The sequence below is a fragment of the Xanthomonas sp. LF02-5 genome, assembly GCF_034105325.1.
GTDB lineage: Bacteria > Pseudomonadota > Gammaproteobacteria > Xanthomonadales > Xanthomonadaceae > Xanthomonas_A > Xanthomonas_A sontii.
The window spans coordinates 80,001-306,374 of record NZ_JAXGGF010000002.1; the positions used below are offsets into that span (position 1 = coordinate 80,001).

Below are 226,374 nucleotides of genomic sequence, written 5' to 3' on the forward strand. Positions count from 1 at the left end.
CGCAGCTTCACCTCGCGCGGATGCAGGCTGCCGGCCTGCACTTGCTGACGCAGCGCCTGTGCTTCGTTCACGCCGATCTCGAAGGACAGCAGTTCGATCCAGCGCCACATCAGCTCGTCGCCGATCTTCATGGTCTTGGTGACGATGTCGATCGCCGGCTCGCTGATGCCGATGTAGTTGCCCAGCGACTTGGACATCTTGTTGACCCCGTCCAGGCCCTCCAGCAACGGCATCGTCAGCACGATCTGCGCCGGCTGCCCGTAGTGCTCCTGCAGGCCGCGGCCCATCAGCAGGTTGAACTTCTGGTCGGTGCCGCCCAGTTCGACGTCGGCCTTCAGCGCCACCGAGTCGTAGCCCTGCACCAGCGGGTACAGGAACTCGTGGATGGCGATGGACTGCTGCGCCGCGTAGCGCTTGGCGAAGTCGTCGCGCTCGAGCATGCGCGCCACGGTGTGCTGGCCGGCCAGGCGAATCATGTCGGCCGCGCTCATCTGCCCGAACCATTCGGAGTTGAAGCGGACCTCGGTGCGCTCCCGGTCCAGCACCTTGAACACCTGCTCCTCGTAGGTGCGGGCGTTGGCCAGCACGTCCTCGCGGGTCAGCGGCTTGCGGGTGACGTTCTTGCCGGTGGGGTCGCCGATCATCCCGGTGAAGTCGCCGATCAGGAAGATCACCTGGTGTCCCAGGTCCTGGAACTGGCGCATCTTGTTCAACAGCACGGTGTGACCGATGTGCAGGTCCGGCGCGGTGGGATCGAAGCCGGCCTTGATCCGCAGCGGGCGGCCGCTGCGCAGGCGGGCCTCCAGTTCTTCACGCTTGAGGATTTCGTCGGCACCGCGGCCGATCAGGACAAGGGACTCTTCGATCGTGGACAAAACAGGAACTCCGGCGAGTGGCTTCAACAAACGTGAATGGCGTTAAGAGCGAGTTAACCGTGCAGCCAGGTGAAAATTCGAGCCGGCTCAATGGTTTGACGCGCTGTGGAACGATGTTTATGGTAGCCGAGTTTTGAGCTCGCGCTTCGGGCTCGTGAGGAAGCCTTGATGCCCAACAGTGATCAGGAACGCGCGCGCCGGCAGCGGTTCCAGCAACGCCTTCACGTTCTCCACGACACTGCGCTGCATCGCAAGTTGAAGGAACATCTTCCCGCCGGCCGCTGGACGCGCCGCCACTGGATCCACGCCAGCCTGTTCGCCACCATCGGTGCGATGGTCGCCACGATCGTCCCGGGCTTCTCCAACGCCATCGACGTGCCGCTGCAGACCACGCAGGCGACGCTGGCGCTGCCGTTGCCGCCGATCTCGCTTGCCCAGCAACAGCAGGCGGCGATCACCGACAACTGGCAGGTGGTGCGGATCGAATCCGGACAGACCCTGGGCTCGGTGTTCGAGAAGCTCGGCCTCCCCGCCACGGTGATGCAGCGGGTGCTGGACCATCCGGGCACCCACGACGCGCTGACCAAGCTGCGTCCAGGCGCCGAGATCGGCTTCGACCTGGCGACGACGGGCGATCTGCGCGCCCTGCGCTTCGACCGCGATGCCATCCACCGGGTGGAACTGTCGCTGCTGGACGACGACATCAAGGAAAAGGTGATCGAGCGCGAGACCAGCACGCGCACCGTGGTCACCAGCGGCGAGATCACCAGCTCACTGTACGTGGCCGCACGCAAGGCCGGGCTGTCGCCGTCGGCGATCGCGACGATGACCGACGAGATCTTCAAGTACGACATCGACTTCGACAAGGACCTGCAGCCGGGCGACCGCTTCAGCGTGGTCATGGACGAGACCTGGCGCGAAGGCGAGCGCATCGACACCAGCAAGATCCTGGCGGCGACCTTCACCACCCGCGGCAAGACCTACAGCGGCTTCCGCTTCGAGCGCGGCGGCAAGCCGGCCGAATATTTCGACGTGACCGGGCGGCCACTGAAGAAGAGCTTCATCCGCATGCCGGTGTCCTACAGCCGCATCAGCTCCACTTTCGGCGCGCGCAAGCACCCGGTGCTGGGCACCATGCGCATGCACAAGGGCATCGACTACGCGGCGCCGACCGGCACCCCGATCATGGCCGCCGGCGATGCACGGGTGCAGTTCGTCGGCACCCAGCGCGGCTACGGCAACGTGGTGATCCTGGATCACGGCAAGGGCTACAGCACGCTGTACGGGCACATGTCGCGCTTCGGCGGGATCAAGGCCGGCCAGCGCATCAACCAGGGCACGGTGATCGGCTATGTCGGCATGACCGGCATGGCCACCGGTCCGCACCTGCACTACGAATTCCGCGTGGACGGGGTGCAGCGCAATCCGGCCTCGGTGACGATGCCGCCGCCGACCCCGCTGGCCGGGGCCGAACTGGCCGCGTTCCGTGCGCAGACCTCGCCGGCGCTGGCGCGCATCCAGCGCGTGGAGAAGCTGATCTACGCCGATGCCGGCGAGCCGGACGCGAAGAAGAAGAAGGTCGTCGCGTCGTCCAAGGCCGCCACGTCGCACGACGCCGGCTGAGCGCCGGTAGCCGGTTCCGCCGCGCCGCGCATTGACGGGCGGCGGCGCCTGGCCCACGCTGCGGCGCCGACCGCCGCCTGGTGTCTTGCATGCCCTCGCCTTCCGCCGTTCCCGACGACGCCCTGTTCCTGGGCCTGATGTCCGGCACCAGCGCCGACGGCATCGATGCCGCGCTGGTGCGCTTCGACCACGACGGCAACCCGCAGCTGCAGCTGGGGCGCACCTATGCGTGGGCACCGCAGCAGCGCGCGGTGCTGATCGCGCTGGGCGAAGGCGGCGACATCGCCTCGCTGGACGCGCTGGGCCAGCTCGATGCAGAGGTCGCGATCGCCTTCGCCGAGGCGGCGCTGCGCCTGCTCGACGACGCCGGGGTGGCGCCGGCCGCGGTGCGCGCGATCGGGTCGCACGGGCAGACCGTGCGCCATCGCCCTCTGGCCGACCCCGCCTTCACCTGGCAGCTCGGCGACGGCAACCGCATCGCCGAACTGACCGGCATCGCCACGGTCTGCGACTTCCGCCGCCGCGACGTCGCCGCCGGCGGCCATGGCGCACCGCTGATGCCGGCCTTCCATGCGGCGATGCTGGGGGCGGCGCACGAGGACCGGGCCGTGCTCAACCTCGGCGGCATCGGCAACCTGACCTTGCTGCCGGCGCACGGCGCGGTGCGCGGCTTCGACACCGGCCCGGCCAACGCGCTGCTCGATGCCTGGTGCCAGCGCCATCGCGGCCAGCCCTACGATGCGGGCGGCGCGTTCGCCGCCAGCGGCGCGGTCGACGCCGACCTGTTGCAGCGCCTGCTGGCCGATCCGTGGTTCGTGCTGCAGCCGCCCAAGAGCACCGGGCGCGAGCAGTTCCACCTGCGCTGGCTGGAGGCCTGCCTGGACACCCCGTCGCCTGCGCCGGCCGCGGTGCAGGCGACGCTGCTGGAACTGACCGCGGCCACCATCGCCGATGCGCTGCTGGCGCAGCAGCCGGCGACCCGGCAGTTGCTGGTGTGCGGCGGCGGCGTGCACAACCCGCTGTTGCTGGCGCGGCTGCAGGCGCGCTTGCCGGGGGTGCAGGTGCACTCGACCCAGGCGCAGGGCCTGGACCCGGACTACATCGAAGCGATGGGCTTCGCCTGGCTGGCCCGGCAGACCCTGGCCGGGCTGCCGGGCAACCTGCCGTCGGTCAGCGGCGCGCGCGGGCCGCGCATCCTCGGCGCGATCCACCCCGCGTAAGCGAGGCGTCGGGATTCAAAAGCCGCTGCCGGCCGGCAGCGCGCGCAAGGCCGCGATCGCCTCCGACAGCGCATCCACCTCGCGGTGCTCGAACCCGCTGCGCACGTCGTGCTCGCTGGAGAACAGGCCCTGCTCGATCAGCGCCAGCACCGCCTGGCGCTGGGTCCAGCCGCGCGCGACGGCGATGCGGCGGATGCGTTCGAGCAGGAACGGGTCGATATCGCGCAACACAAGGTCGCTCATGCGGACTCCCGGGCGGCGGCGCACGCGTGCGCCGTTGCCCATCATCCCCGTCCGGGGACGGCCTTTCAATCGCTGGACGGCAATGGCTGTGAGGGAGTTGCGGATGCGCGCCTCGTACACACGCGGCTGCTATGGCCGAGAAACCCAGCGATCAGGGTGTTTTCTGCACGCCCTCCTCTTCCCTCATTCGTGGCTCACGCCAGATGAGCCAGATGATCATCGGTAACGCAAGGATGCCAATCGCAGCGGTATAGACAAAGAACGGAGGATAGCCCCAGGCGTCCACGATCTTGCCCCATTGACTGGCGATCGACTTGGCGGGAAGGCTCCACAGGGTTCCGAACAGAGCGTATTGCGTCGCCGTGTAGTTCGGACTGGTCAGCGATGACATGTAGGCGATGAAGGCCGTCCCGGCGATACCGTTGGCCACGTTGTCGGCGCTGATCGCAGTCGCCAGCCAGGCGATCCCGGGGTGGATGCTGGCGATATGCGCGTAGATCAGGTTGGCGCCACTAAGCAGGACCAATCCGATCAGCAACGTCCGCGCTATGCCGTAACGACGGACCAGGATGCCTGCCAGAAAAGCGCCGACGATCGTCATGAGGATCCCATAGACTTTGGAGACCAATGCGATCTGTTCCAGCGTAAACCCCATGTCCAGATAGAACGTATTGGCCGCAACGCCCATCGTGGTGTAGTTGAGTCGGTAGGTGATCACCAGGGAAAGGGACAAGATGCCCACCTTCCAGCCCATCCGCGCAAAGAAATCGACGAACGGGCAGATCACGGCACCGATGCACCAAGCAACCGTCGCTCTGATCCACGCCGGCCAACGCTGCGCGCGCGTGCGGAACGCCTCCACCATGGGTTCGATCGGACGTATTGGACCGCTGGTGCCCGTCATGGGTTCGGCAATGCAGAGCGTCGTGACAAGACCGACCAATCCGCAGACCGCCATGATCAGGTAGGACGCCTTCCAGCCCAGTTCTGCCGCCAAGGTCAGGGCACCGGCGCCGGTACAGATCAGCGCCAACTGGTAGCCAGCCTGATAGGCGGCGACCATCGCGCCTTGCGTATCGGCCTGAGCCGCCTCGATTCGATAGGCGTCCACGACAATGTCCTGGGTTGCCGCGGCGAAAGCAGTGCAGACGGCAAGCAATGCCACCGCGCGCGCGTCCAGCGCGGGATTGGCCAGCGCGAGTGCGACCAGGCCGGCAACGACGCCGATCTGTGCAACCAGCATCCAGCTACGCCGCCGACCAAGTCGCGAGAGAACCGGGATCGGCAGACGGTCCACGATCGGCGACCAGAAGTACTTCAACGAGTACGCCAGCCCGACCAGACTGAAGTAGCCGATGGTGGTCCGGTCGATGCCGGCCTGGCGCAGACGCGCCGACAGCGTGGTCAGCACCAATGCGAACGGCAGCCCCGAGGAAAATCCCAGAAACAGCATCGCCCGCACCCGCGGGTTGGCGTATACGTCCAGCGACCGCCACCAAGCGCCCAGTGCTCCGATCACGTGCGGTAGTCCACCGTGAACGGCGCGTGGTCGGAGAAGCGCTGCGCGGTATAGATCGAACAGCCCTGCAGGCGCTCGCGCAGGGTCGGGGTGACGAACTGGTAGTCGATGCGCCAACCGACGTCGTTGGCGCGCGCCGCGCCGCGGTTGCTCCACCAGGTGTAGTCCTGGCCGTCCGGATGCAGCGCGCGGTAGGCGTCGACCCAGCCGCGGCCGCTGGCCGCATCGGCCTCCTCGGCGCGGTCGGCGCACAGGCCGTTGAGCCAGTCGCGCTCGGCCGGCAGGCAGCCGGAGTTCTTCTGGTTCGACTTCCAGTTCTTGATGTCCAGCGCCGAGCGCACGATGTTCCAGTCGCCGCACAGCACGTAGTCGCGGCCGCTGTGCAGCCACTCCACCAGGATCGGCCGCAGCCAGTCCATGACCTGGAACTTGTAGCCCTGGCGCAGCTCGCCGGAGGACCCGGAGGGAATGTAGAAGGACACCACGCTCAGGTTGCCGAAGCGCGCCTCGATGTAGCGGCCCTCCTCGTCGAACTCGGGCCAGCCCAGCGCGGTCCGCACCTCGTCCGGCTCGCGCTTGCTGTAGATGGCCACGCCGCTGTAGCCCTTCTTGGTGCTGGCGTCGCGGAACCAGACCCGGTAGCCATCCGGCAGGAACGCCGGCCCGGCCAGCTGATGCTCCTGCGCCTTGGTCTCCTGCACGCACAGCACATCCGCCTGCTGGGTGGCGAACCACTCGAAAAAGCCCTTGGTGGCGGCCGACCGCAGGCCGTTGGCGTTGAAGCTGATGATGCGCATGGGTGGGGAGCCGGGATTCGGGATTGGGGATGACGGGATTTGTGAAAGCATAGCCGGTCACGCCCATGCAGCGTCCGCGCATGGGGTACGCTTTTACGAATCCCCAATCCCCAATCCCGAATCCCGGCCCCCCCATGACCGACTACCGGCACCGTTTCCTGCAACTGGCCCTGGACGTGGAGGCGCTGCGCTTCGGCGAGTTCACGCTGAAGTCCGGGCGCCTCAGTCCGTATTTCTTCAATGCCGGGCGCTTCGACTCCGGTGCCAGCATGGCGCGGCTGGCGGCGTGCTACGCCGATGCGGCCGACGCCGCCGGGCTCGACTTCGACCTGCTGTTCGGCCCTGCCTACAAGGGCATTCCGCTGGCGACGGCGGTGGCCTGCGAGTACGCGCGGCGCGGGCGCGATTTGCCACTGGCGTTCAACCGCAAGGAAGCCAAGGCGCACGGCGAAGGCGGCAGCCTGATCGGCGCGCCGCTGGCCGGCCGCCGGGTGCTGATCGTGGACGACGTGATCACCGCCGGCACCGCGATCCGCGAGGCGCTGGGCATCATCCGCGCCGCCGGCGGCGAACCGGCCGCGATCCTGGTCGCGCTGGACCGCCAGGAGATCGCCGCCGAGGACGACCGCCGCTCGGCGGCGCAGGCAGTGGCCGCAGAAGCCGGCGTTCCTGTGGTCTCGGTCGCGCATCTGGGCGACCTGCTTGCATTCATCGACGGAAACGCAGACCTTGTCGGCTTCCGCGAACCGCTGCTGGCCTACCGGGCCCGCTACGGTTGCGCTTCGTCTGGCTGACAGCAGGGGGCTGCCACGATGCCGATCCGATCACGCACCCGCGTCCTGCCGGCCGTGTTGGCGCTGCTGGCCTTGCCGGTCGCCGCGCAACAGGCGTCGGCGCCGTCCAAGAAGCTGTACTGCTGGAACCAGGGCGGCCAACGTACCTGCAGCGATGCGTTGCCGCCGGAAGCGGTGAACCAGGCACGCGACGAGTTCAACGCCACCAGCGGCATGCGCAGCGCCGAGGTCGGGCGTGCGCTCAATGCCGAGGAACGCGCCGCGGCCGCGGCCGATGCCGCGCAGCAGCGCGCCGACCAGGCCGCGCTGGAGACGCGCAAGCGCACCGACCAGGCGATGCTGCTGTCGTACCAGACCGAGGACGAACTGCGCCGGGTGTTCGCCGAGCGCATCGGCATTGTCGACAACAACATCAACACCGCCCGCTACAACGTCGACAGCCTGCGCCAGGGTCTGATCGGCCTGCTGTCCGGCGCCGGCGCGCGCGAACTGGCCGGGCAGAGCGTGCCGGCCAAGACCGCCGACGACGTGCAGCAGCGGCACCGCGCCCTGCTGTGGCAACTGCGCATGCAGAAGAACTTCGAACAGCAGCGGCTCGGCTTGGATCAGGAAATCGAGGACGTGCTGCAGCGCTATCGCGCGGCCCGGGGCAACGGCCCGGCACAGTCCGCGACCACCGCCGGCGGCTGAGCCGTCGCACACCCCGGCGCCCGGACCAGGCCGGGCCCGCGACGCCGCCTCAGAAGGTCGGCGCCAGGCCCGGCAGCACGGCCTGCAGCTGGGCGCGGAACAGCGCCTTGATCCGCTCCAGCGCCGCCGCGTTGTCGGCTTCGAAGCGCAGCACCAGCGCCGGCGTGGTGTTGGAGGCGCGCACCAGGCCCCAGCCATCCGGGAAGTCGGCGCGCAGCCCGTCGATGGTCAGCAGCCGCGCGCCGGCGAACGGCGAGCCCTCCTGCTGCGCCTGGGCGACCAGCTCGGCGACCAGCGCATGCGCGTCCTGCCCGTCCACCGGCAGCTTGATCTCCGGCGTGGCCACGCTGTCGGGCAGTTCGGCCAGCACTTCCGACGGCGATTCCTCGCGCTGGGCCAGGATCTCCAGCAACCGCGCCGCCGCGTACAGGCCGTCGTCGAAGCCGTACCAGCGCTCCTTGAAGAAGAAGTGGCCGCTCATCTCGCCGGCCAGTTCGGCGTCGGTCTCGCGCATCTTCGCCTTGATCAGCGAATGCCCGGTCTTCCACACCAGCGGGCTGCCGCCGTTGCGCAGCACGTAGTCGGACAGCTTGCCGGTGCACTTGACGTCGTAGATCACCAGCGCGCCAGGATTGCGTTGCAGCACGTCGGCGGCGAACAGCATCAGCAGGCGGTCCGGGTAGATCACCGTGCCTTCCTTGGTGACCACGCCGAGGCGGTCGGCGTCGCCGTCGAAGGCCACGCCCAGGTCGGCGTCGAAGCGCCGCACCGTCTGCACCAGATCCTCGAGGTTGTGCGGCTCGCTGGGATCGGGATGGTGGTTGGGGAAGGTGCCGTCGACGTCGCAATACAGCGGCACGACCTCGGCGCCGATCGCTTCCAGCAGGCGCGGCGCCAGTTCGCCACCGACGCCGTTGCCGGCATCGGCCACCACCTTGAGCGGGCGGTCCAGCTGCACGTCGTCGGCGATGCGCTGGATGTAGTCGTCGCCGACATCGCGTTGCTGCAGCCGGCCCGGCTCCTCGGCCGTGGGCAGGCGGCCGGCGCTGATCCGCGCGTACAGGTCGGCGATGGCGGCGCCGGACAGGGTCTCGCCGCCGACCACGATCTTGAAGCCGTTGTAGTCGGCGGGGTTGTGGCTGCCGGTCACCGCCACGCAGCTGCCGGCGCGCAGGTGGTAGGCGGCGAAGTAGACCACCGGGGTCGGCGCCAGGCCGATGTCGGTGACATGGCAGCCGGCGCGGCGTAGGCCTTCGATCAGTGCGGCCGACAGCTCCGGCCCGGACAGGCGGCCATCGCGGCCGACCACCACCTCGTTGAGCCCCTGCTCCTGCATCACCGCGCCGATCGCCTGGCCGATCAGCGCCGCGACCTGCGGGCTGAGGTCGCGGCCGACCACGCCGCGGATGTCGTAGGCGCGGAAGATCTCCGGCGCCACCGTGAACGCCGGCACCGGCTTGGCCGGCGCGGCATCCTCGGTGGCAGACGGCGGCGGCGGGGGCGGCTCCTGGCGTTGCAGGCTCTGCTGCAGGGTGTGTTCTTCGGCCACCGCCGGGCCGGCGCGGCGCACCCGCGGCTGCGGCAGGCGCCCGCGCGCGGCCAGCAACAACAGCGCGCCCAGCACCAGGCACAGGCCGGCGACCAGCAGGCAGGGCAGTGCGCCCAGCCCCAGCGGACCGGCTTCGGTATCCGGCAGCGAGGCGACCATGCGCAGGCCGCTGTCGCCGACCGGGCGCGACATCGCGTCGGCGCGATCGTGCAGCGCATTGTCGCCGGCGGCGATCACGTCGTAGCCGCCCTGGCGCAGGGCCAGATAGCCGGTGCCCGGCACCGATGCCTGCGCGACCGGGTCGGTCAGCAGCGCCAGTGGCAGGCGCAGATACACCACTCCGGCGTTGCCGCCCAGCGAGACCGGCGCGGCCAGGCCCAGCCGCGGGCCGCCGCCGTCGCGGATCACCGCGCTGGCGAGCTTGCCGGTCATCAGGGCCTTCTCCAGCAGCGCCAGGCGGCCGTAGCCGAAGTGCGCCGCATCGGTGTAGCCCGGCTCCAGGTCGGCCGGCAGCACCTGCGCGTCCTCGGCCTGCGCCCAGTCCGCACGCAGGGCCTGGGCGGCGGCCGCGGCGTCGCCGCGGCGCAGGGCCGCCTGCACGGCCGGCTGCTGCAGGCGTTCGGACAGGCGTTTGCCCACGCCCGCCAGCGCCTGCTGGGTCTGCGTCACCGCGGCATCGCGCGCCTGCTCCAGGGTGGCGGCGGCCTGCTCGGCGCGCCATTGCTCGACCCCGCTCCAGCCGAACCAGACCACCAACAGCACCAGCAGCACCGTCAGCAGAGGCGCCACCTTGCGCAAACCCTGCGGCACCGGCCGCGCTTGTGTTGCCTCGCTCATGCAGACGATCCCCTGTCAGCGCACTCCGGTATGGCCGAATCCACCCGTTCCCCTGGCGCTGTCGGCGAAAGTATCCACCACCTGCAGGGCGACACGCACGACCGGCATCACCACCAGCTGCGCGATGCGGTCGCCGGGGGCGATGGTGAAGTCCTCGCGGCCGCGATTCCAGACGCTGATCAGCAGCGGCCCCTGGTAATCGGCGTCGATCAGGCCGGTGCCGTTGCCGAGCACGATGCCGTGGCGGTGGCCCAGGCCAGAGCGCGGCAGCACCACCGCGCACAGCTGCGGATCGGCGATGTAGATGGACAGGCCGCTGGGGATCAGCGCGGTGTCGCCCGGCGCCAGGGTCAGCGGCGCCTCGGTGGCCGCGCGCAAGTCGAGCCCGGCGCTGGCTTCGGTGGCGTAGTCGGGCAGCGGCCAGCTGTCGCCGAAGCGCGGATCCAGCAGCTTCACCTGCAGCGGATAGGGCGTGGGAGTGCTCATGCGTGCAGCCTCTGCGCGATCAGGTCCAGCAGTTGTTCGGCCAGCTGGGTCTTGGAGACCGCCGGGAAGTCGCGTTCGCCATCCTGCCAATAGGCGGTGGCCGCGTTCTGGTCGCTCTCGAAGCCGTTGCCGGCCACCCCCACCCGGTTGGCCACGATCAGGTCCAGGTGCTTGTCGGCGAGTTTGCCACGGGCATAGCGCTCGATGTCGTGGGTCTCGGCGGCGAAGCCGACCACCAGCTTCAGCGCCTGGGTCTGCGCGGCGACCTCGGCCAGGATGTCCGGAGTGCGGGTCAATTCGAGGGTGAGCGTCTCGCCGCTCTTCTTGATCTTCTGCGCCGCCACCTGTTTTGGCGTGTAATCGGCGACCGCCGCGGTGCCGATGTAGATGTCCGCCGGCAGCGCGCCGAGCACCGCCTCGCGCATCTGCGCGGCCGAGCGCACATCGATGCGCTGCACGCCGTCGGGCGTAGACAAATGCACCGGGCCGCTGACCAGCACCACCTCGGCGCCTTGCCGGACCGCGGCCGCGGCCAGCGCATAGCCCATCTTGCCGCTGCTGCGGTTGCCCAGGTAGCGCACCGGATCCAGGTCTTCGTAGGTGGGGCCGGCACTGATCACCACGCGCAGGCCGCGCAGGGCGGCAGTGCCGGTGCCCGCGCCGGAACGCGTCGTGACGGCGGCCACGGCCGGCTTGGCCGACGCGGCGCTGTGGTCGGTGCGCGCAACGAGCGCGGCGACGATCTGCTCCGGTTCGGCCAGGCGACCGGGGCCGGACTCGCCTTCGGCCAGCGGGCCATCGTTCGGGCCGACCACCTGTGCGCCGCGCGCGCGCAGGGTGGCGATGTTGGCCTGGGTGGCCGGATGCAGCCACATGCGGTGGTTCATCGCCGGGCACACGGTGAGCGGTGCGGTGCTGGCCAGGCACAGCGTGCCCACCAGGTCGTCGGCCAGCCCGTGCGCCAGGCGCGCCAGCAGGTCGGCAGTGGCCGGGGCCACCACCACCTGCTCGGCCCAGCGGGCCAGTTCCAGGTGACCCATCGCCTGCTCGGCGCCGCTGTCCCACAGCGTGGTGCGGGTGAGATGGCCGGACAGCGCCTGGAAGCTCAGCGGGGTGACGAACTGCTGCGCGCCGGCGGTCATCGCCACCTGCACCTCGGCGCCGGCGTCGCGCAGGCGCCGCACTAGTTCCAGCGCCTTGTAGGCGGCAATTCCCCCGCCGACGCACAACAGCACACGTCGCCCCGGCAGGGGCCTCTCGAAAATCGCGGTCACGTCGGGAATGTCCTACCCATACAAGGACGATTAGCTTACCCGATGGTTTTTGGCGGCCTGATACCGTTGCGCCATGTCGGCCGGCACCCTGGCGATATGCACATCTCCGACTGGCCCTGCGAAGAACGTCCCCGGGAAAAGCTGCTGGCACGCGGTCCCCGGGCCCTTTCCGACGCCGAACTGCTGGCGATCTTTCTCGGCTCCGGCCTGCCCGGCAGCGACGCGGTGCGCACCTCGCGCGACCTGCTGCAGCGGCACGGGCCGTTACGCACGCTGCTGGACCGGTCGCCCGGCGACCTGGTACGCCTGCCCGGGCTGGGCCCGGCGCGCGCCTGCCAGCTGTCGGCGGCGCTGGAGCTGGGCCAGCGCCACCTGGCCGCGGAACTGCAGCGCGGCGACACCCTCAGCAATCCGATCACCGCCGGCCGCTACTTCGCGCAACGCCTGCGGGCGCGGCCGTACGAGGTGTTCGCCGCGCTGTTCCTGGACACCCGGCACCGCTGGCTGGCGTTCGAGGAGCTGTTCCAGGGCACGCTGGACGGCGCCGAGGTGCATCCGCGCGAGGTGGTGCGGCGTGCGCTCACGCTCAACGCCGCCGCGGTGATCATCGGCCACAACCACCCGTCCGGAAACCCGGAACCCTCGCCCGCCGACCGCGCCGTCACAGAGCGGCTGAAACAGGCGCTGGACCTGATCGACGTGCGCCTGCTCGACCACTTCATCGTCGGCGACGGCGTGCCTGTCTCGATGGCCTCGCGCGGCTGGGCCTGAACCGAGGCGGCGGCTGGGCGTGCCATGTCGCGGGGCGCCGATCCCGGCGAGGCCGGCCCCGGGCCACGCCGGCGGTCAGCCGGCCCAGGCCCAGGCCCAGGGGCGCAGGCGCGTGCTGGTCGCGGCGTCGCGGCTGAGGTCGGGCTGAACCCGGGACGGGCCGGGAGGCGGCGGGTCGGGTAAAATCGCCGGTTCCGCGCTTCAAGCAGAGATCTCGTGAAATCCCAACTCCGCGCCCTGATCGGTCAAGGCATCGAAGCCTTGCGCGCCAATGGCACCCTGCCGGCCGACACCCTGCCGCCGGACTTCGTGGTCGAGCGGCCCAAGACCCGCGAGCACGGCGACTTCGCCACCAACGCGGCGATGCTGCTGGCCAAGGCCGCGCGCACCAATCCGCGCGCCCTGGCCCAGCAGCTGGTGGACGCGCTGCCGGCCAACGACGACGTCAGCAAGGTCGAGATCGCCGGCCCCGGCTTCATCAATTTCCATCTCGGTCCCGGCGCCTACCAGCGCGAGGTGCTGGCGGTGCTCAAGCAGGGCGAGGACTACGGCCGCAGCCTGGTCGGCAACGGCCGCACCGTGGGTGTGGAGTACGTCTCGGCCAACCCGACCGGGCCGCTGCACGTCGGCCACGGCCGCGCTGCGGCCATCGGCGACTGCCTGGCGCGCCTGCTCGAGGCCAACGGCTGGAACGCCAAGCGCGAGTTCTACTACAACGACGGCGGCAACCAGATCGAGAACCTGGCGCGCTCGGTGCAGGCGCGCGCTTTGGGCAAGACGCCCGACAGCCCCGACTGGCCGGAAGAAGGCTACCGCGGCGACTACATCCAGGACGTGGCCGACGCCTACATGGCCGGCGCTGCGGTCGACCTGGAAGGCCATGTGGTCACCGGCGCCAAGGATCCGCAGGACCTCGATGCGATCCGCCGCTTCGCCGTGGCCTATCTGCGCAACGAGCAGAACCACGACCTGGCCGCGTTCGGCGTGGATTTCGATATCTACTTCCTGGAAAGCTCGCTGTACCGCGACGGCAAGGTCGAGGAGGCGGTGCAGAAGCTGATCACCTCCGGCCATACCTACGAAGAGGGCGGCGCGCTGTGGCTGAAATCCACCGATTTCGGCGACGACAAGGACCGCGTGATGCGCAAGTCCGACGGCAGCTACACGTACTTCGTGCCGGACGTGGCCTACCACCTGAGCAAGTGGCAGCGCGGCTACGTGCGCGCCATCACCGAACTGGGCGCCGACCACCACGGCTCGCTGGCGCGCGTGCGTGCCGGCCTGCAGGCGATGGACCTGGGCATCCCCAAGGGTTGGCCGGAGTACGTGCTGCACCAGATGGTCACGGTGATGCGCGGCGGCGAGGAAGTGAAGCTGTCCAAGCGCGCCGGCAGCTACCTGACCCTGCGCGACCTGATCGAGGAAGCCGGCCGCGACGCCACGCGCTGGTTCCTGATCGCGCGCAAGCCCGATTCCCAGCTCACCTTCGACATCGACCTGGCGCGCCAGCAGAGCAACGACAACCCGGTGTTCTACGTGCAGTACGCGCATGCCCGGGTGTGCAGCCTGCTGCGCCAGGCGCAGGAGAAGAAGCTGGACTACGACCAGGCCGATGGCCAGGCGCAACTGAACCGGCTCAGCGACGCGACCTCGCTGGAACTGATGCAGGAACTCTCGCGCTACCCGGAAGTGGTGGAGAATGCGGGGCATGCGCTGGAGCCGCATCTGATCGCGCAATACCTGCGCGAACTGGCCACGGCCTTCCACACCTGGTACCACGGCACCCCGGTGCTGGTGGACGACGCCGGCGAACGCAACGCCAAGCTGACCCTGGCGGTGGCGGCGCAGCAGGTGCTGGCGAACGGTCTGAATCTCCTGGGCGTGTCGGCCCCGGAAAAAATGTGAGTGGAGAAGCGGTAAATGGCAGCACGACGCGGTAAGACCCAGGCCCGGCGCAACAGCGGCAACGGCACGCCCGGGTGGGTGTGGCTGATCGCCGGCGCGGCGATCGCCGCGGTGGTATTCCTCGGCGCGCCAGGGCTGTTCAAGAAGGACGGCGACTTCCTGCGCGTGGGCGGCCCGCGCGCCAATCCGGATGCGCAACCGGCGCCGGTGGCCGATGCCGACGTCGATGCGGCCCCGGACCTGCCCAAGCCCGCCGCCAACGCGGCCGGCAGCACCAAGCCGGAAGCGAAGAAGGACGGGCAGACCCAGTACGACTTCTACACCCTGCTGCCCGGCAAGGAAGTGCAGATGTCCGACGCCGAACTGGCCGCCAGCGCGCGCGCCGAGGCCATTCGCCAGGCCAAGGCGCAGGCCGCTGCAGGCACGGCCGCCACCGGCACCACTCCGGCCGCGGTCGCCACCGCACCGACCGCGACGGCGGCCAACCCGACCCCGCTGCCGGAGACGCCGAGCGCGGCCGCCAGCGCCCCCGCCGCCGCCAAACCGGCGGCCACCACGGCAACGCCGGCCGCGACCACCGCACCGGCGACTGCCGCGGCTGCGGCCGCGCCCGACAACGCGCGCTACATCCTGCAGGCCGGCTCGTTCGGCGCCTCCGGCGATGCCGAGTCGACCAAGGCCAAGCTGGCGATGCTGGGCCTGTCGGCGCGCGTGGAATCGGCGCAGATCAGCGGCAAGACCGTCTATCGCGTGCGCATGGGGCCGTACGGCACCGCCAGCGAACTGGCCGAGGCCAAGCAGAAGTTGAACGGCAGCGGGCTGTCGGCGATCGCGATCAAGGCGCAGTGAGGCTGGGATTGGGGAATCGGGATTGGGGAATGGGTGAAGCGGCTTTCTTGCCGTTTTCACCTGTACGTGCGTGGAAGCGTTGTCGCTGCTGACATTGGGCCGCGTTGGCTTGATATGACGTTGCAGTTCCACGGCAGCGTGCTGCCGGCGACTACGCAAAAGAATTAGCAGCCAGGGAATCTGGAATGGGGACGCGAGCACGTCCCGTTCCGCGCGACGAGGCCTGAAGACGCTTCGGATCCACGCGCTGCCGCGCCGCGCTGGCCCGTCTCAATCATCGAAGCCGACTTCCCCCGCGGGCACACGCGCTGTCGACGCGCGCGACCGGGTTTTGCTTTTACCATTCCCGATTCCCCACTCCCCATTTCCGGCCCCCCAATGACTCAGACCGCCCTGATCACCGGCGCCACCTCCGGTTTCGGCGCTGCCGCCGTGCGCCGCTTCGTCGATGCCGGCTGGCGCGTGATCGCCACCGGCCGCCGCGCCGAGCGCCTGCAGCCGCTGCTGGACGCCTTCGGCGCCGAGCGCGTGCACATCGCCGCCTTCGACATCCGCGACACCGACGCGCTGGACGCGATGCTGGCGGCGCTGCCCGAGGCGTTCCGCGGCATCGACCTGCTGGTCAACAACGCTGGCCTGGCCCAGGGCACGGCGCCGGCGCAGGCCGCGCAACTGGACGACTGGCGCACGATGATCGACACCAACATCACCGCGCTGGTGACGCTGACCCATCGCCTGCTGCCGACGCTGATCCAGCGCCGCGGCGCGATCATCAACATCAGTTCGGTCGCCGCGCTGTATCCCTATCCCGGCGGCAACACCTACGGCGGCACCAAGGCCTTCGTCAGCCAGTTCTCGCTGGGCCTGCGCTCGGATCTGCATGGCACCGGCGTGCGCGTCACCGCGATCGAACCCGGCATGGCCGAGACCGAGTTCACCCTGGTCCGCACCCATGGCGACCAGAAGGCCTCGGACACGCTCTACCAGGGTGCGCAGCCGATGACCGCCGAGGACATCGCCGAACAGATCTTCTGGGTGGCGACGCTGCCGCCGCATCTGAACATCAATCGATTGGAAATCATGCCGGTGACGCAGTCCTTCGCCGGCTTCCAGGTCGCGCGGCAACCGGTCTGAACGGCCGCGGGGCCGCTCCGCGCGGTCCCGCCACGTCCCGTCTCTCTCGCGCCCATGCGGCGAAGGCCCCTCTGCCGCACGGTCGGGACGGACGCTTGTCGCGCCGGCCTGCTGGCGATTCCGACAACTTCTTAACGAAATGATATAACATTACCTGATCGGGGCCGCGTTCGTACGTCGGACCACGCACCACCCGCTCGCCCGCAGCCCAGCCGCTGCCGCCAGTCTCCACTCCCCTTGTCCGCAGCCACCATGAAGACCTACACCCATGCCCTCGCCGTGCTGGCCGGGCTCGCGGCCGGCGACGGCGCCGCGCAGACGATACCCGACACCACCACCACGCTCGGCACCGTGGAAGCGCGGCGCCACAGCGCCGCCTCGCTGTCCACGCGCAACATCCTCAGCTCGGTCGACGTGCTCGGCAGCGAGCAGATCGCCGACAAGCAGGTCATGAACAGCTGGGAGTTGTTGGGGCAGATGCCCGGCATGCAACTCACCGAAACCCGGCAGGGTGCCGAGTCCGGCAAGGTCACCTTCCGCGCCTTCAACGGCGAGGGCTACATCAACGGCATCAAGGTGCTGATCGACGGCGTGCCGAGCAACGTCAACAGCGGCAACCAACGCTTCATCGACATGATCTTCCCGCTGGAGATCGCCTACATCGAGGTGGTGCGCGGCACCAACGATCCGCGTTACGGCCTGCACAACATCGGCGGCAACTTCAACATCGCCACCCGCCAGGGCGGCGACTACCAGGACCTGCGGCTGAGCTACGGCAGTTTCGCCACCCGCGAACTGCAGTACGCCGTCGGCCATGAGGCCGATGGCCTGGCGCAGAACTATTTCGTCGGCGCGCAGGCCGCGCATGGCTATCGCCAGCACGACAGCTCGCGCAAGTACACCCTCGGCGGCAAATGGTTCTACGGCGAAGACGACGATGCCGCACGCATCGGCCTGATCGCACGCGCCTACCACCACGAGGCCGACGAATCGGGCTTCCTCACCGCCACCGAGTTGGCCGAGGACCGCGACCAGTCGCCGCCGAAGAACGCCAACGACGGCGACGACCGCGACATGCGCCAGGCCAGCGTGCACGCCGACTTCAAGCTCGGCGACGGCTTGCAATTGCGCAACACGCTGTACCTCAACCGTTACCAGGACGACCGCCGGATCACCTTCACCCGCTACCCGCTGGGCAACGCGCCACGGCAGCGTCGGCAATGGGACGAAACCCAGACCGGGTTGCTCAGCACCGTCACCTGGCAGGCCAGCGATCTGCTGAGCTTGGAAGGCGGCTTCAACGCCGAGCACCAGAACAACCGTTACCGGCGCTCGCGCTACGCTTACAGCGTGCCGACCGATTTCGACCGTGCGCCGGCACGCGTGCAGAACGACGACCGCTACAGCCTGGATAACCTCGGCCTGTACCTGCAGGCGGTGATCCAACCGAGCGATGCGCTGAAGATCGTCCCCGCATTCCGCATCGACCGCTTCTCCGGCGAGACCGCGCTGCCCGGCGGCGTGCATGCACCGCTGCAGCGCTACGGCTGGATCGACCAGCCCAAGCTCAGCGTGATCTACGCGCTGACCCCGCAGCTGAGCGTGTACGCCAACTGGGGCCGCACCTTCCAGATCCTCACCGGCTCGACCGCCCCGGCCTACCTGACGCCCGGGCAGAGCACGTTCCGGCCCTCGATCAATACCGGCAAGGAGCTGGGCCTGAAACTGCAGCCGGTCGCCGGTACCGAGGCGCGCGTGGCGGTCTGGCGCCAGGATGCCACCGACGAAGTGGCCAACATGCCCAGCACCGGCACCACGGTCGGGCTCGGCCAGACCCGCCGGCAGGGCGTGGACCTGCAACTGAGCACGCAACTGGGCGAGCGCTGGACGCTGTGGCTGTCGCACGCGATCCAGGAAGCCAAGGTGGTCAGCGCCTTTACCGCGAGCGGCGAGTCGCTGCGCGGGCGCGAGGTGTTCTCCACCCCGCGCTACATCAGCAACGCCGGCGTCGACTACCGGCCCGATGCACGCTGGAAGCTGGGGCTGCAGGCGCGCGCGCAAGGCGACTACTACATCGACGAACGCAATACCCAGGGCAAGTACGGCGGCTTCCGCGTGGTCGATGCCAGCGTGCGCTACCAGCTCAGCCCGCGCACCAGCCTCGACCTGCAGGTCAAGAATCTCACCGACGCCCGCTACGCCTACGTCTGGTACGACAACTTCTTCTGGGGCGGCAACGACCAGCCGATGTTCTCGCCGGCGCCCGGACGCGCGGCCTATCTCGGCTTCGAACTGCGCCTGTAGCCATCGCCGACGTCGGCGCGGTCCGCTGCGGTCGCGCCTCTGCCTCCCCGGTGCCGTCCGGGGCACGCAGGTGCCACGGCGCGGTTGCCTGCGTGGCGCAGACAACCGCGCGATTTTCCCCGCGAAATCGCATAACATCGCCTTCACGGAGCGAGGTACGCCCAGCGTACCGAACAAGCAAGCCCCGCAACCTCGCCGTTGCCGCCAGCCCTCCGCTGTCCCCACTTGCTTGCAGACCCCATGAAGATCGACTCCCTTGCCCTGGCCGTGCTGGCCGGGCTTGCCGCCGGCCATGCCGCCGCGCAGACCCTCACCTCCGAGACCACCACCACCCTCGGCACCGTGGAGGCGCGGCGCGAGACCGCCGCCTCGCTGTCCACCCGCAACATCCTCAGTTCGGTCGACGTGCTCGGCAGCGAGCAGATCGGCGACAAGCAGGTCATGAACGGCTGGGAGCTGTTGGGCATGATGCCCGGCGTGCAGCTCACCGAGATCCGCCAGGGCGCCGAATCCGGCAAGGCCACCTTCCGCGCCTTCAACGGCGAGGGCTACCTCAACGGCATCAAGATCCTGATCGATGGCGTGCCCAGCGATGCCAACAGCGGCAACCAGCGCTTCACCGACATGATCTTCCCGCTGGAGATCGCCTACATCGAAGTCGTGCGCGGCACCAACGACCCGCGCTACGGCCTGCACAACATCGGCGGCAACCTCAACATCGCCACGCGCCAGGGCGGCGACTACCAGGACCTGCGGCTGAGCTACGGCAGCTTCGCCACGCGCGCACTGCAGTACGCCGTCGGCCATGAAGCCGGCGGCCTGGCGCAGAACTATTTCGTCGGCGCCCAGGCCACACAAGGCGAGCGCGCGCACGACAGCGCGCGCAAGTACACACTCGGCGGCAAGTGGTTCTACGGCGAGGACGACGACACCGCGCGCATCGGCCTGATCGCCCGCGCCTACCATCTGAAGGCCGATGCGCCCGGCTTCCTCACCGCCGCGCAATGGGACGACGACCGCGACCAGTCGCCGCCACAGAATGCCAACGACGGCGGCGAGCGCACCCTGCGCCAGGCCAGCGTGCATGCCGACTTCAAGCTCGGCGACGGTGTGCAGCTGCGCAACACGCTGTACGTCAACCGCTACGACGAGGAGCGCCGCGTCACCTTCACCCCCTACCCGATCGGCAACGCACCGCGGCAGCGCCGGCAATGGGACGAAACCCAGACCGGCCTGCTCAGCACCGTCACCTGGCAGGCCAGCGACCTGCTGAGCGTGGAAGGCGGCCTCAACGCCGAGCACCAGAACAACCGCTATCGCCGCTACCGCTATGCCTACGCGGTGCCGACCGATTTCTGGAGCGCGCCGGCGCGCGTGCAGAACGACGACCGCTACACGCTCGACAACTTCGGCCTGTACCTGCAGGCGGTATTGCAGCCGACCGCCGCGCTGAAGATCGTGCCGGCGTTCCGCGTCGACCGCTTTTCCGGCGACACCACGCTGCCCGGCGGCGTGCACGCGCCGCTGCAGCGCTACGGCTGGATCGACCAGCCCAAGCTCAGCGTGATCTACGCGCTGACGCCGCAGCTGAGCGTGTACGCCAACTGGGGCCGCACCTTCCAGATCCTCACCGGCTCCACCGCGCCGGCCTACCTGACGCCGGGCCAGCCCGGCGTGCGGCCGTCGATCAACACCGGCAAGGAACTGGGCCTGAAACTGCAGCCGGCCGCCGGTACCGAGGCGCGGGTGGCGGTCTGGCGCCAGGACGCCACCGACGAGGTGGCCAACAACGTCAGCTCCGGCACCACCGTGGGCCTGGGCCAGACCCGGCGCCAGGGCGTGGACCTGCAACTGAGCACGCAACTGGGCGAGCACTGGACGCTGTGGCTGTCGCAGGCGCTGCAGGAGGCCAAGGTGGTCAGCGCCTACAACGCCTCGGGCGAATCGCTGCGCGGCCGCGAGGTGTTCTCGGTGCCGCGCTACATCAGCAACGCCGGCGTCGACTACCGGCCCGATGCGCGCTGGACCTTGGGCGTGCAGGCGCGCGCGCAAGGCGACTACTACATCGACGAGCGCAATGCGCAGGGCAAGTACGGCGGCTTCCGCGTGGTCGATGCCAGCGTGCGCTACCAGCTCAGCCCGCGCACCAGCCTCGACCTGCAGGTCAAGAATCTCAACGACGCCCGCTACGCCTACGTCTGGTACGACAACTTCTTCTGGGGCGGCAACAATCAGGCGATGTTCTCGCCAGCGCCCGGGCGTTCGGCCTATCTCGGGTTCGAACTGCGGCTGTAGGGCACCTCGCATCACCTGCATCCGCCACAGCGTGCTGCGCAGGAGCGGCTTCAGCCGCGACGGGCTTCACCGGGAACGCCCCTGTCGCGGCTGAAGCCGCTCCTGCGGGACACGTCCCCGGGGAGATGAGAGGTGCCCGGTCACGGTGTTGCCTGGCCAAGGACGACCGTAAGCCGCCGGACGCGGCGTCCGCCGCGCTGTGGTACGGTTCCAGGCGTCGCCAGCCTTCGCGCAAGCCTCCCGCTCGTTCACAGGAGTGCTTTGCGATGATCTCTCCCGCTTCGCTCGACCACGGCGTCTTCCGCTTCCGGCAGACATCGCCATGACCGACTTCGTCACCGATGCGGCGCAGCTGCAGGACTGCGTGGGCCACCTGCCCGGTCCGCGCGACCTGAAGGTGATCGACCACCTGGACGCGCATGCGCTGCGCTGGCTGGCCGCCAGCCCCTTGCTGTTCGCCGGCGTCGCCGGCCAGCGCCTGGCATTGAGTGCGGGCAGCGGTGCACCCGGCTTCGCGCGCGGCGATACGCCGCATTTGCTGTCGATCCCGCTGCAGGCACTGGACACGGCCCACGCGCACGTCGGCGCCGGCTTCGGTTCGCTGTTCCTGGTGCCCGGATTAGGCGAAACCCTGCGGGTCAATGGCCGCATCGCCGGCGACGACGGCACCCGCGTGTTCGTTGCCGTCGAGGAATGCTATCTGCACTGCGCCAAGGCCCTGCTGCGCGCCGACTGGTGGCACGCGGAGGCGCAGACCGACACCACGCCGCCGGAGACGCCGGAAGGATTGCTCGCCAGTTGCCGACTGCTGATCCTGGCCACCGCCGATGCCGAGGGCCGCGTCGATGTCAGTCCGCGCGGCGATCGCGCCGGGGCCTTGCTGCAAGCCCACCGCGACGCCTGGTGGTTCGCCGACCGGCCGGGCAATCGTCGCGTCGACAGCCTGGGCAATCTGCTGGCGCGGCCGCAACTCGCGCTGCTGGCACTGCGCCCCGGCAGCGCACGCTGCGTGTGCATCGAAGGGCTCGCCCGCCCCAGCACCGACGAGGCGATCCGCAACGCGCTCGCCGTCGATGGACGCGTTCCGCATCTAGCGGTGCGGGTGCTGCCGGCGCTCCTCGAAGAGACGCACAGCCGCGCGCTCGGTCGTTTCGACCGTTGGCCGCCCGCCGCCATCGCACACGACCTGGACCCGCCGGCGATCTTCCGCGACCACGTCCGGCTCAGCGGCGCGCGCGGCACCCAGGCCACGCTGATGCGCGCGGCGGTCTCGGTGCCCGGCGTGGTGCGCAAAGGACTGCAGGCCGACTACAAGAAGAACATGTACTGAGCATCCAACGCCGCCGATCACCGGGCGGCGTCGGTCACGCCGGGCGCGCTGAGGTGATGCACGGCATAGCGGTGTGCGGCGGCGTCTTGCGGCGGCAGATCGCGCCACAGATGAAAACGCAGCCGCGTCCATCCCTGCGGTTCGTAGCCGCACACCGTGGCCAGCACGCGTTCGTCAGGTACGTCCATGTCGGCGATCTCGCTTCCGCAGGCTGGCACTGGCGCCGGAAGCACGCGGGTGGCGTAGCGCGCCGAGCGCAGCGCCGCGGACGTCCACGCCGTGCCGACCATCCACGCCTGCACGGTCGGGCGTCCGAAGGCCTCGCACAGCGCGGCGAACGCGGGGCCGGCGAGGAACGCGTGCATCGCCGCCGCATCGCGCCATAGATAGAACGGCGCATACAGGTTCTGCCGGCCGGGCAGCAGCGGATCGCTGCGATCGGCGACCAGGTAGGCCTTGAACTGCAACCCCGGCAGCGTGTCGAGCAACGGGCCTTTGTCGGCGATGCGGCGGCGGATGATCGCCATGTCGTAGTCCGCCGGCAACGCGATGCTGTATTGCATGGCGATCATGCCGGCACTCCGCGGGCCGTGATGCCGGCGCGGCCGCCGCCGAACGACCAGTCCTGCGCCGCGGTGGTGACGATGGTGACCATCACGTCCTCCGGCGGAATTCCAGGCGCGATCGCCAGCAGCGCGACCAGGCGCCGATAGAACGCCTGCTTGCAGGCAGCGCTGCGTTCGCGGCCGGCGGTGATGGCGATCAGCACGAAACGATCCGAGCGCGGCCCGCCCAGGTAATGGCGGTCGAACACCAGTTCGTCCGGGTCGTGCTGATGGATGACCTGGAAGCAGTCGCCGGCCGGCACCTCGAAGGCGTCGTGCATGGCCTGGTAAAGGCTGGCCGACAGCGCGCGCAGGTAGGCAGGCGGATGACCGCGCAGCAGCGAGATACGGGCGTACGGCATCAGCGCGGCTCCGTCATGGACGGCCGCGCCGCGGCAGCGGTGCGCAGCAACGGCAGCGCGGACGCCGCACACGGCCAGCCGGCGTAGAACGCCAGGTGGGTGATGGCCTCGGCCAGGGTGTCGCGGTCCAGACCGTTGTCCAGTGCGCGCGCCAGGTGCAGCGGCAACTGCTCCAGTCGCGACAGGGCTACCAGTGCCGCCACCGTGACCAGGCTGCGCTCGCGCGGCGACAGCCCAGGGCGCTGCCACACCTCGGCGAACAGCACCTCGTCGGTGAGGCGGGCGAAGGCCGGCGCGATGTCGCCGAACGCGGCCTGCGGGGAAGGAAACGGCGTGGATGGGCCGGACATCGGAAGGTCTCGCAGGGGGAACGGGCACAGCCTAGTCGCGCACAACCTTTCGAAAAATCGGAAAATATCGAAACGACCGTCCGGAAAATCAGGATCGACCGATGCGCCCCATCACCTTCGACCTCGACGCGCTGCGCAGCTTCGTCGCCGGCGTGGAGTTGGGCAGCTTCGCCAAGGCGGCCGAGCGCCGCGGGCGCTCCACCTCGGCGATCAGCGCGCAGCTGAAGAAGCTGGAGGAGCAGGCCGGGCAGCCGGTGCTGCGCCGCCAGGGCCGCGGCCTGGCCCTGACCGAGGCCGGCGAAGCCTTGTTGGGCTACGCGCGGCGGCTGCTCGAGCTCAACGACGAGGCGGTCGTGGCCCTGCAGGACACGGCGCTGCAAGGCTGGGTGCGGCTGGGGCTGCAGGAGGACTTCGGCGAGCACATGCTGCCGGACGTGCTCGGGCGTTTCGCCCGCGCCCACCCGCAGGTGCGGATCGAAGCGCGCATCGCCCGCCACCAGGAACTGCTGGCGCGGGTGGAGGCCGGGCACCTGGATCTGGCCCTGGCCTGGGACTCCGGCGCAGCCTCGGCGCATCGGCAGGCACAAGCGGCGTGGCCGCTGCGCTGGATCGCCGCAGGCGACCGCAGCGCGCCGGACGTGGCCGACTGGAGAGGCGCGGCGCCATTGCCATTGGTGATGCTGGAAGCCCCCTGCCTGCTGCGCACGGCCGCGACCACCGCACTGGACCGCGCCGGCGTCCCATGGCGCATCGCCTTCACCAGCGCCAGCCTCGGCGGCGTATGGGCGGCGGTCCGCGCCGGATTGGGCATCACCCTGCGCACCCCGGCCGGGGTGCCGGCCGGACTGACCCTGCTCCCGCCCGGCGCCGGCGGCCTGCCCGCGTTGCCGGCGCTAGGGCTGAGCCTGCATCGCGCGGTCGCCGTGCCGCCGCCGGCGGTGGCGCGGCTGGCGGAGATCCTGCAACAGCGCCTGCAGGCGGCGCATGCAGCGCTGGTCGGGGATGGCTGAGACGTCCCGCGCGCTTACCTGCCGCCCTTGCAGGGCATCCTCCTGGCGATCAGGACGCCGGCGAGCATGTGGCGCCGCCGCTGGCCACGGTCTTGAAGGATTGCCATCGCTCTTCACCGGGACGTGCCGCGCGGATCGGAAACCGTGCGTTCAACCATGCGCGGTCGCGACAGCCGCGGCGCTGCGCCGCTCGCGCAGGCGCAGGAACGGCCGCTCCACCGCGTAGTGCAGGACAGCCGCGAACAGCAGCGCCATGCCGGCATAGACGGCGAAGGCGAGCGGTCCACGCCCGTCCAGCAGCGCGCCGAACCACGCCTGGGTCAGATGGAACGCCGCCTTGTGGCTCAGGTACAGGCTGTAGGACACCGCGGCCAGCCAGGCCGCGCCCGGCATCCGGCAGCGCCCCAGCCATCCCTGGGTGGAGGCGCCGGCGCCGACCAGCAGCGCCAGTCCCAACGACAGCACCGGCCAGCCGATGGCATTGCCGAGCAGGCCGGTGCGGTCGCGGAACAGCCACATCGCCAGCGCACAGACCACGATGCCGGCAAGCGCCACGACGCTGGCGTGACGCTGCAGCCGCTGCCAGTGCTGCGGCCGGAAGGTCTTCAGCACTGCCAACGCCACCCCCGCCAGCAGGCCGTCCAGGCGGTTCCAGGTCGGATAGTAGAGATCCTCGATGAACCAGTTGCGCTGCAGCCCGGCACCGATGCGATCCAGCGCGCTGTCGTGCACCCAGATCGCACTGCGCAGGGCGATGCCGGCCAGCACCACGGCCACGCACAGCGCCACGAAACGCGGCGCCGATGGCCGCCGCAGCAGCCACGCCGCCAGCAGCGGAAACACCAGGTAGAAGTGCTCTTCCACGCACAGCGACCAGGCATGCGAGAACGCCTGCTGGTTGGCGTAGTCGATGCCCAGGTTGAGGGTGAAACTGGCGAACAGCCACCACGGCGCGATCCCGGGCGCTTCGCGGAAGCCGGGCCATGCCAGGTACAACGCCAGCACCACCGCGTACGCCGGCAGGATGCGGTAGGCGCGGCGCCGGTAGAACTCGCCGTAGCGCAGCCGCTCGCCGCGGGCCAGCGGCGCCAGCACCTGGCCCCCGATCAAAAAGCCGCTGAGCACGAAGAACAGATCCACGCCCATCCAGCCATAGCGCGACAGCCACTCCCAATCCGGGCCGAGCCCACCGACCACGAAGGAGTGGAACAACATCACCCAGACGATGGCGGTGGCGCGCAGCAGGTCGAGGCCGGGATAGCGCATCGCAGGGGGTTGGCGGTGGGGAGCGCGCAGCTTACTGGCTGCATCGCCGGTTGCGGCGGCGGGCGTGCACCGGCATCGGCGCGATCGCGCCTGGAAAGCGCGGCGGCGGCGCTAGGCGTCCCCCATGCTTACTTGCAGCGGCGTACCCTCACCCCAACCCCTCTCCCGAGGGGAGAGGGGCTTGAGTGGGTCGCGCGCTGTCAGCCCAGCGGTTCGTCCGACAAGTAGGTGTAGCCGGTCAGGCCGGCCTCGAGCGCGTCGGCCAGTTCCGTGGCCTGCGCGGCCGGCAACTGCGCGGCGGCGACGCGTTCGGCGTAGGCGGCGCGCAGGTCGTCCAGGCGGTAGCCGACGTAGTCCAGCATCACGTCGGTGGTATCGCCGCGGCGCTGCTGGGCGATGCGGTAGCCGTCGCCATCCACCGCCACTTCCACCGCGTCGGTGTCGCCGAACAGGTTGTGGATGTCGCCCAGGATCTCCTGGTAGGCGCCGACCAGGAAGAAGCCGATGCGGTAGCTTTCGCCCGGGCGCAGCGCGTGCAGCGGCAGCGAGCTGTCCAGGCTTTCGTTCTCGACGTAGGTCTTGACCATGCCGTCGGAATCGCAGGTCATGTCGCAGACCACGCCGCGCCGCGCCGGCGCCTCGTTCAGGCGCTCGATCGGCACGATTGGGAACACCTGATCGATCGCCCACACGTCGGGAATCGATTCGAACACGCTGAAGTTGACGAAGTACTTGTCGACCAGACGCTCGTTGAGCTCGTCCAGCACCGGGCGGTGGCTCTTTTCCTCGTGGCTCAGCCGCGCCCGCACGCCATGGGCGATGGCATAGAACAGGTCGTCGATGCGCGCGCGATGGGTCAGGTCGATCTGGCCCAGGGCGTAGCCGCTGAGGCCTTCGGCGTGGAAATGCTGCGCCTCCTGGAACAGTTCCACCGCCGGGCGCTGGTCCAGTTCGGCATGGATCTCGCGCAGGTGGCGGATCGCCGCCGGTTCGTCGTCGTGCGCGTCGGGCACGCGGCCTTCCGGCGCCTGCTCCACCTCGGACACGTTGGCGATCAGCACCGCGTGGTGCGCGGTCATCGCGCGCCCGCACTCGGTGACGATGCGCGGCGGCGGCAGGCCGTGCTCCTCGCAGGCGCTGGCCAGCGGCTGCACGATGTTGCTGGCGTAGGAGTGCAGGCCGTAGTTGATCGAGCAGTAGCTGCGCGAGCGGGTGCCTTCGTAGTCGATGCCCAGGCCGCCGCCGACGTCGACGTGGCTGATCTTCGCGCCCAGCTTGGACAGCTCGACGAAATAGCGGGTGGCCTCGCGCATGCCGTTGGCGATGTCGCGCACGTTGGAGATCTGCGAGCCCATGTGGAAGTGCAGCAGGTTCAGCGCGTCGGCGTACTCGGTGTCGCGCAGGGTCTTCCACAGGTCCAGCACCTGCCGCGGCGACAACCCGAACTTGGCCTTGTCGCCGCCGCTGTTCTGCCACTTGCCCGCGCCCAGCGAGGCCAGGCGCATGCGCACGCCCAGGCCCGGCTTTACGTCCAGCGCGCGCGCCTCCTCCAGCACCAGCTTCAGCTCCGACGGCTTCTCGATGACGATGAAGGTCTGCAGGCCGAGCTTGCGCCCGATCAGCGCCAGGCGGATGTACTCGCGGTCCTTGTAGCCGTTGCACACGATCAGCCCGCCCGGCCGCGACAGCGCCAGCACCGCCATCAGTTCCGGCTTGCTGCCGGCCTCCAGGCCGAAGCCCTCGCCCTGGTGGCTGGCCAGGGTGCCGGCCACGCCGCGGTGCTGGTTGACCTTGATCGGGTACACCGCGGTGTAGCCGCCGGTGTAGTCCCAGTCGGCCTGGGCCTGGGCGAAGGCGGCCTGCAGCTTGCCCAGGCGCTCGCCGAGGATGTCGGGGAAGCGCACCAGCATCGGCAGCTTGGCCCCGGCCGCGCGGGCGGCGTCCACCACCTCCGGCAGCGCGATCGCCACGCCGTCGGCGCCCTGCGGCCGCACCACCACCCGGCCGGCCGCGTCCACGTCGAAGTACCCGTCGGCCCAATGTGGGATCGAGTAGGTCTTGCGGGCTTGGTCGAGGGACCAATCGCTCATCGTGGCGGCTCGGCTGAGGGAAAAAGGGCGTGGATTGTAACCCCTGCTACGCGTGGGGTCCGTTACAATCCGCGCCGTTCCGACGCCCTCGGCTCCTGGTGGAGCCGGGCCGGGTTCGCGGGCGCGTGGTGCGGGCTGGATGCGCGAGGCTGTGTCCGCCCCTCATCCGGAGAGGATGCGGTAACAGAATCGTGTGGTTCGGCTGCGCGAGGCTGCGCCCGACCCTCATCCGGCGAGGTACGGTAACAGCGTCGCGTGGCTTGGCTGCACGAGGCTGCGCCCGACCCTCATCCGGGGAGGTGTGGTAACAGCCTCGTGTGACCTGGCTGCATGAGGCTGCGCCCGACCCTCATCCGGCGCTACGCGCCACCTTCTCCCGGGGGGAGAAGGAATCGTCGCTTCTTTTCTTGCTTTCCTAGGACATCTGCATGAGCGCCAACGACAACTGGTACATCGAACACTTCCAGCCCACCGGCTCGGCCATCGGCTACCGCATCACCGGCAAGCTGGACGAGGTGCAGTCGCCGTTCCAGAAGATCGAGATCTACGACACCACCGACTGGGGCAAGCTGATGGTGATCGACGGCGCGGTGATGCTGACCACGCGCGACAACTTCTTCTACCACGAGATGATCAGCCACCCGGCGCTGTTCACCCACGCCGCGCCCAAGCGCGTGGTGATCATCGGCGGCGGCGACTGCGGCACCCTGCGCGAAGTGCTCAAGCACCCGGGCGTGGAAAGCGCCACCCAGTGCGACATCGACGAGCAGGTCACGCGCATGGCCGAGAAGTACTTCCCGGAGCTGTGCGACTCCAACAACGACCCGCGCGCCGAGTTGCTGTTCGACGACGGTGTGGCCTACATGGCCAACTGCCCGGCCGGCAGCGTGGACATCGTCATCGTCGACTCCACCGACCCGGTCGGCCCGGCCGAAGGCCTGTTCAACAAGGCCTTCTACGAGAGCTGCTTCAAGGCGCTGAAGGACGACGGCATCCTGGTGCAGCAATCCGAGTCGCCGCTGGCGCTGCTGGACCTGATCAAGGAAATGCGCGCGGAAATGGGCAAGGCCGGCTTCGCCAGCTTCCACACCGTGCCGTTCCCGCAGCCGTGCTACCCGACCGGCTGGTGGAGCGTGACCATGGCGCGCAAGCAGGGCGGCTTCGACTTCCGCCAGGACGACGCCGCGGCCAAGCCGTTCGCCACCCGCTACTACAGCGCGCACCTGCACACCGGCACCCAGGTGCTGCCGCCGTTCGTGGCCGAGGCGCTGGGCGGCTAAGCCCCCGGTCCTCTTCGGCATCGGCGCGCGCCTGACGTGCGCCGATGCCGCGGATCGCCGGCGCTGTCGGGGCCCTCGGCAAGGCCGGCCCCAACGCGGGCGTATCCGTATCGACGGGCGCGCTGCATCGCGCATGGCATCGCCTCGCCGGTTGCCGCGATCGCGCGCTGTAGGCGCCAAACGATGCCGCACGCCATGGCCGGCGCGTGCGACGATGCGCCGGCCTCCATCGCACACACCGCGAGCCTGCCATGCGCTCCCAGACGACGTCGCCGTGGACCCTGTGCGCGCTGGCCGCGATCGGCTTCGTCGTCGCCTGCGTCGCCCACGAAGCGGTGGGCCATGGCCTGGCCTGCCTGGGCAGCGGCGGCATCGTCCGCTGGCTCGCGTCGGTGTATTTCCGCTGCCAGCCCGGCCAACCGATCGTCGATGCCGCCGGCCCGCTGGCGAATCTATGCGTGGCCGCAGTGTGCATCCTGGCGGCACGCCGCCGTCGCGCGGACACGCCGCGCCTGGCGCTCGCGCTGATCGCCGCCTTCAACGGACTGTGGGGCGCCGGCTACCTGCTGTTCTCCGCGGTCACCAATGACGGGGACCTCGCCTTCGTCCTGCGCGATCTCGCCCTGCGGCCTGCCTGGGCCTGGCGGCTGGGGATGGGACTGGCCGGTGCCTGGCTGTATCTACAGGTGCTGCGCGCCATCGCCCCGTGGCTGCCGAAAGGCAGGCCAATGCTGGCGGCCTACGCCACTGCCGGCACGGTGGCCTGCGTGAGCGTGCTGTTCCATGCCGGGCCGGTGCTGCCGGCACTGCGCGAGGCGGCGCAGGAAGGCCTGTTGGCACCTATCGGCCTGGTGGTCGTTGCGCTGTCGCGCCGGTCGCGCGCGCCACTCCCACTACCATCCAGCCGCACGACGATCGCCGTGACGGTGGTGGTGGTCGCGACGTTCTGGCTCACCCTCGGCCGCGGCTACGGCGGCGTCTGAGTCGGCGGCTGACGCGCAGCGTGCCTGACCTATCCAACTGGCCCGCCACACCTGTAGGGGCGGTTTCAGCCGCGACAGGTTCTATCGGGAACGCCCATCGCGGCTGAAACCGCTCCTACACGACACCATCCATGCCACGGCGATGCAGGCGCGGTGACTGCGTTACAGCGCGTCCGCGTCCAGTTCACCGGTGCGGATCCGCACCACCGTGCCCAGGTCGTAGACGAACACCTTGCCGTCGCCGATCTTGCCGGTGGCGGCGGCCTTGACGATGGCCTCGACCACGCGCTCGACCTGGTCCTCGCTGACCGCCACTTCCAGTTTCACCTTGGGCAGGAAATCGACCACGTACTCGGCGCCGCGATACAGCTCGGTGTGGCCCTTCTGCCGGCCGAAGCCCTTGACCTCGGTGACGGTGATGCCGGCCACGCCCTGCGCGGCGAGCGCCTCGCGCACGTCGTCGAGCTTGAACGGCTTGATCACGGCCATGATCATCTTCATGCGGCGTTCTCCAATCTCAATGGCGTCAGGATAGCGCGGTTGCGCGATTCCCGGCCGTCGGGTTCAATGGCCGCGCGCCCCCAACGCCGGAATTTTCCGACAGCGCGCCGCGTCCGATCCCGATGGTCCCGACCTTTCCGGTGCCGCAATCTGACGCCACCTGCCGGAGCACAGCCATGATCGACCTCAACCATCTCGACGACCTCGCCCGCCGCCTCAGCGATCTGGTGCCGCCGGGCCTGCGCCAATCCCGCGACGAACTGCAGAGCACCTTCAAGAGCGCGCTGCAGGCCGGGCTGGGCAAGCTCGACCTGGTCACCCGCGAGGAATTCGAAGTGCAGCGCGCGGTGCTGCTGCGCACGCGCGAGAAGCTCGAAGCGCTGGAGCGCAGCGTCGCCGCGCTGGAAGCGGCACGCAGCGGGCAGTCGCCCAGCCCCACCGCCTGATCCACCCGCCACCATGAGCCTGGCGCTGGTGCACAGCCGTGCCCGCGCGGGGGTGCTTGCGCCTCCGGTTCGGGTCGAAGTCCATCTGTCCGGCGGCCTGCCGACCACGCAGATCGTCGGCCTGCCCGAGGCGGCGGTACGCGAATCGCGCGACCGCGTCCGCGCCGCCCTGCTCTGCGCGCAGTACGAGTTCCCGGCACGGCGGATCACGGTCAACCTGGCCCCGGCCGACCTGCCCAAGGAGGGCGGCCGCTTCGACCTGCCGATCGCGCTGGGCATCCTCGCCGCCGCCGGCCAGCTCGACCCGCAGGTGCTCGGCCAGTACGAATTCCTCGGCGAACTGGCCTTGACCGGCGAACTGCGTCCGGTCGACGGCGTCCTGCCGGCCGCACTGGCCGCCGCCCAGGCTGGGCGCACCCTGATCGTCCCGGCCGACAACGGCGCCGAGGCCGCGTTGGCGCAACACGTGCAGGCCTACACCGCACGCACCCTGCTGGAAGTCTGCGGCCTGCTCAACGGCAGCAAGACCCTGCCCGCGGCCACCGCGCCGCCCACGGTCGCCGCGCCCTTTCCCGACCTGAGCGACGTGCGCGGCCAGGCGCAGGCGCGGCGCGCCCTGGAGATCGCCGCGGCCGGGCATCACCACCTGTTGCTGATCGGCAGCCCCGGCTGCGGCAAGACCCTGCTGGCCTCGCGCCTGCCCGGGATCCTGCCCGAGGCCAGCGAAGCCGAGGCACTGGAGAGCGCGGCCATCGCTTCGGTCAGCGGCCGCGGCGTGGATCCGGCACGCTGGCGGCAACGCCCCTACCGCGCACCGCACCACACCGCCAGCGCGGTGTCGCTGGTCGGCGGCGGCACTCATCCGCGCCCGGGCGAGATCTCGCTGGCGCACCACGGCGTGCTGTTCCTGGACGAACTGCCGGAGTGGAACCGGCATGCGCTGGAAGTGCTGCGCGAGCCGCTGGAATCGGGCCAGGTGACCGTGTCGCGCGCGGCGCGCAGCGCCGAGTTTCCCGCGCGCTTCCAACTGGTGGCGGCGATGAATCCCTGCCCCTGCGGCTGGGCCGGCGACCCCAGCGGTCGCTGCCGCTGCAGCGAGGACGCGGTGCGGCGATACCGCGCGCGCATCTCCGGCCCGCTGCTGGACCGCATCGACCTGCACGTGGAAGTGCCGCGGCTGCCGCCACAGGCGCTGCGCGCCGATGCCCCGCCCGGCGAAGCCAGCGCCACGGTGCGCGCCCGCGTCGAACAGGCGCGGCAACGGCAACAGCGCCGCGCCGGCCGGCCCAACGGCCAGCTCGGCCACAGCGAGACCCTGCGCGACTGCCGGCTGCAGCCGCACGATGAAGCGTTGCTGGAACACGCGATCGAGCGCCTGCGGCTGTCGGCGCGCTCGCTGCACCGTATCCTGCGCGTGGCGCGCACCATCGCCGACCTGGACGCCAGCGACGCCATCGCCACCGCGCACCTGACCGAGGCCATCGCCTACCGGCAACTGGATCGCGGCGAACCGGCCCCGGTGGCGCGTAGCGCCTAGGACCGCCGCCACCGCTGGTCTGTGGATCGAACGGATGCGGGCCATGTTGGAGCGCCGCCCGCACCACCTCCGACGCACTCACTCCTCTGCGAGCTTGAGCCGCAGGACGGTGGCCTGTCGTGTGGGTGCGGCTTCGGGGAACCGCCAATAACGACGGGAAGTAGTTTGCAGGAGCGGCTTCAGCCGCGACGGGGCCTTCCCGGCGAAGCCTGTCGCGGCTGACGCCGCTTCTACAAACGACCCGACCAATCCGCAGCCGGCGAACCCTCCCGCAGGAACGCGGCGGGCACCGCGCTCCTGCGGGATGGCGCGCGTGCCCCCTGGCGCGACGCTGCGCCTATCCCGCCCAACCGCGAGGCGGCGGCGGCCTCCTCGGGCCAATCGGCGCGGCCGTCGCCGCGCCGTGCACCACCGCTGCCTACGTCACACACACCGTTGTTCCAGGCGACTATCTCCGCCTGGAACAAGGTTGCTGCGATACGCCGCCTCGTTCAGGGCAGCGACGTGTACGGCTGTCGCCACGGATTGACTTCGACGTAGCTGCGGCCGGTCACGGCAGCGCCGTTGAGCGTGCCGACCACTTGCGAAGCGCCTTCCCAATACGTGCGGTGCCCGGTCCAGAGCATCTCCTGGTCGTCGACCAGCGGCGTGATGAGCAGGTTGCCTTCCGGCAGGATCACGTTCCACTTGGACTCGTAGGTGTAACCGGAGTTCGGACTCGTCCAGGTCGCCAGCCGTTGCAGATCCATCTGGTCGCCGGAGACGGGGGTTGCCACGCCCTTGGACACGCGCGTGCCGTACTTGTTGGTAATGGCGCCAGTGTTGGGGTCCTGAAGGTAATACAGCATGTACTGGGTGTCGTTATCCATCTGGATGGCGAACCAGTTCCAGCCGCCGCCGAAGAAGGAGCCGTTCTCGTCGGAGGCCATGCCTTTCACGAACCACTGCCGGTCCTGCCACGAGGTACCGATGATCTTGATCGGCACGCCGTTGTCGTAGACCGTGCCTTCGGTGTCCAGCGCCGTGGAAGAGTAGTACGCCGAGGTCTTGGCGATGGGACGGTAGTCCACCACGCCGTTGCCGTTATGCAGCACGAACGGCATGTCGCTGCTGGTCTTGAGGTCGATGGCGAAGCGCCCATCGCTCAGTGCGCCCTTGATCGCGTAATTCTGCTGCGACCCGCTGATCGACCAGCCGTTGTTGGCGAAGTTGAAAGAGCCCTTCTGATCGGGAATCTGATCGGTGACGACGCGCTCCTCCACCTTGTGCAGCTTGTTGTTCACGTCGGTGACCGCGAAGTGCCAGGAATAGGTGGCAGGCCCGGACCCGATCGGCCACAACTGGAACACGGTGACCTCGTAGCCGAATTCGCGCTTGGCGCCGCTGGGGTCCACGCCATACAGATGGCCGACGAAATACCACCATTCCAACTGACTGTGGTGCGGACCCTCGTCGCGCGGCAATTGCACCGGCGTGGGTTCTTCGAACACCTGCGCAGCCACGGGTGCGGACGAGAAGCCGCACGCGATGACCATGGCAGCAGCGAGCCAGCCGCGGAAGCGGCTAAACGTTTTTGTTGACAGACGCATTGTGATCCCCTGCAAGATGATGATGGATGTCGTACTGATTGGATGCGACTGGGCACTTCACGGCAGGACGCGCATCCCCCAATCCACGCCCCACGGGTTCATTTCGGCGAATGCCCTGCCGGTGATCGATTTCCCCGCCACCGTGCCGACCACCTTGGCAGGACCCTCGAAATAGAACTTCTGCGTGGCCGGCGCATACAGCTCGGCGTTCTGCAGCGTCGGCGTGATCGTGATCGCGCCGTCCGGCAAGGTGACCTTCCATTGCGCCGGATAGGTGTAGCCGGTGTTGGGGCTCGTCCAGCTGCCGATCCGTTCGAGCTTGAGCGCACTGGGATCGAGCGGGGTGTAGTGACCTTCGGCGGTCTTGACGGCGAGCGCCTGATCGACCGTACCGTCGCCCTTCATGAAGAAACTGATGTTGTATTGGCTGTTGTCGTCCAACGACACGCCGAACCAGGTCCACCCGCTGTTGGCGTCGCCCGGGATGCCGTTGGCCCATTCGTGGTCGTACCAGGAAGTGCCGGTGACCTTGACCGGCACGCCGTGATCCCAGACGGTGCCGCTGGTTGCATTGACGTTGAAGGAATAATACGGCGAGATGAATCCGCCATAGGTTTCCACGCCATTGGTTCCGTTCAAGGTCGGTTTCTGCAGCGCCTGGGTACTGAGGTCGATGGCATAATCCAGATCGACAGGCGCGGCCTTGGCATAATAACTGCCCATCGAACCGCCCATCTGGAAGCCGGCGACGTCCAGATCGAAACGATCCGTCGACGTGGTGAACGGCCCGGTCACCACCTGCTTCTTGAAACGGAAATCGCCGCGATCCAGATCCGAGATCGCGAAATGCGCGTCGTAGATCGGTGCGGTATTGGCGACACCAACGATCTGAAATACCACCATTTCATACGCGTATGAGTGTTTTCCCCCAGATGGATCGGTGCCGTCCAGAAAACCGGTCATGTACCACCATTCGGCCGGCTGGCGATGCGACGCTTCGTCGTGTGGGAGCGAGATGCTTGTTTCGATGGGTGGAAATGTCCCGATCGCCTGCGCGGACGCGGCGGGCGCAAGCAGCGTCGCGGGAAACGCGAGAGCGGCGATCGCGAAGGCATGCACGAGTTCGTGCATCCGAATCATTTTCATGACGGAATCCCCTGAGTAGCATTAAGTGAGTACCGACTGCAGCTGTCGGGCTTGCGTGGAACGCGATGACGTTTTGTGCAGTGCAGCGATGTCGCGTTCGATTCAAATCTATTGCCGCCGTTGTGGCTGTCAATGATTCAATTTTAAATTTTTCAATCCTGCAACGCAGGTCTCATCATGACAGCGCATGACGCTCAATCGGCGTCGGCGGCAGCGGGATTTATAACCAATTTCCGACAATCACCGCAGACGATGCGCAAATCGCAGAAAATTTCCCCATACTTATTTTCCGCAATGCGCACGGACGTTCCGTGCATAGAAATCCGCCGGTCACGCTTCCTGTCCAAATAATCGTCCAGTGCAAAATGTTCCACGCCGCGGCATCCGCGAGCAGAGCCTCAAAGCATCCGGTCGGCCGCGGCCACCGCATCGGCGATCAAGCCGTTGCAGCGGCGCGCATGCGTGAAGGTCATGCCATGGGAGGCGCCGGCGAGTACCTCATGGCGCACCTGCGGCAGCCAGGCCGCCAGGGCGGCGGCGTTGTCGCGGTACTGGGCCGGACTGCGTTCGCCGGCGACCAGCAACACCGGCATCGCCAGGGTGGCGGCCTGCTCGGGCCGGTACGCCGGCAGTGCATCGGCGATCTGCGGCACCAGGGTCTGCGCGTTGTCGCGCACCATCTGCCGGAAGCTCGCGCTGCTGCGCGCCCAGGCCCCGGGCTGGCTGACCGAATCGACGAAGCATTCCAGGCCGGCCTCCACCTGGCCACCCTGCAGCAACGCGATCGCCTGTGCGCGGACCGCCTGAACGTCGGCCGGCAGGCCCTGCCGCTGCGGGCCACCCGGATCGAACAGGGTCAGGCTGGCGATGGCATCCGGCCGCAACAGCGCCGCCTGCCAGGCCACGGCGGCACCACGGGAATGGCCGACCAGATGCACCGGCCGCGCTTCCTCGGCGATGAAGGCGGCGAGCTGCTGCGCATGCCAGCGCCAGCCGAACGCATGCCGCGACGCCGACGGCAGCCGCGGGTAGTACTGGCCCAGGCTCAGCGCGCTGAGCTGGAAGCGGTCGGCCAGGCCGCGCAGTTGTGGCGCCCAGTAGCGGTAGTCGCACAGGGCCCCATGCACCAGCAGCACCGGCGCGCCCTCGCCCACCCGCAGATAGGCCAGCGCGTCGTCCGCGCCGAGCCGGCGGACGGCCGGCTTGGGCAGGGGCGTGCGCGAACTGCTCGTCGCGATCATGCGTGCGACACCGCGACTACCGCCAGCGACGCCGACAGCCAGCGGCCAACAACACCATCGCCGCGCAAGCAACACGCCGTTTGCGTCGAAAGAGAAGTGGGGAAGCGCTCGGCATCCCGATACGATAGCCGTATCGCCCCGGCGCGGCGACACTGCAGCGATGCGGTGGCGATGGGCGGCACAGCATCGCGCTGGCCGCGCGGCACACGCACCGGAACGGCGGCGGCAGCCTCCCACCCACAAGGCTGCCAGAGCACACTCCCGCATGAGGGCTTGTGCGACGCAGGGTCGCGCTGTGTCGCACCCTGCATGCATCAGGCAATCACACCTCCAGAATGTGGCGCGTCCGCGGCGCGACGATGGCGAGGCGATGACCTTGATCTCACCGCAAGGGTGCTCCGCGCTTGCCACCATCGCACCGCGGACGCCGCTGCCTCCGCTTCAGGCGCATCACCCGCGCCGAGACGGTCGAACCCGGCCTGGCCTTTCCCCCGATCAGCCAGGCCGCCGGGACGCAGAGGCGGCAGCCGCCCCTGTGTCCCTCGCCACTCCGTCAGTCGACGAAGCTCAGCACCAGCGCGCGCACCTGCTGCACCGACACGCCCGCCTGCTGTTTCAGCGCGCCGAGCGCGTAGGCGCTGAGCGTTTCGCGGTCCATGCGCGCGGCCGAACGCGGCGCCACCACGTGGAGCGTGCCGTCTTCCAGCAGGGACAGACGCAGCGTAGCGTTCTCGTCCGCATCGACGGCCACACTGGTCTGGGCGCTGGCGCGAACGTTCTGCTGCAGGTTCGGCGCGGTCGGCGCGCTGCCGTCCAGCGGGTGCAGCGCCAGGCTGCTGCCCAGGTCTTCCACCCGCAGGCGGCCAAGCGCACGGCCTTCGCCGTCGAACACCGTCAGCACCGCCACTTCAGGCTGCGCCAGGGTCTCGCCACCGGTAGCGAGGCTCACGCCGGCACCGTTGCGCAGCACCTGCTCCATCGCCACATCGCCCGGGGCACCGCCGCGCTGGCCGGCACCCTGGCTTGCGGCGCCAGCACCGCCCTGGGCATCGGCGACGTTGCCTGCGCCGTTGCCACCGGCATTGGCGCCCGCCGAGCCGTTGGCACCGTCGGCCGCGGTGGTCCCGGTGTCCGTGCCGATCGCAGCGCCGGCAGTGCCGCCGGCACCGCCCGAACCACCGGCGCTACCGCCAAGGCCGCTGCCGCTGCCACCGGCGCCGCCACCCGATGCCGTGCTGCCGGCGCCGGTCGGATCGAGCGAGGTTCCACCCAGCCGCGGTTGCGCCGATGCGCCCAGTTCCCCCATCGCGCCGGCCGCTGCCGAAATCGCGCCCGCCGCCGTCAACGAATTGCCGTCGGCGGTGCCGCCCGGCTGCGTGCCGTTGCCCCCCATGCTCGGCTGCGAAACCGCGTCCACCGCGTTGCGGCCCGGCAGGTCCTCGATGCCGGCGACGGTCTGCTGACGCGCATCGGTGAGGCGGTAGTTGCCCGCGTCGGCACCGCTCAGGGCCAGTGCGATCTGCACCGTCTTGCCCGCCGCGGCCGAGGCATTGTCGTACTGACCCCGACCCTGCAGCGCGACCTCGTCGCCAGCGACCACGCCACGCAGCGGCGGCAGTACCAGCACCGCGTCGCTGCCGCCGTCGAAGCGCTTGTCCAGCACGGCCACATTGCCGACGGTCAGCTCCTTCGCCGCCACGTCGCCGCGCGACTGCAGGCTGGTGTTGACCAGGCGATAGTTGCCGGCATCGCCACCGCGCAGGCCCGCGGTCACGTCCACGCGCTTGCCGGTGCCGGCGTTCTTGGTGTCGTAAAGGCCCTGCAAGATCAACGCGACGTCATCCCCACCGACCGTGCCGACCATGCCGCTGCTGCCGACGTTGGCGGTGCGGTTGCCGTCGTACACCTTGGTGGTCACGCTCAGCGTGCCGGCGTCGATCGTCTTGGGCGTGATGTCGCCGCTGGACTGCAGGCGCGTCGCGAGCAACTGGTAGTTGCCGGCGTCGCCACCGCGCAAGCCCGCGGTCACGTCCACCCGCTTGCCCGTGCCGGCGTTCTTGTCGTCGTACTGGCCCTGCAGGACCAGTGCCACGTCGTCCCCGCTCAGCGTGCCGACCGGGCCGTTGCTGCCGACGTTGGCGGTGCGGTTGCCGTCGTACACCTTGGCCGTCACGCTCAGCGTGCCGGCGTCGATCGTCTTGGGCGTGATCGAGGCGGTACTGCCGCGCGGCGTCGAGGTGGCCACGTCCATGACGTAGTTGTCGGCATCGGTGCCGCCGAGTTGTGCGGCGACCACGACGCTCTTGTTGTCGCCGACGTTCTTGTCGACGAACGCGGCCTGGGTGGCGACGGACACATCGTCGCCGACGACGGCATTGCCGAGCGTGGCGTTGCGCACCTGCGCGCCGATCCCGCCGTCGTACACCTTGCCGGCGATGTCGACCGCCACCGTCAGCGTGCGCTTGGCGATGTCGGCATAGGCCGTGCTGTCGACCAGGTAGTTGCCTGCATCGTTGCCGCCGAGCGCGATGCCGGACACGGTGACCTGCTTGTTGACGCCGGCGCGCTTGTCGGCGAACACCGCGCCGGATGCACCGGCGAAGCGCACGTCGTCGCCGCTCACCACGCCGCTCAGGGCCGCCGACCCCAGGCTGGCGATTGTGGTGCCGTCGTAGACCTTGCCCTGGATCGAGCCGGCCCCCAGCTGCAGCGTCTTCTGGCTGATCGTACCGATGTTGGCACTGGCGCTGGTGCTGGCCAGACCGTAGCCGTACACGCGCACCGCGCCGTTGCCGGCGTGGTCCACGCTCAGGCCGTCGACGGTGACTGCCTTGCCGTGGCCGACGTTCTTGCTGTCGTAGTGCGCGGCGGTGCCGGTGACGACGACCGTATCGCCGTCGATCGCACCGCTGCTGGTCGTGTAGCCGATCCCGCCCAGTGCGGCAGCGGCATTGCCGTCATAGGTCTTGCTGGCTGCGCCGGTGAGGGCGACGGCAACGGTCGGAGCGACGCGGTAAAGGAAACCGCTGCCCGCATCCAGCACGGTGCTGCCGGTGCCGGCGTTGTACTGCTTGAACTGCGGCGTCAGACCGCCGCGGGTGTCATTGAGCGGCGAGATGGAATACACCAGCCAGCGGCCGTTGCCGGTGCTCACCGCGCTGCTGCCTGCCTGATTGATGAAGTTGCGGCCGGCCGCCAGCAGCACGCCGGTCTGTCGCTGCGCGGCATTGCCCGCGCTCACCGCCTGTTGCAGCGTCAGGTCCGCGCTGGCGCCGGTCAGGCGCACGTCCACCGCGCCGGTGGAGGCGATGCCGGCGAGGCCATCGACACTGCCGACCAGCAGGCTGCCGTTGTTGCGGAAAGTCAGGTCGCCGCTCTGTGCCGCGATCGCGTTCACCAGGGTACTGGCGGAGGTCAGCGACACCGCGCCGCTGGAGCGCAGCGCCAGTGCCGCGGCGGTCAACGCGCCGCTGCCCTGGATGCCGGTGCCGGCGACGTCGTTGAGCGACAGCGTCTGCGCGGCGCTGATGCCGTGGTTCAGGCTCAGGCCGCCCTGCGCGGCGCTGAGATAGAGGCTGCCGCCGCTCACGCCGACGTCGTCGGTCTGCTGCAAACGACGCGCCTGCACCTGCATGCGGTTGCCAACGGCGACGTTGAACGCCCCCATCGTCACGTCGTTGCCCGACGCATCCACGCGCAACGTGCTCACGCCGTTGAAGCGCGACAGCATGCTGCCGCTCAGGACAGTGCTGCTGCCGCCGAACGCGAACGGGTTGCCGCCGGACACGGCGAAGGCCACGGTAGCTGCCGTCTGATTGCTCAGCGTGGTGCTGGCCCCATCGAAACCGGTGCCGGCAGTGGCGGCGAGGGTGGCGGCGCTGTTGTTGAAGTTGATCGCGCTGTTCAGGCCCAAGGTTCCTGTCGCGTTCAACCCCACCGTCCCGGTGGTGCCGGCGCGCACATTCAAGCCGGTCAGTGTGTCGGCGAGACCCAGGCCCCAAGTGGCGCTGGAACTGGCGATCTGGGTGGCGCCGCCCACGTCCAGCGCCAGCGTGGTGAAGTTGAAGGTACTGTCGCTGAGGGTGGCCCCGGCGCCGGCGGTGACCGCCAGTTTGGCCGCAGATACGCCGCCGTTGACTCCCAAGACGCGTTGGCCGCTCTTCAGGCTCACGGTGCTGGCGCCAGTGACGATGTCGCTGTCGAACACCAGGTCGCCGCCGTCGCTGCGGCCCACTTCCAGCGTGGCCGCGTTGACCTGGCCGATCGTCGCGTTGCTGAGCCCGGTGCCCAGATGCAGGGCGTTGGCCGCGGTCATCTGCCGGATCGTGACCTTGCCGTTGCCGCCGTTGGCGGTGACATGCTGGCTGAGGTTGATGGTGTCGCCGGTCAGGATCACGTCGCCGGTGCTGTTGCTGAGGCTGCCGGCGGTGATGTCCAGGGTCTTGTCGAGCAGTTCGAAGCTACCGCTGGCGTTGAAGTTGTAGTTGCCGGAGACGCTGATGGTGCCGGTGCCATCGGCGCGGCCGATGGTCAGGTTGCGGATGCCCGGCAACTTGTTCAGCGTCGCCGCCGAGGCGAAGCCGTTGGCGTCGCCCAGCACCATGTTGACCGAAGGATCGTACGGCTCCAGGCGCATCGACGCCGTGCTGAGGTTGTTGAGGGTCGACGAGCCCCAGTCGATCTTGTTGGCGCGCAGCACCAGCACGCCGCTACCGGTATCGAGATTGACCGGTACGTTGCCGAACACGATGTTGCCGCTGGTGTAGATGCTGGCGCCACCCTTCATGGTGAAGGCGGTATCGATGTTGAAGTCGCCACTGGCGTCGATCAGGCCGTTGAGGATCTTCTCGCCGCTGGTGTAGCTGCCATCGGCCTTGAACAGCACGCGCCCGGCGCCGAGGGTCATGTTGGAGTTCAGCGTCACCGCGCCCTGCCCGGTGGACAGGTACACGTTGCCGCCATTGCTGAAGATCGGCGAGTTCAGGGTCAGGTCGCCGCCGCCCATGTTGTCCGAGTCGCCCCAGATGCGCACGTAGCCGCCATTGGTGGTCAGCGCGCCGCTGACCGAGATGCCGTCGGCGCCGTACAGGGTGATCGAGCCGGCGCCCGGGGTACCGTTGCCGTTCTGGGTGACGTCGTGGGTCGGCAGCGTGCCGGGATTGGTGCCGGGGCCATGTGCGATCAGGTTGCCGATGCTGCTCAGGAAGCCGGTGTTGGTGCGTCCGCTCTGCATGTAGATGCTGCCGGTCCCGAACACTTCCACCGTATTGGTCGGATTGGCGAAGCTGATGGTGCCGTTGGTGTTCTCCAGACGCAGGCTGACATTGTTGGCCATGCTCAGGCGGCCGTTGCCGCCGTTCAGCGACAGGTCGCCGAAGGTGATGCCATTGTCGGCCACCAGCATCACGTTGGCGTTCTGCGCCTGCAGGTCCCGCACGTATACCGTGCTTCCGCCCAGGGAACCGATGCCGGTGCCGCCGCCTTGGATGCTGATGGTGTCCGGATCCAGCAGCAGGTCGCCCATCGCGCCGTTGGCCGCGCTGGCATCGGTGCGGCCGCTGTAGGCGAGTTGCTGCTTGCCGGAGACTTCGGCGCGGCCGCCGTTGCCGCCTTGCGCGCCACCGCGCACGGCGATGCTGCCGGCGAACCGGGTGTCGCCGTCGGACCAGACCACCGCTTCGCCGCCGTTGCCGCTGCTGCCGGCGCTGGCGTCGAGCGCGACGCTGGCATCGGCCTCCACGTGGGTGGCGTTACGCAACGCCGGATCGTGCCCCTGCCAACCGCCGCCGACGTGGATGGCGCCACCGCCGGTCGCGCCGCTGGCGTCCAGGCGCGCGCCGCCGTCCAGGCGTAGCTGCTGGCCGAGCACGTCGATGCGGCCGCCCTGGCCGGTCGCCGAACTGGCGTCGAGGCGGCCGCTGACGTGGACCTGGCCGGCGTCGCCGCCGTCGAGCAGGATGCGACCGCCATGCGCGCCCAGCGAGGTCGCTTCGACCACGCCATCCATGTTGATGACGCTGGAGCGCAGCGCGCTGGCGCCGGCGGCGCTGAGCACCACGTTGTTGCCGCGGATGGTGCCGCTCTGCGCCAGTTCCGCCTTCAGCGCGTCCTGGGCGACCGCCAGCGACAGCAGGCCGTCGCTGCCGAAGTCCACCGCAACGCGATCGCCTGCGGCCAGGCCGACCTGGCCCGCCGCGATGCTGCCGGTGTTGCTCGCCGCCGGCGCCAGCAATGCCACCACGCCGCCGTTGGCGCGGATCGCGCCCTCGTTGCGCACCGCGCCGGCCGCACCGCTGGCGACGAAGCGCGCGTGTCCGCCCAGGAAATCGCTGTCGCTGATGCCAAGCGAGCTGACCAGCAGCCCGCCCACGTCCACCTGCGCGCCCTTGCCGAAGTACACGCCGTTGGGATTGACCAGCCAGACCTGGCCGTTGCCGCTCAGTTCGCCCAGCACCTGGCTGGGCGTGCCACCGAGCACGCGGTTCAGCGCGATGGCGGTGCTGTCGGGCTGCTCGAAGCGCACGCTGGCCTGGTTGCCGATGTCGAAGCTGTTCCAGTTCAGGATCAGCCGCTGGCTGTCCTGATGCACGGTCAGGTTGGCGCCGCGCTGGTCCAGGTGCGCATTGCCGGCGGCGATCTGCGCGCCGTCGGGCAATGCGCCAGGATCCACGGCATAGGCCGACAGCGGCACGCTGCCGATGGCGATCGCGGCGGCGGCAGCGCGCACCACGGTGCCGCTGCGCTTGCCGCGGCGGCGGGAAATTTCGGCGGCGACCACGTAGGCGCCACGCAGTTCGTCCCAGATCAAACGGTAGATGTGATTCATGCGAATCGTCCTCAGAAGGCGTGGAGTGGCGGCGTCAGAAGCGCAGGCTGGCCTGCAGCCACAGGTAGTGGTCGTCGCGCAGGCCGTCGGCGTTCAGGCCGGCGGCGCTGCGGCCGGGGTTGTCGCCCAGCCGGTGCGCCCAGGCACCGCGCAGCGACCAGCGCTCGCCTTGCAGGTTCAGGCCGATACCAGCGCTTGACAGGTCGTACGCATTGCCCGACCACGGCATCACCGATCCCGCCCACGGATCGATGTGCTGGCGCACGTGGCCGTGATCGGCGAACAACAGCGCCTGCGCACGCACGTGCCTGGCGACGAGGAAATCGCGGCGCAGCTCGGCATTGACCAGCCAGCCGTTGTCGCCACTGCCTTCGCCGACCGCATGCCCGCGCACCCCGGACGGGCCGCCGAGCAGGAACTTCTCCGACGAATCCAGGTTCTTGCTGGCGAACTGGCCATTGGCACCCACGTACAGGCCCCAGTTGCTCAAGCCGCCCAGGCTCTGATTGCGCTCCACGCGCCAGACCAGCTTGTTGTAGCTGCCGCGGGTGCGCGCGCTCAGCCCGTCGGCGATGCGGTCGGCCGCGTTGTCCAGATCCACACGGCCGGCGACCCAGCCCAGGCTGGCGCCGAAGTAACCGCCGCCCCACCAACCGTCCCAGGCGTTGCCGCTGAGCATGGTGGTGAGCCGGTCCAGATTGCGCTCGCGCAGGACCTGGCCCAGCGCCTTGTCGACCAGCTCGCGACGCTCGGCGTCCATGCTGATCCACAGGCTGCGCTTGCGCGTGCGCAACAGCGGATAGCTGAGGCCGGCGCTGACGGTACGCGCGCTGCCGCGCAGGTCCAGCGGCTTGAACTCGGCGCCAACCGCGTAGTGCATCGACGAGGCGGCGACGTTGGCGCGCAGACCCGACGGGGTCAGGCCGATGGCGTAGTTCAGACCCAGCAGATCACTGCCGCTGCTGTGGCTGAGGTTCACGCCGAGCAGGTCCTCGTGCTCGAACGGCCGATTCACCGCGCCCCAGGCGCTGCTGCGCCACGCGCCGGTGTAGCGGTTGGCGAAGTTGTCCACGCTCGCGCCGCCGATCCACGCCGGCGCACTATCGGCACGGATCAGCAGGCGGCTGCTGCCGGGCTCGGCGCCCTTTTCCAGCGTCGCACGCGCGCTCACGCCTGGCACGTCGTTGATCAACAACAGCGCGCGCTCCAACTGGTCGTTGCGCACCGGCCCTTCGGGCAAGGCCGCATCGGCGATGCCGGGCGCGCGGGCGCGCAGCGCGGCATCGTCGGACAGCACCTGCACGCGGCCGGGCGCGTTCTGCAGACGCCCGATCATGATCGCGATCTCCAGCTCGCCGTTGCTCAGGTCCTGCCGCGGCAGATAGGCGCGCGCCAGCAGATAACCCTGCGCCTGCAGCGCGGCACTGACCCGCTGCGCCAGCGCCTGCAACTGCGCGTGGGTCAGCGACCTGCCCAGCGCATCGGCAACCACCGCCTGCAGCGCCTGCGTGTCGATCGCGCCCTCGGCTCCGCTGAAGCGGACGCGGTCGATGCGTGCGCTGAAGCCGCCATCCGGCGCATCGGGCAACGGCGCCTGCAGCAACGCGGCCGCATCGTCGGCCGGCGGCTGCAGCCGTTCCTGGCGCTGCTGCTGGTTGAGCAGCGAACCCGCGTCCGGCGGCGCCGTCTGCGCAAGAGCCAAACTGACAGCGAGTGGCAACGAGCCGAGGCCAAGAAGCTTGGCCAGCCGCGTGGTATTCATGCAATGTCCCCGTGTGGTGCGCAGAACGCGCCCTTGTTGATCGGCGCCATTCTGGAGATCACGAGGGTGTGAAAACTTACGAGTTCTGACACGCCCGCGTAACGTCAGAAGACCGCATACGCATCCCGCTCGCGCCGCAGAATTGCAGACCTTTTCGGCGGATTTTTGGCGCACTCGAACGGTCGGCGGCCGGCACGTCACCGTCATCAGCGGCGGAATTCTGACGCGCATCGCCGGCGCCACAGCGTGCGCGCACTCGATTGCGCAAGATCGCCATCGCACGCTCGCCTTACGGTGTGGCGCAGTCACTCCACGCGCACGGGCTCGGTCGTCAGGTAGCCGCGCGCGTGCTCGGTGCGGATCGGCAGTTCTTGGCGGCAGGCGTCGCGGCAGCGCCGACGCAGTCGGCTGATCAAGGTGTCGAGGCGACGCTGGTCGAAGGACATCCAGTCCCAGCCCAGCGCCTCGGCCACCTCGCGGCGCCCGGTCATCTCGCCGGCGCGCACGGCCAGCACCCGCAACAGCGCGAACTCGCGCGCGCTCAGTTCCAGACGCGCATCCTCCGGCGTGTACAGGCAGCATTCGCTGGCGACCAGACGCCAGCCGCGCGGCAGCCGTCGCAACAGTGCACGCACGTGCGCCGCCAGTTCCGCCAGGCGCACCGGCTTGACCAGGTAGTGGTCGGCCCCGTTCTCCAGGCCGTGGATGCGGTCCTCGCTGGCACCGCGCGCGGTCAACATGATGATGCCGATGCCCGGGGAGGCGCTGCGCAGGCGCTCCACGATCTCCAGGCCATCGGCATCGGGGAGCCCGCGATCGAGGATCACCACGTCGAAGCGCAGCCCGGCACTTGCGGCGAAGAAGGCCGCAGCCGAGCCAGCGGATACCACGCGGTGTCCGGCGCCGACCAGATAACTCTGCAGTTCCTCGCACAGATCCACTTCGTCTTCGAGCAGACCGATCAATGCCATGTCAGCGTACCTCCCCGGCGCGGCGGCAGCGCGCGACGCCATGTCGTGCGCCGCATGTGCGGTGCGTGCGCATGCTCACCGCCCCTCCGCGGCGACGGCCTGGGGCAGGCGCAGGCTGAAGGTCGCGCCGCGGCCGTCGCTGTCCAGGGTCAATTCGCCGCCCAATCGCAGGGCGATGCGCTTGACCAGGTACAGCCCCAGCCCCGCGCCGGCAGTGCCGCCGCTGCCGCTGCCGCGCGCGAACTTGCGGAAGATCCCGGTGTGCTCGTGCTGCGGAATGCCGGGACCCTGATCGGCGACGCCGAGGATCAGGGTCTGCGCCTGCGCCGTGGCCGTCAGCCGTACCGGTTGTCCCGGCCCGGAGTACTTCAGGGCGTTGCCCAACAGATTGTCCAGGGCGATCCGCAGCAGGCCGCGGTCGCAATCCACCCGCAGCGGCGCCTGCGCCAGTTCGGCCCGCACGCGCTCGCGTGACGGATCGAGCGCGTCCAGCACCTCGTCGATGAGCGCAGGCAACGCAAACACCTCGCGCTTGAGCGCGCCTTCGTCCGAGAGCACCTGTTCATCGTCGAGAAAACGTTCGATCAACTCGGACATGCGCTCCACCGATCGCTGGATCTTCTCGATGCGGCGGCGTCCTGCCGGCTGCAGCGCGGTCTCCGTGTCCTGCAGCATCTGGCCACTGGCATGGATGATCGACAAGGGCGTGCGGAACTCGTGCGACAGCAACGTCACGAATTCGCGCTGCTCCTCGCGCAGCCGCTGCTCGGCGACCAGTGCCTGCCGCAATTGCGTCTTGCTCTCGCGCAGGCGCTGCTCGGTGGCCTGACGCTGCACGATTTCCTCGGCCAGTTCGCGGGTGCGTTCGCGCACCTTGTGCTCCAGCGATGCCTCGGACTGCTGCGAGAGTTCCAGCGCCAGGGCCAATGCATCTTGGCGCTGCTTCTCCAGCGCGTAGAAGCGTTGCGCGAAACTGAAGGTCAGCAACAACAGGTGCAGGGTCAGGCCCACCGCCAGCGGCGCGCCATTGCGCAGCCACGGCGTGTTCGGCAGCAGGCCAAGGTTGATCAGGAAGCCGCGGAAGAATGCGATGTACAGCACCAGGAACGCCACCAGGTACAGCTTGGCCATGGCCTGGCCGCGCCAGCTCAGGTAAGCCGCCACCAGCAGCAGCAACGGTACGCTGACCAGGCTCAGCCCCTGCACGAACGGCATCACCGTGCCGAACCTGCCAAGCAGAAATCCGGTGCAGGCGACGCCGATCACCAGCCACACGAAGGTTTCGTAGGCGCGCGACAGCCGCGGGAAATGCGTGTGCAAAGCCATCAACCGCACGCTGAAGGACACGGCGATGGCCACGCTGAGCGCCAGCACCACGCCGAGTACGGTGTCGCCGCCATCGTGCGTGTCCAGACGAAAGAACGGGCCGACCAGGCCCCGGGTCTTGTACACGCTGTAGCCGCTGGTGGCGATGTAGGCGACATACCAGCGCACCGGCCCCACGCCGCTGCGTCGCCAGATGAAGGTGCCGGCCATGCACAGCGCGAGGATGAAGCCCAGGAAGATGCTGTCCTGGCTGGCGGACAAGGCCTCGTGGGCGAGCAGCGCCTGCGGCTCCCACAGCTTCAGCGCCACCGTCATCGCGTTGCGCTCGGTCAGGCGCAGGTAGACCTCCGGATAGCGTCCATCCGGCGCTTCCAACTGGAACACCGGCGTCCGCAGCAGGTAGGGGTACTCGCGCTGCGACACGTCCTCGCCGCGGCGCAGTTCGCGGAAGCCACCGCCCGGCTGCGGCACGTATAGACGCACGGTATCGGCCAGCGGCGCGTCCACCTGCAACATCAGCACCCGAGGCAGGCCGGTCATGCGATCCAGGCGCAGGCGCAGCCAGACCGCATCAGGGATGTAGCCGAGACTGAACTCCGGCGACGTCGGCTGCAGGTCGCCGCGCGCCGCCACCGCGTGCACGTCGAGCGTGCCGGCACGGTCGCGCAGCATCTGTACGTGCCCGTCCAGGGCAATGGAGCGGCGGCCCTGCTCGGAGACCGACTGGATCCCGCCGCACCCGCCAAGCAACAGGACGATCAGGAGCAACAGGGGCGTGAGCGTCGAGCGGCGGCGCATGAAGAACCCGGCGTTGTATCCGAACGTGTGCGTATGCAGGTGGCGGGCGTCACTGAAAGCACTGCGAGCGGCATCCCCATGCCGGCCCTGTGGCGGACACTACCCTGGCCGCTTCAAAATTCTACACAGGGAGACATGTAATGTGAAATTCATCAACCTATGACGTTGCGCAACACCTCGTTCCGTGCGTTCCGGCGCACGTCCCGTCTCCGAACACGCACGCACCCACGCCACGTACCGCAGCCAGTACCACGCCTGGCGCCCTGCTCGGACACCGCGCAGACGGCTCCAGCAGAGCACGCCGCGCACCATAACTTCTGGGAGCGGATGGGACGCTGGCCAAGCGCTGGCACAAGGTCGGGATCGCGCGGGCATGACGCATCGGCGCCACAGCGCCCGGCAGCGAGCAACGCATGCGTTCGCACGGCCGCAGGGCGGCGGAAGCGAAAGAGGAGAGAGGAGCCTGCGCAGATGGCGGACAGGACGCGGGCGATGCCAGACAGGATCGGCATGCACGGCGTGGGATGGCGCGCCCGGAGGGATTCGAACCCCCGACCAATGGCTTCGGAAGCCACTACTCTATCCGGCTGAGCTACGGGCGCAACGGACGCGCATTCTAACGGCATTCGTGGTCCGCGTCTCCCCCATTCGCACGGCCCGGCGACGGCGCGCGCGTCATGGGCATGCGGCCGCCGCCGTCCGCTCACCGGCACCTTGCGTCGACATGCGGCGCGGCGCGGCCGGCACGGCGGCCACCTCGCCGTGGACGCCTGGCGCCCGTCCGCGTCCTGCGGCGCTCGGCCAACCAACGCAGGACACGGCGCATCCACCTCCGCGACGCGCCGCCGGCACCACGCGGCTGCTACCCTTGCGCGATGGGTTACGAACGCTACGAAACGCCTGCCGCGCTGCCGCCGCGCGCACGCCTGGGCCAGTATTGGAAACTGCTGCGCGGCGACCGGCCGATCGGCGTGCTGCTGCTGCTGTGGCCGACCTGGTGGGCGCTATGGCTGGCCGCCGATGGGATACCGCCGCTGTGGACCTTGTTCGTGTTCACCGCCGGGGTGTGGCTGACCCGCTCGGCCGGCTGCGTGATCAACGACTACGCCGACCGCTGGCTGGACCCGCAGGTCGAGCGCACCCGCAGCCGGCCGCTGGCCACCGGCGCGGTCAGCGGCCGCGAAGCGCTGGCGGTGTTCGCGGTACTGATGCTGGTGGCGTTCGCGCTGGTGCTGACCATGAACGCGCTGACCATCGGCCTGAGCGTGGTCGGGCTGTTCCTGGCCGCCAGCTATCCCTACCTGAAGCGCTACACCTACCTGCCGCAGGTCTACCTGGGCATGGCCTTCGGCTGGGGCATTCCGATGGCCTTCGCCGCGGTGCGCGGCGAGGTGCCGGCGCTGGGCTGGCTGCTGTACGCGGTCAATATCCTGTGGGCCACCGCCTACGACACCTGGTATGCGATGGTCGACCGCGAGGACGACCTGCGCGCCGGCTCCAAGTCCACCGCCATCCTGTTCGGCGAACTCGACCTGGTCATCCAGGGCGTGCTGTACGCGCTGATGTTCGTCGCTCTCGCCTTCGTCGGGCATCGCGCGGACCTGGGCGTGTGGTACTGGGCCGGGCTGGGCGTGGCGGCGTTGCTGGTCGTCGTCGAATTCCGCATGGCCCGGCACCGCGAACGCGCGGCGTGCTTCCGCGCCTTCCTGCACAACAACTGGGTCGGCCTGGCGATCTTCGCCGGCATTGCCGCGGCGCTGGCACTGCGCGCCGGCTGACACCGACGCGGTTCGGCAGCCCGCTTCGGCGGCGCGCAAAAACGCCCTGGCCACAGGCCACGCGATAGCCACGGGTCCGCACGCGGTGCAGGCGCAGCCGGTGCAGCGCTCACGGCACCCGCGCCACCACCCAGGCATCGACCCGTTCGACGCCGGCACGGCGCAGTGCCTTTGCCGCGGCGTGGAGGGTCGCGCCGGTGGTCATCACGTCGTCGACCAGCGCCACGTGCGCCGGCAGCGCCGCCGAGGCCGGCACCGCGAACGCACCACGCAGGTTGCGCCGGCGTGCGCGCGCGTCCAGTTCGGATTGCGCCGCGGTCGCCCGCACCCGCTGCAATTCCAGGCACAGCGGCAGCTCCAGCGCGCGCGCCAGTGGCCGCGCCAGTTCCAGCGCCTGGTCGTAGCCGCGCTGGCGCAGCCGGGCCGGATGCAGCGGCACCGGCAGCAGCGCCTGCGGCCGCGGCAAGGCCGCGCAGCGTGCCTGCAGCAATGCGGAGAGCAGGCGCCCGGCGGCCAGGTCCTGATGGAACTTGAAGCGGCGCAACAGGCCATCGACCGGCGCGGCGTACACGCAGGCGCTGGCCACCCGCTCCAGCAACGGCGGCCGGCGTTGGCACGCGCCGCAGACCTGCTCGGCATCCAGCGCCGGCAACGGCAGCGCGCAGCGGCAGCAGGCCGCCGCATTCCAGGGCACATCGTCGCGACAGGCGGCACACAGGTCCAGGCCCGGCGCGCCGGGCTCCCCGCACACCAGGCAGCGTTCCGGCAGCAGGCGGCCCTGCAGCCAGCGCCAACCGCCGTCAACCAAACCAGCCATCGTGAAGTTGACACGACGTTGCATGCTTACCAGACTGCCCGCTTTCCCAGCCGCTGACCGTCAGGAAACCCCCATGTCCGCTGTCGTCCGACACGACTGGCAACGCCAGGAATTGCTCGCCCTGTTCGACCTGCCGTTCCCGGAACTGCTGCACCGCGCCGGCGCCGTGCACCGCGAACACTTCGATCCGGCGCAGGTGCAGGTGTCCACGCTGCTGTCGGTGAAGACCGGCGGTTGCCCGGAAGACTGCGCGTACTGCCCGCAGGCGCAGCGCTACGCCACCGGCGTGGAGGCGCAGAAGCTGATGAGCACCGAGGCGGTGCTGGACAAGGCGCGCCAGGCCAAGGCGGCCGGCGCCTCGCGGTTCTGCATGGGCGCGGCCTGGCGCTCGCCCAAGGACCGCGACATCCCGAAGGTGGCGGAGATGATCCGCGAGGTGAAGGCGCTGGGCCTGGAGACCTGCGCCACCCTGGGCATGCTCGACGGCACCCAGGCGCAGGCGCTGAAGTCCGCCGGGCTGGACTACTACAACCACAATCTGGACACCGCGCCGGATTTCTACGACTCGATCATCCACACCCGCCAGTACCAGGACCGCCTGGACACCCTGACCCACGTGCGCGACGCCGGCCTGAAGACCTGCTGCGGCGGCATCGTCGGCATGGGCGAGTCGCGCGACCAGCGCGCCGGCCTGCTGCAGGCGCTGGCCAACCTGCCGGTGCATCCGGACTCGGTGCCGATCAACCGCCTGGTGCAGGTCGCCGGCACCCCGCTGCACGGCACGGTCGAGCTGGATCCGTTCGAGTTCGTGCGCACGATCGCCGTCGCCCGCATCGCGATGCCGCGGGCGATGGTGCGGCTGTCGGCCGGGCGCGAGAGCATGAGCGACGAACTGCAGGCGCTGTGCTTCTGCGCCGGCGCCAACTCGATCTTCTACGGTGAGAAACTGCTGACCACCGGCAACCCGGACACCGAGCGCGACCAGGCGCTGTTCGCGCGGCTGGGGCTGCGGCCGATGCAGGTGATGGTGGATGCCGACGCGCACGACCATCCCGGCACCGTGCACGCGGACATCACCGCCCAGCCCACACCGGCGATCGCCGCCGCGCTGGTCTGAGCCTGGGGCGTCCGTCCGCCGATCCGGCCGTCCATCGCCGGCGGCGCCCGGCCCGGCCGGGGACGCGCTACGCTAGCCCGCCAGATGCCCGTCCCGCGCCCATGGCCCGTCCCGACCTGCACGACCGCATCCAGTCCGCGCGCGCCTTGCGCGAAGCGCAGGGGCGCCTGCGCGTGCGCCGCAGCGTCGGCCGCCGCGACGGCGTGCGCCTGGAAGTGGACGGCCGCTGGCTGACCGGCTTCTGCAGCAATGACTATCTGGGCCTGGCGCAGCAGTTCGAAGTGGTCGCCGCCCTGCAGGACGCCGCCGCGCGCGAGGGCGCCGGCGCCACCGCCTCGCACCTGGTGTGCGGCCACCACGCGCTGCACGAGACGCTGGAGCGCGAGATCGCCGACTGGCTCGGCTATCCGCAGGCGCTGCTGTTCGGCAGCGGCTTCATCGCCAACCTGGCGGTGCAGCAGGCGCTGCTGAGCGAGGAAGAGGACGTGTGCGTGCAGGACCGGCTCAACCACGCCAGCCTGCTCGACGCCAGCCGCCTGGCCGGCTGCCGCCTGCGTCGCTACCCGCACCTGGATGCCGAAGGCGCGATGCGCCAGCTCAAGCACGCCGCCGACGGCGCGGCGATGCTGGCCACCGATGGCGTGTTCAGCATGGACGGCGACGTCGCCCCGCTGCGCTCGCTGGCGCTGGTGGCGCGCACGCAACAGGCGCTGCTGTACGTGGACGACGCGCACGGCGTCGGCGTGGTCGGCCCGCAGGGGCGCGGCAGCGTCGCCGAGGCCGGGCTGGGTGTCGACGACGTTCCGCTGCAACTGGTGACCCTGGGCAAGGCACTGGGCGGCTACGGCGCCGCAGTGGTCGGCGATACCACGCTGATCCGGCATCTGGCCGAAACCGCGCGGCCGTATCTGTACACCACCGCGCTGCCGCCGGCGCAGGCCGCGGCCTCGCTGGCGGCGGTCAAGCTGGCGCGGCGCGACCAGTGGCGGCGCGAGCGGCTGGTCGAGCTGATCGCCCTGTTCCGCGGCGGCGCCCGCCGTCATGGCCTGGAGCTGATGGCCTCGGACACGCCGATCCAGCCGCTGCTGTGCGGCGAGGAGCGCACCGCACTGGCGTGGTCGGCGGCGCTGGAACAGGCCGGCTACCTGGTCTCGGCGATCCGCCCGCCGACCGTGCCGGAGGGCAAGTCGCGGCTGCGCGTGACCCTGTCGGCGCTGCACACGCCGGCGCAGGTGCAGGCGCTGCTGGACGCGCTGGCGCTGGCCCGCGATCGCGTGGCCGCGCACCCGCCCGGCGTGCCGGCGTGAGCGCGACCGGCCTCGCCGCGCGACGCGCGGTGTGGGACGCGCTGGCCGAGCTGTACCTGGACGATGCGGTCGACGCGCGGCATGCGCAGATCGCCGCGGTACTCGCCGCCTCGCCGTTCGCCACCGACGCGCTGTGGCAGATGCTGCGCGAGGACGTGCATCCGCGGCTGGCGCCGAACCTGCTGACCACGGCTGGCGCCTGGCAGGGCATCGACGGCGACTGGCTGAGCGCGGCGATCCAGCAGCGCCGTGGTGCGCATCGCGTGTCCGCCTGGCGCACCCGCGACTATCCGCGCCGACAGTGGCGCCTGCTGCTGCCGCAGGTGCTGGCGCAGCGCGCGGCGCACTGACGCGGCAGCCGACGCTGCCTTTCCTGTTCCTTCGCAACGACGGACGACGATGCATATCGACACCCTGGGGCAGGGCCCCGATCTGGTCCTGCTGCACGGCTGGGCGTTGAACGGCGGCATCTTCGCGCCCTTGGTCGAGCGCCTGTCGGCGCAGTACCGCCTGCACCTGGTGGACCTGCCCGGGCACGGCCACAGCCGCGGCGACGACACGCCGCTGGCGCTGCCGCACGTGGTCAGCGCGATCGCCGCGGCCACGCCGCCGGCCGTGTGGCTGGGCTGGTCGCTGGGCGGGCTGTTCGCGCTGCACGCCGCCGCCACGCAACCGCAGGTACGCGGGCTGGCGATGCTCGCGGCGACGCCGCGCTTCGTACGCGGCAGCGACTGGCCGCACGCGGTGGAGCCGCAGGTGTTCGAACAGTTCGGCCGCGATCTGGCCGAAGACTATCGCGGCACCCTCGAGCGCTTCCTGGCGCTGGATACGCTCGGCTCGGCGCACGCGCGCGCCGAACTGCGCACGCTGCGCGAGGCGCTCGACGCCCGCGGCGCGCCCGACCCGCACGTGCTGCAGGACGGCCTGACCCTGCTGGAACGCACCGACCTGCGCCGCGCCCTGCCCGGCCTGCGCGTGCCCAGCCTGTGGATCGGCGGCCAGCGCGACCGCCTGGTCCCACCCGCAGGCATGGAGGCCGCCGCGGCGCTGGCGCCGAACGCGCGCGCGCTAATCGTCGCCGGTGGCGGCCACGCCCCGTTCCTCGGCCATGCCGATACGGTCGCCGAGGCGCTGCGTGGATTTATGGCGACGCTGGACTAGCGGCGTCGCGCCGCGCGTTCCACGGTGCTGTCGTAGCAGCGGCTTCAGCCGCGACACGCCTGTTGCGTCGGGTCGCGGCTGAAGCCGCTCTACAAGCGCTTGCGTCGAGCCCGCCGGGTGCACTGTGGGTGGGACTTCAGTCCCGACGCATTGCGCCATCGGAAAGCGCACACCGTCTCGCGCGTCGCACGCTGCATGACAGTTGACTCCCACAAGGCATCACGCGACCCGCACCGACGTCAGAAAGACGCAAGCGGCTCCGCCGTGGGACTCAACTGTCGTGCCGCCGCGACAAGCGAAGCCGGAAGCCGACCGACACCCTCCGTCGTCGGGACTGAAGTCCCTCCCACAAGGATGCCGGCTATCCCTGTGGGAGCGACTTCAGTCGCGACGCATGGCAGCAAAACGCTGCGCAGCGAAGCCGCTCCTGCACCTGCCGTGCGTGCTCAATGTCCTCAACGTCGCGGCGTGAAGCTGGCCGCCACAGCGCCAATGTCCGATCATCGCGGTTCCTTCGAACGAGAGTGCAAGCATGGACCTGGGAATCGCCGGCAAGTGGGCGCTGGTCTGCGCCGCGAGCAAGGGGCTGGGACTGGGCTGCGCGCAGGCGCTGGCCCGCGAAGGCGTGCATGTGGTGATCGTGGCGCGCGGCCAGGCCGCGCTGGAGGCGGCCGCGGCGCAGCTGCGCGCGGTCGATGGCGGTGGCGAGGTGGTCGCGGTGGCGGCGGACATCGCCACCGAGGCCGGCCGCGCCGCCGCATTGGCCGCCTGCCCGCAGGTCGACATCCTGATCAACAACGCAGGCGGACCGCCGCCGGGCGATTTCCGCGACTGGGAACGCGAGGACTGGCTGCGCGCGCTCGACGCCAACATGCTGGCGCCGATCGCGTTGATCCGCGCCACCGTCGATGCGATGCAGGCGCGCGGCTTCGGCCGCATCGTCAACATCACCTCGGCCGCGGTGAAGGCGCCGATCGACAGCCTGGGGCTGTCCAACGGCGCGCGCGCCGGCCTCACCGGCTTCGTCGCCGGGCTGGCGCGGCGCACGGTGGCGCACAACGTGACCATCAACAACCTGCTGCCCGGGCAGTTCGACACCGACCGGCTGCGCGGCAACATCGCCCACGCCGCGCAGCGCGAGGGCATCGATCCCGCCGACCTGGCCGAACGCAAGCGCCGGCAGATTCCGGCCGGGCGCTTCGGCACCGCGGAAGAGTTCGGCGCGGCCTGCGCCTTCCTGTGCAGCGCGCAGGCCGGCTACCTGAGCGGGCAGAACCTGCTGCTGGATGGCGGCAGCTATCCGGGGACGTTCTGAGAAGCCGGGAGTGGGGATTGGGGAGTCGGGATTCGTAAGCCGAGATTGGCGACGCGTGCGCAGAACGCGGTGATGCAGGTGGCGCTGCTGGCCGCGGCGCGACGCGGGCGGCGATAATGCGCGGATGGATCCTTCCGCGTTCGACTCCCAGCACATCCGCCGCGCCTTCGCGCGTGCCGCCGCCAGTTACGATGCCGCCGCGGCGCTGCAGCGCGAGGTGCAGGGGCGCCTGCTGGAATCGCTGGACTACCTCGGCGACCGCGTCCCGCAGGTGGTGCTGGACGTGGGCAGCGGTCCGGCGCATGCCGCCGCGGCGATGAAGAAGCGCTGGCCGCGCGCGCAGGTGATCGCGCTCGACCAGGCGCTGCCGATGCTGCAGCAGGCCAAGCGTCAGGCCGGCTGGTGGAAGCCGTTCGGCCGCGTCTGCGCCGATGCGCGCGCGCTGCCGCTGGCCGAGCACAGCGTCGATGTGATCTTCAGCAATCTGTGCCTGCAGTGGGTCGAGGATCTGCCGGCGGTGTTCGCCGGATTCCGCCGCGTGCTGCGTCCCGGCGGCCTGCTGCTGTGTTCCAGCTTCGGCCCGGACACCCTGATCGAACTGCGCGAGGCCTTCGCCCAGGCCGACCGGACCACGCCGCACGTGAGCCGCTTCGCGCCGATCGCGCAGTTCGGCGATGCGCTGATGCTGTCGGGCTTCCGCGATCCGGTGCTGGACCGCGACGTGTTCAACCTGACCTATCCGGACCTTGCCGCGCTGATGCGCGAACTGCGCGCGATCGGCGCCACCAACGCGCTGCAGGCGCGCCGCCACACCCTCACCGGCCGCGGCCGCTTCGCCGCCGCCAGCGCCGCCTACGAGCCGCTGCGCGGCGCCGACGGCACCCTGCCCAGCACGTGGGAAGTGATCTACGCGCACGCCTGGGCGCCGCCGCCGGGCGCGCCGATCCGCGAGGGCGGCGGCGAGATCGCCGCGGTGCCGCTGTCAGCGATCCCGATCCGCCGCCGCGGCGACTGAGCCAGGCAGCACCCGGAACAGCACCCGACCCTGGTAGGGCATCCCCAACGCTTGCGCCTGTGCGCCCTGCGCGGCGATGCGCGCGGCGACCTGCGCCCAGGCCTCCTGCTTGCACACCCACACCCGCCCGGCGCGCGGTTGCCGCAACACCGTGAGCAGATCGGCGTCGTATTCGGGACCGAAACGCGGCGCGGCGCGCACTGGGTCCAGGCGGATCTTGCGTACCTGCGCGCCCAGCTCCAGGCGCAGGCCGTAGCGCGCCATGTCCTCGACGAACACCACCTCGCGCACCGGCGCATCGGCACGCTGCGCGATCGCCTGCGCCCAGGCGCCGGCATCCTTGTGCGTGGGCAGCAGCGCCACGGCCAGTTCGAGCGCCAGCAGCAATCCGCACCAGCCCAGCAGCCACGGCCAGCGCCACGGCGCCCGGCCCTCCTGCGCGCGCTGCCACGCCGCCAGCAATGCCAGCGGCACGAACAGCGGCAGCACGTACAGCGGCAGCCGTGAGCGCGATAGGCACAACACCAGCAGCGGCAGCAGCAGCCACAGGGTCAGCAACAGCGGCGCGGCCTGCTGCAGGCGCAACGCCGGATCGCGCCACCACTGCCGCAGTTGCCGCGGCAATTGCCAGGCCCAACGCGCCAGCGCCGGCGTCCACGGCAGCGTGCCCAGGACCAGGATCGGCGCATACGCCACCGCCCAGCCGTACCACTGCGCGTTGCGCCCGAACGCATCGCTGGCCACGCGCTTGACCACCTCGTCGCCGACGAAGTACTGCAGCAATCCCGGATGGCCGTGGATCACCGCCAGGTACCAGGGCAGCGCCAGCACCACGAACAGGACGATGCCGGAGAGCTGCAGCGCGCGCCGCGGCGGCCCGGGCGTCACCGCGTTGAACAGCAGTAGCGCCGGCAGCGGCAGCAGGCCAGGCGGGCCCTTGGTCATGAACGCAAGGGCGAAGCCGGCCCACATCGCCGCGATCCAGCGCTTGCCCTGTCCGGGCGGATGCGCCCGCGCTTCGACGAAGGCCCACACCGCCAGGGTCTCGCAGGCGGCGAGCAGGAAGTCGGTGGAAATCCATTGCGCCGCGCCGAACGGGGCCAGCATGGTCGCGTACAGCAGCGCCGCCTGCGCCGGCAGCTCAGGGCGTTCGGGAAACAGCCGCGCGGCCAGGCGCCACACCAGCAGCACGCACAGCAGGTAGGACAGCGCCGATGGCAACCGCGCCGCCCAGGGCGACGGCCCGAACGCGGCGACGCTGGCGGCGATCGCCCAGTAGGTCAACGGCGGCTTGGTCCAGTGCGCCACGTCCTCGCTGCGCCGGGGCGTGAGCCAGTCGCCGCTGTGCAGCATGTTCAGCGCGACATTGGAGTAACGGCCCTCGTCGGCATCCCAGATGCCGCGGGCGCCCAGCAGGGCCAGCGCGAGCGTGCAGGCCAGCAGCGCCACCGCGACGGCCGGGGAACGAAGCAGCGCGCGCATCGGCAGTCCTCTCGGTCGACGCGGCGACCATAGTCACCGCGCCTGCGGCCGCAGATGACGGCCGGCGGACAGTTTTGCGACAGCGCGAGCGCGCCGGCCTCAGGCCGGCGCGTGGCTCAGGCAGAGACCTGCGCGATCCAGTCTTCCAGGTTGTAGTAGTTGCTCACCCGGGCGATCCTGCCGTCGCGGATGTCGAAGAACGCCCCGCCCGGCAGCACGTAGCGCTGGCCGCGCGCCTCCGGCAGGCCGGTGTCGGTGTGGTGGTATTCGCCATGCACCACGTACTCGGCGGCGGCGCGGCGGCCGTCCTGCGCGGCCAGCACCACGATGTCGTGCAACTGCTCGCGGTAGCTGGCGTTCATGCGCTGCAGGAAGGCGGCGAAGACCTCCTTGCCGGTCTCGCGCGCGCCCTGGTTGAGATCGTGGGCGACATCGTCGGTGAGCATGCCCAGCATGCCGTCCCAGTCGCCGCGGTTGAACGCGGCGTAATAGGCCTGCACCAGGGCGATGGCCTGGTCCTGCGCAGGAACTCCGTGGTTGCTCATGGCTGCCTCCCTCGGGCCGTGGAAAGGCCCATCATACGGCGCGGCACAGCCCTGCGGCGGGCAGCCACCGGCGGCGGCGATGGAGGCACTGGACCTTCTGCAGCCGCAAGCGCCAACGGGGTCGGACACAGCGCGCCAGGCCCGCGATCTTTCGCGACTCGGGACGGCACTGCCACGGGGGGGCACCAAGGCTGCGCGCGCGCTGCGTGGGCGCGCTCCATCGGCCGCGCAGTGCGCGCCTGTTTTGGGCGCCGCCCCATGGGAGCGCCTCCGATGCGACGGCAAACTCGCTTGCACATCCCTCGCAGTCGACACACCCGGCGCTGCGCAACCAATCGGAGGAGTGTGCATGTCTCGCACTGTGGTCCTGTCGCTGTCGCTGTCGCTGCTGCTCGCTGGCTGCTCGTCTGTCCGCTCACCGCCCCAGACTCCAGCCACTGCGGCACCATCGCCCCCGACACTCCTGGACCGCGGCAGTTACGACGTATCGGTGCAAACGCCCTCCCTGGCGCAAAACGAACGCATCCGTTTCCTCGTCCTGCATTACACCGCGCTCAATGACGCCCGTTCACTGAAGGTGCTGTCAGGCCCGGATGTCAGCGCCCATTACCTGGTGCCGGCGCGCCCGGCGCTGGTGGATGGAAAGCCGGTCGTCCTGCAACTGGTGGCCGAACAGAAACGGGCGTGGCACGCTGGCGTGAGCGCCTGGAATGGCCGCAGCAATCTGAACGATACGTCCATCGGTGTGGAGATCGTCAATCTCGGCTTTGCACAGGGCAAGGCCGGCAATCGGCAGTGGTACGCCTTCGCGCCGGAGCAAGTCGCCGCGCTGGTGCCGCTGCTCAACGACCTCATCACCCGCTATGGCATCGCACCGCAGAACGTGCTCGGCCACAGCGACGTGGCGCCCCTGCGCAAGTACGATCCAGGTCCGCTGTTCCCCTGGGAAATGCTCGCCCGGCACGGCATCGGCGCATGGCCGGACCAGGCGAACGTGCGCCGCTACCTGGCCGGGCGCGATCCCAATGCGCCCGGCGATGTACTCGCGCTGCAGCGGGCGCTCAAGCGTTATGGGTACAACGAGGTGAGTGTCGACGGGCGTTGGAGCGGAAAACTGCAACGCATCGTCGCCGCGTTCCAGATGCACTTCAGGCCACGCAAGACCAGCGGCATCATCGACGCTGAAACCGAGAGCATCGCCAACGCCCTGGTCGTCCAGTACGTCGACCCGGCATGGTGAGCGCGCGGGCTCGCATCCGCGGGTCGGCGCGCGCAACGCCAAGACATGCAGGAACCGCGCGCGTGCGACGACCGCGATCCAACGAAGCGCCTGCACGCCGATGACCGTCAGGTCGTGACGGGAGCGCTGCTGTAGCGTCGTCGCCTGCAGCGGCCTCGACCCGGCATCGCCGCTGGTTCGACGGATTCACCCTCGATCTCCGCCGGGATCCCTGCTCGTCCGCCGAGACGCACAGCGGCCCTGCTCCGCGATGTGCGCCCTTGCACGGCCGTGATCGCGCCCGGCCAGAGCGGCTGCATGACATGCGCGGCCCGCATGGGCCGCGCGCCGGCCTCGCCATCACCTCGTGTACGCGACCGTTGCGGTGGCGATTGATTCGGGTGCGCTCGGCAGCGGCCGGCGCCAGGGAATGCGCCGTTGCGTACCGCACCCCGCAGGTTCAGGCGCCGGGGACCACCAGGTCGCGATGGAAGAAGTACAGCTCTTGCAGCAGGAAGCGCCAGCGGGTCTGGAAGCTGCGGAAACGGCTGCTCGGGGTCGACGACGCCAGGGCGTCGATCTGCAGTTCCTGGCACAGCCGCAGCGCCCGTGCCATGTGCAGCGGATCGCTGACCACGATCACCCGGTGCAGGCCGTGTTCGCGCATCAGCCGCCGCGCCTCGATCAGGTTCTGCCGGGTGGTGCGCGACACCGTCTCGATCAGGATCGCGTCGGCCGGCACGTCGTGGCGCAGCGCGTAGCGCCGGGCCACCTGCGACTCGGCGAAGCGCGCGCCGTTGCCGAAGCCGCCGGTGAAGATCAGGGTCGGCGCGTAGCCGCGCTGGTACAGGTCCAGGCCGTGGCGTATGCGCTCCTCGAACACCGGCGACGGCTTGGCGTCGTAGGCCGCGGCGCCGAGCACGATGATCGCGTCGGCCGGCGCCGCCTGGTCGCGGTCGCCGACCCAGACGATGTAGATCGCCACGCCCAGCAGCCACAGCCCCAGCAGCGCCGCCAGGCGCACCAGCCAGCGCAGCCAGCGGAAGCCGCCCCGCGCGCTCATGCCGCGCCCCATGGCAAGGCGTCCAGGTCGACGTTGCCGCCGGACAGGATCACCCCCACCCGGCGCCCGGCGAAACGCGCCGGCTGCGCCAGCACCGCCGCCAGGGCGATCGCCGAGGACGGCTCCACCACCTGCTTGAGCACCTGCCACAGCAGCCGCATCGCCGCCACGGTCGCCGCGTCCTCCACCACCAGCACCTCGGCCTGGCCGTGCAGCAGGGCGAAGTTGGGTTCGCCGAGGGTGCCGCGCAGGCCGTCGCAGAGCGTGTCCGGGACCATGTCCAGGCGGCGCTCGCCGGCCGCCAGCGAGCGCGCAGTGTCGGCGGCGCCGGCCGGCTCGGCCAGCAGCAACTGCGCCTGCGGCGCCCGCGCCGACAGCGCCAGGCGGCTGCCCGCGGCCAGGCCGCCGCCGCCGACCGGCACCACCAGCATGTCCAGCCCGCCGCTGGCGTCCAACAGTTCCAGCGCGGCGGTGCCCTGCCCGGCGATCACCGCCGGATCGGCATAGGGATGCACCAGGGTCGCGCCGGTATCGCGCTGCACCTGGGCGCACAGCGCCTCGCGCGCGGCGATGCTCGGCGCGCAACGCCACAGCGTGGCGCCGTGGCGGGCGATGTTGGCGAGCTTGACGGCGACCGCCCCCTCCGGCACCACCACATGGCAGCCGATGCCGCGGGTGCGCGCGGCCAGGGCCAGCGCCGCGCCATGGTTGCCGGAGGAATGGGTGACCACCCCGCAGGCCGCCTGCGCCGGGTCCAGCGCCCACACCGCGTTGCAGGCACCGCGGAACTTGAACGCGCCACCGCGCTGCAGGTGTTCGGCCTTGAAGTACAGCTGCGCGCCGGTGGCGGCATCCAGCGCCCGCGAACGCAGCACCGGGGTTGGCCGCGCGTGCGCGGCAATGCGTGCGGCGGCCGCCAGGACGTCGCCGAACTCGGGCAGAAAACGTGAGACCATGCGCGAAAGGGTAGCGTATCGTCGCCAACGTGCAGCGCCCGCGACCCGCGCCGGTTCGCCGTCGTTGCGCGCAACTTAAGCGTTCAAGTGCAGCCGATGAAGTTAAGGGGGGATTCAATGCCACGGACCGAACCTGTCAGCCAGCCTGCTGGAGGGCAAACGCCATGAAACTGCGCCTGATCTGCGCCGCTGGACTGCTGGCCGCACTGGGCGGCTGCGCCACCTACGATTACGCCGGAGGCGGCGAGGGTGGCTACTACCGTGGCGCCCCGTCGGTCGAATACCGCTACCCGGCCGGCTACTCCGAGTACTACTCGCCCTACGGCGCGGTGCCCTACTACGGTTACGGCCCGTCCTATTACGGCTACTACGGGTACGGCGTGCCCTATTACTACTACCGTGGCTACGATGGCCCGCGCCACCGCCCGCCACCGCGTCCGCGGCCGGACGACGGCGGCTCGCGGCCGCCGTCGCCGCCGCCCAGCGTGGGTGGTCGGGTACCGACGCCGTGGCGCGACATGGACCGCCTGCGGCGTCCGGACGCGCTCAATTCGGCACCGCGGCCGCAATCGATGCAGCCGGCCCTGCCGGCGATGCAGCGGCCCGAGGGCATGCAGCGCCCGCCGGCGCCGCGCCCCGGCAATATGGGTCGCAGCAATGGGACACGTCGCACACTCGAACCCTAAGAAAGGGCTTGCGTTCGCCTGTCCCAGCACGCACTCTACGTCCTACGGGGTGACCGCCTGCGTCGCTTTATGACCCGAAGGGGTCGACCCCACCGTCTATGTCGATGTCCGACAGGGAAATCTGGATCCCCCCTGTTCCGGCCCTGTCGGGCGTCGGCGCCTCACAACGAAAAGCCCCGGTCCGCCGGGGCTTTTCGCGTTGGGGCCTTGCCATTGCTGGGGTGGCGCCGGCGACCGGCGAAAAACGGGCATAAAAAAGGGCCGGTAGTCCCCCGACTACCGGCCCCCAGCTCCCCCAACGTGCGCGTGACTGGCCCCTGTTCCAATTCCAGTCATACGCCCCTGACGCATTGCCACGTTGGGTGCAGTGGGAATATCTGCAGATTGCGTGCCAACTTGAGGCCCGGATCTGCAATTTGTGATGCAACCGCTAAAATTCCTGTTCACACCCTGGGCGACGTCCCGTGTCGCCCCCTGCCGCCGGCCCCGCGCCGGCCGACGAGACCCCGATGAGCGATTCCTTCTACCGCCATGACGTGATCGTGATCGGCGGCGGCCATGCCGGCACCGAGGCGGCGCTGGCGTCCGCGCGTGCCGGCGCGCGCACCCTGCTGCTGACCCACAACGTGGAGACGGTGGGGGCGATGAGCTGCAACCCGGCGATCGGTGGCATCGGCAAGGGCCACCTGGTCAAGGAGATCGACGCGCTGGGCGGGGCGATGGCCCACGCCGCGGATCTGGCCGGCATCCAGTGGCGGACCCTCAATGCCTCCAAGGGCCCGGCGGTGCGCGCGACCCGCTGCCAGGCCGACCGCAGCCTGTACCGCAGCGCGATCCGGCGCCTGGTCGAGGCGCAGCCGAACCTGACCGTGTTCCAGGCCGCGGTGGACGACCTGGTGATGGACGGCGAGCGCGTGCGCGGCGTGCTGACCCAGACCGGGCTGCGCTTCGAGGCCGCGGCGGTGGTGCTGACCGCCGGCACCTTCCTGGCCGGCAAGATCCACATCGGCCAGACCCAGTACGCCGGCGGCCGCGCCGGCGATCCGCCGGCCACCGCGCTGGCGCAGGCGCTGCGCGACGGCCGCTTCGGCGTGGACCGGCTCAAGACCGGCACCCCGCCGCGCATCGACGGGCGCAGCCTGGACTATGCGGCGATGGAGGAACAGCCCGGCGACGATCCGCTGCCGGTGATGTCGTTCCTGGGCGAGGTGGCGCAGCATCCGCGCCAGGTCTCGTGCTGGATCACCCACACCACCGAGCGCACCCACGCCATCATCCGCGGCGCGCTGGACCGCTCGCCGCTGTACACCGGCCAGATCGAGGGCATCGGCCCGCGCTACTGCCCCTCGATCGAGGACAAGGTGGTGCGCTTCGCCGAGAAGGCCAGCCACCAGATCTTCGTCGAGCCGGAAGGCCTGGACGTGGTCGAGATCTACCCCAACGGCATCTCCACCTCGCTGCCGTTCGACGTGCAGCTGGAGCTGGTGCGCTCGATCCGCGGCTTCGAGCGCGCGCACATCACCCGCCCCGGCTACGCCATCGAGTACGACTTCTTCGACCCGCGCGGACTCAAGGCCTCGCTGGAGACCAAGGCCATGCCCGGGCTGTTCTTCGCCGGCCAGATCAACGGCACCACCGGCTACGAGGAAGCCGCCGCGCAGGGCCTGATCGCCGGCCTCAACGCTGCGCGCCAGGTGCGCGGGCTGGAGCCGTGGTCGCCGCGCCGCGACCAGGCCTACATCGGCGTGCTGATCGACGACCTGATCACCCACGGCACCAGCGAGCCGTACCGCATGTTCACCAGCCGCGCCGAGTACCGGCTGCAGCTGCGCGAGGACAACGCCGACGCGCGCCTGACCGGCATCGGCCACGAGCTGGGCATCGTCGACGAGACGCGCTGGGCGCGGTTCCAGGCCAAGCAGGAGGCGGTGGCGCGCGAGAACGAGCGCCTGCGTGCGCTGTGGGCGACGCCGGGCAACGCGCTGGGCCGCGAGGTCGCGGCGACGCTGGGCGTGGCGGTGAGCCGCGAGACCACCGTGCTGGACCTGATCAAGCGCCCGGAGCTGGACTACGCCGCGCTGATGCGGGTGCCGTCGCTGGGCCCGGGCGTGGCCGACGCGCAGGTGGCCGAACAGGTGGAGATCGGCATCAAGTACGCCGGCTACCTGGACCGCCAGCGCGAGGAGATCGCGCGCCAGCAGCGCCACGAGGACACCCCGATCCCGGCCGCGTTCGACTACGCGCAGGTGCGCGGGCTGTCGGCCGAAGTGCAGCAGAAGCTCGAGCGCGTGCGCCCGCAGACCGTGGGCCAGGCGCAGCGCATCCCCGGCATGACCCCGGCGGCGATCTCGCTGCTGCTGGTGCACCTGGAACGCGCGCGCCGCAGCCGGGTGGCGTGATCGGTCGCGAACGCGCATCGCGCGCAGCCCCCCCACGCAGGAGCGGCTTCAGCCGCGACCTGGGCGTGTCGGCAATGCCCCTTCGCGGCTGAAGCCGCTCCTTGTTTTTCCCTTCTCCCCTCGGGAGAAGGTGCCCCGAAGGGGCGGATGAGGGTACGGATGGTGCACTAAGGTCCGGAGGCGGCGCTGCGCTCCCGGACCCTCACCCCAACCCCTCTCCCGGGGGGAGAGGGGCTTTGACTACGGAAGCCGACGCATCCGCGCGACTGGCACATGGTTCCAGACGAAGCAGCGCGTGCCAGCGCCGGCGGCGATTGCCGGAAGGGGGGACGCGCTGCGGTTGGACTCACTCTTGCGCGGCCACCGGCAGCAGCCGCTGGCGCAGCAGCAGCGCGGCCAGGTCCAGGGTTTCGCCGGCCACGCGCATCACCCTGCCCATGTTGATGAAGCCGTGGATCATGCCGGGGTGGACGCGCACCAGGGTTTCCACACCCGCCTCGCGCAGGCGCTGCGCATAGTGCAGGCCTTCGTCGTGCAGCGCGTCGCGCTCGGCCAGCACCACCAGCGCCGGGGCGACGCCGGCCACGTCCGGCGCCACCACCGGGGAGATGCGCCAGTCCGATGCCAGCGACGGGTCCGGCAGCAGCTGGCGGTCGAAGTAGCGCATCGCCGCTTCGGTCAGCGGCGGGATGCCGGCGTTGTGCACGCGCGAGGGAAAGGGATTGTCCGGGCGCACGTCGGTCAGCGGATAGATCAGGATCTGACAGCGCAGGGCGATGCCGGCATCGCGCGCAGCCAGCGCCGCGCTCGCCGCCAGGGCGCCGCCCATGCTGTCGCCGGCGATGGCCAGGCGCTGCGGATCGGCACCGACCTCACCCGGGTGCGCGGCCAGCCAGTGCACTACCGCGATCACGTCCTCGATGCCGGCCGGCGCCGGATGCTCTGGCGCCAGCCGGTAGTCCACCGCCAGCACCTGGCAGCCGGCGCGTGCGGCCAGTTGCCGGCACACGTCGTCGTGCGAATCGAGGTCGCCGACCACGCCACCGCCGCCATGCGCGTAGAGGCAGGTCGGCGCCGGGCCCGCGTCGAGGCCGTGCGGGCGGTACAGGCGCAGCGGAATCGGGGCGGCCGGACCCGGCGCCTGCAGGTCGCGGACCTCGGCCATCTCCACGCGTGGGAAACCGAATTGCGCGGCGACGCCGCGCATCATCGCCCGCGCCTGGGGCAAGGGCAGTTCCTCCATCGGCGGCTGCCCGGACTGCTGGGCCTGGGCGAAGAAACGCACGACGTCTGGATCGAAATACATGGGTGGCCCTCCCGGGGCGGCTGCGCAAGCGGCGTCGGGCGGATTGTTATGCTCGATAACCATTTCCGCAAATAAGCGAACCGGAACGCCGATGCGCGGTAGCCGACGGGTCAGCGGCAGGCGGCCGATCGTCATGGCACGGATGCGCGTGCAATGCAGGCGCGGCGAGGCATTGCGCAGCTTGGAGCACGCGCTGGCGACGGACGCGCACGCGGTGCCGCCACATTGCGGCGCAGCATGGACTTGCGCGCCGCATGCCGGAACGCGGCTCAGTCGTCCTGCGCGGCGGCTTCGCGGCCCTGCTGGCGGATGATGGCTTCCTGCCGCGCGTCCTCGATCGAGGCGCGCACCGCGCGCACGTCGGCGCGACGGGTGTCGAAGGTGAAGCGGCCGGTGAGCACGCTGTCCGGGCGCAACGTGCCCTTCTCGTACAGCGCCCACATCTCCTCGCCGTAGTGGGTGGCGTTGAGCTCGGGCGCGAAGCGGCCCAGGCAGTCGCGCAGGTTGTGCACGTCGCGCAGCAGCATGCTGCGGGCGGCGTTGTTGCCGGCGGCGCTGACCACCTGCGGGAAGTCGATCACCACCGGACCATCGGCGGCGACCAGCACGTTGTATTCGGACAGGTCGCCGTGCACCAGGCCCAGGCACAGCATCTTCACCACGTCGCCGACCAGCTGCGTGTGGAAGGCGCGCGCCTGCTCCGGTTCCAGTTCCACCTCGCCCAGGCGTGGCGCGCTCTGCCCGTCGGCGTCGGTGACCAGGTCCATCAGCAGCACGCCGTGGAAGTAGCCGCGCGGCTGCGGCACGTGCACGCCGGCGTCCACCAGCTGGTACAGGGTGTTGGCCTCGGTGTCCTTCCACGCGGCTTCCTGCTCGCGGCGGCCGAACTTGCTGGCCTTGCCGATCGCCCGCGCCTGGCGGCTGCCGCGCACCTTGCGCCCTTCCTGGTACTGCACGCGCGCCTGGAAGCTGCGCTGCGCCATGTCCTTGTAGACCTTGGCGCAGAGCACGTCGTCGCCGGCCTGGACTACGTAGACCGCAGCCTCCTTGCCGCTCTTGAGCGGGCGCAGCACGCCGTCGATGACGCCATCGTCGATCAGCGGCTGCAGGCTCGGGGGAATCTTCATCGGGTGCGGCGTACCTGGAGTGAGTCGCCGCGATTATGGCCCAAGGCTGGCGTGGTGCCCGGCGTGCCGGAGCGGCGTCGACCGTGTCGCCAACGCGCCAAAGATACGTACGGAGCGGCTTGCGGCCTGTGCGACGAACGATTGGGCGGCGCGGCGGCGCCCGGCATTTGTCTACGACGGCCGCCGAGGTGTACCGCCGCGTTCAGCTATCGAGACGGTGGCACAGGGCTGTCGTGTTGCGTGCGGCGCGGGCACGCGCGAGGCGTTGCCTGGTTGGATGGCTGGATAGGCGTTCGACTGCCGTCGCGTCGGGACTGAAGTCCCTCCCACAGGAAGCGCCTCCCGCACTGGGAAACAGGGCGTCGCATGCTTGCGCACGGTCAGGTTCCGTCATGAAGACGGCAGTACGGCGGCTGCCGTGTTGGTTGCCACGGGGATGTCGCATAGGGCCTCGCCTTGGTCGACGGTTGGACGGCGTCCAACTGTCCTGCGTCGGGACTGAAGTCCCTCCCACAGAAGAGCGTCGTGCGTGGCGACGCTTCTGCACGCTCGTGCCAGCCTCAGGCTGGCCTCAAACTCGCCTCAGGCCAGCCCAGGCCCGGCCTCGCGCTGCCTCGGTTCCGGCTCAGGGCGAGGCAGCGACCTGGGCCTGGGCGTCGGCGCCGCCGCCGAGCACCTGGTACAGGGTGACGCGGTTGCTGGCGTCCTGCAGGCGCAGTGCGATCAGCGCCTGCTGCGCGGCGAACAGCGAACGCTGCGCATCCAGCACCGGCAAGTGGCCGTCCAGGCCAGAGCGGTAGCGCGCGTCGGCCAGGGTGTAGCTGCGCTGGCTGGCGTCGACCAGGGCCTGCTGCGCGGTCAGCTGCGCCTGCAGATGGTCGCGCGTGGCCAGGGCGTCGGCCACTTCGGCGAAGGCCGACTGGATCGCCTTCTCGTACTGCGCCACGGCGATGTCCTTGCCGAGCTTGGAGGCGTCCAGCGAGGCCTTCAGCGCGCCGGCGTGGAAGATCGGCGCGGTGATGCTGGGCACGAACGACCAGGTGCGGCTGCCGGCGGAGAACAGCGTGGACAGCGCATCGCTGCTGCGCCCGGTCGAGGCGGTGAGGCTCAGCGACGGGAAGAACGCCGCGCGCGCGGCGCCGATGTCGGCGTTGGCCGCCTGCAGGCTGTGTTCGGCGGCGAGCACGTCCGGGCGCTGCAGCAGCACCGCCGAGGACAGGTGCGCCGGCAGCGGCGCCAGCGCCACGCTGCCCTGCATGGCCTGCGCGGTCGGCAGCAGCGCTGCGTCCACCGGCGCGCCGACCAGCAGTTGCAGCGCATCGCGCGCCTGCGCCAGCTGGGTGGCGGCGCTGGCGACGGCCACGCGCGCCGACTCCACGCTGGTCTGCTGCTGCGCCAGGTCCAGCCCGGACGCGCTGCCGATGCTGTGGCGGCGCTCTGTCAGTTGCAGGGTCTGCGCCTGGCTGTCCAGGGTCTGCTGCGCCAGCGCCAGTTGCGCCTGGTCCGCGCCCACGGTCAGCCACGCCGCGGCGACCTGGGCGACCAGGGTCAGGCGCACGTTGCGCTGGTTTTCCGCACTGGACAGCCAGTTCTGCAGGGCTTCCTGCTTGAGACTGCGCAGTTGCCCGAACAGATCCAGCTGCCAGCTGCTGAGCCCGACCTGCAGGGTGTCGCTGGTGCTGACCTGGGAGACGCCGTCGTCGTTGCTGGCGGCGCTGGTACGGCTGCGGCTCATGCTGGCGTTGGCGTCGAACGACGGCAGTTGCGCGGCGCGCTGGAGGCGGTACTGCGCACGCGCCTTGTCGATGGACAGCATCGCCACGCGCAGGTCGCGGTTGTTCTGCAAGGCCAGCGCGATGGTCTGGCGCAGCCGCGGATCCAGGAACACCTGCTGCCAGTCCGGCATCGCCAGCGTGTCGGTGGCGGCGCCCGCGGCGGGCGCCGCGTCGACCGCGGCCAGGTCGGCCGGCACGGGTACCGCCGGGCGTACGTAGGTGGGCGCCAGGGTGCAGCCGGACAGGGCCAACAGCGTGGCCACCGCCACGCTCATGCGGGTCAACGCGCTCATGCGTGCGTCTCCGGGTGGGCGACCGCCGGTCCCGGGAACATCCGGCGCACGATCACGTAGAACAGCGGCACGAAGAACAGGCCCAGGGTGATCGAGGCCAGGGTGCCGCCGGTGACGCCGGTGCCCAGCGAGTGGCGCGCGGCCGAGCCGGCGCCCTTGCTGAACACCAGCGGCAGCACGCCGAGCAGGAACGCCAGCGAGGTCATCAGGATCGGCCGCAGGCGCATCTGCACCGCATGCAGGGTGGCGGCGAGCAGACTTTCGCCGCGGTGCTCGAGGTCGCGCGCGAACTCGACGATGAGGATGCCGTTCTTCGCCGCCAGGCCCACCGTGGTCAGCAGGCCGACCTGGAAGTACACATCGTTCTCCAGGCCGCGCAGGGTCATCAGCAGCACCGCGCCGAACACGCCCACCGGCACTGCCAGCATCACCGCGAACGGGATCGACCAGCTCTCGTACAGCGCCACCAGGCACAGGAACACGAACAGCAGCGAGATCGCATACAGCGCCGGCGCCTGGTTGGCCGACAGCTTTTCCTGGTAGGCCATGTCCGACCACGCGTAGCCGAAGCCGTGCGGCAACTGCTTGCTGAGTTCGGCCATCGCGTCCATCGCCGCGCCGGAGCTGACCCCGGGCACCGCCTGGCCGGTCAGCTCCATCGCCGACACGCCGTTGTAGCGTTCCAGCGCGGCCGGTGCGCTGGTCCAGTGCGAGCGGGTGAACGCCGACATCGGCACCATGTCGCCGCCGCCGTTGCGCACCGTCCAGCGGTCCAGGTCCTGCGGCGCCATGCGTGCGTCGGCGTCGCCCTGCACGTAGACCTTCTTGATGCGGCCCTTGTAGATGAAGTTGTTGACGAAGTCGCCGCCGAGCGCGCTGTTGAGCGTGGCGTTGATGTCGCCCGGGTCCACGCCCAGCGCCTGCGCCTTGGCGTCGTCGATCTTGACCGCGTACACCGGCGCGTCCTCCAGGCTGGCGTAGCGCACGTTCATCAGCTTGGGATCGTGCTGGGCCAGACGCAGCAGCTTGTCGCGCGCGGCGACCAGGGCGGCATGGCCGGCGCCTTCGTAGTCCATCAGTTCGAAGGTGAAACCGGAGGCGTCGCCCAGGCCGGTGATCGCCGGTGGCGAGGTCACGAACAGTTCCGCGTCGGGCACGTCGGCCAGCGCCTTGTTCAGATGGTCGGCGATGGTCGCCGCATCGTCGTCGCGGTCGTCCCAGTCCTTCAGCCGCACGAAGGCCATGCCGACGTTCTGGCCGGCGCCGGTGACGCTGAAGCCGGCCGAGGACAGCACCGAGCGCACGCCCGGATCCTTCAGCGCGGCCTTGGTCAGCCGGTCGGTCACCGCCAGGGTCTGCTCCAGGGTGGAGCCGGCCGGCAGCTTGACCAGCACGTTGAGCATGCCCTCGTCCTCGTCGGGCAGGAACGCACCGGGCAGGCGCCACAGCAGCAGGCCGGTGACCGCGATCAGCAGCGCATAGGCGAGCAGGCCCAGCGCGCGCTTGCCCAGCACCCGCTCGACCAGCGTGCGGTAGCGCTCGGACAGGTGCCGGAAGCGGGTGTTGAACCAGATGAAGAACCAGCCCAGGCGGCCATGCGAGCCGATCGGCGCCTCGCCCTGGTGCAGCGGCTTGAGGATGGTCACGCACAGCGCCGGAGTCAGGGTCATCGCCACCAGCACCGACAGGATCATCGAGGCGGCGATGGTGATCGAGAACTGCCGATAGATCACGCCGGTGACGCCGTTGAAGAACGCCATCGGCACGAACACCGCGGTCAGCACCAGCACGATGCCGACCAGGGCGCCGCCGATCTGCTGCATCGAGCGCAGCGTGGCCTCCTTCGGCGGCAGGCCTTCCTGGCCCATCACCCGCTCCACGTTCTCCACCACCACGATGGCGTCGTCGACCAGCAGGCCGATCGCCAGCACCATCGCGAACATGGTCAGGGTGTTGATCGAGTAGCCGAATGCGGCGAGCACGCCGAAGGTACCCATCAGCACCACCGGCACGGCGATGGTCGGGATCAGCGTGGCGCGCCAGTTCTGCAGGAACAGGTACATCACCGCCACGACCAGCAGCACCGCTTCGATCAGGGTGATGACCACTTCCTTGATCGAGGTGGTGACGAACGGCGTGGTGCTGAAGGCGATGTGGTAGTTGAAGCCGTGCGGCCAGTACTGCTTGAGTTCCTGCAGGCGCTGGTCGATGGCCTTGGAAGTCTCCACCGCGTTGGCGTCGGAGTTGAGCTCGATGCCCAGCGAGGCCGAGGGCTTGCCGTTGAAGCGGGTGATGCTGTCGTAGGTCTCCGGGCCCAGGCCGATCCTGGCCACGTCCGACAGGTGCACGGCGGCGCCGCTGGCATCGCTCTTGAGCACGATCGCGCCGAACTGCGCCGGGGTCTGCAGGCGGCTGCGGGTGGTCACGGTGGCGTCCAGGCGCTGCCCGCGCAGCGCCGGCTGGCCGCCGATCTCGCCGGCCGACACGTCGGTGTTCTGCGACTGCAGCGCGTTCTCCACGTCCGAGGGCATCAGCGCGTACTTGCGCAGCTTCTCCGGGTCCAGCCAGATGCGCATGGCGTATTCCGAGCCCATCGGCTGGATGTTGCCGACGCCGCTGACGCGGCTGATCTGGTCGTCGATGTTCGATTCCATGTAGTTGGCGACATCGAAGTTGTCCATGCTGCCGTCGTCGGAGGTGAACGCCACCACCTCGAACAGCGAGCCGCTGGACTTGGTGATGACCAGGCCGTTCTGCTGCACCGCCTGCGGCAACACCGACATCACCGACTGCAACTGGTTCTGCACCTGCACCTGCGCGGTGTCGGCGTTGGTGCCGGTCTCGAACACCAGGTTGACCTGCGCGGTGCCGTCCGAGGCGCTGGTGGAGGTCATGTACAGCAGGTGGTCCAGGCTCTGCTGCGACTGCTCGATCAGCTGGGTGACGGTGTTTTCCACCGTCTGCGCCGAGGCGCCGGTGTAGGTGGCGCGCACGGTGATGGTGGGCGGCGCCATGTGCGGATAGCGTTCGACCGGCAGCCCATGGATGGCCAGCATGCCGATCAGGACGATGACGATGGCCATGACCCAGGCCACCACCGGGTGGTTGACGAAGAAGCGCGACATGCGGGAGTCCTCAGTCGGCCTGGGCGTCGTCGCCCGGCAGCGCCGGCGCGGCATCGAGCTGGGCGGCGGTGACCGGATACGGCTGCGCCGGCTTGCCGAGTTCGGCACGGCTGCCGTTGACCACGATCAGGCGCTCGCCCGGCTTGAGCCCGGACTCCACCAGCCAGTCGTGGCCGATGGCCTCGCCGGTGCGGATGTGCCGCTCCACCACCTTGTTCTGCGCGTCGAGCAGCTTCACGACAGGCTCGCCCTTGCTGTCGCGCGTCACTGCCTGCTGCGGCACCAGCACCGCGCCCTGGTCGGTGGCCATCGGCAGCACCGCTCGCAGGTACATGCCCGGCAGCAGCAGGTGTTCGGGATTGGGCACCACCGCGCGCAGGGTGACGTTGCCGGTGCCGGCGTTGACCTGGGTGCCGACGAATTCGAGGGTGCCGGCATGCGGATAGGTGCTGCCGTCCTCCAGCCGCACCTGCACCTGCGCCTTGCCGTCGATGGCATGGATCTGCCCGGCGTCGAGCTGGCGGCGCAGCGCCAGCATCTGCGTGCTGGACTGGGTGACGTCCAGGTAGATCGGGTCCAGCCGCTGGATGGTGGTCAGCGCCGCGTCCTGCGCGGCGGTGAGCAGCGCGCCAACGGTGTAGGCGGAGGTGCCGATGGTGCCGGAGATCGGCGCGGTGATGCGGGTGTAGTCGAGGTTGATGCGCGCGGCCTGCAGCGCCGCCTTGGCCGCGACCACCGCCGCCTCGTCCTGGCGCAGCGCGGACACCGCGTCGTCGGCGTCCTGCTTGCTGGCCGCGTCCATGTCGGTGAGGCTGCGGGTGCGCTCGGCCTTGGGCCGCGCGCTGGCCAGCGCCGCCTCGGCCTGCACCAGGTTGCCGCGGGCGATGTCGTAGGCGGCCTGGTACGGCGCCGGATCGATCACGTACAGCGCCTGCCCGGCCTTGACCTCCTGGCCCTCCTGGAACAGGCGCTGACGCAGCAGCCCGCCGACCTGCGGGCGCACGTCGGCGGTCTCGTAGGCCACGGTGCGGCCGGCCAGGGTGCGCTCGACCGGCAAGGTGCGCGCGCCCAGGGTCAGCACCCCCACCCGCGGCGGCGGCGCGGCCGCCGGCTTGTCGCCGGAGCAGCCTCCGGCCACGGCAACGGCCAGCAATACGGCACAGCGAACGGGACGACGAAGCGCCTGGAAACGGTCGGACATGGGGAGTGCGGCTGGGAAGAAACGCGCAACGCTACTCCACGGATGTGTCGCATCGCACCATGTCTGTAACAGTGCGTTGTACGGGCTTCACCAAGGTCGGAGAAACGTCGGAAACCGGCACACAGCGTCGCACCGGCGGACGGCGCCATTCGTTCTATTACCGAACACAAATGCGATAATCGCCCATCTTGCCGACGTCGTTTCCCGCCGCGGCATGCCATCGTGCGCACGCCCGCCCGCGCTGCCGTCGTGACCGGCAGCGAGCGCCACGCGCCTACCCTGCTGCAGAGGATCGAAAACGTGCAAACCCAATCGGATGTGTCGGCCGGCGGCCGGATATTGCTGTGGAGCGTCGGCCTGCTGCTGGCGCTGATCGGGCTGGCGCTGCTGGTCGGCGGCATCCGCCTGGCCACCCTCGGCGGCAGCCTCTACTTCCTGGCGATGGGCGCGGCCTGCGTGGCCTCGGCGCTGCTGGTGCTGCGGCGGCGCCCGGCCGGCGCCTGGCTGTACGCGCTGGCGTTCGTGCTGAGCGTGGCCTGGGCGTACTGGGATGCCGGCCTGGCGTTCTGGCCACTGGTATCGCGGCTGATGATGCCGGCGGTGCTGGCGCTGCTGGTCGCCTTGGTCTACCCGACCCTGCGCCGCGCCCGCGGCCTGCCCGGCGGACGCGGCGCCTATGCGCTGGCGGCGGTGCTGGCGCTGGCCTGCGCCGGCGGCTTGGCTGGGATGTTCGTGCCGCATCCGCCGGTGGCCGCCAGCGGCCCCGGCCCGGCACCGGTGCCGGTGACCCCGGCGCAGGCGCAGCGCGACTGGAGCCACTACGGCAACACCGCCGGCGGCAGCCGCTTCGCCGCGCTGGACCAGATCGGCCGCGGCAACGTCGGCCAGTTGCAGGTGGCCTGGACCTACCGCACCGGCGACATCGCCCTCAGCGACGGCAACGGCGCCGAGGACCAGACCACCCCGCTGCAGATCGGCGAGACGCTGTACGTGTGCACCCCGCACAACAACGTCATCGCGCTGGACGCCAGCAGCGGCCGGCAGCTGTGGAAGCGCGAGATCAACGCGCAGTCCTCGGTCTGGCAGCGCTGCCGCGGCCTGGCCTACTTCGATGCCGACGCACCGCTGGCCCAGCCCAGCGCGGCCAACGCCTCGCCGGTGGCGGCGGCGGCGCTGCCGGCCGGCGCCAACTGCCGGCGCCGCGTGCTGACCAACACCATCGATGCGCGGCTGATCGCGCTGGACGCGGACACCGGCGCGTTCTGCAGCAGCTTCGGCCAGAACGGCCAGGTCGACCTGAAGGCCGGCCTCGGCGCCGCACCCGATCCGTTCTACCAGTTGACCTCGGCGCCGACCGTGGCCGGGACCACGGTGGTGGTGGGCGGCCGCGTCGCCGACAACGTGCAGGCCGACATGCCCGGCGGCGTGATCCGCGGCTTCGACGTGATCACCGGCGCACAGCGCTGGGCCTTCGATCCGGGCAACCCGCAGGACACGCAGCCGCCGGCCGCGGGCAAGACCTACGTGCGCAGCACGCCGAACGTGTGGGCGCCGATGTCCTACGACGCTGCCTCCAACACGGTGTTCCTGCCGATGGGCAGCCCGTCCACCGACCTGTACGGTGCCGAGCGCAGCGCGCTGGACCACCGCTTCGGCGCCTCGATCACCGCGCTGGACGCCAGCACCGGCCAGGTCAAATGGGTCTACCAGACCGTGCACAACGATCTGTGGGACTTCGACCTGCCGATGCAGCCGAGCCTGATCGACTTCCCGATGGCCGACGGCCGCAAGGTGCCGGCGCTGATCATCGGCACCAAGGCCGGCCAGCTGTACGTGCTCGACCGCGCCACCGGCAAACCGCTGACCGAGGTCCGCGAGGTGCCGGTGAAGGCCGCCGACATCCCCCACGAACCGTATGCGCTGACCCAACCGCTGTCGGTGGGCATGCCGCAGATCGGCACCAAGCACCTGAGCGAAGCGGACATGTGGGGCGCCACCCTGCTGGACCAGATGCTGTGCCGCATCGCCTTCAAGAAGATGCGCTACGAGGGCCTGTACACCGCGCCCGGCACCGATGTGTCGCTGAGCTTCCCCGGCTCGCTGGGCGGCATGAACTGGGGCGGGCTGTCGGTCGATCCGGTGCACGACGTGGTGTTCGCCAACGACATGCGCCTGGGCCTGTGGGTGCAGATGATCCCGCAGAAGGCCGAGAAGGCCGCCGCCTCCAGCGGCGGCGAGGCGGTCAACACCGGCATGGGCGCGGTGCCGCTGAAGGGCACGCCGTACGCGGTCAACAAGAACCGCTTCCTGTCGGCGCTGGGCATCCCCTGCCAGGCGCCGCCGTTCGGCACGCTCAGCGCGATCGACCTGAAGACCCGCCGCATCGCCTGGCAGGTGCCGGTGGGCACCGTGCAGGACACCGGCCCGCTCGGCTTCAAGATGCACCTGCCGATCCCGGTCGGCATGCCGACGCTGGGCGGCACCCTGGCCACGCAGAGCGGCCTGGTGTTCATCGCCGGCACCCAGGACTACTACCTGCGTGCGTTCGACAGCGGCACCGGCAAGGAACTGTGGAAGGCACGGCTGCCGGTGGGCAGCCAGGGCGGGCCGATGACCTACGTGTCGACCAAGACCGGCAAGCAGTACATCGTGATCACCGCCGGCGGCGCGCGGCAATCGCCGGACCGCGGCGACTACGTGATCGCCTACGCCTTGCCGAACGCCAAGTAGGAATCCGGCGCACCGGCGCCATCTGCGCGCGGCGGCAATGGATCGCCGCCGCATGTGCGGACCTCGCAGCGCCTCGACCGAGGCGCCGCAGGTTGGCCGACACATGGGGTACGGCGCCGGATACGGCGCCGATCGGGTGACGCAGGCCAGGCCGCGCCGCAAAGCGCGTTGTCCTCGAAGCCTAGACAGCCCCGCGCCCGCGCCGCCCCTGCCCTCACCGCGCCGGCTGCAGCCGCATCGTCAGCACCGCGGCAATGGCCACCAGCAGCGGCAACGCCAGCACGTAGTACAGATTGGCCGGCTGCCAGCCGGCGTCGACCAGCACGCCGACGGTCATCGGCGAGAGGATCGCGCCGACGCGGCCGATGCCGATCGCCCAGCCCAGGCCGGTGGTGCGCACGGTGGGCGCGAACACGATCGGCGCCACCGCATACAGGCCGGCCATCGAGCCGAACAGCGCCGCACCGATCACGAAGGCCACGGGGAAGGCCAGCTGCAACTGCGTGCCGAGCGTGGCGAACGCCGCCATTCCCAGTGCGGCGATCAGGAAGCTGACGGCGGTCAACCGCGGCAGCGCGAAACGTGCGGCCAGGCCGCCGAACAAGGCGCCGCCGACGATGCCGCCCAGGTTCAGCAGCACCCCGCCGGTGACGCCCTGCTCGGCCGACAGCCCGGCTTGCACCAGCAGTTTCGGCGTCCAGCTCAGCACGAAATAGAAGGCGAACATGTGCATGAAGAAGCCCAGCGCGATCAGCACGCTGTTGCGGCGCAGGTGCGGGGTGAACAGCGCCGCGTAGCCGGCCTTCTCCTGCACCGGCGGGCGCGGCGGCAGCGCGTCAAGGGTCGGTGCACGCATGCGCGCCAGCAGCACGTTGAGCCGCGCCAGCGCATCCGGCGGGCGCCGGCTGAGCAGGAAGTCCAGCGATTCGGGCAGCAGCGCAAGCACCACCGGGATGCACAGCAGCGAGGCGAGTGCGCCGAACAGGAAGGCCGCATGCCAGCCCCAGCGCTCCAGCAGCATCGCGGCGATCAACCCGCCCAGCGTGGCGCCGATGGGATAGCCGGTGGCCTGCAGGGCCACTGCGGTGCTGCGCCACTTCGGGCTGGCGTATTCGGCGGTGATCACGCCGACACCGGCGAGCATGCCGCCGATGCCGATGCCGGTGAACACGCGCAGCGCCGCAAGTTGCCAGATGTCCTGCGCCAGTGCCGAGGCGGCCATGCCGACGGTCAGGATCACCAGGCAGCACAGGATCATGTTGCGCCGGCCCCAGCGGTCGGCCAGCGGCGCCAGCAGCAGCGAGCCCAGCGCCATGCCCACCAGCCCGGCGCTGAGCGCGATCCCCAGCAGCTTGCCGGACAAACGCCAGGCCTCCGACACGTGCGGGGCGATGAAGGCCATCACCATCACGTCGAACCCGTCGAGCATGTTCAACAGCACGCAGACCGCGATCGCCGTCCACTGGAAACCGCTCATGCGATCCAGGACGAGGGCGGTGGGCGGGGCGGCGGCATGGCTCATGGGGTCACTCCTGCTGGAACGGCGAACGAGGACGGCAGCGTCGCGGGATTACTTGGGAGGCGCGGCGGCATGCAGCGCATCGAGCGTCTGCCGCAACCGCGCCGCGTCGATCTGCCCGGGCGCCGAGGCGCTGCCGAGCATGCCGAAGGTCAGGCTCTGCCCGAAGGTCTCGCCGGACAGCCGCGACACCGCGCCCAGCGGCCCCATCGACATGGTCAGCAGCGGCTGCCCGCTGCGCTGGCGCATCTGCCAGGTGGCGTCGAGCAGGTGCAGCACGTCGCCCGGATCTCGCGGCATCACCGCGATCTTCAGCACGTCGGCGCCCAGCGCCTGCTGCCGCTGCAGCCGCGCCACGATCTCCGCCACCGGGGGAGTGGCGTGGAAGTCGTGGCTGGACATCACCACGTACACGCCCTGCCGGTGCGCATGCTCAACCACCTGCCGCAGCACCGCCGGGCCGCGGAACATCTCCACGTCGAGCAGGTCGGCGAAGCGCGCGTCCAGCAGGCGCGCGTACAGCGCGCCGTAGGCGGCATCGTCGATCGCCACCGCACCGCCCTCAGCCTTGGTGCGGAAGGTCAGCAGCAGCGGCTTGCCGTGCAGTGCCTGCGCCAGGCGCGGCCCCAGGGCCGCCAGCGCGGCGGCGTCGGTGGCGCCGTCCATCAGGTCGATGCGCCACTCGGCCAGGTCCGCATCGGGCGAGGCGGCGATGCGCTGCGCCTGCGCCAGCGCCTCCCCGGCATCGTGCGCGGTGATCGGCACGATGATCTTGGGCAGGCCGGCGCCGATGGCGAGCCCGCGGATCTGCAGCACGCGCGGCGGCGGCAGCGGCGCGGCCGCGGACGGCGCGGCGGGCGCCGCTGCCGGAGGCACCGCAGGTGCGGCCTGCAGCGGCGATGCGAGCAGCAGGCCGGCGCAGCACAGGAAGGTCAGTCGTCGTGAGAACAAGGGCATCGGGATCGGCCTGGACAGGAGGCGCGCAGCGCGCGCTCAGAAGGTGAGCTTGACCTGCAGTCCCACCGCCAGCGCGTTGTCGGTACGCGCATAGGCGAAGGTGCCGGGGTTGACGATGTACTGCACGTCCGGCCGCAGCATCAGCCAAGGGGTCAGCTGCGCGCTGTAGGACAGTTCGTAGAGTTCCTCGGCGGTGTCGAGCGCGAACACCGGCGCCTCCGGTGGCACGCCGGCATCGAGCAGCGCCGCGCGCCGCGCGTCGAGCAGGCGGTGGTTGATGTCGGCGCCGACGTAGCCCAGCGCGATGCGGTCCTGGCTGCGCCGGCCGATGCCCTCGTACACGCCGCCCACGGCGTACCAACGGGTGATCTGCGCGGTGGCATGGTCGGACACCATGTACTGGGCGAAGCCAGTGAGGCCGCGGCCGCGCTCGCCGCCGGGCGAATACAGCTTCTGCTCCACCAGCAGGTAGGCGCCGTCGCGGCCGGTAGTGGCGCGCGGGTCCAGGCCCTTGCGCGGCACCCGCGAGGAGTCGTAGTAGGCACCGAACTTGTAGGTGCCCGGATAGGCACCACCGGCACCCGGCGTCCAGGTGAGTTCGACGGGAAACAGCGAGCCGGTGGTGCCGCGCGCGTCCAAGTCGAACGCGGAGTGCACGTTGTTGTTGGTGCTGGGGTTGACCTGGAACCAGCCGACCCGCAGGTTCGCCGCCGGCGTCAGTTGCTGCGCCGCCTCCGCGCCCCAGCGCGCGTTGGGATAGTTGTACCAGCCGCTGTTGCCGGACATCGCCAGCGGATGCGCGCAGAACGCGGCGTTGACGAAGTTGGTCAGCAGCGTGTGCGCGCCGAACTGGTTGCCCATCGCGTAGAAGCCGGCCTTGATGTAGCTGCGCCCGTTGTTGAAGCGGCGGTCGTAGCTCAGTTCGGTCAGCCGGGTGAACTGGCCGCCGTAGGCTTCCTGGATCGGGAAGCGGTTGCCGAGCAGGTCGGCCGAGGTGCTGCGGCCGCGGCGGTCGTTGACGGTCACGTGCAGCGTGCCGCCGCCCCAGCCGGCGAGTTTCGCCAGGTCCAGGTCCACGCCCAGCCGCACCTGCTGCGCATAGCGCGCACCGCGCTCGCCGCGGCCGCCGTCGACCAGGCCCATGGCTTCGCCGACGTAGTCGCCGCGCACGTTGACGCCGCGCTGCAGCCAGTCGCTGCGCGTGCCGTCCCAGTCGCCGGTCAAGGTGCTATGCGCCAGGTCGGCGGCGTCCTGCGCGGCGGCGACCGCCGGGACGAAGGCGATGGCCGCGGCCAGCAGCGACCAGGCCGGCAGCGACGGTAGGCGGCTCACGGCGCCACCGCCAGCGGCGCGCTCAGCGGCGAGGTCGCGCCATCGTCGCTGGTGACGGTGGCGGTGAGTGTGGCAAGCACCGCGCTGTCGCCGTCCAGTGGCAGCGCAAAGCGGCCCTGTCCCTGTGCATCCACTTGCGCCTCGACGCGGCCCAGATAGCGTTCGGCCTCGTCGTCGCCGCGGCGGCGGTTGCCGAACAGTTCCACCGTGTAGAGATGGCCGGGGCGGCCGACGAAGCTGCCCTGCACCTGCGGCACGCCGGCGCCGCGTTCGATCGCGCGCAACTGCGGAGCGGCCTGGCCGAAGTTCGGCGGCGGTTGGCAACCGTCGGGCGCAGCAGCGCCGCAGATCGCCGCGCGCTTGCGCGGGTCCGGATCGACTCCGATCCCGCGCGAGCCGACGAAGGGCGCATGCTCCAGGCCCGGCACGCCGAACACGATGGCACCGCGCGGCTGGCCCGGGGCGCAGGCACCGCCGGCGAAGCAGCGTTCGATCTTCAGGCCGTTGCCGGACAGCAGGTTGGCGCTGAACCGGTTGGGCTCGCTGCGCGGCTGCGGGCGCACCGCGATGCCGATGCCGTTGCCGGTCAGGCGGTTGCCCTCGATCAGATTGTCGCGGCCGGTGACGCTGACCCCGATCGAATTGCCGGCGAAGTCGTTGTCGGCGATGGTGTTGCGGTTGCCCCAGTTGATCTGCAACCCGTCGGAATAGCGCTCGAAGCGGTTGCGCAGCACGGTGTTGTCGTTGCCCCACAGGATCTCGATGCCCTGCGAGGGCTCGGGGTTGGCATCGGTGGAGCGGAACAGGTTGTCGGCCACCAAGTTCCAGGCCGCGCCGCGGGTCAGTTCCAGGCCGTCGCCGTTGTCGAGGAAGGTGTTGCGCTCGATGCGGTTGCGCACGGTGGTGGTGGCGGTGGACTGGCCGTTGCCGTCGTCGCCGGTCAGCATCACCCCGGCGCCGCCGTGGTTGGCGACGATGCGGTTGTCGCGCAACACATTGTCGCTGGCGCGGTTGAGCAGCACGCCGATGCAGAAGTTGCGGATCTCCAGGCCGCTCAGTTCCACGCCCTGGGTGTCGCGCAGCACCAGGCCCGGCAGCGTGGTGCTGCGCACGTTGGTGCCGAACTGGCCCTTCTCCGCACCCGGGCAGGCGGCAGTGCCCTTGCCGTGGATGTAGCCGGCACCGTCGATGGCGATGTACTGGCCGTCATGCGCCCGCGCCAGGCCCACCACCTGCAGCGGCCCCTGCAGTGCCGGCAACGGCGCGCGCGGGCGGATCACGTACGGCGGCGCGCCCACCGCGGCGATCTCGATGCGGTAGCGGCCGGGCGCCTGGTTGGCGGTGGCGATCGCCCAGCGCAGGGAGCCCGGGGCGTCGTCGTCGGCGTAGCGGTCCACGGTGAGCACGCTGCGCTCCGGCGGCGGCGGCTCGGCCTGGTAGGCGCACACGGCGCCGGGAAGCAGGGCCGCGAGCAGGGCCAGGCCGCGGGAAAACGCACAGGACATGCACCATCTCCAACAGAATCGGGACCGCACCGGCGGCGGGCAGCGCCGCGGCCGCCAGCGGGCACGCGTCGTGCGCTGCCAGGCGCCGGGACAGCGGCAACGCTAGTTTTATCGCACTGCACCATTCAAGTGCGAATATCGATTAGCGGTGCGTTTATCGCACAGTCGCGTGCTTCGCCCAGCCGCTCGGGCGCTCCACGGGCGGCAGCCGGCGCCAGGCGCCGCGCTATCATCGGCGCCCGCGTGGCCGCCGGCCGCCCACCGCCGGAGAGCAGCATGTCCCCGATCCGCCCCTACCTCGACACGACTCCGCAGCTGGGCGCGCGCGTCTATGTCGACCCGGCCTGCACCGTGATCGGCGACGTGGTGCTGGAGGACGACGTGTCGGTATGGCCGGGCACGGTGATCCGCGGCGACGTCAACTACGTGCGCATCGGCGCGCGCAGCAACATCCAGGACGGCAGCATCATCCACGTCAGCCACCACAGCCCGTTCAACGCGGCCGGCTACCCGACCCTGATCGGCGCGGACGTGACCGTGGGCCACGGCACCATCATCCATGCCTGCACCATCGAGGACCTGTGCCTGATCGGCATGGGCGCCTGCATCCTCGACGGCGCCACGGTGAAGAAATACGGCTTCGTCGGTGCCGGTGCGGTGGTCGGCCCGGGCAAGACCGTCGGCGAGGGCGAGCTGTGGCTGGGCAATCCCGCGCGCAAGGCGCGCATGCTCAGCGACAAGGAGATCGAGAGCCTGCACTACTCGGCGCAGCACTACGTGCGGCTGAAGGACCGTTACCTCACCGGCAACGGCTGAGGCCACTGCGGTGGTTGCGGCACCTGCGCCGCGGCTGGCGTGCGCCGCGCGCTTGCGCGACACTAGGCGCCTCTGGCGTGGGGACGCCACCGAACGAATGGAATCGCCGATGCTCAAGATCTCGCTGCGCGGCCTGCTGGCCGCTTTTTTCTGCGCGCTGTGCGCCACCTCCGGCCCGGTGCTGGCCCAGGACAGCGGCCCGGACATGACCGCCGAGCAGTTCGTCGGCTCGCTGCATTTCCGCGACGGGCATATCGAACTGCCGCAGGCCAAGGTGCATTTCGACCTCGGCCCGGCGTTCCGCTTTCTGGACAAGGCCGACGCGCGCAGGGTGCTGGAGAGCTACTGGGGCAACCCGCCCGACGACGACGTGCTGGGCCTGATCGTGCCGCGCCAGCCCGCACTCGACGAGAAGGGCAGCTGGGCGGTGGTCGTCACCTATTCCGACGACGGCTACGTGTCCGACGAGGACGCCAGCAAGATCGACTACCAGGCCATGCTCAAGGACATGCAGGAGGAGACGCGCGAGTCCAACGCGCAGCGCAAGAAGGCCGGCTACGAGCAGGTCGACCTGATCGGCTGGGCGGTGCCGCCGCGCTACGACACCGGCAGCAAGAAGCTGTACTGGGCGCGCGAGCTGGCGTTCGCCGGCGAGCACGAGCACACCCTCAACTACGACATCCGCGTGCTCGGCCGGCATGGCTACCTCAGCCTCAATGCGGTCTCAGGCATGGGCGAACTGGCGCAGGTGCGCGAGGGCATGCAGCAGTTGCTGCCGATGGCCGAGTTCGACAGCGGCGCCCGCTATGCCGACCACAACCCGTCCACCGACAAGATCGCCAGCTACGGCCTGGCCACCCTGATCGGCGGCGGCCTGGCGGCCAAGGCCGGCCTGTTCGCCAAGCTGGGCCTGTTGTTGGCCAAGGCCTGGAAGCTGCTGCTGATCGGCCTGATGGCGCTGGTCGCCGGCGTGCGCAAGCTGTTCTCCGGGCGCCAGCGCGACGGCGGCACGGTACGCTGATCGGCGCCGCCGGCGTGCTGGGCAATTCACGCCACGCCGGCTAAAGTGCCGCTTCGGAGCAGGACGCAGTCGAGAGCAGCATGCCGCCACAGGCAGCCGGCCGAACGGAAGGACGGCCTCCCCACATCGCAGGTGCCCGTGTCCGCCGCACCACCTGGCGGCGGTAAGCGGCATGCTCGATACCTACCGCGAAGTCATCACCCCCGAGGGCGTGCCGCTGCATCTGCCGGCCGCCGGTGCGGTACCGCGCGCGCTGGCCTGGCTGATCGACCTGGCGCTGCGCTTCGCCCTGCTCACCGCCATGGGCATGTTCCTCGGCCTGCTCGGCGGCCTCGGCCAGGGCCTGTACCTGGTGGCGATGTTCCTGGTGTTCTGGGCGTACCCGATCGTGCTGGAGGGCTGGCGCGGCCAGACCCTGGGCAAGCAGGCGCTGGGCCTGCGCGTGGTGGCGCGCAACGGCGCGCCGGTGGGCTGGATGGCCGCGATCACCCGCAACCTGCTGCGCACCGTGGACATGCTGCCGTTCGGCTACGCCGTCGGCCTGATCGCCTGCCTGTTCGACACCCATTCGCGGCGCCTGGGCGACCTGGTCGCGGGCACGCTGGTGGTGCACCAGCCGCCGCGCGAGGACGAGGCGCTGCCGCCGATCGCCAGCGCGCTCGCGCCGCCGCGACCGCTGCTGCCGGCCGAACAGGCGGCGCTGATCGCCTTCGCCGAGCGCGCGCCGCGGCTCACCCCGGAGCGGCAACTGGAACTGGCCGCGCTGGCGCAGCCGCTGACCGACACGCCGGGCCAGGCCGGGGTGCTGCGCCTGTACGCGATGGCCAACTGGCTGCTGGGCCGCCGATGAAACAGGAACAGTTCGTCCTCCGTCATCAGCAGGAATGGCAGGTGTTCGAGGCCTGGCTGCAGCGCAGCGCGCGCACGTCAGCGCCGAACAAGGCCGGCGCCGCCAGCGACGCCAGCAAGACCGCCGCGCCACCGACCGCGATCCCGAGTCCAGGCCAGCCGACGCCGCTCGCCGACGAGGACATGCCGGCGCGCTACCGGCGCGTGTGCCACCAGCTGGCACTGGCACGCAGGCGCGGCTACAGCCCGCAGGTCACCGCGCGTCTGCAGCATCTGATGCAGCAGGGGCACACCGTCCTGTACCGGGCGCCGCGTCCGCGCTGGCGGCGCGCGGCGGAATTCCTGTTCGCCGAATTCCCGCAGCTGGTGCGCAGCCAGGCCGGCTACATGGCGGCGGCCACCGCGCTGTTCGTGGTGCCGCTGGTGACCATCTTCGTGCTGCTGCAGTTCCGTCCGGAACTGATCCACGGGTTGATGGACCCGATGCAGGTCACCCAGGTCGAGCGCATGTACGACCCGGCCGCCAGCGCACAGAAGCTCGGCCGCGACAGCGGCACCGATTGGCAGATGTTCGGCCACTACATCATGAACAACATCAGCATCGGCCTGCGCACGTTCGCCAGTGGCCTGCTGGCTGGACTGGGCACGGTGCTGGTGCTGCTGTTCAACGGCATCACCATCGGCGCGGTGGCCGGGCACCTGCACCAGATCGGCTACGGCGTCACCTTCTGGCGCTTCGTCGCCGGGCATGCGCCGTTCGAGCTGACCGCGATCGTGATCGCCGGCGGCGCCGGTCTGCAGCTCGGACTGAAGGTGCTGGCGCCGGGACGGCGGCGGCGCATCGATGCGCTGGTCGAAGGCGGCAAGATCGGCGCGCGGCTGTGCCTGGGCGTGGCTGCGATGCTGCTGGTGGCCGCCTTCATCGAGGCGTTCTGGTCGTCCATCGCGACCGTGCCGGCGTGGGTCAAGTACAGCGTGTCGGCGGCACTCTGGACGCTGGTGCTGACGTGGCTGTGGCGCGGCGGGCGCGGCCGCGCGGAGGCCATCGATGCGGATTGAGCGCCTGGACGTGGTGCTGCGCGCACGCTCGGCCTGGGAAGCGATGGAACTGGGCAGCGCCCTGGTCCGCCGCCACGCCGGGGCGATCTGGAAGCCCTGGCTGCTGGTCACCCTGCCGCTGTTCGCCGTGCTCAACCTCGGCGCCTGGGCGATCGATGCGCTGTGGCTGGCCCCGCTGCTGCTGTGGTGGCTGAAGCCGGTGCTGGACCGGATCCCGCTGTTCGTGATCTCGCGCGCGGTGTTCGGCGACGTGCCACGCGTGCGCGACACCGTGCGCGCGCAGGGCGCCTGGGGCTGGCGCACCCTGATCGGCTACCTGACCTGGCGCCGGTTGAGTCCGGCGCGCAGCGTGTTCATGCCGCTGGAACTGCTGGAAGGCGCGAGCGCCAGCCAGCAGCGCGAGCGCCGCCGCACCCTGGGCGGGGCGATCTACGGCCATGCGCTGCTGATGGCCAGCGTCTTCGCCACGTTCGAGGGCATGCTCAGCCTGGCCTGCATCGCCACGATCTTCCTGTTCGTGCCCATCGACCTGCTGCCGGAAACCGCGCGCGCGGCCTGGTCGCTGATCGGCCAGCAGACCCCGGTGTGGGCGGACATCGGCTTCAACGCCATCGCCTGGCTGGCAATGACCCTGATCGAACCGTTCTTCGTCGGCGCCGGCTTCGGCCTGTACCTCAACCGGCGTACCCAGCTCGAAGCCTGGGACGTGGAAATGGCGCTGCGGCGGATGGCTGCGCGCCTGCGCGCCGCCGCGCCGCTGGCGGTGCTGTGCGTGGCCCTGCTCGCCGCGCCGGCCGTGGCGCTGCGTGCGCAGCCGGCGGCCGACGACACAGCGGTGCAGACGGCGGCGGAGCAGGATGCTCCCGCCGACGCCGGGCGCGATGACGGGACCGATGCCGATACCGATGCCGACACGGACACTGACAGTGATGCGGATGCAGATGCCGACAGCAAGCCCGCCGCCGATACCCACCACCACAACGCCGCGCATCCGGTCCCGCTGGACGAAGTGTTCGACACCGAGCCCGCCGCCGATGCGCGCTTCGCCCGCGCCGCCGACCGCGCCTACGCCGACCCGCTGCTGACCGCCAAGCGCACCATCGGCTACTGGAAGAAACGCAATCCCGACGAACCGCCCAAGCCGGACGACAAGCAGCAAGACCTCACCGCGTTCGGCAAATGGATGAAGGCCGCCGCCCAGGCCATCGCGTTCGTCGGCAAGTGGGGCATGTGGGTGCTGGCCGGCATCCTGCTGCTGGTGCTGCTGCTGACCGCCAGGCACTGGCTGCCGTGGATGCGCGGCACCGGGCGCCGGCGTGCACCGGTGGCGACGGCACCGGAGCACACGCCGGTGCTGGCGCCGCAACCGCTGCCGGACGACGTGGCGACGGTGGCACGACGCGCCTGGCGCGAAGGCCGCCACCGCGACGCGCTGGCGCTGCTGTACCGGGCCAGCGTGGCGACGCTGTGCGAGCGCGCCGATCTGGTGTTGCCGCCCAGCGCCACCGAGGCGCAGTGCCTGCGCGCCGCGCAACGCCTGCCCGACGACGCCGACCGCGGCCTGTTCGCGCGCATGGTGCGGGTCTGGCAGCACGCCGCCTATGCGGGCCGGCTGCCCGAGGACAGCGCCTTCGATGCGCTGGTCGACGACCTGCAGCGCCAGTTCCGGTGGCAGGCATGAACAGCGGCACGCGCAATGCGCTGATCTTCCTGGTCGGCCTGCTGCTGGTCAGCGTCGGCGCTGCCTGGTTCTTCGGCCGCTACGAACGCGCCGAGCGGGAGATCGTGCTGCCGCCACGCGGCGAGGCCGCCTACAACCCGCTGTACGCGCTGCGCCAGACCCTGCGCGCCGACGGCGTGCGTGCCGAGTCGCGGCAACGCCTGGACCTGGAGGCGATGCGCCTGCGCCCGCACGACAGCGTGGTGCTGTATGGCGACCCACGCATGCTCGGCAAGGCCGACGGCGACGCCTTGCTGGACTGGGTGGAGCATGGCGGACATCTGGTGCTGCGCACGCCCACCGCAGAGGTCAAGCGCGGCGACGTGCCGATCCTGGAAGCGCTGGACATCACCGTCGAGGCGCGCAGCCCGGACGACTGCCTGGTCATGGCGGTGCCGGGCGCGGCGCCACACAAGGTGTTCTGCGGCGGCCGCCGCTTCAACATCGACCCGGATACGCCCAGCAACTGGTGGAGCGGCGAGGACGACGACTTCGTGTTCGCGCGCGTGCCCTACGGCGACGGCAGCGTGGACGTGCTGTCGGAACTGGATTTCCTCGAGAACCAGGACGACCGGCTCGGCAAGATGTTCGAGGGCTCGCCGATGGAAGACGATCCGGTGCTGCGCAGCGGCGGGCTGCGCGAGGCCGGCAACCGCCTGCTGGCACGCCAGGTGCTGGGGCCGAACTACGGCCAGGGCACCATCCACCTGATCTATTCGGCCGAACTGCCCTCGCTGTGGCGCACCCTGTTCACCCGCGGCTGGCCGGCCTGGCTGCCCGCGTTGCTGGTCCTGCTGGCCTGGCTGTGGTCGCGCATGCAGCGTTTCGGGCCGCTGCTCGCGCCGCCGGCCGAGGATCGCCGTTCGCTGCTGGAACACGTGCGCGCCAGCGGCGAACACCTGCTGCGCTACGGCCGCGCCGACCTGCTGCACGCGGCGGTACGTGAGGCGTTCCTGGCGCGGCTGCGCCGGCGCGCGCCGATCGCCGCCGCGCTGGAGGGCCCGGCCCAGGCCGCCGCCATCGCCGAACGCCTGCAGCTGCCCGTGGCGCAGGTCGAACAGGCGCTGCAACCGCCGCCGCCCAACCAACCCGCCGCCTTGCGCGAGCGCATCCGCCTCCTCGTCCAGATGAGAAACCAGTTATGACCACCGCCTCCTCCGACGCCGTCGCGCCGCTCGCCGGCCCTGCCCTGATCGAACGCGCCGAGGCGATCCGCGCCGCGGTCGGCCACGCCTTCATTGGCCAGCCGGAGGTGCTGGAGCAGATCCTGATCGCGCTGCTGGCCGGCGGGCATGTGCTGATCGAGGGCGTGCCCGGCCTTGGCAAGACCCTGCTGGTGCGCGCGCTGGCGCAGGCCCTGGAACTGAACTACGCACGCGTGCAGTTCACCCCGGACCTGATGCCCAGCGACGTCAGCGGCCACGCCGTGTACGACCCCAAGACCGAGAGCTTCAAGATCCGCCGCGGCCCGGTGTTCACCCACCTGCTGCTGGCCGACGAAATCAACCGCGCCCCGGCCAAGACCCAGTCGGCGCTGCTGGAAGTGATGCAGGAAGGCCAGGTCACCATCGAAGGCACGGCCTTCCCGCTGGCGCCACCGTTCCTGGCGCTGGCCACGCAGAACCCGGTCGAGCAGGAAGGCACCTACCCGTTGCCGGAAGCGCAGTTGGACCGCTTCCTGCTGAAGATCCTGATCGACTACCCGCAACTGGAAGACGAGGCGCGCATGGTCGCCGCGGTCACCAGCGGCCGCAGCGCCGGCGACTTCGACCTGTCGCAGGTGCCGCGCGTACTCGGCGCCGAGGACGTGGTGGCGATGCAGGCCGGCACCGCGGCCATCGCCGTCGACCCGCAAGTCATCGACTACGCCGTGCGCATCGTCGCCGCCACCCGCCGCTGGCCGGGCATTGCGCTCGGCGCCGGCCCGCGCGGCAGCATCGCCCTGGTCCGCGCGGCACGCGCGCAGGCCGTGCTGTCCGGCCGCGACTTCGTCATCCCCGACGACATCCGCGACGTGGCCAAGCCGGCCCTGCGCCACCGCATCGCCCTGGCCCCGGAACTGCAGATCGAAGGCCAGAGCGCCGACGACGCCCTCGGTGGGTTGCTGGCCAAGGTGGAGGCGCCGCGGAAATGAGCGGGGAGTCGGGAATGGGGAATGGGGAATGGGAAAAGCCGGGGTTCCCGGCGTTGCCCGTAATTCCCGATTGCAGTGAGCTGACAAACGCAGCGACCCGTCGCGCTGCAGCCCTGCCGCTTTTCCCATTCCCCATTCCCCATTCCCCACTCCCGGCCCCCAAGCGATGAGACCCGCCCCGCTCCTGCTGGCCCTGCTCGCGCTGTGGGCGCTGTACGGCCTGGCCGTGGCGCTGGGCTGGCTGCCGCTGTGGAGCTGGCAGGCGGTCGCAGCGGGCATCGCGCTGGTCGCGGCGCTGGATGCATGGCGGCTGTGGCGCCGGCCGACGCCGCAGGTGCGCCGCGAGCTGCCCGAAGCGCTGCCGCTGGGCGTCCAGCGCGACGTGGTGCTGCACCTGGACAGCGCGCAGCGCCAGCGCGTGGACCTGTTCGACCTGGTGCCCAGCGGCTGGGAGCTGCAGGGCCTGCCGCAGCGCATGACCCTGCCCGCCGCGCATCAGACCCAGGTGCGCTACCAACTGCGTCCGACCGCGCGCGGCCGCTTCGTCTTCGACGGCACCCACCTGCGCCTGCATGCGCCCTGGCGCCTGTGGTGGCAGCAGCGCCTGGCCGGGTCCGCACAGACCGTGCGCGTGTATCCGAACTTCGCGCCGCTGACCCGCTTCGCCCTGTTCAGCGCCGAACAGGCTTCGCGCCTGGTCGGCGCGCACCTGAAGCGGCGCCGCGGCGAAGGCACCGACTTCCACCAGATGCGCGAATACCGGGTCGGCGACAGCCTGCGCCAGATCGACTGGAAGGCGACCTCGCGCGCGCGCAAGCTGATCTCGCGCGAGTACCAGGACGAGAAGAACCAGCAGTTGCTGATGCTGATCGACACCGGGCGGCGCATGTTGGCCAGCGAGCGTGGCCTGTCGCACTTCGACCATGTGCTCAACGCCGCGCTGGTGGTGTCGTACCTGGCGCTGCGCCAGGGCGACGCGGTCGGCATGATGGCCAGCGGCGGCGACGCGCGCTGGGTGGCGCCGCAACGCGGCATGGCCACCGTCGACGTGCTGCTGCGGGCCAGCTACGACCTGCAGCCGCAGCCGGTGGCCACCGATTACCTGACCGCGGCCACCGAACTGTCACTGCGCCAGCGCCGCCGCGCGCTGGTGATGCTGGTCAGCAACGTGCGCGACGAGGACATCGAAGACCTGCTGGCCGCCGTACGCCTGCTGCAGCGCCGCCACCTGGTGTGCGTGGCCAGCCTGCGCGAGCGCGAACTGGACCAGGCGCTGGCGGAGGACGCACACGAGCTGCCGCAGGCGGTGCAGGCCGGCGCGGTGGCGCGCTACCTGCAACAACGCAGCGCTGCGCATGACGCACTGCGCAGCCACGGCGTGATGGTGCTCGACGTCACTGGCGAGGAACTGCCCGCCGCGCTGATCGAGCGCTACCTGGCGGTGAAGCGGGACGGGTTGCTGTAGCGCGTGGCCGCGGCGCCGCACCGCTCGGCCGCGCATGCCGGCGGCGCAAGCGCGGCACTCACTGGCAGTGCTGCAACAGCTTCTCCAGTTCCGCCGCGGCGACGGCGGCAGGTGCCTTGCTCTTGATCAGGTCATAGCAGGCCATGGTCGATATGCCGCTCGCCAACCGTTGCGCAGCCACGCCGGTCGAGAACATCTTGCCCAACCCGATCGACGCCGAGCCCTTGCCATTGACGGTGCTCGTGCCATCGAAGCTGCCAAAGACGGAATAGGAGTCGCCCAGATTGCTGCGCGCGATCTTCGCATTGGCGGACTTGAGAATGGCTTCCTGCAACTCCGACGCTTTTTGCTTGCTGGCGTACTCGGACGCCACGGCGGCGGCGTTCTGCCGCAGGTCGTTCTCGCTCTGAGCGAAGCCCGCGAGAATCGCCTGATCTTCGGCAGTGGGCGCGAGCGCGTCCATGGCGCTCTTCGCGGCGATCACGTCCGCCTCTTCGACCGTGCCCGGGCTCGCCGCCGCTGCCTGCAGCGACGCCCATTTCAGCTTCGCTTGATCGTATGCGCTTTGCCGCTTGGCGGCGGCGCTGTAGCTGTCGCGCAGTTGCTTGAGCTTGCTATCGGCCTCGATCATCGCCTGCTTCGCCAGCGTCTCCTCCGACAACGCCCTCGCATAGTCAGTCGATGCCTTCTTGGCCGCTTCGATCCGCGCATCTTCGCTGGTCCCGTCGGCGTCCGAATCGCCCTCTCTGGCGACGCCGGAGATCACCAGCAGCTCGTAGCCCTTTTTGCTGCAGTCGGCACCGGCAACGCCGTCGTTGCACTTTCTCGCCACCGCCACCGGCACATAGGCCGCATCCACCTGCTTGTAGCCCAGGTTCATCGAAATGCCTGGGTTTTCGGTGGATGCCGTGGAAACATCGACACCGAAGCTCGTCTTCGACGCGTAGACCAACGGCGCCTGCTCCAAATGTGCGCAGCCGCCCAACAGCAGAACAGAGAAACAAGCCAGAGACGTTTTCATCGTGACACCTCCTGTGATGCGATGCAGACCTGAGACACATCGCCACCGCCGGCCTGCAGGATCGCAAGCAGGCGGCGGACCTCGGCTTCGGTATTGGACATCAGCACGATGCGGCACGCGTCCGCATCCGGGGGAACATAGATCGCGGTTTCGGCGTGCCAGCCCAGCGTCCACGCGCGCGGGGTCTGCGAAATTCCCAGCCCGCGCGAACGGATCGCCACAGGGGCCAATCCCGTCGTGGCGACGCGTGCACCGAACAGGCCACGCACGACCACGTCCTCTCGCGCGGTGGAGACCGTCACCACCGCGCACGCACTGCAGTTGGCTGCGACGCACGCCAGCAGCACCAGCACTCTGGCGCGAATACGAGATGCAGACATGCCGGCCCCCGCAGCACTCCCCGATGTCGATCTTCGTCAGACGGGCAAGCCCGGTCAATCGTGACGAGTATCACATCGTAGACATTTCGCATGCGTCGCGCGTGGCGCGACTGCGCCGGCCGCATTCACGGCGAAGAATGAAACCGCAGACGCCGCCGCTACGTTGCCGCCGCAGGCACCGACGGCAGCTGCGCACTGGCCTGCTGCAGACGCTGCAGCGCCCGAAGCATCAGCGGCCGATGCCGCGCCAGCTTCATCCACGCCGGCAACCGCGCCACCATCGAGCGCCCGAACAGGCCGCGGCGTTCGCGCAGCGTCGCCGACACGTAGTCCTGCAGCTCCTGCAGATGGCGCGGGTTGTAGGCCCACAGCAGGCCGGCGCGGGTCGGCGCGACCAGCGCCAGCGGCATGCCGAAATGCGGATCGTGGGGCGAGCCGTCGCGCACGCGCCGCGGCTGCACCGCCACCGCACAGTCCTTGCGACACGACGCGCAGCGGCCGGGCAAGGTCTTGGGCGGCGGTACAGCGGCGGCCGACGCTGCACAGACATGCACCCACTGATGCCCGCAGTGGCCACAGGCCCGGCGGCCGACCAACTGCACCATTCCCACCCAGTCGTCCGCCGCGCTGTCCAACGCAGCGCTGCACTGCCCGCAACGAAAGCGTGCCTGCCAGCGGTAAGGCTCCCACTGCGCAAGTACCCAGCCCGGCGCGCCGCAGCGATGGCAGCGCACCGCCACCTGGTCGGCATACGCGGCCAAGGGCGTTCCGTCGTTGCGATGCCGACGCGGCGCATCAGGCGACGCCGTGTCGGCGCGCGACACAGACTCACGCATACAGCACGCCCGGCCGCGCCTCCTCGACGATGGCGTGCGGCAGGAACCGCGCGCTGTCGCGGGTGATCGGGCCATCGTCCTCGCGAATGCCGATGCCGCAGGCGCGGTCGCCGACGATCCAGCTGCCGACCATCGGGTAGCGACCCTCGAACGCCGGCAGCGGATGCGCCTGCTGGCGGATGTAGGGCCCGGCATAGGGGCCGTCGCTCTCCAGCACGCGGCCATCGTCCAGGTGCAGCACGATGTTGGCGCCCTCGCGCGAATGCAGCGGCTTGCGCACCCAACCCGGCGGCAATGCGCTGCCGTCGTCGAATGCGGCCGGCAGCAGGTTCGGATGGCCGCGATGGCGCTCCCACAGCAGCGGCAGGATGCCCTTGTTGCTGAGCAGCGCCTTCCACGGCGGCTCCAGCAGGCGCAGGCCCGATCCCGGCAGCGCCTGGCCGAAACGCTCGGCGAACATGTCCTCCAGCGGATACAGCTTGAACAGCGCGCCGATCACCGTGTCGTCCAGATCGGTATAGCGGCCGTCGCTGGACAGGCCGATGTCCTCGATGGCGATCAGCTCGCCGCCGACGCCGGCCTGCGCGGCGCAGTCGCGCAGGTAGGCAACCGTGCCCTGATCCTCTTCCGAATCGCGCACCGCGGCGAAGTACAGCGGCGGCGGCAGCCCGCCGGCGAGCGCGGCGAAGCGCTCCAGCAAGGCTTCGTGGATGGAGTTGAACTGGTCGGCATCGTCCGGCAATCGGCCCTGCGCGCGCTGGTCCTCCAGCCACTGCCACTGGAAGAACGCCGACTCGAACAGCGAGGTCGGCGTGTCGTAGTTGAGTTCGTAGAGCTTGGCCGGGCCGCGGCCGTCGTAGGCCAGGTCCAGGCGGCCGTACAGATGCGGCTCGCGGCGCCGCCAGCTGTCGGCGATCCAGTCGCGGAACGCCGGCGGGATCGCCAGCCGCTGCATCAGCGCCTCGCTGGCGACGATCTCGTCGAGCAGGCCCATCGCCATCGCGTGCAGTTCGGCACTGGGGTCTTCCAGATCGCGCTCGATCTGGCGCAGGCTGAACGCGTAGTAGGCGCGTTCGTCCCAGTAGCGCTGGCCGTCGATGGTGTGGAAGCGGAAACCGTACTCCGCGGCCTGGGCGCGCCAGTCGCCGCGCTCGACGATCGCGATGCGTTTCATGCGGGGTCTCGTGCGATGAGGGAAAAAGCCGGACTCAGCTGCCGAAGCCGCGCCCACCGGCGGATTCGCCGAAACCGCCGCGGCTGACGGTAACCGCACGGTTCGGCGTGGCGCCGATATGGGTCATGGTCTGGTTGCCGCGCAGCATCGTGCCGCTGCTCGCCGCACCGGCGCCACCGGAATAGGACGCCGGCCGCTGCCACTGGTTCTGCCGGTCCTGGTAGGCGGGAGCCGCATTGAAACCTGCAGCGCGATTGTTGTTGAGCATCTGCGACAGGAAGAAGCCGGTCATCATCGGCCCGATGAAGGAATGGCCGTGGCTGTCGCGCTGCTCCACGCAGCGATCCTGCGCATAGTCCTGCGCGCACTGCTCGCGGCTGGCGTACTTGGGCCCCTGCTCGGCCGCCTGCTTCTGCGCCTGCGCGAAGGCCTCGCGGCAGGTCGCGATGTCGTGGGTCTGCGCCACGCAGGCATCCACCGAGGTGTACAGGCCTTCCTGGGCCTTGGCCTCCGGCTCGCGCCCGCAGGCGGTGAACAGCAGCGGCGCGGCGCTCATCAGCAACAAGGCGGTCGTCTTCGACCTTTTCATGGCAACGTCTTCCTGAGTCCAGCCACGATGATGCCCGGTTCCGCCGGCCGCGGAAACCCGCGGCCGGCGGTTGGCATCACTGCGGACGCACGCGCGACGCGTCAGCTCGTCGGCGGCGGCGGCACGTAGCTGGACAGGCGCGCGTCGAAGTACGGCTGCACCGCGGCGATGTTGGACTTCACCTGGATGTCCATGCCGACGTCGCGGCTCATGCCCAGCACGTCGTTGTCCGGCCAACCGGGACCGAAGCACCACTGCGTGCTGGGGATGTTGTTGGCCTGCAGATGCGCGAGCATGCGCTTGGTCGCCAATTCCGCGCTGGCATTGCCGGCCGGATAGCCGTGCTCGCCGAGAAAGCCGCGCTTGCCTCGGTGTCCCAGCCAGTCGATGAACGGCTTGACCATCTCGATGCCGGTGTCCGGCGCAACGTTTTCATTGCGATTGGTCCAAGCACCGCCTCCGCGGCCCTCGTCGTCCAGATAGTTGTGCGCCTCGTAGACGATGCGGTCGTACGGGTCGGGGATCGTATCCAGGTTGTTGGACGCCTCTTTCCACCGGCGGGCGCTGGCGTATTCGTTGCCGCAAACGAACACGTAATGCGACCGGTCGAAATCGAAGATGCGCGCCGCGGTGGCGGTGGCAGTGCGCAGCCAGTGATCGGCCATCACCAGCGTGCTGCCGTCGGCGTTGCGCTCCGGTCCTTGGTAGGGTTCGTTCATCAGGCCCCAGCCGAAGATCGCCGGATGCGAGCAGAAGCGCTGCACGATGCGGCTCCACAGATCCGGCAGGCCGGCGGCGTTGTACAGCGTGCAGCCCGGCGTACCGATCACGCGATATTCGTAGAGCTTGAGCAGGTTGTCGGCAGGATCGAAGTAGGCCAGGTACAGGAAATTGCCCTTGCGGTAGGTGCCGTTCCACACCGTTTGGTCGGCCGGATCGGCGACCGCGCGGCCGTCCGGCCCGATCAGCTGGCCGGCGCCATCGCGCCGGTAACCGGACTTGCTCGCGACCTTGATCGGCAAGCGCATGTAGTCGTGCAACTCCAGGATCGCCACCTTGCCGCGCTGCGCGAGCCGGTTCAGCACTTTCTCGACTTGGTCGCAATACGTGGCGTTGAGCGGCATGCCCTGGCCGGTACTGAAGCGTGCGGCGGTGGTGGGCAGGCGGAACAGCGGGCAGGCGCCGGCGGCAACGATGTGCTGGTCGCTGATGTCGCGGTAGTGCCGGTCGATGATGGCGTTGTCGACGAAGTTGTTGGACGCCAGCCCGGACAGGTTGAGGCCGGCGAACGGCAGCGTGCCCGCGGCGCGGGCCTGGCCGCCAAGGCCCCAGAGCGCGGCGCCGGCGGCGATGCCGACACCGGCGCGCAGCACGCTGCGGCGACCCGGATCGGCCGGAGTGGAAACAAGGGACGGGATGGGGGAGGAAACAGCGGAAGACGACGAACGCACATGCCGAAGCATGGACACCTCCTGTGGTCATGATGGGCGAGCCGGGCCGACGCCCCCTGACGCACCGGCCACCGCAGTCTGCCAAGCGCAGGCAGGCAGGTCTGCGACCCGCTCCGCACTCCCGGGCGGCGCGCGGCGGCGCCAGCCTGCGTGCTAACGTGGTCGGCCCACCGGTGGGCGTCCAGGACGGTTGCAGCAGCAACGATCCGATCGCGCCACCATCGCCAGCCTCCCCGCCCGCTCGTTCGCTGCTCCCATGCCCGACTATCGCTCCAAGACCTCGACCCACGGCCGCAACATGGCCGGCGCCCGCGCGCTGTGGCGCGCCACCGGCATGCAGGACGCCGACTTCCACAAGCCGATCATCGCCATCGCCAACTCCTTCACCCAGTTCGTGCCCGGCCACGTGCACCTGAAGGATCTCGGGCAACTGGTCGCGCGCGAGATCGAGCGCGTCGGCGGCGTGGCCAAGGAGTTCGACACCATCGCCGTGGACGACGGCATCGCCATGGGCCACGACGGCATGCTGTACTCGCTGCCCAGCCGCGAGATCATCGCCGACTCGGTCGAGTACATGGTCAACGCGCACTGCGCCGACGCGCTGGTGTGCATCTCCAACTGCGACAAGATCACCCCCGGCATGCTGATGGCCGCGCTGCGCCTCAACATCCCCACCGTGTTCGTCTCCGGCGGGCCGATGGAAGCCGGCAAGACCAAGCTCGCCGACCACAATCTGGACCTGATCGACGCGATGGTGATCGCCGCCGATCCCACCGCCTCCGACGAGAAGGTCGCCGCGTTCGAGCGCAGCGCCTGCCCCACCTGTGGCTCCTGCTCGGGCATGTTCACCGCCAACTCGATGAACTGCCTGACCGAAGCGCTGGGCCTGGCCCTGCCCGGCAACGGCACCGTGGTCGCCACCCACGCCGACCGCGAGCAACTGTTCCTCAAGGCCGGCCGCACCGCGGTGGAACTGTGCCACCGCTGGTACGGCGCCGAAGACCCGCGCGCGCTGCCGCGCGGCATCGCCACCTTCGAGGCGTTCGAGAACGCGATGACCCTGGACATCGCGATGGGCGGCTCCACCAACACCATCCTGCACCTGCTCGCTGCCGCGCAGGAGGCCGAGGTGCCGTTCACCCTGCGCGACATCGACCGCCTGTCCAAGCGCGTGCCGCAGCTGTGCAAGGTGGCGCCGAACACGCAGAAGTACCACATCGAGGACGTGCACCGCGCCGGCGGCATCGTCGCCATCCTCGGCGAACTGGCGCGCGGCGGCCTGCTGCACACCGACCAGGCCACGGTGCACAGCCGCACCCTGGCCGACGCCATCGCGCAGTGGGACATCACCCAGAGCGACGACCCCGCGGTGCAGACCTTCTACCAGGCCGGGCCGGCCGGCATCCCCACCCAGGTCGCCTTCAGCCAGGCCACGCGTTGGCCGAGCCTGGACGCCGACCGCGCCAGCGGCTGCATCCGCGACGTCGCCCACGCCTACTCGCAGGAGGGCGGGCTGGCGGTGCTGTACGGCAACATCGCCGAAGACGGCTGCGTGGTGAAGACCGCCGGCGTGGACGAATCCATCCACGTGTTCGAAGGCAACGCCAAGGTGTTCGAAAGCCAGGACGCCGCGGTGAAGGGCATCCTCGCCGACGACGTCAAGGCTGGCGACGTCGTGGTGATCCGCTACGAAGGCCCCAAGGGCGGCCCCGGCATGCAGGAAATGCTGTACCCGACCTCGTACCTGAAGTCCAAGGGCCTGGGCAAGCAATGCGCCCTGCTCACCGACGGCCGCTTCTCCGGCGGCACCTCCGGCCTGTCGATCGGCCACGCCTCGCCGGAAGCGGCGGCGGGCGGCGCCATCGGCCTGGTCCGCGACGGCGACCGCATCCGCATCGACATCCCCCACCGCCGCATCGACCTGCTGGTCTCCGACGCGGAACTGGCCACGCGCCGTGCAGAACAGGATGCCCGTGGCTGGAAACCGGCGGAACCGCGCCCGCGCAAGGTCAGTACGGCGTTGAAGGCGTACGCGCTGCTGGCGACCAGTGCGGACAAGGGGGCGGTGCGGGACAAGGCGATGTTGGAGGGGTGAGGTGTTGTCATGGAGACCGCGGATTGCCGCGGTCTTCATGACTTCCTGGCACTGCACTGTGGGAGGGACTTCAGTCCCGACGCGGATCCACACAAACGACCACAGATGGTGGCTTTTCTTGATGCTGGCGTTACTCGATGCCGGCGTCCAGCCTATCTAGTAGGCTGCACACGGCAGACGGCCCACGCCACAGCACATGCGGGTGGATCTGCTATGCAAGCCGATTTACGATGGATATTGTCTGCCGATGGGCACGATTAAGCACCGCATCTAGCCAACAGACACTCGCTCGACCCGGGCTGTTGACGGCTAGAGCCGCGGCCACCGTCCGGCAAGCCTTTGATGCAACCCAAGAATTTCTAGTTTTGCGGGCGCCCGCCATCGGTGGGATACTTGCCGCATCACCGCTTTTGGGCGGTCCAATAGTAGCTATACGTCGTGAACACACCCTCGGCCGGCCGTCTTGCCTTTAAGTACCGTAGCGGCGACGCCACGACGCTACCGAGAGACCTGAAGGCATTGGCGGATGCTGCCTTCTATGCAGCGGATCGTCACTCTCTGAATGATCCCTTTGAGGGCCGCTTTGACCGCTCGCCCCTTGACACCCAGTTTGAACTTGCTAAGAACGTCGCCTCAGTCATTGCACCGAAGGTTTCGACATCTCTAGATACAGTAGAAAAGGCAACGGGCAGCTTGTTGTCGTTTGCCGACAAGAGCGGCATCTTTTCACTGAGCTACAACCCGCTGCAGGAACTAATCTGGGCTCACTATGGTGGCTCGCACCAAGGCTTCTGCATTGGCTATGACCTTGAGAAACTGACTTCTTTTGAGCCCAACGTTCATCGCGTGATTGAAGTTCACTACAGCAACACTGCTCCAACCATCAGCACAGTAGACTTGATGTCAACCGGAGATCCAGCTCCTGTACTTCGCAAGATGTTGGGGGTCAAGTCGAAACCCTGGTCATATGAGGAGGAGGTGCGACTTGTCACGCAGCCTCCAGGACTTCACGATCACGACTTTAGAGCGACCAAGACCGTCTACTTCGGCCTGAGATGCCCGGAGTCGACGATCATGGCTGTTATGGAGACTTTGGCCGGGCGTGGCGTGACTTACCAGCAAGTCGTGAGCCCACCTTCCTCCTATACACTCAAGTCCGTAGCAATCCTTGACCGCTTCGCCTCAGCTCCTACCTATAAAGCGAACGTTGCACCAATAAGTGAAGGTGCGATCTATCTTGATGACCTGAAGCCAGAACAGAAGCAATACGCCGCCTATCTTCGCAAGGCTGCCGAGATCGTCCGCAGAGAACCTTATTGTCAAGAGATTCAACTGGTTGACTTCAGCTCAGAGAAGAGTACCCCGACCCGCCCCGTCATCTTCGTTCAATACCAACACGCGCCAAACAAATGGGTCAACCATTACCTCACACTCCCCGAGATTGATAAGCTGTATCCGCTGCTTCAACTGCCGAACGACGTATAACCGCTCTGTCGAGGCGAGGCCCAACGACAAGCTACCCTGGCCGCCTCATGGTTGTAGTTATCATCCGCCCGGCGGCCAGGGCACCTCGCCGTTGGCCCGGCCTCATCTCGAGCTTTGGGCCTCCAATGAAAGAACTTCGCTTCCCAAAAGAGTTGACCGTCCGATTTCATCTGGACGGTAGCAACCCTACGAGCAGCTCATCTGGCCAAGCTGGGCTTGATGCGCTCGCAACGATCGAGAAGAACGGCTCTGAACTCATCATGGCGGCCGTGACGCTCGAGGACCGGATGATCCAAGCGGTGAGCAAACTGCTTTTCGGTACTACCACTGAGACTCGCAAAGCGCGAGAGTTCTTCGCGGAGGAAATCATGGGCACATCCGATTTCTCCTATGCATTTAAGCGCCGCGTATTCACAAGGCTTCTTGAAATCAGTGGGGCATTGGACTCGGACAGCATCAAAGAGCTGAAGGCTGGCCTAAACAAGGTCATGGAGTGGCGCAACGCTTTCGCACACGGCAAAGTATTGCAAGAGTACAACGCGGGATACGTGCTTCAGTACTACAGTGGTGGGCGGAAGGAGCTATTACTAGATGATGCGTTCTTTGAAGCGGTTGAGAGCACACTCCGCAACTGCCTCTATACCTGCAACGGAGTCATACAGACAGAGTAGCTTGAAGCCTAACAGTTCGCCCAAGCCGAGGCGCTTCGCGGCGTGAATTAGCTCATGTGTTAGGCAGCAAGTTCAAATGAACTTACATGTTCGGCTGATGTGGCGACGCCGCCACGCGATCTATACAGATACTGAGGTCCGCGGGGTGCATGAACTCATCGAAACTGCGCCAGGGGTGCGACGTGGCCTCCGCTCTACAGCGCCATAGACTGGGTGTCGAGCGAGAGATATCTGCAGATTCGTCGAATGACACCTGATTCCTCAGCACGTGCTAGCTCGCGATCCGGCCATACTCAGGACTCAGCCATCATGAAGTCCGCCCTTCTTGCCTTTTCTCCAGCCGCTTTAGCCTTTTTTGTACCACTTTCAATAGCACAGGACTTCGAACCCGGCCCTTCCATCACCCAAGCGACACTCAAGGACTCCGAGAGCGAGTACCAACACAGCCCACTCTGCGACAAGGAAGAACTTACCCTGTGGGCCTGCCAAACACGCAAACGCGCGTTTTCACTGTGTTCGTCGAAGGCGATCAACCGGACCTCGGGCTATCTGCAGTACCGAGCGTCGGAGAGCGGCAAGCTGGTGCTGCAGTACCCCGCACAGCAGAAGCCGCCGACGGGTCTCTTCACTTACAACACGTTTCCCAACGGCAACGCATCGATCGAGTTCAGCAACGGCGGCTACCGGTACAGCCTGTTCGACCCGCTCAGATCCGCTTCGTCCATCTCCGTCTCCGGACCTGGAGCATCGGACAAGACCACGCAGATCGCCTGCGGCCCGAACCAGACCCTCCAGCTCAACTACACGATGCGGTTGATGTACGACGCAGGCGTGTGGGTCGATCCCTGAGTGCGGCGAAACAGGCCGCGGCGTCGGCGTCCCGCTCCTCCCGACCGGCCGCCGCCCGAGTGCGGTGGCGGTAGCGGTCGACGCAATCTGCGCTTGCTACACTCGGCGCGACGGCCCGGCTCCCGCGAGCGACCAAGCCGACGCCCGTACCAAAAGCGCCACACCTTAGGCGTTTTCTCCCACAACCTCTTTCTCTCTCGTCGACTATCGGTGCCATCATGAAACAGGCCATCGCGCTTCTCCTGCTCGCCTTCGCCTCCTCGTCCGCTTTCGCGGCCAGCAGATCCTGCGAGGAGTTGAAGGCCGAGCTCACCGCGAGACTCGATGCCCGCGGGGTCAAGGACTACACGCTGGAGATCCTCGACAACGCCGATATCAAGGCGGACCGCAAGGTCATTGGCAGTTGCGCGGCGGGGAGCAAGAAGATCGTCTACAGCAAGAACAAGTCGTCGACGTAAGCGACATGGGTTGTTACGTCATGGGTTGTTACGTCATGCATGCAACGTGGACGCGAGGCATTGTCGTCGCGCGGAGAAGGAGCATGTCATGCAGGTAGTAGATCACGCACCTCATGCCTGGTTCCTCCTGCGCGACGGCGACACGCTGCTGCTCGACGTCAACTGCAACCATGGCCCGGTCGGTTACGCGTGGACCATGGCGTTGACAGTCCAGGAAGTTGCGCAGTACCGCGCGCTCGGGCGTGATTTCATCACGCAGCTCGCCGAGCACGTGCAATCGACCGCGCCGGGGGTGTTGGGCAATCGGTCGCCGTATCTGGTTCGCAAAGCGGATGCCGAGACCCGCCAGCGGGTCACCGTGGCGATCAAGGCCTGGATCAAGGACAACTGATTGTCCGCCGCGAGCCGTACTCCCCCGCTATTTACGCCGTAGCATTGTTTTCTACCAGCGACAGAGACAATGACAGAGAATCCGGAAGCCCAACGTCGCAACGCGCCCCGCACGACAATGCAGCCCGAGCAGCGCGCATCCGAAGAGACCGCGCTTCCCCTTCCCAAGGAAACGCTCTGGGCCTTGTTCGATTACTTGAACGACGTACTCGCCGATGGCTGCGATCATTCCTTGCGGCTCACCACACAGTTCCTCGCGTCCCAGGATGTCGCTCCGGAGTCGGTCATCCCCTGGCTCGGTGCGCACGGAGGCTTCTGCGATTGCGAGGTGCTGTTCAATGTCGAAGAGCGCTGGGGCAAGCCGTGACCGGACATCGACCTGATGCATGACCTTCCGTATCACTTCCTGGCCGATCTGCTGCTGCATCCTGCGCAACCAGGAAGCAAGGTGACTGCGCTCGTCTCCGGCCAGTGGTGCGCCATTCTCTGCATCGACCAGCAACGGTGGTCGGCCCGCCTTACCTTCACCGGCAGCCCATCGCCCGGCGATACGTTCCGCGCAGGGGTGCAGTTGCTGATGCCTGACGCACTTGCCCATTTCCCGGCGGGTGCCGATTTCACGCTCTGGGCGAACGGCAGTGAAGGGACAGGCCACGTGGTCTCGAGGGCGGCCTGACAGCCACATGGAACCCGCATGCATGTCGACATCACCCACCACGTGGACGCCAGCGAGCCCGACGACGGGTACGGTTACTACTATGCCTACACCCTCTACCGCTTCAGCGACGGCCGCGATCGGTTGCTGGCGCGCAGCTACGACGACGATGCGGATCAGGCGCATTTCCTGAACATCGAAGTGGACGGACACGTGCGCTTGATGATCGACGCGGTCCTGCGGCATCCGCTGCTGCTGGCCGCCGCGGCGTACCTGGGCGAGACCGGCAAGCGTAGACTGCGCTGGCTGAGCGGCCGCGGCGACGGTTACGAGCCCCTGCCCGCCCAGCCCACCATCGGACCAGCGGAGGCTCCATGAAGCGCGTCACCGGGATTGGCGGCATCTTCTTCAAGGCACAGGACCCGGCCGCGCTGCAGGCCTGGTACCAGCGGCATCTCGGCATCGACGTGCAGGCCTGGGGCGGCACCGCCTTCGCCTGGAACGACGCCAGCGGCGCGCCGGTCACCGGCTCCACCGTCTGGTCGATCGGCGCGGCGGCGCAGGAGCCGCACTTCTCGCCCGGCACGGCACCCTTCATGATCAATTACCGGGTGCACGATCTGCACGCGCTGGTCGCGGCGCTGCGCGAGGAAGGCTGCCACGTGCTGGACCGCATCGACGAGTCCGAATACGGCGCCTTCGCCTGGGTCATCGACCCGGAAGGCAACAAGGTGGAGCTCTGGCAGCCGCCCGCCGGGCAGTAGTGCCCGCTCCGGCCGGTCGACTGGCCGGCCGGTAGCTCGGGACGCCCAACCGGTCAGCGTCGAACCAGCCCCGCCGACATCGCCCGTGCACGCCGACCGGTGGATGGCACCGCCGACCGGCGGCACACGATCTTCGCTCGCCCTGCACTGCGCTATCACTACTGTCCGCGCTCATTGTCCTGATCGGGATCCGCGCCACCGATGAATGCCTCCCTCCCGAGTTCCCCCTCGCCCCTGCGTCCCTTCGCGGCGCGGGTCCTGGTCGTCATGGCGCTGGGCGCGCTGGCGCTGCTGGCCTGGCAGTTGTCGGAGCTGCTGCTGATCGTGTTCGGTGCGGTGGTGGTGGGCGTGCTGCTGCACGGGCTGGCCACGCTGTTGCGCAAATGGTTGCCGCTACCGGAGTGGGCGGCGCTGGCGCTGGTGATCCTGGTGCTGGTGCTGGCGCTGTCGGCGATCGTGCTGCTGTTCGGTGCCGAGGTCGCCGCGCAGATCGACACCTTCCGCGCCACCTTGCCGGCAGCCTGGAACAAGTTCCATGCCTGGCTGCAGTCCGGCCCGCTGGGGCCGCAGATCGAGCGCATCCCCGACCAGTTGCGCGACGGCGCCTCGACCCTGGCCACGCATGCCGGCGCCATCGTGCTGTCGGCCGGCGGCGGCGTCACCGACGCGGTGCTGATGATGGTCGGCGGGCTGTACCTGGCCGCGCAGCCGCGGCTGTATCGCCAGGGCCTGCTGCACCTGCTGCCGCGCGACCGTCGCGGCGTCGCCGACGAAGCGCTGACCGCCAGCGGCCAGGCGCTGCGCGCGTGGCTGACCGGCCAGTTGCTGGCGATGGCGGTGATCGGCACCCTGACCGGCATCGGCCTGTGGCTGCTGGGCGTGCCGGTGGCGCTGGGCATCGGGCTGCTGACCGCGCTGCTGGACTTCATCCCGATTGTCGGCCCGATCGTGGCCGCGGTCCCGGCGATCCTGCTGGGCTTCACCGTCAGCCCGCAGGTGGCGCTGGGCGCGCTGCTGCTGTTCGTGGTGCTGCAGCAACTCGAAGGCCACGTGCTGCAGCCGCTAATCCAGGCGCGCGCGGTGGACCTGCCGCCAGCGCTGCTGCTGTTCTCGCTGTTCGGTATCGGCGTGCTGTTCGGGCCGATGGGCGTGGTGCTGGCGGCGCCGCTCACCGTGGTGCTCTACGTGCTGGTCAAGCGCCTGTACGTGCAACATGCGCTGGGCGATGCCGAGGGCGCGGAGGGCGCCGGAAAGCCCGCCGCCTGATCTTCGGTGCGATCCACCCCGATCCGCACGCGACGATGCCCACCGATCCGCAGGACCTGCAACGCGATCTGGCCGAGACCTTGCACTGTGCCGCCGCGTACAACGACAAGGGCTATGCCTGGCTCGGACACGATGCCCAGCAGATCGCCAACATGCAGCACCGGTTCCAGACCCAGCTGACGGAACTGGCCGCGCGCCTTGGCGCGGCGCGACTCGGCCCGGCGCTGAGCGCGGCCATCGCCAGCGGCGCGGCCGCGCGCGACGGCTCGGGCGACTACGTGGTGCTGTGCGAGCAGGTATTTGGCGGTCCGCGGGTACGCCGCTGAAGGCGGCCTTTGGCACCGCCCGGCGCAGCGTCATCCAGCGTCACGGGAGCGCGGCCTGCGATACGGCCGCTGAACGCCGGTCCCGCGCTGGGACCGGCTGGCTTTGACTTGTCATTCACGCGGCCCACACTGGCGGGTGCCTTCCCCTCGCCCGATGACCCCGTGAAGAAGCCGCCCCAGGATCCCGCGTCCACCCCGCCCGCCGACACCGACACCACCCCCGAAAACCCGCAACGCCGGCGCCTGCTCGGCGGCCTGGCGCTGGCCGGCAGCGCCCTGGCGCTCGGCGGCCCCGCCGAGGCCCACGCCGAGACCGCCAAGCGCGCGCCAGCGCGTGCGCTGTCGCCGACGGAACTGGATCGGCAGCTGCGGCAGAAGATCGAGCACGTGGTGGTGATCTACGCCGAGAACCGCAGCTTCAACAATCTGTTCCCCGAGTTCCCCGGGCTGCAGCAGCCGCTGTCCAAGGTGACGCCGGCGCAGGCGCGGCAGGTGGACCGCGACGGCAGCGTGCTCGACATCCTGCCGCCGATCTGGGGCGGACTGGCGCCGGACGAACAGGTGGTGGCGCATCGCCGCTACAAGATCGGCGAGGACGCGATCGGGCCGCTGCCCAATGCGCCGTTCGCGCTGCGCACGCCCGATGGCCAGCTGCTGCCGCACGGCATCGTGACCCGCGACCTGGTGCACCGCTTCTACGAGAACCAGATGCAGATCAACGGCGGCCGCAACGACGGCTTCGCCGCGTGGAGCGACGCCGGCGGCCTGGTGATGGGCCACTACGCCGATGCGCCGGCCACGCTGCGGCTGTGGAGCCTGGCGCGCGACTACACGCTGTGCGACAACTTTTTCATGGGCGCGTTCGGCGGCTCGTTCCTCAACCATCAGTACCTGATCGCCGCGCAGGCGCCGTACTACCCCAAGGCCGACACCAGCCCGGGGCGGACGCAGATCAGCGTGCTGGCCAGCGACCGGCCCGACGAGATCCGCCTGGCGGTGCAGGACGATTCGCCGGGCACCGCGCTCAACGGCCGGCCGCGCTTCGTGCGCAACGGCGCGCTGACCCCGGATTTCTGGGCGATCAATACCCTGAGCCCGCCGTTCCAGCCCAGCACCAGCCAGGACCCGACGCGCCCGGACTACGCCGACCCCAACAGCCCCAACACGCTGCCGCCGCAGACCCACCGCCACATCGGCGACGCGCTCGACGCCAAGGGCGTGGACTGGGCCTGGTACGCCGGCGGCTGGGCGCTGGCGGTGCAGGGCAAGGGCGACACCGGCGACACCAGCGAGTTCCCGGGCAGTCCCAACTTCCAGATCCACCACCAGCCGTTCAACTACTTCGCCAACCTCGCCCCGGGCACGCCGGCGCGGGCGCGCCGGCTGCGCGACGGCGGCCTGGGCGACACCGCCCCGGAGAACCGCTTCCTCGCCGACGTGCAGGCCGGCACGCTGCCGCCGGTGACGTTCTACAAGCCGCAGGGCAACCTCAACATGCACGCCGGCTATTCCGACGTGGCCGCCGGCGATCGCCACATCGCGATGGTGGTGGACGCGCTGCGCAACAGCCCGCTGTGGGAGAAGACCGTCGTGTTCATCACCTTCGACGAAAACGGCGGCTGGTGGGACCACGTGGCGCCGCCCAAGGCCGACCGCTGGGGCCCGGGCTCGCGCATCCCGGCGCTGGTGGTGTCGCCGTACGCCAGGCGCGGCCACGTCGACCACAGCGTCTACGACACCGGCTCGATCCTGCGCTTCATCACCCGCCGCTTCGGCCTGGAGCCGTTGCCGGGCCTGGTCGAGCGCGAACGTGCGATGCACGCTGCCAGCGGCGTGGTGCCGGGCGACCTCACCGCCGCGCTGGATCTGGGTTAGACCGGCGCGCGTTGCGCAGGGCGCGGCGGTCTGCCGCCGCCCTGCCCCGCGTCCAGGCAATGCGGCACTCAGGCGGCGTGGAACGTGCCAGCGCCGCGCTGGCGGCGGAACAGCAGCAAGGTGCAGGCCAGGCCGATCAGCGCCGCCAGCGACAGCCACAGCGCCGGGGCAGCGCGGCTGTGGGTGGTATGGATCAGCCAGGTCGACACCGCCGGGGTGAAGCCGCCCATCGTCGCAGTGGCCAGGCTGTAGGCCAGCGAGAAGCCGGTGGTGCGCACCTCGGCGGGCATCACCTCGGTCAGCGCCACCACCATCGCACCGTTATAGGCACCGTACAGCAGCGACAGCCACTCGCCGACCAGCAGCAACCGCACGAACGAGGGCGCGTCGACCAGCCACTGCAGCGCCGGCCACACCGTCAGCAACATGGCCACGCTGGCGAACACCAGCAGCGGCTTGCGGCCGATGCGGTCGCTCAGCGCGCCCATCACCGGCAGCCACACGAAATTGGACAGGCCGATGCAGCCGGTCACCACCAGGCTGTCCAGCTCGCTCAGGTGCAGCTCGGCGCGGCCGTAGGTCGGCATGTAGGCGGTGATCAGGTAGAACGACACGGTGGTCATCATCACCATGCCCACGCCGGCCAGGATCAACCCGACGTTGGCGCGCAGCGAGCGCGCGATGCCGGCCAGGTCCGGCGCCTGCCGCGCGGCGAACTCCGGGGTTTCCTGCAGCGAGCGGCGGATCAGGAAGATCAGCGGCACGATCAGGCTGCCGATGGCGAACGGCACGCGCCAGCCCCAGCTGTCCATCGTGCTGTCGGAGAGCAGCGCGTGCAGGGCCACGCCGAGCGCAGCGGCGAACACCACCGCCACCTGCTGGCTGGCCGACTGCCAGGCCACGTAGAAGCCGCGCCGGCCCGGCGTGGCGATCTCGGCCAGATACACCGACACGCCGCCCAGCTCGGCGCCGGCGGAGAAGCCCTGCAGCAGGCGGCCGAGCAGCACCAGCAACGGCGCCAGCACGCCGATGGTGCCGTAGCCGGGGACGAAGGCGATCAACAGCACGCCGGCCGACATCAGCCCCAGGGTCAGGATCAGGCCCTTGCGACGCCCGTGCCGGTCGATGTAACCGCCGAGCACCAGCGCGCCGATCGGCCGCATCAGGAAGCCGGCGCCGAACGTGGCCAGCGACAGCATCAGCGAGGCGAACGCGCTATGCGACGGGAAGAACGCATGGCCGATGGCCGTGGCATAGAAGCCATAGACCATGAAGTCGTACATCTCGAGGAAGTTGCCGGTGACCACGCGGAACACGGCGGCGGCGCCGTGCGGCGCGGCCTCGGCTGGGGATGGTGCGGAAGCGGTCATCGATCGGAGTCTGCTGGAGAAGAAACGGCACCGCCTTGCGATGTCGTGCGACGGCACGGGCGGCGCGCGGCAACGGTACAACACGTCGCGTGCGCATGCCGCCATGACGCTGCACGCCGCTACGTGCGGGTTAATGCACAGCGGTACGACGCCCAGGCCGGAACTGCCGCGGATGCAACATCGGGTGCATCCCGATACGCGCCGGTGATGCACCAAGCGTCGCTGTCGATGTCGATACGATCTCTACGTCCGCTCTCGGCTCGCTGGCGCCAGCGCCTCACGAAACAGGCCAGCACGCGCAGGTCGCAACGACGCCACCACGTCCGAACGGGTAGCCTGCACGCTGTCACGCACCAGGAAGCACCACCGATGCGTCCCGTTCGACCGCTGCATCTCGGCGTGATCGCCGACACCCATGGCCTGCTGCGCCCCGAGGCGCTGGCGGCCTTGCGCGGCTGCGCCGCGATCGTGCATGCCGGCGACATCGGCAAACCGGACGTGATCGACGCACTGCGGGAACTGGCACCGCTACACGCGATCCGCGGCAACATCGACACCGCGCCATGGGCACAGGCGCTGCCCGAGACCCTGGACCTGGACATCGACGGCGTCCGCCTGCACGTGCGCCACGACCTGAAGACCCTGGCGCGCGTCGTCGACGGCGTGGACGTGGTGATCAGCGGCCACTCGCACAAGCCCTTGCTGGAGACCCACGACGGCGTGCTCTACCTCAACCCGGGCAGTGCCGGACCGCGCCGTTTCCGCCTGCCGATCAGCCTCGGCCACCTGTATCTGACACCGACCGGCCCGCGCGGCGAGTTGCAGACCCTGGGCTAGCGCAGGCGGCTCCCGCGCCGGGGCGCACCGACACGCGACACGCGGCGGGCAGGCGACGAACGCGCGCGATCTTCGCTACAGTGGAGGCGGGGAGGCGTGCGGCCAGCGGAAGGCGTGGCGACGCCAGGATGCGGCAATGCGATGGGGAGCGAGCATGCGCAAGGGATGGAACGTGTTCGGCAAGGTCGGCCTCGGCCGCATGACCAGGGACGAGTACCAGGCCAATCTCAACGGCCTGAACATGTTCTTCGGTGCCGTCCTGGGCCTGGTGCTCACCGGCACCGAGCGCCTCAACGCCTGGCAGTTCGGTGTGGTCCTGGGCGTCCTCGCCAGCCTGGTCATCTCGATCCTGTTCATTTCCAGCAGCCGGCACCGGGTGGCGTACGCGATCTACACCCTGCTGATGGTGCTGGCGCTACCGAAGGTGATCGACGTGATGCTCAAGGGCCAGGCCCTGCTGCCGGACAAGGTGCAGCCGACGCTGATCGTGTGGACCATGATGACCATCATGGTCGAGTTCTGGGGCCGCGAGAAGGACGCCGAGAACGCTGCCGCGACGGCCGTGGACCGCACGCTCGGCTAGACGGCGCGCAGGCGCGGACGCACGTCGCGCACCGTCGCGATCGCGGCGGCGCGTCGCCTCACCAATCCGTCGGCGCGTAGTCCTTGAGGAACTGGCCCCACACGTGCTCGCCGGTGTTGAAGCCGTGGATGATCGGATCGACGATGCGCGCGGCGCCGTCGACGATGTCCAGCGGCGGATGGAAGCGCTCTTCCTCCACCTTGCGCGCGGCGATCTCGGCCGGATCCTCGTCGGTGACCCAGCCGGTGTCCACGCTGTTCATGTGGATGCCGTCGTTCTGGTAGTCGGCCGCCGAGGTGCGGGTCATCATGTTCAACGCGGCCTTGGCCATGTTGGTGTGCGGATGCCGGGTGGTCTTGAAGTTGCGGTAGAACTGCCCCTCCATCGCCGACACGTTGACGATGTGCTTGTCGCGCTCGGGCGTGCGCAGCATCAGCGGCTTGAGCCGCGCGTTGAGGACGAACGGCGCGACCGCGTTGACCAGTTGCGTCTCCAGCAGTTCCACCGAGGACACTTCGTCCAGCAGCAGGCGCCAGGAGTTGCGCCCGCGCAGGTCGACCTGCTGCAGGTCCTGGTCCAGGCGCCCCTCCGGGAACAGGTGCTGCTGGGCGAGCAGGTCGTCGGCCAGCAGCGGCACTTGCGACAGCTCCGCGGCGCGCAGCAGGCCGTCGGCACCGCTGCGCCCCTGGCCCGCCCCGGCCATCTGCGTGTTGCCCCCAGCCGGCAGCAGATCGGGGCCGCGCAGGCCTTCGTACTGGCCCACCAGCCGGCGCACGTGCTCGGGCAGGTCGTGCAGCGCGGCGGTCTCGCCGGCCAGCATGTGCGCGTAGAACTGCGGCGGCCGGCGCACGGTCTGGCAGGCGTTGTTGACGATGAAATCCAGGCGCGTGCGGGTCGCCAGCAGCTCGCTGCAGAACGCCTCGACGCTGGGCGTGTGGCGCAGGTCCAGCCCGTACACCTGCAGGCGGTGGCCCCACTCGGCGAAATCCGGCTCTTCCGCGTAGCGCGCGGCCGAGTCGCGCGGGAAGCGCGTGGTCACGATCAGCTCCGCACCCGCACGCAGCAGCTTGAGCCCGGCCTGGTAGCCGATCTTGACCCGGCCGCCGGTGAGCAGCGCCACGCGCCCGCGCAGGTCCGCGGTCTCGGTGCGCTTGAAGTAGTTCAGCTCGGCGCAGGGCGGGCACATCTGGTCGTAGAAGTGATGCAGCTCGGTGTACTTCTGCTTGCACACGTAGCAGTGGCGCAACTCGGGCGAATGCACCGCCGGCGCCTCGGCCACGGCCTGCGCATGGGTCAGCGCTTCCGGGGTGTGCGGCGGGAAATAGTTGGGCGTACTGAATACCGGTTTGCGCCGCAGCGCGCGGATGCCGGTCTGCGCCAGCAGCTCCTCGGCCTTGCGCACCTTCTCCTGGTGGCGCTCGCGCGCCTGTTCCTTGAGCAGCTTGCGCCGCGCCTTGGGCTCGGGATTGAAGACCTGGGCGACCACCTGCAGCAGACGCACCCGCTCGGCTTCCGGCAGGGTATCGAGCACGCGCCGGTCGGCGGCGATGGTCTCGAGCAGTTCCAGGGCGATGCGCAGGCGCTCGGCCAGGGGCAGGTCGTCGGGAGAAACAGGGGCAGTGGCGTTCAAGACAGATCCGGGATGGGCGACGGCGAGCCGCGGCAGAGCGCCGGCACGATGCCGACAGGGCAGCACGCGGCCCTGATGCGCCACCGTCCGCAGAAGCGGGAACGGCAGCGGCACAGGCCGCGGCGGGCCGGAGGGACCGGCCACCCCAGCATTTTCGCCGATCCGCGGCTTGCGATCCACGCGCGCTGCGATCGCCGTGCCCGACACCCCGCCCCGGAGGCGGGCCGGGGCCGCTCAGCGCGCTGGTGTGGTCGCGAACTCGCCGCGCTGCAGCTTGGCCACGTCGTTGCCTTGCGCATCCCTGGCCTGCAGGTCGGCGCCCTTGGCGGCGAGGTCCTTCAGCACCTCGGTGCGCTGGAACAGCGCCGCATACATGGCCGCGGTCTGACCGGCGTTGTTGCGCTGGTCCGGCGCGCAATCGGCCTGCATCAGCCGCTTGGCGATGCTCAGCTCGCCCTTGAAGATGGCGCCCATCAACGCGGTGTTGCCGCGCTTGTCCTGCGCGCAGGGGTCGGCCCCGGCGCGCAGCAACTGCTCCACCGCCGCCTGCTGGCCATGGTAGGCGGCCAGGATCAGCGCGGTGTAGCCCTTGTCGTCGCGCGTATCGAGGTCGTAATGGGCGCGGATGAACTCGGCCAGCATGTCCTGGCGGCCCTGCCGCGCGGCATCGAAGAAATAGCTGCGCAATTGCGCCTGCACCGCGGCCGGATCGGGCGCCGCAGGTGCGGCCGGTGCAGCGACCGCCGTGGCGCTGACCGCGAGGCCAAGAAGGAAGAGGACAACACGACGCATGGGGAGTCTCCGCAAGAAAGTGCGCGGCGCGGCGATACCGCCGCCGGGCCGCGCGTGGGACGGATCAATCCTGCAGCTGCGCGGCCAGTTGCTTGACCCGCGCCAGGTCGCCCTTGGCCACCCGCGCCACGCCGCTGCCGTAGGCCGGGTCGGCCTTGTACAGGAACGACAGCATGATGTGCTTGCTCGCGTCGTCGGTGCCGGCCAGCGATTCGCCGAAGCTCTGGATCAGGTCCTGCTGCTCCTTCTTGCTGTAGCCGCGGAACAGTTCGCCGGCCTGCTTGAAGTTCTGCTCGCGCGCGATCCTGGCCTGCTGGGTGGTGCCGGACAGCGGCAACTGGCTGTAGCGCGCGTTCGGATCCTGCGGCCGCGGGCTGAGACGGCTCGGCTCGTAGTTCACGCCGCTGCTGGTGCTGCCGGCATTCATCGCGCCGTCCTGGTTGCCGTTGTTGACCGCCACGCGCGGCCGGTTCACCGGCAGGCTCAGGCCGTTGGTGCCGACGCGGTACAACTGCGTGTCGGCGTAGGAGAAGATGCGCCCCTGCAGCAGGCGGTCTTCAGACGGCTCGATGCCCGGCACCAGATTGGCCGGCGCCATCGCCACCTGCTCGGTCTCCTGGAAGAAGTTGTCCACGTTCCTGTTCAGCACCATCTGCCCGATCTTGCGCTCGGGCACGCCTGGCCAGATCTTGGTGGCGTCCAGCGGATCGAAGTCGAACTTGGCCAGGTCCTCGGGCGCGAGCACCTGGATGTACAGGTCCCACTTCGGATAGTCGCCGCGCTTGATCGCGCCGACCAGGTCGTTGGTCAGGTGGCTGTAGTCCTTGCCCTGCACCGCCACCACCTGCTGCGGATCCAGGTTCTTGAGGCCCTGCAGGCTCTTCCAGTGGAACTTTACGTAGTGCACCTGGCCCTGCGCGTTGACCAGCTTGTAGGCATGCACGCCGTTGCCGTCCATGAAGCGGTAGCCGGCCGGCGTGCCTTCGTTGGAGTACAGCAGGGTCAGGGTGCGGGTCGCCTCGGGCACGTGCGAGAAGAAGTCGAAGCGGCGCGAATCATCGTCGAGGTTGGTGCGCGGGTCCGGCTTGAACGCATGCACCATGTCCGGGAACTTGATCGCATCGCGGATGAAGAAGGTCGGGAAGTTGTTGCCGACCAGGTCCCAGTTGCCTTCGCTGGTGTAGAACTTGGTGGCGAAACCGTGCGGATCGCGCAGCGTCTCCGGCGAATGGTTGCCGTGCACCACCGAGGAGAAGCGCACGAACACCGGCGTCGTCGTGCCCGGCGCGAACACCTTGGCCTTGCTCAGCTCGGAGATGTCGGCGGTGGCGGTGAACTCGCCATGCACGCCGGTGCCGCGCGCGTGCACCACGCGCTCTGGGATGCGCTCGCGATCGAAGCGCTGCAGCTTCTGGATCAGTTGCACGTCCTGCAGCAACGTCGGGCCGTTGGGGCCGGCGGTCTGCGAGTTCTGGTTGTCGCCCACCGGCGCGCCATTGTCGCGGGTGAGCGTGGACTGCGCGGCGCTGGCCGACAGGATCAGGGAAGGCGACAACAGGACAAGCAACAACAGGGATCCAGGGCGCATGGCGTCGGCTCGTGTGAAGGGAGCTGCAGCATGGCGGGAGTGCGACGCGCAGAACATTCGTTCCTTGCGATCGATGCCATCGACGCGGCCAATCGCATCCGCGCACTGTGATCGCGACCATTGGTAGAGCGCGCAATCCGTTGCAGCTGCAGCGTCGTCGCTGCGTCACTCGACGACGATGCAGCCGCAGATCGACCGCAAAATGTAGACGCGCGCGCGTGCCAGCGGCAGCGGCGATGCCTGGCGATGCGGCCGCAAGCGCACCGCGGCGCGATGCACCGCGCGTAGCGCCGCGACGGCGGACGCTAGCGCTTGGCGCTCAGCGCGCGGCTGCGATCGGCGAACAGGGCCTGATCGGCTTGGCTGTAGGCGGCGCGCTGCACGGCCGCATCGATGCCGCGCTGGAAGTCGGCGCGGAACGCCGACTCGGTGATGCGCTGGGCGATCAGGAACACCGCGTGCGCCGTGTCGGCGCCGACCGCCTGCGCATCGGGAAAGCCCTGGCGTCGGATCAGATCGGTCAGGCGCTCCTGGCTTTGCTTCTGCGCCATGCGCACTTCGCGTGCATACGCGCGCAACGAGACGGTATCGTGCTGCAGACGCTGCGGCGAGTAGTCCCGCTTGAGATCGGCGCGCGCCTGCGCGTCGTCGCTGATCAACTGCAGCAGTTGCGTGCGATAGGCCGGATTGGCCGGCGCCGCCGCGGCAGCGTCGTCTGTCGGTGCACCGGTCGGACCCGCCGCGGCGATGCCGGTCAGCACGCACAACGCCGCTCCGAACGCCCAGCGTGTGGCGATTCGCATGATGATGTTTCCCCCTGTCGCCCGCGATACTAGACCAGCGCGCGCGGCCTGTCCGCGCCGCGGCGGCGACCGCACGCCGTTGCCCTCAGTGCGATGCCAGCTCGGCAAACGGCGTCACATCGACAACCCAACCGACGTCACATCACCTAGCCGATCACCCGCTTGAACGGCGGCAGCGCGTCGATGATGCGTTTGCCGTAGCGCTTGGTCAGCAGCCGCGAGTCGAGAATGATCACGCGGCCGTGGTCGTCGGCGGTGCGGATCAGGCGGCCGGCGAACTGGGTCAGGGTGCGCAGCGCGTGCGGCACCGCGATCAGGTTGAAGGCGTTGAGGCCGCGGCTCTCGAACCATTCGCCGAGCGTGGCGGTCTGCGGATCGGTCGGCACCGCGAACGGCACCTGGGTGATGACCACCGTGGTGCAGGCCTCACCCGGCAGGTCCAGGCCCTCGCCGAAGGAATTGAGGCCGAACAGCACCGAGCCTTCGCCGGCGCCGATGCGGCGCATGTGCTCGCCGATCATCTGCGACTTGGAGCCGTCGCCCTGCACCAGCACGCGGTTGCGCTGCGCGATCGGCAGCAGGTCGGCGACCTTGAGCATCTTCCAGCGCGAGGTGAACAGCACGATCGAGCCCTTGCCCCAGTCCAGTTCGCGCATCAGGTAGCGCGCCACTTCGCGTGGATGGCCCTCGCGGTCGTCCGGCGCCACCGGGAATGCCGGCACGATCAGTTCGGCCTGGTTGGGCAGATCGAACGGCGAGGACAGCGACACCATCTCCGCATGCGCGGGCAGGCCGTTGTCGATCGCCAGCGCCTGGAAGTCGCCGCCGCCGGTGAGCGTGGCCGAGGTCAGCACCGCCGCATCCACTTCGCTCCACAGCAGCGAGCGCAGCACCTGCGCGGCCGACACCGGCGAGCAATGGCAGATCAGATCGGCATCGCGCGAGGCGGTGATCCAGCGCGCCATCGGCGGCTGCCCGTCCTGGTCCTCGCGGCGCCAGCCCAGCCACAGCGCGTACTGCTGCTCGACCATCTCCAGGGCCATGCCCAGGTTGCGCTGCAGGCGTTCCTTAGCCGCGTCCTCCTGCTTGGACTTGGCCGCCATCTGGTGTGCGGCCTGCACCCAGTTCAGCAGCGCCCCAGTGTCCTGCGCCTGCGCATCGATCAGCGGCTTCCAGTCCTCGGGCAGGCGGCCGTTGGGCGCGCGCCACATCGGTTCGTCCTGGCCCGGCTCCGGCACCCATACCCGTTCGATCTCGGCGCGGAACGCCTTCAGGCCCTTGGCCACCTGCGCGGCAAGTTCGACCGCCTCGTTGGGCAACTGGTTGCCGATGCGGTCCTTGTCGGCGAGCCGGTAGGCGGCGCCGACCAGCGCCTGCAGGCGGCCGGTGCGCCGCGCCATCTCGTCCAGCGGCAGGTTCGCCGCGCCCTGGTCGATGGCGACGCCGGCGATGTGGTGGCCCTCGTCGAGCACCAGCAGCATGTCCGACGGCGGCGCGATCAGCGGCTGGCCGTTGTCGCTGTCGCCCAGCGACAGCGCCGACAGCAGCAGGGCGTGGTTGGTGACCACGATCTGCGCATCGCGCACCTCGCTGCGCGCCTTCAGCACCGGACACTGCACCGCGAACGAACAGCGCCGCCCGGCGCAGCCGGCCGCATTGGTGGTGATGCGCGCACGCAGCGAGGGCGGCACCGGCTCCGGCGTGGCATCCAGGTCGCCGTTCCAGGTCCGGTCGGCGTAGGCCTTGGCCAACGCCCGCGCCTGCTCGGCCTCGGCCGGGCTCAACGGGCGGTCGTACAGCGGCGTCTCGTCCTCGAACATGCTGTCCTGCGCGGCCTCGCCATGCAGCTCGGCGACGTTGCGCGTGCACAAGTAACGGGTGCGGCCCTTGGCCAGCGCCACCGTGGCCTCCAGCCCGGTGGCCTTGAGGAAGGCCGGGATATCGCGCTCGACCAGCTGCGACTGCAGCGCCACCGTGCCGGTGCTGATCACCAGTTTCTTCTTGCTCGCCAGGGCGATCGGCACGCCGGCGGTCAGATAGCCCAGGCTCTTGCCGACGCCGGTGGGCGCCTCGGCCACGCCAACGCCGCCGGAGGTGCCGAGCGCGCGCGAGACCACGCCGATCATCTGGCTCTGCGCGCGGCGCACGCGGAAGCCCGGCGTATTGGCCTGCAGCTTGGCGTAGGCATCGCGGATCGCCAGCTTGACCGGTTCGGTGAGCTGACGCGGGGACGGGCCGGACGCGGGCGGCGTCGACGGCGAAGCGGAATCGGTCATCCCGGCATTTTCTCACGTCCCGTCGCAAGGACTGAAACGCGGGAACTGAACGGCGCTGCGCGCCGCGTTATGGCGGCGGCGGCGCGGCCTTGCGCGGCAGCGCCAGCCACAGCGCGCGCAGCAGCAAGGCCAGCCCGGCCACGTACAGCGCATCGTCCAGCAGATGCACCAGCGCATAGGCGTCCGGATGGGTGCCGCGGAACTGGGGCGTCATCAGTTCCACCCAGCCCAGCACCGCGTTCAACAGGCGCGGCAGGATCGCGCCCATCAACAGCACCGTCAGCCCGAGCCGCGCCAGCGTGCGTGCGCGGCCCGGCGCCAGCCGCGGGAGCAGCAGCAACGCGATCAGCGGCAGCAACAGCCGCGCCAGCAGGCCGAGCCCGCCGGTCAGCACGCTCATGTCCAACACCGGGTGCACGCTCATCGCCAACATCCTCGCCTCCCTGGACGACGCACGCCCTTGTTCTTCAGTGCGATGGCGCCCGCCGCGCCGGCAGGGCGAACCACAACGCCAGCACCAGCAACAGCGCGCTCACTGCCGTCAGCAGCGCGACGATCGCCTCCGACATGACCATCCACAGGTTGGATTCGGTCGCGTTCGCCGCGCGCGACATCAGCCACGCCGGCAACAACGACATGCCCGTCGTCAGTACCACGACCAGCACCAGCACGCCCAACCCCCACAAGCCGAGGGTACGCGGCCGGCCAGGGCCGCGCGTGGCCAGCAACCCCAGCCCGACCGCAGACATCGCCAGGATCGGGAACTGGAACAGCGCGGTGAGCAAGAGATAGTTCACGGCGACAGGGTCCACGCAGGACCTCCTCTTGATGAGCAGCGAACGAGGCGATCGGCGCCGACCAGGACCACGCCATAGGCGCGGCCCGGGCGTCCCTGCGGTTCTCGCAGCACGATCTCCCTGGACGCGGGTCGCCGCGACGCCATCAGTGCGGGTTTGCGACGCGCGGCGGCATGGCGAAGCGCAACGCCAGCACCACCAGCAGCATGCCCACCGCGAAGATCAAGGCGACCGCGCCGTTGACGATGCCCAACAAGCTCGAGATCGACGAGTAACTATGGCCTTGGGAAATCAACCACATCGGCACGAACGACAACGCCAGCCCCAGGCCCAGGGCCAGCAGCAGGACCGCCAGCCCGCAGATTCCCAAGGTGCGCGCACGGCCGGGACGGCGCGTGAACAGCAGCGCCAGTCCGACCACATAGACCAGCGCGAGCGGCAACTGCGTGAGCAGTCGCGTCAGAACCTGCAGCATCAATGATTCGTCCATGCGTTTATTCCCGGATAGAGGGTGGAGGCGAAGTGTTTCAGTCGGCGCTGACCAGCACGGCATCGCGCTCGCGCAGCGCGGCGTACACAGGGTCGGTGTCCGGGCGCACGCCGTGCCAGGCCTCGAAGCTCTCGGCGGCCTGTTCCACCAGCATGCCCAGGCCATCCACGGTGTCGCGGCAGTGCGCCGCGCGCGCCCAGGCCAGGAACGCGATCGCGACCTCGCCGTAGTTCAGGTCCACCGCCAGGGTCATGCTGTTGATCAGCGACAGCGGCAGGGTGAAGCTGGCGGCCGGGTCGCGGCCGATGGTGGTGGCATTGACGATCAGCTCGAAATCGCCAAGCTCGCGCAGGTCCTCCCAGTAGCGCGAGATCGCGCGCGCCGGCTCGCCCAGCGCATCGACCAGCGCGTCGGCGCGTTCCGGCGCGCGGTTGACCACCACCAGTTGCTGTACGCCGGCCTCCAGCAGCGCCGGCGCCACGCCGCGCGCGGCGCCGCCGGCGCCCAGCAGCAGCGCACGGCGGCCACGCAGGTCCAGGCCGTTGCGGCCGGTCAGGTCGCGCACCAGGCCGGCGCCGTCGGTGTTGTCGCCATGCCACTGGCCGTCGCGGAAGCTGAGGGTGTTGACCGCACCGGCCGACTGCGCGCGTGCGCTGTGCACCACGCTGAGGGCGAACGCGGCTTCCTTCAGCGGCAGGGTCACGTTGGCGCCGACACCGCCGGCGGCGGCGAAGGCGGCCAGCGCCGCGGCGAACCCGTCGGCCTGGACGTCGATCGCCTCGTACTGCAGGGCGATGCCGGTCTGCTTGGCGAAGGCGGCATGGATGTGCGGCGACAGCGAATGGGCGACGGGATGGCCGAACACGGCAAAACGGGAGTTGGGCATGGAGCGCTCGTTGGTTGTTTTAGACTGGCGGCGACATTCCATGGAATCCCTCATGCGGACCCCTGCCCTGCCGCTCGCGCTGGCCGCGAGTTTACTCTGCGCGCCGTGTGCGTTCGCGCTTTCCAAATTCGGCATCGAGGGCATGGGCGTGGTATCGACCGCCGCCGACGAGACCCGCGCCAGCGTCGCGCCCGACGGCCAGCGCATCGTCTGGGCCAGTCCCGACCGCGCCGGCGGGCCCGGCGGCGGCGACCTGTGGCAGGCCTTGCTGCGCGACGGCCGCTGGCGCGACCCGCAACCGCTGCCGGCGCCCGTGAACTCGCCGAGCTTGGACAGCGACCCGTTCTTCAGCGCCGATGGGCGCTGGCTGTACTTCGCCTCGGATCGCCCCGGCGGCCATGGCGGCAGCGACCTGTACCGCGCGCCGGTACTGGCCGACGGCGGCTACGGCGCGCCGCAGAACCTGGGCGCGGCGGTGAATTCGCCGGGCAACGAGCGTGCGCCGACCCTGTCGCTGGACGGCACGCGGCTGCTGTTCGCCAGCGACGGCCATGGCGGCGCCGGTGGCCTAGACCTGTTCGTGGCGCGCCAGGAGGGCCAGGCGTTCGCAGCACCGCAGGCGTTGGCCGGGGTCAACAGCGCCGACGACGAGACCGATGCGGCGTGGCTGGGCGACGGCCGTGCGCTGCTGTTCGCGCGTGCCCATGGCGGTACGAGCAGCCAGGTGCTGCTGGCGCAATGCGCCGGCGGCCGCTACGTGGATCCGCAGCCGCTGTCGCTATCGTTCAACGGCAGCGACGGCCACACGGCCGGCGCCGTGCTGGATGCGTCCAAGCCCAGCGAACTGCTGCTGTCCGGCAGCGCCCGCGCGCCGAAGGCCGGCAAGCGCGACCTGTACCGGATCAAGGCACCGGCCGCCACCGGTAGCGGCGACTGCAGGTAAGCGGATTGCGCGGCGACGCGAGGCAGATGCCGGTCTGCTGCCGCGCCGACACACAACAAGCGGGACCAGAAGGCCGTTGTGGGAGGGACTTCAGTCCCGACGCATGGCACTCGGACGCATCGCCCGGTTGCTGCACGCGCGCATTCCGCTCGGATCAGTGGCTCGCTGAAATTGCTGCCACCGTCCTCTGCCCGTCACCATGATGCGCAGCGACGATCGGGGCTGGCACGCAAGAAGACCCTGGATCGCACTGCGATCGGCGCATCGCCTCAATACACATCGCGCCGATAGCGCCCATCCGCGCTGAGCGCATCGAGCGTGTCCTCGCCCAGGATCTCGCGCAACGCCGTATCCACGCCGCGCGCCATGCCGGCGAGGCTGCCGCAGACGTACACGGTGGCGCCACGCGCCACCCAGTCGCGGACCGCGTCGGCAGACTCGCGCAACCCGTCCTGCACGTAGCGCTTGTGCGCCTGGTCGCGCGAGAACAGCAGGTCCAGGCGCTGCAGATGGCCGGCGTCGCGCCAGGCGCGCAGCTCGTCGCCGAACAGCGCATCGTGCGCGGCATTGCGTTCGCCGAACAGCAGCCAGTGCCCCTGCACACCGGCCTGCGCGGCCTCGCGCAGCAGGCTGCGCAGGCCGGCGATACCGGTGCCGTTGCCGATCAGCAGCATGGGCGCATCGCCATGCCGGCGGAACCCGGGGTTGGCGCGCACCTGCGCGCGCAGCACCGCGCCCACCGGCGCATGCTGGCACAGCCAGCCGGCGCCCACGCCGGGGCGGCCGTCGTCGCGCAGGGTCAGGCGCACCACCAATTGCAGCAGCCCGTCGGCCGGCACCGAAGCGATCGAGTATTCGCGCAGCGGCAGGGTCGGCAGCGCGTCCAGCCAGGCCTGCAGGTCGTCGCCCGGCGTTGGCGGCGTCAGCGCGCGTGACGCCAGCGCCTGCCACAGCGGCTGCCGCAGGCCATCGGCCTGTACCGCCTGTTCCGCGTCCAGCGCCTGTGCGGCGAGCCAGGTGCGGATCGCGTCGGCCGCATGGCAGGGCTGCACTTCCAGGATGTCGCCGGCATGCCAGTGCGCCTGCGGCGGCGGCACGAGGTCGATACGCCACACCGGCGCGCCGGCGCTGCCGGGATTGAGCAGGACGCGATTGGTCAGGCGCCAGTCCAGCGGCTCCGGCGCCTGCAGCACCGGCGCCGACGCCGCCACGCCGGTGAGCGCGGACAGTTGCCATTGCCACTGCGCCAGTGCCTGCGGATCGGCGTTGTCCACTTCCAGCGGCGGGAACAGCGCCTGTGCGCCCTGCGCGTCCAGCCAGTGCTGCACCTCCCGCGAGAAGCCGCAGAACTGCGGGTACTGGCGATCGCCCAGGCCGAGCATGGCGTAGCGCAGCTCCGGCAGGGCCTGCGCCTGGCGCAGCACGCGGCGCACGAAGCCGCGCGCCGCGTCCGGCGGTTCGCCGTCGCCGAAGGTGCTGACCACGAACAGCGCGCGCTGGCTGCCGCGTAGCTGGGCCAGGTCCAGCTGCGCCAGCGAACGCACCTCCACCGCCAGCCCGGCGGCCTGCAATTGCGCGGCGGTCTGCCAGGCCAGGCGCTCGGCCAGGCCGCTCTGGCTGGCAAAGCCCACCAGCCAGGCGCCGGCGGCATCGCCGACCAGCCCCGGCAGCGCGCGGCGCGCGGCGCGCAATGCGCGCTTCTTGCGCCGGCGGTCCAGGTACAGCATCCAGCCGGTGACGAAGAACAGCGACATGCACAGGCTCGCCAGCAGCATCGCCACGCGCCCGGGCAGGCCGAAGAAGCTGCCGCTGTGCAGCGCGAACATGCTGGTCAGCAGGCGCCGGCCCAGCGGTTGCTGCCGATACTCCAGGTGGCGCAGGACGCGGCCACTGGCCGGATCGACCTCCACGCTGTCGTAGGCGCGGTCGTGCGCCGGATTGGGCGGCAGGTAGCGGGCCACGATCGGCTGGCCGCTGCGGCCGGGCAGGCGCAGGTCCAGGTAGGCGCGCTGCGCGGCCGGCACGGTGGCGAGGGCCGCCTGCAGCCGCGCGTAGTCCACCGCCGGTGGCTTCCCGCCGCGGCCGCCTTCCTTCTCCTTGGGTGCGGCATCGCCGCCGAGCATCGCCACCAGCCCCTGCCGGTACCAGTCGTAGGACCAGTACAGCCCGGTCGCGGCGATCAGCAGGTACACCAGCAGGCACCAGGTGCCGATCACCGAGTGCAGGCTCCACAGGAAGCTGCGCCCCTGCCGGTTCCACTCCACCGCCCACCAGGCGCGCCAGCTCCACCAGCGCCGCGGCCAGCGCAGGTACAGGCCGGACAGGCAGAAGAAGATCAGCACGAAGGCGCAAACCCCGGTGACCGCCTTGCCGCGCTCGCCGGCGGCCAGGCGCCGGTGCAGGTCTTCGACGAAGGAGAAGAACCCATCCAGGCGCGGCGCCGGCAGCACCGCGCCGGTGTAGGGGTCGAAGTACAGGCGGCCGCCGTCGCGGCCGGGCAGGCGCACCGCGGACGGCCGCGTGCCGGTCGGATCGATCAACACGCGGTTGCTGCGGTGCGCCCCTTCCAGGTCCAGGCGCCGCGCCAGTTCGGCCAGCGGCAGCGGCTGCTCGCCGGCGGCATGACGCGCGGCGATGGCGGCCAGCGGCGGATTGGCCAGGCGCACGATCTCGTCCTCGAAGGCGAGCGTGGCCCCGCTCAGGCCCATCACCGACAGCACCAGCCCAGCGCTGATGCCGAGCAGCCAGTGCAGCTGGAACAACAAGGACTTGATCACGTCGGCGCGGTGCGAGACAGGGCGGTCGCGCATTGTAAATGAGAACGCTTATCGCATGCGATTGATCCGTCGCCGCGCGGCGTCTACCACCAAGCGTGACCCACGGCGCAGTTGCCATTTGCGGCACATCCAGCGGTCACCCGACAGACATCGAATCTCGCCAGTTTCTTCACCTCCCCTGACCAGCCGAGGTTCCTGCAATGTCCGTCTCCCTGCGCGGTTGTCTTGCCCTGCTTGCGCTGTTCGCCGCCCAGGCGGCAAGCGCCGCCACCAGCTGTCCCACGCTCTACGCCGGCGGCAAGGCGCCGACGCTCGACGCGTCGATCACCAGCCGCACCACCGAGGTCTGCCATACCGAATACGTGCTGATGGCCTCCGGCGTGACCAAGGGTCCGCTGTACTCGGCCGAGCACATCACCGACCAGCAGGTCGCCGGCGCCGAATCGATCGGCCGCGTCGGCTCCTTCCACGACGAGACCGGCATCCCGGCCGCCGACCGCTCGCACACCTCGGACTACACCAACTCCGGCTTCGACCGCGGCCACATGACCCCGGCCGGCGACGCCTCGACCACCAGCTCGGAGAAGGAAACCTTCTCGATGGCCAACGTGGTCCCGCAGGACCACAAGCTCAACACCGGCGAGTGGGCGCGGATCGAAGAGCAGGTGCGTCAGCTGGCCAAGCAGCGCGGCGAGGTCTATGTGGTCACCGGCCCGGCCTTCGACAGCGGCACGCGCAGCAGCATCGGCGCCGACCACGTGCAGATCCCGGACTACGTGTGGAAGGCGGTGTACGAACCGGGCAACGGCGCGGCCGCCTACATGTGCGTCAACGACAGCACCATCAACTGCGACGTGGTGTCGATCAACGACGTCATCACCATGTCCGGCGTGGATCCGTTCCCGGCGATCAGCGCCAGCATGAAGGCCAACCCGATCGCGCTGACGTTGCCGTAAGCGGGGATTGGGGATTCGGGATTGGGGATTCGTAAAAGCATCCTGACATCCCTGCCCGGCTTGGGCGGCCGGCGGCGCGTGTGCGCCAGCCGGCCGCCACCGCAAGCGCACGCCCCTCAGGCGGTGTGCGCCGTCATCGCCTCGACCAGGGCCGAGAACACGGCACTGCAGGCGGCGCTGCCGCGTACGTCCTGGTGCATCACGATCCAGCTCTCCAAGCCGACGCGCACCTGCTGCGGCAGCACCGGCAGCAGCGCCGGCGTGCGCCGCGCCAGCGCGACCTGGCAGAAGCCGATGCCGCAGCCGGCGCGCAGCAAGGCCAGTTGCGCCAGGTCGCTGTCGGCGCGCAACGCGAACGCCTCGCGCCGCCACGGCGGCAGCGCACTGCGGGCGGCGCGCAGGAACGGCGTTTCCGTATCGAAACCGATCAGCGCGTGCTGCGGCAGTTCCTCCAGCGCCTGCGGCAGGCCATGCCGGTCCACGTAGTCCTGGTGCGCGAACAGCGCCACAGCCACCTCGCCGACGCGGCGCGCGACCAGCACGTCCTGGGTGGGCCGGGTCATGCGTACCGCCACGTCGGCCTCGCGGTGCAGCAGGTCCTGCACCCGATTGCTCAACACCAGTTCCAGCCGCAGGTGCGGATGCGCGCGGCGCAAGGCCGCCAGCACCGGCGGCAGCACTTCCGCGCCGATCACCTCGCTGGCGGCGATGCGCACCGTGCCGCGCACCGCATCGCCGTGGCGGCCCGCCGCGCGCTGCAGCGACGCGGCCAGGCTGCCCATCGCCTGCGCATGCCCGCGCAAGGCCAGGGCGGCATCGGTGGGCAACAGGCCGGTCTGCGAGCGGACGAACAGCGGCACCGCCAGCGCCTGTTCCAGCGCCGCCACGTGACGGCCGACCGTGGGCTGGGTCAGCCCCAGCGCGCGTGCCGCCGCCGACAACGAGCCCTCCTCCAGCACCGCCAGGAAGGAGCGGTAGAGTTCCCAGCCGATCGTATTGTCCATACAGAAATGTATAGCTGGTCGGCGCTCTTCGCCAATTTTCTTCTGCGGTACCCGCACCGAGACTGAGCGCCGACCCCGACGGAGCGCTGCCATGTCCTCTTCTTCTTCCACGGCCCTGGTGCTGGGCGCCAGCGGCGGCATCGGCGGCGAACTGGCGCGGCAGATGCGCGACGCCGGCTGGCAGGTGCGCGCCCTGCAGCGCGGCCTCGCCCACCCCAGCGAAGAGCGCGACGGCATCCACTGGCAGCGCGGCGATGCGCTGCAACGGGCCGACGTGCTGCAAGCGGCCAAGGGCTGCGCGGTGATCGTGCATGCGGTGAACCCGCCCGGTTACCGGCGCTGGTCGGAGCTGGTGCTGCCGATGATCGACAACACCGCCGCCGCGGCCATCGCCGAGCGCGCCACCGTGGTGCTGCCGGGCACGGTCTACAACTACGGCCCGGACGCCTATCCGGCGCCGGACGAAGACGCGCCGCAGGCCCCGGTCACCCGCAAGGGCGCGATCCGGGTGGAACTGGAGCGGCGCCTGCAGGCCGCGACCGCCCAGGGCGCACAGGCGATCGTGGTGCGCGCCGGCGACTTCTTCGGCCCGCGCGTGGGCAACAGCTGGTTCGCGCAGGGGCTGGTGCGACCGGGACGGCCGGTCACGACGGTGACCCTGCCGGGCGATCCAGGTGTCGGCCACCAATGGGCCTACGTGCCGGACGTGGCGCGGACCATGCTGGCGCTGCTGCAACAGCGCACGCGCCTGCCGGCGTTCGCCCGCCTGCACATGGACGGGCACTGGGACGCCGACGGCACGCAGATGTCCGCGGCGATCGCGCGGGTGGCGCAACGCCATGGCCTGGCGCCGCCGCGCACCCGCCGCTTCCCGTGGCCGCTGCTGACCCTGGCCCAGCCGTTCTGGCCACTGGCGCGCGAACTGCACGAGATGCGCCCGCTGTGGCGGCACCCGCTGCGCATGCGCAATGCGCGGCTGCTGGAACTGCTCGGCGAAGAACCGCATACGCCGCTGGACGTGGCGGTGGAGGCGACGCTGCAGGGGCTGGGCTGTCTGCCGGCGGCGACACCATCGACATGACGCCGATGTGTGCGTAGGCGCGGCTGACGCCGCGCCTACGAAGATCCACGCAAATGGATCGCAAGATCGCTGCCTGTACAGGAGCGACTTCAGGGCACCTCGAATGACGCATCATTGCCGCGGCTCGGCATGATGTGCTGTCTCGATGGCAGGAGCGGCTTGAACCGCTCCTCCCAATGGCCTTCGCCGTTGCTGGAGGTGCCCTTCAGTCGCGACAGGGCCTTCCCGAGAACGGCGTCGCAACGGAGGCGCCTCCAACAAGCGGACGCCGGCTCAGCGCGCCTCGCGCAGCCAGCGCGCCACCTGCGGCGCGAAGTAGGTCAGCACGCCGTCGGCGCCGGCGCGCTTGAACGCCATCAGCGACTCCAGCACGCAGGCGCGCTCGTCCAGCCAGCCGTTGCCGATCGCCGCCTTGAGCATCGCGTACTCGCCGCTGACCTGGTAGGCGAAGGTGGGCACGCGGAATTCGTCCTTCACCCGCCGCACCACGTCCAGGTAGGGCATGCCGGGCTTGACCATCACCATGTCCGCACCTTCTTCCAGGTCCAGCGCGATCTCGCGCAGGGCCTCGTCGCCGTTGGCCGGGTCCATCTGATAGGTGGTCTTGTCGGCCTTGCCGAGGTTGCCGGCGCTGCCCACCGCCTCGCGGAATGGGCCGTAGAACGCCGAGGCGTACTTGGCCGAGTAGGCCATGATGCGCACGTGCAGATGTTCGTCGGCATCCAGCGCGCGGCGGATCGCGCCGATGCGGCCGTCCATCATGTCCGACGGCGAGACGATGTCCACGCCGGCCTGCGCATGCGACAGCGACTGCTGCACTAGCGCCTCGACGGTGATGTCGTTGAGCACGTAGCCGCGGTCGTCGATGATGCCGTCCTGGCCGTGGCTGGTGTACGGATCCAGCGCCACGTCGGTCATCACGCCCAGCTCCGGGAAGCGCATCTTCAGCGCGCGCACCGCGCGTTGCGCCAGGCCGTCCGGGTTCCAGGCCTCGGCCGCGTCCAGCGACTTGCCGGCCGGGTCGATCACCGGGAACAGGTCGATCACCGGGATGCCCAGTTCCAGCGCGGCCTCGGCCTCTTTCAGCAGTTCTTCGATCGACAGCCGCTCCACGCCCGGCATGGACGCGATCGGGGTACGCCCGGGCACGTCGTGCACGAACACCGGCCAGATCAGGTCGTCGACGGTGAGGGTGTGTTCGCGCATCAGGCGGCGCGAAAAGGCATCGCGGCGCATGCGCCGGGGGCGATAGTGGGGATGGGCCACGTGCAGGCTCCTGGGTGGGCGGATGTTGGGAGGCCGCGCCAGTCGCGCGGCCGATGCCGCCAGGCACCGCAGGCCGCGCCACCGGCACCGGCGTGAACGCGAGGCGGCCCGCGCGCGGGCGCCGTCGGCTGGGCATGTTACTCCCGCCGACGCGGCGCGCAGCGCGACATGCTGCAACACAGCATGCCGGTCGCCCGGCACGCAGGTCAGATCACCCCGCCGCCCAGGCTCAACCGGATCACCCCGACCACGATCACCAGCGCATTGAGCATCAGGCCGGTCTTGGCGCGGCCGCGGTTGGGCGCCGCGGTGAACAGCAACCCGATCGCGGCGATCAGCGCGCCGACCGCAGCGAACGGGATCAGGAACCAGTTGCCCCAGCCGAGCAGCGGGATGAAGGCCAGGATCATCCACAGCAACGCCACGATGCCCCACAGCAGACTGATCAGGCCCATGCCGGCCTCCGTGCGAATGTGAGCCTGCACCATAGCGCGCGGCGAACGCCAGGCAACCCAACTCTTGGCACGGGGATCACGGCGGCCCTGCGAGGGTGCGACAGCGGCGGGTTCGGCACGATTCACCCGGCCCGCCTATGATCGCGTGAGATCCGAACACGGGGGTAAGGCCATGAACATCCGACCGCTGTTGCCGCTGGCGCTGCTGCTGGCCCTGGCCGGCTGCGCCAGTTCCTCGAAGGTGATGGTCGGCGCGGCGCGCCCGCCGATCGACCCGGCACTGGTGCAGATCTACTCCGCGCCGCCGCCGGGGGCGGTGGATATCGCCCAGCTCGAAGCCTCCAGCGCGGCCGGCTTCGGCACCCAGGGCCAGACCGACGCGGCCGTGGACCGGCTCAAGCGCGACGCGGCCAAGCTCGGCGCCAACGGCGTGGTGCTGATGGGCGTGGGCTCGCAGCGCTCCGGCGGCGGCCTGTCGGTCGGCGCGGGCAGCTACGGCGGCCACGTCGGCGGCGGCCTGGGCATCGGCATCCCCACCACGCAGAAGCGTGCCGCCGGCATGGCGATCTGGGTGCCGCCGGGGGCGCAGGCGGCCCCCGGGGATCGTTGAGGGCACGGCAACGAGCGCAACGCGCAGCGGCAATGCCCGCTCGGGATCGCCATGCCTGTCATGAAGCGCTGCAACATTCCTGCGCTATGGTCCACCGTCGGCAGGCCGGCGATCCCGGCCTGCCGCGAAGCTGCTGCATTCCGCTCCCACGGGTAGGGAATCGGCGAGTTGGATCGTCTTCAAACAGCACAAGACCGCTGAGTCGTGTCCGTCCAGGAGGAGAGCCCATGAAGCGCTTGATATGGATTTTCGCTGCTTGTTTGCTGTCGTTTCACGCCACCGCCGCACCGGTCTACCAGAAGCTCGTGTGCCGCGACAATGATCCGTTTGTGTTCTGTACCCAAGGTTGCAAGGGTGTCGACAAGAACTGGAGCCCGGTCGATCCGATCAGCGGCACATGGCAAGCGGACCCTGGATACTGCTGGAAGGCGAGTCCGGTCCGCTGCTGCAAGCATGGCTCGCATTGCGGCGCATGGACGCCTACCGCGATCGCCGCGGTGAAGCAATACGAGGAAATCTGTCCGGCAGCCGCCAAACAAGGCAACTGGACGGATCCTAGCCGGCGCCCGGAAAGCGTGCCGTACGAGCACTGAGGGCCGTACCGCTGCGCTTTCGCGCAGCGATGCGATGGCCCTCACTTGCGCTGTGACGGCACGAACTCCTCGTCCACCGCCGCGGCCAACTGGTCCGGCGGGAGCAACCCCTGGTCCAGCAGGAAGTTGTTGAACTTCAGCCGGTCGAACCTGGCGCCCAGCGCCAGTTCGGTGCGCATGCGCAGTTCCAGGATGCGGCTGTAGCCGTAGAAGTAGCTGCCGGCCTGGCCGGGCGCGCGCACCATGTAGCGGTCCAGTTCCTGCCGGGCCATCGCCGGCGACAGGCCGACGTCGTGCTCCAGCACCAGGCGCGCACGCTCGCGGTCGATCAGGCCGAGATTGAGCATCGGGTCGAGCATGGCCCGCGCCGCGCGCAGCAGGCGGAACTGCAAGGCGATCAACTGTCCGTCCAGCGGCTCGTACGGCACCATCTCGGCCTCGGCGTACAGCGCCCAGCCTTCGACGTTGACCGAGTTGAACGCGAACAGGCTGCGCGCCAGCGACACGCCGCGCTCGACCATGGCGGTGAACTGCAGTTCGTGGCCCGGCCGGCCCTCGTGCGCGCTCAACGTCCACGCCGCGGCGCCGAAGTTGAAATCGTCGTAGTGCTCGCCCTTGCCGGCGCTGTCCGGATTGCCCAGCGGCAGCACGAAGGTGCCCTGCTCGCCGGTGTTGCCGACCAGCGGCGCCGGGCGGAAATGCGGCGCCGGTTGCGCGGCGCTTTCCGCCGGCGAGCCCAGGCGCATCTGCATCGGCCGTTGCGGCACGTCGACGATGCGCTGCTGGCGGATGATCGGATCGATGCGGTCGATGACGCTGCGGTAGTGGGCTTCGAGCTTGTCGTCGGCAATGGTGTCGCGCTTGAGCGCGCGCAGCACCGTGCGGTAGTCGCGGGCATCGTCGCCGCGCAGGCCCTTGGCCGCGGCCACCTGCGGCGCCAGCTGCTGCATCGCCGCGCGGGTTTCCATGAATTCCAGCTGCGCGCGCTGCATCAGCACCTGCGGTGCGATGTCGATGCCGACCTGCTTGAGCTGGAACGCATACAGCTCGGGCGGCAGGCGCGCATCCTCGCGCGCCTGCGGCAGCACCACCGTGCGGGTCCAGGTGGCGTAGTCCTGGAACTGCTTGTCCAGCGCCGCCAGCGCCGCATCCGCGCCGGTGATCTTGTACTCGGCGAACAGCGCGCGAATGCCCTTGGCGTAGGTATCGACGTTGCTCAAGGCCTGCTCGACCTCGCGCCTGGTCGGCTGCAGGAGGTTGCCGTCGGCGCGCTTTTCTTCGTAGCGTTGCCGCGCCAGCAGCAGGATCGAGGTGCTGCCCGGCGCCAGGCCCACGTAGCGCTGCAGCCGTAGCAGCGCCTTGGCGCGGCGCGCCGCCGGCACCTGCTCGGACAACAGGTTGTTGATGCCGCCGAACACGTGCTGCGGCGCGTCGGTCCATGGCAGCAAGAAACGCTCATTGAGCGTGCTGCCCTCGATGGACTGGTCGGCGGCGTGGATCAGGATCGCCAGATCCTGGCGCACGTTCGGATCGCGCTCCACCTGCAGTTTTTCCTGCAGCGTGCGGCGCGCGGCAGCGGTGGCCTCGCGGAAACGCCGCGCGTTGTCGGGCCCGAAATCGGAGACCTGGTCGTCGAATCCCGGCACGCCGAAGAAGCTCACTTCCTCGGCCTGGAACGGCGCCTGCGCCTGCAGCAGGATCTGCGCGAACGCATTGCTGCGCTCCACCCAGGCCGGCGCGCGCGTGGCGGATGCGGCCGCCGGTGCGGCCGCCGCGTCCATCGCCGAAAACGGCAAGGGCGCCGCCAGTGCCAGGGTCAGGGCGATGGCGAGGACACGTGGCTTCATGGCGCAGCTCCGACAGAATGATGTCAGGACCGTACGCGGCGCGTGCCGGCTCGGCCATCTGCCGGAGGTCATGGCCGCAGCCACGCCGCGGTGCAGCATGTGGGTTAAGAGACCACGCCGCCGCGGTCGCGCACATGCTGTGCCGGCAGCAGAGCGCATGATTGCAGGACATGGGCGGTGCGATCGCGCCCTACCCAAGGCGGCCCCACCGCACCACGCGGCGCGGCAGATCGTTCGCCGCTGCTTACTTCGTCGCGTCGGCCTCTGCCGGCGTGGCACTGTCGTCGACATCTGTGGCGGGCACCGGCGGCGCCTCGACCGCCATCCCGTCCGCCTCTTCGTCCTCGTCCTCGGCGTCCTGCCCGAGCGCATCGAGCAGCGGGATCGCTTCACCCGCATCCGGCAACACCTGCAAGGTGGTGTAGTGCCACTCGCCCGCATGGCGCTCGGCTTCGATGTACAGGGTGCCGTTGGCGCGGCTGCCGTGCAGCGACACGCTCAGCTCGGCATTGCCACTGCCGCCGCCGCTGCTGTTGAAGCTGCCGCTGGGCATGATGCCGTCCTTGATCGGCGCGCCCAGCGCAGCCGCCACGCGCGGGTCGTGTTGCGCGGCCATCACACCGACCCGGTACGGCTCGGACGACTTGGTGACGCGCGCGATGCCGAGCACGAACACCGCGATCGACGCCAGCAGCAGGGCGCCGAGCACCAGCACGATCAGCGGCACCGCCCACTTCCAGTGCCGTGCCCACCAGCCGCGCTTGGCCGGTGGCAGCGCCGTGGCGGAGGTGGGACCGGGCGTGCCGGGCAGCGGTGGCGGACTCGACATGACGTCACTCCTTGTCGTGCGGAAGCGGGAAGGTGGAAGCGGAACGGCGCACTCAGGGCTTGAGGCAGCGCGCCAGGAAGGCTTCGGTGGTGCGATAGCGGTGCAGCGCGTTGCTGCCGGACAGGCCGTGCTTGGCGCCCGGATAGGTCATCAGCTCGAACAGCTTGCCGCGCTTCTGCAGTTCGCTCATCAGCGAGGTGGAATTGGTGAACAGCACGTTGTCGTCGGCCATGCCGTGCAGCAGCAGCAGTTGCGAGGTCAGCCCGTCCAGGTGCGCGGCCACGCGGCTGTCGCGGTAGCCATCGGGATTGGCCTTGGGCAGGTTCATGTAGCGCTCGGTGTAGTGGCTGTCGTACAGGCCCCAGTCGGTCACCGGCGCGCCGGCGGCGCCGCAGGCATAGGCCTCACTGTGCTTGGCCAGCAGCATCAGGGTCATGTAGCCGCCGTTGGACCAGCCGTACACGCCGATACGCGCCGCATCCACCCACGGCTGCGCCTTCAGCCAGGCCACGCCGCGCAACTGGTCGTCCACCTCCACGGTGCCCTGGTGCTGGTACAGCGCACCACCGAAATCGCGGCCGCGGCGCGGCGTGCCGCGGTTGTCCAGCGAGAACACCCCATAGCCGTGCTGCGCCAGGTACTGGTCGAACAGCGCATCGCCGCGGCCGGGCCAGCCGTCGACCACGGTCTGCGCGGCCGGACCGCCGTACACATAGACCACCACCGGGTAGCGCTTGCCAGGGTCGAACCCGTCCGGCTTCATCAGCCGGTAGTGCAGCTGGGTCTTGCCGTCGGCGGCGGTCAGGGTACCGAACTCGACCGGACGCTGCGCGGCGCGGTAGGCCGCATATGGGTGTTGCGGATCGGCCAGGTCGTTGACCAGCAGGGTGGCGATCTTTTCGCCGTTGGCGCGGAACAGCTCGATCTGCGGTGGCGTGGTGGTGTTGGACCAACTGTCGACATACACGCTGGCGTTCTTGGCAAAGCTGGCGGCATGCGTGCCATTGGGCTTGGACAGCTGCGCGATGGCACCGCCGGCCAGCGGCACCGCGTAAATCTGCGTCTGCGTCGGCGACGCCTTGGTCGCGGAGAAATAGACCTTGCCGGCCGCCTCGTCCACCGCGAGCAGTTCGTCCACCACCCACTCGCCCTGGGTCAGCGGGCGCAGCGTGCGGCCGTCTTCCGAAGCCAGGTACAGGTGTTCGTAGCCGCTGCGCTCCGAACCCCAGACGAAACGTCCGTCCTTGAGGAAGTGCAGGTCGTAGGTGAGCGGCACCCAGGTCGGGCTGGTCTCGGTGATCAGCACACGCTGCTTGCCGGTGGCCAGGGTCGCCTCGATCAGCTCCAGGCGCTTCTGGTCGCGCGACTGGCGCTGGAAGGTCAGCCGTTGCGGATCGCGCCAGTCCACCCGCGCCAGGTAGATGTCCGGGTTCTTGCCCAGGTCGATCCACTGCGGCTGCGCGCCGGCACGCGGCGCGATCGTGCCGAGTTGCACCTTCACGTTGGGCTGGCCGGCCTGCGGATAGCGCTGCTCCACCACCTCGGTGTGGTCGGCGTAGACCTCCGGGCGCTTCTGCACCGGCACCTCGGTTTCGTCGATGCGCGCGAAGGCGATCGCCGAATCGTCCGGCGCCCACCAGTAACCGGTGTGGCGGTCCATCTCCTCGTCGGCGACGAACTCGGCCACACCGTTGCCGATGGTCTCGCTGCCGTCGCGGGTGAGCTGGTGCTGCTGGCCGCTGGCCAGGTCGATCACCCACAGGTTGCGCCCGCGCACGAAGCTGACGTAGCCGCCCTTGGGCGAGATCTTGGGATCGGTGACGAAACCTTCGCCGTGGGTGAGCTTGCGCACCGCGGCGCTGCCGGTCTTGCGCAGGTCGTACAGGTACAGCTCGCCGCCGAGCGGGAACAGCAGCGCATGCGCATCCGGCGACCACTGGTACTCGACGATGCCGGTGTAGGCGGCGATGCGCTGGCGCTCGCGGCGCGCCTTCTCCTCGTCGCTCAAGGTCTCGGTGCCGGGCAGCACCAGCTTGGAATCCACCAGCATGCGGGTCTGGCCGCTGGCGATGTCGTATTCCCACAGGTCCAGCTGGTTGCGGTCGCTGTCCTTGCCGCGCAGGAAGGTCACCCGCGAGCCGTCCGGCGCCACCTTGGGCTTCATCAGGGTCGGCCCGGACAGCGGCTTGCTGCCGGTGATGGCCTCCAGGGTCAGTTTCTCGGCGTGGGCGGGAACGATGGGGGTGGCGAGCATGAGGGCGAGAGCGGCGAACAGAGAGCGCATGAAGGTTCCTGATGGAGCACCGAGCGCACGGATGATGCGCGTGCGCCCGGGATTTGAGAAGCGCGCCGGCTCAGCGCTGCCCGAACAGGTGCTTGCGCTCGGCGTCGCTGAGCGGCTTGCCCGCGTTCGGGTTCACCTGCTCCTTCAAGGCGTAGGCGCGCTGGGTGGCCGGGCGCGCGGCGATGGCCTCGTGCCAGCGCTTGAGGTGCGGGAAGGCGGCGTAGTCGGGAGTCAGCCCGTTGTACACCTCGATCCACGGGTAGCTGGCCATGTCGGCGATGCCGTAGTCGTCGCCGGCCAGGTAGGCGCTGTGCGCCAGACGCTTGTCCAGCACCCCGTGCAGGCGCCGCACCTCGTTGCCGTAGCGTTCGATCGCATAGCCGATCTTCTCCGGCGCGTAGACGTTGAAATGCCCCATCTGCCCGGTCATCGGGCCGAGCCCGGCCATCTGCCAGAACAGCCATTCCAGCGCGAGCACGCGTCCGCGCGGATCGGCCGGGAGGAAGCGGCCGGTCTTCTCGGCCAGATACAGCAGGATCGCGCCGGATTCGAACACGCTCTGCGGCGCGCCGCCGTCGGCCGGGGCGTGGTCGACGATGGCCGGCATCTTGTTGTTGGGCGAGATCGCCAGGAATTCGGGCGCGAACTGCTCGCCGGCACCGATGTTGACCGGCTTGAGCGTGTAGTCCAGCCCGGCTTCCTCGAGGAACAGGGTGACCTTGTGCCCATTGGGGGTGGGCCAGTAGTACAGATCGATCATGGCGGCGTTCCTGGACAGGGGATCCCGAGTGTAGCGGCGGCCCCCGGCTTGGCAGCGTCATCGCCGGCCGGGTACCCTGGCCGCTCCCGCAACGCAGCATTCCAGACCACGCCATGACTCCAGAGCGGCCCCGCCTGCATCCCCTGTCCAACCTGATCTTCGCCTCGCGCTGGCTGCAGTTGCCGCTGTACCTGGGACTGATCGTGGCCCAGGGCGTCTACGTGTTCCTGTTCGGCAAGGAACTGTGGCACCTGATCCACGAGGCGCCGAGCCTGGGCGAGCAGCAGATCATGCTGATCGTGCTCGGCCTGATCGACGTGGTGATGATCTCCAACCTGCTGGTGATGGTGATCGTCGGCGGCTACGAGACCTTCGTGTCGCGGCTGGGCCTGGAGGGCCATCCGGACCAGCCGGAGTGGCTGAGCCACGTCAACGCCAGCGTGCTCAAGGTCAAGCTGGCGCTGTCGATCATCGGCATCTCCTCGATCCACCTGCTCAAGACCTTCATCGCGGTCGGCGCGCTCGGCGGCATGCCGATGTGCTCGCCGGAACAGCTGGCCAGCGCCGTGGGGACGGTGGACCTGAAGAGCTGCGCGACGCTGACCGCCACCGGCGTGCTGTGGCAGACCATCATCCATGGCATCTTCATCCTGTCGGCGATCGGCATCGCCTGGACCGACCGGATCATGTCCGCGTCCGCGCCGGCGCGGCCGGCGCATTGACCGGCGCGCGCCGCGTCACGCTTTTTGCCGCATGGCAGCGGCTGCCACGCACGCGGCGGCCGCGGATGCTAGATTGACCGATGGGGTGCGCTGGCGGCATGGGGGCCGCAGCACCGCGAACGCACCGCCGTCGCATCGTTGATTGCCAACACCGGGGATTCAGGGGGACGCATGTCGCAACTCACCACACTCGCCAAGGCGCGCCGGGTCGCGCCGATCCTGTTGCTGGCCGCGCTGGCGGCCTGCTCCAAGCAGGAAGAGGCCGCACCACCCAGCGCTGCACCGGCCACCGCCGCGGCCAACGCACCGGCACCGCCGGCGGTCTCGGCCAAGGTGCAGTCGATGGGCACCGAACAATTGCACGACTCGGCCAGCCAGGCGCTGCGCGAGAACCGCATGTATGCACCGGCCGGCAACAACGCGGTCGAGTACTACCTGGCGTTGCGCGACAAGCAACCCGACGACGCCGGGGTCAAGAGCGCGCTGACCGACCTGATGCCGTACACGCTGATCGCCGCCGAACAGAGCATCAACCGCGAGGACTTTCCGGAAGCCCAGCGCCTGATCGGCCTGATCGAGAAGATGGATCCGCAGGCGCCGGCGCTGCCGCGGCTCAAGCAGGGCGTGAGCAAGGGCATGGAGGCCGTGGCCCAGCGCAGCCAGGACGAGACCGACAAGGCCAAGAAGGACGCCGAGCAGAAGGCCAAGCTGGCGGCCGAGCAGCAGAAGCAGGCGCAACAGCAGGCCAGCGAGGCGCAGGCGGCGCAGCAGATCGCCGCACAGCAGGAGGCCGCGCGCCGCGAGAGCGCACGCCAGGAGGCCGAGCGCCAGGCCGCCGCGCGCCCCGCCACGCCCGCCGCCACCACGCAACCGACGCCGGCACCGGCAGCAGCCCCCGCGGCCGCGCCGGCCGCTGCCGCCACCGCACAAACGCTGCGCCCGATCAGCACCCCGGCGCCGCGCTATCCGCCCGAAGCGCTGCGCTCGGGTACCGCGGGCGAAGTGCTGGTGGAGATCACCGTCGGCACCGACGGCGCGGTCACCAATGCGCGCGTGCTGCGCTCCACGCCGCCGCGGGTGTTCGACCGCGAGGCGTTGAACGCCACCAAGCGCTGGCGCTTCGAACCGGTCGGCGCGCCGGTGACCACCCGCCGCACGCTGGCGTTCAATCCCGGCGGCTGAGCCCAACGTTGACACCTGCGTGCCCGGCGGCGGCCGGGCGCGCAGCGAAGCGCAAGCGCAACACCGCGCCGACCGCAACACTTAGACCAGCGCGATCAGGACGTCGGTGTCATGCCAGCACTGCGCGCGGAGACGCCGAAGCGCCCCTTGCGCCAGGCCATCCAGGTCGCGATCGCGCCCACCACCGTGCACACCAGCAAGCCGGGCAGCGAGGCCTCCGGGCCGAACGCGCCACCACTCAACCATTCCGGCACCCCGGCCTGCGCCGTGCTGCGCGCGATCGCCGGCCCCATGTCGGTCCCCGATACCGCCGCGCCGAACAGATAGCCCTGGGTGAAGTTCCAGGCCGCATGCACGCCGATGGAGACCCAGAGCCGGCCGCTGAGCACGTAGAACGCGCCCAGCATGACGCCCGCCTCCACCGCGATGCACAACGCAGCGAACACGCTCGCGTTCGGATTGCCGAGGTGGGCCAGGCCGAACAGCAGCGCCGACAGTGCGAACGCCAACCATGGCCCGAACGCACGCCACAGCAACCGCAACAGGATCGCGCGCAGCATCAGTTCTTCCACCACGCCGGCCTGCAGCGCCCTGCCGAGCGGCGCCCACACCGGCGCCGGCCCGGTCCAGCGGATCGCGTAGACGCCGAACGCCGCCATGATCGCCATCACCGCCGCGAACATGACCGCACCCAACAGCAGCCCCACGCCCAACTGCAGGGGCGCGGCGCGCCAGGCGAGTTCCGCCGGCCAGCGCCGCTCGCCCAGGCGCACCGCGATTGCGTAGAGCACGGCGGCCATCAGCGCCGTCGCATACGGCGCGAGCCGATCCGCGCCCGGCGGAAGCAGCCTGGCGCACAGCAGCGGCACCGCCGTCGCCACGACGATCATCAGCGCCAGCAATGCGATCGCCCAGAGCAGCGCCCGCAGCCAGCGCACCCTTCCCGGCTGCAGGATGCGCGCCTCGCCCAGCGCCAGCAGGCGCCTGGCGCCGGCCGCCATCATTGCTGGGGCATCGTGTGGATCTGGAGACATGCAAAGGCTCGCTGCGGAGGAAGCATCGGCAGGACGGACAACGCCGCTGCGCGCAGCGAGTGTGCATCACGATCGCGTTTCCTGCGCGGCTCCGCGACGACGGGCGTGCAGCGCGCGGACCCGGCCCGCGCGCTGCCTCCTGCTCAGCTGGAGATCGCCAGCTGTTCCTGCCGGTAGCGGCGCACCGCCGCCAGCCACAGCACCGCGGCCAGGCCGAAACCGGTGAGCAGGTACACCGCCCAGATCTGCGGATCGATCGTCTCGCGGCGGATGATCTTCATCAGCATCTGGTTCTGCGCCAGGAACGGCACCGCGAACTGCCACAGCGTGGTCTTCAGCGGATACACCATCAACGCATAGCCCGGCAGCATCGGCAGCAGCATCAGCCAGGTCATGTGGCTCTGCGCTTCCTTCATGCTCTTGGCCGCGGCCGCCAGATAGGTCAGCAGCGAGGTGCCGATGAACAGCATCGGCAGCAGCACGAACAGCATCTGCAGCATCGCCACGAAGCTGACGTTGAGCTGGCGGCCGATGCCGCTGGCCACCTGCGCGCTGAGCTTGAACGCGAGCAGGGTCAGCAGCAGCGACACCAGGCCGACCACGCAGGCGGCGGCGATCTTGCCGCTGACGATGGCGCTGCGCGAGGCCGGCGTGGCCAGCAGAGGCTCCAGCGATTGCCGCTCGCGTTCGCCGGCGGTGGCGTCGAGGATCAGGTAGGCACCGCCGATGAACGATGTGATGGTCAGCAGCACCGGCAGCAGCATCGCCAGCAACGCGCCACGCTTGGCCTCGGGCGTAGCCAGGTCCTGCAGTGCCACATCCAGCGGCCGCGACACCTGCGAATCGATGCCGCGCGCCAGCAGGCGCAAGGCCCCGACCTGCTGGCCGTACATGCTCAGCGCGGCCTGCACCCGCTGGGTCGGGATGTCGGCGTCGCGGCGGGTGCTGTCCTTGATGATCTCCACCAGCGCCGGGCGTCCTTCGTGCCAGGCGTTGGCGTAGTCCTCGTCGATCTTCAGCGCAAGATCCACGTCCTGGCTGCGGATCGCGCCGGTCAGGTCCTTCGGCGGCGCGACCGCGTTCAAGCCCTGCGCGGCGAGGAAGGCCACCAGGTTCGGCGCGCGTTCGCGGCCGATCACCGGAATGTCCAGCGGCTTGTCGATCTGGGTGCGCACGCGGCTCTCGGCCAGCGCGCCCATGCCCAGGATCAGCGCCGGATACAGCAGCGGGCCCAGCAGCAGCGCCAGCGCCAGGGTGCGGCGATCGCGTGAGAGGTCGCGCAATTCCTTGCGCATCACGGTGAATACGGTACGGAGCAGGCTCATGCGTGCAGTCCCTCGTCGCTGCCGATCGCCTTGACGAAGGCGTCTTCCAGATTGGGTTCGCCGGTCAGGGCGCGCAGTTCATCGGCGGTACCGGCGGCCACCACCGTGCCCTTGGCGATGATGACGATGCGATCGCACAGCGCCGCCACCTCCTGCATGATGTGGCTGGAGAAGATCACGCAACGCCCCTCCTCGCGCAGCTCGCGCAGGAAGCCGCGCAATGCGCGCGTGGTCATCACGTCCAGGCCGTTGGTGGGTTCGTCCAGGATCACGTTGCGCGGATCGTGGACCAGCGCGCGGGCGATCGCGGTCTTGGTGCGCTGGCCCTGGCTGAAGCCTTCGGTCTGGCGGTCGAGGATGTCGTCCATGTCCAGCGCCTTCGACAGCAACCGGGTGCGCTCGGCGATGCGTGCCGCCGACAGCCCGTGCAGCTCGCCGAAGTAGGCGATGTTCTCGCGCGCGGTCAACCGCTTGTACACGCCACGCGCATCCGGCAGCACGCCCAGCGCGCGCCGCACCGCCATCGGATCCTGGCCCACGTCCACGCCGTCCACGCGCACCTGGCCCTGGTCCGGCGCCATGAGCGTGTAGAGCATGCGCAAGGTGGTGGTCTTGCCGGCGCCATTGGGACCGAGCAGGCCGGTGATCTGGCCGTCGGCGGCCTGGAAGCTGACCCCTTGCACCGCCTGCACGGCGCCGGCGCGGGTATTGAATGCCTTGTGCAGATTGTCGGCGACGATCATGCGTGCCCCTCCCTGTCGAACGCTGCGCAGCTCATGGTTCCCATCCGTTGAATGAAGTGAAGGCCGGCACGCCGCTCATCGCGTCCAGGCAGGTGGCATCGAGGTGCTTGGCATCGGCGGTCTCGAAGAACTGACCGAGCAGCTTGGGCATGCAGCCCAGGGTCATGGTGCCGTGGCCCTGGCCGCGCACCACCAGGTGGCGGCCGTTGGGCAGGCCCTTGAGTACGCGCTCGGCATAGCGTGGCGGCGTCACCGGATCCAGCTGGCCGGAGGTCAGCAGCACCGGCAAAGTGGAGGTGAACGGCGCGGTGAAGTCGGCCGGGCGGGTGCCGGTGGGCCACACCGGGCAGGGCGCGAAGAACATCTGCGCCACTTCCGGACCGAGCAGCGTGTCGTGCGTCTGCGGCGCGCGATAGCGGTCGGCGTCCTCGGCGCAGATCACCGACCACTGCATGCCGCGATTCATCTGCCCGTCCAGTTGCCCGCCCATCATCTTTGCCAGCGACATCAGCGGCCCGTAGCGGCCGTTGGCCGCTTCGTCCAGCACCAGCGGCAGCAGCGACGCGGTCTGCGGCGCATAGGAGAACGAGAACGCCAGGCTGGTGACGGTGTCGGCGGTGACCCGGTCGTGGCGGCTCTCGCCGCTGGCCGGATCGCGGTAGTCCACGTCCACCGGCGCCTGCCGCAGCCGCTCCACCACTGCGCGCAACTGCGTGCGGGTATCGGTGGGAAAGCGCTTGGCGCAAGCCGGATCGGCCTTGCACTGCTCGGCCTGCAGGGCGATCGCATCCTCGAAGGTAGTGGCGAACTCGCCACCGACCACCAGATCGTTCGGCGCCACGCCATCGATGACCACGCTGCGCACATGCGGCGCGTAGCGGCGCGCGTACTGCTGGGCGACGCGCGTGCCGTAGGAGCCGCCGATCAGGTTGATCTTGTCCACGCCCAGCGCGGCGCGCACCGCATCCAGATCGCCGATCGCCTGGGTGGTGGTGTAGTAACGAGGATCCGCGCGGCCCTGCAGCGACTGCGCGCAGCGCCGCGCGTAGTCGACCAGTTCGTTCGCGGTGGGCGCGCGCGCCGGATCGGCCAGCGGCATCTCCTTGCCGTCCGGTCCCAGGCAGCTCAGCGGATTGGACTGGCCGGTGCCGCGCTGGTCGATCAGGAACACGTCGCGGCGCTTGCGGGTCTCGCGCAGCGCCATGTCGACGATGCTGGCGACCTGGGTGGCGGCCTGACCGGGACCGCCGGCGAGGAAGAACACCGGATCCGGGTCGCTGCCGCCCTCGCCGGTGACCGGCAGCCAGGCGATGTTGAGTTCGATCTTGCGGCCGTTCGGCGCCGCCGGATTCTCCGCCACCGCCATCCGCGCGCACTGCGCCGGCACGTTGTTGGAGGCCACCGGATTGGTCAGCGTGCACGGGTGGAAGCGCAGCGCGCCGTAGCTGCGTTCGGACGTCTGCGGCGTCGGTGCCTGGGCCGCCTGGCAGGCGGCGAGCAACAGGGTGGCCGCCGCGATGGCGAACGGCCGGGAGGGGTGTCGCATGGTTCGCATCCTTGAGTTCATGGCTTGCAGAATGCCATGCCGGAACATGGCGTCGTCGGCGCCCGGTGGGGCATGGAACGGAGTGCGCGCTTACTCGGCCTCATCGAACAGGAACACCTGCTCGATGCTGTGCGCGAACAGCCGCGCGATACGGAACGCCAGCGGCAGGCTCGGATCGTACTTGCCGGTCTCCAGCGCATTGATGGTCTGACGCGACACGCCCAGCCGCTCGCCCAGTTCGCCCTGCGACCAGCCGTGCGCCTCGCGCAGTTCGCGGATGCGGCTGTTCATTGGTAGCGGCGCGCGTTCGCGACCTTGACCACCCCATAGGTCATGCACAGCGCAGGAAACACCCACAGCATCGCGCTCGAGGCCGGCACCGTGATCACCTGCGCCGCCTGCAGGAAGCCGGCGGCCATGTAGACGCCACAGGTCAACCCGGCGGCGATGGCGATGGACTCCAGCTCGATGCGCCGCTGCAGTTCGTCGGAGTCGCGCACGAAACGCGCCACCGCGCGGATCACCAGCGCCAACGTCAATGCCGGCAGCAGCGCGACCACCACGCGCAGCCAGTGCACGTCGACGCTGTCGAGCAGGCGCTTCCAGAACAGCATCACCACCACGTAGGCGCCCATCGGCGGAAAGAACTCGCGGTAATAGCGCCTTGCCAGCGCCCGCGGTGCGCTGTCGGCCAGGCTGCCCCGCGACCACCACATCAATAGCGCCATGAACAGGCCGCCGATGCCGACGCCCATGCATACCCCACGCAGATAATCGCTGCCGCCGAGCGGCAGCCAGGCCCCCGCCGCCAGCAGCGCCAGACTCACGCACAGCACCACGATCGCGTTGCGCCTGCAGTTGCCCATGCCTGTCCCCAATCTCAGTTCGACCCGCTCCGGCCGCCCGTTACGGCGGCGCCACATGGCGTGCCGTCCCCCTGTCAAGCACGCTTGACAGCAGAATGCGCGCAGCGGGAACGCCTGTCAAGCGTCCTTTACAGACAGAATGGAGGCACCGCCGGGCTAGCCGGCTTCCGGTGTCGGACGACACTCATCCCCTTCGGGGTGTCTTCTCCCCAGAGAGAAGAGAGACGTCACAGCCCCTCTCCTGCCGGGAGAGGGGCTGTGGTGAGGGTAAGGGCGCGAAGCTCCACGCTGACCCATGCATGCGAGGCTGCGACCGTACCCTCATCCGCCCCTCCGGGGCACCTTCTCCCGAAGGGAGAAGGAAGACGCTAAAGCCCCTCTCCCACCGGGAGAGGGGTTGGGGTGAGGGTACGGGCACGAAGCGCGATCGGTATTCCGGCAGCACACCGCTTCGCCATGGACGGATCTTCATGGTGAAGCGGTCGCGGCTGAAGCCGCGCCTACGCGGGATGTCCGGCGCCGACAGCGGCCGTTACTTGCTGCTGACGTACTTCTCGCGGCGGATATGCGGCACCGGCAGGCCAGCCTCCTTCAGCGCATCGAAGCAGGCATCGACCATGTTCGGATTGCCGCACAGGTAGGCGATGTCGCCTTCGGCCTGCGGCGCGAACTCTCCCAGGAACTGCTGCACGTAGCCATGCCGCACGTCCGCATGCGGCGCCTCCGGCAGCTCGCGCGAGAAACACGGTACGAAGCGGAAACCGGGATGCGCATCGGCGAAGGCGCGGAATTCGTCGCCGTACAGCAGTTCGGCCGGGGTGCGCGCGCCCAGCAGCAGCACCACTTCCACACCGCGCTCGGCCATCGCCGCTTCCAGCAGCGGCAGCATCGAGCGGTACGGCGTGACGCCGGTGCCGGTGGCGATCAGCAGATAGCGACGGTTGGCGTCGCCCGGCTGCAGGCAGAAACGCCCGTACGGGCCACTGGCGCAGACCTGCCCGCCGATCTCCAGGCCTTCGAACAGCGCGGTGGCCGCGCCGCCGGCGACGAAGCTGACCGCGATCTCCACGGTGGCATCGGCCGGTTGCGCCGGATCGTGACGCGTGGCCAGCGAGTAGCTGCGCTTGGTCGCGGTGCCATCGGCATAGTGGAAGTGCACCTGCACGAACTGGCCGGGCACGAACGGCAGGGGTTGGCCGTCATCGCGGACGAAGCGGTAGTGGCCGACGGCCGGGGCGAGCATGTGGCGGTCGACCAGTTTCAGCGGGAATTGGGCAGGCACGGAGATGCAACAGTCTGTGGCCGGGGGCGACCCCACGAGGTCTTCTATAATAACGGCTGCACTTCTCCTGCGCCGTCGATGCGGCGCGAAGGCCCGCCTTGACTTCCGCATCCGCTCTTTCTTCACAGACCCCGGCGCCCGCGCTGCGCGTGCGCGACCTGCGCAAGACCTACGACAACGGCGTGCAGGCCCTGCATGGCGTGTCGCTGGACGTGCTGCCCGGCGACTTCTTCGCCCTGCTCGGCCCCAACGGCGCCGGCAAGTCCACCCTGATCGGCATCATCAGCTCGCTGGTCAACCTCAGCGCCGGCCAGGTCGAGGTGTTCGGCACCGACCTGAGCAGCCAGCGCAGCGCGGCGATGCGCCTGATCGGCCTGGTACCGCAGGAAATCAACTTCAACCTGTTCGAGCAGCCCTTCGACATCCTGGTCAACTACGCCGGCTTCTACGGCATGCCGCGCGCCGAGGCCGAGCGCCTGGCCGAAGCCGAACTCAAGCGTGCGCACCTGTGGGAGAAGGCCCAGGTGATGAGCCGCACCCTGTCCGGCGGCATGAAGCGGCGGCTGATGATCGCCCGCGCGATGATGACCCGGCCGCGCCTGCTGATCCTGGACGAACCCACCGCCGGCGTGGACATCGAGATCCGCCGCGACATGTGGCGGGTGCTGCGCGAGATCAACGGCGCCGGCACCACCATCATCCTCACCACCCACTACCTGGAGGAAGCGGAGAGCCTGTGCCGCAACCTGGCGATCATCGACCGCGGCCGCATCGTCGAGCAGGGGCCGATGCGCGCCCTGCTGGCCAAGCTGGACGTGGAAGGCTTCCTGCTGGACATCGATGGCGAGCTGCCGGCGCAGCTGCCGGCGATCGAGGGCACCACCCTGCTCGCCCAGGACGCGCACACCCTGGACCTGGACATGCCGCGGGCGATGGACCTCAACCGCGTGTTCGCCGCACTGGGCGACGCCGGCATCCGCGTGCGCTCCATGCGCACCAAGAGCAATCGCCTGGAGGAACTGTTCGTGCGCCTCACCGGCGAACACCGCGATGCCGCTGCGGCCACGACCGGCACGGCCACGCCGTCCGCCACTCCCTGATGCCCCCACGGCGACGACCATGACTTCCCAGACCGATTCCACCCTCCCCGTTTCCGACGCCACGCCCGCCCAGCGCAACTGGGTCGCGCTGGGCACCATCGTGCGCCGCGAGGTCAAGCGCATCCTGCGCATCTGGGGCCAGACCCTGGTGCCGCCGGCGATCACCATGACCCTGTACTTCCTGATCTTCGGCGGGCTCATCGGCTCGCGCGTGGGCGACATGGGCGGCTACAGCTACATGCAGTTCATCGTTCCCGGCCTGGTGATGATGAGTGTGATCCAGAACAGCTACGGCAACATCAGCTCCAGCTTCTTCGGCGCCAAGTTCGGCCGCCACGTCGAAGAACTGCTGGTCAGCCCCATGCCCAACTGGGTGATCCTGTGGGGCTACGTCGCCGGCGCGGTGCTGCGCGGGCTGATGGTCGGCGTGATCGTGCTGATCATCGCCATGTTCTTCACCCCGGTGCGCATCCCGCACCCGCTGGTGACCCTGACCACGGTATTGCTGGGCGCCACCATTTTCTCCCTGGCCGGCTTCATCAACGCGGTCTACGCGAAGAAGTTCGACGACGTGGCGATCGTGCCGACCTTCATCCTGACCCCGCTGACCTACCTGGGCGGCGTGTTCTACTCGGTCAAGCTGCTGCCCGGCTGGGCCGAGGCCGCCACCCACGCCAACCCGATCTTCTACATGGTCAACGCCTTCCGCTACGGCCTGCTCGGCAGCAGCGACGTGCCGGTGTGGGTGGCCTACAGCCTGATGCTGGGCTTCGTCGCGGTGCTGGCGGCGCTGGCGCTGTGGCTGCTGCGGCGCGGGGTGGGGTTGCGGAGCTGATTCTGTTCGCTCCTTGAACGCCCCCCGTTAGCGCCGCCCGAACGGGGTTGGGCGTTGCGCATGGCATTGCTATCCTCCGCGCCACAGGGGTTTTACTGGCCCGCTCGCCGCGGGCCGCAAGAGGAGCAAGGAATGAACCGATACACGGCAGTCATCGCAGCAGCAGTGCTGGCATGTGCAAGCGGCGGGGTTCACGCTCAGGACGACGGGATCGTCAATTTCGGCAAGATCGTCGGCGGCAACGCCGAGAACGGCAAGGCCTGCGGCGCCAGCCAGTCGCAGATCGACGGCTACAAGGCCAAGCAGAAGCAGGTGATGCAGGGCATGTACGCACAGGTCAAGAATTTCGGCAGCGACTTCGACAATGGCTACAAGTTGGGCCAGCAAACCATGCAAAAGGCCCACGCCACAGGCACCTACAAGCCTGACGCAGCGATCTGCAAGCAACTCTTGAGCGAGATGCGCTAAGCGCTCCCCGTCCGCACCCGAGATTCCCGATGACCGCGATAACCCCCACGGCGCGCCGCGCCGCTCTCAGCGCTTGCCTGCTCTTGATCGCCGCTGCTGCCGGCTGCAAACGCACCGACCCTCAGCAGCCTGCAACCGAAGCCCCCGCTCCGGCAACGAACGCCGCGCCGCCCACCGCATCCGCGCCAGCGGCAGCGCCTGCCGCTGAAACGGCGCACCGCTTCGATGCCGCCAGCATGCCGGTCTCCGAGGCGCCGCTCGGCAGCTTTCCGTACCTTGGCCTGCCCGAGGGCTACGTCACCAAGAATGCACCGGTCCGCAACGATTTCGATCGTGCGCCGTTCTGGACCGGTGACCGCGTTGAATGGGTGGAGGGCAAGGTATATGCCGCCGCGCTTGGCACCACTGAAGGCAAGCCCTTTTCGGGCGTGGAACTGAGCCGCAATATCCAGACACTGGTGGGATCGCTGGGAGGACAGCGCATCGCCAGCGGACCAATCCCCGCTGACGCAGCCAAGGCCATCGGCGACAGCAAGGCAGCGGTGACCTATGTCGATGGCATCGGCGACATCTATAACGAGCCGGCCGATACGTTCGTCATCCATCGCGCCGATCGCGACATCTGGATCCATGTCTGCAGCGGCCCCAGTAGCGGTGGCTTGCTGATTGCGGAGACGAAACCATTCCAGGCCACCGCCAAGGTGCTGCCCGCGGACGCATTGCAGCAGCAACTGGCAAGTGCAGGCAAGGTGGCCATCCAGGTGAACTTTGCCTCGGACGCCGCCCAGATACTTCCCGACTCCAAGCCCCAACTGGAGCAGGTCCTGCAGTTGCTGAAATCCGATAGCGCCTTGCGCCTGGCGGTCAATGGGCATACCGACAACAGCGGCGACGCGGCGCACAACAAATCGCTGTCCGAAGCCCGTGCCAACGCGGTGGTGGCTTATTTGACCGGTGCCGGCATCGCCGCCGATCGCCTGCGTGCCGCGGGCTTCGGCCAGGAACAACCGATCGCACCGAATACCACCGAAGACGGCAAAGCGCGCAACCGGCGCGTCGAGCTGGTCAAGCTCTGAGCGGAAGACGGTTCACGCCCCTTCGTTTTGCCACTTTTGGGGCAACGCGTCTGTAGCGAATGCCCCAACGGTGGCTGATTCAAGGAACGGGAAAATATTCTTGGCCTGAGCCGACGGGCATTTGCGAATACTCACCCGCAGCGTGTCATCAAGCAGCGGCGATCGCCATGTTTTTGAAAGGCGCTTTGGCCGCCGCGGTATGACTGGCAACCGCGGCGATCGGATCAACCCGCTTCCGTCCTTCTTTTGATTGGCGACATCGATAACTTTGTGATTAAAACCACAAATAGCGGGGCACACTAAGGCAAACCGCGCCTTGCAACACCTCAGGTCCGGACTTGCGTAGACCTCGCTACGTGCCTGAGATTTGACAGGTTATGTGATGCGAACTCCATTTAGCGTCAATTTATTAACGCCATTTTTCTTGTAACGGCAATATCTTGACGCTACATTGGCGCCGTCCGCATCCGTTCTCGTTCGATGCATCCGCGGGCCAGAGATCAGCTTCATCTCTGTGAATGATTTCACTTAAATCACCCACTCGCCACACGTTGCCGCGGGAAGTATGTGTGCTGCCGGTAATCGGGCGAAAGAGCCAAGGAGAGGATTCAGATGAAGAACCATCGCCGTCACATTGGATTTGGCCGCAAGCAGTTGGGCCAAGGCATGACCGAGTACATCATCATCACCGCCCTGATCGCGATCGCCGCGATCGCCGCCGTCACCTTCTTCGGCGGCACCGTCCGCAGCCAGGTCGCGGGCATGTCGAAGGAACTGGCGGGCCAGAGCGCCACGCAGTCGATCAACCGCGCCAAGAACCAGTCCAACAGCGCGCAGCAGGAAGCTGACAAGACCAAGGGCATGGACGCGTACAACAACAAGTAATTACTTGTTGCCCTGATGTCCTAGGTACCTGGGCAGTCACGCTGCCCAGGCCCTTCTTCTATTTTCCGACATGCCGGTGACGCCGCTGTAGGAAGTGCATTCGGCAAAGGAACTGCAGATGCGTGCAGCGATCGCGATTGCCAAATCACGTGTGCCGCCCCGCCTGGACGGGAAGCGCGGCATGGCCGGCCAAGCCATGGTGCTGGGATTGGTCCTGATCCTCGTGCTCTGTGTCGGCGCCATCGTGCTGTTCGACAGCGGGCAATCGGTCAACAAGAAAGTCGAGCTCACCAACGCCGCCGATGCGGCCGCATACAGCGTCGCGGTGCAGCAGGCGCGTGCGCTCAACTTCGCCGCTTACATGAATCGCGCACGGGTGGCGAACGAAGTGGCGATCGCGCAGACGATCAGCCTGTATTCGTGGATGAACCAGCTGCAGATGACGACCATCACGATGCGTCTGACGATGAACGCGTTGTCATTGATCCCATATGTCGGCGCGGTGTTCAAAGCGCTCGCTACCGGCTTCCAGGCGGCGGAAAACATCTTGAAAGGCGTTCGAAGTGCCTTTCAACCGTTCGCACAAGGCGTCGTCACCGCGCTTGACGAACTCAACGGCATCTTCGCCACGGCGGCGACGTCGGTGATAGAAGGCGTATCCCGTGTAGATGGCATGCTGATCGCAAGAGATGTGGTGCAACGAAACTCCGCGAATGCGAGCCTGGGAACCGTTGGTACAGGTGTGCTCGCCGAGCAGTTGCTCACCGCAGAAAGCAAGCTCCTCGATTTCAACAGGATTCCGCGCACGACCGGTACCGGCAGTGCGGCGCAGCGCAATGGCGCCGATCGCTTCCGCAATGTGGTGATGCAGTCGCGCGACGATTTCAGCAAGGACCGCGGGGATCGGGTTGGCATCGGGCTGATCAACTTCGAGAGCACCGGCGGTACCGACATGGTCGACTACAACCGCTGGGCGGCGTTGGACACCATGTCGATGGACGTCAAGATCTGGCCGATCGTGGACATCGATCTGCCGATGGGCTGGGGCGGCGCGCAGGCGGTCGACCGCTACCGCAACCAGCGCTTCCTCAACGGCTTCGGCAATGGTCAAGGGTGGTATTCCGATTGGGACAAGCGTCGCTATCGCCCCTACGGCGACAGCCTGCGCAAGAACCGGTTGGTCAGCCGCATGGTCGAAGGCGATGCGAATGTCAGGGCCGCCAAGGGTCAGCACAAGAACGCGTTCTTCACCAGCTACAACGGCCTTCGCGACTATCACGACGTCAAGAAAAACATGGCCATGCGCCCGTATTCCGGCAATGGCAATCAGATCTTCGACGAGAACGCCGGCCCGGTGTTCAGCGTGTACGCGGAAACCGAAATGCGCAATGCGCGCACCAGCGAGACCGTCGGCATCGGCAACGCGGCGGGATCACGCATGTCCATGCAGAACAAGGCGCAGAACGGCAAGCTGAGCGCACTGTCCTCGGCGCAGGTGTACTTCAACCGGCCGCCCAACTATGCGCTGTTCCGTCGCGGCGACAACAAGGTCGAGTCCGGCAATCTGTTCAGTCCCTACTGGCAAGCGCGCCTGGTCGATACCCCGAGTGCGATCAAGGCCGTCGTCGCAGGAACCGGTGCACTATGAGGTCGCCAACCCTCCTCCACTGCCGCAACAGCGTATTTGGAGTATTGCTACTCACCCTGTGCAGTTGCAGTGCCACCGCAGTGGATGCCGATGGCGTGGAGGATACGCGCAGCTCGATGCCTCCGATCCACGTTCGGCAGACCGTGGAAATGACGCGCAACGGCGTCAACGAAGCGCGAGAGAACTACCTGGCGACGCTGCGCGACTGCCAGGCAGGGGGACTGCAGAGCCGTGCCTTGTCAGATAAGGATGTCGCCTTGCTCGGCACGACCCGCTACGAACTCTGGTTCGATCGCGAGACCGAGGTCGTCCGCGAGACCAGTTGGAGTGTCGCCAACGATGGCGGCGGCGGCACCTGTCTGTTCCGGCTGGAAACAACTGGCACCCAGGAAACCACCACTGCCAGTCGCTACCAACAGGTAGATCTGGCGACCGGGGAGAAAACCGACGAAGCGGCACCGCAGGACGCGTTGATCCGCACGCCGGTGGAGAAGAGCGCGCCTGCCGCCCTGTCCGATTTCCGAGGCCCGACCCAACGCAGTGTTGCCGGTCAGCCCTGCAACGAATGGGTCAAGCCGACCGGGCTGCGTCAGTGCGTCTGGTCCGCCGGAACGAAGTGGGGATTCACTTCCGAGCCGGCCAACGACCATCGCCCCAACCGTGGCTTCATTGTCCTGGAACAAACACCGGGTGCCGATGCGGATTACAAGGTCACCACCCAGGTGATCAGCGTCGGCGAGGCATTCGACTCCGCCGCACTGGAAGCACAGCGCGCGCCGGGGAAGATCAACTAGGAGGACCGCAAGCATGCGCCAGCGTCGACAACCGCGATTGCGCGGACGCCAGGACGGTCAGAGCCTCACCGAGGCCGCGGTGCTGTGCGCCGTGCTGGTTCCACTGTTCCTGTTGATTCCGATCATGGGGAAGTACATCCATTTGCGCCAGGCCACTCAGCAGGCGGCGCGCGCCGCCGCTTGGGAGGCGACGGTGGCGAAGGACTACACCCTGCCGTCCGCCACGCGCATGCGAGACCTGACGGTAGACCGGCATTTCGGCAAGGCGGATGCGCCGATCATCAGCCGCGCAAGCACCGGCACTGCGCGCGACCGCGTGGACAACCCGCTGCTGAATACCTTTTCCAACCAACCGTTGCTGGAGCGCGGCGATATCCGTGTCAACGCCTACAGGAACGAGCGGTCCTCCGGCATCCTTGATCGCCTCGGCAATCTCATCAGCAAGATTCCCGGCAACTTCCCACCCAATGACAAAGGCTTGGTGACGTCCAACCTGAGCGTCAGCGTGCAGGACCTCAAGCTTGCCAACGGCGGGTCAGCGTCGTTCCTGGAACCGTTCGACCAACTCGGGCTGCGTATGCAAGGCAGCAACAGTTTGCTGGCCGACCCATGGAATGCAGCCGGACCAGGCACCGCGAAGAACCCGGCCAAGCGCTCCGTCATCGGCCAGGTGCGCACGCTGGTGCCCAGTTCTTACCTGAGCGACTCGGCGAAGCTGTTCGATCCGCTCAAGATCATCCCGATCGTCGGCACCATCAGTCGGTTCGAGCCGGGTTACATCGCTCCCGACGTGGTGCCCGTGGACAAGCTGGAACCTTATGCCCCGCCGCGCTGAGCCTATGTTTCACCTGATCCTGGCGCTTCTGGTCCTGCTGGTGCCGGCGACCGCTTGCGCCGCGGAGTGGCCCGACGTGCCCGAGCCCGACGACGCGAAGAGCGAGTGGGTGTCCAAGCACATGATCTACAACGGCCTGCACATGCGCTCGGCGCGCTATACCAGCCAGCAGTCGCCGCAGCAGCTGATCGCGTTCTATTCGAAGCAATGGCCGGGGCAGGTCACGATCAACGACGTTGGCAGCAAGACCATCGTTGGCCATGCCCAGGACGAGCATTACATCACCGTGGAAATCAACGGAGCGGGTACCGGCAGCGAAGCACAGATCGGCATCGTGCGCCTGCTCAAGGAGAAGCCGCGGACTGCACCCGGCGCCGACTTCCTGAAGCCCTCCGGCACCACAGTCGTCAACGACATCCAGTACCTGGATAACCCCGGACGCACGCTGGCGATGGAGAGTAGCTTGTCGCCCTATCAGAGCGAAGCGTTCTATCGCAATCGGCTGCCGGCCGAAGGCTGGACGGCACAGTCGTCGGCGACGGCCTGTTCGATGATTTCCAACAGTTGCGTCAGCAGCTACAGCAAGGGCAAGCAGCAGATGACCCTGACCTTCAACCGCCGCGAGAAGGGCACCTCGATCGTGGTCAATCAGCTCCAGCAATGAGGACGAACGCCGTGAGATCTGCCTTCCCGCCCTCCGCCCGGCACCAACGCGGCGCGGCCCTGATCGAGTACAGCATCGTCACTATGCTGGCGGTCATCGTGCTCGTGGCGCAGCCCAACATCATCCTGGAGCTGATCGATTCGCTGCGCAAGGCATATGCCAGCTTCACCTATGCGCTGTCGCTGGGGTGGCTATGAAGGCCCCCGCATTCAAGCCGAACCGCAATCTGCTCTTCATCGTGGTCGCTCTGGGCCTCGGTGCCCTGGCGGCCTTCGTCGCAGTGCGCTACGTGCAGAGCGCAGTGGCCGCGCGCACCAAAGACGTTGGCCAGACCGTCGCGGTGGCCGTGCCCAAATCCGATATGGCGCCGGGTACGGTCGTCACCACATCCGATCTGGCCGTCCGCGAGGTGCCTGCCGACCTGCAGCCCGCCGATGCGGTGACCCCGGAGAACGTGGACCAGTTCAGCGGGCGCGTGCTGCGCGCGCCCGTCCGCCAGGGTGCACCGCTGGGGGCCAGCGCGCTGGTGCCGCTGTACGACCAGTTCTCGCGCGTGATCAGACCCGGCAATGTCGGTTACACGCTGCCGGTGGACGAGACCAATTCGATCTCCGGGATGATTGCCCCGGGCGACCATGTCGACATCTTGCTGACGGTGGAACAGGAAAACGCCGGCTCGCGTGTCATCCCGCTGCTGGAAAACATCAACGTCCTGGCGACTGGCAACCGGGTCGGCGATACGCCCGCGCAGGAAGATCAACAAGGTTTCTCCAACATCACCCTGGAACTGAGCCCGCAGCAGGCAGAGCGCCTGACGGTGGCGGCCAAGGCCGGTGCGATGCGGGTGATGCTGCGCCAGGTCGAGGACCGCAACTCGTTCGGACTCAACGGCATGACCCAGAAAGAGTTGCTCGGCACCGCCAAGCCCGGTGGTAGCAGCGGCGTGGAATTCATCATCGGAGGCAAAGGCTGACGCATGCGCAGGACTACATGGAGTGTTTCTTTCCTTCCCATGCTCGCCGCAGCGACCATGACCATGAACAGCGACGTCCAGGCGCAACAGCAATCCGGCCTCGTGCCGGTGCCGGTCAGGGTCGCGCCAGATACCAGGACCCAGCCACAACCCCAGCCGACGGGCAATCAGTCGCCCGTGCCGATGAGTGGCAGTTTTCCCACCCCTGTGCCCAACCCTGCCTATCAGCGTGCTGCGGGCAATGCCCAGGTCACGCCGCTGCCCGAGCGCGCGAGGATCTATGCGGGTCAGGCCGCCGTGCACAGCCTGCCGCAGGCACTGAAGCGTGTGGCCGTCGGCAACGGCGAACTGGTCCAGGTGACCAACATCGGCAAGCGTGAACTGGTCATCATCGGGCAGAAGCCGGGCGCGACCAGCGTGCATCTGTGGCTGCAGGACGGGCGCCAGATCGATGTGCCGGTCGAAGTCATGGACGGCAACGCCGGCGCCACGGTGGAGACCATTCGCGCCTTGCTCGCGGACGTGCCCAACCTGGGCGTGCACGCTGTCGCGGATCGGGTGGTCATCACCGGCCAGGACATCAACCCTGGCGTGGCCAAGCGTATCGAGGCGCTGATGAAGCTCTACCCGAGCGTGCTCGACTTTACCTCCGCCGACCCGGTGGGGATGCGTCCGATGGTGCTGATGGACGTGAAGATCATGGAGTTCGACAGCAACGCCCTCGAAGAACTGGGCATCCAATGGGATAACGTGATTCAGGGGCCGGTCGGCGGCCTGCTGAAGGACTTCACCACAAACGATTACTACCGGATCAATCCACCGGGCACCCCGGCCGCGGGCGTGGTTCTGCCCAATCGCGTGCCCGGTACCCAGGCCTTCTTCGGCATCGCCACCCAGATCGGCTCGGCAATCAACCTGCTGATGAACAAGGGCAAGGCGTTCCTGCTCGCGTCGCCGCAGCTCAGTGCGCGCAGCGGCGGCCAGGCCAAGTTCCTGGTCGGCGGCGAGGTGCCGATTCCGATCCCGCAGGGATTCGGCCAGGTGACCGTGGACTTCAAGGAGTACGGCATCAAGCTGGACATCGAGCCCCTGGTAAACGGCAACCAGGAGATCTCCACCCGCCTGCTCGCGGAAGTCAGCCGGGTCGATCCCACCGTGACAGTGCAGGGCGTGCCCGGCTTCACCACGCGTCGCACCGAATCGGAACTCAACGTCAAGGCGGGCGAGACCATCGTGATTTCCGGCCTGATCGATTCCAGCGCGCAGCAGGACGCCAAGAAGCTTCCCCTGTTGGGCGAGATTCCGATTCTGGGCAAGCTGTTCCGCTCCGATGGCTTCCGCGGCAATCGGACCGAACTGGTGATGTTCGTGACCCCGCGCATCCTCACCCCCGATTCGGCAGAAAACCAGGAAGGCCTGGAACGTGGGCGTCGCATCCAGGAGCGCGGCAAGGAGGCGATGCCCAAGCGCAGCAAGGACTACGTCCAGTAATCGCCACGACTCGTAGACAGACGCCATGTTCAACATCTTGATCGACACTCCCAACCGCGACCGGCGCCACGTCCGCTGTCTGCATCGCGAATGCGGCATCGGCCGCGGCGACGGCAATCTGGTGGTCCTGCAAGGCTGGAGCATCGCGCAGCAGCATGCGGCGCTGAAGCGAGAGGACAACGGTATCTTCATCGAGACGCTCGGTGGCCGGGCGTCCGTCCTGGTCAACGGTGAGAAGGTGACCGGCAGCCGTGGCCCGCTGAGCAGCCGCGACCTGGTGCAGATCGGCGACTATCGTCTCCAAGTGGTGGGTGACGAACCCGAGTCGGCACCGACGCCGAGGCAGGACGCCAGCGCCTTCAATGCGCCAGCGTCACCGATCAATGAGCACGTCGCTGCGGCGGCCAATCAGCCGATCGCCGAGCCTGAGCAGCAGCGGCAGCTGGCGCGACCACAGGATCTGCCACCGGACATCGCGGTCTACCGCGCAAAAGTGCATGCCGCGCTGGTCAAGCAGATGGATCTGCGACGCCTGGATGTGCGCAGCATGGGCGATGACACCTTGCGCGCGACCACCATCAGCCTGATCGACGACGTCCTGGAGCGGGAGTTCGCCGACCTGCCCAAGACCGTCAATCGGCGGCGCCTGGCCAAGGAGGTGCTGGACGAGGCGATCGGCCTGGGGCCACTGGAGGACCTGATCGAGGACAATACGGTGACCGAAATCATGGTCAACGCCTACGATCAGATCTTCATCGAGCGCGCTGGCCGCATCGAGCAGTCCGCGGTCTGCTTTACCAGCGATCGTGCGGTCCTTTCGGCAATCGAACGCATCGTCACGCCGCTCGGCCGGCGTATCGACGAAAGCTCACCGATGGTCGACGCGCGCCTGAAGGACGGCTCCCGTGTCAACGCGATCATTCCTCCGATCGCCCTGCGCGGGCCCAGCATCAGCATCCGAAAGTTCGCCAAGCGCAAGCTGGAAGGCAAGGATCTGATCGACTTCGGCTCGCTCAATGCGCCGATGCTGGAATTCCTGACCATGGCCGTGCGCGAACGGCGCAATATCGTCGTCACCGGCGGCACCGGATCCGGCAAGACCACCCTGCTCAACATCCTGTCCAACTTCATTCCCGACACCGACCGCATCGTGACCATCGAGGATGCGGCGGAACTGAAACTGGTCCAGCCCAACCTGGTCGCGCTGGAAGCGCGGCCGCCGAACATGGAAGGCAAAGGACATATCTCTATTCGCGACTTGGTGCGTAATGCGCTGCGCATGCGCCCTGACCGTATCGTGGTCGGCGAGTGTCGCGGCGGCGAAGCGCTGGACATGTTGCAGGCGATGAATACCGGTCACGAAGGCTCGCTAACCACTGCGCATGCCAACAATCCGCGAGAGGCGCTATCGCGCCTGGAAGTCATGGTGATGATGGCCGGCATGGAACTGCCGATGACCGTGGTCCGCGAGCAGATTTCCTCTGCCGTCGACCTCATCGTGCATCAGAAGCGTTTCCCCTGTGGTTCACGCAAAGTCAGTCATATCACCGAAATCACCGGCGTCGAGAGCGGCACGATCCAGTTGCAGGACGTTTTCCTGTTCAAGGCCAGGTCCAACAGCGGCCGCGATGGCAAAGTCAGCGGCGAGTTCATCGCAACCGGCGCAGTGCCGGAGTTCTACGAGGAGCTGGCAGAGCGCGGTGTTTCGGTCGACCTGTCGATCTTCCGCAACGGCGGCCAGGGCAATGGATAATATCTGGCTCGTCGCGCTGCTGGCCTTCAGTTGCGTCACGGTCTCCGGACTGATGCTGGTTCGGGCCAGCGCGAACTTCATGCAGCGCTACCACGAGCGCTTCGTCGACCAGGCGCGCCTGAACCTCGCGGACATGTTTCTGTTCGTCGATCCGCAGATGCTCTTCGTCGCCAACGGCGTCGTACTGCTGTTGATTCCGCTGTTGCTGTGGGTGCTCAGCGGCAACCTGCTGCTGCCGGTCGTGGCCGTGATCGTGTTGGCGATCGCGCCGCGCAAGGTGTATCTGTGGCTCAAGCAGCGCCGCCTCGACCAGATCCAGCAGCAATTGCCGGACAGCCTGCTGATGATGTCCGGCAGCCTGCGCGCCGGCGTCGGCTTCAACCCTGCGCTGGAGGCGCTGGCGCATGACGGCCAGCCCCCGCTCGCGCAGGAACTGGCCCTGGTGCTGCGCGAGCAGCACATGGGCGTGCGGACCGACGAGGCACTGGAAAACTTCGCCAACCGCGTTCCCATTCCCGACGTGAAGCTGTTCGTGGCTGCCGTCAGCATTTCGCGCGAGGTCGGCGGCAACCTCGCCGAAAGCCTGTCCACGTTGGCCGAAACCCTGCGCCGCAAGCTGATCATGGAAGGCAAGGTCAAGGCGCTGACTGCGCAGGGCCGCCTGCAGGGCATCGTAATGGCGATGCTGCCAGCTGGACTGGTCGGCTTCCTGGTGCTGTTCTACCCGGAAACCATGAACCCGATGTTCCATACGCTGCTTGGTTGGTGCGTCATCGCCCTGATGTGCGTGCTGGAGTATCTGGGCTATCGCATGTGCCGCAAAATCATGACGATCGATATATGAACTGGATGCTTGCCCTTGTCGCCGTGCTGGCCGTCACCGCCGTCGGCCTGGTGCTGTTCGCGCTGCGCGGCATGTTGCAGGCGGTACCGCAGGACGACCGCAACTATCAGGATCCGCTGCCGTCGGTCCTGCGCATGCTGTGGCCCCTGGTCACGGCTGCCACGCATGTGGTCGGACCGCGCCTCAAGTCCTCGCAATTGGAACGTGCCCACCGCAGCCTGCAGTCGGCAGGCCAGGATTTCGTGCTGACCCCCGAAGAGCTCTACGGGACCCGCATCGTCGCTGCCGGCACGGTCAGCGTGGTCTTCATCGTCGTCGTGATGCTGCTCGGCAAGCTCAGCGTCGGCGCGTTTTGCATGTGTTTGCTGTTCGGCATCCCGCTGGGATGGATGTATCCGACGCTGTGGCTGGGCGAACGACGCAAGCAGCGTAGCAAACATGTGGTCCGCGACCTGCCGACATTCCTGGATTTCATCACCATGGCGGTGGAGGCGGGCCTCAACATCACCGGCGCGATCGAGCAATCGGTGCAAAAGGGGCCGCCCGGCCCGTTGGCGCAGGAGTTCTCGCGCATGCTGCGCGATCTGCGCGCCGGACTGCCGCGTGCCGAAGCGCTGCGCCGCATGGCCGACCGCATGGATATCTCGCAGATCTCCAACTTCACCAGTGCCCTGATCCAGGCCGATCGGGTCGGTGCCAGCCTCAGCGAAACCCTGCGCTCGCAAGCCATGCAAAGGCGCGAAGAGCGCTTCCTGCGTGCGGAGAAGCTGGCGCTGGAAGCACCGGTCAAGATGATGCTGCCGCTGGTGCTGTTCTTCTTTCCGTTGATTTTCGTGGTGCTGGCGTACTTCATCTACTTGCAGATGAAGCAGCAGGGGATCCTGTGAGGTGCGGCACGCTCCGACGCGAGGGACAGGTGCTGCTGCACAGCGTATGGCGCGCTGACACGTGGTGGTTGCGACTGCGCGGCCTGCTTGGGCGCGCAGCGCTGCAGCCGGGCGAAGGCCTGCTGATCGAGCCGTGCAACAGCGTGCACACCCTGGCCATGACGTACCCGCTCGATCTGCTGTTCTTCGATCGCGGTGGCCGCGTCCTGGACTGGCGCGAGCGTGTGCGTCCCTGGCGTGGCGCCCTGTGCCTGCACGCCCACGCCACACTCGAACTGCCACCCGGTACGCTGCAGGCGTTGCAACCCGTCCGCGGCGAGCATCTGGCGTGGTTGCCCGCGGAATCTCCCATCGCCACAGGCATCGTCGCTCCCGCAGGAGACCGTTCGTGACCGTACTCCGACATTCGCCGCGACATCAGCGTGGTCAATCCCTGATCGAGTTCTGCGTCGTCGTCCCGACTTTCCTCTTCCTGGTCCTGGTGATCTTCCAGTTCGTGCTGATCTACCGTACCAAGACAGTGCTGGACTATGCCGCTTTTCAGGCAGCCCGGGCTGGAGCGGTCAACGGCGTCAGAAAGAATGACATGGCAGACGCATTGGCGGGCGGATTGACGCCGCTGTTCGCTCAATCGCCTGACATCGCCAACGTCATGCTGACAAAGCAGAAGATCCGTTACACAGAAGTGCAGCTGTTTTCCAAAATCGAGGTCATTGCACCGACCCGGGCCGCCTACAACGAGTTCCGCGAACGCCAGTACGACGGCCGCTACGCGCTGCCCAACGACAGCCTGGCGTTCCGCAACGCCAACGTCGGCGGCAGCCAGGTCAATGTGCAGGATGCCAACATCCTCAAGATCAAGGTTACCTACAACATGCCGTTGATCGTGCCCTTCGTCGACCGCGTCATCGTCGGCCTGTCGGATCTGGTCAGCGGGGGCGAAAGCTATACGCCTGCCTCCATGCTGTTCGAAGAGCCAATCAGCGGCCATCGCCGCCTGCCGATCGAATCCTATGCGGTGGTACGCATGCAATCCCCTATCTACGAAGCTGGCAATCTTGACCATTGAACGACCGATCTTGGTGTTGCTGGCTAGCTTGCTGATCGCTGCGACAACCCATCCCAGAGATGCAGCTGCGCAGGAGCAGAGCGAAGCAGCGGAGCCGTTGCAGGCGCGCCTTCAGGCACGCGCCTATGGCGTGGGTCCGCTGGGTCCGAAACAGGCAGGCGACGCCGCCCTGGTCGAGGTACGTTTGCGTGGCGATGCCATCCGCATCGACTTCGTCGGTACGCAGTCGCCCGATGCCTATCTGATCAACCCAGGGACCCGCGGCCGCGGCTGGCTCGTCAGCCACTCCGGGGACTATCGCCTGCCGATCGCCGACGCCAGCGGCCCCTATTGGTACGATCCCGCCGATCCTTGCGCCAGGATTGGCGGTCGCTGCGCGCCGGCGCCCGGGGAATTCATCGCCGGCCGTTTGGCTACGGGGTGGCGCTACGACGCCGCGCAAGGCCCTGACGGCACGACCTCCGGTACGCTATGGCTAGACCGCAGCGGCCTGCTGCTCGGCTATCGCGGCAAGGTCGGCAACCGCCGCGAGGAGCGCAGCCTGCGCGTAGATGCGGTAAGTTTCGAAGCCGTTCCTGCCGAGGTAGTGACGCCCCCAGAGGGCCTGCGTACACCGGACGGCTCCAGGCCGCTGCACTGAGCGCCTATCCCTTTTCTATCAACGTCTCATGCGTATCCTGATTCTCGGAGCCGGCGCGACCGGCGGTTATTTCGGCGGACGCCTGGCCCAGGCCGGCGTCGATGTCAGCTTTCTGGTGCGACCACCACGGGCCGCACGCCTGCAACGCGATGGGTTGCGCATCCGCAGCCCGCGCGGCGACGCGGCGATCGCGGTGGGCACGCTCACCGCCGAGACGCTGCACAGCGCGGCGCAGGCGCGGCCGTTCGATCTGGTGCTGCTGAGCTGCAAGGCCTACGACCTGGAAAGTTCGCTGGACGCTGTGGCACCGGCGGTCCACGACGGCACCAGTGTGTTGCCGATCCTCAACGGCCTGCGCCACTACCGGGCGCTGGATGCGCGCTTCGGTGCGGAGCGTGTCATCGGTGGGCTGTGTTTCATCAGCGCGGTGCTCGACGCCGACGGCGCGATCCAGCACCTGGCCAAGCCGGCCTCGCTGACCTTCGGCGAGCGCGACGGCCGCGGTGCAGACAGCGCGCGCGTGCGCGCCCTGGCGGAGGCCTGCGCGCGAGCCGACGTGGACCATCTGGCCACGCCGCGGATCGCGCAGGAGCAATGGATCAAGTACACCTTCCTCACCGCGCTGGCTGCGGCCACCTGCCTGATGCGTGCGCCGATCGGGCGTATCGTCGCCAGCGACGATGGGGTGACGCTGGTGCGCGGCCTGTATGCCGAGTGCACGGCGGTGGCCGCGGCGGCCGGCGAACCGGTGCCGGAGGAAGCGCAGGCCAGTGCGCTGCACCTGCTGACGCAACCAGGCTCGCCGATGAAGGCGTCGATGCTGCGCGACCTGGAAGCCGGGCAGCAGGTGGAGGCGCAGCAGATCGTCGGGGACATGCTGGTCCGCGCCCGCGCCGCCGGGCAGGACGCGCCGCTGCTGATGGCGGCGTACTGCCATCTGCAGGCGTACCAGGCCGGTCTGCCCGCGCGCTGAGGGTTGCCGCGGGACGCCGGTGCCGCGCGCAGCGTGCCCCTGCCCTGCGCACTCCTGCCGTGGTGTTCCGGGGTAGTTGCCAAGCCGCCCCGAGGGCGGCCCTGCATCTTCGCGCGCCGCTGACGCGCCTGGCGCCTATGCTCGCCCACCACACAGGGGGCCAGCGAGCGGGCACGCACATGGAAAAACTGTTCCGCGGCGGGCATTTCCTCATCATCCTGCTGTTCCTGCTGTGCGCGGCCGGGCTGATCTGCATGGCCGTGCTCGAGCTGTGGCACGGCCTGACCCCGGGCGGCGAACTGGTGGTGCGCGACCGCTTCAACGTGGTGCTGGAAGCGATCGGACTGCTCACCGTGGCGCTGGTGACCCTGGAACTGGGCCAGACCATCTACGAGGAAGAGGTGCAGCGCGACGTCAAGGTCAGCGGACCGACCCGGGTGCGTCGCTATCTGTCGCGGTTCTTCGTGGTCATCGTCATCGCCCTGGCGATCGAGACCCTGGTGTCGATCTTCGAACTGATGCACGACGATCCGTCCAAGCTGCCTTACGCGTCTGCCGTGGGCCTGTGCGCGGCGCTGCTGCTGGTCGCCTGGGGCGTGTTCGTCAAGCTCAACCGCAGCGCCGAGGAACTGGAGCCGGAAGCCATGGCCGAAGCCAAGCGCGAGGACGCGCAGGTCGATTGAGGCGGGTGGGCGCCACCCGGGCACGCCGACTCACGTTACCCACGTAGGAGCGGCTTCAGCCGCGAAGAATGGAAGCCCAACGCCGACTGACACCGTCAGGCGTCGGGACTGAAGTCCCTCCCACAAGAAAATGCCAACCCACTGCGTCCAGGCTCTCCAGCGGCACATCGGCCAGCACGTTCGCGTGGAGGAGCGGTATGGGCAACGGACCATCCGCCGCGATGCGTTGCCCGGTCGCGGCTGAAGCCGCTCCCACAAAAGACGCGTACAGCCAAGCGCGCCTTTACGCATCCCCAATCCCCAATCACGAATCCCCAAACACGAAACCCGCCGCGTCGACGTACTCAGCCCGGCATCGGCAAACGGAAGAATGTCCGCGCGGCAGCAGTGCTGGCCGCGGCGACCGTGGCCACCTCCTCACCACGGTCGCGCGCCAGCTCCTCGACGATGTGCGCCAGGAACGCCGGTTCGTTGCGGCGGTCCTTCGGCGTCGGCTTGAGCGTGCGTGGCAGCAGGTACGGCGCATCGGTCTCGATCATCAGCCGCTCGGCGGGAATGTGCTTCACCAGCTCGCGCAGATGCGCGCCGCGGCGCTCGTCGCACAGCCAGCCGGTGATGCCGATGTACCAGTCGCGGTCGAGGTAATCGAACAGTTCCTCGCGGCTGCCGGTGAAGCAGTGCACCACCGCCGGGCCGAGCTTGCCGTCGAACTGGCGCATCAGCGCCATGAAGTCGGCATGGGCGTCGCGCTGGTGCAGGAACAGCGGCTTGCCGCTGTCCACCGCCAGCTGCAACTGCCGCTCGAAGGCGCGGTGCTGCGCCGGCCGCGGCGAGAAGTCGCGGAAGTAGTCCAGGCCGCACTCGCCCACCGCCACCACTTCGGCATGCGCATGCAGCGCGCGCAGTTCGGCGTCGCACTCGGCGGTGTACTCCACTGCGTGGTGGGGATGCACGCCGGCGGTGGCGTACAGCACGCCCGGATGCTGCTGCGCCAATTGCAGCGCCAACGGCGAGTGCTCGCGGCTGGCGCCGGTGACCACCAGTTGCGCGACACCGGCGGCGCGGGCGCGCTGCAATACCGCGTCGCGGTCGCGGTCGAAGGACTCGTGGGTGAGGTTGGCGCCGATGTCGATCAGGGTCATGCGGTTGCGCGAGAATCAGCCGGGACAGCAGCCAATTGTACGGGCCACGCGCCTGTCGCCGCTCCCCGGCGGCGCGGCGGCCACGTATCCTTTGCCGATGACGTCCGCCGTGTTTCCGATCGATCCGCTGCTGCCGCAACTGCGCGACAGTCTCGCCGCCCATCCGCGCCTGGTGCTGGAAGCCCCGCCCGGCGCCGGCAAGACCACCCAGGTGCCGCCGGCGCTGCTCGACGCGCCCTGGCTGCAGGGCCGGCGCATCGTGATGCTGGAACCGCGCCGGGTCGCCGCGCGCAGCGCCGCCGCCTTCATGGCCCGGCAGCGCGGCGAGACGCCGGGCGAAACCGTGGGCTACCGCATCCGCTTCGAGAACAAGGTGTCCGCGCGTACCCGCATCGAGGTGGTCACCGAGGGCATCCTGACCCGCATGCTGCAGGACGACCCGATGCTTGAGGGCGTCGGCGCGCTGCTGTTCGACGAGTTCCACGAGCGCCACCTGGCCGCGGACCTGGGCCTGGCGCTGGCGCTGGACGTGCAGGCGCAGGTGCGGGAAGACCTGCGCATCGTGGTGATGTCGGCAACCCTGGACGGCGAGCGCCTGGCGCAGTTCCTCGACGCGCCGCGACTGTCCAGCGCCGGGCGCAGCTTCCCGGTGGAGATCGCGCACTTTCCCGCGCGACGCGAGGAATCGCTGGAGGCGCAGACCCGGCGCGCGGTCGAGCACGCGCTGCAGCAGCATCCGGGCGATGTGCTGGTGTTCCTGCCCGGGCAGCGCGAGATCGGGCGGGTGCAGGCGGCGCTGGAAGCGGCGGGGGTTGGCGGTGGTGCGGCGGGTGTTGCTCCAGCAGGTGCCGCGTCCGGCTCTACTCCAGCCGGCACCGCCTCCGGCGTACCCTCATCCGGCGTACCCTCATCCGGCGCTGCGCGCCACCTTCTCCCGGGGGGAGAAGGGAGCGGAGTGGAGGTCCTGCCGCTGCATGGCGAGTTGCCGGTGGAACAGCAGAGCAAGGTGCTGCAGCCGGATCCGCAGGGGCGGCGGCGCGTGGTGCTGGCGACCAACGTCGCCGAGTCCTCGGTGACACTGCCCGGGGTGCGCGTGGTGATCGACGCCGGGCTGGCGCGCGAGCCGCACTACGATCCCAACAGCGGCTTCTCGCGACTGGACGTGACCGCCATCGCCCAGGCCTCGGCCGACCAGCGCGCCGGCCGCGCCGGCCGTGTCGCCAGCGGCTGGACCTACCGGCTGTGGCCGCAATCGCAACGCCTGGAGGCGCAACGCCGCGCCGAGATCCTGCAGGTGGAACTGGCCGGGCTGGCGCTGGAACTGGCCGCCTGGGGCAGCGATGGCCTGCGCTTCGTCGATCCGCCGCCGGCCGGCGCACTCGCCGCAGCCCGCGAGCTGCTGCAGCGGCTCGGCGCACTCGCCGAGAGTGGTGCCATCACCACCAGCGGCCGGCGCATGCTCGCGCTGGGCACGCATCCGCGGCTGGCTGCGATGCTCCTAGCCGCTGGCGATGCGCGCGCACAGGCACTAGCCTGCGACCTCGCCGCGCTGATCGAAGCGCGCGACCCGCTGCGCCAGGGCGGCGATGCGCTGGCCGCGCGCTGGCGCGCCCTGGCCGCATTTCGCCGCGGCCGCGTGCCGCACGAAGCCAACCGCAGCGCGCTGGCGGCGATCGATGCCGCCGCCAAGCAGTGGCGACGGCGCCTGCGCAGCGACGCCGCCGCGCCGGACAGCGTGGAGGCGCACGAACTCGGCGATCTGCTGGCGCACGCCTTTCCCGACCGCATCGGCACGCGTCACCCCAGCGATCCGCTGCGCTACCAGCTGGCCAATGGCCGCAGCGTGCGCTTGTTCGACAACAGCGACCTGCGCGGCGAGCCCTGGCTGGTCGCCACCGAGCTGCGCCACGAGGCCAAGGACGCGCTGCTGCTGCGCGCCGCGCCGGTGGACGAGCGCTACCTGCGCGCGCAGTTTCCGCAGCGCTTCGCACAGGAAGACGTGGTGCGTTGGGACCCGGAACGGCGCGCGCTCACGGCGCTGCGCGAAACTCGTTTCGATCGCATCGTGCTCGACAGCCGCCCCGCCGGCCGGGTCGAGCCGGCGCAGGCAGCCGCGGCGCTGACCGACGCGGTGCGCGAATTGGGGCTGCAGGCGCTGCCCTGGAGCGAGAACCTGTCGCAATGGCGCGCACGGGTGGCGGGACTGCGCCAGTGGATGCCGGAACTGGAGCTGCCGGACCTGGGCGATGCCGCGCTGCTGGCCAGCCTCGACGACTGGCTGCGCCCGGCCTTCGCCGGCAAGACCCGGCTCGATGCGCTGAGCGAGGACGAGCTGGGCGAGGCGCTGAAGGCGCGGCTGCCGTGGGACAGCCGCCAGGCCATCGACCGCCATGCCCCGGTGCGCATCGCGGTGCCCTCGGGCATGGAACGGCGCATCGACTACAGCCTGGACCATGCCGGGCAACCGCAGCCGCCGGTGCTGGCGGTCAAGCTGCAGGAGCTGTTCGGCCTGGCCGACACCCCGCGCATCGCCGACGGCCGCGTGCCGCTGCTGCTGCACCTGCTCTCGCCCGGCGGGCGGCCGCTGCAGGTCACCCAGGACCTGCGCAACTTCTGGTCCAGCACCTATCCGGAAGTGAAGAAGGAAATGAAGGGTCGCTACCCGCGCCACCCGTGGCCGGACGACCCCTGGACCGCCACCGCCAGCCATCGCGCCAAGCCGCGTGGCACCTGAGCGCGCATCGAGGTCCGGGCGCACCCTCTCGCGGCGCGGCGCATTGTGCCTTTCACCCGCGTTGCGTATGTTGCGCTGGCAGAGATTTCCAAGGCGCCGCGGCGTTCTGGCATCACGCCGCGACAGCCCAGTCCGTTGGCCCCGGCAGCATCGTGTTGGTTCTTCCTGTCCGGGAAATCGCCGGTTTCACGACAACGCCGGCACATCACACAAGGCGACGCGCGCATGGCTCTGGACGGCGTGAAAATCCTCGATGGCGACTTGGCACACGATGCTTATGCGGCCGTGCTCGCGGCCGTTCAAGCCGGGCAACCGGGCACTGCCATCAGGAAGGCCTTCCCGCTGTTGCCTCGCAAGAAATTCGACGACCTCGACAACGAACTCTATCTCACCAGCACCGCGCTCGCCTATTGGGAGTCGGGCCTGCTGTCCGCGTCCGACGTAGCGGACCTGGAAACGAAAGTCTGGAGCCTCTTTAATGAAAAGGACTGGGTAGGTCTTTTCGGCGCCAGTGAGGGGAAGAAGCGCAAGACGCAGCTCCAGGCACTTTTCAAGAAACTCGGCAAGCCGCACGCCGTCGCCGAACCGAAACCGATTGAAGGCATCTTTCGGGAAGACCAAGCCTATGCCTTCGCGCTGGGCGGGGGACTGTTCGGCGCCTTTCTCTGCGTGGGAATCGAGTACGTCGGAAGCAAGATCTCCCGTTACTCGATCGTCTTCTTCGATTACCAAGGTCCCCTGCCCCGTCTGGACGATCTGAAAAACGCCAGGCTGCAGGGTGGATTCGTTGCCAGTGCCGGGGATCGCTCCTTCGTAGCCCGGCATCAGCCGGGAGTGGAGAGGCTCTGGCAATTCGCCGGCAACGAGACGCTCGGCGAATTCGGACTACACCAGAACACGATTCGGCACACGCATCTCCTGGACATCGGAACGGAGGCCTTCGTGGAGCTGGGACGCATCCAACTCCAGGCGTCGCTTAAAGCGATGAAGTCCTCCAGCGTGCTCGAAGCATTGGAGCATTTCCAGGAAGATCTGGAGATCGCGCTATCGGCGGCGGCCGCCTCACGGAAGGAATTGACTTTCTTCCCGGTCAGCCTGCTCGTCGATGCAGGAGCCTCAGGGTAGACGCCTCGCCACCGCGCCCCATTCATTCAGCCGGCAGACGAATCCACGGCGCCTCGCTAACGCCCCGTATACGGTAGGCGGGCGACACTGCAACCCTTCATTCCTGCCAGTAGGGGACGCCCATGAGCAAGCTGACCATCATCACCGATCGCGCCCTGGATCTCGCCAGCCACGCCGGCGACAGCCTCAAGCACTTCGGCCCGCAGGCGAACAAGTGGTTGCAGTCGGGCAAGGCGATGGGCGCGCTCAAGGCGGGCGCAGCGATGGGTGCAGTGAAGACCGGCTCCAAGGTCGCGCGCACCGCCGTGCGCCGCAACCCGGCCATCGCGATCGCCGCTGCCGCCGTGGGTGTGGGTCTGCTCGGCTACGCCATCTACCGCAAGCGCCAGCGCGACAAGGGCGCGCCGATCGAAGGCAATGCGCAGCGCATCGAAGCGGCCAACAAGCGCGGCAACGTGGGTGCGCGCCGCAGCGCCGCCAGCACCCGCGGCACGCGCCGCAATGCCGCAGCGCAGGACGCCACCGAAGAGTGAGATCCGCGCACTGCCGCTGACGGCAGCCGCCGCATGAAACGCAGCGACCGGGAGACATCCCGGTCGCTTTTTTATGGTTCGCCGCGCCTCTACCTTTCCAGCGCAGGAGCGGCTTCAGCCGCGACCGAGGCGTTACCGATGCGCTCCGGTCGCGACTGACGCCGCTCCTACGCGTCATTCGGCACAACACGCACTACAGCGCGCGCCAGGCCCCCGGCGCCAACCCGTCCAGACGGTGCGCGCCCATCGCCGCACGCACCAGGCGCAGGGTCGGCAGGCCGACCGCGGCCGTCATCCGCCGCACCTGGCGATTGCGGCCTTCGCGCAGCACGACCTGCAACCAGGCATCGGGCACGCTCTTGCGGAAGCGCACCGGGGGATCGCGCGGCCACAGCGATGGCGGCGCGTCCAGCAACGTCACCTCGGCCCGCGCGGTCGGGCCGTCGTTCAACAGCACGCCGTCGCGCAGGCGCTGCACCTGCTCCGGTTGCGGCGCGCCTTCCACCTGCACCCAGTAGGTCTTGGGCTGCTTGTGCCGGGGATCGGTAAGACAGTGCGCCAATGCGCCATCGTCGGTCAGCAGCAGCAAGCCCTCGCTGTCGTAGTCCAGGCGTCCGGCCGCATACACGTCGGCGGGCAGGCCGAACTCGGCCAGGGTGCGCCGCGGCGGCGTGCTGCGGTCGGTGAACTGGCACAGCACGTTGAAGGGCTTGTTGAAGGCGATCAGCATCGACGGGAACGGCGGCGGGCCTGCGCCGCACGGCGCGGCGCAGGCATTGTCCCATGCGTCCGCGCCGCGCCGCTCGTGCGCCGGCTCAGCGCTTGACGAATTTCAGGGTCATCCGGTCGCTCTCGCCGATCGCCTGGTACTTTGCATCATCGGCGGCCTCGTGCTGGTTGCTCGGCGGCAATGTCCATACGCCCCCCGGATAATCCTTGGTGTCGCGCGGATTGGCGTTGAGCTCGCTCTTGCCGGCCAGCTTGAAGCCGGCGGCCTCGGCCATGGCGATCACCTGCGCCTGACCGACATAGCCGCTCTTGTCGTCGGCCGGCACGTCGGCCTTGGCGCGGTGCTCGACCACGCCGAGCACGCCGCCGGGCTTGAGCACGTTGTAGAAGCCCTTGAACATGCCCTCGGCCTGGCCGGCCATGCGCCAGTTGTGCACGTTGCGGAAGGTCAGCACCAGATCGGCCGAGCCGGGCGGGCCGAACACCGGTGCGTTCGGCGCATACGCGACGATGCGCGCGTGGTCGTACTGCGCCGGCGCCGCGGCGAACTTCTGCTCCAGGCCGGCGCGCGCCTTCTGCTGGTAGTCGCGGCCGCGCCCTTCCGGCACGGCGGTCGGATCCACCACCGCAGCGATGTACTGGCCGTGCTCGCGCAGGTACGGCGCCAAGATCTCCGCATACCAGCCGCCGCCCGGGGTGACCTCGATCACCGTCTGGGTCGGCTTGATGCCGAAGAACGCCAGGGTCTGGCCGGGATGGCGGTAAGCGTCGCGGGCGACGTTGGCGCGGTCGCGCCAGCTACCGTTGATCGCCGCCTGCAGGGACGCGTCCGGCGCCGGCAGCGTCGCGGTGTCGGCAGGCTTGATCGCTTGCGCGGCAGGGGCGAGCAAGGCGGTGGCGACGGCCAGAGTACAGGCGCAGGCGAGCGAGGTTCGAAGCGTCATGGCAGGCATCCGCAAGAGGAGGTGGGGCGAGCCTAGCATGCGGCCCGACAAGCCCGAATGTTGCGCTCCCGTTAGCGCGAATCACGCCGGCGGAACGCTGTTTTCGCGAGCATTGGCCGATCCTTCGACCCCCGGCGACTATCCTGTCGCCTTTCCCCACAGTGGAGCGTTTTCCATGCTGCACACGCGCGAACTCGGCCGCTCCGGCCTGCATGCGGCACCGCTGGCGTTCGGCGGCAACGTGTTCGGCTGGAGCGCCGACGCCAAGACCTCCTTCGCCCTGCTCGATGCCTTCGTCGAGGCCGGCTGCAATCTCGTCGACACCGCCGACATCTACTCGGCCTGGGTCCCCGGCAATCGCGGCGGCGAATCGGAAACGCTGATCGGACAGTGGCTCAAGCGCAGCGGCAAGCGCGACAAGGTGCTGATCGCGACCAAGGTCGGCAAGTGGGCCGAACGCCCGGGCCTGTCGGCCGACACCATCGCCGCCGCCGCGGAGGACTCGCTGCAGCGCCTGCAGACCGACGTCATCGATCTGTACCAGGCGCACGCAGACGACGATTCGGTGCCGCTGGAAGCCACGCTGGCGGCGTTCGGGCGGTTGATCGAACAGGGCAAGGTGCGCGCCATCGGTGCTTCCAACTACAGCGCCGCGCGCCTGCGCGAGGCGCTGAACGTCTCCGCGCAATATGGCCTGCCCCGCTACGAGACGCTGCAGCCGGAGTACAACCTGTACGACCGCGCCGGCTATGAGGCCGAGCTGGAGCCGCTGGTGCGCGAACAAGGCCTGGGCGTGCTGTGCTACTACGCGCTGGCCAGCGGCTTCCTCAGCGGCAAGTACCGTCAGGCCGAAGACGCGGGCAAGAGCCAGGCGCGCGGCGCCAGCGTGGTCGCGCGCTATCTCAACGCGCGCGGCCTGCGCATCCTCGCCGCGCTCGACGACATCGCCGGCAAGCATGGCGCCGCGCCCACGCAGGTGGCGCTGGCCTGGTTGATGGCGCGGCCCGGCATCGTCGCGCCGATCGCCAGCGCGACCAGCCTGGAGCAGCTGCAGGACCTGCTCGCCGCCGCACGCCTGCAGCTGTCGGCCGAGGACATCGCGCAATTGAATACCGCAAGCGAGGAAACCGCATGACCGCCCCCACCCACACCACCCGCATCGTCCTCGCCTCGCGTCCGCAGGGCGCACCGGGCACCGACAACTTCCGCACCGAACAGGCGCCGCTGGCGCCACCCGGCCCCGGCCAGGTGCTGCTGCGCAACCGCTGGCTGTCGCTGGACCCGTACATGCGCGGGCGCATGAGCGATGCGCCGTCCTACGCGCCGCCGGTGCAACTGGGCGAGACCATGGTCGGCAGCACCGTGGCCGAGGTACTGCACTCCAATTCCCCCGACCATGCGCCGGGCGATCTGGTGCTGGTGCAGAACGGCGGCTGGCAGACCCATCTGGTCGTCGACGGCGCCAGCCTGCGGCGCAAGCTCGACCCCAACTCGCCGCTGCCGCCGAGCACCGCGCTGGGCGTGTACGGCATGCCCGGCTTCACCGCCTACGCCGGCCTGCACGAGATCGGCAAGCCGCAGCCGGGCGAGACCGTCGCGGTCGCCGCGGCCACCGGCCCGGTCGGCGCCACCGTGGCGCAGATCGCCAAACTGCGCGGGGCGAAGGTGATCGCCATCGCTGGCGGTGAGGATAAGTGCCGCTACCTGCGCGAGGAACTGGGCGTGGACGTGGCCCTGGACCACCGCGCCAAGGACTTCGCCGAGCAGTTGCGCGCCGCCGCGGCCGACGGCATCGACGTGTACTTCGAGAACGTCGGCGGCCACGTGTTCGATGCGGTGCTGCCGCTGCTCAACGATTTCGCGCGGGTGCCGGTGTGCGGCACCATCGCCACCTACAACGCCAACGGCGCCTTGCCACCGGGGCCGGACCGGATGCCGGCACTGATGGGCCAGGTGCTGCGCCAGCGCCTGACCCTGCGCGGCTTCATCGTCGGCGACTTCGTCAAGCTGTACCCGGAGTTCCTGCGCGAGATGGGCGCCTGGCTGGCCGACGGCCGCGTACGCTACCGCGAGCACGTGGTGGACGGTCTGGAAAACGCACCACAGGCCTTCATCGACATGCTGAGCGGCGGCAACTTCGGCAAGCTGGTGGTGCGGCTGGGCGACTGAGGCCGCAAGGCCCTAGGCTGGTTCGTCTGTGGGAGTCGACTGTCATGCGACCACGACGAACGGAGTAGACGGACGATCTACCTCGGAATCAGTCGGGACTGATCCCACAAAAAGGGACAAGAGTCCCTCCCCACATCCCGCCCGGACACCGATCATCGCGAGTCGCTGTAGGAGTCGCGATCGCTTGGTTTCGGCTGTTGCTTTTGCCCTTGTTTTTGACTTACCGGGTTCCCTTCCGAAGCAGCGGCCAGCGCGGGGAAACACCCGAAGGGCGGCGTACATGGATGTACGCCGTCCGCGGCAGGGGCAGGATGCCCCTTCCGCGGATCCCCGTGATGGACGCGGACCCGGAGCGCGCAGCGCGGAGGGCGCAGCGCGGAGGGCGCAAGGCAGGGCGCGCTTTCTTTTGGTTACTTTTCTTTGCGCGAGCAAAGAAAAGTAACTCGCCCGTAAGGGCGAAAGCCTTTGCTTTCGCTTGAGATTTGCGTGTCGGACGAAAAAGAACCGCAGGAGCGGCTGCCGCCGCGCCCACCTGCTTCCGCGGCATCGACGCCCGCAGGCGCAGCCACTACCATCGGACGCATCGCCGCCGCCGCCGCTTCCATGTCCGAGTCCCCGCGTCCCCCTCGCGCACGCCGCACCGCGCGTGCCGTCACCGCCCCCACCCCGCCGGAGCGCGGCCTGGCCGCGGAGCTGATGCGGCGCATCGGCGAATGCGAAGGCGATCCGAACTTCATGACCTCGCTGGCACGCGGTCTGGCCGTGCTCAGCGCCTTCGGCCAGCACAGCCGCGACGTCAGCATGGCCCAGCTCAGCGCCGATACCGGCATTCCGCGCGCGGCGGTGCGGCGCGTGCTGTACACGCTGGAGAAGCTCGGCTACGCCGGCACCCACGGCCGCGGCTACGTGCTGCTGCCGCGCGCGCTGGGCATCGGCAGCGGCTACCTGTCCACCGCCGCGCTGTCGGTGGCGGCGCAGCCGGTGCTGGACGCGCTGCGCGACACCCTGCACGAGTCCTGCTCGCTGGGCGTGCTCGATGGCGACGACCTGCTGTACGTGGCGCGTGCGGAAACCGTGCGGATCATGTCGATCGGCCTGCGCGCCGGCAGCCGCCTGCCGGCGTACTGCACCTCGATGGGCCGGGTACTGCTGGCGGCGCAGCCGGGCGACACCTTGAACAGCTATCTGGAGCGCAATCCGCTGCGCCCGCGCACCGAACGCACCGTCACCGACCGCGCGCAGTTCCAGGCCCTGCTCGAGCGCGTGCAGCGCGACGGCTACGCGGTGGTGGACCAGGAACTGGAGATCGGCCTGCGCTCGGTGGCGGTGCCGGTGCGCAACCGCCAGGACCGCGTGGTCGCCGCGCTCAACGTCGGCAGCTCTGTGGCGCGGATGACCCTGGGCAGCCTGCAGAGCACGGTGCTGCCGGCGCTGCGGCATGCGGCGCAGCAGTTGAGTCGGGTGCTGGACTGACCCGCATCCGCCCCTGCGGGGCACCTTTCCCTCCGACGAAACAAGGGATAAGCCCCTCTCCCCCCGGGAGAGGGGTTGGGGTGAGGGTCCGGCACGCGCCGCGATCTGGCCGATACCACGCATCTGCCGAAGCAACGCAACGTGTCAGCCACGCGTCGCATCGTGTCGTTCGCGGCGCTCGGTGCAGCGGACCGCGTGTCACGATCATTCCCAGCCGAGCCGCAACAGCGGCGCCGGGCTCAATCCGTCCCTTCGGCGGCCTGCTCGGCCAGGATCGGCGCGGCCAGGGCGAAGGCGTGGTTGGCCGCAGGCACGCCGCAATAGATCGCCGCCTGCAGCAGCACTTCCTTGATTTCGTCGGCGTTGACGCCGTTGTTGCGCGCGGCGCGCACGTGCAGCTTGAATTCTTCGTCGTGGCCGCGTGCCACCATCATCGCCAGGGTCAGCAGCGAGCGCGTGTGCCGCGGCAGGCCCTCGCGGGTCCACACCGTGCCCCAGGCGGTACGGGTGATGAACTCCTGGAATTCCTTGGTGAACGGCGTGCGCGCGGCCAGCGAGCGGTCGACGTGGGCATCGCCGAGCACCGCGCGGCGCACCTGCAGGCCGGCGGCGTAGCGTTCGTTCTCGTCCATCGGGGCGACTCCTGAAAGGTGGGAAAAGCGGGCGCTGACTACTGCAGCAGGAAGCGCAGCAGCGCGTCGTTGAAGGCGTGCGGCGACTCGACGTTGCACAGGTGGCGGCCGTGCACCTCGGCCTCCTCGCCCTGCGCCACCTGCGCGGCGATGACCTGCAGATCGGCCGGCGGACACACCGGATCGTCGTGCCCGGCCACGGCCAGCACCGGCACGCCGATCTCGCCCAGGCGCGCGCGGAAGTCGGCCTCGGCCAGCGCCTGGCAGCAGCCGATGTAGGCCTGCGCATCGGTGGCGCGGAAGCTGTCCAGGATCGCCTCGACGGTCGCCGGCTGCGCTTCGGCGAAGGCCGGGGTGAACCAGCGCGTGCGGGTGCCTTCGCACAGCGGCGCCAGGCCTTCGGCGCGCACCTGCTCGATGCGCGCCTGCCAGCTCTCGGCGCTGCCGATTTTGGCTGCGGTGGCGCACAGGGTGAGGCTGAGCAGGCGCTCGCCCGCGTGCAGGCCCAGCCACTGTCCGGTCAGCCCACCGATCGACAGGCCGCAGAAATGGCTGCGCTCGATCGACAGCGCATCCCAGAGCGCCACCACGTCGCCGCCGAGGTCGGCGATGGCATAGGGCGCCGGCGGGGTGGTGGACGCGCCATGGCCGCGACGGTCGTAGCGCAGCACGCGGAAGTGCGGCGACAGCGCGGCGATCTGCGCGTCCCACATGTGCAGGTCGGTGCCGAGCGAGTTGCACAGGGTCAGCCACGGACGGCCTTCGCTGCCGTCGATGCGGTAATGCAGACGATGCGTGGGCAGGTCGAGGATGGGCATGGGCGGCGCTCGCAGGGAAAGTGGAAGGGGCCGTCGCGGCATGGAACCGCGCGGCACCGGCAAGTCTAGAACGTGGCGCCGACGCTGCGGCAGACGGGCACGGCGCGACGGCTCACGCGCGCGCCTGCGCGGCGAGCACGCGCTCGATCCACACCGTCGCCATGCCGCGCCAGCTGTCGCTGGCGAACAGCGCATCCAGTTGCGCCGGCGCCAGCACCGCGGTCACCTGCGGTTCCTCGGCCAGCACCACGCGCAAATGCTGCTGCGTGGCCAGCGCACGACGCACCGCGGTTTCCACCAGCGCATGCGCGGCGGCCTTGCCCAGGTGCGCAGCCAGGGTCACCGCCACCGCCTCGGCGTAGAGCAGGCCGCCATGGCTGTCCAGATGCGCGGCCATGCGCGCGCGGTCCAGTTCCAGGCCCTCGACCAGCACGCGCACCTGGGCGAGGCTGCCGGCGCTCAGGCGCACCAGTTCCGGCAAGGTTTCCCATTCGGCATGCCAGCCGCCGACGGCGCGCTCGTGTTCCTGCGGCAGCGCCGCGAACAAGGTCGCCAGCAAGCCCGGCGCGCGCGTGGCCGCGGCGATCGCGACCACGCAGCCGACCGGATTGCGCTTGTGCGGCATCGCCGAGGAGCCGCCCTTGCCCGCCGCGGCGGGCTCGAACGCCTCGGCCACTTCCGACTGCATCAGCAGGGCGACGTCGCGGCCGATCTTGCCAAGGCTGCCGGCGAGCAGCGCGAACGCCGCGCCGATCTCGCCGATCCGGTCGCGCGCCGCGTGCCAGGGCAGCGCCGGCAACGGCAGCCGCAATTCCTCGGCCAACGCCTCGGCCACGGCCAGGCCCTGCGACTGCAGCGCAGCCAGGGTGCCGGCGGCACCGCCGAACTGCAGCACCAACGCATCCTCGCGCAGCGCCTGCAGGCGTCGGCGGCTGCGCTGCAGCGCGTCCAGCCAACCCGCGGCCTTCAGCCCGAAGGTCACCGGCACCGCCTGCTGCAACAGGGTGCGCCCGGGCAGCCCGGTGTCGCGCTCGCGCTGCGCCAATGCCGCCAGCGCCGTGCACAGCGCGTCGAGTTGCGCTTCCACATGGTCGAGCGCGGCGCGCAGCTGCAGCACCGCGCCACTGTCGATGATGTCCTGACTGGTCGCGCCCCAGTGCACCCAGCGCGCGGCGTCTTCATCGGCGGCGGCGACCTGCGCGGTGAGCGCCTTGACCAGCGGAATCGCCGGATTGCCGGCCAATGCGGTGGCGGCGGCAAGCGCCGGCAGGTCGTAGCGCGCGGCATCGCAGGCGGCGGCGATCGGCGCCGCTGCGTCGGCAGGGATCACGCCGCAGCGTGCCTGCGCGCGCGCCAGCGCCGCTTCCACGTCGAGCATGGCCTGCAGGCGCGCGCGGTCGTCGAACAGCGCATCGACGGCCGGATCGCCGAACAGCGGACGCAACAGGGACTCGGAGACGCTCATCGGTTCGTAGGCGGTGGAGAGATCATGCAGCGTAACCGCTGCAGCCTGTGCGGGATGTCGCTGCGCTCAGTAGCGGAAGAACACGGTCTCGTGCTCGCCCTGCATGCGCACGTCCCACTGGTAGCGGTTGGGCGCCAGCGGTTGCGCGATCAGGGTCGAGCGGCGCTCGGCCGGCACCTGCGCCAGGATCGCGTCGCCCTCCAGGTCGTCGTCGCCGAAATACAGCCGGGTCGGTGCGGCGCGCAGCAGGCCACGCATGAACACCAACACCACCAGGTGCGGCGCCTGCAGGCCCTTGGGCCCGGCGACGCGCCCGGGCTTGACCGTGCGGAAGGCGAAGCGGCCCTGCGCGTCGGTCGGTACCCGGCCCCAGCCGTGGAAGGCGGGATCGTGTTCGCCGCGGCGCGGATCGGCGGCATGGTCGTAGATGCCGGCGGCATCGGCCTGCCAGATCTCCAGCAGCGCATCGCCGACCGGTGCGCCGTTGCCGTCGAATACGCTGCCGGCGATCTCCACGTGGGTGCCCTGCGCCTGCGCCGGCGCGATCTCGGTGCGGTACAGCGGCTCCAGCCCGATCCGGTAATAGGGGCCCACCGTCTGCGAAGGGGTTGCCTGGAAACTCATCGCCTCACTCCCAAGGGGTCTGCTTGCGTCCGCGCAGGACGATGTCGAAACGGTAGCCCAGCGCGAACTCGTTGGCGGTGGTCTCCCAGTCGAACGCGGAGACCATGCGCTCGCGCGCCTTGGGATCCTCCACGCAGTTGAAGATCGGGTCGAACGCCAGCAGCGGGTCGCCGGGGAAATACATCTGCGTGACCAGGCGCTGGCCGATGCCGTCGCCGTGCAGCGAGAAATGGATGTGCGCCGGGCGCCAGGCGTTGTAGTGGTTGCGCCACGGATAGGCGCCGGGCTTGATGGTGGTGAAGCGGTAGCGGCCGTGGTCGTCGGTCAGCACTTGGCCGGTGCCGATGAAGTTGGGATCCAGCGGCGCGTCGTGCTGGTCGCCGGCGTGCAGGTAGCGGCCGGCGGCGTTGCACTGCCACACCTCGACCACGCTGTTGCGCACCGGCTTGCCGTTCTCGTCGAGCAGGCGCCCGCTGACGATGATGCGCTCGCCCAGCGGCGCACCGGGGAAGCCGGCGGTGAGATCGGCGGCGTGTTCGCCGAGGGTGGTGCGGTCCAGGGTCGGGCCGGTCGCTTCGGACAGGGTCAGCGGGATCGCGATCGGATCGCGGGTCGGGCCGCGCGCGCCGGTGGAGGCGTAGGGCGGGTGCAGGTAAGCCGGCTGCGTCCCGGGGTACGGGCGGCGATAGCCGAGCAGGGGATCGATGGGGGTGTCGTCGCGCATCGTGCGGTCTCGCTGGCTCCGCGCGGAGCCGGTTGGCTGGAAGAATGATGCAGGCGTGCGGGGCGCAGCGTCGATGGGGCGAGCGGCTACAGCCGCTCGATCGCCAGCGCCACGCCCTGGCCGACGCCGATGCACATGGTCGCCAGACCGCGGCGACCACCGCTGGCCTCGAGCTGGCGCAGCAGGGTCAGGGCGAGGCGCGCGCCGCTCATGCCCAGCGGATGACCGAGCGCGATCGCGCCGCCGTTGGCGTTGACGTGTGCGGCATCGTCGGCGACGCCGAGTTCGCGCAGGCAGGCCAGGCCCTGCGCGGCAAACGCCTCGTTGAGTTCGATCGCATCGAAGTCGCCGATGGACAGCCCCAGCCGCGCCAGCAGCTTGCGCGTGGCCGGCACCGGGCCGATGCCCATGTAGGCCGGCTCCACGCCGGCACTGGCGAAGCCCAGCACGCGTGCACGCGGGGTCAGGCCCAGCGCCTGCACCTGCGCGTCGCTGGCCAGCAGCAGCGCGGCGGCGCCGTCGTTGATGCCCGAGGCATTGCCGGCGGTGACCGTGCCGGGCTGGCGGAAGATCGGCTTGAGCCTGGCCAGCGCCTCGAGTGTGGTGTCGGCGCGCGGATGCTCGTCGACACCGACCTCGATGGTCTCGCCGCGCCTCCTTCCCGGGGCGGTCACCGGCACGATCTCGCCGTCGAAGAAACCGGCGGCCTGCGCGGCGGCGGTGCGCTGCTGGCTGCGCAGGGCGAAGGCGTCCTGGTCCTCGCGCGAGATGCCGTAGCGTGCGGCCACGTTCTCGGCGGTCTCGCCCATCAGCTCCACGCCATACAGTTGCTGCAGCTTCGGATTGACGAAGCGCCAGCCCATGGTGGTGTCTTCGAGCTGCTGGTTGCGGGCGAAGGCGCTGTCGGCCTTGCCCATCACCCACGGCGCGCGCGACATCGACTCGACGCCGCCGGCGATGGCCAGGCCCAGCTCGCCGGCGCGGATGCCGCGCGCGACGGTGCCGATGGCATCCAGGCCAGAGCCGCACAGGCGGTTGACCGTGCTGCCCGGCACGCCGAACGGCAGGCCCGCCAGCAGCAGGCTCATGCGCGCGACGTTGCGGTTGTCCTCGCCGGCCTGGTTGGCGCAGCCCAGGTAGACGTCGTCGAGTTGCGCCGGATCCAGCTGCGGCTGCCGCGCCAGCAGCGCCTGCAGCGGCACCGCGCCGAGGTCGTCCGCGCGCACCCCGGCCAGGGCGCCGCCGTAGCGGCCGATCGGCGTGCGAACGCCGTCGATGATGTAGGCCTCGTTCATGCCGCCTCCGTGGAATCGGCCAGGGTCAGCGCCAGCCCGGTGGCCTGGCGCAGGTCGTCCAGGCTCACGCCTTCGACCAGTTCGAGCACGCGCGCGCCGTCCGGCCCGAGCGCGAACACGCCCAGGTCGGTGTACACCCGCGAGACGCAGCGCAGTCCGGTCAACGGATAGCTGCAGGCGTTCACCAGCTTGGGCTCGCCGCGCTTGGTCAGCAGCTCCATCATCACGTAGACCTGCTTGGCGCCGATCGCCAGATCCATCGCGCCGCCGACCGCAGGGATGGCATCGGCCGCGCCGGTGCTCCAGTTGGCCAGGTCGCCATGCACCGACACCTGGAACGCGCCGAGCACGCACACGTCCAGGCGCCCGCTGCGCATCATCGCGAACGAGTCGGCGTGGTGGAAATAGCAGCCGCCGGTCAGCAGCGTCACCGGCTGCTTGCCGGCGTTGATCAGGTCCAGGTCCTCCTGCCCCGGCGGCGGCGCCGGCCCCATGCCGAGCAGGCCGTTCTCGCTGTGCAGGAAGATCTCCTTGTCCGCCGGCAGGAAGTTGGCCACCGCGGTCGGCAGGCCGATGCCCAGGTTGACGTAGGCGCCCTCGGGGATGTCGCGCGCCACCCGCGCAGCCAGCGCGTTGCGGTCGATGCCGCGCCCGTTCAATGCGTGCATGCGCCCTCCTGTGAGGTGGCCACCGCCACCACGCGTTGCACGAAGATGCCCGGCGTCACCACCGCTTCCGGGTCCAGTGCGCCGAGTTCCACCACTTGCTCCACCTGCACGATCGCGCAGGTCGCGGCCATCGCCATCAGCGGGCCGAAGTTGCGCGCGGTCTTGCGGTACACCAGGTTGCCCCAGCGGTCGCCGTGGTGCGCCTTGATCAGCGCGAAATCGGCGCGGATCGGATACTCCAGCACGTAGTGGCGGCCATCGATCTCGCGGGTCTCCTTGCCGGCGGCCAGCTCGGTGCCGTAGCCGGTCGGGGTGAAGATCGCGCCCAGGCCGTTGCCGGCCGCGTGGATGCGCGCGGCCAGGTTGCCCTGCGGCACCAGCTCCAGTTCCAGCTCGCCGGCGCGGTAGGCCGCGTCGAAGTGCTGCGAGTCGCTCTGCCGCGGGAACGAGCACACGATCTTGCGCACGCGCTTGTGCTTGATCAGCGCGGCCAGCCCGGTCTCGCCGTTGCCGGCGTTGTTGTTGACGATGGTCAGCTCGCGCGCGCCCTGCGCGATCAGTGCATCGATCAGCGCATCGGGCATGCCCGCAGTACCGAAGCCGCCGATCATCACCGTGGCGCCATCGTGGATGTCGGCCACTGCGTCGGCGCACGAAGCCAGGGTCTTGTCGATCATCGGCGCCGCTCCGCCGTCGCCGGCCAGGGGCACAGCGCACAGGGGCGCAGGCGCATTACGGGGTCTGCCACGACATCCTCCTCCAGGTCGCTTCGGGAGGCCACGTTAGGCCCGCTCCGGCGGGCGGTCAATCCGATTATCGGATGCATAGTTCGATAAACGAACAATTTAACGATGTGGCAACGGCGCGCCGGCTCATCCCTGTTGTATACATTCGGCCATCGCCGCGTATCGGGCGATGGCGTAAAGGCAGCGCCAGCTCGCCCTCCGCCCGCAACACGCAAGGATCTTCCCCAGCCTGTTGTATACACAATCGAGGTCGCCGCCATGCAGTCGTCCGCTCCGGCATTTCCGCTCAATGCCTGGTACGCCATCGCCTGGGATCACGAGGTCAAGCACGCGCTGCTGCCGCGCAAGGTGTGCAATCTGGACATCGTGCTGTACCGCACCAGCAGCGGCCGCGTCGCCGCGCTCGAGGACGCCTGCTGGCATCGGCTGGTGCCGCTGTCGATGGGCCGGCTGCGCGGCGACGACGTGGTCTGTGGCTATCACGGCCTGGTCTACGACACGAACGGGCGCTGCGTGCACATGCCCTCGCAGGACACGATCAACCCGTCCGCCTGCGTGCGCCGCTTCCCCACCGTGGAACGGCACCGCTACGTCTGGGTGTGGCCGGGCGATGCGGCGCTGGCCGACCCCGCACTGGTGCCGGACCTGCACTGGAACGACGACCCGGCCTGGGCCGGCGATGGCCGCACCATCCACGTCAAGTGCGACTACCGGCTGGTGCTGGACAACCTGATGGACCTGACCCACGAGACCTTCGTGCACGGCTCCAGCATCGGCCAGGACGAGGTCGCCGAGGCGCCGTTCGACGTGGTCCACGGCGAACGCAGCACGGTGGTCTCGCGCTGGATGCTGGACATCGACCCGCCGCCGTTCTGGGCCTGGCAGATCGAACATGCGCACGGCTACCGCGGCAAGGTCGACCGCTGGCAGATCATCCGCTTCGAGGCGCCCTGCACCATCGCCATCGATGTGGGCGTGGCGGTGGCCGGCAGCGGCGCGCCGCAGGGCGACCGCTCGCGCGGGGTCAACGGCTACGTGCTCAACACCATCACCCCGGAAACCGATCGCACGTGCCACTACTTCTGGGCATTCGCGCGCAACCATTCGTTGCACGAGCAGTCGATCACCACGCGCCTGCGCGACGGCGTCAGCGGTGTGTTCGGCGAGGACGAGCTGATCCTGGAAGCGCAGCAGCGCGCCATCGACGCGCATCCGGACCACGTGTTCTACAACCTCAACGTCGATGCCGGCGGCATGTGGGCGCGGCGGCTGATCGAGCGCATGGTCGCCGCCGAGCAGCGCAACCAGGACCTGCAGCTGCGCATGGTCGGATGAACCGCCGCCAGGATCCCGGAGCCACCGCCATGTCCGCCGCGCATCCGTTCCGCTCCAGTGCCGCGCAGACCACCCGCGCCCTGCTGGAAGTGCGCGAGCTGATCCTGGCCGGCGCCCTGCCCGCCGGCGAGCGCCTGTCCGAGGTCGCGCTGGTGGAGCGCCTGGGCGTCTCGCGCACGCCGGTGCGCGCCGCCCTGCAGCGACTGGCCGAGGAAGGCCTGGTGCAGCCGCTGCGTGGCGGCGGCTACGCGGTGCAGGCGTTCGACGAGGCCGATGTGGACGACGCCATCGAACTGCGCGGCACCCTGGAAGGGCTGGCCGCGCGCCGCGCCGCCGAGCGCGGTGCCGAGCCGGCCTTGCTGGCGCGGGCGCAGGCGCTGCTGGCGCAGATCGACGCCGTGCTGGCGTCGCGACCGCTGAGCGAGGACGCCTTCGCCCGCTATGTGGACTGCAATGCGCAGTGGCACGCGCTGCTGTTCGAGATGGCCGGCAGTGCGCTGCTCTCGCGCGAGTTCGCGCGCGTCGCGCAACTGCCGTTCGCCTCGCCCAGCAGCTTCGTGCTCGAACGCGGCCAGGCGGCCACCGTACTGTCGATCGCGCAGGACCAGCACCGCCAGGTGCTGGATGCGATCGTGCGCCGCGAAGGCGCACGCGCCGAAGCGTTGATGCGCGAACACGCGCGACTGGCGCAGCGCAACGCGCATCACGCCCTGCACGACCAGAACGCGCTTGGGCAGATTCCCGGCAGCCGCCTGCTGCGGCGGCGTCCACCGGCCTGAGTGCGGCGTAAGCCTCCTTCCCATCTCCCCCTCCCGCCTGCCGGACCCCGCCATGCGCAAAGACACCCAGTGGACCACCGCCCGCGTCGTCGCCATCGCCACGCCGTGCCAGGACGTGCGCGAGATCGTGCTTGATCCCGGCCGCGCCAGCCGCCCGTTCACCGTGGGCAGCCATCTCGACGTGCGCGTGCGCATCGGCGAGACCTGGCACGAACGCTCCTACTCCCTGGTCGGCGAGCCGGCCGCCGACGGCCACTACCGCATCGCGGTGCGCGCGGTGCCGGACAGCCGCGGCGGTTCGCGCGCGATGTGGGCGCTGGCGCCGGGCGACCAACTGGAGATTTCCTCGCCCAACAACCACTTCGCGCTGGACGAGACCGCCGAACACATCGTGCTGGTCGCCGGCGGCATCGGCATCACCCCGATCCTGGGCATGGCGCAACGGCTGGCACGCGGGCGCATCCCGTTCCAGGTGCTCTACGCCGGCCGCAGCCGTGCCAGCATGGCCTACCTGGAGCATCTGCAGGATCTGCTCGGCGAGCGCCTGCAGCTGTTCTGCCCGGAGCATCTCGGCCAGCTCGAGCTGGCGGCGCACATCGCGCAATGGCCGCGCAACGCCGACGTCTACGCCTGCGGCCCGCTGCCGCTGCTGGACGAACTGCGGCAACGCTGGCGCGACGACGGCCGCGCGCGTGCGCGCCTGCATTTCGAGACCTTCGGCAACAGCGGCAACGCGCCGGCGCAGCCGTTCGTGGTGCAGGTGCCGGCGCTGGGCAAGACCGTACAGGTGGCCGAGAACGAGTCGCTGCTCGATGCGCTGAGCGCGGCCGGCGTGGAAGTCATGGCCGACTGCCGTCGCGGCGAATGCGGCCTGTGCGTGGTCGAGGTGCTGGATGCGGCGGCCCCGCTGGACCACCGCGACGTGTTCCTCAGCGACGAACAGCGCCACAGCAACCGCAAGTTGTGCGCCTGCGTCTCGCGTGCGCTCGGCGGCAGCGTCAGCATCGACACGGGCTACCGCGCCGACGCGTTCTGACGCCTGCGCGCATCCCCTTCGCAGCACGCAGGCGCCGTCCACGGGGGTGGACGGCGCCTGCCAGCGATCAACGCGCGCGACACGACCTCACTTGGTCGCCGCGTCCCAATGCTCCTGGATCTTGCCGTTCTGGATGCGGAACATGTCGAACCAGGTGGTGGTGTAGGTCTTGCTGGCGTCCTTGGGATCGGGCAGCGTGCGCACCGACACCAGGGTCACGTAGTCGCCCTCGGCCAGGATCGCCACCAGCGGCAACTGCACGCGCGGCCGGATCGGCGTCGGCTTGACGAAGGAGGTCAGGAACGCCAGGAACGCATCGCGGCCGTTGGCCACGTTCGGGTTGTGCTGGATGTAATCCTTGGCCATGTACATCGGCGCATATTCGGTGTGCCCAGCTTCGAACACGATGCGCCAGAAGTCGTAGACCAGGCGCTTGTTGGCGGTGGTGCGCCAGTCCTCGCCGTGCAGCAGCTGCGCGTGGTTGGGATTGGCGGTGACCGCGGTCTGCGCGAACGCGGACGCGACCGGGAGCGCAAGCAGCAGCGCCAGCAGACAGGCCTGAAAACGGATCTTCATGGAAGACTCTCCGATGGGGGAACAGGGGGAATGCGCAGTGCCGCTGCGCTATCGCGATGCGCGGCAACGTCGGTACCGGCGCGGCTGCAGCGTAGCAACGCGCCGCGCCTCCGCGAGGCAGGAAATCGCGAAAATCACGCGGATTTACCGGCTTTTTTTCCTGGTCTGGGAGAATCGCCACAGTTACCTCGATATCAGAAATGGCGCGGCAACACGCACCTGAAGGTGCGCATGCAGTGCATGGCGCCGCGATGTGTTGGCGCTCTGCACCCTCATCCATCGGCGCGCCTGATCGCCGTCATCGATCGCAATGACCGACGGCTCTTCTGTCGAGAGTGGGAATTCGGAATTCGGGATTGAAAGAAAGCGGAGAAAGGACACCATCGACGTGCGCAGGGGAACCGGGACGCGGCTTTACGAATCCCCAATCCCGACTCCCCAATCCCCCCGCTAAAGCGCCAACGGCAATCCCGCGTAATTCTCGGCAATGGTCGCGCGTCCGGCGGCGCTGCCGAGCAGGTAGTCCAGTTCCGCATCGTGCAGGCGCCGGCTGAACGCGTCCTCGTCCGGGAAGCGATGCAGCATCGTGGTCATCCACCAGGAAAAGCGCTCGGCCTTCCACACGCGCTGCAGGGCCAGTTCCGAGTAGCGCTGCAGCGGCGCGTCGCTGCGCTCCTGCTGCGCCTGCGCGAACAGGTGCGCGAGCAGGCCGACATCGCCGGCCGCCAGGTTCAGCCCCTTGGCGCCGGTCGGCGGCACGATGTGCGCGGCATCGCCGGCCAGGAACAGGCGGCCGTACTGCATCGGCTCGGCGACATAGCTGCGCAGCGGCGCGATGCTTTTCTCCAGCGACGGACCGGTGACCAGCGCCTGCGCCACGTCGTCGGGCAGACGCCGACGCAGTTCGTCCCAGAAGCGATCGTCCGACCAGTCCTCCACCCGCTCGTCCGCCGGCACCTGCACGTAGTAGCGGGTGCGGGTGGGAGAACGCATGCTGCACAGCGCGAAACCACGCGCATTGCGCGCATAGATCAGTTCGTCGGCCACGGGCGGAGTGTCGGCCAGCACGCCCAGCCAGCCGAACGGATAGATCCGCTCGTACACACGCAGCACCTCGGCCGGGATCGCGCGGCGGCTGACCCCGTGGAAGCCGTCGCAGCCGACCACGTAGTCGCAATCCAGGCGCTGCGTGACGCCATCCTGCACGAAGCTCAGCCACGGCTGCAGCCCGGCGATGTCGTGCAACTGCACATCCTCGACGGAATAGAGGGTGGCGGCGCCGGCGGCGCGGCGTGCGTCCATCAGGTCCCGGGTCACTTCGGTCTGGCCGTAGACGGTGACCGCACGGCCACCGGTCGCCGCACTCAGTTCGATGCGTTCGCGGCGCTGCTCCAGCGCCAGTTCGAAGCCGTGGTGGACGATGCCTTCGCGCCGCATGCGCGCGCCGGCACCGGCGGCGCACAGCAGGTCGGCGGTGCCCTGCTCCAGCACGCCGGCACGGATCCGCGACAGCACGTGTTCCGGCGTCTGCCGCTCGACGATGACGGTGTCGATGCCGTGGCCGTGCAGCAACTGCCCGAGCAGCAGCCCGGCCGGGCCGGCGCCGACGATGGCGACCTGGGTACGCATACGTCCTCCGAAGGATGGGACAGACCCACAGTGTTCCGGTTGCGGCGTGCCGAGGACATGGATCATCGCGACCGATTCCGGTACTTTTCGCCGATGCCCCGCAATGCCTCCGCCGCTGTCGCGTCGCCCGCCACGGTCCCGGCCTTTCGCCTGTATGGCGAGACCGGCGACAGAGGGACATCGGACCTGTTGCACTGGGAATCCATCGCCGCGCGCAGCCGCCTGCACGACTGGCATATCCGCCCGCACCGCCACGGCGATCTGCTGCAACTGCTGTATCTGCAACGCGGCAGTGCCGGCCTGCACTTGGACGGAACGCAGCAGCGCCTGCGCGGGCCATGCCTGCTGCTGTTGCCGCCGCTGTGCGTGCACGGCTTCCGTTTCCAGCGCAACGTGCGCGGCCATGTCGTGACCGTGTCGGCGCCGCTGCGGCAGCGCCTGGCGGCGCAATGGCCGAATCTGGACGAAGCGCTGGCGCGGCCGCTGTGCCTGCCCGCCGGCGATCAGCAAGCGATGCTGGACGCCTGCTTCGCCGCCATCGCCGCCGAACACACACAGCACCGCCCCGGCCGCGAGCCGATGCTGCAGGCGCTGGTCACGCAGGCCTTGCTGTGGGCGGCGCGCGGCGCGCTGGCGGATGCCCATCGCGATCCGCACGATGCCGACCGCGGCGCGCGCCACGTGCGCGCCTACACCGCGCTGATCGACGCGCATTACCGCGAGCATTGGCCGCTGGCCCGCTATGCCGACCGGCTCGGGCTGAGCCGCAGTCATCTCAACGCGCTGTGCCGGCGCCTGGCCGGCGCCTCGGCGCTGGAACTGTTGCAACGACGGATCATGCTCGAGGCACGGCGCAGCCTCGTCTACACCACCTTGACCGTGCAGCAGCTGGCCGAAGTCCTGGGTTATGCCGATGCGGCGTACTTCAGTCGCTGCTTCCGGCGGCATGCGGGGTGTTCGCCGATCCAGTTCCGGCAGCGTGCGCAAGGGTGACACGACCCGCAGCCAGTACGGAGATCGCGGTGCGGTCGCTTTACTGTGGGAGGGACTTCAGTCCCGACGCGTGATCGATGATCGACCAGTCCCGCTTCGTTCGTCGCAGCTGAAATGGCGAGTCACCGCAGAAGCGTCGGGACTGAAGTCCCTCCCACAATGCAGTGTCGGCGCCGGTGCCGGTGCCAGGGCCCTATTGGCCGCGCGTAGCTCAACACGCACGCAACGGGACAATCATCTCTCCCGCAATCAATGCATCCACGAGCACAACCGGGCGCCACATCGACGCCCGGCGACTTGCTCTCAGAACGGATACTGCGGCGCGCTGTCCTGGATCGTCACCCACTGCCAGTGCGTGTACTGGCCCCAGTCGGCCGGGCCGCCCATGCTGGTGCCGTTGCCGGAGGCGCCGGTACCGCCGAACGGATTGGTGACTTCGTCGGCCACGGTCTGGTCGTTGATGTGCAGCAGGCCGGTGTGCAGGCGCTCGCCCAGCGCCATCGCGCGACCGACCGACGCCGACAGGATGCCGGCGGACAGGCCGTACTCGGTCTGGTTGGCCAGCGCCACCGCCTCGTCGTCGCTGTCGAAGGCGATGACGTTGGCGACCGGGCCGAACACTTCCTCCTCGAACGCCGGCATGCCCGGCTGCACGTTCGACAGCACCGTGGCCGCATAGAACAGGCCGTCGTGGGTGCCGCCGGCCTCGACCACGGCGCCGGCCGCCACCGAGGCATCGACCACGTCCTTGACGTGCTGCAGCTGGCGCTGGTCGATGATCGGACCGAGTGCCACGTGGGCGGTGGCCGGGTCGCCAACCGGCAGGTGCCGTGCCTTCTCCGCCAGGCGCCGGGTCAGTTCGGCGGCGATGCTGCGCTGGACCAGCACGCGACCGGTGGCCATGCAGATCTGGCCCTGGTGGAAGTACGCGCCGAAGGCGATCGCCGACACCGCCTTGTCCAGGTCGGCATCCTCGAGCACGATCAACGAGTTCTTGCCGCCCAGTTCCAGCGCGGTCTTCTTCAGGTGCTTGCCGGCCAGTTCGCCGATACGGCGGCCGGCGGCAGTGGACCCGGTGAACGCGATCATCGGCACGCCCGGCGCCTCGACCAGCGCCTGGCCGGCATCCGCACCGCCCGGCAGCACGTGCAGCAGGCCCTTCGGCAGGCCGGCCTGCTGCAGCACCTCGGCGATGACGAAACCGCCAGCGTACGGCGTGCGCGGATCGGGCTTGAGCACCACCGCATTGCCCACCGCCAGCGCCGGCGCCACCGAACGCAACGACAGCACCAGCGGGAAATTGAACGGCGAGATCACCCCGACCACGCCCAGCGGCAAGCGTCGCGCCAGGCTCAGCCGGCCCGGCGCGGTCGGCAGCACCTGGCCCTGCGCCTGCAGCGGCATCGCCGCGGCCTGCTGCAGCAGCACGATCGCCTCGCGCACCTCGTGCTCGCCCTTGGGCAGGATGCCGCCGGTCTCGCGGGCGATCAGCGCCGCGGCCGCCGCCGCATGCTGCTGCAGTACCTGCGCGGCGCGATGGAACACGGCCGCGCGCTCGCGCGGCGGTGTGGCCGCCCAGGCGCGTTGCGCGTCGCGCGCCTGCGCTACCGCCGCGGCCACGTCGGCGGCATTGGCCTGGCCGACGCGGTGCAGCGGCGTGCCGCTGCCCGGTTCGATCACCTCGAGGACGCCGCCCTGGGCGGCGACCCACTCGCCGTTGAAGATGCGCTCGCTCCAGGTGGATGCGGCGGCCAGGGGTTCGGTGCTGTGCATGCTGTGTACTCTCGTGGAAAGAGGAAGAAAGAGTGGTTCAGAGGGCGGTGGCGGCCAGGCCGCCATCCACCGGCAGGTTGACGCCGTTGATCCAGCGCGCCGCATCGGAGGCGAGGAACACCACCGCTTCGGCGACCTCGTCGGCATAGGCCGGGCGCTTCATCTTGCCGGCATCGGCCTGGACCCGCTCGGGCCCGAGCATGGTGACGAAATCGCCCAGGATCGGCGTGAATACCGGGCCGGGCGCGACGCTGTTGACCCGCACCGAATGCGCGGCGAACCAGTCGCGCGAGCGCAGCAGCGTCCACACGATCAGCGCTTCCTTGAAGTACTGGTAGCAGGTCGCCTGCGGCACCGGATGCGCCGCCAGCCAGTCGCTGCCGGCGGCGTAGCTGTCGGCGGCGGCCAGCTGCTTGTGCAGGTCCAGCCGCTGCGGCCACTCGGCGCCGAGGATGGAGGCGATGTTGATGATGCTGCCGCCGGGCACGATGCGCGGCAGCAACGCCTGGCTGAGGTGGCGCAGGCCCAGGTAGTTGACCTTCGCCACCACGTCCACCGGCGCGGTGCCGGGCACTCCAGCGATGTTGGCCAGCGCATCGATGCGCTCGGGCAGCTGCGCCACCAGCGCGTCGATCGAGGCCGGGTCGCCCAGATCGGCCTGGTGGAAGCCGTGCAGGGTCATGTTGACCGGCTGGCGGTCGATGCCGATCACGGTGGCGCCGTGGAAGCGCGCCAGGCGTGCGACCTCGGCGCCGATGCCGGAGGCCACGCCGGTGACGAGGATTGTCTTGTTGTGCAGGTTCATGGCAGCGCGTGTCCGTTGCGAAGTTGGTCAGAAGACGTGGATGTATTGCAGGTTGACGTTGTGGCCGGAGGGCGCGTTCTTGACCTCCACCGGCATGTAGAAATTGGCGTTGAAGATGTTCTTCTGGTCGATCCGCCACGACAGGCCGGGGCCCAGGTAGAACTGCGTCTGCTTGCTGTCGGCGACGCGCTGGCCATTGGTGCGGTTGTCGCGCAACTGCTTGAGGTAGTAGCCGTTGATGCCCAGGTGCAGGTCCTTGACCACTTCCAGCGAGCTGGCGAAGTTGAGCCACGCCGCGTCGCCGGCCTGGCCGTTGCGGAACACGAAACCGTCGCCCTGCGGCACGTTGGAGGCCTTGTCGGCGCGGAAGTTGTAAATGTAGTTAAGCCGTCCGCTGATTTCCCAGCGCGGCGTCGGCAGGATGCTGAACGCCCAGCTCGGCAGCACCGACCAGTAGCCCGCGCCCTGGTTGACGTCGCGGTTGCGGTCGAACTTGCCGATCGGCGCCAGCACATCCAGTTCGAAGCGTTGCGAGAACACCGGGCGGCCATTGCGGATCACCGGTGCCATCTGCAGGTAGGGGCCGATGGTCAGGTCGCCCAGGCCGGCGCCGTTGTCGCGCAGCGCCACCGGGCTGTCGTACGCGAACGACGTATCCAGATCGACCAGCGCCGCCAGGGCGGTGATGCCGAGGGAGCCGCCGAACAGCTTGTAGTCGCTGAGATAGGCGACCTGGGTCACCCACACCGAGGAGCCGATGTGCGGATCGCGGAACACCGGCACGTCGTCGCCGTGCGCGTCCTTGATCGTGTCGAAGTCGTAGCGGCGCAGGTACTGGATCGCGGTCCAGCCTGGGTTGGGCTTGCTGAAACCGTCGAAGAAGCTGGTGCCGCCGGTATTGATGCCGGTCGGCAGGGTGGCGCTCTGCGGCACCGATTGCGCGGCCGCCGGGGCGACCCAGGCGATGGCCAGCACGGCGAGCAGAGACAGGCGCGCACGGGTACGCGGCGACGAGGGGACACGGTAGCGGACACGCTTCACGGGCAGGCACTCCAAGCGAAAGGGGAACGGCGGGGTGCGGGGGGACAGGAACGCGAACACGCAGCGCGCGCAGGGCGCGACCACGCGGCGACGCACGCCGTCAGCGGGACGCTGGCGGCGGGTCGGGAATCAGCGAGAAAGAAGGGCGGGCGGCAAGAACCAGCCGCGACGCAGGGGGCCGCTACAGGCGGTCGAGCGCGTCCAGCCGATCCAGCGCCTGCAGCAGCGCGCGTGCCGAGGTCGCGCCGAGCGCGGTGCCGAGCTGCTGCTCCATGCGCACCACTTCGGCTTCGGCCTGCGCCAGCAGTGCCGTGCCGGTCGCGGTCAGATGCAGGTGCTGCATGCGCCGGTCCTGGCGCCCGCGCACCTGCCGCAGCAGTTTGCGCTTGACCAGGCGCGCGACCACGATCGCCAGGTTCGGCGGCGACACGCTCAGCACCTCGCCCAGCTGCCGCTGATTGATGCCGGGATTGGCGTCCACCAGCACCAGCAGCGAATACTCCACCGGCTTCAGCTCGAAGGCGCGCACGCAGTCCTGGAACAGGCGCCGCACCTGCAGTTCGGTGCGGGTGATGCGGTAGCCGATCAGGCTGGTCAGGCGCCGCTGGTCCACGCTGTCCGCCGTGTGCGGATCGGCGGGCAACGCGCTGTTGGACATCTCGGGACTCGGTTTCGAACTCACTGCGCTTCCTGCATGGGGCGTCCTGCGGCCAGGTCACGGCGGCTGCGCACGCATCCGTCGGCGCCGGCCGGCGGTGCCGTCGCCATTGCATTGTAGGGGCATGGCCGCGCATGGTCACAACGCCGCGTCCACGCGCCGCAGCAGCGCCCGGTACGGCGCGGCGGCGGTCCACAGGCACAGCGCGCCGAGCAGCGCCGCACCCATGCACACCATGCCCAGCGACAGCCCGACCTGGCGCTCGTCGGCGAGCACGTGGTCGGTGCCCAGCGCCACCAGGTACGGCCCCAGGCCCAGCCCGATCAGGTTGACCAGCAGCAGGTAGATCGAGGTGACCTGGCCGCGCAGGCGATTGGGGGTGACCGCCTGCAGGATCGCCGGCGCCAGCGCCACCGGCATGCCCAGCACGAACGTGGTCAGCGCGATCGCCGCCAGCGCCGGCCACGGCCCTGGTGCCACCGCGAACAGCGCACTGCTGATCACCAGCAGCACGGCGCCGACCAGCGAGATCTTCAGTGCCGCGTCGCGGCTGCCGCGCGCGGCCAGGCGGTCGGCGAGGAAGCCGCTGAACAGCATGCCGGCGATGCCGAAGGTGAGGATGATGATGCCGTAGGCCGGGCCGATCTCGCCCGGGGTCCACTGCCAGCGGCGGATGAAGGTGGCTGGCAACCAGGCGGTGATGCCGAAGGTGATCATCGCGATCACGCCGTTGGCCAGGAACAGTGCCACATACACCCGCGCGTTGTCGCGCAGGTGGCTCAGGTCCGGGCGCACGCTCAGCACCGCGGCGGCCTGCTCGCGCCGCGCCGGCTCGCGTACCGTGGCCATCAGCGCGATCACCGCCAGGCCGGGCAGCGCGACCAGGATGAAGGCCGCCTGCCAGGGCCGGAAGCTGCCCAGCAGCGGCAGCAGCACCGTGCTCTCCTTGCTGGTGGCCGCGATCACCAGGCCACCGACGATGAACGCCGCCGCCGAGCCGATGTAGACGCCGGAGGTGTACACGCTCATCGCCCGCGCGCGCTTTTCCGGCGGGAAGTAGTCGGCCAGCATCGAGTACGCCGCCGGCGACAGCGAGGCCTCGCCGACGCCGACGAACACCCGCGCCAGGAACAAGGTGAAGAAGCTGGTGACGTAGGCGCCGGCCGCGGTCGCCGCGATCCATACCACCACGCCGAGCACGATCAGGTTGCGGCGGTTGCGGCGGTCGGCGACGCGGCCGAGCATCACCCCGATCAGCGTGTAGAACACCGCGAAGGCGAAGCCGTGGACCAGGCTGAAGGCCGAGTCGGACAGCTGCAGGTCGCGCTTGATCGGCTGCACCAGCAATCCGAGGATCTGCCGGTCGACGAAGGACAGCGTGTAGGCCAGCAACAGCACGATGGTGACGTACCACGCATACAGCGGGCGGTACGGCGCAGACGATGGCAGCGGATCGCGCATGGAAAGGCTCCGGCTCAGAAGCGCAGGGTCAGGAAGGGGGCGATGTAGAAGGAGTCGCGGCCGCGCACCGGTCCCTCGCGCAGGAACGGCCCGGCGTGGGTGTAGTGGGCGTACACGTCCAGGCTGGCGAAGGCGTTGAAGCGATACTTCACCCACAGCACCGAGCGCGTGCCGATGTCGCGCGCATCGTTGGCGTCGCCCGGCTGCAGCACCCGCCAGCCGGCCGCGTACACGCCGTCGTGCAGGCTCTGCCGCTGCAGCTTGAGCACGTACATGTCGATCCACAGCCGCTCGCTGGGACGCAGCACCAGTTCCGGGCCGATGGCGCGCACGTTGCTGCTGATCATGCTGCCGTCGAACACCGAGGCGCGCGCGTACAGGCCATTGAAGGTGTTCAGTTCGCCATCGCGCGGATCGCGGTCGCCGGAAGACACCTCCATGCGCCAGCCCAGGCGCGGCGACCACGTCGTCGTGGCGAAGGTGTAGCCGCCGAACAGCGTGCCCTGCCAGGCGCGCACGCGCTGGCCGGCGAAATGGCCGCGCTGGCCGATCAGCTCCAGGTCGTAGTCCCAGCCCTGCACCGCGCCGCTCAGGCGCGTGGACAAGGTGTGCCGATGCTCCTCGCCGACCACCCCGCCATAGCGACGCCCGTCCTGCACGGTGTCCAGGTACAGCGTCTCCAGCAGCGCCGCCTTCGGCTGGCTGGGCGACAGCGGCACTTCGGCGTGCGCGCCCCACAGGCGCTGGTCGCGGTTGGCACGGTCGTCGAAGCTGCCGGTGCGGGTCAGCACCGGGCGTCCCCACAGCAGGCCGCCGCTCCAGCGCGGCTGCCGGGTCAGCAGCCGCACCGCATCGAACGGCATGCGCGAGTTGGCCGGATCGCGCGGGTCGAGCAGGCGCTGCCAGGCGTAGGCGATCTGCTGGCGGCCAGCGCGCAGGCGCCAGGCCGGCGCCTTCTGTCCGTCGGACAGTTCGACGAACCCCTGCGCCAGGTCCAGCGGATTGCGGTCGGTGGCCTGCACCGGCCGCGTCTGCAGGCCGGCCACGCGGCTGTCGGCGAGTTCGCCGAACAGACGCACATACGCCGACGGCCGGTAGTCGGCCCACAAGCGCAGGCGCTGCTGCGCATAGCCGTGCGGATCGGTGGCGAAGCGGCCGAAGCCGGCGTGCTCGCGGTAGTCGTACAGCGTGCGGCTCTCGCCGCCGAGGCTGAGCCAGCCGTCGCCGAGCGGGAGGTACTTCCACTTCTCCCAGCCCTGGCGCGGACGCTCGGCCAGCGCCGAATAGTCTTCCTGATCGGCCAGCAGCTTGCCCTGCGGGCCGTTGGGTTCGGCATCGGCCTGGGCGCAGCCGACGCTGCACAACATTGCCAGGCACGCGGTACGGGGCGCACGGCGCGCGCGCGCATGAGGCACAGTCATCGATTCCCTCCCAAGTCTCGAAGCCGGTGATGCGAAGGAGCGCGGTCCGCTATCCGGTCGCGCGGCCGAGTGGTGCGGTCATGACGGCGGCGCCGCCACCGCGCCCGGTGCGGTGCCGGCGTAGAGCTGTTCGACCAGCGCCGCCCGCGCGCGCAGCACGTTGCGCTGGTTGATCGAACCCTTGTCGGTGATTTCGCCGGCCTCCAGGTTCGGCGGCTGCTCCAGCCACGCCGCGCGCGCGACGTGGCTGGCGCTGCCGGTGGCGCTGCGGTTGAGCGTGTCGAGCAGGCGCTGCAGCCAGGCGCGCACCGGCGGCGCCTGCAGCACCTGCGCCGTCTCGGCCGGCGCCGGCAGCCCGGACAGCGCCTGCAGCGCGTCCAGCCGCGGGAACAGCAGCAGGCCGATGGCGTCGCGGTCGGCACCGGTGACCACCACGTCCTGCACGTACGCGGCACCTTCCATCAGCACCCGCGTGCGCAACGGGCCGACGCTGACGAACACGCCGGAGGACAGCTTGAAGTCCTCGGCCAGGCGGCCGTCGAACAACAGGCCGCGCTCGGGATGCTGCGGATCGATCGGCTTGAGCGCGTCGCCGGAGCGGTAGAAGCCTTCCTCGTCGAAGGCCTCGGCGGTCTGCTGCGGCGCGTTCCAGTAACCCGGCATCACGTGCGGCCCGCGGAAGCGCGCTTCCAGCTTGTCGCCGACCGGCACCAGCTTGACCTCGCAGCCCGGCGCCGGCACGCCGACGTCGCCGGGGGTATTGCTGGTGCCGTGGGTGAAGGTGCACGACGGCGCGCATTCGGTCATGCCCAGGCCGGCGAGCATGCGGATGCGTTCGCCGCAGTGCGCCTCGGCGATGCGCTCCAGGCGGTCCCACACTTCCTGCGACAGCGCCGCGGCGGCGAAGAAGAACATGCGCATGCGCGACAGGAACGTCTCGCGCAGCGCCGCATCCTGTTCCAGCGCCTGCGCCAGTTGTTCCCAGCCGCGCGGCACGCTCAGGTACACGGTGGGCGCGATCTCGCGCAGGTTGCGCAGGGTCTGCTCGAACAGCGCCGGGGTCGGCTTGCCGTCGTCGAGGTAGAAGCTGCCGCCGTTGTACAGGGCGATGCCGATGTTGTGGCTGCCGCCGAAGGTGTGGTTCCACGGCAGCCAGTCGACCAGCACCGGCGTCTGCCCGAGCACCGGGAAGGTCTGCAGCAGCATTTGTTGGTTCGCGCACAGCATGCGCTGGGTGGTGATCACCGCCTTGGGCAGCAGGGTGGAGCCGGAGGTGAACAGGAATTTGGCGATGCTGTCGGGGCCGCAGGCGGCGAAGGCGGCATCGGCGGCCTCCAGCGCACGCGGCGCCAGCAGATCGTCGAAACGCAGGCAGGCACGATCGCCCACGGCACCACGCACGCACACTGCCGGGACATCGGTGGGGAACACCGCCGCGATCGCAGGGGCGAACGCGGCGCCGTCGCTGGCGAACAGCAGGCCCGGGCGCAGCACCTCGGCCACATGCCGCAGCTTGGCAAAATCGCGCGACAGCAACGCATAGCCCGGCGACACCGGGCAGTACGGGATGCCGGCGTACATCGCCGCGAAGGCCAGTTGCAGGTGCTCCAGGTCGTTGCCGGACAGGATCGCCAGCGGCCGTTGTGCCGACAGGCCCATGTCCAGCAGATGCGCGGCGATGCGGCGGGTGCGCTCGAGCATCTGCGCGTAGCTCAGGCGCCGCCACTGCCCGGCGTCGTCGCGCTGCGCCACGAAGGTGGCATCGGGGGTGTGCAGCGCCCAGTGCTGCAGCCGCTGCAGCAGGTGCCTGGGCAGCGGCGCCAGCGGTTCGCGCGCGCGCATGCGCAACACGCCGTCGGCATCGCGGTGGACCTCGGTATCCGCGTGGCTCAGTCCGACAGGACGGTAGCGCGCGGCGGTGGCAACGGACTCAGCGGCATTCATCGGAACCATCCGGGGGAGAGAGACTGCACGGCGTGCGGCAACGCCGCCGCGGCCCCCGCGGGGCCGCAGGCGACGCGACGGGTCAGCGCTTGTAGGTCTGCAGACCGGGCTTGATGGTTTTGTCGTCCAGGAATTGCTTCAGGCCCTGTTGCCGGCCCTTCTCGGGATCGCGGTGATTGGACTGGTCGACCTTGGCGTACAGGTAGTCCTCGTTCTGCTCCCAGGTCAGCTCGCGGCAGCGCTTGAAGCCGTGCTTGGCGAAGCGCAGCACCACCGGGTTCTTCTGCTGCAGTTCCTGCGCCAGCTTGGTCACTTCCTCACGCAGCTGCGCGCGCGGCACGCTGGCGTTGACCAGGCCCATCTGCGCCGCCTCGGTGCCGGTGAAGGTGCGCCCGGTCATGATGTAGAGCATGGCGTTGCGGTGGCCCATGGTGTCGGCGACGGCCTTGCTGACCAGGTTGCCCGGGGGGATGCCCCAGTTGATCTCCGACAACCCGAACACCGCTTCGTCCGCGGCGATGGCCAGGTCGCAGGCGACCAGCGGCGAGAACGCGCCACCGAAACACCAGCCGTTGACCGCGGCGATGGTCGGCTTGCTGTAGAAGCGCAGCAGGCGCCACTGCCACTGCGAGCAGTCGCGGCGCATGCGCTCCTGCACGATCTCTTCCTTGCCATCGGTCTCGCGGAAGTATTCCTTCAGGTCCATGCCGGCCGACCAGGATTCGCCGGCGCCGGTCAGCACCAGCACCTCGGCGCTGCTGTCCAGCTCCAGCGTCTCCAGCACGTCGATCATTTCGCGATTGAGGGTGGGACTCATCGCGTTGCGCTTGTCCGGCCGGTTCAGGGTGACCCAGGCGATGCCTGCGTCGATCTCGACCTGGACGGTCTGCCAGCGGTCTTGGTAGCTGCTCATGGATAGGCCTGCATAGGGAGGGGGGAGAGAGCGGATCACTTAGGACTGATAATAGTTATAGATCATCATTATCTCGGCGCAAGCTGCAGTGCAGCATGGCGGGCGGCGCTGTGGCGGGAGCATGGCGGCACGCCCATGGGCGGGGTGACAGTAACCGCGATACGGATTGCTTGGACTCGCGAAGGGAGCAAGCCATCCCAGGACCTTGGATCCGCCGCCACGTCGCCGCGAGTCTTCACGCCCAGCAAACGCAATGCTCACAGGGGGCGTTCAGTCCCGGGTTAGCATCCAGCCCACAGGGGTTCCGTCGACACCGGGGTGATGTGATGCACACCGTCTCCGCGCTTGACCAACCGACCCACGCTCGCGTCAGCATCGATCTGGACGCCGAGATGGCGTACTGGCAGCAGGCCCATGCCGAGGGCCGTCTCGGCCGCCAGGGCTTCGCCGACTACGCGCAGCTGCTGAAGATAGGCTATGACGTGTACCTGGCCTACCCGCGCGCCAACGAGGCGCAGCTGTACCGCGTGCTGCAGGACGCTTATCACCAGTGCGCGCCGATGCTGTCGGTGCCATGGGACGAGGCGCGCTGGCTGGTGCGGCATGCCTGGCAGCACCTGGCGCATTCGGGGCGTTGTCACTGAAGAGCGCCTCGCGCAGCGGGGCATCTCGTCGTTGCCCGCGTAGGATCGGCTTCAGCCGCGACGGGCGTTACCGAGAATGCCTGTCGCGGCGCACGCCGCTGCTACGCTGCGTCTTCGGTCGCGATGGAAGGCGCCCCCGAGGCGCCGTCTCCCGGCGCAGCGGCGACAACCGGATAGCAGCCCATCGCGCGCACGGCACACCGCGGCGTGCGCCGCGTGTTGCTGGCGCACGCATCCGGCACCGCATGTGCCTCAACGCGACGAAGCGGGTGGCGAGGCGCTGTGCTCCTTCGCTTCCAGGCGCCCATGGAACGCGTTCGATCCCTTGCCGGGCGCCGTCGCCGCCTCGCCCTCGCTGCGCTTGAGGCGCTGCTTGCGCTGTTCGACCACGCGGCTGGCCAGGGCCACGCGGCGCCCGATCACCATGTCGGTCAGCCAGTCGATCAGGTGGCGCGTATAGGCGGCCTGGTGCGCCTTCTCGGTCAGCGCGTGATCGGCGCCGGCGATCATGCGGGTGGTCAGCGAGCGCGCGTTGGAGAACGCTGCCGCGTAGTTGTGCAGTACCTGGCTCGGCACGATGGTGTCGCGTTCGGCCTCCACCAGCAGCACATCGCCGCGATAGCGCTGGCAGGCCGCCAGGGCGCGGTTGTCCGCCGGCGTCACCACGCGGTTGCGGTAGGGCATCAGATCGGGATCGCGGTTCAGCGCGACCTTCGGCCCGTCCCAGTGCGCGTCCTTGTACAGCGCCGGCGAGCGCAGGGCCAGCCACTCCACCGGCCGCTCCAGCGTCAGCAACGCGGCCAGGTAACCGCCGTAGCTCAGCCCAACGACCGCGATCGCGTCCGGATCCACGTGCGGCGACGCCGCCAGGCGATCGTAGGCGGCCTTGATGTCGTCCAGGTTCTGCGCGCGCGTCACCGTCTCGCGCATCGCCGCCAGGCCTTCGTGGCCACGCAGGTCGAAGGTCAGGCACACGCAACCCAGGCCGGCCGCTTCGCGCGCGCGCACCAGGTTGTGATGCTGATTGCCACCCCAGCCGTGCACGAACAGCACGCCGGGCAGGCGGCTGGTCGGGGTCAGCAAGGTGCCGCTGAGCGCCGCGCCGTCGACCGGGATGTCGATGCTGGAAAGTTCGGCTTCCATGGTCAGGTCACGCTGCGCATGTAGCGGTACTTGGTCAGCAGGCCGGTGCGCGGCTCTTCGCCCACGTAGTACACCTGCGCCCCGGCCGGCGGCGGCGGATGCGCGCCATAGCGCTCGACGGTGGCGGCGACCACGCGTTGCAGCGTCGGCGACTGCTGGAACGCAGCGACCGCGGCCAGTTCCGCCGGCGTGGCGCCGCCGACGCGCCAGGACTGCTCGAGGACGCCGCAGGCAATGCTGCCATCGGCAAGCAGCCCCTCGATCACGTCGTAGTTGCGGCGCGACGCATAGAAGCCCGGATAGGCCGCAGCCACCAGCCGGTCGTAGTCGCGCGCCTTCATCACCGCGGTGCGCTGGCGCGGCGGCAACGGCTGCTCCAGCAGTGTGTCGAGGGTGCCGCGGATCACCTGCAGTTCCGAGCCGCCGTACGCCTCGCGGCCGCTGCCGTCGCGGGTGACCGACTGCGTGCCGCAGTAGGCGATGGTGATGCCGGCGCAGTGCGTTTCGCCGACGCTGAAAGTGGTCGGCTGCTGCAGGTGCCGTTCCAGCACCACCCCATGCTCGCGCAACGCATGCGCGGGCAGTGTCGCCAGCGCCGTATCCAGCGCCTGCGCGTCGCCGAGCAGCGCCTGCCCGAGCCCACCGACGCCGTGCGGCAGCTTCAGCCGCACCGGGCCGCCGTCGCACAAACGCGCGTACGCGCGTCGGGCATCGGCAGCGCTGAAGGCGGCGTAGCCCGGCAGCGTGGCGGACGCCAGCGCCGCGCCCAGGTCGGGCTGCCACCCGTCAGGTGACTGCGCATCGATCTCGATCAGCGGATGGCTGATCGCCTTGGTGGCGACGAAGGCGTACGGCACCACACCGCCCAGCAGATCGGCCGCCGCGTGCACGCCGATCTGCTCGGCCTGCGCGGTGGTCAGGGTGTCGTCGGGCACGCAGAACGCACCCGCACCGGCGGCACAGCGCTCGTCGTGCACGGGCAGGTGCATCAGCCGCCCCACTTCGGCAACCACCCAGGCATGCGTGGCTGCCTCGTGGCCCCCGGACACGGTCTCCCGCACCTGGCAGGCGCGGACATTGGCATGCACGGTGGATCGGGCCATGCGGAACGCTCCGTGCGGATCGGAAAGACGCGCTGCCTCAGCCATGGTCGTACCACTGCAGCAGCAACACGGCGGCCGCGGCCAGCGCCAGCAGCGCAGCAACCACGCGCAGCCAGCGGCTGGCGCGCAGTTGCCGCCACCAGGCAGCGGCTTCGGACGTGCCACTGGCATCGCGCGCGCGTCGACGCTGTGGCGCGGACGCGGAAGGAGGGGCCGCAGACTGGCGGTCGTCGTGACGCATGGCGCAAGGCTGTCGCGCACGCTGTCGCATGGTGGTGAACGCGATGTGGTGTGCGTGTCATCGCGCGAAAACAATGGCCGCCCGCGTCCGGTCAACCGCATCATCGCGTCGGCGATGCGCGTCGCGCTTGCGGTAAAGACGACTCAGTGCGAGCACACAGCCAGTGCGAGCAATAGCGTCATCACGGTCGATCGTCAGCGCAGCAACGCACGAACGCTGTGGTCGACACCGTGCTCAGGCCGCCGCCGTCGCCGTGGCATGGTGGGCGGGCAAGCGGGCATCGATCCGGTGCTTGCCGGCCAGCGCCTGCATGCCCTGCAAGGTGGCCTGCACCGCGCTGGCATAGCCGCTGCGCCACAAATCGGCGCGCGACTGCCGCGATGCCGCCGCATTCAGTGCCAGTGCGAAGGCCTGCACGCGCGGATCGGCCAGCGCGGCGCGCTCCAGGAAGGGCTGCTCCGGGGCGATGACGTCGACCGGGGCCAGCCAGGCGTCGGCGACCAGTTCGGCCACGCCGGCGCGGTGCGAGAGCTGGTGCATGGCAGTGAGCGTCTCGTGCAGCATTTCCAGGCACGCCCATTGCCACAGCGCGGCCTTGTACTGCGGGTCGGCCTGGTCCAGGGCGGACAAGGCGCCATCGACATGATCGATGCGAAGATCCTGCATGGCCGACTCCACGATACGGCATTGCGATCCGCACATTCTGCGCGGCGAAAGTGAGCGCAACGTGAGTCGTGCGGCGGCAGCGTACAGGCGGTCACAGCGGGCGCGGCGGCAGCCATCGCGTATACTGGCCGCGCGCCTGCTCGCGCCGCTCTCTCACTACGCGCTTCCCATGACGCCACCCTGACACCCGCAGCTTGCATCGGCCCGCCTCGACAGCAGGCCGCAGGTTGTTGGTTTTCCATTGCATACAGCGAGCGCTGCCCTGCGACAGGGCGGTGTCGGGAGCGTTTACCTTGAAATTTTCCTCTTCCCTGCGCCAGTCCTGGTGCGGCAATCTCCGTGGCGACGTGCTTGCCGGCCTGGTCGTGGCATTGGCGCTGATTCCCGAGGCGATCGCGTTCTCGATCATCGCCGGCGTCGATCCCAAGATCGGCCTCTATGCCGCCTTCTGCATCTGCGTGACCATCGCCTTCGCCGGCGGGCGCCCCGGCATGATTTCCGCCGCCACCGGCGCGATGGCGCTGCTGATGATCGGCCTGGTCAAAGAGCACGGCGTGCCCTATCTACTCGCGGCCACGCTGCTGACCGGCGTGCTGCAGATCCTGGCCGGGCTGTTCAAGCTCGGCGCGCTGATGCGCTTCGTCTCGCGCTCGGTGATCACCGGCTTCGTCAATGCGCTGGCGATCCTGATCTTCATGGCACAACTGCCCGAACTGATCGGCGTGCCCGTGCCGGTCTACCCGCTGGTCGCGCTGGGTCTGCTGCTGATCTACGGCCTGCCCTGGCTGTCGCAGCGCAGCTTTCCCGGCATCGGCCTGTGGTTGCTGGTGCTGGGCGCCGCCTTGACCGCAGGCAGCATGGCGCCGTGGATGCTGCTGCCGGTCGCCGTGGGTGGCGCCGCGGCGCTGCTGTTGGGGCACCGCTGGACGCGCGGCCTGGCCGTGCCGCCGCCGCTGGTGGCGATCGTGCTGCTGACCGGGCTGGCACTGTACTTCGGCATCCACGTGCCCACCGTCGGCGACAAGGGACAACTGCCCGATCGCCTCCCCAGCCTGCTGCTGCCGGCCGTGCCGTGGACGCTGGAAACGCTGCGGATCGTGTTCCCGGTCGCGGCGACGATGGCCGTGGTCGGCCTGCTCGAGTCGATGATGACCGCACAGATCGTCGACGACATGACCGACACGCCCAGCGACAAGAACCGCGAATGCGTGGGCCAGGGCATGGCCAACATCGTCAGCGGCCTGTTCGGCGGCATGGCCGGCTGCGCGATGATCGGGCAATCGGTGATCAACGTGAAGTCCGGCGGGCGCGGCCGCCTGTCCGCGCTGGTCGCCGGCAGCGTGCTGTTGCTGCTGGTGGTGTTCGCCGGCGCCTGGGTGCGGCAGATCCCGATGGCCGCACTGGTGGCGGTGATGATCATGGTCTCGGTGGGCACGTTCAGCTGGCGCTCGCTGGCGCAGTTGCGCACCCATCCGACCAGCTCCAGCGTGGTGATGCTCGGCACCGTCGCGGTGACCGTGGCCACCCACGACCTGGCGCGCGGCGTGCTCACCGGCGTGCTGCTGTCGGCGCTGTTCTTCGCGCGCAAGGTCGGGCGCATGCTGCACATCGCGCGCAGCGAGGACGCCGATGGCGGCCACACCTACCGCATCCGCGGCCAACTGTTCTTCGCCTCGGCCGGCGGCTTCGCCGGTGCCTTCGACTTCGCCCACGCGCCGGCACGGGTCACCCTGGACCTGAGCGACGCGCACGTCTGGGACATCAGCGCGATCGGCGCGCTGGACCAGGTGGTGATGAAATTCCGCCGCCACGGCGCGCAGGTCCAGGTGCTGGGACTGAACCCGGACAGTGCGGCGATGGTCGGGCGGCTGGGCAGACACCAGCGCGATGACGTGGAAAGCGTTTCACTGCATTGAGGCCCGGCCGGGATGATCGTGTCGGCACGGCGCAGCGCGCGGTCACGCCGCGCGCCGTCCCGCGTGCCGACATGGCGACGACATCGGCCGATTAGCATCGAACTGCTAACGGCCATGCAGGAGATCCGCCGATGTCACTGGACCACTGGCAACTGCCGCCACACGACTGGGTGCCCAACCACCCGTTCCTGCCAGTGCTGCACTACCGGCAGTGCGTCGGCACCCTCGACGCCGACGGCTTCGAGCGGCGCTTCGCCGCGCACGGCTGGCCGCCGCAATGGCGCGACGGCATCTACGACTACCACCACTACCACTCCACCGCGCACGAGGTGCTGGGCGTCGCCAGCGGCAACGCCCGTGTGCTGCTCGGCGGCCCGGGCGGTATCGAGGTCACGCTCGCGGCCGGCGACGCCCTGCTGCTGCCGGCCGGCACCGGCCATTGCCGGCTGTCGGCCAGCGCCGACTTCATGGTCGTCGGCGCCTATCCGGACGGCCAGGACTGGGACATCTGCCGTCAGGCGCCCGACGCCGCGATGCTGCAACGGATCGTGCAGGTGCCGGTTCCGCAGAGCGACCCGCTGCTCGGGGCGGGTGGACCATTGCTGCAGTATTGGACGAAGCCTACCGCCGTCGACTGACCTCGTCGTCCAACATGGTCACGCCTGCCGCGAAGCTGGCCCCGCCGCCCAGACATCGCACGCCGGATCGAACTCGGTCGTCGCTGCGTGCTCGGAGCGCCAGCCGAAGCCGCAGATCGCCATGACGCTCTGGCGCATCGGATCCAGGTCCAGCGCCTTGCCGAGATCGACATCATTGATGGCAGAGGTGACGAACGCGCCCAACCCCAGATCCGTGGCCGAGAAGTAGAGCGCCTGTGAGATGTGGCCGACGTCCAGGGTCAGCGCGCGATAGGCCTTGGCATGCTGGCGATACTTCCAGAACGTCCGGTTGAATCGCGGTGCCAGCAGGACCAGCACGTGAGCGCCGGCGAACCAATGCTGCCCGGCCAGCGCCACCCTCGCGAAAGTATCGATGTCCGGTCCCGGGCACGGCAGCTGGGTTAACGCGTGATCCACAGGGTGGTAGTGGTACAGGCCGGGTTCGATTCCTTCCACCCGGCGTATCAGCAGGTAGGCTTCGGTCGGGTGCAGCCCGCCGGCGGACGGCACGTTCTTCTTCAGGAACACCGTGTCGTCCTGGACCTTCAGCGTCGCCCGCGCCATCAGCACGCGCTGCAACATCCGCAGGAACAGCGCGTGCGGCAGCGGGCGGCTATCGTCGTAATTGCGACAGGTAACGCGACGCGCAAGCATGGCCTCAAAGGCGCCATCGTCCAGCCGCGGCAATGGAATCCTGGCAAGGCCGGACCCGACCTCCTGCACCTCCGGCGGCGGCGCGCCCAGCTTGCGGCGCAGGTCCGGGGCGGACACCATGCCGTTGCGCTCCATCGCGGTCACCCCATCGATGCCCTGCCAACGGCTCGCCCAGTGCGCCACTGCGGCGGCCGGCCACCAATGCGCGGACCGCAATGCCTCGTCGCGTTCGCGAAACGCCGCAGAACCTGCGTCGTCGCCGATCAGCAGGCCGCGCTCGAGCGCCCGCTCGATCGCATCATCGGCATGGTCAACCAGTTGTGCGCGCTCGACCCATTCCGTTGGACTGACCTGGCCGAGCAACGGCAGGTCGGCCGCGTCCAGTTCGAGCTCGCCGTCCAGGTGCGGCGCCAGGGCGACCCAGGCCCGCCGGCGACGCAGGCCCGCACCGCCCCGCAGCAGGCTGGCCAGGTCGAACGCCACGCTTTCCCTCGCCTCGACGAACAGCACGGCGCAGCGCCTCAGGCGCATGAATCCCTCGTTTCCGCTGTGTGTGAGCGCTGCATCGATTGGCCACATTGGAGAGATGCTGGACTGCTAGGATACCGTCGCGGCCCCGGTCGTTCCTGCGAGCACCCGTGGCAACCGCACCTCCACCATGCGTGCATCGCATGTCCACCGCTATCGCAACAGGGGACCACATCATGACCGATCAGCCGCAGGGGCATCCGCCCTTCGATCTCGCCACCGCCCAGCAATTGCTCACGCTTCTATCCACCGACGACGACTTCCGCGCGCTGTTCGCGCAGGATCCGGGCGCGGCGCTGCGTAGTTTGGGCCTTTCCGAGCAACGCGTCGCCGCCGCGCTGGAGGAGCCGACCTGCCTGTGCACGTCGGACCTGGCGAGCAAGGAAGAAATCCAGGAAGCCCTGGAGTTGCTGCTGGCCTACCTCACCGCCGAGGGTACGCACACGGTCGTTCACTGTTTCGAGGCGGGTTCCGTCGTCGCCAGCCTGACCGCCAGATAGTTCGGTAGCGCTTGTCCCGCCCAGGCGCGTCGGAAGGTTTCCGCCTTCTGCCGCGCCTGGTCGGTCTGGCCAAGGCTGGCCAGGATTTCCGTGGTACTCACCACCGCCAGGTTCGCGTCGGCGACATTCATCGCTTGCAGCACCAGCCCGCCGATCGGTTCGATGTACGCCAGCCCGCGACGCGCGACCAACCAGTCGTTTTCGGCCATGGCCTGCTTCTTCTCGCCGGCCGCGAGCAAGGCATCGCGCAGGCTGACGTGAAGCTGGTACGGCTCCCTGCCATCGATCTGCTCGCGTAACAGAGCGACCGCACGCGCGGGAGTTCCGCTGTCGACGAGCTGTTGCGCCTGCAGCAAGGACAGCAGCTTGGTCATCGGCGGAAAGCCCGACTCCGCGACCAGGGAGGCGAGCTGCGTGGCGTGCGCGTCGTACAACGTTCGGTCGCCGCTGCGCTGCGCCAGGCGGATCGCCGACATCGCCACGATGATCAGGTCGTCGCGATCGCCGGCGTCACCGTGGACCGCGCGCTCCAGCGCTTCGCCGGCAATTCGCGCCAACAAGGCCCTGTCCACCGTCCGCGGATCGGTAACGAAGGCGACCGCCTGCTGCGCGATCTGCAAGGGATAGCGGATCACCGGCTCGGCATCCGCCGACTCAGCCACCGCCGCCTGCGCGGCAGCGGCGGCATCGCCCAAGCGCCCCTGGTCCAAGGGAATGGAAATCTGTTCGAAGTGGTCGGTCAGCGCTGTTCCTGACGCCGCCAGTGCCGCCATGATCCTGCCAGCTGCCGGATAGTCCTTCATCGCAGCGAACGCAGCGGCATGGCGTCGGGTTGCGGGATAGCCACCAAGTTCCTCGGCCTGTTTGAAGGCGTTCAGCGCGTCGCCGTAACGGCCCTGCGCCAGGTAGATGCGACCCTGCAATTCCACTGCCACATCGCGCAGCGGATTCTGCGGCACCGCGAACTTCTGCACGCTATGCTCGGCGGAAGCGTAATTGCCCTCGGTGAACTCGTCCCAGGCGAACTGCGCCGCGCCGGCGTAGTAGTCCGGATACAGTTCCGACAGCATCTTCCACTTCTGCTTGGCCTGCCGCCATGGGTGCGGCCCCAGTTCGCTCGCCCACGCATCCAGGTACAGTGCATCGCGCTCGGACAGGTGGTCGCGCAGGGCCATGGCCTTGGCCAGATACTGCAACGCCGCGCGATTGTTGGCGGTGGAGATCTCGACCCGCATCGATCCCATGTAGGCCAGCGCGAAGTCCTTGTCGATCTCCGCCGCCTTGACGAAGTACTGATCGGCGGATCGGAAATCGCGCCGGGTGAAGTACTTCATCGCGATCGCATACGCCTTCAAAGCGTCCAGGCTGCTGGTGGTGACGCTGGGCAGCGGAGGCGAATTCTTCCTGATGACCTCCTCGCCTTCGCCCAACTGCTCGCGCAGCGATGCGGTCACCGCGTCGATGGACGCCAGCACCGAGCCAGCGCCGCGGCCGTCGCGGGACTCGGCATAGACGGTCGCCTGCGTCCGCGGATCGACCACCTCCGCGCTCACCCGCACCCGCCCGCCGACCTCTGACACCGTGGCCAGCAGCACGGCGCGCGCGCCGTCGCGCTGCGCGATCTCCGAGGCCGTGGCGCGATCGAGCGGCGTGTGCTCCGGATCGCGGCGCATCCGCGTAAGCGTATCGCGCACCTTCAGATCACTGAGCACATTGACGTAGCGCGACTGTTCCAGGCTGATGCGGAAGGCCTGCTGCAGGGAGTCGTCCAGTGCGACGTCGCCGGTCAGATTGCGCAAATCCCCCACCACCACCCAGTCGCGTTCGGCGAAGGCGATGGCCGGCTGCGGGCGGGTGACGAACCAGGCGCCGACGGCGAACGCGGCGATCAGCGCCGCTTCCGCCGCCAGCGCCGCCGGCCGCCGCCACAGCGGGATGTCGCGCCAGGCCTTGGGCGTGGGCTTGGGCGCGCGCAGCGGGGTGTGGCCGATCTCGCCGACTTCGTAGATCTCCAGCGGGGTCGGCACGCCCTTGAAGCGCCAGCGGCCGTGCGATTTCCACAGCAGGCGCTCGCCGCGTTCGCCCAGCTCGCGCGCGGCGCGGTGGGTCAGCGACTCGGCCACCGCCGAGAGCAGGATCTGCCCGGGCCGGGCCAGGGTCATCAGCCGCGCCGCGGTCGGCTTGGCCAGGCCTTCCACTTCCAACGGCTTGGCGCCCACCTGCACGGCGGCGTCGCTGTTGCGCCAGGTCAGCACTTCGCCCACATGCAGGCCGGCGCGCACCTTCAGGTCCAGCGCGCGCGACGCGCCCAGCGCATGCAGGCCGCGGCTGTAGTCCAGGGCGAAGCCGAGGCCGTCGATCGGCCGTTCGAACAACAGCAGCAGCCCGTCGGAACGGTCGATCAGGCGGCCGCGCCAGCGCTGCTGCAGTTCCAGCACCAGCGAGTCGTGCCGCTTGAACAGCTCGGCGGCGTTGGCGTCGCCGAGTTTTTCCACCAGCGCCACCGAGTCGCACAGGTCGGTCAGCAGCAGGGTACGAAGCTGCGGGACCTCGGGCGGCGGTGCGGTGGCATCATCGGTCATGGCGGCGGCTCGGCGGGGACGCGGTGACTCAGCAGGGGGCGGAGGCGAGGTCGTGCCAGTACAGGCGGTTGCCGCCCTGGCGCTTGGCTTCGTACAGCGCCGCGTCGGCGTTGGCGTACCAGTCGTTCCAGTCCGAATGCGGATCGACTCGGCTGATGCCGATGCTAACCGGGCAGATGTGCGGCGCCGGGTGCGGCACGCCCAGCAGGTTCTGCACGGTGGCAAGCACGAACTCGCCGATGCGGCGCAGGTCCTCGACCGTGCCGGCGGCCACCAGCAGGCAGAACTCGTCGCCGCCCAGGCGGCACGCCGTGTCGTCCGGCCCGGCCACCGAGCGCAGGATGTTGGCGACGTTCTGCAGCACACGATCGCCGACCAGGTGGCCGTGGGCGTCGTTGATGTGCTTGAAGCGGTCGCAGTCGATCAGCAGCAGGCCCGGGCCGGGCGAGCGGCCATCGCGGCGACACTCCTGCAGACGCAGGATCAGTCCGCGGCGGTTGTGCAGACCGGTCAGTTCGTCGGTCCGCACCAGTTCCTCGGTCTGACTGAGCTGGTGGGTGGTGGCGTAGAGGTTGTCCAGCGCCGCTTCCAGGTCGCGGTTGCGCCGGCGCAGCTGACGGATCAGGGTCTGCTCGTTCATCACCACGCGCATGATCGTGCGGCGCAGGAAGTAGGCGACCACGCCCGGGTCGCGCTCGACCAGGCGCTGGAAGTCGTCGTGGTCCAGTTCCACCAGGGCGCCGTCGCTGGCGGCGAGCGCGTCGGCGCTGCGCATGTGGTTGCCGATCAGCAGGCCCAGCTCGCCGAAGAACTCGCCATGGCCCAGGTGCTTGACCACCAGGTCCTCGCCGAAATCCAGATCGATCACGCCGCTGGTGATCACGAACATCGCGCTGCCGCCGTCGCCACGGCGGAACAGCACATCGCCGGCGCGCACCGTCCGGGCGCGACCGAACTCGGAAAACAGACGCAATTCTGCGGCGGTCAGCACCGCCAGCTCGTTCGGCTTCGGAGCGACCGCAGCGTTGGAAATTGTGCCGCGTGCGGTGGATGCGGCGCTGTCGCAGCTCATCCGGCCCCCTAATGTGACGTCGCTGGCCCTGTCCGCGGAGCATAGCACCTACACGCCGCACTCACGATACGTTTCACAGGCAATCTCGCCCCTGCAAGAGACATCGCAAGCCGCCGCTGCGACGATCTGTCGCACGCGGTAGACAGCGCCGTTCCGCCGACGGCAGCGCAAAAAAAAGCCCGGGCGAACCCGGGCTTCCCACCTCCTGCCAGGGAGGGGCGATCGATCGGCGCGCCTGGCTGCAGGTCAGGCCGCTTTCTCGCCATGGAACTGCTCTTCCTCGGTCGAGCCCTTCAGCGCGGTGGTCGAGGACTGACCCTGCTGGATTGCCTGGGTCACCGCATCGAAGTAGCCGGTGCCGACCTCGCGCTGGTGCTTGACCGCGGTGAAGCCGCGGTCGGCGGCGGCGAACTCGGCCTCCTGCAGTTCGACGAAGGCGCTCATCTGCCGGCGCGCGTAGCCATGCGCCAGGTTGAACATCGAGTAGTTCAGCGCATGGAAGCCGGCCAGGGTGATGAACTGGAACTTGTAGCCGTAGCTGGCGATCTCGCGCTGGAACTTGGCGATGGTGGCGTCGTCCAGGTTCTTCTTCCAATTGAAGCTGGGCGAGCAGTTGTAGGCCAGCAGCTTGCCGGGGAACTTGGCGTGGATGGCCTCGGCGAACTTGCGCGCGAACTCCAGGTCCGGCTTGCCGGTCTCGCACCAGATCAGGTCGGCGTAGGGCGCGTACGCCAGGCCGCGGCTGATCGCCTGGTCCAGGCCCTTGTGGGTGCGGAAGAAGCCCTCGACCGTGCGCTCGCCGGTGGTGAACGGGCGATCGTTGGGGTCGATGTCGCTGGTCACCAGGTCGGCGGCCTCGGCGTCGGTACGCGCCACCAGCAGCGTCGGCACGCCCATCACGTCGGCGGCCAGGCGCGCGGCGTTCAACTTCTCGATCGCCTCGCGGGTCGGCACCAGCACCTTGCCGCCCATGTGCCCGCACTTCTTCACCGAGGCCAGCTGGTCCTCGAAGTGCACGCCGGCCGCGCCGGCCTCGATCATCGCCTTCATCAACTCGAAGGCATTGAGCACGCCGCCGAAGCCGGCCTCGGCATCGGCCACGATCGGCTGCAGGAAGTCGATCTCGTCCTTACCTTCGGCGTGGTGCAACTGGTCGGCGCGCAGCAGGGTGTTGTTGATGCGCTTGACCACCGCCGGCACCGAGTCGGCCGGGTACAGCGACTGGTCCGGGTACATCTGCCCTGCCAGGTTGGCGTCGGCGGCGACCTGCCAGCCGGACAGGTAGATGGCGTTGAGCCCGGCCTTGACCTGCTGCATCGCCTGGTTGCCGGTCAGCGCGCCCAGCGCGTTGACGAAGTCCTTTTCGTGCAGGTACTTCCATAGCTTCTCGGCGCCGAGCCGGGCCAGCGAATGCTCCACGTGCACCGTGCCGCGCAGGCGCACCACGTCGGCGGCGGTGTAGTTGCGGGTGATCCCGGCCCAGCGCGGATCGGTGTCCCAGTCGCGCTGGATCTGTTCGGCGGTCTGCAACGTGGTGCTCATCTGGCGTTCTCCTCGAAATGGATGCAGCGATGAAACGGTGGGGGTGTGGCTGGATTGAAGGCGTGGCCGGCATGGAAGGGGTCCGACGCGGGAACATCGCTTTCACGATTCCCCATTCCCGACTCCCCACTCCCGGCTTCCAATCAATCGATCAACTGATAGGCCGGCAAGGTCAGGAAATCGGCCAGTTCTTCGTCACGCGTCAGCCGATCCAGCAGCGCGATGGCCTCGTCCACGCGCGCCCCGCCCGGCAGCAGCGCGCGCTCGCCCAGCCGTGCCGGCAACTGCCGCAGGCAGGCGTCGAACAGGGCGAAGTCGATGGCGGTGCCGTCGTCCAGGTGCAGGCCGCCCACGTGCAGCCACTGCCACAGCTGGCTGCGGCTGATCTCGGCGGTGGCGGCGTCTTCCATCAGGTGGTGGATCGGCACGCAGCCGTTGCCGTCCAGCCACGCCGCCAGGTAGCGCACGCACACTTCGATGTTGCCCTCGAAGCCGGCGCGGGTGATGGTGCCGGTGGACGGGGCGATCAGCGTGTCGCGGTCGGCCTGCACGTCCTCGCGACGCACCGCGTGCTGGTTCGGCGTGCGCATGTGCTCGTCGAACACGGCGCGGGCGATCGGGATCAGCGCCGGGTGCGCCACCCAGGTGCCGTCGTGGCCGGCGGTGACCTCGCGCAGCTTGTCCGCGCGCACCCGCGCCATCGCCTGCTCGTTGGCCGCCTCATCGTGGCCGATCGGGATCTGCGCGGCCATGCCGCCCATCGCATGCGCGCCACGGCGGTGGCAGGTGCGGATCAGCAGTTCCGAGTAGGCCTTCAGGAACGGCTGGGTCATGGTCACCTGGCCGCGTTCGGGCAGCACCCGGTCCGGATGCCGGCGGAAGGTCTTCAGGTAGGAAAAGATGTAGTCCCAGCGGCCGCAGTTCAGGCCGACGATGCGCCCGCGCAGCGCATGCAGGATCTCGTCCATCTCGAACACCGCCGGCAGCGTCTCGATCAGCACGGTGACCTTGATCTGGCCCTGCGGCAGGCCGAGCATGTCCTCGATGTGGGCCAGCGCGGTCTCCCACAGCGCCGCTTCCTCCATCGACTGCAGCTTGGGCAGGTACAGGTACGGGCCGCGGTCCTTGGCCTGCAGCGCGCGACCGTTGTGGAAGGCGAACAGCGCCGCGTCGAACAGACCGCCGGCCAGCGGCTGGCCATCGACCAGCACGTGCTTCTCATCCAGGTGCCAGCCGCGCGGGCGCACGATCAGCACCGCCTGCTCCTCGTAGGGCCGCAACGTATAGCGCTTGCCCGGGCTGCCGTCGCGCGCGGCCGGCGCGGTGAAGGTCAGGGTCCCGGCCACCGCCTCGGCCAGCGCGCGCTGGCCGGCGACCAGGTTGCGCCAGGTCGGCGCGGTCGAATCCTCGAAGTCCGCCATGTACACCTTGGCGCCGGAGTTCAGCGCGTTGATGACCATCTTCGGATCGGTCGGGCCGGTGATCTCGACCCGGCGGTCCTGCAGCGCATCGGGCAGCGGCGCCACCTGCCAGTCGCCCTCGCGGATCGCGCGGGTGTCGTCGCGAAAGTCCGGCAGGCCGCCGGCGTCGAAGAACGCCTGGCGCTCGCGCCGCGCGGCCAGCCGCGCCTGCCGCTCCGGCTCGATCGACCGGTGCAGCGACACCAGCAGGGCCAGCAGCGGCGGCGGCAGCAAGGCGTCCTGGCCGGCCAGCGAGGCGGTCAGGGCGATACCCGGCGTGGAGCGCGTGGACGGGTCGGGAGCGGCAGCGAAAGCGGGGGCGGACATGTGGGGATTCCTCGATGTTTCCGGGGCTCCACCCTGCTTCCAGGCCATGTATTTGACAAAGCAGTTTTGTCAATGCTTTATATAAGTAAGCCTTATATCTATCACGTCATGGCTACGGGCAACGCCGCAACCCCGCGATTTCCCTACAAATCCGACCGGCTCAAGCCGCTGCGCGCGTTCTGCCAGACGGTGCGGCTGGGGGCGGTGTCGCGGGCCGCGGAGGCCTTGTTCGTCAGCCAGCCGGCGGTGACCCTGCAGTTGCAGGCGCTGGAACGCGAACTGGGCGTGGTGCTGTTCGAGCGCAGCGGCCGCCGTCTGGTGCCCAGCCGCGAGGGCCAGTTGCTGTACGAGATGGCGCAGCCGCTGGTGGAGAGCCTGGACCGGCTGGAGGCGGACTTCCGCGAGAAGGCGCGCGGGCTGGACGCCGGCGAGCTCAATGTCGCCGCCAACAGCTCCACCATCCTCTACCTGCTGCCGAAGATCGTGGAGGCCTTCCGTGCACGCCACACGCAGGTGCGGCTGACCCTGCACAACGCGATCAGCGCCGACGGCACCGACCTGCTGCGCGAGGACGCGGTGGACCTGGCGGTCGGCTCCATGCTCGATGTACCCGCCGACCTCAGCTACGCCCCGGTGTACCGCTTCGAACAGTTGCTGATCGCCCCGCGCGACCACCCGCTGGCGCGCAAGCCCAAGCTGACCCTGGAAGACCTCTCGCCGTATCCGCTGATCCTGCCGCCGCGGCGCCAGGTCACCTATCGCCTGGTCGACCTGGTGTTCCAGCAGGCGCGCGTGCCCTACACCGTGGCCCTGGAAGTGGGCGGCTGGGAGGTGATCAAGCAGTACGTGGCGATGGGCATGGGCATCTCCATCGTCAGTTCGATCTGCCTCACCGACGCCGACCGCGCGCGCCTGGCCACGCGCGCGCTGGGCGATTACTTCCCGGCGCGCAGCTACGGCGTGGTGGTGCGCAAGGGCAAGTACCTGTCGCCGCAGGCGCGCGCCTTCATCGAGCTGATCCAGCCGGACCTGTTCACCCCGCGCGGCTACGACGAGAGCGGGCCGTCGGAGCGGTAGACGCGCCGCAGCCGCGCTCGGCAGCGGCGCCATCGGGCTCTGCTACCGTGGCGGCACGTCCGCTGCACACCGACCGCCCGTGCCCCTGCCCTCCCGCTACGCCGAAGTCGATGCGCCAGCGGCGCTGCGCGACCGCCTGCGCTGCAGTTGGCGTTTCCGCCAGGGCGAAGCCGAGACCGCCGCGACGCAGGTGCTGCCGGATGGCTGCGTCGACCTGATCTGGGACGGCCGCGCGTTGTTCGTCGCCGGACCGGATCGCCGCGCCACTGACGCCACGTTGGCGCCTGGCAGTGTGCTCAGCGGCGTGCGCCTGGCGGCAGGGGCCGGCGCCAGCCTGCTCGGTGTACCGCTGCAGGCCATCGCCGACCAGCGCGTGCCGCTGGACGCGCTGTGGGGCGTCCGCGGCCGCGACTGGCAGGCACGGCTGGAGGATGCCGCCGATCCGCTGGCGGCCTTGCACGCGCTGTGCGCCAGCCGCCCGCTGCAGGCCGACAGCGCGATGGCCTGGCTGTTCGCGCAACTCGCCGGCGCGACGCCGCCGCGGCTGGCCGCATTGACAGCCGCGCTGGGCGTCAGCGAACGCACGCTGCGCCGGCGCAGCCACGAGGCGTTCGGCTACGGCGCCAAGACCCTGGAGCGCATCCTGCGCCTGCAGCGCTTCCTGGGTCTGGCGCGCCAGCATCCCAGCCTGACCGCGGCGGCGCTGGAGGCCGGCTACGGCGACGCCCCGCACCTGGTGCGCGACAGCCGGCAACTGGCCGGCCTGAGCCCGCGCGAGCTGGTGCAGCGGCACGCGCGCTGACTTGGCCTGCGACGTCGCCACGCAGCGCGACGGCGCCGCCACGGCATCGTCCCTGAAGCCTCGTGTGGCACCGTTTGTTACCGTGCCGACAGACGCGGACCCGAGGTGATACATGGCCAGAGATCCAGGCTTGGAACACATGCTGCGCGACGTGCTCCAAGCGCGGCCGGGCCTGACCGAGAAAGCGATGTTCGGCGGCTGGGCCTGGCTGGTGCACGGCCACCTGCTGTGCGGCGCACGCGACGACGGCGTGCTAGTGCGGCTCGGCAAGGGTAACGACGGATGGGCGTTGGCGATCCCCGGCATCGTGCCGATGCTGTCGCGCGGCCGGGCCATGGCGGGCTGGATCAGGGTCGCACCAGAGACCTTCGCCGACGACGCGCTCGCCGCGCGCCTGCTGCGCGAGGCAACCGCCTTCGTGCGCACGCTGCCGCCGAAGTGAGCGCAGTGCCGGCCTTCCCAGGCCGGCCGCGCGCGGCGTCGGCGCGACGTCGCTGCAGGAAACCGGCGTGTCGCTCGACCGAAGCAGGACGCCGCCGCTCGCCAACGGCGGCACGCATGCTGGCCGTTTTCGCCAAGCCGGCGCCGCCCCGGCGATGGATACTGGCGGCTCTTCCACAGGAGCCGCCCATGTCCCGCGCCGAGCAGCATCACCGCATCGACTATCTGGAATTCGCTGTCGCCTCGATCGCCGCGGCAAAGGCCTTCTACGGCCAGGCCTTCGACTGGACCTTCCAGGACTACGGCCCGGACTACTGCGAATTCCGCGACGGCCGCCTGAGCGGCGGCTTCTTCCACGGCACGCCGCAACCCGGCGGCGCCCTGGTGGTGCTGTACTCCAACGACCTCGCCGCCACCCAGGCGCGCATCGAAGCCGCCGGCGGCCGCATCGTGCGCCCGCTGTTCGACTTCCCAGGCGGGCGCCGCTTCCACTTCGCCGACCGCGACGGCTACGAACTGGCGGTGTGGTGCGAGGGCTTGTGACGGCAACGCGGCACCAGCAGGTTGCCTCCGCAGGAGCGGCTTCAGTCGTGACGGGCACTCCCGGTAACGCCTGTCGCGGCTGAAACCGTTCCTACGGATCAGGTCGCGTCATTGCGCGCGGTGCCCTACAGCCGCGCCCACTCCAATCCCTCGCCGCGGCGGTAGAACACCGCCAGCGCCTTGCCGTAGACGCTGTCGGCATCGACGAAGCCGAAATAGCGGCCATCGAAACTGTCGCCGCGATGATCGCCCATGACCAGCAGTTTGCCGGGCGGCACCCGCACGTCGTGCAGATCCGGGCCGCCGCCCGCGTCCAGATCCAGCCGCGCGATGCGCGCGCCGAAGCGCTCGGCATCGCCCGCCGCGCCCACCTGCAGCGGCTGGCCGTTGATGGCGAGATGGCCATCGCGCACGTCCACACGATCGCCCGCTACCGCCACCACGCGCTTGATCAGGCGGGTGCCGTCGTGCGGCGAATCGAACACCGCCACATCGCCGCGCTGCGGCCGACCGCGTTCGAGCACGCGGTATTCGGTGAACGGCACGCGCAGCCCGTAAGCGCTCATGTCCACGGCGACGCGATCGCCGGGCTGCAGGGTCGGCTGCATCGAGCCCGAGGGCACCACATAGTGATTGGCGAAGGACGACCGCGCGGCGGTGAGCAGCAACAGCATCACCACCATCGGCAGCAGTTCCTTGCGGCTCCAGCGCGCGGCGCGCTGCAGGCGGGTGGCATGCGGATCGGCGTGGGTCATGGGGCACCTGGGATGAGCGAGGGTGGCACGGGTCGTGCCATCGCGACAGTGCGCGCTTGGCGGCTCGGAGGGCCAGTGACGAAAGGCATGGCGCCGCCCGGCACAGACGCCTGCCGACACCATGCAGACGGCAACTACTTGCAGTCCGGAAACTCGCCCACTTTGACGACCGGAGGCAGACGTTCCTCGTTTCCGCCATCACTCCCTTGCTCGCCATCGAGATAGGTGATCCGCGCGCCTTTACCGTCGCGACGCACCGCGTAAAGCGGTTCGTTCCGGTCGGAGTACACCACGAGCTTTCCGTCTTCGACGCGCGTCGACAACAAGGCCGGCGTCAAAGCCCCGCCCTCGTAGCGCTGGATCAACAGCCGAGTGCCATCGACGGCAGGCAGGATCCATAGCGTCGTCCCCAGCAACTCCCCCTCTTCCTCGATGCGACAGACGTTGGAGAAGCTTTGCGGCCGCGATGCGCTGAAATGCGCCGGCCCCGTCGCCGCGCCCACCAGGAGCGCCATGGCAAACATCATGCTTCGATACTCCCATGCATCAGATGGATAAATCAGCAGCGATCATGCCGCCCTGTCGAGACACGTTACCAGGGCGCCCTTTCCCGGCCGCAGCGCGCGTCAGCGTGCGAGCAAAAGAACGGCGGTTACGCCGTCGGCCGATGCCTACGGCATGACCTCGATGCGGTTGGACGTAGCGGCCTTGAGGGAACCCACCTGACCGGAAACATTCGCGGCGGTGGTCGCCGGAAGTTCGCGGTACCGCAACAACGGCTGCACAGCCACCAAATAGCGGCGTCCAGGGACGATCCCGTAGTTCCGGGACAGATCCACCGTCGCAGATTTCGACTCGCCCGGACCCAGGATCACGTCGGGCCTCGAACCCGGCAGCTGGCTCACGTAGATGCCGCGGTAGGCCACAGCGCTTCCGTCCTCCTGCAGCACTCGTAACACATTCGCTTGCAGTCGCCCGTCGCGGTTCACCTCGGGGATATCGGCATCCGGCACCGCGATCGGCTGATCGCCCGCATTGACCAGGGTGATCGTGATGACCGCTGCGCCCGCGCGCTTGCTGCCTGCTTGCGCGTGTTCCAGTCGGATGTCCAACCGCCCTGCGGCAGACACCGCAAAACAGGCGCCCAGCAGCGCCATACCGACAATCCAGCTTCCCTTCATGAGCATCTCCTTGTGGTGGATGGAGTATCCGGACACCCCAACAAAAAACGGGATGGCCGCAAGGCCATCCCGTTCTCCACACACCCGATCGGCGCAGCGCCGATCAGTTCTTCAGGCCGCGGTTTTCCAGCAGCGGCTCGACGCTGGGGTCCTTGCCGCGGAAGTCGCGGTACAGGGTGGCCAGGTCGACGGTGTTGCCGCGCGAGAGGATCTTGGCGCGGAAGATGTCGCCGTTGGCGCGGGTCAGGCCGCCGTGCTCCTTGAACCACTGGAACGCGTCGTCGTCGAGCACTTCCGACCAGAAGTAGGCGTAGTAGCCGGCCGAATAGCCGCCGCCCCAGATGTGGTCGAAATAGGTGGTGCGGTAGCGCGGCGGCACTTCCGGCAGGTCCACCTTGTACTTCTTCAGCGAGTCGGCCTCGTACTTGTCCACGTCCTGCAGCGGCGCGTCGGCCGGCAGGGTGTGCCAGGACAGGTCGAGCAGCGCCGCCGACAGGTACTCGGTGGTGGCGTAGCCCTGGTTGAAGGTGCGCGACTTCTTGATCTTCTCCACCAGGTCGGCCGGCATCGCTTCGCCGGTCTGGTAGTGCTTGGCGTAGTGCGCGAACACCTTCGGATCCGACGCCCAGTGCTCGTTGAACTGCGAGGGGAACTCGACGAAGTCGCGCGAGGTGGCGGTGCCGGCCAGGGTCGGGTACTTCACGTTGGAGAACATGCCGTGCAGCGCATGGCCGAACTCGTGGAACATGGTGGTGACGTCGTCGAAGCTCAGCAGCGCCGGCTGGCCCGGGGCGGGCTTGGTGAAGTTGCAGACGTTGTAGACCACCGGCTTGGTGCCGGTCAGGCCGTTCTGGCCGACGAACTCGTCCATCCAGGCGCCGCCGGACTTGCTGTCGCGCTTGAAGTAGTCGGTGTAGAACAGCGCCAGCGACTTGCCGTCCTTGTCGAACACTTCATAGACCTTCATCCCGTCGTGGTAGGTGGGGATGTCGGTGCGTTCCTTGAAGGTGAGGCCGTACAGCTGGTTGGCGGCGTAGAAGACGCCGTTCTGCAGCACGTTGTCCAGTTCGAAGTACGGCTTGATCTGCGCTTCGTCGAGGTCGTACTTGGCCTTGCGCACCTGCTCGGCGTAGAAGTCCCAATCGGCGGCGGTGAGCTTGAAGCCGCCCTTCTGCGCGTCGATCACCTTCTGCATTTCGGCCGCTTCGCTGCGCGCCTTGGCGGTGGCGGCGGGCACGGTGTCGGTGAGCAGCTTCAGCGCCGCGGCCGGGGTCTTGGCCATCTGGTCGCTGAGGCTGTAGGCGGCGTAGCTGTCGAAGCCGAGCAGCTTGGCCTTCTGCGCGCGCAGCTGCGCCAGGCGCTGCACGGTCTGGCGGGTGTCGTTGGCATCGCCCTTCTCGGCGCGCGACTGCGAGGCGGCCATCACCTGCTGGCGCAGGTCGCGGTCCTTCAGCGAGGCCAGCACCGGCTGCTGGGTGGTGTTCTGCAGGGCCAGCAGGTACTTGCCGTCGAGCTTGCGCGCGGTGGCGTCCTGCGCGGCCGAGGCGATGTCGCCGTCGGACAGGCCGTCGAGCTTGGCCTTGTCGTCCACCACCACGGCGCCGGCGGCGGTGGCCGCGACCAGCTTGGTGTGGAACTGCGTGGCCAGGGTGGTCTCTTCGACGTTGAGCTTGCGCAGGGTGGCCTTGTCGGCGTCGGACAGCTGCGCGCCGGCACGCACGAACTCCTGGTATTCGTACTCGACCAGGCGCTTCTGCTCCGGGTCCAGGTTCAGCGTGTCGCGCTGGTCGTACAGGCTCTTGATGCGCGCGAACAGCTTGGGATCCAGGCTGATCTCGTCCTGGTGCGCGGCCAGCTTGGGCGCGATCTCTTCCTGGATCTTCTGGCGGGCATCGTTGGTGTCGGCCTGGACCAGGCCGAAGAAGATGCGCGACACGCGGGTCAGGGTCTCGCCGCTGCGCTCCATCGCTTCCAGGGTGTTGGCGAAGGTGGCCGGCTCCGGGTTGTCGGCGATCTTGCGGATCTCGGCCAGGTGCTGCTTCATGCCCTCTTCGAAGGCCGGCAGGTAGTCGCTGTCCTTGATCTTGTCGAACGGCGGCGCCTGGAACGGCAGCGTGCTGGGGGTCAGCAGCGGGTTGGCGGCGGCGGCGGGCTGCGCGGCGGCCGGAGCAGCGGGGGCGGCGGGCACGGGGGTGGACTCCTTACCGGAACAGGCAGCCAGCGCCAGGCTGATGGCGGCGGCCAGAACGACGTTACGCGACATGAGGTGGAACTCCTGGGAGGACCTTGGGGCCAAGACAGCCGCCCACGTTACCGGGTTTGCATGGCAGCGGCATGTGCCATTGGCTCGGCCCGGCGCGGCAGCCAGCCGGCGTACAGATGGCCGGGCGCAGGCATGGCGCCAGCGCCCTACTCACGGTGCCGGCCACGCGACGCGTTGCACGGCCGGCGCCCCGCAGGGAGCGCCGGCGCGCGAGGCTCACTGCCCGCCGGGCAGCGGCAACGCCTCGTCCTTGAAGATGGCCACGTGCGGCACGCCGTCGGCGCCGATCCAGCCGCGGTACATGCCCTCGGTGTTGAACGGGAAGGCCACGCTGCCGTCGGCGCCCAGCGCGATCGCACCGCCGTCGCCGCCGGCCTTGGGGATCTGCTGGTCGATCACCGCGTCGGCGGCCTGGGCCAGGCTCTGTCCGGCGTACTTCACCCGCGCGCAGATGTCGTAGGCGGCCACCGCGCGGATGTAGAACTCGCCCCAGCCGGTGCCGGACACCGCGCAGCGGCTGTCGGCGAAGGTGCCGGCGCCGATGATCGGCGAGTCGCCGACGCGGCCGTAGCGCTTGTTGGTCATGCCGCCGGTGGAGGTGCCGGCGGCCAGGTTGCCCTGCAGGTCCAGCGCCAGCGCACCGACCGTGCCGAAGTGCTTGGCGGTCTCCAGATCGGCGTGCGCCTGCTTGTTGGCTTCTTCCTTCAGCGCCTGCTGCAGTTGCTGCCAGCGCTTCTCGGTGCGGAAGTAGGACGGCGCGACCAGCGCGATCCCGTGCTGCTTTGCGAAGACCTCGGCGCCATCGCCGACCAGCATCACGTGCTCGGACTGGTCCATCACCGCGCGCGCCAGTTCGATCGGGTTCTTGACCCGGTGCACGCCGGCCACCGCGCCGGCCTTGCCGGTGCGCCCGTCCATGATCGCCGCGTCCAGTTCGTTGCGGCCGTCGTGGGTGAACACCGCGCCCTTGCCGGCGTTGAACTGCGGCGAGTCCTCCAGCACGGTGATCGCCGCGGCGACCGCATCCACCGCCGGCTTGCCCTGCGCCAGCAGCGCCTGCCCGGTACGCAGCGCCTTCTCCATGGCCGCGCGCGCCTCGGCCAGGTCGGCCGGGCTGCTGCTGGCGCGCTCGACGCCGGCGCCGCCATGGATCACCAGGGTGGTGGCGGGAATCTCGCGCATGCGCCCGTCCTGCACCGCGTAGTAGCGGTGGAAGACCGGTGCCTCGACGCGGCCGTCGGGCAGGTGCAGGGTGGAACCGGGGCCGACCCCGACGGTCTCGATGCGGGCGGCCTGCAGCGGCTGCCCGGCCGGGGTGGGCGGTTGCAGCGGCCCGGCGACCACGGTGGCCACGGCCTGCGGATCGGTGGCATAGACGCGCGCGGTACCGTCGCCCTCCACCGCCAGCGCGGCGCTCTCGTCCACGCCCAGGCCGATCAGCGGCTCCCCCTTGGGCGCCAGGGTGGCGGCCTTGGCGCGGAACGCGAACAGGCGGCCGAGGCGGTCGCGCTCGCGGAAGTGGGTATCGGTGATGACCCGCTTGAGCAGGTCCAGGTGCAGGAAGTCGGTCTCGATGGTGACCGCCGGCCCCAGCGGATCGGCCAGCGCCGCCGGGCTGGTGATGCTGCCGCCGTCCATCGAGCCGTACAGGTACTCGCCCAGCATCGCCAGGCCGGCGCTGGTGCCGCCCAGCGGCTTGCCGGCGCGCACGTGCGCGTCCAGCGCGTCGGCCACCGGGGTGTTCTTCCAGTAGCGCACGTAGCGCGACTGGTCGCCGCCGGCGATGAAGATGCCGTCGGCGCGGGCCAGCGCGCGCAGCAGCGCCGGATCGCTGGAGGCGCCGCGGCCGCTGAACACGAACGTCTCGACCGAGGCCACGCCGCCGACCTTGCGGTAGAACTCCTCGCCCACCTCGTTGGCCTGCGAGGCGCGCAGCACCACCACGTGGCCGTGCCCGGCCTTGGCCATGAACCAGCGCAGCGCGTCGTAGTTGCGGTCGCCGCCCCCCATCAGCAGCAGGCCGGGCGACACCGGGCCGGGTGTGGGCGCGGCCGGATCGCCGACCAGGTACTGGCGGTAATCGCGCGCGACGGCGGGCGTGGCCAGGCACAGGCCCAGCAGCAGCGACATCCAGGGCCGGAACATGCCGACGGAACGGGTCATGCGGATCTCCTCGTGAACGGGGCGGGCAGGCGAGCGTGCGGCTCGTTGCTGAGAGGGGACGAACGGCGGCACGGTTTCCCCCCGCCGCCGTCACCCTCCCACGTCGGCGCGCGCGGCACTTGCCCGCACGCACCGGCGATCGGCTAATGTGGGATCCATGTCCGCTTCCCTAGACGATTGGTTCGTCCAAGAAATCCTCGTCCACGAGCAGGCGCTCAGCGGCTACCTGCGGCGCTGCTGGCCGCATCGCGAGGAGTGGCACGACCTGCGCCAGGAGATCTACGTGCGCGTCTACGAGGCCGCCGGCAAGGCCCGGCCGAGCCTGCCCAAGTCGTTCCTGTTCGCCACCGCGCGGCACCTGATGACCGACCGGTTGCGCCGCAACCGGGTGGTGTCGATCGAGGCAGTGGGGGATCTGGAGTCGATGCACGTCCTGATAGACGAGCTGTCGCCGGAACGCTGGTGCGGCGGACGGCAGGTGCTGGGCCGGCTGGCGGCGGCCTTCGACCGGTTGCCGGACCGCTGCCGCAGCGTGGTCTGGCTGCGGCGGGTCGAGGAACTGCCGCAGAAGGAGGTGGCCGTGCGCCTGGGAATCAGCGAGAAGAGCGTGGAGAAGCACGTGGCCCGGGGCATGCGCCTGCTGGCCGATCATTTCCATGGCGACGAGGGCGCGGCGGCGCCGGCGAAGCCGATGCAGGCGCGGGCACGCGATGGACAGCAGGTGGATTGAGGCGCGTGCGGCGGCCTGGCTGGCGCGGCGCGACCGCGACGACTGGTCCGACGCACGGCAGGCGCGCCTGGATGCCTGGCTGGCCGCAGCCACCGCGCACCGGGTGGCGTTCCTGCGCCTGCAGGCCGCCTGGCAGGAGAGTGGGCGCCTGCAGGCACTCGGCGCCGGCCAGCGCGATGGGCAGGTGCCCGAACGCGGCCGCTGGCAGGGTCTGGGCGGCCGCAGCACGCTGGCGCCGGCCGCCACGGCCACCACCGCCGCGCCGGACCTGCGCGGCCTGCGCTTCGCCCCGCGCCCGCGTACGCCGCGGCGACGGCGCTGGCCGGCGGCGCTGGCGGCCGCGCTGCTCGGTGCCGCGGTGCTGTCCCTGGTCTGGCGGCATGCCGTCGAACCGGTGCCGACCGCCTATGCCAGCGTCACCGGCCAACTGCGCCCGGTGGCCCTGGCCGACGGCTCGCAGGCCACGCTGAGCAGCGACAGCCGCATCGCGGTGGCGCTGTCGCGCGCGCAGCGGCGCATCGACCTGCAGCGCGGCGAGGCGTTCTTCGCGGTGAGCAAGGACCCGGGCCGGCCCTTCGTGGTCGACAGCGGCGCGCGCCGGGTGGTGGCGGTGGGCACGCGCTTCGCGGTGCGCCGCGAGGCCGATGCGCTGCGCGTGGTGGTCACCGAAGGCACGGTGCGGCTGGAATCGGCGGGCGCGCCGCAGGCGCCGCCGCTGCTGCTGCATGCCGGCAGCATCGCCCAGGCCGGGCCGCACGGGGTGCTGGTACGCCGGGTCGCGCTGGCCGAGGCCGAGCGCGCGCTGGACTGGCGCAGCGGCTACCTGAGTTTCGACGACACCCCGCTGCAGGCGGCGGTGGCCGAGTTCAACCGCTACAACACGGTCAAGCTGCAGGTCGCCGATGCCGGTGCCGCGGCGCTGCGGGTCGGCGGCAACGTGCGCTGGTCCAACGTCGACGCCTTCGTGCGCCTGCTCGAACAGGGGTTCCCGATCCGCGCCGAGCGCCACGGCGACACGGTGTTGTTGCACAGCCGGTAAGCCGTCCCGCGCCGCGCCGGGCGGGCGCGGCGGCGGGGGGATTTGTCGGTCTCGTTCGTCTGGAGCTACTGAGGCGCGCTCCGCGCCCGTTTGGGGAGAAAACTCGATGCGGTATCCGATGCGTGCCCTGCTGCTGAGCATGGCCTGTGCGAGCGCCTGTGCGGCGCAGGCGCAACCCGCTGCCGTTGCCGCCACCGGCACGGTGGACGTCCCCGCCGGCCCGCTGCGCGCGGCGCTGGACACCCTGGCGCGGCAATCCGGCGCGCAACTGATCTACCGCGCCGACCAACTGGGCCAGGCCCGCAGCGGCGGCGCGCACGGCCAACTGGACACCGCACAGGCGCTGCAGCAGGTGCTGCGCGGCAGCGGCTTCGTCGCCCAGCGCGACCCCTCCGGCGCGTGGCTGGTGCGGCGCCAGGAGCCGGCCCCGGCCCGCGCGCAGCCGGTCCGTGCCGCCGCGCCGGCGCCGGCCGCGGCGGCCGAGGCGCCGGTGGCGCCGGTGGCGCAACTGGACACCCTGCGCGTGACCGGCTCGCGCATCCCGCGCACGCAGGTGGAAGGCCCCGCGCCGATCAGCGTGATCAGCGCCGAGCAGATCAAGGCCAACGGCTTCACCTCGGTGCCGGACGTGCTGCGCGCGATGACCCAGAACGGCGGCGAGACGCAGAGCCCGCAGTCGGCCAGCGGCGCGGACTTCTCGCCCGGCGCGCAGCAGGTGGACCTGCGCGGGCTCGGCCCCAACCACACCCTGGTGCTGGTCAACGGCCGCCGCATCGCCGACTTCCCGATGCCGTTCAAGGGCCGCAGCAACTTCACCGACATCTCCAACATCCCGCTGGGCATGATCGACCGCATCGAGATACTGACCGGCAGCGCCTCGGCGATCTACGGCTCGGACGCGATCTCCGGCGTGGTCAACTTCATCCTCAAGAAGCACGCCGACGGCACCACGCTGGACTACCGTTTCGGCGACACCACCCGCGGCGGCGGCGAGAGCTTCAACCTCAGCCTCAGCAGCGGTTGGTCGCGCGGCAATTTCGACGCGGTGTTCGGCGCCGAACTGGTCTCGCAGACGCCGCTGTGGGCCTACGAGCGCAGCCGCCAGGACAGCACCCTGGACGGCCCCACCACACGCTCGCAGGTGCCGCGCCGCACCTTCCTGCGCACCGACGGCAACGACGACTACCTGGACCCGGGCGCGGACACCTGCGCGGCGGTGTCCGGCCTCAACGGCGGCAGCACCGGCTACGCCACCCGCCCGGGCTACGGCGCGTTCTGCGGCAGCAGCGCCTCGATCGGCTACGGCACCATCACCAACAAGCGCCGCGGCCTCAACGGCTACGCCTCGCTGCGCTACGCCTTCGACAACGGCAGCGAGTGGTTCGCCGACGTGCAGGTGGGCTACCACGAGCTGTCGCTGTTCCGCGACGTGACCCAGTGGGGCTACATGGCCCCGGACGGCAACGAGCAGGGCTATTTCTACAACCAGGCCACCGACCAGGTGGAAGCCTGGGGGCGCCAGTTCAGCCCGGAAGAAATGGGCGGCCTCAACGCCGGCACCATCCGCACCCGGCAGAAGACCTTCAGCGTCACCACCGGCTTCAAGGGCCACCTGGGCGCGGACTGGGACTACGAGACCAGCCTCAGCCACTCGCAGTACCAGGCCACCATCAGCTGGCCGCAGATCGTCGCCGCGCGCGCCAACGCGCTGTTCCTCGGCCCGCAGCTGGGCGTGGACGAAGACTCGGGGCTGCCGATCTTCAACGCCGACCCGCAGCGCCTGTACACGCCGCTGAGCCGTGCCGAGTACGACAGCATCGCCCAGCGCACGGTGTACCAGCCGCGCTCGCGCACCGACACCCTCGCCTTCACCGCCACCAACACCGCGCTGTTCTCGCTGCCCGGCGGCGATGCCGGCATGGCGGCGACCGCCGAATTCGGCAACCAGGCCTACAACCTGCGCCCGGATCCGCTGGCCACGCAGTACTACTACTACAGCTGGAAGGACTCCGACGGCCACGGCAGCCGCAACCGCTGGGCGCTGGCCAGCGAGCTGCGCCTGCCGGTGCTGTCGACGGTGTCGCTGAGCCTGGCCGGGCGCTACGACCAGTACCGCTTCGCCGGGCGCTCGCTGGGCAAGTTCACCTACAGCGGCGGGCTGGAGTGGCGGCCGGTGGACACGCTGCTGGTGCGCGCCTCCTACGGCACCGCGTTCCGCGCCCCCGACCTGCACTACGTGTATGCCGGCCCCGGCAACGACGAGACCACCGGCGTGGACTACTACCGCTGCGCCAGCGAGGAACCGGGCGTGGCGATCCAGGACTGCAGCTACAACGAAGAGGCGGTGATCCGCGGCCGCAGCGGCAACCGCGCGCTGAACCCGGAGAACAGCACCTCGTGGACCGCCGGCCTGGTGTGGTCGCCGATGGCCGACCTGGACCTGTCGGTGGACTACTTCAACATCGACATGCGCGACCAGGTGCAGGACCTGCGCGTGGACCAGGTGCTGCGCGACGAGGCCGACTGCCGCCTCGGCGTGCTGCAGGCCACCTCCACCACCTGCCAGCAGGCGCTGGCACGGGTCACCCGCAGCGCCGACGGCCGCCTGTACGGGGTCTACGTCAACCCGATCAACATCGCCCGCGAACGCACCAACGGCATCGACCTCAGCGCGCAGTACCGCCTCGATACCGGCATCGGCACCTTCCGCCTGAGCGGCAACTACACCTGGGTGCGCCGCCACGACATCCAGGTGTACGCCGGCGAAGCGATGGTGGACGAGTTCGCGGTCAACAGCGGCTACGACATCCCGCGCACAAAGGCCAGCGCCAGCGTGTCCTGGGAGCGCAACGCCTGGACCGCGACGCTGCACGGCGAACGCCTGGGCCGCCTGCCGACCTCCGATTCCTACGACCAGGTCTACGACCCGGAGAGCGGCGACAGCCCGTGGATCGGCGCGACCTACCGCTACAACGCCTCGCTGCAGTACCGCTTCACCGACCACGCGCAGTTGTCGCTGACAGTGACCAACCTGTTCGACAAGATGCCGCCGCACGACCGCACCTATACGTCGTACCCGTACTACGACGTGTCCTGGTTCGACACCGTGGGCCGCAGCGTGTACCTGCAGTACACGCAGAAGTTCGGCGGCAGCGCGCTGTAGCGCCGGGGTCAAGGCCTGCATGTGGGAGCGGCGTCAGCCACGACGAGCGAAAGGTCGGCTGACACCGTCCGTCGTCGGGACTGAAGTCCCTCCCACAGTGCAGCCCTCAAGCGATCCTGGCACCGCACTTGTGGGAGCGGCTTCAGCCGCGACGAGGGAAGCTCAAAGCCACCCGGCACCTTCCTGCGTCGGACTGAGTTCCTCCCACAGTGCAGTCCTCCAGCGATCCTGGCACCGCACTTGTGGGAGCGGCTTCAGCCGCGACGAGTGAAGACCAAAGCCACTTGGCACCTTCCTGCGTCGGACTGAGATCCTCCACACAGTGCAGTCCTCCAGCGATCCTGGCGCCACACTTGTGGGAGCGGCTTCAGCCGCGACGAGTGAAGCCCAAAGCCACTTGGCACCTTTCTGCGTCGGACTGAGATCCGCCACACAGTGCAGTCTTCCGGCGATCCTGGGGCGGCACTTGTGGGAGCGGCTTCAGCCGCAACGAGTGAAGACCAAAGCCACCTGGTACATTGCTGCGTCGGGACTGAAGTCCCTCCCACAACAACATCCGACCCATGCGCTGCTCCTACGGCATCGGTTTGTGCCGTCGGGCAAAACGGCGGATGGCGCCGCCGTCAGCCGCCGCTGCCCGTCACAAGGTATCGCGATGCTTGCCGCGCCACGGCCGGTACCATTCGCGGATCGCGGCGATGTCCGCCTGCATGTCCTCGCCGGTCCACACCACCTCGCCGAGGCCGACGGTGCGGCTGGGGTAGTCGAAGTACACCGGGAAAATCGGCACCTGCGCGCCGTGGGCGATCTTCCAGAACCCGGTCTTCCACTTCTCCACGCGCTTGCGCGTGCCCTCGGGGGTGATCACGTACCACATGCGTTCGGCGCCGCGGATCAGCGCCACCGCCTGTTCGACCACGCCGCGCGGCGAGTTGCGGTCCAGCGGGATGCCGCCGAGCCTGCGCAGCAGCGGTCCCAGCGGCCACCAGAACAACTGGGTCTTGCCCAGCACGCGCACCTCGAAGCCGACCGCGAACTTGACCGCGAAGCCCAGGAACCCGTCCCAGTTGGACGAATGCGGGGCCACGATCATCACCAGCTTGGGCACGTTGGGGAACTCGCCCACGACCCGCCAGCCGGTCAGCCGCAAGGCGGTGCGGCCGAGCCAGCGCATGAAGCGGCTGGGCCTGACCATCGGCATGTTCGGGGGCGCTGCGGGCAGGCGGTAATCGCGTTCGGTCAAAAGTCACTCCCAGCGGCCGGGCGAGCGGCCGCGTTTGATCTGGCTGCGCTCGCGCTTGGCGTCCAGGCGTCGCAGCTTGGCGCCGTGCGAGGGTTTGGTGGCGATGCGCCGCTTGGGCACCGATAGCCCGGCGGCGATGAACTCGGCCAGGCGCTGGCGCGCATCGTCGCGGTTGCGGTCCTGGGTACGGAAGCGCTGCGCATCGATCACCAGCACCCCGTCGGCGGTGATGCGGCGGTCGCGCCGCGCCAGCAGGCGCGCACGCAGCGGCTCCGACAGCGACGGCGAGCCGGCCAGGTCGAAACGCAACTCGA

200 protein-coding genes, 1 tRNA gene and 3 pseudogenes (2 of these 204 running past the window's edge) are annotated in these 226,374 nt (G+C 69.3%); 100 read left to right on the forward strand and 104 right to left on the reverse strand.

The window, feature by feature from the left end:
- Positions 1-875, reverse strand: partial view of a tyrosine--tRNA ligase gene (tyrS, locus tag SLW52_RS06395; RefSeq protein ID WP_152238789.1) — the 5' portion only. The gene continues 337 nt to the left of window position 1, outside the view; only the first 875 of its 1,212 coding nucleotides appear in the window; its start codon is at positions 873-875; its stop codon lies beyond the left edge, outside the window.
- 168 nt (positions 876-1,043) lie between these two features.
- Between tyrS and SLW52_RS06400 the strand changes: the two genes are divergently transcribed.
- On the forward strand, positions 1,044-2,498 hold the full coding sequence (locus tag SLW52_RS06400; RefSeq protein WP_320739769.1) for a peptidoglycan DD-metalloendopeptidase family protein: 1,455 nt from the start codon (positions 1,044-1,046) through the stop codon (positions 2,496-2,498).
- An 89-nt stretch (positions 2,499-2,587) separates the two neighbouring features.
- The gene (locus SLW52_RS06405; protein WP_295912185.1) at positions 2,588-3,718 is read left to right on the forward strand and encodes an anhydro-N-acetylmuramic acid kinase; all 1,131 of its coding nucleotides are present in this window, start codon (positions 2,588-2,590) and stop codon (positions 3,716-3,718) included.
- 15 nt (positions 3,719-3,733) lie between these two features.
- Here the strand turns inward: SLW52_RS06405 and SLW52_RS06410 are convergent, their stop codons facing one another.
- The 3 genes from SLW52_RS06410 to SLW52_RS06420 form a co-directional block, all read right to left on the reverse strand.
- Positions 3,734-3,961, reverse strand: coding sequence for a hypothetical protein (locus SLW52_RS06410; RefSeq protein WP_026143529.1), 228 nt, complete (start codon positions 3,959-3,961; stop codon positions 3,734-3,736).
- A 151-nt stretch (positions 3,962-4,112) separates the two neighbouring features.
- Positions 4,113-5,480, reverse strand: a complete 1,368-nt coding sequence (locus tag SLW52_RS06415) for an MFS transporter (protein ID WP_152181182.1) — start codon at positions 5,478-5,480, stop codon at positions 4,113-4,115.
- The gene (locus SLW52_RS06420; RefSeq protein WP_017912369.1) at positions 5,477-6,277 is read right to left on the reverse strand and encodes an exodeoxyribonuclease III; all 801 of its coding nucleotides are present in this window, start codon (positions 6,275-6,277) and stop codon (positions 5,477-5,479) included. The genes SLW52_RS06415 and SLW52_RS06420 overlap by 4 nt, the downstream gene beginning before the upstream one ends.
- A gap of 134 nt (positions 6,278-6,411) precedes the next feature.
- Here SLW52_RS06420 and pyrE point away from each other — a divergent pair, with 134 nt between their 5' ends.
- Together pyrE and SLW52_RS06430 are read left to right on the forward strand one after the other, a co-directional pair.
- On the forward strand, positions 6,412-7,071 hold the full coding sequence (gene pyrE, locus SLW52_RS06425) for an orotate phosphoribosyltransferase (RefSeq protein ID WP_017907592.1): 660 nt from the start codon (positions 6,412-6,414) through the stop codon (positions 7,069-7,071).
- 18 nt (positions 7,072-7,089) lie between these two features.
- The gene (locus tag SLW52_RS06430) at positions 7,090-7,761 is read left to right on the forward strand and encodes a hypothetical protein (RefSeq protein WP_193312657.1); all 672 of its coding nucleotides are present in this window, start codon (positions 7,090-7,092) and stop codon (positions 7,759-7,761) included.
- Positions 7,762-7,810: 49 nt separating this feature from the next.
- Here SLW52_RS06430 and SLW52_RS06435 read toward each other — a convergent pair whose 3' ends face one another.
- The 3 genes from SLW52_RS06435 to coaBC are packed head-to-tail and all read right to left on the reverse strand — an operon-like array spanning position 7,811 to position 11,907.
- Positions 7,811-10,147, reverse strand: coding sequence for a phosphomannomutase/phosphoglucomutase (locus SLW52_RS06435; RefSeq protein ID WP_320739771.1), 2,337 nt, complete (start codon positions 10,145-10,147; stop codon positions 7,811-7,813).
- 15 nt (positions 10,148-10,162) lie between these two features.
- Positions 10,163-10,633, reverse strand: a complete 471-nt coding sequence (gene dut / locus SLW52_RS06440; protein ID WP_017907877.1) for a dUTP diphosphatase — start codon at positions 10,631-10,633, stop codon at positions 10,163-10,165.
- Entirely contained in the window at positions 10,630-11,907 is a 1,278-nt protein-coding gene (gene coaBC / locus SLW52_RS06445; RefSeq protein WP_267085585.1) for a bifunctional phosphopantothenoylcysteine decarboxylase/phosphopantothenate--cysteine ligase CoaBC, read from the reverse strand. Before coaBC ends, dut begins: the two co-directional genes overlap by 4 nt.
- A 96-nt stretch (positions 11,908-12,003) precedes the next feature.
- Here coaBC and radC point away from each other — a divergent pair, with 96 nt between their 5' ends.
- The 7 genes from radC (at position 12,004) to SLW52_RS06480 (ending at position 22,495) form a co-directional block, all read left to right on the forward strand.
- Positions 12,004-12,678: a DNA repair protein RadC gene (gene radC / locus SLW52_RS06450; RefSeq protein WP_017907879.1), complete on the forward strand. Its 675-nt coding sequence runs from the start codon at positions 12,004-12,006 to the stop codon at positions 12,676-12,678.
- Between the two features lie 216 nt (positions 12,679-12,894).
- On the forward strand, positions 12,895-14,583 hold the full coding sequence (argS, locus tag SLW52_RS06455; RefSeq protein ID WP_017907880.1) for an arginine--tRNA ligase: 1,689 nt from the start codon (positions 12,895-12,897) through the stop codon (positions 14,581-14,583).
- A gap of 15 nt (positions 14,584-14,598) precedes the next feature.
- Complete coding sequence (locus tag SLW52_RS06460; protein ID WP_267108021.1) at positions 14,599-15,432, forward strand: SPOR domain-containing protein; 834 nt, start codon at positions 14,599-14,601, stop codon at positions 15,430-15,432.
- Between the two features lie 378 nt (positions 15,433-15,810).
- The gene (locus SLW52_RS06465; RefSeq protein WP_267121820.1) at positions 15,811-16,566 is read left to right on the forward strand and encodes an SDR family NAD(P)-dependent oxidoreductase; all 756 of its coding nucleotides are present in this window, start codon (positions 15,811-15,813) and stop codon (positions 16,564-16,566) included.
- 252 nt (positions 16,567-16,818) lie between these two features.
- Complete coding sequence (locus SLW52_RS06470; RefSeq protein WP_320739772.1) at positions 16,819-18,870, forward strand: TonB-dependent receptor; 2,052 nt, start codon at positions 16,819-16,821, stop codon at positions 18,868-18,870.
- A 240-nt stretch (positions 18,871-19,110) separates the two neighbouring features.
- Positions 19,111-21,165 (forward strand): TonB-dependent receptor, encoded by a 2,055-nt coding sequence (locus SLW52_RS06475; protein ID WP_320739774.1) that lies wholly within the window; start codon positions 19,111-19,113, stop codon positions 21,163-21,165.
- Between the two features lie 322 nt (positions 21,166-21,487).
- Complete coding sequence (locus tag SLW52_RS06480) at positions 21,488-22,495, forward strand: pyridoxamine 5'-phosphate oxidase family protein (protein ID WP_320739775.1); 1,008 nt, start codon at positions 21,488-21,490, stop codon at positions 22,493-22,495.
- Between the two features lie 17 nt (positions 22,496-22,512).
- On the opposite strand, the gene SLW52_RS06485 is transcribed toward SLW52_RS06480, so the two are convergent.
- The 3 genes from SLW52_RS06485 to SLW52_RS06495 are packed head-to-tail and all read right to left on the reverse strand — an operon-like array spanning position 22,513 to position 23,812.
- Entirely contained in the window at positions 22,513-23,067 is a 555-nt protein-coding gene (locus tag SLW52_RS06485; protein WP_320739776.1) for a DUF4865 family protein, read from the reverse strand.
- Entirely contained in the window at positions 23,064-23,462 is a 399-nt protein-coding gene (locus tag SLW52_RS06490; protein WP_152237297.1) for a tautomerase family protein, read from the reverse strand. The genes SLW52_RS06485 and SLW52_RS06490 overlap by 4 nt, the downstream gene beginning before the upstream one ends.
- Complete coding sequence (locus SLW52_RS06495) at positions 23,462-23,812, reverse strand: carboxymuconolactone decarboxylase family protein (RefSeq protein WP_152237298.1); 351 nt, start codon at positions 23,810-23,812, stop codon at positions 23,462-23,464. Before SLW52_RS06495 ends, SLW52_RS06490 begins: the two co-directional genes overlap by 1 nt.
- 101 nt (positions 23,813-23,913) lie before the next feature.
- Between SLW52_RS06495 and SLW52_RS06500 the strand changes: the two genes are divergently transcribed.
- A complete protein-coding gene (locus tag SLW52_RS06500) occupies positions 23,914-24,822 on the forward strand; it encodes a LysR substrate-binding domain-containing protein (RefSeq protein ID WP_267121816.1) in 909 nt (302 codons plus the stop codon).
- A 150-nt stretch (positions 24,823-24,972) separates the two neighbouring features.
- Here the strand turns inward: SLW52_RS06500 and SLW52_RS06505 are convergent, their stop codons facing one another.
- Positions 24,973-26,088 (reverse strand): acyltransferase, encoded by a 1,116-nt coding sequence (locus tag SLW52_RS06505; RefSeq protein ID WP_267121815.1) that lies wholly within the window; start codon positions 26,086-26,088, stop codon positions 24,973-24,975.
- Between the two features lie 200 nt (positions 26,089-26,288).
- On the reverse strand, positions 26,289-28,178 hold the full coding sequence (gene speA / locus SLW52_RS06510; RefSeq protein ID WP_209032645.1) for an arginine decarboxylase: 1,890 nt from the start codon (positions 28,176-28,178) through the stop codon (positions 26,289-26,291).
- A gap of 428 nt (positions 28,179-28,606) precedes the next feature.
- Between speA and speE the strand changes: the two genes are divergently transcribed.
- Together speE and SLW52_RS06520 are read left to right on the forward strand one after the other, a co-directional pair.
- On the forward strand, positions 28,607-29,458 hold the full coding sequence (gene speE, locus SLW52_RS06515) for a polyamine aminopropyltransferase (protein WP_017916998.1): 852 nt from the start codon (positions 28,607-28,609) through the stop codon (positions 29,456-29,458).
- A 251-nt stretch (positions 29,459-29,709) separates the two neighbouring features.
- Complete coding sequence (locus tag SLW52_RS06520) at positions 29,710-30,441, forward strand: hypothetical protein (RefSeq protein WP_320739777.1); 732 nt, start codon at positions 29,710-29,712, stop codon at positions 30,439-30,441.
- Between the two features lie 162 nt (positions 30,442-30,603).
- Here SLW52_RS06520 and SLW52_RS06525 read toward each other — a convergent pair whose 3' ends face one another.
- Positions 30,604-30,942, reverse strand: coding sequence for a P-II family nitrogen regulator (locus SLW52_RS06525; protein ID WP_010341856.1), 339 nt, complete (start codon positions 30,940-30,942; stop codon positions 30,604-30,606).
- Between the two features lie 176 nt (positions 30,943-31,118).
- Between SLW52_RS06525 and SLW52_RS06530 the strand changes: the two genes are divergently transcribed.
- Entirely contained in the window at positions 31,119-31,388 is a 270-nt protein-coding gene (locus SLW52_RS06530) for an accessory factor UbiK family protein (protein ID WP_017908021.1), read from the forward strand.
- 13 nt (positions 31,389-31,401) lie between these two features.
- Positions 31,402-32,925: a YifB family Mg chelatase-like AAA ATPase gene (locus tag SLW52_RS06535; protein WP_320739778.1), complete on the forward strand. Its 1,524-nt coding sequence runs from the start codon at positions 31,402-31,404 to the stop codon at positions 32,923-32,925.
- Between the two features lie 491 nt (positions 32,926-33,416).
- On the opposite strand, the gene SLW52_RS06540 is transcribed toward SLW52_RS06535, so the two are convergent.
- The 8 genes from SLW52_RS06540 to SLW52_RS06575 form a co-directional block, all read right to left on the reverse strand.
- On the reverse strand, positions 33,417-34,415 hold the full coding sequence (locus tag SLW52_RS06540) for a lipocalin-like domain-containing protein (RefSeq protein WP_267117648.1): 999 nt from the start codon (positions 34,413-34,415) through the stop codon (positions 33,417-33,419).
- 156 nt (positions 34,416-34,571) lie between these two features.
- Positions 34,572-35,660 (reverse strand): carotenoid 1,2-hydratase, encoded by a 1,089-nt coding sequence (locus tag SLW52_RS06545; RefSeq protein ID WP_226977771.1) that lies wholly within the window; start codon positions 35,658-35,660, stop codon positions 34,572-34,574.
- 398 nt (positions 35,661-36,058) lie between these two features.
- Positions 36,059-36,901: an alpha/beta fold hydrolase gene (locus SLW52_RS06550; protein ID WP_320739780.1), complete on the reverse strand. Its 843-nt coding sequence runs from the start codon at positions 36,899-36,901 to the stop codon at positions 36,059-36,061.
- A gap of 553 nt (positions 36,902-37,454) precedes the next feature.
- The gene (locus tag SLW52_RS06555) at positions 37,455-43,727 is read right to left on the reverse strand and encodes a YDG domain-containing protein (RefSeq protein WP_320739781.1); all 6,273 of its coding nucleotides are present in this window, start codon (positions 43,725-43,727) and stop codon (positions 37,455-37,457) included.
- 34 nt (positions 43,728-43,761) lie between these two features.
- Positions 43,762-45,489, reverse strand: coding sequence for a ShlB/FhaC/HecB family hemolysin secretion/activation protein (locus SLW52_RS06560; protein ID WP_320739782.1), 1,728 nt, complete (start codon positions 45,487-45,489; stop codon positions 43,762-43,764).
- Positions 45,490-45,794: 305 nt separating this feature from the next.
- Positions 45,795-46,460: a response regulator transcription factor gene (locus SLW52_RS06565; RefSeq protein WP_295915336.1), complete on the reverse strand. Its 666-nt coding sequence runs from the start codon at positions 46,458-46,460 to the stop codon at positions 45,795-45,797.
- A 75-nt stretch (positions 46,461-46,535) separates the two neighbouring features.
- Positions 46,536-48,554: a sensor histidine kinase gene (locus SLW52_RS06570; RefSeq protein ID WP_320739783.1), complete on the reverse strand. Its 2,019-nt coding sequence runs from the start codon at positions 48,552-48,554 to the stop codon at positions 46,536-46,538.
- Positions 48,555-49,109: 555 nt separating this feature from the next.
- Positions 49,110-49,186 (reverse strand) — tRNA-Arg (locus tag SLW52_RS06575).
- 273 nt (positions 49,187-49,459) lie between these two features.
- Between SLW52_RS06575 and ubiA the strand changes: the two genes are divergently transcribed.
- On the forward strand, positions 49,460-50,362 hold the full coding sequence (ubiA, locus tag SLW52_RS06580) for a 4-hydroxybenzoate octaprenyltransferase (protein WP_017909533.1): 903 nt from the start codon (positions 49,460-49,462) through the stop codon (positions 50,360-50,362).
- A 109-nt stretch (positions 50,363-50,471) separates the two neighbouring features.
- Here ubiA and SLW52_RS06585 read toward each other — a convergent pair whose 3' ends face one another.
- A complete protein-coding gene (locus SLW52_RS06585; RefSeq protein ID WP_320739785.1) occupies positions 50,472-51,179 on the reverse strand; it encodes a ComF family protein in 708 nt (235 codons plus the stop codon).
- A 73-nt stretch (positions 51,180-51,252) separates the two neighbouring features.
- On the opposite strand from SLW52_RS06585, the gene bioB reads away from it, so the two are divergent.
- The 6 genes from bioB (at position 51,253) to bioC (ending at position 57,094) form a co-directional block, all read left to right on the forward strand.
- Positions 51,253-52,296, forward strand: a complete 1,044-nt coding sequence (gene bioB, locus SLW52_RS06590; RefSeq protein WP_267085568.1) for a biotin synthase BioB — start codon at positions 51,253-51,255, stop codon at positions 52,294-52,296.
- A gap of 101 nt (positions 52,297-52,397) precedes the next feature.
- Entirely contained in the window at positions 52,398-53,603 is a 1,206-nt protein-coding gene (bioF, locus tag SLW52_RS06595) for an 8-amino-7-oxononanoate synthase (protein WP_267085567.1), read from the forward strand.
- Complete coding sequence (locus SLW52_RS06600) at positions 53,600-53,953, forward strand: hypothetical protein (protein WP_320739786.1); 354 nt, start codon at positions 53,600-53,602, stop codon at positions 53,951-53,953. Before bioF ends, SLW52_RS06600 begins: the two co-directional genes overlap by 4 nt.
- 49 nt (positions 53,954-54,002) lie before the next feature.
- Complete coding sequence (bioH, locus tag SLW52_RS06605; RefSeq protein ID WP_017916789.1) at positions 54,003-54,764, forward strand: pimeloyl-ACP methyl ester esterase BioH; 762 nt, start codon at positions 54,003-54,005, stop codon at positions 54,762-54,764.
- Between the two features lie 532 nt (positions 54,765-55,296).
- Complete coding sequence (locus SLW52_RS06610) at positions 55,297-56,079, forward strand: SDR family oxidoreductase (protein WP_320739788.1); 783 nt, start codon at positions 55,297-55,299, stop codon at positions 56,077-56,079.
- Between the two features lie 124 nt (positions 56,080-56,203).
- Positions 56,204-57,094 (forward strand): malonyl-ACP O-methyltransferase BioC, encoded by an 891-nt coding sequence (bioC, locus tag SLW52_RS06615; RefSeq protein ID WP_043094308.1) that lies wholly within the window; start codon positions 56,204-56,206, stop codon positions 57,092-57,094.
- Here the strand turns inward: bioC and SLW52_RS06620 are convergent.
- Positions 57,062-58,576, reverse strand: coding sequence for a glycosyltransferase family 39 protein (locus tag SLW52_RS06620; RefSeq protein ID WP_267101572.1), 1,515 nt, complete (start codon positions 58,574-58,576; stop codon positions 57,062-57,064). The two genes, bioC and SLW52_RS06620, sit on opposite strands and share 33 nt — an antisense overlap.
- A gap of 116 nt (positions 58,577-58,692) precedes the next feature.
- The gene (locus tag SLW52_RS06625) at positions 58,693-59,121 is read right to left on the reverse strand and encodes a ketosteroid isomerase-related protein (protein ID WP_017914487.1); all 429 of its coding nucleotides are present in this window, start codon (positions 59,119-59,121) and stop codon (positions 58,693-58,695) included.
- Between the two features lie 349 nt (positions 59,122-59,470).
- Between SLW52_RS06625 and SLW52_RS06630 the strand changes: the two genes are divergently transcribed.
- The gene (locus tag SLW52_RS06630) at positions 59,471-60,361 is read left to right on the forward strand and encodes an N-acetylmuramoyl-L-alanine amidase (RefSeq protein WP_320739790.1); all 891 of its coding nucleotides are present in this window, start codon (positions 59,471-59,473) and stop codon (positions 60,359-60,361) included.
- A 439-nt stretch (positions 60,362-60,800) separates the two neighbouring features.
- Here the strand turns inward: SLW52_RS06630 and SLW52_RS06635 are convergent, their stop codons facing one another.
- Both SLW52_RS06635 and SLW52_RS06640 read right to left on the reverse strand, forming a co-directional pair.
- Positions 60,801-61,415, reverse strand: a complete 615-nt coding sequence (locus tag SLW52_RS06635; protein WP_017916239.1) for a YdcF family protein — start codon at positions 61,413-61,415, stop codon at positions 60,801-60,803.
- Positions 61,400-62,359, reverse strand: coding sequence for a pyridoxal-phosphate dependent enzyme (locus SLW52_RS06640; RefSeq protein WP_320739791.1), 960 nt, complete (start codon positions 62,357-62,359; stop codon positions 61,400-61,402). The genes SLW52_RS06635 and SLW52_RS06640 overlap by 16 nt, the downstream gene beginning before the upstream one ends.
- A gap of 164 nt (positions 62,360-62,523) precedes the next feature.
- Here SLW52_RS06640 and SLW52_RS06645 point away from each other — a divergent pair, with 164 nt between their 5' ends.
- Both SLW52_RS06645 and mnmG read left to right on the forward strand, forming a co-directional pair.
- The gene (locus tag SLW52_RS06645) at positions 62,524-63,045 is read left to right on the forward strand and encodes a hypothetical protein (protein WP_320739792.1); all 522 of its coding nucleotides are present in this window, start codon (positions 62,524-62,526) and stop codon (positions 63,043-63,045) included.
- Between the two features lie 509 nt (positions 63,046-63,554).
- Complete coding sequence (gene mnmG, locus SLW52_RS06650) at positions 63,555-65,444, forward strand: tRNA uridine-5-carboxymethylaminomethyl(34) synthesis enzyme MnmG (RefSeq protein ID WP_267100444.1); 1,890 nt, start codon at positions 63,555-63,557, stop codon at positions 65,442-65,444.
- Positions 65,445-65,790: 346 nt separating this feature from the next.
- On the opposite strand, the gene SLW52_RS06655 is transcribed toward mnmG, so the two are convergent.
- The 5 genes from SLW52_RS06655 to SLW52_RS06675 all read right to left on the reverse strand — a co-directional run bounded on the left by SLW52_RS06655 (position 65,791) and on the right by SLW52_RS06675 (position 74,223).
- On the reverse strand, positions 65,791-66,750 hold the full coding sequence (locus SLW52_RS06655) for an alpha/beta hydrolase (RefSeq protein ID WP_320739793.1): 960 nt from the start codon (positions 66,748-66,750) through the stop codon (positions 65,791-65,793).
- 269 nt (positions 66,751-67,019) lie between these two features.
- The gene (locus SLW52_RS06660) at positions 67,020-67,877 is read right to left on the reverse strand and encodes a PA4780 family RIO1-like protein kinase (protein ID WP_043094294.1); all 858 of its coding nucleotides are present in this window, start codon (positions 67,875-67,877) and stop codon (positions 67,020-67,022) included.
- 625 nt (positions 67,878-68,502) lie between these two features.
- On the reverse strand, positions 68,503-69,945 hold the full coding sequence (locus tag SLW52_RS06665) for an efflux transporter outer membrane subunit (protein WP_320739796.1): 1,443 nt from the start codon (positions 69,943-69,945) through the stop codon (positions 68,503-68,505).
- Entirely contained in the window at positions 69,942-73,070 is a 3,129-nt protein-coding gene (locus SLW52_RS06670) for an efflux RND transporter permease subunit (RefSeq protein ID WP_152238815.1), read from the reverse strand. Before SLW52_RS06670 ends, SLW52_RS06665 begins: the two co-directional genes overlap by 4 nt.
- Positions 73,071-73,080: 10 nt before the next feature.
- The gene (locus SLW52_RS06675) at positions 73,081-74,223 is read right to left on the reverse strand and encodes an efflux RND transporter periplasmic adaptor subunit (RefSeq protein ID WP_152235894.1); all 1,143 of its coding nucleotides are present in this window, start codon (positions 74,221-74,223) and stop codon (positions 73,081-73,083) included.
- Between the two features lie 348 nt (positions 74,224-74,571).
- On the opposite strand from SLW52_RS06675, the gene SLW52_RS06680 reads away from it, so the two are divergent.
- Positions 74,572-77,001, forward strand: coding sequence for a membrane-bound PQQ-dependent dehydrogenase, glucose/quinate/shikimate family (locus SLW52_RS06680; RefSeq protein ID WP_320739797.1), 2,430 nt, complete (start codon positions 74,572-74,574; stop codon positions 76,999-77,001).
- Between the two features lie 214 nt (positions 77,002-77,215).
- Here the strand turns inward: SLW52_RS06680 and SLW52_RS06685 are convergent, their stop codons facing one another.
- The 4 genes from SLW52_RS06685 to SLW52_RS06700 are packed head-to-tail and all read right to left on the reverse strand — an operon-like array spanning position 77,216 to position 82,314.
- The gene (locus tag SLW52_RS06685) at positions 77,216-78,523 is read right to left on the reverse strand and encodes an MFS transporter (protein ID WP_320739799.1); all 1,308 of its coding nucleotides are present in this window, start codon (positions 78,521-78,523) and stop codon (positions 77,216-77,218) included.
- Between the two features lie 48 nt (positions 78,524-78,571).
- Positions 78,572-79,477 carry a type I 3-dehydroquinate dehydratase gene (gene aroD, locus SLW52_RS06690; protein WP_320739800.1) on the reverse strand — a complete coding sequence of 302 codons (906 nt, stop codon included), beginning with the start codon at positions 79,475-79,477 and terminating at the stop codon, positions 78,572-78,574.
- A gap of 36 nt (positions 79,478-79,513) precedes the next feature.
- A complete protein-coding gene (locus SLW52_RS06695; protein WP_320739801.1) occupies positions 79,514-80,809 on the reverse strand; it encodes a carbohydrate porin in 1,296 nt (431 codons plus the stop codon).
- The gene (locus SLW52_RS06700; protein WP_320739802.1) at positions 80,806-82,314 is read right to left on the reverse strand and encodes a right-handed parallel beta-helix repeat-containing protein; all 1,509 of its coding nucleotides are present in this window, start codon (positions 82,312-82,314) and stop codon (positions 80,806-80,808) included. Before SLW52_RS06700 ends, SLW52_RS06695 begins: the two co-directional genes overlap by 4 nt.
- Positions 82,315-82,590: 276 nt before the next feature.
- Between SLW52_RS06700 and SLW52_RS06705 the strand changes: the two genes are divergently transcribed.
- The 8 genes from SLW52_RS06705 (at position 82,591) to SLW52_RS06740 (ending at position 91,378) form a co-directional block, all read left to right on the forward strand.
- Positions 82,591-83,130 carry a gamma carbonic anhydrase family protein gene (locus SLW52_RS06705; protein ID WP_152244455.1) on the forward strand — a complete coding sequence of 180 codons (540 nt, stop codon included), beginning with the start codon at positions 82,591-82,593 and terminating at the stop codon, positions 83,128-83,130.
- Positions 83,131-83,227: 97 nt separating this feature from the next.
- Complete coding sequence (locus tag SLW52_RS06710; RefSeq protein ID WP_295946199.1) at positions 83,228-84,151, forward strand: DUF2167 domain-containing protein; 924 nt, start codon at positions 83,228-83,230, stop codon at positions 84,149-84,151.
- Positions 84,152-84,323: 172 nt separating this feature from the next.
- Positions 84,324-85,001, forward strand: coding sequence for an RDD family protein (locus SLW52_RS06715; protein WP_150410941.1), 678 nt, complete (start codon positions 84,324-84,326; stop codon positions 84,999-85,001).
- A complete protein-coding gene (locus SLW52_RS06720; protein ID WP_295931434.1) occupies positions 84,998-86,059 on the forward strand; it encodes a stage II sporulation protein M in 1,062 nt (353 codons plus the stop codon). Before SLW52_RS06715 ends, SLW52_RS06720 begins: the two co-directional genes overlap by 4 nt.
- Positions 86,049-87,740: a DUF4129 domain-containing protein gene (locus SLW52_RS06725; protein WP_267085635.1), complete on the forward strand. Its 1,692-nt coding sequence runs from the start codon at positions 86,049-86,051 to the stop codon at positions 87,738-87,740. The genes SLW52_RS06720 and SLW52_RS06725 overlap by 11 nt, the downstream gene beginning before the upstream one ends.
- Complete coding sequence (locus tag SLW52_RS06730) at positions 87,737-88,924, forward strand: DUF4350 domain-containing protein (protein WP_017916447.1); 1,188 nt, start codon at positions 87,737-87,739, stop codon at positions 88,922-88,924. The genes SLW52_RS06725 and SLW52_RS06730 overlap by 4 nt, the downstream gene beginning before the upstream one ends.
- Positions 88,921-89,913 carry a MoxR family ATPase gene (locus SLW52_RS06735; protein ID WP_043094277.1) on the forward strand — a complete coding sequence of 331 codons (993 nt, stop codon included), beginning with the start codon at positions 88,921-88,923 and terminating at the stop codon, positions 89,911-89,913. Before SLW52_RS06730 ends, SLW52_RS06735 begins: the two co-directional genes overlap by 4 nt.
- A gap of 166 nt (positions 89,914-90,079) precedes the next feature.
- Positions 90,080-91,378 carry a DUF58 domain-containing protein gene (locus tag SLW52_RS06740; protein ID WP_152237724.1) on the forward strand — a complete coding sequence of 433 codons (1,299 nt, stop codon included), beginning with the start codon at positions 90,080-90,082 and terminating at the stop codon, positions 91,376-91,378.
- Positions 91,379-91,436: 58 nt separating this feature from the next.
- Here the strand turns inward: SLW52_RS06740 and SLW52_RS06745 are convergent, their stop codons facing one another.
- The 6 genes from SLW52_RS06745 to SLW52_RS06770 all read right to left on the reverse strand — a co-directional run bounded on the left by SLW52_RS06745 (position 91,437) and on the right by SLW52_RS06770 (position 96,730).
- The gene (locus SLW52_RS06745) at positions 91,437-92,399 is read right to left on the reverse strand and encodes a hypothetical protein (protein WP_226977985.1); all 963 of its coding nucleotides are present in this window, start codon (positions 92,397-92,399) and stop codon (positions 91,437-91,439) included.
- The gene (locus SLW52_RS06750; protein ID WP_225851499.1) at positions 92,396-92,779 is read right to left on the reverse strand and encodes a hypothetical protein; all 384 of its coding nucleotides are present in this window, start codon (positions 92,777-92,779) and stop codon (positions 92,396-92,398) included. Before SLW52_RS06750 ends, SLW52_RS06745 begins: the two co-directional genes overlap by 4 nt.
- Before the next feature lie 158 nt (positions 92,780-92,937).
- On the reverse strand, positions 92,938-93,540 hold the full coding sequence (locus SLW52_RS06755; RefSeq protein WP_320739805.1) for a hypothetical protein: 603 nt from the start codon (positions 93,538-93,540) through the stop codon (positions 92,938-92,940).
- Positions 93,541-93,607: 67 nt separating this feature from the next.
- Complete coding sequence (locus tag SLW52_RS06760) at positions 93,608-94,789, reverse strand: glutathionylspermidine synthase family protein (protein WP_320739806.1); 1,182 nt, start codon at positions 94,787-94,789, stop codon at positions 93,608-93,610.
- A 34-nt stretch (positions 94,790-94,823) separates the two neighbouring features.
- Positions 94,824-95,378 carry a DUF1190 domain-containing protein gene (locus SLW52_RS06765; RefSeq protein WP_193314267.1) on the reverse strand — a complete coding sequence of 185 codons (555 nt, stop codon included), beginning with the start codon at positions 95,376-95,378 and terminating at the stop codon, positions 94,824-94,826.
- A gap of 101 nt (positions 95,379-95,479) precedes the next feature.
- A complete protein-coding gene (locus tag SLW52_RS06770; protein ID WP_320740072.1) occupies positions 95,480-96,730 on the reverse strand; it encodes a cellulase family glycosylhydrolase in 1,251 nt (416 codons plus the stop codon).
- Positions 96,731-97,085: 355 nt separating this feature from the next.
- On the opposite strand from SLW52_RS06770, the gene ilvD reads away from it, so the two are divergent.
- The 13 genes from ilvD to acpA all read left to right on the forward strand — a co-directional run bounded on the left by ilvD (position 97,086) and on the right by acpA (position 107,663).
- Positions 97,086-98,924: a dihydroxy-acid dehydratase gene (gene ilvD, locus SLW52_RS06775; protein ID WP_320739808.1), complete on the forward strand. Its 1,839-nt coding sequence runs from the start codon at positions 97,086-97,088 to the stop codon at positions 98,922-98,924.
- Between the two features lie 438 nt (positions 98,925-99,362).
- Positions 99,363-100,409, forward strand: coding sequence for a DUF2971 domain-containing protein (locus tag SLW52_RS06780; RefSeq protein ID WP_267123549.1), 1,047 nt, complete (start codon positions 99,363-99,365; stop codon positions 100,407-100,409).
- 125 nt (positions 100,410-100,534) lie between these two features.
- On the forward strand, positions 100,535-101,080 hold the full coding sequence (locus SLW52_RS06785) for a hypothetical protein (RefSeq protein WP_267123548.1): 546 nt from the start codon (positions 100,535-100,537) through the stop codon (positions 101,078-101,080).
- 309 nt (positions 101,081-101,389) lie between these two features.
- Complete coding sequence (locus tag SLW52_RS06790) at positions 101,390-101,929, forward strand: hypothetical protein (RefSeq protein ID WP_267123547.1); 540 nt, start codon at positions 101,390-101,392, stop codon at positions 101,927-101,929.
- 218 nt (positions 101,930-102,147) lie between these two features.
- Entirely contained in the window at positions 102,148-102,387 is a 240-nt protein-coding gene (locus tag SLW52_RS06795) for a DUF1161 domain-containing protein (RefSeq protein ID WP_320739809.1), read from the forward strand.
- A gap of 88 nt (positions 102,388-102,475) precedes the next feature.
- Entirely contained in the window at positions 102,476-102,778 is a 303-nt protein-coding gene (locus SLW52_RS06800; protein WP_320739811.1) for a hypothetical protein, read from the forward strand.
- A 69-nt stretch (positions 102,779-102,847) separates the two neighbouring features.
- Entirely contained in the window at positions 102,848-103,144 is a 297-nt protein-coding gene (locus tag SLW52_RS06805) for a DUF2695 domain-containing protein (protein ID WP_267100117.1), read from the forward strand.
- Between the two features lie 15 nt (positions 103,145-103,159).
- Positions 103,160-103,453: a hypothetical protein gene (locus tag SLW52_RS06810; RefSeq protein WP_320739812.1), complete on the forward strand. Its 294-nt coding sequence runs from the start codon at positions 103,160-103,162 to the stop codon at positions 103,451-103,453.
- 18 nt (positions 103,454-103,471) lie between these two features.
- Positions 103,472-103,810, forward strand: a complete 339-nt coding sequence (locus tag SLW52_RS06815; protein WP_320739813.1) for a hypothetical protein — start codon at positions 103,472-103,474, stop codon at positions 103,808-103,810.
- Positions 103,807-104,196: a VOC family protein gene (locus SLW52_RS06820; protein WP_017915156.1), complete on the forward strand. Its 390-nt coding sequence runs from the start codon at positions 103,807-103,809 to the stop codon at positions 104,194-104,196. Before SLW52_RS06815 ends, SLW52_RS06820 begins: the two co-directional genes overlap by 4 nt.
- A gap of 267 nt (positions 104,197-104,463) precedes the next feature.
- Positions 104,464-105,462: an AI-2E family transporter gene (locus SLW52_RS06825; protein WP_043095472.1), complete on the forward strand. Its 999-nt coding sequence runs from the start codon at positions 104,464-104,466 to the stop codon at positions 105,460-105,462.
- Positions 105,463-105,497: 35 nt separating this feature from the next.
- Entirely contained in the window at positions 105,498-105,788 is a 291-nt protein-coding gene (locus SLW52_RS06830) for a hypothetical protein (RefSeq protein WP_320739814.1), read from the forward strand.
- 162 nt (positions 105,789-105,950) lie between these two features.
- Positions 105,951-107,663, forward strand: coding sequence for an acid phosphatase (gene acpA, locus SLW52_RS06835; protein WP_320739815.1), 1,713 nt, complete (start codon positions 105,951-105,953; stop codon positions 107,661-107,663).
- A gap of 68 nt (positions 107,664-107,731) precedes the next feature.
- Here the strand turns inward: acpA and SLW52_RS06840 are convergent, their stop codons facing one another.
- On the reverse strand, positions 107,732-109,033 hold the full coding sequence (locus tag SLW52_RS06840) for an MFS transporter (protein WP_267100113.1): 1,302 nt from the start codon (positions 109,031-109,033) through the stop codon (positions 107,732-107,734).
- Positions 109,034-109,402: 369 nt separating this feature from the next.
- On the opposite strand from SLW52_RS06840, the gene SLW52_RS06845 reads away from it, so the two are divergent.
- Both SLW52_RS06845 and SLW52_RS06850 read left to right on the forward strand, forming a co-directional pair.
- A complete protein-coding gene (locus SLW52_RS06845; RefSeq protein WP_320739816.1) occupies positions 109,403-109,870 on the forward strand; it encodes a metallophosphoesterase family protein in 468 nt (155 codons plus the stop codon).
- Between the two features lie 154 nt (positions 109,871-110,024).
- Entirely contained in the window at positions 110,025-110,453 is a 429-nt protein-coding gene (locus SLW52_RS06850) for a hypothetical protein (protein ID WP_152181846.1), read from the forward strand.
- Positions 110,454-110,511: 58 nt separating this feature from the next.
- Here the strand turns inward: SLW52_RS06850 and SLW52_RS06855 are convergent, their stop codons facing one another.
- The 9 genes from SLW52_RS06855 to aroE form a co-directional block, all read right to left on the reverse strand.
- Positions 110,512-112,083 carry an SDR family oxidoreductase gene (locus SLW52_RS06855; protein ID WP_320739817.1) on the reverse strand — a complete coding sequence of 524 codons (1,572 nt, stop codon included), beginning with the start codon at positions 112,081-112,083 and terminating at the stop codon, positions 110,512-110,514.
- A gap of 234 nt (positions 112,084-112,317) precedes the next feature.
- A complete protein-coding gene (locus SLW52_RS06860) occupies positions 112,318-112,875 on the reverse strand; it encodes an ankyrin repeat domain-containing protein (protein ID WP_320739818.1) in 558 nt (185 codons plus the stop codon).
- A 64-nt stretch (positions 112,876-112,939) separates the two neighbouring features.
- On the reverse strand, positions 112,940-114,463 hold the full coding sequence (katB, locus tag SLW52_RS06865; RefSeq protein ID WP_320739820.1) for a catalase KatB: 1,524 nt from the start codon (positions 114,461-114,463) through the stop codon (positions 112,940-112,942).
- Positions 114,464-114,768: 305 nt separating this feature from the next.
- Entirely contained in the window at positions 114,769-115,266 is a 498-nt protein-coding gene (locus SLW52_RS06870; protein WP_295928840.1) for a hypothetical protein, read from the reverse strand.
- A gap of 146 nt (positions 115,267-115,412) precedes the next feature.
- Positions 115,413-117,542 carry an ATP-dependent DNA helicase DinG gene (gene dinG, locus SLW52_RS06875; protein ID WP_320739821.1) on the reverse strand — a complete coding sequence of 710 codons (2,130 nt, stop codon included), beginning with the start codon at positions 117,540-117,542 and terminating at the stop codon, positions 115,413-115,415.
- A 67-nt stretch (positions 117,543-117,609) separates the two neighbouring features.
- The gene (locus SLW52_RS06880; protein ID WP_017915430.1) at positions 117,610-117,966 is read right to left on the reverse strand and encodes a hypothetical protein; all 357 of its coding nucleotides are present in this window, start codon (positions 117,964-117,966) and stop codon (positions 117,610-117,612) included.
- A 43-nt stretch (positions 117,967-118,009) separates the two neighbouring features.
- A complete protein-coding gene (locus SLW52_RS06885; RefSeq protein WP_267085649.1) occupies positions 118,010-118,354 on the reverse strand; it encodes a hypothetical protein in 345 nt (114 codons plus the stop codon).
- Positions 118,355-118,484: 130 nt separating this feature from the next.
- Positions 118,485-118,829: a hypothetical protein gene (locus SLW52_RS06890; RefSeq protein WP_267085650.1), complete on the reverse strand. Its 345-nt coding sequence runs from the start codon at positions 118,827-118,829 to the stop codon at positions 118,485-118,487.
- Positions 118,830-118,866: 37 nt separating this feature from the next.
- Complete coding sequence (aroE, locus tag SLW52_RS06895; RefSeq protein WP_152236826.1) at positions 118,867-119,715, reverse strand: shikimate dehydrogenase; 849 nt, start codon at positions 119,713-119,715, stop codon at positions 118,867-118,869.
- Positions 119,716-119,767: 52 nt separating this feature from the next.
- Here aroE and SLW52_RS06900 point away from each other — a divergent pair, with 52 nt between their 5' ends.
- Positions 119,768-120,658 carry a TolB-like protein gene (locus SLW52_RS06900; protein WP_320739822.1) on the forward strand — a complete coding sequence of 297 codons (891 nt, stop codon included), beginning with the start codon at positions 119,768-119,770 and terminating at the stop codon, positions 120,656-120,658.
- A gap of 269 nt (positions 120,659-120,927) precedes the next feature.
- Here SLW52_RS06900 and SLW52_RS06905 read toward each other — a convergent pair whose 3' ends face one another.
- Positions 120,928-123,435, reverse strand: coding sequence for a sulfite reductase flavoprotein subunit alpha (locus tag SLW52_RS06905; protein ID WP_320740073.1), 2,508 nt, complete (start codon positions 123,433-123,435; stop codon positions 120,928-120,930).
- 200 nt (positions 123,436-123,635) lie between these two features.
- Here SLW52_RS06905 and SLW52_RS06910 point away from each other — a divergent pair, with 200 nt between their 5' ends.
- Positions 123,636-124,391 (forward strand): DNA/RNA non-specific endonuclease, encoded by a 756-nt coding sequence (locus tag SLW52_RS06910; protein WP_043094222.1) that lies wholly within the window; start codon positions 123,636-123,638, stop codon positions 124,389-124,391.
- A gap of 116 nt (positions 124,392-124,507) precedes the next feature.
- Here SLW52_RS06910 and SLW52_RS06915 read toward each other — a convergent pair whose 3' ends face one another.
- Positions 124,508-125,395 carry a LysR family transcriptional regulator gene (locus tag SLW52_RS06915; RefSeq protein WP_320739823.1) on the reverse strand — a complete coding sequence of 296 codons (888 nt, stop codon included), beginning with the start codon at positions 125,393-125,395 and terminating at the stop codon, positions 124,508-124,510.
- A gap of 91 nt (positions 125,396-125,486) precedes the next feature.
- On the opposite strand from SLW52_RS06915, the gene SLW52_RS06920 reads away from it, so the two are divergent.
- The gene (locus tag SLW52_RS06920) at positions 125,487-126,476 is read left to right on the forward strand and encodes an NAD-dependent epimerase/dehydratase family protein (RefSeq protein ID WP_320739824.1); all 990 of its coding nucleotides are present in this window, start codon (positions 125,487-125,489) and stop codon (positions 126,474-126,476) included.
- A 273-nt stretch (positions 126,477-126,749) separates the two neighbouring features.
- Here the strand turns inward: SLW52_RS06920 and hemB are convergent, their stop codons facing one another.
- Positions 126,750-127,742: a porphobilinogen synthase gene (gene hemB, locus SLW52_RS06925; protein ID WP_043094219.1), complete on the reverse strand. Its 993-nt coding sequence runs from the start codon at positions 127,740-127,742 to the stop codon at positions 126,750-126,752.
- Positions 127,743-127,948: 206 nt separating this feature from the next.
- A complete protein-coding gene (locus SLW52_RS06930; protein ID WP_010340624.1) occupies positions 127,949-128,197 on the reverse strand; it encodes a hypothetical protein in 249 nt (82 codons plus the stop codon).
- 172 nt (positions 128,198-128,369) lie between these two features.
- Here SLW52_RS06930 and SLW52_RS06935 point away from each other — a divergent pair, with 172 nt between their 5' ends.
- Positions 128,370-128,807 (forward strand): hypothetical protein, encoded by a 438-nt coding sequence (locus tag SLW52_RS06935; RefSeq protein ID WP_267105389.1) that lies wholly within the window; start codon positions 128,370-128,372, stop codon positions 128,805-128,807.
- Positions 128,808-129,034: 227 nt separating this feature from the next.
- Positions 129,035-129,400 carry a hypothetical protein gene (locus SLW52_RS06940; protein ID WP_267117323.1) on the forward strand — a complete coding sequence of 122 codons (366 nt, stop codon included), beginning with the start codon at positions 129,035-129,037 and terminating at the stop codon, positions 129,398-129,400.
- Between the two features lie 41 nt (positions 129,401-129,441).
- On the opposite strand, the gene SLW52_RS06945 is transcribed toward SLW52_RS06940, so the two are convergent.
- From SLW52_RS06945 to SLW52_RS06960, 4 genes are all read right to left on the reverse strand, one after another.
- Positions 129,442-131,247: a DUF885 domain-containing protein gene (locus SLW52_RS06945; protein ID WP_320739826.1), complete on the reverse strand. Its 1,806-nt coding sequence runs from the start codon at positions 131,245-131,247 to the stop codon at positions 129,442-129,444.
- 244 nt (positions 131,248-131,491) lie between these two features.
- The gene (locus tag SLW52_RS06950; protein ID WP_148827527.1) at positions 131,492-132,076 is read right to left on the reverse strand and encodes a cytochrome c oxidase assembly factor Coa1 family protein; all 585 of its coding nucleotides are present in this window, start codon (positions 132,074-132,076) and stop codon (positions 131,492-131,494) included.
- A 52-nt stretch (positions 132,077-132,128) separates the two neighbouring features.
- Entirely contained in the window at positions 132,129-134,360 is a 2,232-nt protein-coding gene (locus SLW52_RS06955; protein ID WP_320739827.1) for a S9 family peptidase, read from the reverse strand.
- Between the two features lie 70 nt (positions 134,361-134,430).
- Complete coding sequence (locus SLW52_RS06960) at positions 134,431-135,120, reverse strand: glutathione binding-like protein (protein WP_153751779.1); 690 nt, start codon at positions 135,118-135,120, stop codon at positions 134,431-134,433.
- 113 nt (positions 135,121-135,233) lie between these two features.
- On the opposite strand from SLW52_RS06960, the gene SLW52_RS06965 reads away from it, so the two are divergent.
- Together SLW52_RS06965 and SLW52_RS06970 are read left to right on the forward strand one after the other, a co-directional pair.
- Positions 135,234-135,842 (forward strand): TIGR00645 family protein, encoded by a 609-nt coding sequence (locus tag SLW52_RS06965; protein ID WP_017908501.1) that lies wholly within the window; start codon positions 135,234-135,236, stop codon positions 135,840-135,842.
- 171 nt (positions 135,843-136,013) lie between these two features.
- On the forward strand, positions 136,014-137,024 hold the full coding sequence (locus SLW52_RS06970; RefSeq protein WP_152181553.1) for an energy transducer TonB: 1,011 nt from the start codon (positions 136,014-136,016) through the stop codon (positions 137,022-137,024).
- A gap of 95 nt (positions 137,025-137,119) precedes the next feature.
- On the opposite strand, the gene SLW52_RS06975 is transcribed toward SLW52_RS06970, so the two are convergent.
- From SLW52_RS06975 to SLW52_RS07005, 7 genes are all read right to left on the reverse strand, one after another.
- Positions 137,120-138,028 (reverse strand): CPBP family intramembrane glutamic endopeptidase, encoded by a 909-nt coding sequence (locus SLW52_RS06975; RefSeq protein ID WP_320740074.1) that lies wholly within the window; start codon positions 138,026-138,028, stop codon positions 137,120-137,122.
- Positions 138,029-138,201: 173 nt separating this feature from the next.
- Positions 138,202-139,383: an ABC transporter permease gene (locus SLW52_RS06980; protein WP_017908431.1), complete on the reverse strand. Its 1,182-nt coding sequence runs from the start codon at positions 139,381-139,383 to the stop codon at positions 138,202-138,204.
- Positions 139,380-140,126, reverse strand: coding sequence for an ATP-binding cassette domain-containing protein (locus SLW52_RS06985; RefSeq protein ID WP_320739828.1), 747 nt, complete (start codon positions 140,124-140,126; stop codon positions 139,380-139,382). The genes SLW52_RS06980 and SLW52_RS06985 overlap by 4 nt, the downstream gene beginning before the upstream one ends.
- 31 nt (positions 140,127-140,157) lie before the next feature.
- Entirely contained in the window at positions 140,158-141,672 is a 1,515-nt protein-coding gene (locus SLW52_RS06990) for an alpha/beta fold hydrolase (RefSeq protein ID WP_320695245.1), read from the reverse strand.
- Positions 141,673-141,762: 90 nt separating this feature from the next.
- The gene (locus tag SLW52_RS06995; RefSeq protein ID WP_010340539.1) at positions 141,763-141,963 is read right to left on the reverse strand and encodes a helix-turn-helix transcriptional regulator; all 201 of its coding nucleotides are present in this window, start codon (positions 141,961-141,963) and stop codon (positions 141,763-141,765) included.
- Positions 141,960-142,538 carry a hypothetical protein gene (locus SLW52_RS07000; protein WP_320739829.1) on the reverse strand — a complete coding sequence of 193 codons (579 nt, stop codon included), beginning with the start codon at positions 142,536-142,538 and terminating at the stop codon, positions 141,960-141,962. Before SLW52_RS07000 ends, SLW52_RS06995 begins: the two co-directional genes overlap by 4 nt.
- 532 nt (positions 142,539-143,070) lie before the next feature.
- Positions 143,071-143,781: an FAD-binding oxidoreductase gene (locus SLW52_RS07005; protein ID WP_320740075.1), complete on the reverse strand. Its 711-nt coding sequence runs from the start codon at positions 143,779-143,781 to the stop codon at positions 143,071-143,073.
- Positions 143,782-143,918: 137 nt separating this feature from the next.
- On the opposite strand from SLW52_RS07005, the gene SLW52_RS07010 reads away from it, so the two are divergent.
- The 20 genes from SLW52_RS07010 (at position 143,919) to SLW52_RS07105 (ending at position 161,438) form a co-directional block, all read left to right on the forward strand.
- Positions 143,919-144,920 (forward strand): ABC transporter ATP-binding protein, encoded by a 1,002-nt coding sequence (locus tag SLW52_RS07010; protein WP_320739830.1) that lies wholly within the window; start codon positions 143,919-143,921, stop codon positions 144,918-144,920.
- A gap of 19 nt (positions 144,921-144,939) precedes the next feature.
- Positions 144,940-145,755, forward strand: coding sequence for an ABC transporter permease (locus tag SLW52_RS07015; RefSeq protein WP_010340543.1), 816 nt, complete (start codon positions 144,940-144,942; stop codon positions 145,753-145,755).
- Positions 145,756-145,887: 132 nt separating this feature from the next.
- Positions 145,888-146,223 carry a hypothetical protein gene (locus SLW52_RS07020; RefSeq protein ID WP_320739833.1) on the forward strand — a complete coding sequence of 112 codons (336 nt, stop codon included), beginning with the start codon at positions 145,888-145,890 and terminating at the stop codon, positions 146,221-146,223.
- 29 nt (positions 146,224-146,252) lie between these two features.
- A complete protein-coding gene (locus tag SLW52_RS07025) occupies positions 146,253-147,299 on the forward strand; it encodes an OmpA family protein (RefSeq protein ID WP_320739834.1) in 1,047 nt (348 codons plus the stop codon).
- 612 nt (positions 147,300-147,911) lie between these two features.
- Positions 147,912-148,184 carry a pilus assembly protein gene (locus tag SLW52_RS07030; RefSeq protein WP_152236810.1) on the forward strand — a complete coding sequence of 91 codons (273 nt, stop codon included), beginning with the start codon at positions 147,912-147,914 and terminating at the stop codon, positions 148,182-148,184.
- Between the two features lie 118 nt (positions 148,185-148,302).
- A complete protein-coding gene (locus SLW52_RS07035) occupies positions 148,303-149,832 on the forward strand; it encodes a pilus assembly protein TadG-related protein (RefSeq protein ID WP_320739835.1) in 1,530 nt (509 codons plus the stop codon).
- Between the two features lie 116 nt (positions 149,833-149,948).
- Positions 149,949-150,626 (forward strand): hypothetical protein, encoded by a 678-nt coding sequence (locus SLW52_RS07040; protein ID WP_295939041.1) that lies wholly within the window; start codon positions 149,949-149,951, stop codon positions 150,624-150,626.
- A 13-nt stretch (positions 150,627-150,639) separates the two neighbouring features.
- Complete coding sequence (locus tag SLW52_RS07045; RefSeq protein WP_152236808.1) at positions 150,640-151,461, forward strand: TadE/TadG family type IV pilus assembly protein; 822 nt, start codon at positions 150,640-150,642, stop codon at positions 151,459-151,461.
- Complete coding sequence (locus tag SLW52_RS07050) at positions 151,445-152,125, forward strand: hypothetical protein (RefSeq protein WP_320739836.1); 681 nt, start codon at positions 151,445-151,447, stop codon at positions 152,123-152,125. The genes SLW52_RS07045 and SLW52_RS07050 overlap by 17 nt, the downstream gene beginning before the upstream one ends.
- An 11-nt stretch (positions 152,126-152,136) precedes the next feature.
- The gene (locus SLW52_RS07055) at positions 152,137-152,322 is read left to right on the forward strand and encodes a hypothetical protein (RefSeq protein ID WP_052250845.1); all 186 of its coding nucleotides are present in this window, start codon (positions 152,137-152,139) and stop codon (positions 152,320-152,322) included.
- The gene (gene cpaB / locus SLW52_RS07060) at positions 152,319-153,098 is read left to right on the forward strand and encodes a Flp pilus assembly protein CpaB (RefSeq protein ID WP_043094195.1); all 780 of its coding nucleotides are present in this window, start codon (positions 152,319-152,321) and stop codon (positions 153,096-153,098) included. Before SLW52_RS07055 ends, cpaB begins: the two co-directional genes overlap by 4 nt.
- 57 nt (positions 153,099-153,155) lie before the next feature.
- Positions 153,156-154,589: a pilus assembly protein N-terminal domain-containing protein gene (locus SLW52_RS07065; protein WP_320744236.1), complete on the forward strand. Its 1,434-nt coding sequence runs from the start codon at positions 153,156-153,158 to the stop codon at positions 154,587-154,589.
- 25 nt (positions 154,590-154,614) lie between these two features.
- The gene (locus SLW52_RS07070; RefSeq protein ID WP_082028831.1) at positions 154,615-156,342 is read left to right on the forward strand and encodes an ATPase, T2SS/T4P/T4SS family; all 1,728 of its coding nucleotides are present in this window, start codon (positions 154,615-154,617) and stop codon (positions 156,340-156,342) included.
- On the forward strand, positions 156,290-157,186 hold the full coding sequence (locus SLW52_RS07075; protein ID WP_320739838.1) for a type II secretion system F family protein: 897 nt from the start codon (positions 156,290-156,292) through the stop codon (positions 157,184-157,186). Before SLW52_RS07070 ends, SLW52_RS07075 begins: the two co-directional genes overlap by 53 nt.
- Entirely contained in the window at positions 157,108-158,073 is a 966-nt protein-coding gene (locus tag SLW52_RS07080; RefSeq protein WP_320740076.1) for a type II secretion system F family protein, read from the forward strand. The genes SLW52_RS07075 and SLW52_RS07080 overlap by 79 nt, the downstream gene beginning before the upstream one ends.
- A gap of 29 nt (positions 158,074-158,102) precedes the next feature.
- A complete protein-coding gene (locus tag SLW52_RS07085; protein WP_267113946.1) occupies positions 158,103-158,465 on the forward strand; it encodes a DUF192 domain-containing protein in 363 nt (120 codons plus the stop codon).
- Positions 158,462-159,142 carry a TadE family protein gene (locus SLW52_RS07090; protein ID WP_150410811.1) on the forward strand — a complete coding sequence of 227 codons (681 nt, stop codon included), beginning with the start codon at positions 158,462-158,464 and terminating at the stop codon, positions 159,140-159,142. Before SLW52_RS07085 ends, SLW52_RS07090 begins: the two co-directional genes overlap by 4 nt.
- Positions 159,132-159,782 carry a hypothetical protein gene (locus SLW52_RS07095; protein WP_320739840.1) on the forward strand — a complete coding sequence of 217 codons (651 nt, stop codon included), beginning with the start codon at positions 159,132-159,134 and terminating at the stop codon, positions 159,780-159,782. Before SLW52_RS07090 ends, SLW52_RS07095 begins: the two co-directional genes overlap by 11 nt.
- Before the next feature lie 28 nt (positions 159,783-159,810).
- Positions 159,811-160,755: a 2-dehydropantoate 2-reductase gene (gene panE / locus SLW52_RS07100; protein ID WP_320739841.1), complete on the forward strand. Its 945-nt coding sequence runs from the start codon at positions 159,811-159,813 to the stop codon at positions 160,753-160,755.
- Positions 160,756-160,892: 137 nt separating this feature from the next.
- Positions 160,893-161,438, forward strand: coding sequence for a hypothetical protein (locus SLW52_RS07105; RefSeq protein WP_320739843.1), 546 nt, complete (start codon positions 160,893-160,895; stop codon positions 161,436-161,438).
- Between the two features lie 344 nt (positions 161,439-161,782).
- On the opposite strand, the gene SLW52_RS07110 is transcribed toward SLW52_RS07105, so the two are convergent.
- Positions 161,783-162,580: a TatD family hydrolase gene (locus SLW52_RS07110; RefSeq protein ID WP_320739845.1), complete on the reverse strand. Its 798-nt coding sequence runs from the start codon at positions 162,578-162,580 to the stop codon at positions 161,783-161,785.
- 97 nt (positions 162,581-162,677) lie between these two features.
- Here SLW52_RS07110 and SLW52_RS07115 point away from each other — a divergent pair.
- The 4 genes and pseudogenes from SLW52_RS07115 to SLW52_RS07130 form a co-directional block, all read left to right on the forward strand.
- A pseudogene (locus SLW52_RS07115) lies at positions 162,678-163,382 on the forward strand (DEAD/DEAH box helicase); the annotation flags it as partial.
- Between the two features lie 153 nt (positions 163,383-163,535).
- A pseudogene (gene hrpB, locus SLW52_RS07120) lies at positions 163,536-165,314 on the forward strand (ATP-dependent helicase HrpB); the annotation flags it as partial.
- 225 nt (positions 165,315-165,539) lie between these two features.
- A complete protein-coding gene (locus SLW52_RS07125; RefSeq protein ID WP_267124196.1) occupies positions 165,540-166,439 on the forward strand; it encodes a hypothetical protein in 900 nt (299 codons plus the stop codon).
- Between the two features lie 122 nt (positions 166,440-166,561).
- Positions 166,562-166,972, forward strand: coding sequence for a hypothetical protein (locus SLW52_RS07130; protein ID WP_017908157.1), 411 nt, complete (start codon positions 166,562-166,564; stop codon positions 166,970-166,972).
- Positions 166,973-167,165: 193 nt separating this feature from the next.
- Here SLW52_RS07130 and SLW52_RS07135 read toward each other — a convergent pair whose 3' ends face one another.
- The gene (locus SLW52_RS07135) at positions 167,166-167,702 is read right to left on the reverse strand and encodes a pseudouridine synthase (protein WP_320739847.1); all 537 of its coding nucleotides are present in this window, start codon (positions 167,700-167,702) and stop codon (positions 167,166-167,168) included.
- 85 nt (positions 167,703-167,787) lie between these two features.
- Positions 167,788-168,645, reverse strand: coding sequence for a class I SAM-dependent methyltransferase (locus SLW52_RS07140; protein WP_043094171.1), 858 nt, complete (start codon positions 168,643-168,645; stop codon positions 167,788-167,790).
- Between the two features lie 175 nt (positions 168,646-168,820).
- Between SLW52_RS07140 and SLW52_RS07145 the strand changes: the two genes are divergently transcribed.
- The 3 genes from SLW52_RS07145 to SLW52_RS07155 all read left to right on the forward strand — a co-directional run bounded on the left by SLW52_RS07145 (position 168,821) and on the right by SLW52_RS07155 (position 172,287).
- Entirely contained in the window at positions 168,821-169,780 is a 960-nt protein-coding gene (locus tag SLW52_RS07145; protein WP_320739848.1) for an aldo/keto reductase, read from the forward strand.
- The gene (locus SLW52_RS07150) at positions 169,777-170,814 is read left to right on the forward strand and encodes an NADP-dependent oxidoreductase (protein WP_320739850.1); all 1,038 of its coding nucleotides are present in this window, start codon (positions 169,777-169,779) and stop codon (positions 170,812-170,814) included. Before SLW52_RS07145 ends, SLW52_RS07150 begins: the two co-directional genes overlap by 4 nt.
- A 603-nt stretch (positions 170,815-171,417) precedes the next feature.
- The gene (locus tag SLW52_RS07155; RefSeq protein ID WP_279361883.1) at positions 171,418-172,287 is read left to right on the forward strand and encodes an IclR family transcriptional regulator C-terminal domain-containing protein; all 870 of its coding nucleotides are present in this window, start codon (positions 171,418-171,420) and stop codon (positions 172,285-172,287) included.
- A gap of 239 nt (positions 172,288-172,526) precedes the next feature.
- On the opposite strand, the gene pcaC is transcribed toward SLW52_RS07155, so the two are convergent.
- The 8 genes from pcaC to SLW52_RS07195 all read right to left on the reverse strand — a co-directional run bounded on the left by pcaC (position 172,527) and on the right by SLW52_RS07195 (position 179,190).
- A complete protein-coding gene (pcaC, locus tag SLW52_RS07160; protein WP_320739851.1) occupies positions 172,527-172,919 on the reverse strand; it encodes a 4-carboxymuconolactone decarboxylase in 393 nt (130 codons plus the stop codon).
- A 38-nt stretch (positions 172,920-172,957) separates the two neighbouring features.
- Positions 172,958-173,737 carry a 3-oxoadipate enol-lactonase gene (pcaD, locus tag SLW52_RS07165; protein WP_267101533.1) on the reverse strand — a complete coding sequence of 260 codons (780 nt, stop codon included), beginning with the start codon at positions 173,735-173,737 and terminating at the stop codon, positions 172,958-172,960.
- 112 nt (positions 173,738-173,849) lie between these two features.
- The gene (locus tag SLW52_RS07170) at positions 173,850-175,202 is read right to left on the reverse strand and encodes a 3-carboxy-cis,cis-muconate cycloisomerase (protein WP_320739852.1); all 1,353 of its coding nucleotides are present in this window, start codon (positions 175,200-175,202) and stop codon (positions 173,850-173,852) included.
- 66 nt (positions 175,203-175,268) lie between these two features.
- Entirely contained in the window at positions 175,269-175,826 is a 558-nt protein-coding gene (gene pcaG / locus SLW52_RS07175) for a protocatechuate 3,4-dioxygenase subunit alpha (protein ID WP_320739853.1), read from the reverse strand.
- Positions 175,827-175,830: 4 nt separating this feature from the next.
- A complete protein-coding gene (pcaH, locus tag SLW52_RS07180) occupies positions 175,831-176,550 on the reverse strand; it encodes a protocatechuate 3,4-dioxygenase subunit beta (protein ID WP_209231246.1) in 720 nt (239 codons plus the stop codon).
- Positions 176,551-176,636: 86 nt separating this feature from the next.
- Positions 176,637-177,845 (reverse strand): 3-oxoadipyl-CoA thiolase, encoded by a 1,209-nt coding sequence (pcaF, locus tag SLW52_RS07185; protein WP_320739854.1) that lies wholly within the window; start codon positions 177,843-177,845, stop codon positions 176,637-176,639.
- Positions 177,842-178,513 (reverse strand): 3-oxoacid CoA-transferase subunit B, encoded by a 672-nt coding sequence (locus tag SLW52_RS07190; RefSeq protein ID WP_017908145.1) that lies wholly within the window; start codon positions 178,511-178,513, stop codon positions 177,842-177,844. Before SLW52_RS07190 ends, pcaF begins: the two co-directional genes overlap by 4 nt.
- Positions 178,501-179,190, reverse strand: coding sequence for a 3-oxoacid CoA-transferase subunit A (locus tag SLW52_RS07195; RefSeq protein ID WP_267103473.1), 690 nt, complete (start codon positions 179,188-179,190; stop codon positions 178,501-178,503). Before SLW52_RS07195 ends, SLW52_RS07190 begins: the two co-directional genes overlap by 13 nt.
- A gap of 327 nt (positions 179,191-179,517) precedes the next feature.
- Here SLW52_RS07195 and SLW52_RS07200 point away from each other — a divergent pair, with 327 nt between their 5' ends.
- Genes SLW52_RS07200 through SLW52_RS07210 form a run of 3 tightly spaced genes read left to right on the forward strand, consistent with a single transcriptional unit; the run spans position 179,518 to position 182,409 of the window.
- Positions 179,518-180,594: an aromatic ring-hydroxylating dioxygenase subunit alpha gene (locus SLW52_RS07200; protein ID WP_152235702.1), complete on the forward strand. Its 1,077-nt coding sequence runs from the start codon at positions 179,518-179,520 to the stop codon at positions 180,592-180,594.
- A 29-nt stretch (positions 180,595-180,623) separates the two neighbouring features.
- Positions 180,624-181,373, forward strand: a complete 750-nt coding sequence (locus SLW52_RS07205) for a GntR family transcriptional regulator (protein ID WP_320739855.1) — start codon at positions 180,624-180,626, stop codon at positions 181,371-181,373.
- A 52-nt stretch (positions 181,374-181,425) separates the two neighbouring features.
- Entirely contained in the window at positions 181,426-182,409 is a 984-nt protein-coding gene (locus SLW52_RS07210) for a PDR/VanB family oxidoreductase (RefSeq protein WP_209245261.1), read from the forward strand.
- An 87-nt stretch (positions 182,410-182,496) separates the two neighbouring features.
- On the opposite strand, the gene SLW52_RS07215 is transcribed toward SLW52_RS07210, so the two are convergent.
- Entirely contained in the window at positions 182,497-182,985 is a 489-nt protein-coding gene (locus SLW52_RS07215; RefSeq protein ID WP_152235705.1) for a nuclear transport factor 2 family protein, read from the reverse strand.
- On the opposite strand from SLW52_RS07215, the gene SLW52_RS07220 reads away from it, so the two are divergent.
- Positions 182,984-183,208, forward strand: a complete 225-nt coding sequence (locus tag SLW52_RS07220; protein ID WP_320739856.1) for a hypothetical protein — start codon at positions 182,984-182,986, stop codon at positions 183,206-183,208. The two genes, SLW52_RS07215 and SLW52_RS07220, sit on opposite strands and share 2 nt — an antisense overlap.
- Positions 183,209-183,435: 227 nt before the next feature.
- Here the strand turns inward: SLW52_RS07220 and pobA are convergent, their stop codons facing one another.
- Positions 183,436-184,614 (reverse strand): 4-hydroxybenzoate 3-monooxygenase, encoded by a 1,179-nt coding sequence (gene pobA / locus SLW52_RS07225; protein ID WP_295935213.1) that lies wholly within the window; start codon positions 184,612-184,614, stop codon positions 183,436-183,438.
- Positions 184,615-184,707: 93 nt separating this feature from the next.
- Here pobA and SLW52_RS07230 point away from each other — a divergent pair, with 93 nt between their 5' ends.
- Positions 184,708-185,607, forward strand: coding sequence for a helix-turn-helix domain-containing protein (locus tag SLW52_RS07230; protein WP_320739857.1), 900 nt, complete (start codon positions 184,708-184,710; stop codon positions 185,605-185,607).
- 303 nt (positions 185,608-185,910) lie between these two features.
- Here the strand turns inward: SLW52_RS07230 and SLW52_RS07235 are convergent, their stop codons facing one another.
- The 8 genes from SLW52_RS07235 to SLW52_RS07270 all read right to left on the reverse strand — a co-directional run bounded on the left by SLW52_RS07235 (position 185,911) and on the right by SLW52_RS07270 (position 195,623).
- A complete protein-coding gene (locus tag SLW52_RS07235; RefSeq protein WP_295907038.1) occupies positions 185,911-187,380 on the reverse strand; it encodes a benzaldehyde dehydrogenase in 1,470 nt (489 codons plus the stop codon).
- Positions 187,381-187,417: 37 nt separating this feature from the next.
- Positions 187,418-188,185, reverse strand: coding sequence for a coniferyl-alcohol dehydrogenase (locus SLW52_RS07240; protein WP_152235708.1), 768 nt, complete (start codon positions 188,183-188,185; stop codon positions 187,418-187,420).
- 27 nt (positions 188,186-188,212) lie between these two features.
- Positions 188,213-189,175 carry a transporter gene (locus SLW52_RS07245; RefSeq protein WP_267122501.1) on the reverse strand — a complete coding sequence of 321 codons (963 nt, stop codon included), beginning with the start codon at positions 189,173-189,175 and terminating at the stop codon, positions 188,213-188,215.
- A 232-nt stretch (positions 189,176-189,407) separates the two neighbouring features.
- Complete coding sequence (locus tag SLW52_RS07250; RefSeq protein WP_267105431.1) at positions 189,408-189,884, reverse strand: MarR family transcriptional regulator; 477 nt, start codon at positions 189,882-189,884, stop codon at positions 189,408-189,410.
- 138 nt (positions 189,885-190,022) lie between these two features.
- Entirely contained in the window at positions 190,023-191,345 is a 1,323-nt protein-coding gene (locus tag SLW52_RS07255; RefSeq protein ID WP_295933610.1) for an MFS transporter, read from the reverse strand.
- Positions 191,346-191,359: 14 nt separating this feature from the next.
- Entirely contained in the window at positions 191,360-192,712 is a 1,353-nt protein-coding gene (locus SLW52_RS07260; protein WP_320739858.1) for an alginate export family protein, read from the reverse strand.
- A gap of 132 nt (positions 192,713-192,844) precedes the next feature.
- A complete protein-coding gene (locus SLW52_RS07265; RefSeq protein WP_320739859.1) occupies positions 192,845-194,710 on the reverse strand; it encodes a feruloyl-CoA synthase in 1,866 nt (621 codons plus the stop codon).
- Between the two features lie 82 nt (positions 194,711-194,792).
- Positions 194,793-195,623, reverse strand: coding sequence for a p-hydroxycinnamoyl CoA hydratase/lyase (locus SLW52_RS07270; RefSeq protein WP_017908079.1), 831 nt, complete (start codon positions 195,621-195,623; stop codon positions 194,793-194,795).
- Between the two features lie 326 nt (positions 195,624-195,949).
- Here SLW52_RS07270 and SLW52_RS07275 point away from each other — a divergent pair, with 326 nt between their 5' ends.
- Positions 195,950-196,267, forward strand: a complete 318-nt coding sequence (locus SLW52_RS07275; RefSeq protein ID WP_017908078.1) for a hypothetical protein — start codon at positions 195,950-195,952, stop codon at positions 196,265-196,267.
- Between the two features lie 252 nt (positions 196,268-196,519).
- On the opposite strand, the gene SLW52_RS07280 is transcribed toward SLW52_RS07275, so the two are convergent.
- The 4 genes from SLW52_RS07280 to SLW52_RS07295 form a co-directional block, all read right to left on the reverse strand.
- A complete protein-coding gene (locus SLW52_RS07280) occupies positions 196,520-197,410 on the reverse strand; it encodes an alpha/beta fold hydrolase (RefSeq protein ID WP_017911877.1) in 891 nt (296 codons plus the stop codon).
- 2 nt (positions 197,411-197,412) lie between these two features.
- Positions 197,413-198,513: a DUF3182 family protein gene (locus tag SLW52_RS07285; RefSeq protein ID WP_267093311.1), complete on the reverse strand. Its 1,101-nt coding sequence runs from the start codon at positions 198,511-198,513 to the stop codon at positions 197,413-197,415.
- A 37-nt stretch (positions 198,514-198,550) separates the two neighbouring features.
- Positions 198,551-198,754, reverse strand: coding sequence for a hypothetical protein (locus SLW52_RS07290; RefSeq protein WP_152182346.1), 204 nt, complete (start codon positions 198,752-198,754; stop codon positions 198,551-198,553).
- A 234-nt stretch (positions 198,755-198,988) separates the two neighbouring features.
- On the reverse strand, positions 198,989-199,420 hold the full coding sequence (locus SLW52_RS07295) for a hypothetical protein (RefSeq protein ID WP_267096292.1): 432 nt from the start codon (positions 199,418-199,420) through the stop codon (positions 198,989-198,991).
- Positions 199,421-199,713: 293 nt separating this feature from the next.
- Between SLW52_RS07295 and SLW52_RS07300 the strand changes: the two genes are divergently transcribed.
- Together SLW52_RS07300 and SLW52_RS07305 are read left to right on the forward strand one after the other, a co-directional pair.
- Complete coding sequence (locus tag SLW52_RS07300; protein WP_320739862.1) at positions 199,714-201,336, forward strand: SulP family inorganic anion transporter; 1,623 nt, start codon at positions 199,714-199,716, stop codon at positions 201,334-201,336.
- Positions 201,337-201,467: 131 nt separating this feature from the next.
- Entirely contained in the window at positions 201,468-201,974 is a 507-nt protein-coding gene (locus SLW52_RS07305) for a cupin (protein ID WP_320739863.1), read from the forward strand.
- 18 nt (positions 201,975-201,992) lie between these two features.
- Here the strand turns inward: SLW52_RS07305 and SLW52_RS07310 are convergent, their stop codons facing one another.
- A complete protein-coding gene (locus SLW52_RS07310) occupies positions 201,993-203,180 on the reverse strand; it encodes a putative peptide maturation dehydrogenase (protein WP_193312535.1) in 1,188 nt (395 codons plus the stop codon).
- 173 nt (positions 203,181-203,353) lie between these two features.
- Between SLW52_RS07310 and SLW52_RS07315 the strand changes: the two genes are divergently transcribed.
- Complete coding sequence (locus SLW52_RS07315; protein WP_026144210.1) at positions 203,354-203,677, forward strand: NHLP-related RiPP peptide; 324 nt, start codon at positions 203,354-203,356, stop codon at positions 203,675-203,677.
- Here the strand turns inward: SLW52_RS07315 and SLW52_RS07320 are convergent.
- The 4 genes from SLW52_RS07320 to aceB form a co-directional block, all read right to left on the reverse strand.
- Positions 203,629-206,259 carry a putative peptide modification system cyclase gene (locus SLW52_RS07320; RefSeq protein ID WP_320739865.1) on the reverse strand — a complete coding sequence of 877 codons (2,631 nt, stop codon included), beginning with the start codon at positions 206,257-206,259 and terminating at the stop codon, positions 203,629-203,631. The two genes, SLW52_RS07315 and SLW52_RS07320, sit on opposite strands and share 49 nt — an antisense overlap.
- A gap of 28 nt (positions 206,260-206,287) precedes the next feature.
- Positions 206,288-207,331: a GGDEF domain-containing protein gene (locus tag SLW52_RS07325; RefSeq protein WP_017908068.1), complete on the reverse strand. Its 1,044-nt coding sequence runs from the start codon at positions 207,329-207,331 to the stop codon at positions 206,288-206,290.
- A gap of 246 nt (positions 207,332-207,577) precedes the next feature.
- A complete protein-coding gene (aceA, locus tag SLW52_RS07330; RefSeq protein ID WP_017908067.1) occupies positions 207,578-208,873 on the reverse strand; it encodes an isocitrate lyase in 1,296 nt (431 codons plus the stop codon).
- 143 nt (positions 208,874-209,016) lie between these two features.
- Complete coding sequence (gene aceB / locus SLW52_RS07335; RefSeq protein WP_267100061.1) at positions 209,017-210,660, reverse strand: malate synthase A; 1,644 nt, start codon at positions 210,658-210,660, stop codon at positions 209,017-209,019.
- Between the two features lie 108 nt (positions 210,661-210,768).
- Between aceB and SLW52_RS07340 the strand changes: the two genes are divergently transcribed.
- The 4 genes from SLW52_RS07340 to SLW52_RS07355 all read left to right on the forward strand — a co-directional run bounded on the left by SLW52_RS07340 (position 210,769) and on the right by SLW52_RS07355 (position 213,523).
- The gene (locus SLW52_RS07340) at positions 210,769-211,737 is read left to right on the forward strand and encodes a LysR family transcriptional regulator (RefSeq protein WP_320739866.1); all 969 of its coding nucleotides are present in this window, start codon (positions 210,769-210,771) and stop codon (positions 211,735-211,737) included.
- 79 nt (positions 211,738-211,816) lie between these two features.
- Entirely contained in the window at positions 211,817-212,539 is a 723-nt protein-coding gene (locus SLW52_RS07345; protein ID WP_320739867.1) for a DUF6597 domain-containing transcriptional factor, read from the forward strand.
- A 139-nt stretch (positions 212,540-212,678) separates the two neighbouring features.
- On the forward strand, positions 212,679-212,981 hold the full coding sequence (locus tag SLW52_RS07350; protein ID WP_226978459.1) for a TfoX/Sxy family protein: 303 nt from the start codon (positions 212,679-212,681) through the stop codon (positions 212,979-212,981).
- A gap of 188 nt (positions 212,982-213,169) precedes the next feature.
- Positions 213,170-213,523: a VOC family protein gene (locus SLW52_RS07355; RefSeq protein ID WP_267112265.1), complete on the forward strand. Its 354-nt coding sequence runs from the start codon at positions 213,170-213,172 to the stop codon at positions 213,521-213,523.
- 125 nt (positions 213,524-213,648) lie between these two features.
- Here SLW52_RS07355 and lepB read toward each other — a convergent pair whose 3' ends face one another.
- The 6 genes and pseudogenes from lepB to SLW52_RS07385 all read right to left on the reverse strand — a co-directional run.
- Positions 213,649-214,278 (reverse strand): signal peptidase I, encoded by a 630-nt coding sequence (gene lepB, locus SLW52_RS07360; RefSeq protein ID WP_320739868.1) that lies wholly within the window; start codon positions 214,276-214,278, stop codon positions 213,649-213,651.
- 134 nt (positions 214,279-214,412) lie between these two features.
- Positions 214,413-214,793 carry a hypothetical protein gene (locus SLW52_RS07365; protein ID WP_267100056.1) on the reverse strand — a complete coding sequence of 127 codons (381 nt, stop codon included), beginning with the start codon at positions 214,791-214,793 and terminating at the stop codon, positions 214,413-214,415.
- Positions 214,794-214,949: 156 nt separating this feature from the next.
- Positions 214,950-215,459, reverse strand: a complete 510-nt coding sequence (locus SLW52_RS07370; protein WP_320739869.1) for a hypothetical protein — start codon at positions 215,457-215,459, stop codon at positions 214,950-214,952.
- 103 nt (positions 215,460-215,562) lie between these two features.
- Positions 215,563-217,722 (reverse strand): peptidyl-dipeptidase Dcp, encoded by a 2,160-nt coding sequence (dcp, locus tag SLW52_RS07375; protein ID WP_267093299.1) that lies wholly within the window; start codon positions 217,720-217,722, stop codon positions 215,563-215,565.
- Positions 217,723-217,938: 216 nt separating this feature from the next.
- On the reverse strand, positions 217,939-218,904 hold the full coding sequence (locus tag SLW52_RS07380; RefSeq protein ID WP_232757215.1) for an isoaspartyl peptidase/L-asparaginase: 966 nt from the start codon (positions 218,902-218,904) through the stop codon (positions 217,939-217,941).
- 216 nt (positions 218,905-219,120) lie between these two features.
- Positions 219,121-219,885: pseudogene (locus tag SLW52_RS07385) on the reverse strand (cyanophycinase); the annotation flags it as partial.
- 157 nt (positions 219,886-220,042) lie between these two features.
- On the opposite strand from SLW52_RS07385, the gene SLW52_RS07390 reads away from it, so the two are divergent.
- The 3 genes from SLW52_RS07390 (at position 220,043) to SLW52_RS07400 (ending at position 224,817) form a co-directional block, all read left to right on the forward strand.
- The gene (locus tag SLW52_RS07390; RefSeq protein ID WP_017911627.1) at positions 220,043-220,615 is read left to right on the forward strand and encodes a sigma-70 family RNA polymerase sigma factor; all 573 of its coding nucleotides are present in this window, start codon (positions 220,043-220,045) and stop codon (positions 220,613-220,615) included.
- Complete coding sequence (locus SLW52_RS07395) at positions 220,596-221,654, forward strand: FecR domain-containing protein (protein WP_295914884.1); 1,059 nt, start codon at positions 220,596-220,598, stop codon at positions 221,652-221,654. The genes SLW52_RS07390 and SLW52_RS07395 overlap by 20 nt, the downstream gene beginning before the upstream one ends.
- Positions 221,655-221,772: 118 nt before the next feature.
- Positions 221,773-224,817, forward strand: a complete 3,045-nt coding sequence (locus SLW52_RS07400) for a TonB-dependent receptor (protein ID WP_320744237.1) — start codon at positions 221,773-221,775, stop codon at positions 224,815-224,817.
- Positions 224,818-225,457: 640 nt separating this feature from the next.
- Here SLW52_RS07400 and SLW52_RS07405 read toward each other — a convergent pair.
- Both SLW52_RS07405 and arfB read right to left on the reverse strand, forming a co-directional pair.
- Positions 225,458-226,012, reverse strand: coding sequence for a lysophospholipid acyltransferase family protein (locus SLW52_RS07405; protein WP_017915508.1), 555 nt, complete (start codon positions 226,010-226,012; stop codon positions 225,458-225,460).
- Between the two features lie 51 nt (positions 226,013-226,063).
- A protein-coding gene (gene arfB / locus SLW52_RS07410) for an alternative ribosome rescue aminoacyl-tRNA hydrolase ArfB (protein WP_320739871.1) crosses the window boundary here: on the reverse strand, positions 226,064-226,374 show its 3' portion. 121 nt of this gene lie beyond the right edge of the window; the window shows 311 of its 432 coding nt (coding positions 122-432); the start codon falls outside the window, past its right edge — the gene reads right to left on this strand; the stop codon is at positions 226,064-226,066.

What these genes read in the sequence shown, in the direction of transcription:
- SLW52_RS07190 (WP_017908145.1), bottom strand. Translation starts at nt 178,513, where the DNA reads ATGCACGCATTGAACGGGCGCGGCATCGACCGCAACGCGCTGGCTGCG.
- SLW52_RS06985 (WP_320739828.1), bottom strand. Translation starts at nt 140,126, where the DNA reads ATGATCGTCGCCGACAATCTGCACAAGGCATTCAATACCCGCGCCGGC.
- SLW52_RS07205 (WP_320739855.1), top strand. Translation starts at nt 180,624, where the DNA reads ATGTCCGCCGCGCATCCGTTCCGCTCCAGTGCCGCGCAGACCACCCGC.
- SLW52_RS07325 (WP_017908068.1), bottom strand. Translation starts at nt 207,331, where the DNA reads ATGAGCTGCGACAGCGCCGCATCCACCGCACGCGGCACAATTTCCAAC.
- SLW52_RS07030 (WP_152236810.1), top strand. Translation starts at nt 147,912, where the DNA reads ATGAAGAACCATCGCCGTCACATTGGATTTGGCCGCAAGCAGTTGGGC.
- aroE (WP_152236826.1), bottom strand. Translation starts at nt 119,715, where the DNA reads ATGCCCAACTCCCGTTTTGCCGTGTTCGGCCATCCCGTCGCCCATTCG.
- SLW52_RS07130 (WP_017908157.1), top strand. Translation starts at nt 166,562, where the DNA reads ATGAGCAAGCTGACCATCATCACCGATCGCGCCCTGGATCTCGCCAGC.
- SLW52_RS07260 (WP_320739858.1), bottom strand. Translation starts at nt 192,712, where the DNA reads ATGTTGTGCAGCGTCGGCTGCGCCCAGGCCGATGCCGAACCCAACGGC.
- SLW52_RS07365 (WP_267100056.1), bottom strand. Translation starts at nt 214,793, where the DNA reads ATGGCGCTCCTGGTGGGCGCGGCGACGGGGCCGGCGCATTTCAGCGCA.
- SLW52_RS07280 (WP_017911877.1), bottom strand. Translation starts at nt 197,410, where the DNA reads ATGGAAGCCGAACTTTCCAGCATCGACATCCCGGTCGACGGCGCGGCG.
- SLW52_RS06565 (WP_295915336.1), bottom strand. Translation starts at nt 46,460, where the DNA reads ATGGCATTGATCGGTCTGCTCGAAGACGAAGTGGATCTGTGCGAGGAA.
- cpaB (WP_043094195.1), top strand. Translation starts at nt 152,319, where the DNA reads ATGAAGGCCCCCGCATTCAAGCCGAACCGCAATCTGCTCTTCATCGTG.
- SLW52_RS06900 (WP_320739822.1), top strand. Translation starts at nt 119,768, where the DNA reads ATGCGGACCCCTGCCCTGCCGCTCGCGCTGGCCGCGAGTTTACTCTGC.
- SLW52_RS06545 (WP_226977771.1), bottom strand. Translation starts at nt 35,660, where the DNA reads ATGAAAATGATTCGGATGCACGAACTCGTGCATGCCTTCGCGATCGCC.
- SLW52_RS07310 (WP_193312535.1), bottom strand. Translation starts at nt 203,180, where the DNA reads ATGCGCCTGAGGCGCTGCGCCGTGCTGTTCGTCGAGGCGAGGGAAAGC.
- SLW52_RS07355 (WP_267112265.1), top strand. Translation starts at nt 213,170, where the DNA reads ATGTCCCGCGCCGAGCAGCATCACCGCATCGACTATCTGGAATTCGCT.
- SLW52_RS07235 (WP_295907038.1), bottom strand. Translation starts at nt 187,380, where the DNA reads ATGCACAGCACCGAACCCCTGGCCGCCGCATCCACCTGGAGCGAGCGC.
- speA (WP_209032645.1), bottom strand. Translation starts at nt 28,178, where the DNA reads ATGAGCGATTGGTCCCTCGACCAAGCCCGCAAGACCTACTCGATCCCA.
- SLW52_RS06935 (WP_267105389.1), top strand. Translation starts at nt 128,370, where the DNA reads ATGAACATCCGACCGCTGTTGCCGCTGGCGCTGCTGCTGGCCCTGGCC.
- SLW52_RS07025 (WP_320739834.1), top strand. Translation starts at nt 146,253, where the DNA reads ATGACCGCGATAACCCCCACGGCGCGCCGCGCCGCTCTCAGCGCTTGC.
- SLW52_RS07265 (WP_320739859.1), bottom strand. Translation starts at nt 194,710, where the DNA reads ATGAATGCCGCTGAGTCCGTTGCCACCGCCGCGCGCTACCGTCCTGTC.
- SLW52_RS06555 (WP_320739781.1), bottom strand. Translation starts at nt 43,727, where the DNA reads ATGAATCACATCTACCGTTTGATCTGGGACGAACTGCGTGGCGCCTAC.
- SLW52_RS06990 (WP_320695245.1), bottom strand. Translation starts at nt 141,672, where the DNA reads ATGCGACACCCCTCCCGGCCGTTCGCCATCGCGGCGGCCACCCTGTTG.
- aceA (WP_017908067.1), bottom strand. Translation starts at nt 208,873, where the DNA reads ATGAGCACCACGTTGCAGACCGCCGAACAGATCCAGCGCGACTGGGAC.
- SLW52_RS06980 (WP_017908431.1), bottom strand. Translation starts at nt 139,383, where the DNA reads ATGAGCCTGCTCCGTACCGTATTCACCGTGATGCGCAAGGAATTGCGC.
- SLW52_RS06760 (WP_320739806.1), bottom strand. Translation starts at nt 94,789, where the DNA reads ATGAAACGCATCGCGATCGTCGAGCGCGGCGACTGGCGCGCCCAGGCC.
- SLW52_RS06890 (WP_267085650.1), bottom strand. Translation starts at nt 118,829, where the DNA reads ATGGACGAATCATTGATGCTGCAGGTTCTGACGCGACTGCTCACGCAG.
- SLW52_RS06435 (WP_320739771.1), bottom strand. Translation starts at nt 10,147, where the DNA reads ATGAGCGAGGCAACACAAGCGCGGCCGGTGCCGCAGGGTTTGCGCAAG.
- SLW52_RS07155 (WP_279361883.1), top strand. Translation starts at nt 171,418, where the DNA reads ATGTCCGAGTCCCCGCGTCCCCCTCGCGCACGCCGCACCGCGCGTGCC.
- SLW52_RS06465 (WP_267121820.1), top strand. Translation starts at nt 15,811, where the DNA reads ATGACTCAGACCGCCCTGATCACCGGCGCCACCTCCGGTTTCGGCGCT.
- SLW52_RS06535 (WP_320739778.1), top strand. Translation starts at nt 31,402, where the DNA reads ATGAGCCTGGCGCTGGTGCACAGCCGTGCCCGCGCGGGGGTGCTTGCG.
- SLW52_RS06970 (WP_152181553.1), top strand. Translation starts at nt 136,014, where the DNA reads ATGTCGCAACTCACCACACTCGCCAAGGCGCGCCGGGTCGCGCCGATC.
- SLW52_RS07150 (WP_320739850.1), top strand. Translation starts at nt 169,777, where the DNA reads ATGACCGCCCCCACCCACACCACCCGCATCGTCCTCGCCTCGCGTCCG.
- SLW52_RS07405 (WP_017915508.1), bottom strand. Translation starts at nt 226,012, where the DNA reads ATGGTCAGGCCCAGCCGCTTCATGCGCTGGCTCGGCCGCACCGCCTTG.
- SLW52_RS07370 (WP_320739869.1), bottom strand. Translation starts at nt 215,459, where the DNA reads ATGAAGGGAAGCTGGATTGTCGGTATGGCGCTGCTGGGCGCCTGTTTT.
- SLW52_RS07395 (WP_295914884.1), top strand. Translation starts at nt 220,596, where the DNA reads ATGGACAGCAGGTGGATTGAGGCGCGTGCGGCGGCCTGGCTGGCGCGG.
- SLW52_RS06470 (WP_320739772.1), top strand. Translation starts at nt 16,819, where the DNA reads ATGAAGACCTACACCCATGCCCTCGCCGTGCTGGCCGGGCTCGCGGCC.
- SLW52_RS06920 (WP_320739824.1), top strand. Translation starts at nt 125,487, where the DNA reads ATGTCCTCTTCTTCTTCCACGGCCCTGGTGCTGGGCGCCAGCGGCGGC.
- bioC (WP_043094308.1), top strand. Translation starts at nt 56,204, where the DNA reads ATGGATCCTTCCGCGTTCGACTCCCAGCACATCCGCCGCGCCTTCGCG.
- SLW52_RS07380 (WP_232757215.1), bottom strand. Translation starts at nt 218,904, where the DNA reads ATGCGCGAGATTCCCGCCACCACCCTGGTGATCCATGGCGGCGCCGGC.
- SLW52_RS06820 (WP_017915156.1), top strand. Translation starts at nt 103,807, where the DNA reads ATGAAGCGCGTCACCGGGATTGGCGGCATCTTCTTCAAGGCACAGGAC.
- SLW52_RS06725 (WP_267085635.1), top strand. Translation starts at nt 86,049, where the DNA reads ATGCGGATTGAGCGCCTGGACGTGGTGCTGCGCGCACGCTCGGCCTGG.
- SLW52_RS07005 (WP_320740075.1), bottom strand. Translation starts at nt 143,781, where the DNA reads ATGCTCGCCCCGGCCGTCGGCCACTACCGCTTCGTCCGCGATGACGGC.
- SLW52_RS06625 (WP_017914487.1), bottom strand. Translation starts at nt 59,121, where the DNA reads ATGAGCAACCACGGAGTTCCTGCGCAGGACCAGGCCATCGCCCTGGTG.
- SLW52_RS06500 (WP_267121816.1), top strand. Translation starts at nt 23,914, where the DNA reads ATGCGCCCCATCACCTTCGACCTCGACGCGCTGCGCAGCTTCGTCGCC.
- SLW52_RS07250 (WP_267105431.1), bottom strand. Translation starts at nt 189,884, where the DNA reads ATGTCCAACAGCGCGTTGCCCGCCGATCCGCACACGGCGGACAGCGTG.
- SLW52_RS06685 (WP_320739799.1), bottom strand. Translation starts at nt 78,523, where the DNA reads ATGAGCCATGCCGCCGCCCCGCCCACCGCCCTCGTCCTGGATCGCATG.
- dinG (WP_320739821.1), bottom strand. Translation starts at nt 117,542, where the DNA reads ATGACCGATTCCGCTTCGCCGTCGACGCCGCCCGCGTCCGGCCCGTCC.
- SLW52_RS06870 (WP_295928840.1), bottom strand. Translation starts at nt 115,266, where the DNA reads ATGCGAATCGCCACACGCTGGGCGTTCGGAGCGGCGTTGTGCGTGCTG.
- SLW52_RS06710 (WP_295946199.1), top strand. Translation starts at nt 83,228, where the DNA reads ATGGAATCGCCGATGCTCAAGATCTCGCTGCGCGGCCTGCTGGCCGCT.
- SLW52_RS07015 (WP_010340543.1), top strand. Translation starts at nt 144,940, where the DNA reads ATGACTTCCCAGACCGATTCCACCCTCCCCGTTTCCGACGCCACGCCC.
- SLW52_RS07315 (WP_026144210.1), top strand. Translation starts at nt 203,354, where the DNA reads ATGACCGATCAGCCGCAGGGGCATCCGCCCTTCGATCTCGCCACCGCC.
- lepB (WP_320739868.1), bottom strand. Translation starts at nt 214,278, where the DNA reads ATGACCCACGCCGATCCGCATGCCACCCGCCTGCAGCGCGCCGCGCGC.
- SLW52_RS07400 (WP_320744237.1), top strand. Translation starts at nt 221,773, where the DNA reads ATGCGTGCCCTGCTGCTGAGCATGGCCTGTGCGAGCGCCTGTGCGGCG.
- SLW52_RS06405 (WP_295912185.1), top strand. Translation starts at nt 2,588, where the DNA reads ATGCCCTCGCCTTCCGCCGTTCCCGACGACGCCCTGTTCCTGGGCCTG.
- SLW52_RS07065 (WP_320744236.1), top strand. Translation starts at nt 153,156, where the DNA reads ATGACCATGAACAGCGACGTCCAGGCGCAACAGCAATCCGGCCTCGTG.
- SLW52_RS06930 (WP_010340624.1), bottom strand. Translation starts at nt 128,197, where the DNA reads ATGGGCCTGATCAGTCTGCTGTGGGGCATCGTGGCGTTGCTGTGGATG.
- SLW52_RS06800 (WP_320739811.1), top strand. Translation starts at nt 102,476, where the DNA reads ATGCAGGTAGTAGATCACGCACCTCATGCCTGGTTCCTCCTGCGCGAC.
- SLW52_RS06815 (WP_320739813.1), top strand. Translation starts at nt 103,472, where the DNA reads ATGCATGTCGACATCACCCACCACGTGGACGCCAGCGAGCCCGACGAC.
- SLW52_RS06940 (WP_267117323.1), top strand. Translation starts at nt 129,035, where the DNA reads ATGAAGCGCTTGATATGGATTTTCGCTGCTTGTTTGCTGTCGTTTCAC.
- SLW52_RS06805 (WP_267100117.1), top strand. Translation starts at nt 102,848, where the DNA reads ATGACAGAGAATCCGGAAGCCCAACGTCGCAACGCGCCCCGCACGACA.
- pcaG (WP_320739853.1), bottom strand. Translation starts at nt 175,826, where the DNA reads ATGAGTTTCCAGGCAACCCCTTCGCAGACGGTGGGCCCCTATTACCGG.
- SLW52_RS07390 (WP_017911627.1), top strand. Translation starts at nt 220,043, where the DNA reads ATGTCCGCTTCCCTAGACGATTGGTTCGTCCAAGAAATCCTCGTCCAC.
- SLW52_RS06485 (WP_320739776.1), bottom strand. Translation starts at nt 23,067, where the DNA reads ATGATCGCCATGCAATACAGCATCGCGTTGCCGGCGGACTACGACATG.
- SLW52_RS07305 (WP_320739863.1), top strand. Translation starts at nt 201,468, where the DNA reads ATGTCACTGGACCACTGGCAACTGCCGCCACACGACTGGGTGCCCAAC.
- SLW52_RS06880 (WP_017915430.1), bottom strand. Translation starts at nt 117,966, where the DNA reads ATGAGCGTGCACCCGGTGTTGGACATGAGCGTGCTGACCGGCGGGCTC.
- SLW52_RS06505 (WP_267121815.1), bottom strand. Translation starts at nt 26,088, where the DNA reads ATGCGCTATCCCGGCCTCGACCTGCTGCGCGCCACCGCCATCGTCTGG.
- SLW52_RS06745 (WP_226977985.1), bottom strand. Translation starts at nt 92,399, where the DNA reads ATGAAAACGTCTCTGGCTTGTTTCTCTGTTCTGCTGTTGGGCGGCTGC.
- ubiA (WP_017909533.1), top strand. Translation starts at nt 49,460, where the DNA reads ATGGGTTACGAACGCTACGAAACGCCTGCCGCGCTGCCGCCGCGCGCA.
- pcaH (WP_209231246.1), bottom strand. Translation starts at nt 176,550, where the DNA reads ATGCGCGACGACACCCCCATCGATCCCCTGCTCGGCTATCGCCGCCCG.
- SLW52_RS06850 (WP_152181846.1), top strand. Translation starts at nt 110,025, where the DNA reads ATGCGCAAGGGATGGAACGTGTTCGGCAAGGTCGGCCTCGGCCGCATG.
- SLW52_RS06790 (WP_267123547.1), top strand. Translation starts at nt 101,390, where the DNA reads ATGAAGTCCGCCCTTCTTGCCTTTTCTCCAGCCGCTTTAGCCTTTTTT.
- SLW52_RS06495 (WP_152237298.1), bottom strand. Translation starts at nt 23,812, where the DNA reads ATGTCCGGCCCATCCACGCCGTTTCCTTCCCCGCAGGCCGCGTTCGGC.
- SLW52_RS06825 (WP_043095472.1), top strand. Translation starts at nt 104,464, where the DNA reads ATGGCGCTGGGCGCGCTGGCGCTGCTGGCCTGGCAGTTGTCGGAGCTG.
- SLW52_RS06400 (WP_320739769.1), top strand. Translation starts at nt 1,044, where the DNA reads ATGCCCAACAGTGATCAGGAACGCGCGCGCCGGCAGCGGTTCCAGCAA.
- SLW52_RS06645 (WP_320739792.1), top strand. Translation starts at nt 62,524, where the DNA reads ATGAAACTGCGCCTGATCTGCGCCGCTGGACTGCTGGCCGCACTGGGC.
- SLW52_RS06845 (WP_320739816.1), top strand. Translation starts at nt 109,403, where the DNA reads ATGCGTCCCGTTCGACCGCTGCATCTCGGCGTGATCGCCGACACCCAT.
- SLW52_RS06795 (WP_320739809.1), top strand. Translation starts at nt 102,148, where the DNA reads ATGAAACAGGCCATCGCGCTTCTCCTGCTCGCCTTCGCCTCCTCGTCC.
- SLW52_RS07350 (WP_226978459.1), top strand. Translation starts at nt 212,679, where the DNA reads ATGCTGCGCGACGTGCTCCAAGCGCGGCCGGGCCTGACCGAGAAAGCG.
- SLW52_RS06945 (WP_320739826.1), bottom strand. Translation starts at nt 131,247, where the DNA reads ATGAAGCCACGTGTCCTCGCCATCGCCCTGACCCTGGCACTGGCGGCG.
- SLW52_RS06915 (WP_320739823.1), bottom strand. Translation starts at nt 125,395, where the DNA reads ATGGACAATACGATCGGCTGGGAACTCTACCGCTCCTTCCTGGCGGTG.
- SLW52_RS07220 (WP_320739856.1), top strand. Translation starts at nt 182,984, where the DNA reads ATGGAAGACTCTCCGATGGGGGAACAGGGGGAATGCGCAGTGCCGCTG.
- SLW52_RS06860 (WP_320739818.1), bottom strand. Translation starts at nt 112,875, where the DNA reads ATGCGTCGTGTTGTCCTCTTCCTTCTTGGCCTCGCGGTCAGCGCCACG.
- SLW52_RS06715 (WP_150410941.1), top strand. Translation starts at nt 84,324, where the DNA reads ATGCTCGATACCTACCGCGAAGTCATCACCCCCGAGGGCGTGCCGCTG.
- SLW52_RS07020 (WP_320739833.1), top strand. Translation starts at nt 145,888, where the DNA reads ATGAACCGATACACGGCAGTCATCGCAGCAGCAGTGCTGGCATGTGCA.
- SLW52_RS06410 (WP_026143529.1), bottom strand. Translation starts at nt 3,961, where the DNA reads ATGAGCGACCTTGTGTTGCGCGATATCGACCCGTTCCTGCTCGAACGC.
- SLW52_RS07135 (WP_320739847.1), bottom strand. Translation starts at nt 167,702, where the DNA reads ATGCTGATCGCCTTCAACAAGCCCTTCAACGTGCTGTGCCAGTTCACC.
- panE (WP_320739841.1), top strand. Translation starts at nt 159,811, where the DNA reads ATGCGTATCCTGATTCTCGGAGCCGGCGCGACCGGCGGTTATTTCGGC.
- SLW52_RS07170 (WP_320739852.1), bottom strand. Translation starts at nt 175,202, where the DNA reads ATGAGCGTCTCCGAGTCCCTGTTGCGTCCGCTGTTCGGCGATCCGGCC.
- pcaC (WP_320739851.1), bottom strand. Translation starts at nt 172,919, where the DNA reads ATGGACGAGAACGAACGCTACGCCGCCGGCCTGCAGGTGCGCCGCGCG.
- SLW52_RS06910 (WP_043094222.1), top strand. Translation starts at nt 123,636, where the DNA reads ATGTCCGTCTCCCTGCGCGGTTGTCTTGCCCTGCTTGCGCTGTTCGCC.
- SLW52_RS06840 (WP_267100113.1), bottom strand. Translation starts at nt 109,033, where the DNA reads ATGACCGCTTCCGCACCATCCCCAGCCGAGGCCGCGCCGCACGGCGCC.
- SLW52_RS06960 (WP_153751779.1), bottom strand. Translation starts at nt 135,120, where the DNA reads ATGATCGATCTGTACTACTGGCCCACCCCCAATGGGCACAAGGTCACC.
- SLW52_RS06955 (WP_320739827.1), bottom strand. Translation starts at nt 134,360, where the DNA reads ATGCGCTCTCTGTTCGCCGCTCTCGCCCTCATGCTCGCCACCCCCATC.
- SLW52_RS06810 (WP_320739812.1), top strand. Translation starts at nt 103,160, where the DNA reads ATGCATGACCTTCCGTATCACTTCCTGGCCGATCTGCTGCTGCATCCT.
- SLW52_RS07275 (WP_017908078.1), top strand. Translation starts at nt 195,950, where the DNA reads ATGCACACCGTCTCCGCGCTTGACCAACCGACCCACGCTCGCGTCAGC.
- SLW52_RS07240 (WP_152235708.1), bottom strand. Translation starts at nt 188,185, where the DNA reads ATGAACCTGCACAACAAGACAATCCTCGTCACCGGCGTGGCCTCCGGC.
- SLW52_RS07200 (WP_152235702.1), top strand. Translation starts at nt 179,518, where the DNA reads ATGCAGTCGTCCGCTCCGGCATTTCCGCTCAATGCCTGGTACGCCATC.
- SLW52_RS07340 (WP_320739866.1), top strand. Translation starts at nt 210,769, where the DNA reads ATGGCTACGGGCAACGCCGCAACCCCGCGATTTCCCTACAAATCCGAC.
- SLW52_RS07255 (WP_295933610.1), bottom strand. Translation starts at nt 191,345, where the DNA reads ATGCGCGATCCGCTGCCATCGTCTGCGCCGTACCGCCCGCTGTATGCG.
- SLW52_RS06585 (WP_320739785.1), bottom strand. Translation starts at nt 51,179, where the DNA reads ATGGCTGGTTTGGTTGACGGCGGTTGGCGCTGGCTGCAGGGCCGCCTG.
- SLW52_RS06735 (WP_043094277.1), top strand. Translation starts at nt 88,921, where the DNA reads ATGACCACCGCCTCCTCCGACGCCGTCGCGCCGCTCGCCGGCCCTGCC.
- SLW52_RS06630 (WP_320739790.1), top strand. Translation starts at nt 59,471, where the DNA reads ATGTCTCGCACTGTGGTCCTGTCGCTGTCGCTGTCGCTGCTGCTCGCT.
- SLW52_RS07195 (WP_267103473.1), bottom strand. Translation starts at nt 179,190, where the DNA reads ATGATCGACAAGACCCTGGCTTCGTGCGCCGACGCAGTGGCCGACATC.
- SLW52_RS06480 (WP_320739775.1), top strand. Translation starts at nt 21,488, where the DNA reads ATGACCGACTTCGTCACCGATGCGGCGCAGCTGCAGGACTGCGTGGGC.
- SLW52_RS07140 (WP_043094171.1), bottom strand. Translation starts at nt 168,645, where the DNA reads ATGACGCTTCGAACCTCGCTCGCCTGCGCCTGTACTCTGGCCGTCGCC.
- bioF (WP_267085567.1), top strand. Translation starts at nt 52,398, where the DNA reads ATGGCCCGTCCCGACCTGCACGACCGCATCCAGTCCGCGCGCGCCTTG.
- SLW52_RS07035 (WP_320739835.1), top strand. Translation starts at nt 148,303, where the DNA reads ATGCGTGCAGCGATCGCGATTGCCAAATCACGTGTGCCGCCCCGCCTG.
- SLW52_RS06460 (WP_267108021.1), top strand. Translation starts at nt 14,599, where the DNA reads ATGGCAGCACGACGCGGTAAGACCCAGGCCCGGCGCAACAGCGGCAAC.
- SLW52_RS06420 (WP_017912369.1), bottom strand. Translation starts at nt 6,277, where the DNA reads ATGCGCATCATCAGCTTCAACGCCAACGGCCTGCGGTCGGCCGCCACC.
- mnmG (WP_267100444.1), top strand. Translation starts at nt 63,555, where the DNA reads ATGAGCGATTCCTTCTACCGCCATGACGTGATCGTGATCGGCGGCGGC.
- SLW52_RS06520 (WP_320739777.1), top strand. Translation starts at nt 29,710, where the DNA reads ATGCGCTCCCAGACGACGTCGCCGTGGACCCTGTGCGCGCTGGCCGCG.
- SLW52_RS06525 (WP_010341856.1), bottom strand. Translation starts at nt 30,942, where the DNA reads ATGAAGATGATCATGGCCGTGATCAAGCCGTTCAAGCTCGACGACGTG.
- SLW52_RS07000 (WP_320739829.1), bottom strand. Translation starts at nt 142,538, where the DNA reads ATGGGCAACTGCAGGCGCAACGCGATCGTGGTGCTGTGCGTGAGTCTG.
- SLW52_RS07050 (WP_320739836.1), top strand. Translation starts at nt 151,445, where the DNA reads ATGCCCCGCCGCGCTGAGCCTATGTTTCACCTGATCCTGGCGCTTCTG.
- SLW52_RS06740 (WP_152237724.1), top strand. Translation starts at nt 90,080, where the DNA reads ATGAGACCCGCCCCGCTCCTGCTGGCCCTGCTCGCGCTGTGGGCGCTG.
- bioH (WP_017916789.1), top strand. Translation starts at nt 54,003, where the DNA reads ATGCATATCGACACCCTGGGGCAGGGCCCCGATCTGGTCCTGCTGCAC.
- SLW52_RS06720 (WP_295931434.1), top strand. Translation starts at nt 84,998, where the DNA reads ATGAAACAGGAACAGTTCGTCCTCCGTCATCAGCAGGAATGGCAGGTG.
- SLW52_RS07320 (WP_320739865.1), bottom strand. Translation starts at nt 206,259, where the DNA reads ATGACCGATGATGCCACCGCACCGCCGCCCGAGGTCCCGCAGCTTCGT.
- SLW52_RS06490 (WP_152237297.1), bottom strand. Translation starts at nt 23,462, where the DNA reads ATGCCGTACGCCCGTATCTCGCTGCTGCGCGGTCATCCGCCTGCCTAC.
- SLW52_RS06995 (WP_010340539.1), bottom strand. Translation starts at nt 141,963, where the DNA reads ATGAACAGCCGCATCCGCGAACTGCGCGAGGCGCACGGCTGGTCGCAG.
- SLW52_RS06530 (WP_017908021.1), top strand. Translation starts at nt 31,119, where the DNA reads ATGATCGACCTCAACCATCTCGACGACCTCGCCCGCCGCCTCAGCGAT.
- SLW52_RS06550 (WP_320739780.1), bottom strand. Translation starts at nt 36,901, where the DNA reads ATGATCGCGACGAGCAGTTCGCGCACGCCCCTGCCCAAGCCGGCCGTC.
- radC (WP_017907879.1), top strand. Translation starts at nt 12,004, where the DNA reads ATGCACATCTCCGACTGGCCCTGCGAAGAACGTCCCCGGGAAAAGCTG.
- pyrE (WP_017907592.1), top strand. Translation starts at nt 6,412, where the DNA reads ATGACCGACTACCGGCACCGTTTCCTGCAACTGGCCCTGGACGTGGAG.
- pcaD (WP_267101533.1), bottom strand. Translation starts at nt 173,737, where the DNA reads ATGCCCATCCTCGACCTGCCCACGCATCGTCTGCATTACCGCATCGAC.
- SLW52_RS06700 (WP_320739802.1), bottom strand. Translation starts at nt 82,314, where the DNA reads ATGTCCTGTGCGTTTTCCCGCGGCCTGGCCCTGCTCGCGGCCCTGCTT.
- SLW52_RS07145 (WP_320739848.1), top strand. Translation starts at nt 168,821, where the DNA reads ATGCTGCACACGCGCGAACTCGGCCGCTCCGGCCTGCATGCGGCACCG.
- SLW52_RS07210 (WP_209245261.1), top strand. Translation starts at nt 181,426, where the DNA reads ATGCGCAAAGACACCCAGTGGACCACCGCCCGCGTCGTCGCCATCGCC.
- SLW52_RS07045 (WP_152236808.1), top strand. Translation starts at nt 150,640, where the DNA reads ATGCGCCAGCGTCGACAACCGCGATTGCGCGGACGCCAGGACGGTCAG.
- dcp (WP_267093299.1), bottom strand. Translation starts at nt 217,722, where the DNA reads ATGTCGCGTAACGTCGTTCTGGCCGCCGCCATCAGCCTGGCGCTGGCT.
- SLW52_RS06975 (WP_320740074.1), bottom strand. Translation starts at nt 138,028, where the DNA reads ATGATGGCGGCCGGCGCCAGGCGCCTGCTGGCGCTGGGCGAGGCGCGC.
- SLW52_RS07295 (WP_267096292.1), bottom strand. Translation starts at nt 199,420, where the DNA reads ATGCAGGATCTTCGCATCGATCATGTCGATGGCGCCTTGTCCGCCCTG.
- SLW52_RS07105 (WP_320739843.1), top strand. Translation starts at nt 160,893, where the DNA reads ATGCTCGCCCACCACACAGGGGGCCAGCGAGCGGGCACGCACATGGAA.
- SLW52_RS06640 (WP_320739791.1), bottom strand. Translation starts at nt 62,359, where the DNA reads ATGGTCTCACGTTTTCTGCCCGAGTTCGGCGACGTCCTGGCGGCCGCC.
- SLW52_RS06660 (WP_043094294.1), bottom strand. Translation starts at nt 67,877, where the DNA reads ATGAAGATTCCCCCGAGCCTGCAGCCGCTGATCGACGATGGCGTCATC.
- speE (WP_017916998.1), top strand. Translation starts at nt 28,607, where the DNA reads ATGAGCGCCAACGACAACTGGTACATCGAACACTTCCAGCCCACCGGC.
- ilvD (WP_320739808.1), top strand. Translation starts at nt 97,086, where the DNA reads ATGCCCGACTATCGCTCCAAGACCTCGACCCACGGCCGCAACATGGCC.
- SLW52_RS06560 (WP_320739782.1), bottom strand. Translation starts at nt 45,489, where the DNA reads ATGAATACCACGCGGCTGGCCAAGCTTCTTGGCCTCGGCTCGTTGCCA.
- SLW52_RS06730 (WP_017916447.1), top strand. Translation starts at nt 87,737, where the DNA reads ATGAACAGCGGCACGCGCAATGCGCTGATCTTCCTGGTCGGCCTGCTG.
- SLW52_RS06785 (WP_267123548.1), top strand. Translation starts at nt 100,535, where the DNA reads ATGAAAGAACTTCGCTTCCCAAAAGAGTTGACCGTCCGATTTCATCTG.
- SLW52_RS06610 (WP_320739788.1), top strand. Translation starts at nt 55,297, where the DNA reads ATGGACCTGGGAATCGCCGGCAAGTGGGCGCTGGTCTGCGCCGCGAGC.
- SLW52_RS06830 (WP_320739814.1), top strand. Translation starts at nt 105,498, where the DNA reads ATGCCCACCGATCCGCAGGACCTGCAACGCGATCTGGCCGAGACCTTG.
- dut (WP_017907877.1), bottom strand. Translation starts at nt 10,633, where the DNA reads ATGAGCACTCCCACGCCCTATCCGCTGCAGGTGAAGCTGCTGGATCCG.
- SLW52_RS06670 (WP_152238815.1), bottom strand. Translation starts at nt 73,070, where the DNA reads ATGTCGCGCTTCTTCGTCAACCACCCGGTGGTGGCCTGGGTCATGGCC.
- SLW52_RS07230 (WP_320739857.1), top strand. Translation starts at nt 184,708, where the DNA reads ATGCCCCGCAATGCCTCCGCCGCTGTCGCGTCGCCCGCCACGGTCCCG.
- SLW52_RS07215 (WP_152235705.1), bottom strand. Translation starts at nt 182,985, where the DNA reads ATGAAGATCCGTTTTCAGGCCTGTCTGCTGGCGCTGCTGCTTGCGCTC.
- SLW52_RS07040 (WP_295939041.1), top strand. Translation starts at nt 149,949, where the DNA reads ATGCCTCCGATCCACGTTCGGCAGACCGTGGAAATGACGCGCAACGGC.
- SLW52_RS06665 (WP_320739796.1), bottom strand. Translation starts at nt 69,945, where the DNA reads ATGAGCGCGTTGACCCGCATGAGCGTGGCGGTGGCCACGCTGTTGGCC.
- SLW52_RS07285 (WP_267093311.1), bottom strand. Translation starts at nt 198,513, where the DNA reads ATGGCCCGATCCACCGTGCATGCCAATGTCCGCGCCTGCCAGGTGCGG.
- SLW52_RS07270 (WP_017908079.1), bottom strand. Translation starts at nt 195,623, where the DNA reads ATGAGCAGCTACCAAGACCGCTGGCAGACCGTCCAGGTCGAGATCGAC.
- SLW52_RS07125 (WP_267124196.1), top strand. Translation starts at nt 165,540, where the DNA reads ATGGCTCTGGACGGCGTGAAAATCCTCGATGGCGACTTGGCACACGAT.
- SLW52_RS06655 (WP_320739793.1), bottom strand. Translation starts at nt 66,750, where the DNA reads ATGTATTTCGATCCAGACGTCGTGCGTTTCTTCGCCCAGGCCCAGCAG.
- SLW52_RS07290 (WP_152182346.1), bottom strand. Translation starts at nt 198,754, where the DNA reads ATGCGTCACGACGACCGCCAGTCTGCGGCCCCTCCTTCCGCGTCCGCG.
- SLW52_RS06765 (WP_193314267.1), bottom strand. Translation starts at nt 95,378, where the DNA reads ATGAAAAGGTCGAAGACGACCGCCTTGTTGCTGATGAGCGCCGCGCCG.
- bioB (WP_267085568.1), top strand. Translation starts at nt 51,253, where the DNA reads ATGTCCGCTGTCGTCCGACACGACTGGCAACGCCAGGAATTGCTCGCC.
- SLW52_RS06950 (WP_148827527.1), bottom strand. Translation starts at nt 132,076, where the DNA reads ATGTCGAGTCCGCCACCGCTGCCCGGCACGCCCGGTCCCACCTCCGCC.
- SLW52_RS06430 (WP_193312657.1), top strand. Translation starts at nt 7,090, where the DNA reads ATGCCGATCCGATCACGCACCCGCGTCCTGCCGGCCGTGTTGGCGCTG.
- katB (WP_320739820.1), bottom strand. Translation starts at nt 114,463, where the DNA reads ATGCGCCCTGGATCCCTGTTGTTGCTTGTCCTGTTGTCGCCTTCCCTG.
- pobA (WP_295935213.1), bottom strand. Translation starts at nt 184,614, where the DNA reads ATGCGTACCCAGGTCGCCATCGTCGGCGCCGGCCCGGCCGGGCTGCTG.
- SLW52_RS06750 (WP_225851499.1), bottom strand. Translation starts at nt 92,779, where the DNA reads ATGTCTGCATCTCGTATTCGCGCCAGAGTGCTGGTGCTGCTGGCGTGC.
- aroD (WP_320739800.1), bottom strand. Translation starts at nt 79,477, where the DNA reads ATGCCCTTGTTCTCACGACGACTGACCTTCCTGTGCTGCGCCGGCCTG.
- SLW52_RS07070 (WP_082028831.1), top strand. Translation starts at nt 154,615, where the DNA reads ATGTTCAACATCTTGATCGACACTCCCAACCGCGACCGGCGCCACGTC.
- SLW52_RS06635 (WP_017916239.1), bottom strand. Translation starts at nt 61,415, where the DNA reads ATGGGGCGCGGCATGAGCGCGCGGGGCGGCTTCCGCTGGCTGCGCTGG.
- SLW52_RS07110 (WP_320739845.1), bottom strand. Translation starts at nt 162,580, where the DNA reads ATGACCCTGATCGACATCGGCGCCAACCTCACCCACGAGTCCTTCGAC.
- pcaF (WP_320739854.1), bottom strand. Translation starts at nt 177,845, where the DNA reads ATGAACGAGGCCTACATCATCGACGGCGTTCGCACGCCGATCGGCCGC.
- SLW52_RS06620 (WP_267101572.1), bottom strand. Translation starts at nt 58,576, where the DNA reads ATGCGCGCGCTGCTTCGTTCCCCGGCCGTCGCGGTGGCGCTGCTGGCC.
- aceB (WP_267100061.1), bottom strand. Translation starts at nt 210,660, where the DNA reads ATGTCCGCCCCCGCTTTCGCTGCCGCTCCCGACCCGTCCACGCGCTCC.
- SLW52_RS06965 (WP_017908501.1), top strand. Translation starts at nt 135,234, where the DNA reads ATGACTCCAGAGCGGCCCCGCCTGCATCCCCTGTCCAACCTGATCTTC.
- SLW52_RS06705 (WP_152244455.1), top strand. Translation starts at nt 82,591, where the DNA reads ATGTCCCCGATCCGCCCCTACCTCGACACGACTCCGCAGCTGGGCGCG.
- SLW52_RS06475 (WP_320739774.1), top strand. Translation starts at nt 19,111, where the DNA reads ATGAAGATCGACTCCCTTGCCCTGGCCGTGCTGGCCGGGCTTGCCGCC.